We start from the raw sequence: 230686 nt of genomic DNA on the forward strand, positions 1-230686 counted from the left end.
CCATCCGCGCCTCGATGCGACCGTCGTGCAGACCGTCGGGTCGAAGGGCTACGACGGGTTCGCGCTGGTGCGCGTGCTGCCCTGACGCGTCAGGTCAGCCCCCGCGGCGCTCCCGCAGGGCGGCCAGCGCCTCGTCCAGCAGCGCCGCGCCGTCCTCCTCGGACCGACGCTCCTTCACGTACGCCAGGTGCGTCTTGTACGGCTCGTTGCGCGACGGCGACGGCGGGTTCTCCTGGTCCTGTCCGGCCGGGAAGCCACAGCGCGGGCAGTCCCACGTCACCGGGGCCTCGGCGGCCGCCTCCTCGGCGAAGCTGGGCCGCGTCTCGTGGCCGTTCGCGCACCAGTAGGAGATCCAGATGCGAGGGGCTGCGTCACCGCGCTCGGCCTCGCCCATCGGGCCCGCACCGACGCGAGACCCCCTGATCGCACTCCCGCTCGCCATCGTCGTCGCCTCAGATCGTGGTCTCGATGAGCCCGAGCAGGATGATCACGACGGTCCACAGCAGCGCCGTGCCGATCGTGATGCGGTTGAGGTTGCGCTCCGCCACGCCGGAGCTGCCCGCGCTGCTGGTGATGCCACCGCCGAACATGTCCGACAGACCGCCGCCCTTGCCCTTGTGCAGCAGGACCAGCGGGATGAGGAGCAGGCTGGAGAGCACCAGCAGCACCTGGAGCGAGATCTTGAGGGCGGTCACGGCGGCGTAGTTCCTCACGGTACGGGCGTCGCCGGGCGGCGACCTTGCGTTCGAGCGACGCCCCAGCAGGGTGGAGCGCGGTCCAGGGTAGGCGACGAGGGGCCCTGTCGGCCACATCGTCCACGTCGGCGGGTCCCGCGTCCGCCCTTTCGGGTGATCGCGGGACCCGTCGGACGACGGTTCGGGTCAGAGACCCACGTTGTGCGACTGGTAGCGCACGATCTTCGCGAACTCCTCGGGGTCCAGGCTCGCGCCGCCGACGAGCGCGCCGTCGACGTCGGGCTTGGCCATGATCGAGGCGACGTTCGACGACTTCACCGAGCCGCCGTAGAGGACGCGGACGGCGTCCGCGGTCTCCTGGTCGTACAGCTCCGCGAGGCGACCGCGGATGGCCTCGGCCATCTCCTGGGCGTCCTCGGGGGTCGCCGTCTCGCCCGTGCCGATGGCCCAGACGGGCTCGTAGGCGACGACGATCGTCTTGGCCTGCTCGGCCGTGACGTCCAGCAGGGCGCCCTCGAGCTGCAGCAGCGTGTGCGCGACGTGCGCCGCGGCGCGACGCGTCTCGACGTCCTCACCGACGCACAGGATGGGCAGCACGCCCTCCCCGAGAGCCGACTTGATCTTCGCATTGACCACGTCGTCGGTCTCGTTGTGGTGCTCACGGCGCTCGGAGTGACCGATCGCGACGTACGTGACACCGAGCTTGGCCAGGAACACGGGCGAGATCTCACCGGTGTAGGCGCCCGACGAGTGCGCCGAGACGTCCTGCGCGCCGTAGACGATCTCCAGCTTGTCGGCGTCGACGAGGGTCTGGACGCTGCGCAGGTCCGTGAAGGGCGGGAGCACCGCGACCTCGACGGAGCCGAAGTCGTGCTTGCCGTCGCGCAGCGCCCACGCCAGCTTCTGCAGCGTCTGGATCGCCTGCTGGTGATCGAGGTTCATCTTCCAGTTGCCCGCCATCAGCGGGGTGCGCGTGCTCACGCTCAGTCCTCCAGAACTGCGATGCCGGGGAGGGTCTTGCCCTCGAGGAACTCCAGGCTGGCGCCGCCACCCGTGGAGATGTGGCCGAACTTGGCCTCGTCGAAGCCGAGGATGCGCACGGCGGCCGCCGAGTCGCCGCCACCGACGATGGTGAAACCGCCGTTCGCGCCGGCGTCGATCAGTGCCTGCGCGACGGCCTTCGTGCCACCCGCGAACGCCTCGAACTCGAAGACGCCGGCGGGACCGTTCCACACGACCGTCTTGGCGTCCGTGATCTTGCTCGCGAAGAGCTGTTCCGACTCGGGGCCGATGTCCAGGCCGATCTTGCCGTCGGGGATCTGGTCGGCGGCGACGACGGCCACCGGGGTGTCGGCTGCGAACGAGTCGCCCACGCGGATGTCCACCGGCAGGACGATCTCGACTCCGGACTCCTCGGCCTGCGCCAGGTAGCCCTTGACCGTGTCGATCTGGTCCGCCTCGAGCAGCGAGCTGCCCACGGGGTGGCCCTTGGCCGCGAGGAACGTGAAGAGCATGCCGCCGCCGATCACCAGGCGGTCGGCCTTCGTGAGCAGGTTGGCGATGACGCCCAGCTTGTCGGAGACCTTCGAGCCGCCCAGCACCACGACGTACGGGCGCGCGGGGTCCTCGGTCGCCTTCTTGAGCGACTCGACCTCGTTCAGCACCAGCTTCCCCACCGCGTGCGGCAGCACGAGCGCGACGTCGTACACCGACGCCTGCTTGCGGTGCACGACACCGAAGCCGTCGGAGACGTAGACGTCGGCCAGCTCGGCCAGGTCGGCGGCGAGCGAGGCACGCTCGGCGTCGTCCTTCGACGTCTCGCGGGCGTCGAAGCGGATGTTCTCCAGCAGCGCGATCTGGCCGTCCTGCAGGGCCGCGACCGTCTCCTTGGCGGACTCGCCGACCGTGTCCTTCGCCAGCGCGACGTCCTGGCCCAGCAGCTCGCCGAGGCGCGCGGCGACGGGCGCGAGCGAGTACTTGTCCTCCGGCGCGCCCTTGGGGCGGCCCAGGTGGGCGGTCACGACGACGCGAGCTCCGGCGCCCAGGAGCGCCTGCAGCGTCGGCAGGGCGGCGCGGACGCGACCGTCGTCCGTGATGGTCGTGCCGTCGAGCGGCACGTTGAAGTCGGAGCGGACGAGCACGCGCTTGCCGCGCAGGTCGCCGAGGTCCTCGATGGTCTTCATGGTCTCCTACCGATGCGTTCGGGGGCTGTTCTGGGGGCTGACACGACAGCGTCCGCGTGCGCCGGGGCCGGTGGCCGGGGCGCACGCGGACGCATATCCGTGCTGATCAGCGGTGCGTCAGAGACGCTCGCCCACGTACGAGGTGAGGGCGACGAGGCTGTTGGAGTAGCCCCACTCGTTGTCGTACCAGGCGATGATCTTGACCAGGTCGCCGCTCACCTTGGTGAGCTTCGAGTCGAAGATGCTCTGGTGCGGGTTGGTGACGATGTCGCTCGAGACGATCTCGTCCTCGACGTACTCGAGGATGCCCTTGAGCGGGCCCTCCGAGGCAGCCTTGACCGCGGCGTTGACCTCCTCGACCGTGACCTCGCGCGAGGCGGTGAAGGTCAGGTCGGTGGCCGAGCCGGTGATCGTCGGCACGCGGAGCGCGAAGCCGTCGAGCTTGCCCTTGAGCTCCGGGAGCACGAGCGCGACGGCCTTGGCGGCGCCGGTCGAGGTCGGGACGATGTTCTGCGCGGCGGCGCGGGCACGGCGGAGGTCCTTGTGAGGGCCGTCCTGCAGGTTCTGGTCACCCGTGTACGCGTGGATCGTCGTCATCAGGCCCTTCTCGATGCCGATGGCGTCGTTGAGGGCCTTGGCGACGGGGGCCAGGCAGTTCGTCGTGCAGGACGCGTTCGAGATGATGTGCTGCGTCGCCGCGTCGTAGGTCTCGTGGTTCACGCCGACGACGAACGTGCCGTCCTCGTTCTTGGCGGGCGCCGAGATGATGACCTTCTTGGCACCGGCGTCGATGTGCGCCTTCGCCTTGGTGGCGTCCGTGAAGAAGCCGGTCGACTCGATGACGATGTCCGCGCCGAGCTCCGCCCAGGGCAGGTCAGCGGGGTTGCGCTCGGCGAGGGCACGGATCTTCTTGCCGTCGACGATGATGTTCTCGTCGTCGTGGCTCACGCTCAGCGGGAAACGGCCCAGGACCGTGTCGTACTTGAGCAGGTGCGCCAGCGTCGCGTTGTCCGTCAGGTCGTTGACTCCGACGATCTCGATGTCAGCGCCCGAGGCCACGATGGCACGGTAGAAGTTGCGCCCGATGCGGCCGAAGCCGTTGATGCCGACCTTGATGGTCACTTGCCCTCCTCGGCAGCGCCGACGAGGGTCGGCGCACACAATTGGTGGTGGGTACTCGCACGCCGGTGTGCGTCCGGAGCGCCACCCAACGTCGCGCGACGGGCATGCCCAGCACGTGACGCTCGTGTGACGATCGGATGACACAAACCCTATACCCGTGACGTGGGCCACCTCGACCCGAAGGTCCCGCAGGGCCCAGGCGTCCACGTGCTGGGACGGCGGTGTGCCTGGTGAGCGCGGGTCGCGCCCCGGTCAGAGGTCAAGCAGGTCCGGGCTCAGGCCGGCCTCGGTGTCGGGGATGCCGAGCTCGGCGGCACGCTTGTCGGCGGTCGCCAGCAGCCGCCGGATGCGCCCGGCCACCGCGTCCTTGGTCAGCGGCGGGTCGGCGAGCTTGCCGAGCTCCTCGAGCGACGCCTCCTTGTGCGCGAGCCGCAGCTCACCGGCCTCGCGCAGGTGCTCGGGCAGGTCCTCGGCCAGGATCTCGAAGGCACGCTCGACGCGCGCACCCGCGGCGACGGCGGCTCGCGCGGACCGGCGCAGGTTGGCGTCGTCGAAGTTGGCGAGCCGGTTCGCCGTCCCGCGGACCTCGCGGCGCACACGCCGCTCCTCCCACACCAGCGTCGTGTCGTGCGCACCCAGGCGCGTGAGCATCGCGCTGATCGCGTCGCCGTCGCGGATGACGACCCGGTCGACGCCGCGCACCTCGCGTGCCTTCGTCGGGATCCCCATGCGGCGCGCGGCGCCGACGAGCGCGAGCGCCGCCTCCGGCCCGGGGCACGTGACCTCGAGCGCGGACGACCTGCCGGGCTCGGTGAGCGAGCCGTGCGCCAGGAACGCGCCGCGCCACGCGGCCTCGGCCTCGCTGACCCCACCCGCGACCACCTGCGGGGGGAGGCCGCGCACGGGCCGACCGCGGTTGTCGAGCAGACCCGTCTGGCGCGCCAGCGACTCGCCGTCCTTGACGACGCGGACCACGTAGTGCGAGCTGCGCCGCAGCCCGCCCCCGGCCACGACGATGATCTCGCTCTCGTGCCCGTACACCTCGAAGATCGCCTGCCGCAGACGACGGGCCGCGATCGCCGTGTCGAGCTCCGCCTCGATCACGATGCGCCCCGAGATGATGTGCAGGCCGCCCGCGAACCGCAGGGTCGCCGAGACCTCGGCCTTGCGGGTGGAGGTCTTGTCGACCTTGAGCCGTGCCAGCTCGTCCTTGACCTGTGCCGTCAACGCCATGGGCGTCATCCTGCCATCACGGCCGACCCCGCGGGGACGCTCACCGCCGTCGAGCGACGTCCCCCAGGGTTCCCTCGACCACGTCGCGGTAGGCCGCGGCAAGACGCAACGGGTCGTGCTCGGCGCTGCCGTCGCTCCGGCCGACCTGCCGCAGCAGCAGGCGGGCGCCGCCGTGGTCGCACCGACGCGCGAGCAGGTCGATGTCCTCCACCGCGCGGGGATCGGCGACGACGGCGTGCACGGGCAGGTCCGGAGCGTGCGCGTGCAGCACCTCGAGGTAGTCCTCCGCGTGCATGCCGGCGGTCTCCCCGTCCTCCTCCGGCTCGAGGTTCAGGGTCACGACGATCCGCGCGGACGTCCGCAGCAGCGCCGCCCGCAGCTCCGGGACCAGCAGGTGCGGGACGACGGAGGTGTACCAGGAGCCCGGGCCCAGGACCACCCAGTCCGCCGCGTCGACCGCCGCGACGGCCTCGGGGCACGCCGGCGGTTCGGGCGGGACGAGCCGCAGCTGCTCGATGTGTGCCGTCGTCCCCGCGACCGACGTCTGCCCGCGCACCACCGTCGTGCCACCACCGGGCGCGGCGACCGTCGCCTCGATCGACAACGGGACCGCGGCCATCGGGAGCACCCGGCCACGCGCACCCAGCAGGCGCCCCACCCAGTCCAGACCGGCCACGGGGTCGTCCAGGAGCTCCCAGAGCGCGACGATCAGCAGGTTGCCGACGGCGTGCTGGTCCAGGTCGCCCGACGAACGGAACCGGTGCTGCAGCACGTCGCGCCAGGTCCGACCCCAGTCGGTGTCGTCGCACAGCGCGGACAACGCCATCCGCAGGTCCCCCGGCGGCAGGACGTCGAGCTCGTCGCGCAGGCGGCCCGACGAGCCGCCGTCGTCGGCCACCGTCACCACCGCGGTGATCTTGTCCGTGAGCAGACGCAGGGCGCTGAGGCTCGCCGAGAGACCGTGCCCACCACCCAGCGCGACCACGGCGGGCCCCGCGCCGGCACGGGCGCCCGACGGGACGGGGAGCGCCATCATTCCTTGCCGAGGTCGCGGGCGGCCACCGTGACGCGGTGCCCCCTGGCACGCAGCCGCGCGCCGATCGCCTCGCTCGTCGCCACCGACCGGTGCTTGCCGCCGGTGCACCCGACGGCGATGGTGACGTAACGCTTCTCCTCGTTGAGGTACCCGGCCAGCACGGGTTCGAGGGCGTCGACGTACCGGTCGATGAAGGTCTTCGCCCCCGGCAGGCCCAGGACGTAGTCGCGCACCGGCGCGTCCCGGCCGGTCAGGTGCCGCAGCTCCGTGATCCAGTACGGGTTGGCCAGGAAGCGCATGTCCACGACGTGGTCGGCGTCGAGGGGGATGCCGTACTTGAACCCGAACGAGACGACCGTGATCCGCAGCTCGTCCTCGTTCTCGCCCGAGACGGTCGCCCGCACCTCCCGCGCCAGGTCGTGGACGTTGAGTTCGGACGTGTCGATCACCGTGTCGGCCTGCTCGCGGATGTCGGCCAGCACGGCGCGCTCCCGGGCGATGCCGTCCAGGATCCGCCCGTCCGCCTGCAGAGGGTGCGGGCGCCGGACCTGCTCGAAGCGCCGGACCAGGACCTCGTCGGACGCGTCGAGGAACAGGATCCGGTACTCGATGCCGGCCTCGCGCATCCCGCCGAGCACCTGGGCGAGATCGCGGAAGAACCCGCCGCCGCGGACGTCGATCACGGCCGCGACCCGCTGCGCGCGCGTGTCGTGCGGGCCGGTGGTGAGCATGCCGACGAGGTGCGTGAGCATCTGGGCGGGCAGGTTGTCGACGACGTACCAGTCGAGGTCCTCGAGCACCGCGGCCGCGCGCGACCGGCCCGCACCGGACATGCCCGTGATGATCAGCACCTGCGGCGCGTGGACGCGAGGCGGCTCGGTGACGGCGTCCAGGGCCGGGATGCCGCGCGGGACGGTCATCGGCGACGGTTCGTCGGTCATGCGCCCAGCATGCCAGCCGACGACGGCTCGTCGGCTCCTGCCTCGGGCGAGTCCGCCGCCTGCGTGCCCTCCGGGTTGCCCGTCAACGCGGCGACCACGGCGGCCGCGGTCCGCTCCCCCATGCCCGGCACCGTCGCGATCTCCTCGACCGACGCGGCCTTGAGCCGCTTGACGGACCCGAAGTGGCGCAGCAGCGCCGCCTGCCGTGCGGGACCAAGGCCGGGGACGTCGTCGAGGACCGACGCCGTCATGCCCTTGCTGCGCCGCTTGCGGTGCGCGGTGATCGCGAACCGGTGCGCCTCGTCGCGGACGCGCTGCAGGAGGTAGAGACCCTCCGAGCTGCGCTGCAGGATCACGGGGTAGTCGTCGCCGGGGACCCAGACCTCCTCGAGCCGCTTGGCCAGGCCGCACAGCGCGACGTCGTCGATGCCGAGCTCGGCCAGTGCGGCGGCCGCGGCCGCCACCTGCGGCGGGCCGCCGTCGACGACGACGAGGTTGGGCGGGTAGGCGAAACGTGTCGGCTTGCCCGTGCGCTCGTCGATCGGGCCGGACCGCGGCCGTCCGTCGTCGTCCAGGTCGTCCGCGCCCAGCTCGAGGTCGCGCGCGTCCGCCCGGTCGCTGAGGTAGCGCCGGAACCGCCGCGTGATCACCTCGTGCATCGCGGCCGTGTCGTCGCGAGCCCCCTGCCCCTCCGGGCCGCGGATGATGAACGAGCGGTACTCGCTCTTGCGGGCCAGCCCGTCCTCGAACACCACCATCGACGCCGACTGGTACGTGCCCTGGTTGTGGGACACGTCGTAGCACTCGATCCGCAGCGGGGCCGACGGCAGGTCGAGGGCCTCCTGGATCTCCTGGAGCGCCTGGCTCCGCGTCGTGAGGTCGCCCGCTCGTCGCGTGCGGTGCAGGACGAGCGCGTGCTCGGCGTTCTTCAGCACGGTCGCTGCGAGCTCGCGCTTGTCGCCGCGCTGCGGGACCCGCACCTGCACCCGCGAGCCGCGCAGGCCCGAGAGCCAGTCCTGGACCTGGTCGACGTCCGGCGGCAGCACGGGCACCAGCACCTCGCGCGGGACGTTCGCCCCAGCGTCACCGTCGGCGCCGTACACCTGCTGGAGAAGGTGCTCGACGAGCTCGGCGTCGTCGAGGTCCTCGACCTTCTCCACCACCCAGCCGCGCTGGCCACGGATGCGTCCGTCGCGGACGTGGAAGACCTGCACCGCGGCCTCGAGCTCGTCGCCGGCCAGCGCGAAGATGTCGGCGTCGGTCCCGTCCGCGAGAACCACGGCGTTGCGCTCGGTGGCCCGCTCGAGCGTGGCGATGTCGTCGCGCAGGCGTGCCGCCCGCTCGTAGTCGAGCTCGGCGGCGGCCTCCTTCATGCGGGCCGTGAGCCGACGCGTGAACCTGGCCGCGTCCCCGGCCATGAAGTCGCAGAAGTCCTGGGCCAGCGCGTGGTGGTCGTCGGGCGAGATCCGCCCCACGCAGGGCGCCGAGCACTTGTCGATGTAGCCGAGCAGGCACGGCCGGCCCTGCTGCGCCGCCCGCTTGAAGACGCCCGACGAGCACGTCCGTACCGGGAACACGCGCAGCAGGAGGTCGACGGTCTCCCGGATCGCCCACGCGTGGGCGTACGGGCCGAAGTACCGGGTGCCCTTGCGCTTGGCGCCGCGCATGACCTGGACGCGGGGGAACTGGTCGGCCATCGTCACCGCGAGGTAGGGGTACGACTTGTCGTCGCGGTACTTGACGTTGAACCGCGGGTCGAACTCCTTGATCCACGAGTACTCGAGCGCGAGCGCAGCCACCTCGGTCGGCACGACGGTCCACTCGACGGCGGCCGCCGTCGTGACCATCTGGAACGTGCGCGGGTGCAGGTTGGCGGGGTCCTGGAAGTAGCTGCTCAGCCGCTGGCGCAGGCTCTTGGCCTTGCCGACGTAGATGACGCGGCCGTGCTCGTCGCGGAACCGGTACACCCCGGGCGAGTCCGGGATCTCCCCCGGCGCAGGCCGGTACGTGGCGGGGTCTGGCATGCGCTCGAGCCTACGTCGCGGCACCGACAGGTCGGGCCGCGCCGCCGCCGGCGGTGTTGCACAGAACTTGTGCATCGTTTTTGTGCATGCTTCCATCGAGGCATGGATGACACCCTGCGGCTCGACGCGCACGCCGTCACCGTGCTGGCCCACCCGCTGCGGACCCGGCTGCTCACTGCCCTGCGCCTGGACGGCCCGGCCACCGCCACCGCGCTGGCGGGGCGGCTCGGGACGAACACCGGCGCCACGAGCTATCACCTGCGCCGGCTCGCCGAGGTCGGCCTCGTCGTGGCGGCGGCGGACCACGCCGGGCGTGGTCGCGAGCGGTGGTGGCAGGCCGCGACGCGCGCGCACTCGTTCTACCCGAGCGACGTCGAGGACTCCCCCGACGCCCGCGCCGCGCTCACGTGGCTGCAGCAGTCCTACCAGCACGACGTCGAGTGCCGAGCCGCCGCCTGGTACGCGCACAGCCTCGACGAGCCGATCGAGTGGCAGGACGCGGCCGGCAGCTCCGACGAGGTCCTCACGCTCGACGCCGCGACGACGACCGCGCTCATGGCCGACCTCTCGGCGGTCGTCGCGCGCTACCGCGAGGCGGAGCCGTCGACCGGGGCCGAGGCGCGACGAGTCTTCGTCGTGCTCAACGCATTCCCGGAGGTGGCCGACGAGCTCGACCGCACCGGTGGCCTCCCGGAGCCGTCATGACCGGACCCGAGTCGCCCGAACCGGTGGAGCCCGGGACCGGTGCCCGCGCGGCGCACGGACCTGCGGCACTCGACCTGGTCACCGCCCGGCGGCGCTTCCTGGTGCTCACCGCCCTGCGCTGGTTCCCGGTCGGGCTGACCATCCCCGTCACCGTGCTGCTGCCCGTCTCCCGCGGGCTGTCCCTGAGCCAGGTCGGCCTCGCCATGGCGATGCAGGGCGTCGTCGTGCTCCTGCTCGAGCTGCCCACCGGCGCGCTCGCCGACACGGTCGGCCGCCGGCGGTTGCTGCTGCTCGCGGGGGTCTTCGGGCTCGCCTCGACCTCGCTGATCCTGACGTCGCACTCGCTGGTCTGGTACGCGGTGGCGTGGGCGCTGCAAGGCGTGTTCCGCGCCCTGGACAGCGGACCGCTCGAGGCGTGGTTCGTCGACGCCGCGCTGGCGGCCGATCCCCGCGCCCGTCTCGAACGGTCGCTGTCCGCCCAGGGCGTCGTGCTGGGGATCGCCATCGGGACCGGTTCGCTCGTCAGCGGCGCCGTCATCGCGTGGGCGCCGCACGGGCACCTGGAACCGATGGCCGTGCCGGTCGCCTGCGCCCTGGTGCTGCAGGTCGTCTCGCTCGTCGCGATCGGCACCCTGATGGTCGACCACGCGCCGCACGGGGGGCTGGCGGGTGCGTGGCGCGGGGTCACCGGCGCGCCCGGTGCTGTCCGCGACGGCATCGGGCTGGTGCGCGCCGACCGCGTGCTGCGCTGCATCGTGCTCGTCGAGCTGCTCTGGGGATTCGGGATGGTCGCGTTCGAGCAGCTCACGCCCATCCGCCTCAGTGACCTCCTCGGAGACCCGGCCGCCGCAGCGGCGATCAGCGGGCCAGCCGCTGCGTGCGCGTGGCTCGCCTCCGCCGGCGGTGCCGCCGTCGTCCCCCGCTGCGGCACCCGCTGGGGCGTGGCCCGCACCGCGATGGCGCTGCGGCTGGTGCAGGGCGCGACGATCGTCGGCATCGGCTTCGCGACCGGGGTCGTCGGCGCGTTGACCGCCTACCTGGCGTGCTACGCCGTGCACGGCGCCTCGAACCCGGCACACCTCACGTTGCTCCACGGACGCGTCACGGGAGAACGCCGGGCCACCGTGCTGTCGGTGAACTCGATGGTCGGCCAGCCCGGCAGCATCGTCGGGACCATCCTGCTGACGTGGCTCGCCGACCGTACCTCCGTGGGCCTCGCGTGCCTGGTCGCCGCCATCGTGCTGGCGTCCGCGGCACCGCTGTACCTGCCGGCCTGGAGAGTCGAACGTGCCGAACGGGCGCACGCCGCTACCGTGGGGTGATGGCGCTGCTGCACTCGTACTCGGTCGACCTCACCTGGACGGGCGCGGGCAGCGCCGGGACCAGCACCTACACGTCCTACGGTCGTGACCACGAGCTCTCCGCCGGCGCCAAGCCGGTGCTGGCGGGCACGTCCGACCCCGGGTTCCGCGGCGATCCCGATCGCTGGTCGCCCGAGGACCTGCTCGTCGGATCCCTGTCGCAGTGCCACATGCTCTGGTTCCTGCACCTGGCCGCGACCGCCGGGGTCGTCGTGACCGGGTACAGCGACTCCGCGTCCGGGACCATGCGGATCGAGGCAGCCGGGCACGGCCGCTTCACCGAGGTCGTGCTGCACCCACGCGTCACCGTCCGTGACGCGGCGCTCGCCGACGGCACGCCGGTCGACGACGAGCTGCTCGCCGGACTCCATCGCGCCGCGCACGAGCACTGCTTCATCGCCCGGTCGGTCAACTTCACCGTGCGGCACGAGCCGGCGCCGGTGCACGTGGCCGGCACCGCGTCTGGCACCCCGGCTCGCACGGCAACCGGCAATGTGACGGCCGCTACGGAGCGCCCGGCCCCTGCGGCGCACGCAGGCTGAGCCAGCGCGGTTCCAGGACATACCCCAGGCGCAGGTTGGCCCGCAGCGAGGCCTCGTTCGCCGCCGTGCCGCCGGTGCCGAAGTCCCGGTAGCCGCGCTGCCTCAGGACCAGGATGGAGCGCGCCTTGACGGCGGTCGCCAGGCCGCGGCCCCGGACCGAGGCCCGGGTCACGGTGAACTCGGTCTCCACCCGGTCGTCGCGCGGGCCGAGCACCGAGACGCAGTCCAGCTGCCGGCGGTCGTCGACCCGCACCGCGCCGAACGCCCACCACCCGGACTCGAGGCGCGCGGCGAGCTCGTCGACGTCGGGTACCTCGTGCGGGGACGCGGGCGTCCACGGGTAGTCCTCCGCGCACGCGGCGTCGAGGTCGACGATCCGACGAGCGTCGCCAGCGTCGAGCTGGACCGTGCGCCACCCGCACGACGCCACCGCGTCCGCGACCTGCTCGAGGCCGGCCACGTCCTGCCCGACCGCGAGCCGGGCGCCCCACGACTCGGCGACCGTGGTCCATCCCTGCGCGAGCAGGATCGCGACGTCGGGGTCGTCCTCGCGCAGCACGCGGAGGTTGTCGCTTCTCAGGCCGACACCCTTTCCGTCTCGGCCTCGAGCACCTCGGCCAGGAACCGGCCCGTGTGGCTGCCCGGCACCGCGGCGACGTGCTCCGGGGTGCCCTCGGCGACGACGAGGCCACCTCCCGAGCCGCCCTCGGGACCCATGTCGATCACCCAGTCCGCGTTCTTGATGACGTCGAGGTTGTGCTCGATGACGATCACCGAGTTGCCCTTGTCGACCAGCGACTGCAGCACCCCCAGCAGCTTGCGGATGTCCTCGAAGTGCAGGCCCGTCGTGGGTTCGTCGAGGACGTAGATGGTGCGGCCCGTCGACCGGCGCTGCAGCTCGGCGGCGAGCTTGACGCGCTGCGCCTCACCGCCCGACAGGGTCGGGGCGGGCTGACCCAGCCGCACGTAGCCGAGTCCGACGTCGGTGAGCGTCTTGAGGTGACGGCTGATGGCCGGGACCGCGGCGAAGAACTCCGCCGCCTCCTCGATCGGCATCGCCAGGACGTCGGCCACCGTCTTGCCCTTGAAGTGGACCTCGAGCGTCTCGCGGTTGTACCGGGCGCCGTGGCAGACCTCGCAGGGGACGTACACGTCCGGGAGGAAGTTCATCTCGATCTTCAGCGTCCCGTCACCGGAGCACGCCTCGCAGCGCCCGCCCTTGACGTTGAACGAGAACCGGCCGGGCGTGTAGCCGCGGACCTTCGCCTCCGTGGTCTCGGCGAACAGCCGACGGACGTGGTCCCAGACGCCGGTGTACGTGGCCGGGTTGGAACGCGGCGTGCGGCCGATCGGTCCCTGGTCGACGTGCACCACCTTGTCGAGGTGCTCGAGCCCGGTGACGCGCTTGTGCCGGCCCGCGACCTGGCGCGCACCGTTGAGCTCGTTGGCGAGTACGGTGTACAGGATGGAGTTCACGAGCGTCGACTTGCCCGAGCCGGACACGCCCGTGACCGCGGTCAGCGTGCCGAGCGGGAACGACACGTCGATCCCCGTCAGGTTGTGCTCACGCGCACCGATCACCGCGAGCTGGCGCTTCTTGTCGACCGGGCGTCGCTGCGCCGGCATCGGGATGGCGCGACGGCCCGACAAGTACGCACCCGTGACCGACTCGGCCGACGACAGCAGTCCCGGCAGGTCGCCGGAGTGGACCACCCGGCCACCGTGCTCCCCGGCCCCCGGGCCGATGTCGACGATCCAGTCCGCGGTGCGGATCGTGTCCTCGTCGTGCTCGACGACGATGAGCGTGTTGCCGAGGTCCCGCAGGCGGGTCAACGTGTCGATGAGGCGCCGGTTGTCACGCTGGTGCAGGCCGATCGACGGCTCGTCGAGCACGTACAGCACCCCGACGAGGCCCGAGCCGATCTGGGTGGCCAGGCGGATGCGCTGCGCCTCGCCGCCCGAGAGCGTCCCGGCCGGGCGCGTCAGCGAGAGGTAGTCGAGGCCGACGTCGAGCAGGAAGCCGAGCCGTGCCTGGATCTCCTTGAGGACCTGGGCGGCGATCGCTCGCTCCCGCTCCCCCAGCTCCAGGCCGTCCAGAAAGTCGCGCGCCTCCCGGATGGGCAGCGCGCACACCTCCGCGATCGACCTGCCCCCGACCCGCACCGCGAGGACCTCGGGCTTGAGGCGCGCGCCGTCGCAGACCGGGCACGGGACCTCGCGCATGTAGGCCTCGTACTTCTCCTTGCTCCACTCGGAGTCGGTCTCGTTGTGCCGACGCTCGAGGAAGGTGATGACGCCCTCGAACCCGGTCGAGTACTGCCTCTCGCGCCCCCACCGGTTGCGGTAGCGGACCTTGACCTCGTGGTTCTGCCCGTGCAGCACCGCGTCCCGCGCGCGCTGCGGCAGTGCCCGCCACGGCTGCGTCATCGAGAAGCCCATCTCCTGCGCCAGCGCCGTCAGCACGCGCTGGAAGTACTCGCTGGAGGTCTGTGACCAGGGCGCCACCGCGCCGTCCTCGAGCGAGAGCTCCTCGTCCGGGATGACGAGCTCCGGGTCCACCTCGAGGCGCGAGCCGATTCCTGTGCACTCGGGGCAGGCGCCGTACGGGGCGTTGAAGGAAAAGGTGCGAGGCTCGATCTCGTCGAGCGTGAGCACGTGGTCGTTGGGGCAGGCGCGGTGCTCGGAGAACCGTCGCTCGCGCTCGGGGTCGTCGACGTCCGCATCGACGAGCTCCACGACGAGCAGCCCGCCCGCGAGGTTGAGCGCGGTCTCGACCGAGTCCGTCAGGCGCCGCTGCACGCCCTCGCGCGAGACGAGGCGGTCCACGACCACCTCGATGTCGTGCTTGAGCTTCTTCTCGAGCGTGGGCGGGGAGGTCAGCTGGACGACCTCGGTGTCCACGCGCGCCCGGGAGAAGCCCTTGGCCTGCAGCTCGGTGAACAGGTCGGCGTACTCGCCCTTGCGGCCGCGGACCACGGGCGCGAGCACCTGGTAGCGCGTTCCCTCGGGGAGCTCCAGCAGCTTGTCGACGATCTGCTGCGGCGTCTGGGCTGTGACCCGCTCGCCGCACACCGGGCAGTACTGGGTGCCGGCCCGCGCGAAGAGCAGGCGCAGGTAGTCGTAGACCTCGGTGATGGTGCCGACCGTCGAGCGCGGGTTGCGGTTGGTCGACTTCTGGTCGATCGACACCGCGGGCGACAGCCCCTCGATGAAGTCGACGTCGGGCTTATCCATCTGGCCCAGGAACTGGCGCGCGTACGCGGACAACGACTCGACGTAACGCCGCTGCCCCTCGGCGAAGATCGTGTCGAACGCCAGCGACGACTTCCCGGACCCGGACAGGCCCGTGAACACGATGAGCTTGTCGCGCGGGAGATCGAGGTCGACGTTGCGGAGATTGTGCTCGCGGGCGCCCTGCACCACCAGACGGTCATTCACGCGTGCGAGTCTACGGTCCACCACCGACGCTCGCACAGCTGTTCGACGACTGTTCGGTCACAGCGAGCCGTCCCGACCACCCGACGTGCCCCGCCGGCGCAGGCACGCGATGCTGAGGGTCCCATGACGACAGCACCCGCGCCGACCCCCATCGCCGACTACGCCGTCCTCGGAGACGGCCGCACCGCCGCTCTCGTCTCGCTGCGCGGCTCCGTCGACTGGCTCTGCCTGCCCGGCTTCGACTCCGCGGCGTGCTTCGCCGCGCTCCTCGGCACCCCCGAGCACGGCCGCTGGCTGCTCACGGTGCCCGACGCCGAGGACGTGAGCCGCGAGTACCTGGACGACTCGTTCGTGCTCGAGACGACCTACCGCTCCGCCACGGGCACCGCCGTGGTGCGCGAGACGATGCCGCTCGGCGACGGGCGCGCCGACCTGGTCCGGCGCATCGAGTGCACCGAGGGCCGCGTGGACGTCCGCCACGAGTGGACCGTCCGCTTCGGCTACGGCGACATCGAGCCGTGGGTCAACCACGTCACGGACGACGACGGGGTCGTCGCACTGCGGGCGATCGCCGGACCCGACGCCCTGCTGCTGCGCGGCGACCGGCTGCCGACGCCGACGGACCATCACCACGAGGACACCTTCACCCTGGGGGCAGGCGAGTCCGTCGAGCTCGCCCTGACCTGGATCCCCTCCTGGTCCCCCGTCCCCCCGCGGCTGACCATCCCGGACCGGATCGACACGACCCGGATCGAGTGGGGCCTGTGGGCGCGGTCGAGCGACTACCAGGGCTCCTACCGCGAGCACGTCGTCCGCTCCCTGCTGGTGCTGCGCCTGCTCACCGACTCCGAGACGGGTGGCATCGTCGCCGCGCCGACCACGTCGCTGCCCGAGGACTTCGGCGGCTCCCGCAACTGGGACTACCGCTACTGCTGGCTGCGCGACGCGGCCATGACCCTCGAGGCCCTGCTGGAGCATGGGTACCGCGACGAGGCGACCGAGTGGCGCGACTGGCTGCTGCGCGCGGTGGCCGGGGACCCCGCCGACCTGCAGATCATGTACCGCGTAGACGGCGGCCGCGACCTCCCGGAGCGCGAGCTGGGCCACCTGCCGGGCTACGCGGGTTCGACCCCCGTCCGGATCGGCAACGCCGCGGTCGGCCAGGTGCAGAACGACGTGCTGGGCGAGGTGATGTGCGCGCTCGCTCTCGCCCGCGACCGCGGCCTGGAGGACACACCCGACTCCTGGAGCCTGCAGCGCCACCTGGTGAACGACCTGGTCACGCACTGGCGTGAGCCCGACCGCGGGATCTGGGAGGTGCGCGGCGACCCGCAGCACTTCACCCACTCGAAGGTCATGGCGTGGGCCGCGCTGGACCGCGCGGTCCAGGCCGTCGAGCGTCACGGCCTGGACGGCCCGGTCGACGACTGGCGGCGTGAGCGCGACGCCGTCCACGCGGACGTGCTGGCGCACGCCTGGGACGACGAGCGGGGCACGTTCGTGCAGTCCTACGGTGCGACGTGCGTGGACGCGGCCCTGCTGGCGATGCCGATGGTCGGGTTCCTGCCGCCCGACGACCCGCGGCTGCAGGCCACGATCGCCCGCATCCGCGCCGACCTCGAGATCGCCCCGGGCCTCCTGCGCCGCTACCCCACGGAGACCACCGACGACGGTGTTCCCGGCGACGAGCACGCGTTCCTCGCCTGCTCGTTCTGGTTGGCCGACGCGCTGGCGCGCACGGGCGACATCGAGGGCGCCGAGGAGGTGCTCGAGATCCTGCTCGCACTCACGAACGACGTAGGCCTGCTCGCCGAGCAGTACGACCCGAAGGGACGACGGATGGCGGGCAACATGCCGCAGGCGCTCTCCCACCTCGCGCTCGTGCGCGCGGTGCACAGCCACGACCACGCCCGCCGGGTCGCACGAGCATGAGCGAGACGCTGGTGCTCGACGAGGTCGAGATCCGCACGCTCGTCGTCGGGCCGATGAAGAACAACGCCTACCTGCTCACGTGCCGGCACGACGGGTCCCAGCTGCTGATCGACGCCGCCGACGATCCCGACGCCCTGCTCGCGCTGGTGCGCGAGGGTTCCGGCTCCGCCCAGCTCGACGTCGTCGTCACGACCCACCGCCACGCGGACCACATCGGCGCCCTGCGCTCGGTCGTGGCCGTCACGGGGGCGGCCGTGGCAGTGGGGGCGGACGACGCCGACGCGGTGAGCGAGTCCACCGACGTGCCGGTCACGACGCGCCTGGTCCACGGCGACGTCGTGACGGTCGGGCACGTCACCCTGGAGGTCGTCGCGCTGCGCGGCCACACGCCCGGCTCGATCGCGCTCGTCTACCGCGAACCGGCACACGTGAGCGAGCCCGACGCGGTCGCCGGCCGCGCGCACGTGTTCTCGGGCGACTCGCTCTTCCCGGGCGGCGTGGGCAACACCGGCGGCGATCCCGAGCGCTTCACGTCGCTCTTCACGGATGTCGTCGAGCGCCTCTTCCACGCCCTGCCCGACGACACCGTCGTCCACCCGGGCCACGGCGCCCCGACGACCCTCGGCGCCGAGCGCCCGTCGCTGGACTCCTGGCGCGAACGGGGCTGGTAGCTACTCGGCGAGCGGACCCAGGACCGAGGTCGCGACGGTCGCGTGGGCGGACTCGTCGTCCGACGGGTGGTAGATGCCCGCCAGCACGTCACGGTAGAGCCTGATCAGCTCGCTGCCCGACGAATACCCGCCGCCGCCGGAGACACGCAGCGCGAGGTCGACGACCTCGCGCGCACTCTCCGTGGCCCGGATCTTGAGCCCGACGAGCTGCGCGAACCAGCGGGACCCGTGCGGGGCCCGCTCGTCGACGTCCCTCGCGAGGGCGAAGACCTGGAGCTCGGCCCCGTCCTGGGCGAGCGCGGCGTCCGCGACCTTCCAGCGGATGTCCGGGTCCTGGTCGTAGGTGCGGCCGTCGTACTTGAACGAGCGCCGGCGCCGGGTCGCCTCGGCGCCCAGCTCGAGCGCGCGCCGACCGATGCCGGTGTACACCGCGCCGAGCAGGATCTCGAAGACGGAGAACAGCGCGAAGACGAACGGGTCCGCGCTGGGGCCGGGCGGGAGCGCCCGGTAGACGTGCTCGGGCCGCGCGCTCGCGCCGTCCAGGACGGTCGAGGCCGACTGGGTGCCGCGCATGCCGAGCGTGTCCCAGTCGTCCTTCGTCGTCGTCCCTTCCCGCCCGACCACCGCGTGCACGAGGCGCGGACCGTCGGTGTGCCCCTCGTCGAGCCCGAACGTGGCGAGGCGTGTCCACACCGGTGACAGCGACGTGAAGATCTTTGTGCCGAAGAACCGGTACCCGCCGTCGTCCTGCCGCTCGGCGCGCGTGCGCGAGCCGAACATCACCAGGTCGTTGCCCGCCTCGGAGTTGCCGAACGCGAACACCTCGCCCGCTGCGGCCTCACGCAGGATGAATGCCACCGAGTCGTCGCCCCGGCCGACGAGCTGCGCCGCCAGTCCGGTGACCACGAGGTGCATGTTGATCGCGAGGGCCGTCGCGGGGGCGGCGGCCGCCAGGCGGACCTGTTCGCGCGCCACCTCCTCGAGCGTCAGGCCGGCGCCGCCCAGGTCCTCCGGGACGAAGGCACGCAGGTAGCCGGCCTCCGCCAGCTCGGCCAGGTCCTGCTCGGGGAACGTGTTCTGCCGGTCGTGGGTGGGTGCCCGGTCGTGGATGCGCGCCAGCAGGTCGTCGGTCAGCAGCGTGCGCAGGGTGCGCGGCATGTCAGTTCACCTCGTCGGGGTGCGAGCCGGACCGCTGCCCGCGGTCGAGGGCGGCGATGCGGTCGTGGTCGTCGTCCGTCAGTGCGAAGCCGAAGACGTCGAGGTTGGCGCGGATGCGCTCGGGGGTCACCGACTTCGGGATCACCGCGACGCCCAGGTCCAGGTGCCAGCGCAGCACCACCTGCGCGGGGCTCACGGCGTGGGCAGCGGCGATCTCGCCGATCGTCGGGTCCGCCAGCACGGCGCCGCGCCCCAGCGGCGACCACGCCTGCGTCACGATGCCGTGCTCGGCGTGGAACGCCCGCAGCTCGCGCTGCTGGAGGTACGGGTGCAGCTCCACCTGGTTGAGCACCGGAGCCTGGCCGGAGTCGGCGATGACGGCCTCCAGGTGGTCCGGCTGGAAGTTGGAGACGCCGACCGAGCGCACGCGCCCCTCGTCGCGCAGCTCCAGCAGCGTCCGCCACGTCTCGGCGTACAGGTCTCGCGCCGGGCACGGCCAGTGGATGAGGTACAGGTCCGGCGCGAGGCCGAGCCGGTCCACGGAGTCCGCGAACGCGCGCCGCGTGGCGTCGTGCCCGTGGGCGTCGTTCCAGACCTTCGTCGTCACGAACACGTCGTCCCGCGGCAGACCGCTGTCCGCGACGGCGCGGCCGACGCCACGCTCGTTGCCGTACAGCGTCGCGGTGTCGATCAGGCGGTACCCCGCCTCGAGCGCCGACGACACCGCCGGGCCGGCCGCCGCGTCGTCGACCTTGTAGACACCGAGACCGAGCGCGGGGATGGCCGCGCCGTCGTGGAAGGGGATCGTCGGGATGGTCACCTCCCCACTGTGCCACCGCCGTGGGGCAGGATGCCTCCATGCCGACCTATGCCGTCCGTTACACCTACGACGAGCGCGCCGACGTCCGCGACGTCGTGCGCCCCGAGCACCGCGACTACCTGACGGGTCTCGCCGGGCACGGCGCGGTCCTGGGTTCCGGTCCGTTCGCCGACGACGACGCGCCCGGCGCCCTGCTCGTGTTCCGGGCCGACGACGAGGACGCGCTGGGCGCTCTCCTCGCCGCCGACCCGTTCGCCCGCGAGGGGCTGGTGGCCCGCACCGAGGTGCGCGCCTGGGACGTGGTCATCGGTCCTTGGGCTCGGACCTGATCGGGATCATGCCTCCCGCGCCGGCTCCGGCGGGCCCTCGACGAGCGCCGCGTCGCGGCGCGTCTTGATCAGGCTCGCGACCGTCGCGATCGCCAGCGTGCCCAGGATGACCGTGAGCGAGAGCCAGATCGGGATCTCCGGTGCCCACTCCACGTGCTCACCCCCGTTGATGAACGGCAGCTCGTTGACGTGCAGCGCGTGCAGGACCAGCTTGATGCCGATGAACGCGAGGATCACCGACAGCCCCTGGGACAGGTAGACGAGCCGCTCGAGCAGGCCGCCGATGAGGAAGTAGAGCTGCCGCAGGCCGAGCAGCGCGAAGGCGTTGGCCGTGAACACGATGTACGGCTCGGTCGTCAGGCCGTAGATCGCGGGGATCGAGTCGAGCGCGAACAGGATGTCGGTCGAGCCGATCGCAACCATGACGACGAGCATCGGGGTCAGGAACCGCTTGCCGTCGATCTTCGTCGTGAGCTTGTCCCCGTGGTACTCGTCCGTCGTGGGGACGAACCGCTTGAGCGTGCGGACCGCGAACCCGTTGCCCGTCTTCTCGTCGGGCTCGTCGTCGCCGTGCTCACGGACCAGCTTGATCGCCGTGTAGACCAGGAAGGCGCCGAACAGGTAGAACACCCACGAGAACTGCTCGATCGCCGCGGCGCCCAGCAGGATGAAGATCGTGCGCAGCACCAGCGCGATCGCGACGCCGACCAGGAGCACCTTCTGCTGGAACTCCCGGGGCACCGCGAACTTCGTCATGATGATGAGGAAGACGAAGAGGTTGTCGACGGACAGCGACTTCTCGGTGACGTACCCCGCGAAGTACTCGGTGCCGCTGCCCCACCCCCACACGACGCCGACGAGGACGCCGAACACGAGCGCGAGCGCGATGTAGAAGACCGACCACTTCGCCGACTCCGAGAACGTCGGCGCGTGCGGGGTGCGGACGTGGGCGAAGAAGTCGAAGAAGATCAGGCCGACGACGCCGACGGCCGTGGCGAGCCAGACCCAGGTGGGGATATCCATGATGCGTGAACCTCCGGTATCGAGACGTGCTTCGGTACCGAAGGTCTCCCCCACCGGGTGACCAGGTCACCGGCCGAACGATCCGGGCCTGCGTCATCGGAGGCCGTGCTGACGGAAACGCTCGCTTGTGGGGTACTCCCCTTCAACGTGGGGCGAGCCTAACAGGTGATCGCTCGCGAAGCGCGACGCGACCGCACGCCATCGTCAGGCGGTGGCCGCCTGCATCTGGCGCAGCTCCTTCTTCATCCCCGAGATCTCGTCGCGCAGCCGTGCGGCGAGCTCGAACTGCAGCTCTCCCGCCGCAGCATGCATCTGGTCGGTCAGGTCCTGGATCAGGCCGGCGAGGTCGCTCGCGGCCGCGCCCGTCAGGCGGGTGCGCTCGTCCCGCGGCGCCCCCTTGGAACCGAAGCCCGGCACCGGCGCCTTGCCGCGGCTCGCCTGACGACCCGCGCCGCCCAGGAGCTCGGCGGTGTCGGCATCCTCGCGCGCCAGCAGGTCGGTGATGTCGCCGATCTTCTTGCGCAGCGGCTGCGGGTCGATGCCGTTCTCGCGGTTGTACGCGATCTGCTTCTCGCGGCGCCGGTCCGTCTCCTCGATCGCCAGCGCCATGGCGGGCGTGATCTTGTCGGCGTACATGTGGACCTGGCCCGAGACGTTGCGGGCCGCTCGACCGATCGTCTGGATCAGCGACTTGCCGGAACGCAGGAAGCCCTCCTTGTCGGCGTCGAGGATCGCGACCAACGACACCTCGGGCAGGTCGAGGCCCTCGCGCAGCAGGTTGATGCCGACCAGCACGTCGTACTCGCCCATGCGCAGCTCGCGCAGCAGCTCGACGCGGCGCAGCGTGTCCACCTCGGAGTGCAGGTAGCGGACCCGCACGCCCTTCTCCAGGAAGTAGTCCGTCAGGTCCTCGGCCATCTTCTTGGTCAGCGTCGTGACGAGCACGCGCTCGTCCTTCTCGACCCGGTCGTTGATCTCGCCGAGCAGGTCGTCGATCTGCCCCTTGGTGGGCTTGATGACCACCTCGGGGTCGACGAGGCCGGTCGGCCGGATGATCTGCTCGACGACCCCGTCGGCCATCGACAGCTCGTAGTCGCCCGGCGTGGCCGACAGGTAGACCGTCTGACCGATGCGCTCGACGAACTCCTCCCACCGCAACGGGCGGTTGTCGGTCGCGCTCGGCAGGCGGAAGCCGTGGTCCACCAGCGCCCGCTTGCGCGACATGTCCCCCTCGAACATGGCCCCGATCTGCGGGACCGTCACGTGCGACTCGTCGATGACCAGCAGGAAGTCCTCGGGGAAGTAGTCGATGAGCGTGTTGGGGGCGCTGCCGGCAGACCGACCGTCGATGTGGCGCGAGTAGTTCTCGATGCCCGAGCACGACCCGATCTGGCGCATCATCTCGATGTCGTACGTGGTCCGCATGCGTAGGCGCTGGGCCTCGAGCAGCTTGTTCTGCCGCTCGAGCTCGGCCAGCCGCTGCTCGAGCTCGGCCTCGATGCCGCCGATCGCGCGTTCCATCCGCTCCGGGCCCGCGACGTAGTGCGTGGCCGGGAAGATGTGCATCTGCTGCTCGGACCGGATCACGTCGCCCGTCAGCGGGTGCAGCGTCGCGATGGCCTCGATCTCGTCACCGAAGAACTCGATGCGGATCGCCAGCTCCTCGTACATCGGGATGATCTCGACGGTGTCGCCACGCACGCGGAACGTGCCTCGCGTGAACGCCAGGTCGTTGCGCGTGTACTGCATCGCGACGAACCGGCGCAGGAGCTGGTCACGGTCCATCTGCTCGCCGACGCTCAGCGTCACCATCCGGTCCACGTACTCCTGCGGAGTGCCCAGGCCGTAGATGCAGGACACCGACGCGACCACGACGACGTCGCGCCGGGTCAGCAGCGAGCTGGTCGCCGAGTGCCGCAGCCGCTCCACCTCGTCGTTGATCGACGAGTCCTTCTCGATGTAGGTGTCCGTCTGAGCGATGTACGCCTCGGGCTGGTAGTAGTCGTAGTACGAGACGAAGTACTCGACCGCGTTGTTGGGCAGGAGCTCGCGGAACTCGGTCGCCAGCTGGGCCGCGAGCGTCTTGTTGGGCGCCATCACCAGGGTCGGGCGCTGGACCTGCTCGATCAGCCACGCCGTGGTCGCGGACTTGCCGGTGCCCGTCGCGCCGAGCAGCACGACGTCCTTCTCGCCCGCGTTGAGCCGCTTGGTCAGGTCGGCGATCGCCGTGGGCTGGTCACCCGACGGCGTGTACTCGGAGACGACCTCGAACGGGGCGACGGTTCGCTGCAGGTCGGTGACAGGACGCATGTCCTCACCGTACGTCGCACCACCGACACGCGCCGCGACGGTGCCGGCGGGAACAGGCCTACTCGCCGCTGACCAGCGTGACGATCGCCTGCGGGTCCTCGGCCACGACGCCGGAGACGAACCAGTCGAGGTAGGCCTCGTACGCCGAGAACGCGACGAGCTTGCGCTTGGACTCGGGCATCAGGGCGCTCACCCCGGACTTCGTCGTGAACCGTGTGATCTGGGTGCGCGAGCTCGTCCGCCCCGACGCACGGTCGATCGACACCGTGAACCGCATGAGCTCGGCGCCCTCGATGTGGTCGACGACGGTGAGCGTGACGAGGTTCTGCGTGCGTGCCTCGACCCGGACACGTCCGTTCGAGTCGTCGACCGAAGGCGCTGCCTTGGCGGCCAGCTCGGAGATCCGACCGACGGACAGCGATGTCCCGAGGGACAGTGACGCGCGGGACTGCGCCGGCTTGGACATGGACATCTCCTTCACCCACGCGAACCGCCGAGGGTGCCGTCCGCTGTGACGATGCGCACAGTAACCCACGCTTGTCGCCGCCATCCACGAGCGGTCCGGATCCTCCGGGTAAGGGTCCCCCGGTCGGCGCAGCCGCGCTCCGGGCGCACCGCGCTAGGAGAGGTCGGCCTGAGCCTCCTGCGACCGCTCGCTCGCGAGCCGGTCCCACAGCCCGTCCACCTGCGCACGCAGGTCGGCGTCGCTCGCCGAGCCGTCCAGGACGACGTCGGCCACCGCGAGCCTCTCGGCGTCGGACGCTTGCGCGCGAACCCGGGCCTCGGCCTCGTCCTGCGAGAGTCCGCGCAGGCGGACCAGGCGTTCGACGCGCAGCAGCGCGGGGGCGTGCACGACGACGAGGACGTGGAACGCTCCGGCCTGACCTGTCTCGACGAGAAGCGGGATGTCATGGACGACGACGGCGCCGGCGTCGCGCGCGGCGGCGGCAGCCTCGCGCTCGGCCGACAGGCGCCGCACCACGGGGTGGACGATGGCGTCCAGAGCGCGACGCCGGTTCGGGTCGGAGAAGACGACCGTCGCGAGCGCGGCCCGGTCCAGCTGTCCCTCGGCCGTCAGGACCCCCGCTCCGAACTCGTCGACCACCGCGTCGAGGCCCGCGGAACCCGGAGCGACCGCCTCGCGTGCCAGCACGTCCGAGTCGATCAGGACCGCACCGAGCTCCGCGAACCGCCGAGCCGCCACCGACTTGCCCGCCGCGATACCGCCCGTCAACCCGATCCGCTGCATCGTCCCATCCTGCCCGACACACGCAAGACGGGCCGGTCACCCGAAGGTGACCGGCCCGCCATGGGTGAGTCGGTGACTCAGACAGCTACCAGGCTCAGTTGCCCGTGAGCTTCTCGCGCAGAGCGGCGAGCGCCTCGTCGGACGCCAGCGTGCCGGCGGCCTCCTCGGTCGCCGACGAGTAGCTCGTCGGAGCGGCGGCGCTGCTGGAGGACGAACCGCCCTCGGCACCGCTCGTCGCGGCCTCGGCGTCGGCCTTGGCGGCAGCGGCGACCTGCTTGCGGTGCGCCTCCCAGCGCTCGTGCGCGGCCGCGTACTGGGCCTCCCACGTCTCGCGCTGGCTCTCGAAGCCCTCGAGCCACTCGTTCGTGGTCGGGTCGAAGCCCTCGGGGTACTTGTAGTTGCCGGCCTCGTCGTACTCCGCCGCCATGCCGTACAGCGCGGGGTCGAAGTCCTCGGACGCGGGGTCGAAGCCCTCGTTCGCCTGCTTCAGCGACAGCGAGATGCGACGACGCTCCAGGTCGATGTCGATGACCTTGACGAAGACGTCGTCGTTGACCTGGACGACCTGCTCCGGGATCTCGACGTGGCGCACGGCCAGCTCCGAGATGTGGACGAGGCCCTCGATGCCGTCCTCGACGCGCACGAACGCACCGAACGGGACGAGCTTGGTGACCTTGCCGGGGACGACCTGGCCGATGGCGTGCGTGCGGGCGAAGGCCTGCCACGGGTCCTCCTGCGTCGCCTTCAGCGACAGGGAGACGCGCTCGCGGTCGAAGTCGACGTCGAGAACCTCGACGGTGACCTCCTGGCCCACCTCGACGACCTCGGACGGGTGGTCGATGTGCTTCCAGGACAGCTCGGAGACGTGCACGAGCCCGTCCACGCCACCCAGGTCGACGAACGCACCGAAGTTGACGATCGAGGACACGACACCGGGGCGAACCTGGCCCTTCTGCAGCGTCTGCAGGAAGGTCGAGCGGACCTCCGACTGCGTCTGCTCGAGCCACGCCCGGCGCGACAGGACCACGTTGTTGCGGTTCTTGTCGAGCTCGATGATCTTCGCCTCGATCTCCTTGCCGACGTACGGCTGGAGGTCGCGGACGCGACGCATCTCCACCAGCGAGGCGGGCAGGAAGCCGCGCAGGCCGATGTCGAGGATGAGGCCACCCTTGACGACCTCGATGACGGTGCCGGTGACGACGCCGTCCTCCTCCTTGACCTTCTCGATCGTGCCCCAGGCGCGCTCGTACTGGGCGCGCTTCTTGGACAGGATCAGGCGGCCTTCCTTGTCCTCCTTCTGGAGGACCAGGGCCTCGACAGCGTCGCCGACCTTGACGACCTCACCGGGGTCCACGTCGTGCTTGATGGACAGCTCACGGGAGGGGATGACGCCCTCGGTCTTGTAACCGATGTCGAGCAGGACCTCGTCACGGTCGACCTTGACGATGGTGCCCTCGACGATGTCGCCATCGTTGAAGTACTTGATGGTGGCGTCGATCGCGGCGAGGAAGTCCTCGGCCGAGCCGATGTCGTTGATCGCGACCTGCGGGGAGGCGGGCTTCGCGGGGGTGGTGATGCTCATGTAGGGATGGGCTCCGTTGCGGACAGGAAGTTGTACGGACAGGTTGACGGGCCGACGTCAGATTCGAAGGAATCGATCCGGAACGCTCGCTCGTCGGACGAGTCGAGCCAAGGCCGGAAGAAGGCGCGCGGCACCGCCGTCTACCTTATCCGTGCCCCCACCGGCCGGTCAAAGCCGTCAGGCCAGGGCCCGCGCGACCGTCAGCAGCTCGTCGGGCACGTGCTTCACCTTGCCCGCGATCTCCTCCAGCGGGACCAGCTCCACGTTCTCGCCCCGCAGGGCCGTCATGACGCCCGACTCGCCCCGCGTGATCGCGTCGATCGCCGCGACGCCGAACCGTGAGCCGAGGATGCGGTCGGTCGGCGTCGGTGTCCCCCCGCGCTGGATGTGCCCAAGCACGGTGACCCTCGTGTCGAACCCCGTGCGCGCCTCGATCTCCGCCTTGAGCCGCTCCCCGATCGCACCGGCGACGATCTCGCCGAACTTGCCCACCTGCGTCTCGTAGTGCATCGGCGTGCCCTCGGCGGGCACCGCGCCCTCCGCGACGACGACGATCGAGAAGCTCGCGTGCGCCCGGTGGCGGTGCTTGAGGAAGCGCTCGATCTTGTCGATGTCGAACGGCTGCTCGGGCGCGAGCACCAGCTCCGCTCCCCCGGCGATGCCCGACGTCGCGGCGATCCAGCCGGCGTGGCGCCCCATGACCTCGACGATCATCACGCGGTTGTGGCTCTCGGCCGTGGTGTGGATCCGGTCGATGGCCTCGGTGGCGATGGACACCGCGGTGTCGAAACCGATCGACTGGTCGGTGCCCCAGACGTCGTTGTCGATCGTCTTGGGGATCGCGACGATGCGGACGCCGGCCTCCGCGACCTTCGAGGCCGCGTGCAGCGTGCCGTCGCCGCCGATGCAGATCAGCGCCTCGATGCGCTCGGCCTCGAGCGTGGCGAGAACGGCGTCGATGCCACCGTCGTCGGCGTGCGGGTGGAAGCGGGCCGTGCCCAGCAGCGTGCCTCCGACGGGCAGCACGTTGCGGATGAGAGACCGGGTCAACGGGATCGAGTAGCCGTCCACGACGCCGCGCCAGCCGTTGCGGAAACCGATGATCGAGTGCCCGTACTGGCCCTCGCCGTGCTTGACGACCGCGCGGATCGCGGCGTTGAGGCCCGGGACGTCGCCGCCGCCGGTGAGCAGTCCGACTCGCACGCTGTACTCCTGGATTCGCTGGGGGCTGGGGCACGGTGCGCGTCGTCGGGCAACCGCGGCCCAGCCTAGCCACGACCTGGACGGGCACCCATGCCTTCGGTCCCAGGTCGTCGACGAGAATGTGCCCATGGCGCACGAGCAGGAGTCACCGGCGGACGCGGGCTACCGGCAGGTCGACCCGGCGGCCGCCACCGACGCCGGGCGGCGGTTCTGGGACGCCCACGCGGACGAGTACCTCGCGGAGCACGGTCACTTCCTCGGCGCCGACGACTTCGTGTGGTGTCCGGAGGGGGTGCGCGAGGCGGACGCCGCCCTGCTGGGGAACCTCGACGGGATGCGCGTGCTCGAGATCGGTGCGGGCGCCGCACAGTGCTCGCGCTGGCTCGCCGGCCGAGGTGTGGACGTCGTGGCGACCGACGTCGCGGAAGGCATGCTCGGCGCGGGCCGCGCGTACGACCGCTCGACCGGGGTCGCTCCCCCGGTGGTCGTCGCCGACGCGCGGGCGCTCCCGTTCGGCGACGCGACCTTCGACGTCGCGTTCACGGCGTACGGTGCCATCCCCTTCGTGCCCGACGCCGACCGCGTCCACCGCGAGGTGGCACGCGTCCTGCGACCCGGTGGCCGCTGGGTCTTCTCGGTCACGCACCCTGTGCGGTGGGCGTTCCCCGACGACCCGAGCGAACGGGGCCTGACCGCGACGCGCCCGTACTTCGACCGGCGCCCGTACGTCGAGCTCGGCGCCTCAGGCACCGTGCTGTACGCGGAGTACCACCGCACGATCGGCGACCACGTCGCCGACCTGGTGGCCGCCGGCTTCGTGATCGACGCCGTCGTCGAGCCGGAGTGGCCCGACGGCCACGACCGCGTGTGGGGAGGCTGGTCCCCGCTGCGCGGTGCGGTGCTCCCGGGGACGGCGATCTTCGTCACGCACCTCCCAGCCTGACCGCTGGCTATTGTGTGGGCGGAACCCGGATCGGCCCGGGCACGCGACGCAGCGCCGGAGGCTGGCAGGGCGATGACCAGGAGCACCAACGATCCCGAGCAGCTCGTGGAGCAGATCACCCAGCTGTGGCGTGACGCCGCGAGGGAGTCGGCCGTGATGCCGTCCGAGCCCGCACTCGCCGCCGCGACGGGCGCCAGCCGCCCGTCCATCCGGGAGGCGCTGGTACGCCTCGAAGAGCGCGGCTACGTGCACCGTTCGCAGGGCGCCCGCACCATGATCAACCGACGCCTGGGCACCATCGGCATCCGCGTGGACCGCCAGCGCGACCACGCCGCTGCCATCGAGGCCGCGGGCTACCGCCCGGCCGTCGAGCTCCTGTCGTCCGACGTCGCGATCCTGGACGACGACGGCGCCGCGTTCCATGACCTGCCGGGCGGGACCCGCGTCCTGCGGACCCGCAAGGTGTGGAGCGCGGACGGCGACCGCTACGTGCTCGCCGACGACCTGATCCCGGTCGGTGGGGACCGCGACGCCGCAGCGATCGACCCTCGCATGCCCGTCTTCGACCTCGCCGAGGCGGCGAACGGCGTCAAGGTGGCCTGGGAGACGGTCTGGTTCACGCCAGTGCTCCTGGAGCCCGACGAGTCGGCGGCGCTGGGTCGCAGCAGGCCGCAGGCGGCCCTCGAGCTCACCTACTGCGGTGTCGGCTCCTCGGACGAGGTCGCCTACTGGTGCCGCGAGGTCCAGGTGGCGTCCCCGCCACGGTTACGCAACGCGCTCGTGCGCCGCGTGAGCCGTTCCTGACCGCTCTCGACCGCCTCGTGTGTCGGGCCCGTAACAGGGTCGTTAACTTATCTGACAAGTTGCCGACTTGCTTGTCTGACAAGCATATCTTCGCGTCATCGCCCGATGTCCGGGCCCCGATGACAAGCGAGGAACCATGCCCCAGACCCTGCAGACGGTCCACCTCCAGGCAGCACCGCTCACGGCCGAGGCGTTCGCGCCGTTCGGCGTCGTCCTCGAGGCGCTCGAGGACGGCACGCCGTTCACGGCCGAGGAGGCGGCGCTGGACGTCAGCGCCGGCACCCCCCGCTTCTACATCATGCAGCTGCGGGACAAGACGCCCGCGTTCACCCGGATCACCCGCCACCTGCGGACCACCCAGACCCTCATGTCCGTGGGCGGGAGCCCCTGGATCATCGCGGTGGCGCCGGCCGGCGACCTGACCCCGGGTGCCGAGCCCCGCTACGAGGACGTCCGGGCGTTCGTCGTGCCCGGCGACGTGGCGATCACGCTCGCCAAGGGCACCTGGCACTCGGGCCCGTACTTCGAGCCGAAGACCCTGGCCTTCGTCAACGTCGAGCTCGCCGACACCAACGTCACCGACCACCACAGCTACCTGCTCTCCGACGAGCTCGGCCTGCGCGTCGTGATCGACGTCCCGTGATCGGCGGTCAGCCCCTCGTCCCCCTCCCGGACGCGGACCGACGTCTCGCACGCCTGCAGGCCCTGGTCGAGCGGCAGCTCGAGACCACCGGGTACTCCTGCGCACCGTGGGTGACGGCGACCGACGGCGTCGTGCCGGTGCTCGTCGTGGGCGCCGGCCAGTCCGGACTCGCCGTCGCGTTCGGCCTGCGGCGGACGGGCGTCGCCGGCGTGCTCGTGATCGACGGCCAGCCCGAGGGGAGCGCCGGGCCGTGGGCGACGTTCGCGCGAATGCACACCCTACGCACCCCGAAGGACGTGGCGTGGCCGACCTGGGGGGTCTCCGCGGCGACTCCTCGCGAGTGGTTCGAGGCCCGGTACGGGACCTCGGGCTGGGAGTCGATCGAGTACTACCCCACCGAGGACTGGCACGCCTTCCTCGAGTGGTATCGCGCCACGCTCCACCTCCCGGTCCGTTTCGGCACCCGCGTCGAGCGGATCGAGCGGCCGGCGGACGGTGAGCCCTTCGCGGTGCACACCTCCGGACCAGGTGGCGTCGAGGTGCTGCGCGCGCGGCGCGTGGTGCTGGCGACCGGGCTCGAGGGTGCGGGCGGGCGCTCGGTACCCGACGGGATCTTCGCCTCGCTCGACCGCGACCGGTGGGCGCACACGCACGACGCGATCGACTTCGCCGCCCTGGCCGGCAAGCGGGTCGGGGTGCTCGGTGGCGGCACGAGCGCCTTCGACAACGCGGCGACGGCCCTCGAGAACGGCGCCGCGACGGCGACGATCCACATGCGCCGCCCCGCGATGCCGACGGTCAGCCCGTACCGGTGGATGGAGTTCCCTGGCATCCTGGAGCACTACTGGTCGTTCTCCGACGAGCAGAAATGGGCCTTCAACGCCCACCTCTCGGCGGTCGACCAGCCCGCGACCCAGGGCGCCGTGTGGCGTGCGTACGCGTTCGACACGTTCACATTCCGCTGCTCCTCGCCGTGGACGGCCGTGACTCAGGACGGCGGCGCGGTGGTCGTGACGACGCCGCAGGGCACGCACGAGTACGACTTCGTCATCGCCGCGACCGGCGTGCGCGTGGACCTCGGCCTGCGACCCGAGCTCGCCGAGCTCGTCGACGACGTCGCCACGTGGGGCGACCGCTTCGAGCCGCCGTCCGGAGACCCGGCCGGCCTCGCACGGTACCCGTACCTCGACGACCACTTCGCGCTGCAGCACCGCGACCCGGAGCGCCACGACGACGCCCTGGCACGGCTCTACCTGTTCAACCACGGCGCCCGCATGAGCCTCGGCATGCTGAGCCACCAGATCTCCGGACTCGTGGGCGGTGCACCGCGGCTCGTCGACGGGATCGCCCGCGACATCTTCGTCGAGACGTCCTCCGACGTGCTGAACGCGTTCCTAGCGTTCGACGTCCCGGCGGGAGTCACCCTTGGACGGCGCGCCGAGCCCGGCGACCGACGTCTCGGGGGCGCGCAGGTGGTCCATGCCTGACCAGTGGAACGCCTTCGTCGTCGGCCCGCGCGCGTTCGCCGACCGCGACGCGCCGACGCCCGACAACGGCGACCTCGCCGGGCTGACCTTCGCCGTCAAGGACGTCATCGACGTCGCGGGCCTGCCCACGGGCCGCGGGCTGGCCGGGCACCCCGAGCCCGCCACGCGCTCCGCCGCTGCCGTCGACCGTCTGCTCGCGGCCGGCGCCGTGTGCGTGGGGAAGACCACGACGGACCAGCTCGCCTTCGGACTGAGCGGCCTCGACACGGGCACCCCGGCTCCGGTCAACCCTCGGGACCCGGCGGCGATGGCGGGCGGCTCCTCGTCGGGGTCGGCGGCGGCGGTCGCGGCGGGGCTCGTCGCGTTCGCCCTCGCGACGGACACCGCGGGCTCGGCCCGGGTGCCGGCGTCGTACTGCGGCGTCACGGGCTTCCGACCCACGCACGGCGCCGTGCCGAGCACGGGCGTCAGCCCCCTGGCGCCGCGGTTCGACACCGTGGGCTGGATCGCGCAGGACGTCCGCACCGCCCGCGCCGTGGGCCGGTGCCTGCTCCCGCCCCGCGAGGCGGACCCCGGGGCGACCGGGGCGCGCCCGACCCGCGTGCTCCTCCTGGACGACGTCCTCGCAGAGCTGACCCCGTCGCTGGCCGGCTGGGTCACCGCCGAGGCCGCGCGGATCGCTGCGGCGTGGGAGGTCCCGGTCGAGCACGCCACGCTCGGGACGTCCCTGGGTGCGCTCGGTGACGACTTCCGCACGCAGCAGCTCGTCGAGGTCGCGCACCACCTGGGCGCCACGCCCCCCGACGACGTCCTCGCCCCGGTGCGCGATCGCCTCGCCGGAGCGGCGCAGGCCCGCCAGGCGGACGCGGACTCCGCCCGGGAGCGCTGCGCGGAGGTCCTCGGGCCCCTCCTGGACCGCCTCGCCGAGGGCGCGGTGATCGCGCTGCCCGCCGCCGCCGGGCCCGCCCCGGCGCGGGACGCCGACGGAACCGAGGAGTACGCCGCTCACCGTCGCACGACGATCGCCCTGGGTGCGATCGCGGGACTGCTCGGCGCCCCGAGCCTGGCCCTGCCCACCGCCTCGGGCGTCGCGGTGGCGCTCGTCTCCGCGCCCGGATCAGACCTGGCGCTCCTGGACGCGGGCTGCACGCTCGAGCCCGACTCCTGCACGAACGACCTCGACACCTTCCGAGCGGCGTTCTACGCCTACGAGCGAGCACTCGTCGAGGGCGACGGCGACGCCCTGTCGCGCGCCTTCGGCGCGGACGCCGCCGTCACGAGGATCGCCCCGGAAGGGGTCGGCTACGGCCGGGCCGAGATCGACGCGGCCCGACGTCGTCGACCCAGCGCCGCGACGCCGCGGCACATCGACCATCTCGTGCTCCGGTTGCTGGGTCCCCGCACCGCCGTCACCGCGGTCGCGTTCACCCGGTCCCCCACCGGCGTGCGTGGTCACCAGACCCAGACCTGGCAGCGGGAGGAGGGCGGCTGGCGGATCCAGCTCGCCCACGTCTCGCTGACCGTCGATCCTCCGGGATCTCGCATCACGGCAGCACCCGTCCCATCCCGCTGATCACCCCTCCACACCGGAAGAACAGGACCCCCCATGGCCGGAAGCATCTTCGCGTGGCGTCTGCACGGCGACGGCACCAGCATCACCCCGGGAACGGTCGTCGCCCCCGGCGAGCGACTCTCCCTGCCGATCACCTTCGGGATCGGCTTCCAGCACGTGATCGCGATGTTCGGTGGCGTGTTCATCGTCCCCGTGATCCTCGGCTTCCCCACCTCGACCACCCTGCTGTTCTCGGGCATCGGCACCATGCTGTTCCTGCTGCTGACCGCCAACCGGGTGCCCAGCTACCTCGGCAGCAGCTTCGCCTTCCTCGCGCCCGTCGCGGCGATCGCTCCCCTGGGCGAGGGCCAGCACTCGCTGGACGCGGCGTCCATCTCGCTCGCGCTGGGCGGCATCCTCATCACCGGTCTGGCCCTGACGCTCGTGGGCGTCGTCGTGCACTTCGCGGGCGCCGGCTGGATCAAGGCGCTCATGCCGCCCGCCGTCACCGGCACCATCGTCGCCCTCATCGGGCTCAACCTCGCGGGCACGGCCAAGTCCGAGTTCGACGCGGCCCCGCTCGAGGCGACCGTGACGCTCGTCGCCATCGTCCTGGTGACTGTGCTGTTCCGCGGGCTCGTCGGCAGGCTCGCGATCGTCCTCGGCGTCGCCGTCGGTTACGCCGTGTCCGCCCTGCGAGGGCACGTCGACTTCTCCGGAGTGAAGGCGGCGGACTGGTTCGGGCTGCCGTCGTTCCACACCCCGCACGTCACGACGGCCGCGTGGGGCCTGTTCCTGCCCGTCGTGCTCGTCCTGGTGGCCGAGAACGTGGGCCACGTCAAGACCGTCGCCGCGATGACGGGCAGCAACCTGGACCGCTACATGGGCCGTGCCCTCGTCGCCGACGGTCTGGCGACCACCCTCGCCGGCGCCGGTGGCGGGTCCGCGACCACCACCTACGCCGAGAACATCGGCGTGATGGCGTCCAGCCGCGTCTACAGCACGGCCGCGTACTGGGTCGCCGGCTGCTTCGCCGTGCTGCTCGGGCTGTGTCCGAAGTTCGGCGCGGTCGCCGCGTCCATCCCCGCGGGGGTCCTCGGCGGTGCCGGGGTAGTTCTCTACGGGATGATCGGCGTCCTGGGCGCACGGATCTGGGTCCAGAACCGGGTCAACTTCTCCTCGCCGACCAACCTGCTCACAGGCGCGGTCGGCCTTGTGCTGGGCATCGGCGGCTTCACCATCACGGCCGGCGACTTCACGCTCGGGGCGATCGGCGTGGGCTCGTTCGGGGCCTTGGCCGTCTACCACCTGATGAAGGCGGTCTCCCGCGTGCGCGGAACGGACCCCGACCTCGACATCCCCGCGAGCGAAAAGCGCGACGACGAGGAGCCCGAGGCGCGCCTCACGCCCGAGCCGGAGCTCGAGACCGTGCGCTGAGCGCAGTACGGCGAGCGCATACCGGACGACCGCGCGGATGCCCTGTGGGCACCCGCGCGGTCGTCCGCCGGTCAGTGCGCGACGGCCTTCTCGGATCCGGCGCCCGTCAGGGAGCGGACCTCCATCTCTGCGTACTTCTCCGGGCTGGACTTGCCCTTGCTCAGGTACGTCCCGACGATGCCCAGGACGAACGCGAGCGGGATCGTGATCAGGCCGGGGTTCTCCAGCGAGATCAGGTGGAAGTCGACGCCCGTGTCCTTGATCATCGACAGGCTCTCGCCCGTCTTCGGGTCGACCTTGCCGGACACGACGGGCGAGAACGTGATCAGCACCAGGCAGGAGATCAGCCCGCCGTACATGCTCCACAGCGCCCCCGAGGTGTTGAACCTCTTCCAGAACAGCGAGTAGAGGATCGTCGGCAGGTTGGCGCTGGCAGCCACGGCGAACGCCAGCGCCACCAGGAACGCGACGTTCTGACCGTTGGCGAAGATGCCACCGATGATGGCCAGCACCCCGATCACGACCACCGTGATCCGGGCGACGCGGACCTCGCCGTCGGGCCGGATCTGCCCGTGCTTGATGACCGAGGCGTAGATGTCGTGCGCGAACGACGTCGCCGCCGTGATCGTCAGACCGGCCACGACCGCGAGGATCGTCGCGAAGGCCACGGCCGAGATCAGGGCGAGCAGGATCGTCCCGCCCAGCTCGTACGCGAGCAGCGGAGCCGCCGAGTTCACCCCACCTGGTGCCGCCTTGATGGCGTCCGGTCCGACGAGAGCACCCGCTCCGTACCCGAGCACGAGGGTGAACAGGTAGAAGATCCCGATGAGCCAGATCGCCCACACCACCGAGCGACGCGCCTCCTTGGCCGTCGGCACCGTGTAGAAGCGCATGAGGACGTGTGGCAGGCCCGCGGTTCCGAGCACCAGCGCGAGCGCGAGCGACAGGAAGTTGAGCTGGCTCATGGACGTCGCGCCGTACTGCTTGCCGGGACCGAGCAGCGCCTCGCCCCCCTCACCCGCCTTGTCGACCGCGCCCTGCATCAGGTCGGACAGGTTGAAGCCGTACTTGGCCAGGACCCAGACCGTCATCACGGCGGCGCCCGCGATGAGCAGGATCGCCTTGATGATCTGCACCCACGTGGTGCCCTTCATGCCACCGATCAGCACGTAGAGGATCATCAGCGCACCGACGACGGCGATGACGGCGCCCTGCGCGGCAGTGCCCTCGATGCCGAGCAGCAGTGCGACGAGGCCACCGGCGCCGGCCATCTGTGCGAGCAGGTAGAAGAACACGACCGCGAGCGTCGCCAGGGACGCCGCCATGCGGACGGGCCGCTCCTTCAGGCGGAAGGAGAGGACGTCGGCCATCGTGAACTTGCCGGTGTTGCGCAGCAGCTCGGCCACCAGCAGGAGTGCGACGAGCCACGCGACCAGGAAGCCGATCGAGTAGAGGAACCCGTCGTACCCGTTGATGGCGATCGCACCGCAGATCCCCAGGAAGGACGCCGCCGACAGGTAGTCCCCGGCGATCGCCGTGCCGTTCTGCGGCCCGGTGAACGAGCGGCCCGCGGCGTAGTAGTCCGCCGCGGTCTTGTTGTTGCGTGACGCGCGGAAGACGATCACGAGCGTGATCAGCACGAACACGCCGAAGATGGCGATGTTGACGGCCGGCTCGCCGATCTGGTCGGTCTCGGCGGCCGCGTGGACGACGGCGCTCATGCTCCCTCACCCGACCCGTTGTCGACCGTGCCCTGCTCGATGTGGAGTCGGAGCCGCTCGGCGACGGCGTCCTGCTTGTTGTTGGCCCAGCGTGCGTAGACCATCGTGATGATGAAGGTCGACGCGAACTGCCCGAGCCCGAAGAGCAGCCCGACCGTGATGTTGCCCCACACCTTGGTCGACATGAAGTCGTGGGCGTAGTCGGCCAGCAGGACGTACACGAAGTACCAGATCAGGAACAAGGCCGTCATCGGGAACACGAAGTTGCGGAAGCGCTTCTTGAGCGCCTGGAACTCGTCGCTGCGTTGGACGCGTTGGTAGTCGGTCTCGAAGCCGTCAGCGGTGTCGGTCATGCCACCTCCCGGTGTGCGCTGGTGGCCCCGTTGCCACCGGCACACACTCTGGCGGAAACCACCCCGCCATGGGGTGAAAACCGACAAACGCGCCGATATCGTTATCTCGGACTAGTGGCCGGCCTCGTGCCAGCTCGCACCGACACCCACGCTCACGTCGAGCGGCACGCTCAGCGGGCCGCCGGGCACGGCGTCGCCCGCCGCCCCCATCTGTTCGCGAAGGATGGCCTCCACCGCCTCGCGCTCACCCGCCGCCACCTCGACGACGAGCTCGTCGTGGACCTGGAGCAGGAGGCGCGACGACAGCCCTCGGCGGGTCAGCTCCTCGTCCACGCCGAGCATCGCCACCTTGATGAGGTCGGCCGCACTGCCCTGGATCGGGGCGTTGAGCGCCATCCGCTCGGCGACCTCGCGACGCTGGCGGTTGTCGCTCGTGAGGTCGGGCAGATACCGGCGGCGCCCCATGATGGTCGCGGTGTAGCCGGTCGCCCTGGCTTCGTCGACGACGCTGGTCAGGTAGGTGCGCACGCCTCCGAACCGCTCGAAGTAGTCAGCCATGAGCGCGGAGGCCTCGGCGACCTCGATCGCGAGCTGCTGCGACAGCCCGTACGCCGACAGCCCGTACGCCAGGCCGTAGCTCATCGCCTTGATCTTCGACCGCTGAGCGGCCGACACCTCGGTGGTCGGCACCCCGAAGACGCGCGAGCCGACGTAGCTGTGCAGGTCCTCCCCCGAGCGGAACGCCTCGATGAGGCCCTCGTCGCCGGACAGGTGGGCCATGATCCGCATCTCGATCTGCGAGTAGTCCGCCGTCACGAGCGTCTCGTAGCCGTCGCCGACGACGAACGCGCGGCGGATCTGGCGACCCGCCTCGGTGCGGATCGGGATGTTCTGCAGGTTCGGGTCGGCCGACGAGAGTCGTCCCGTCGCGGCGATCGTCTGCTGGAACGTCGTGTGGATGCGACCGTCGGGCGCGACCGATCGCAGCAGCCCCTCGACCGTCTGCCGCAGCCGGATGGCGTCGCGGTGCGCGAGCAGGTGCTCGAGGAACGGGTGCTGCGTGCGGGCGAACAGGTCGGTGAGCGCGTTGGCGTCGGTGGTGTACCCGGTCTTGATCTTCTTCGTCTTGGGCATGCCGAGCTGGTCGAACAGCACCTCCTGGAGCTGTTTGGGTGAGCCCAGGTTCACCTCCCGACCGATCACGTCGTAGGCCTGGGCGGCCGCGTCCCGCACGGTCGCGTCGAACGACGCCTCGAGCTCCTGCAGGTAGACCGTGTCGATCGCGATCCCGGTGCGCTCCATCCGCCCCAGCACGTCCTGCAGCGGCAGCTCGAGGTCGGTCAGCAGGTGGCCGAGCGCCCGATCGCCCACCTCGCCGTCCAGCACGTCCGTCAGGTCGCGCACCGCGGCGGCCCGCACGGCGGCCCGACGGTCCTCGTCGGAGCCGTCGATCTCCAGGTCCAGCGCCCCCTGCCCCTGCGACGACCCGTCGTCACCGCCCAGCTCACGGTGCAGATAACCGATCGCCAGGTCGGGCAGGTCGTACGCACGGCGGTCCGGCTGGCACAGGTAGGCCGCGAGCTCCGTGTCGAAGACGACTCCCGCCAGCGCCAGCCCACGCCCGGCCAGCGCGTGCCAGGCGACCTTGGCGCCGTGGATCGTCTTGGGGGCCGACGGGTCCGCCAGCCATGCGGCCAGCGCTGACTCGTCGTCGGGCAGCACCTTGGCCAGGTCGACGACCGCCGCCTGCCCTGCGTCGTCCGCCAGCGCGAGACCCCAGGCGTCAGGCGCGGCGGGCGCGCCGGTCCCCCGCACGTCGACACCCAGCAGGCTCCCACGCCGCTGCGCCAACCAGTCCCCGAGCTCACCGTCGGCGAGGTCCGCCAGGTCGAGGTCCGCCGCCGCGGCCTGGACCGCGTCACCCGCCTCGTCGTCGTCCAGCATCGCGAACAGGCGGTCACGCAGCGTCCGGAACTCCAGCTCGTCGAGGATCGCGTGCAGCGCCGTCCGGTCCCACGCCCGGGCCTCCAGGTCGTCGGGACGCAGCGGGAGCTCGAGATCGGTGACGAGCGCGTTCAGGCGGCGGTTCATGCGCACCTGCTCGAGGTTGGCGCGCAGCGACTCGCCTGCCTTGCCGGGGACCATGCCCGCGTGCTCGAGGATCCCGTCCAGTCCGTCGTACTGGCCGATCCACTTGGCGGCCGTCTTGGGGCCCACCCCCGGGATGCCGGGCAGGTTGTCGCTGGTCTCGCCCACGAGCGCCGCGAGGTCCGGGTACCGCTCCGGCGGGACGCCGTACTTGGTCTCCACCGCCGCGGGCGTCATGCGGGCCAGCTCCGAGACGCCCTTGACGGGGTAGAGGACCGTCACGTCGTCCCGCACCAGCTGGAACGAGTCCCGGTCGCCCGAGCAGATGAGCACCTGCATGCCCACGGCCGAGGCTTGCGTCGACAGCGTCGCGAGGATGTCGTCGGCCTCGAACTGCTCCTTGGTCAGCACCGGGATGTGCATGGTCTCGAGGACCCTGCGGATGACGTCGACCTGCCCCCGGAACGGGGCGGGGGTGGCGTCCCGGTTGCCCTTGTACGCCTCGTAGACCTCGGTGCGGAACGTCGTACGGCCCAGGTCGAAGGCGACCGCGACGTGGGTCGGCGCCTCGTCGCGCAGCAGGTTGGCGAGCATGGAGACGAAGCCGAAGACCGCGTTGGTCGGCTCCCCCGTCGAGGTCGCGAACTTGTCCACGGGAAGGGCGAAGAAGGCCCGGTACGCCATGGAGTGTCCGTCGATGAGGAGCAGGCGGGCTGGCTGTGCGTCGTTCACGGTGCCAACCTATCCGGCATGACCGACACGAACGTCCCCGCCCTGCCGTCCACGGCTGGCACCCTGATGGAACGCATGGGCATCGCGATCACCGAGGTGAGCGCCGAGCGCGCCGTGGGCACGATGCCCGTGGCCGGCAACACCCAGCCGTTCGGCCTGCTGCACGGCGGCGCGTCCGGCGTCCTCGCCGAGACGCTCGGCTCGTACGCGGCCCAGGTCCACGCCGGTCCCGGGCGCGCAGCCGTCGGGGTCGAGCTCAACGCGACCCATCATCGGTCCGCGCGGTCCGGCTCCGTGACGGGGACGGCGACCGCCGTGCACCTGGGCCGGACGCTGGTGACCTACCAGGTGGTGGTCGAGGACGAGGACGGGCGGCGCGTCTGCACCGCGCGGTTGACCTGCATGGTGATCGACGCGACACCCTGATCGGACGCGGCCGAGACGGCCCGGCTCTCGCGGGCCTGCCGCCGACGGGCGATCAGGTCCTCCAGGCCCCGCGGCCCCCGCCCACGGCCCGGAGCGGCCGCAGCCGCGCCCTGCTCGTGCGCGAGCCGGCGCTGCAACGCCGACGTCGTCACGACGCGGTGCGCGGCGGCCGGCGCGAAGCCGAGTCGCGCCAGGAAGCGCTGCATCCCCCGCGAGCCCGGCAGGGGCATCGCGTAGACGTCGTTCGCGCCGGCCGCGTCGGCCTCCTGCGCAGCGACGGACAGGAGCTGGTGGCCGAGCCCGCGGCGGCGCGCGTCAGGGGCGACGTAGACGGCCTCGAGGTTGAGGTTCGTGACGTCGGAGAACAGGCTGGGACCCACCAGCCGGGCGAGCAGCATCCCCGCCACCTCCCCGTCGACCGTGCCGACCAGGACCACGCCGCCGGACACCGTCAGGAGCGCGCCCAGCTGGTCCCGCAGCCGGGCGCGGTCGTCCGTGCAGAGCTGCGCCCCCACCGCCGACTCCGCTCGAGCGGCCAGGCAGAGGTCGACGACGGCGTCGAGATCGGCAGGCGCAGCGGTGCGAACCTGGATTCCTGGGCGCACGAGCAACCTCCAGACGGAACGAGGGGGGTCATCCGATCGGGGTGACACCCCCACTGCCCTCGGTGGCGTCGAGACCGATCATGGACCTCCCGAGACGCGTTTGCCTAGTCCTGCGCAACGTTTAGGCACCGCTTGGGCGACGAAAACTGGACAACCGACCGAATTCCCGGCGACCGCAGATGACGTTGGTCCCGTCCGCGGGCGAACTCGACCCGGCTCGGCCAGACTCACGGGATGCGGCTGGCCACGTTCAACGTCCTGCACGGGCGGTCACCGGTGGACGGACGCGTCGCCCTCGACAGGTTCGCGGCGGCCGTCGCGGCGCTCGATGCGGACGTCCTCGCTCTTCAGGAGGTCGACCTGGGGCAGCCCCGATCGGGCCGGGCGGACCTGACCCAGATCGCGGCCGACGCCATGGGCGCCCGCGACCACCGGTTCGTCGCCACGCTGCACGGGCCGCCCGGCGTGTGGTGGTCACCCCGCCGGCCGCCCACGGGCTGGGCCTACGGCATCGCGCTGCTGTCCCGGTTCCCCGTCGACGAGTGGCGCGTCGTCAACCTGCCCCGCAGGGCCCCGCTCACCTGGGTGCCGCACGCCCGACGGTGGACCTCGAAGCTCGTGCGCGACGAGCCACGGGCTGCGATCGCGGCCGTCGTGCGGTGTCCGGAGGGGCTCCTGACGGTCGCCGGCACGCACGTGTCGTACCTGCGGGGCTGGAACACCCACCAGCTCGCCCTCGTCCTGGACGGCTTGCGTGACCTCCCGCGTCCGCTGGCGCTGCTGGGCGACCTCAACATGCTCCCCGACCTGGCTGCGGCGACGACGGGCATGCGCGCGCTCGCGTCGGCGCTCACCTATCCCGTCGCGGACCCGGTCAGGCAGATCGACCACGTGCTCGCCGAGGGTGCGCTGCGCGCCACCGCGCCCGCCCGGTCCGTCGACACGGGTCTGTCCGACCACCGGGCGCTCGTCGTGGACGTCACCCTCGACGGGTGACGCCGGCGACGTCAGGCCGCGCCGCCGCCGACCTGCTCGATCACGGCGTCCGCGACCTCGCGCATGGTGAGACGGCGGTCCATCGACGTCTTCTGGATCCAGCGGAACGACTCGGGCTCGGACAGGCCCATCTTCGACATGAGCAGGCCCTTGGCCCGGTCGACGCGCTTGCGAGTCTCGAAGCGGTCCGCCATGTCGGCGACCTCGGCCTCGAGGGCCGTGATCTGCGCGTAGCGCGAGATCGCGATCTCGACGGCCGGCAGAAGGTCCGCCGGGCTGAACGGCTTGACGACGTAGGCCATCGCCCCGGCGTCGCGGGCTCGCTCGACGAGCTCGGTCTGCGAGAACGCCGTGAGCAGCACGACGGGGGCGAGGTGGTCCTTGCCGATCCGCTCGGCAGCCGAGATCCCGTCGAGGACGGGCATCTTGACGTCCATGACCACGACGTCGGGCTTCAGCTCCGTGGCCAGCGCCACGGCCTGCTCGCCGTCGCCCGCCTCGCCGACCACGTCGAAGCCGGCGTCGCGCAGCGTCTCGACGACGTCCATGCGGATGAGCGCCTCGTCCTCGGCGACGACGGCGCGTCGGGCCGGACGAGAGGCAGGTGCCGACTCGGCCTCGACGTTCTCACCAGCAGTGGTGAAGTCGATGTCATCGGCGGGGGCGGCGGGGGCGTCCTTGGTCACGGCCACAGCCTAGCCGTGCCAGGCCCCGCAGCAGCAGGGGTTTCGCTGTGAGGGCAGGCACACGCACCCTGCGCACCGCACTATGCTTGCCGCTGGCCCCGATAGCCCAACCGGCAGAGGCGTTCGGCTCAAACCCGATCCAGTGTGGGTTCGAATCCCACTCGGGGCACCGCGAAGATGCAGGTCGACGAGCCGCAACCGCCCGGCCGACCCGTCACGCCCGAGCCGCAGAACACCCGTCCGTCCCCGACCCGACGACCGCCGTCCGATCCCACCGTGGACGCTCGGCACCGACCGGTCCCCCACGTGAAAGCATGCCGCCCATGACGGTCTCCTCCCACTCGACGCGCACGCGCGCCAGCCGCTTCGTCAAGCAGCGGCTGGGCCGCCGTTTCCCCCGCTCGATCGGCCCCGGCCGCTACCAGCACCTGCTCGAGCGCTTCGAGGTCAGCGAGGACCTCATCATGCGCCCGGACGGCTCCGTGCCGCTCGTCTGGTGGGACAACCACGTCAACTTCGGCGACCTTCTCTCGCCCTGGCTCCTCGCCAAGATGACCGGTCGCACGGTCGTCCAGGCCGAGGAAGGCGAGCACGCCTACGTGGCGGTCGGCTCGATCCTGGGCCGCGCCAACGACCGTTCGGTCGTGTGGGGCACCGGGTCGTTCGGCACCGAGTCGGCGGCACGCGTCGCGAAGGGTGCCCGCTACACCGCCGTCCGCGGGCCGCTCACCCGCGCCAAGATCCTGCACGCGAAGGGCCGCTGCCCCGCGGTGTACGGCGACCCGGCGCTCCTCGCCCCGCTCTACCACCTGCCATCGATCAAGCCCACCTACGAGGTGGGCGTCATCGTGCGCTGGGCCGAGCGTTCCTGGGCGGAGGCCGAGGTCGGCCCCGGCGTGCGCGTCATCGACTACGGCTCGGGCGACATCGAGCGTGTCATCGACGAGATGCTGACCTGCAAGCGCATCGTCACCTCGTCGCTGCACGGCCTCATCGTGTCCGACGCCTACGGGATCCCGAGCGCGTGGCTCGCGTCCGGCACGCCCCGTGGCGGCGAGTTCAAGTTCCACGACTACTTCGCCTCGGTGCGCAAGCACCGCTACCCGGTGACCTTCAACCCGGCGGCCCAGCCGCTCACGGTCGACGTCCTGCGCGAGACCTTCGACTTCGACGCACGACCGATCACGTTCGACTACGGCAAGCTCCTCAAGGCCGCGCCCTTCCTGCGCAAGAAGCGCTGAGGCTGCCCCCACGAGCACCGCAGGGCGATGCGTCTCGCGGACGCCGAGCAGCACCGCCTCAGGACCACGTGTCAGGCTGACCGGCCGTCATGGATCGCTGTCGCCCGCCGCAGGTCCGACCGGGTGAACCCGTAGAGACCCGGTCGCTTGTCGGGTGTGTGGAAGTACTTCCAGGCGTACGCGTCTGCGACGTTCTCGGACCTTCCGGAGGCGACGAGCGCTCGCTTGTCGTGGCACCTCCTGTCGATCACGCGGTGGGCGACCTCGTGCAGCGTCACCCCCTGCACGTGCGCCCGCTGCCACCCTGGACCGCTGTAACGACCCGACTCGGTCAGCTCGATGAAGTCGTTGCCGGGTCGATGGCAGCCGTAGAGATAGAACGAGCCGTTGATCATCCCGCTCGGGCGTCGGCCGCAGAGCGTCGTGTTGGTGTAGCGGACCTTGACGCCGTGGGCGGCCGCCAGCCGGTCGGCGTAGTAGCCGCCGTTGGAGACAGCCGCTCTCGGCACCCATCCGGTGCGCAGCCTTACCCATGCCCTCGCCTTGGCGGTGACTGTGACCGCGGTCCCGATGCGGACCGTGCCGGTTGTTCGAGCCGCTGACGACGCCGACGCCCGGACCGCTGTGGTCGCGACCATGTACCGCGTCGTCGTCGACGCCGCTGCGGCCGGCGAGGCCTGCACCCCCATCCCCAGCACCCCCAGCACGACCGCCAGGCACAGCGCCACCGCTGCTCGGGCGTGGTGTGTGCGCGACGTCGTCGGGGCGGTAGACATGGCGTGTCCTGGTCTCGGGAGCGGGTGATCTGCTCATTCGACCGTAGGTGCCGTGAGGGCAGGAATCATGGGACGGACGTCCCGTCACCTCCCGGTGGACTACAGGTCAGCCGCGGCGCAGTCGCCGCACGTGCCGAACAGCTCGACCGTGTGCGTGACGTCGACGAAACCGTGCTGACGGGCGACCGACGCGACGAACTCCTCGATGTCCGGCCCCTGCACCTCGACGGTCCGGCCGCAGGACCGGCACACGATGTGATGGTGGTGCGCGTCGCGCTCGCACCGGCGGAACAGCGACTCGCCGCCCTCGGTCCGCAGCACGTCGAAGTCGCCGCTCTCCGCCATGGCGTTCAGCGTCCGGTACACGGTGGCGAGGCCGATCTCCTCGCCCCGGTCCTGCAGGAGGGCGTGGATCTGCTGGGCGCTGCGGAAGTCGTCGAGGTCGTCCATGAGCGCACCGACCGCCAGGCGCTGGCGTGTCACACGCTGACCGATCATCGAGTCCTCCCGAGGTCGACGCCTCGCGTCGGGCGGGGCACCGCGCCATCGTAGACGCGCACGAGCTCCGGTCAGGCCGCGACGTCGTACCGGGAGCGGCGCCCGCGGCGCAGCACGCTGCCGTCGGCGACGACGAGGTCCGCGTCGACGCGCGTGCGGGGTTCGATCTCGACGTCGGTGCCGACGCGGGCTCCCCCGCCCACCTGCGAGCGGTCGCCGACCCTGGTGCCCTTGCCGAGGTGGACGTTGCGGCCGACGACCACGTCGGCACCCACCACGACGTCCCGATCGATCCAGCTCCCAGCGCCGATCGTCGTGCGCGGCCCGACGTGGGCCCCGGCCTCCACGTACGCCGTCAGGGCGACGGTGGCGTCCGGGTGCACGACGGCCTGGGGTGAGACGAGCCCGCCGCCGTTGCGGTGCCGGACGTACCGCACCACCGCCCCGTCGTCGCCCTCGACCTCGACCTTCGATGCCAGCCGCGCCATGCGTTCCTCCCTCGAGACGTTCTACCTGGAAATGGTTCTCACCGCCTCAACGAGCAAGCAGCGGCACGTGTTCCAGGTACGCGAGAGGGCGGGGCCCTGTCGGACCCCGCCCTCTCAGAACGGTCTCAGGCGCGCAGCCCGACCAGCGTCACGCGACGCGGCCGCCCGCATCGTCACCGATCTTGTGCACGACGATCGAGTTCGTCGACCCGGCGACCCCCACGGGCGCACCCGACACGACGACGACGTAGTCGCCGTCCTCCGCGAGCCCGTTGGCGCGCAGCGTCTGGTCGACCTGGTGGACCATCTCGTCCGTGCTACCGACCGACGGCACCTCGTAGGACTGCACGCCCCACGTGAGCGACAGGACGTTGCGCACGGCGTGCTCCGGCGTGAAGGCCAGCAGCGGGATGCCCGAGCGCAGGCGCGACATGCGGCGCGCCGAGTCACCGGACTGCGTGAACGTGACCAGGTACTTCACGCCCACCGTCTCGCCGATCTCGGCGGCGGCACGCGTGATCGCCCCACCACGCGTGTGCGGCGTGGAGCCGAGCGGCGCGATGCGCTCGCGACCCATGTCCTCGGTGGCCTCGATGATCCGGGCCATCGTGCGCACGGTCTCGATCGGGTAGTCGCCGACGCTCGTCTCGCCCGAGAGCATGACCGCGTCCGCACCGTCGAGCACGGCGTTCGCGCAGTCGGAGGTCTCGGCACGCGTCGGGCGCGGGTTGGTAGTCATCGACTCGAGGACCTGGGTGGCGACGATGACGGGCTTGGCGTTGCGGCGGGCGAGCTCGACGGCGCGCTTCTGCACCAGCGGCACCTGCTCGAGCGGCAGCTCGACGCCCAGGTCCCCTCGGGCCACCATGATGCCGTCGAACGCGGCCACGATCTCGGCCAGGTTCTCGACGGCCTGCGGCTTCTCGATCTTGGCGATGACCGGGACGACCCGGTTCTCCTCCTCCATGATCGCCCGCACGCCGTCGTAGTCGGCCGCGTTGCGGACGAAGGAGAGCGCGATGAAGTCCGCGCCCTGGCCCAGGCCCCAACGCAGGTCCGCCTCGTCCTTGTCGCTCATGGCCGGCACGGACACCGCGACGCCCGGCAGGTTCAGGCCCTTGTTGTTCGACACGGGGCCCGGCACCTCGACGCGCGTGACGACGTCGCTGCCCTCGACCGAGACGACGCGGACCAGGACCTTGCCGTCGTCGATGAGGATCGGGTCGCCGGGGCTCACGTCGCCCGTCAGGCCCTTGAACGTCGTCGAGACGCGCTCCTTGGTGCCCTCGACGTCGTCGGTGGTGATGGTGAAGGTGTCGCCGACCGCGAGGTCGTGACGACCCTCGACGAACCGGCCGAGCCGGATCTTGGGGCCCTGGAGGTCGACGAGGACGGCGACGGAACGACCCGAGGCCTTGGCCGCGGCACGGACGTTGGCGATGACCTTCGCGTGCTCGCTGGCCTCTCCGTGGCTGCGGTTGATACGGGCGACGTCCATGCCCGCATCCACCAGGGCCTGGATCTGCTCGAGGGACTCGGTGGCAGGACCAAGGGTGCAGACGATCTTTGCTCTACGCATGAAAGCGAGCCTATGCCTTTCGGGTTCTGTTGGTCGGCCCGAACGTCCCGTCCGACCCACTGGCCCGAGCGGTAACGACGTCCGGGAAGTGTCAGGGGCGCAACGCCACCGTGCTGGCGGTCACCGGGCTGGGCAGCTCGGTGGCACCGGACAGATAGGTGTCGACCGCCGCGGCCGTCGCACGGCCCTCGGCGATCGCCCACACGACGAGCGACTGGCCGCGGCCGGCGTCACCGGCCACGAAGACGCCGGGCACCGTGGTGGCGAAGTCGTCGCCGCGAGCCACGAGGCCGCGGGACGTCAGCTCGATGCCGAGCTGGTCGGACAGCGGCGTCGTCTCCGGGCCGGTGAAGCCCATCGCGACGAGCACCAGGTCCGCGGGGATCTCACGCTGGGTCCCGGCCTGCGGGACACGGCGCCCGTCGGAGAGGTACTCCGTCGTCGCCAGGCGCAGACCCTGCACCTGGCCGTCGCCGACGAACTCGACGGTCGAGGCGAGATATTCGCGCTCACCGCCCTCGGCGTGGGACGAGGAGACCTCGAACAGGATCGGGTCCGTGGGCCACGGCTGGGCCGCGGGCCGGTCCTCCGGGGGGCGCTTGCCGATGGCCAGCGTCGTCACCGATGCCGCGCCCTGGCGCAGCGCGGTGCCCAGGCAGTCGGAGCCGGTGTCACCGCCGCCGATGATGACGACGTGCTTGCCCTCGGCCGTGATCTGGTTCTCGACGGGCTTGCCGGCGGCGACCGCGTTGGCCTGGTGCAGGTAGTCCATGGCGACGTGCACGCCGCCCAGCTCGGTGCCGGGGACGCGCAGCTCGCGCGGGACCGTCGCGCCGGTGGCGATGACGATCGCGTCGTAGCGGGCCTGCAGCTGCGCCCACGTCACGTCGCGCCCGATCTCGACGCCCGAGCGGAAGCGGGTCCCCTCGGCCGACATCTGCTCGAGCCGACGGTCGATGTGGACCTTCTCGAGCTTGAAGTCCGGCACGCCGTAGCGGAGCAGACCGCCGATCGCGTCGTCGCGCTCGTAGACGGCGACCGTGTGGCCGGCACGCGTGAGCTGCTGGGCGGCGGCCAGGCCGGCCGGGCCGGAGCCGACGACGGCCACGGTGTGGCCCGTCAGGCGCTGCGGGACCTGCGGCGTGACGAGCCCGCGGTCGAACGCCTCGTCGATGATCGAGACCTCGACGTTCTTGATCGTGACCGGCGGCTGGTTGATGCCCAGCACGCACGACGACTCGCACGGCGCCGGGCAGATCCGGCCCGTGAACTCCGGGAAGTTGTTGGTCGCGTGCAGGCGGTCGATCGCGTCGCCCCACTGCCCGCGCCACACCAGGTCGTTCCACTCGGGGATGAGGTTCCCGAGCGGGCAGCCGTTGTGGCAGAACGGGATGCCGCAGTCCATGCATCGGCCCGCCTGCTCCTTGAGGAACGGCTGGCCCTGCTCCAGGTGGGCGTGCACGTCCTTCCAGTCGCGCAGGCGCACCTCGACGGGACGGTTGGGCGGCAGCTCGCGGTCGCGAACCTTCAGGAAGCCGCGGGGGTCAGCCACGGGCCACCTCCAGGATCTGGTCCCACACACCCGGCGCGGACGGGTCGAGGCCCTCGGCCTCGGCCTTCGCCAGCGCGCCGCGGACGCGGGCGTACTCGGTGGGCAGCAGGCGCGTGAAGCGTGCGCGTGCCGCCGCGGGGTCGTCGAGGAGCTGGGCCGCGACGGGCGAGCCGGTCTCCTCGTGGTGCGCGCGCAGCAGCTGCTCGACCAGCGCGAAGTCGTCGTCGTCCAGCTCGGCGAGGGAGAGCTCACCGCTGCGCACGGCCTCGAGGTTGACGAGTGCCGGCTGCAGGTCCAGGACGTAGGCCGTGCCGCCCGACATGCCGGCACCGAAGTTGCGACCCGTCCGGCCGAGGACCAGCACGGTGCCGCCCGTCATGTACTCGCACCCGTGGTCGCCCACGCCCTCGACGACGAGCGTGGCACCGGAGTTGCGCACCCCGAACCGCTCGCCGACCAGACCGCGCAGGAAGATCTGCCCGGTGGTGGCGCCGTAGCCGATGACGTTCCCGGCGATGACGTTGTGCGCACCGGACAGCACGGCGTTGCGGTCCGGGCGGACGACGATGCGGCCGCCCGACAGGCCCTTGCCGACGTAGTCGTTCGCGTCGCCGAACAGTCGCATGGTGATGCCGCGCGGCAGGAACGCGCCGAAGGACTGCCCGGCCGAGCCGGTCAGCGTCACGTCGATCGTGTCGTCGGCCAGGCCCGCACCGCCGAAGCGCTTGGTCACCTCGTGGCCCAGCATCGTGCCGACCGTCCGGTTGACGTTGCGGACCGGCAGGTCGATGCGGACGGGCTCGCGACGCTCGAGGGCGTCGCCCGCCAGATCGATCAGGCGGTTGTCCAGGGCGCGGGCCAGGCCGTGGTCCTGCGTCTGCGTCTGGTGCAGCGCGGAGCCGCCCAACGGCTCGGGGCGTGCCAGCACAGGACCCAGGTCGAGGCCCTCGGCCTTCCAGTGGTCGATCGCGGCACGCGTGTCGAGCAGCTCGACGTGGCCCACGGCCTCCAGCAGCGTGCGGAAGCCGAGCTGTGCGAGGAGCTCGCGCACCTCCTGGGCGACGAACTCCATGAAGGTCACGACGAACTCGGGCTTGCCCGTGAAGCGTGAGCGCAGCTCGGGGTTCTGCGTCGCGACGCCGACCGGGCACGTGTCGAGGTGGCAGACGCGCATCATGATGCAGCCGCTGACCACCAGGGGCGCGGTCGCGAAGCCGAACTCCTCGGCGCCGAGCAGCGCGCCGATGACGACGTCGCGGCCCGTCTTGAGCTGGCCGTCCACCTGCACGACGACGCGGTCGCGCAGGTCGTTGAGCACCAGGGTCTGCTGGGTCTCGGCCAGGCCGATCTCCCACGGCGTGCCCGCGTGCTTGAGGCTCGTCAGCGGTGAGGCACCCGTTCCGCCGTCGTGGCCGGAGATGAGCACGACGTCCGAGTGCGCCTTCGCGACGCCCGCGGCTATCGTCCCCACGCCGAACTCGGAGACGAGCTTGGTGTGGATCCGGGCGCTCGGGTTGGCGTTCTTGGCGTCGTGGATCAGCTGTGCCAGGTCCTCGATCGAGTAGATGTCGTGGTGCGGCGGCGGCGAGATCAGGCCGACGCCCGGTGTCGAGTGCCGCGTCTTGGCGACCCACGGATAGACCTTGTGGCCGGGCAGCTGGCCGCCCTCGCCGGGCTTGGCGCCCTGGGCCAGCTTGATCTGGATGTCGTCGGCGTTGGTCAGGTACTCACTGGTGACGCCGAAGCGGCCCGACGCGATCTGCTTGATCGACGAGCGACGGCGGGGGTCGTGCAAGCGCTCGGGGTCCTCGCCGCCCTCGCCCGTGTTCGACTTGGCGCCGAGCTGGTTCATGGCGATGGCCAGCGTCTCGTGCGCCTCCATCGAGATGGACCCGTAGGACATGGCGCCCGTGTTGAACCGCTTGACGATCTCGCTGACGGGCTCGACCTCGTCGACGTCGACGGGCTCGCGCCCGTCGGTCTTGAGCTCGAGCAGGCCGCGCAGCGTCATGAGGCGCGAGCTCTGCTCGTCCACCCGGTTCGTGTACTGCTTGAAGATGTCGTACTGCCGGGTCCGCGTCGAGTGCTGCAGGCGGAACACCGTCTCGGGGTCGAAGAGGTGGTCCTCGCCGTCGCGGCGCCACTGGTACTCGCCGCCGACCGCGAGGCGCTGGTGCGCCTGGCGGTTGCCGCTGGCCGGGTACGCGTCCGCGTGGCGGGCGGCCACCTCGGCGGCGATGACGTCGAGGCCGATGCCCCCGAGCCGACTCGTCGTCCCGGTGAAGTACCGCTCGACGAGCGCGTTCGACAGGCCGATGGCCTCGAAGACCTGGGCGCCGCGGTACGAGGCGATCGTCGAGATGCCCATCTTGGACATGACCTTGAGGACGCCCTTGCCGAGAGCCTTGATGAGATTGGCGACCGCCTTGGCCGGGTCGACGGTGATGAACCCGGAGCGGGCCATCTCCTCGACGGTCTCCATGGCCAGGTACGGGTTGACGGCCGCGGCGCCGTAGCCGACGAGCAGGGCGACGTGGTGCACCTCGCGGACGTCGCCCGCCTCGACCACCAGCGAGATCTGCGTGCGCGTGTGGCGGCGCAGCGTGTGGTGGTGCACCGCGGAGAGCAGCAGCAGCGACGGGATCGGGGCCAGCTCGGCGTCCCCGTTGCGGTCGGACAGCACCAGGAAGCTCACGCCGTCGGCGACCGCGGCGTCCACCTCGGCGAAGATCTCCTCGAGGCGGGCCTCGAGCGCCTCTCCCCCGCCGGCCGCACGGTACAGGCCGCGGATCGTGGTGGCCCGGAAGCCGAGCGACGGCTCCTTGGCGACGTGCACGATCTTGGCGAGCTGGTCGTTGTCGATCACCGGGAACGGCAGGATCAGCTTGCGGGCGTGCTCGGGGCCGTCGACGAGCAGGTTCGGCTCGGGACCGATCGCGCCGCCGATCGACGTGACGAGCTCCTCGCGGATCGCGTCCAGCGGCGGGTTGGTCACCTGCGCGAACATCTGCGTGAAGTAGTCGAAGAGCATGCGCGGACGGCTCGACAGCACCGCGACCGGGGTGTCGGAACCCATGGCCCCCAGCGGCTCTGCGCCGGCGGACGCCATCGGCGCCAGCAGGACCTTGAGCTCCTCCTCCGTGTAACCGAAGGCACGCTGCCGACGACGCACCGAGGCGGCCGAGTGCGCGACGTGCTCGCGCTCGGGCAGCTGCTCCAGGTACGCGGAGTTCTCGCTCACCCACTGCGCGTACGGACGCTGCCCGGCGAGCTGGGACTTGAGCTCCTCGTCCTCGATGATCCGGCCCTGGCCGGTGTCCACCAGGAACATGCGCCCCGGCTCGAGCCGGCCCTTGGCCACGACGGTGGCGGGGTCGATGTCGAGCACGCCTGCCTCGGAGGCGCAGACGACGAGACCGTCCTCGGTGACCCAGTAGCGACCGGGACGCAGACCGTTGCGGTCCTGCACGGAACCGATGAGCGTGCCGTCGGTGAAGGACATGGCCGCCGGGCCGTCCCAGGGCTCCATGAGCGTCGAGTGGTACTCGTAGAACGCACGACGGGCCGGGTCCATCTGGGCGTGGTTCTCCCACGCCTCCGGGATCATCATCATAACCGCGTGCGGCAGGGAACGGCCGGCCAGGTGCAGCAGCTCGAGGACCTCGTCGAAGCTGCCGGAGTCCGAGCCGCCGGGCGTACAGACGGGCAGCAGCGGCGCGAGGTCGCCGATCAGGTCGCTCGAGAGCGTCCCCTCACGCGCGGCCACCCAGTTGCGGTTGCCCTTGACCGTGTTGATCTCGCCGTTGTGCGCGACGAGCCGGAACGGCTGCGCCAGCGGCCACGACGGGAACGTGTTGGTGGAGAACCGCGAGTGCACGAGCGCGATCTCGCTGGCGAACCGCGGGTCCGACAAGTCCGCGAAGAAGGGCTCGAGCTGGCCGGTGGTCAGCATGCCCTTGTAGGCGAGCGTGCGGGCGGACAGCGACGCGAAGTAGATGCCGAGCTCACGCTCGGTGCGCTTGCGCAGCCGGTAGGTCAGGCGGTCCAGCGCGATGCCGGACAGGGCCCGCGACGGGTCGGCGACGACGAGCTGGCGGAACACCGGCATCGACGCACGGGCCGTGGGACCGACGAGGTCGGCGGTCACGACGACGTCGCGCCACGCCAGCACCTCGAGCTTCTCCTCCGCGGCGATGGCACCGATCGCGGCCTCGGCCCGCACGCGCTCGTCGTCGTCCGTCGGCAGGAAGGCCATGCCGATCGCGTAGAAGCCCGCGGCGGGCAGCTCGGCGTCGACCACGTCGCGCAGGAACGCGTCGGGGATCTGGGTGAGGATGCCGGCGCCGTCGCCGGAGTCCTCTTCGGCGCCCACGGCACCGCGGTGGTCGAGGTTCAGCAGCGCCGTCAGGCCGGCGTCGACGATGTCACGGCCGGGGGTCCCGCGCAGCGTCGCCACCCAGGCGAAACCGCACGCGTCGTGCTCCGAGGCCGGGTCGTACAGGCCTCCGAAGGGACCCGCACCGGGCGGAGCCGCCAAGGCGGAGCTCACGGGCGACGTCGACATCAATACCGTCCTCACGGACCCCGACGGGTCGGGGCATAGCACGAACATGGGGGGAACGCGGGACGTCGTCGGCCCAGACGTGTGGCGACGATACAACCCGGAAACAAGACGGGTCACATCGCCCCTTGTGAGGTGGCTCACACGGCGCCGCGGGTCAGCGGTCGGCGTCAGCCTTCTCGTCGTCCTGCTCGGCCGGGGGTTCCAGCAGGAGGGTCGTCTCTCGTCCAGGGTGGCGGCGCCCGACCACGATGAACGCTACCAGCGCCCCGACGAACGCCACGATCGACGTCCAGACGTTGATCCGCAGTCCCAGGACGTGGTGCGCCTCGTCGACACGCAGCAGCTCGATCCAGAACCGGCCGCTCGTGTAGACCATCACGTAGAGCCAGAACACGCGACCATGACCCAGCCGGAACCTGCGGTCGGCCCAGACGAGGACGGCGGCACCGCCGAGGTTCCAGATCAGCTCGTACAGGAACGTCGGGTGGTACAGCGTGCCGGAGGGGTCACCGGGGCGCAGGTGCTCGTCGTCGATCTCGAGGCCCCACGGCAGCGTCGTCGCCCGGCCGAAGAGCTCCTGGTTGAACCAGTTGCCGACGCGACCCATCGCCTGGGCCACGAGCAGGCCGGGCGCCACCGAGTCCGCGAACGGCGGCAGCTTGACGCCGTTGCGCCGGGCGCCGATCCACGCCCCGAGCGCGCCGAACGCGATCGCGCCCCAGATCCCGAGGCCGCCCTCCCAGATGGCGAACGCGCGCCACGGGTGGCCACCCGCGTAGAAGTACTCGTCGGGCGAGGTGATCAGGTGGTAGATCCGGCCGCCGACGATGCCGAACGGCACGGCCCAGAAGCAGATCTCCAGGATGGTGTCAGGGTCTCCCCCGCGCGCCGCCCACCGGCGTCGCGTCATCCAGACGGCGACGACGATGCCGGCCAGGATCGCCAGCGCGTACGCGCGGACCGGGAACGGCCCCAGGTGCCAGACGGCTTGCGGCGGGCTGGGGATCGACGCGATCATCGGGCGGCCGACGCGACGCCGGTGGCCAGGTCGGCCGTCAGCGCGGCGAGCGCGTCCAGGCCCGCTGCCGGGTCCGGGGCGTCGACGAGCGTGCGCACCAGCGCCGAGCCGACGATGACGCCGTCCGCGTACGACGCGACCTGGGCCGCGTGCTCCGCCGTCGAGACGCCGACTCCGACGCACACGCGCTCGGCACCCGCCGCTCGCGTGTCGGACACGAGCGCCTGCGCGCGGGGACCGACCGACGCCCGCAGGCCCGTGACGCCCATCGTCGACGCCGCGTAGACGAAGCCGCGGGAGGCCGCGGAGGTCGATGCGAGGCGCTCGGGGGTCGAGCTCGGGGCGACGAGGAAGACACGGTCGAGGCCGTGCTCGTCGGAGGCGGCGATCCAGTCAGCCGCCTCGTCCGGGATCAAGTCGGGCGTGATGAGACCCGCGCCGCCGGCGGAGGCCAGGTCACGCGCGTACGCGTCGACGCCGTACCGCAGCACCAGGTTCCAGTACGTCATCACCAGGATCGGGGCGCCACGGCCCGCGACCTGCTCGACCGCGCGGATCGTGTCGGCGACCTTGGTCCCACCTCGCAGCGCGGCGTCGGCCGCGCGCTGGATGAGCGGCCCGTCCATGACCGGGTCGGAGTAGGGCATGCCCAGCTCCACGACGTCCACGCCCGCGTCGATCATCGTGCGCACCGCGTCGACCGACCCCGGCACGGTCGGGTACCCGACCGGCAGGTAGCCGACCAGGCCCGCACGCCCCTGGGCACGCAGACCGTCGAGCCGCTCCCCCACCTGGGAGGCGATCCCCACCGTCACAGCTGTTCTCCTTCGTCGGCCAGCACCGTGGGTTCGTCCTCGATGAGGCCGAACCACGCGGCAGCGGTCGCCACGTCCTTGTCACCGCGTCCCGAGAGGTTCACGAGCAGCACCGGCTCGTCCGACCACTCGCGCGCCTCGCGGCCCAGGGCGATCGCCCCGGCCAGGGCGTGCGCCGACTCGATGGCCGGGATGATCCCCTCGGTGTGGCAGAGCACACGGAAGGCCTCCATGGCCTCGTCGTCGCTCACCGGGCGGTACTGCGCGCGGCCGATGTCGTGCAGCCACGCGTGCTCCGGGCCGACGCTCGGGTAGTCCAGGCCGGCGGACACCGAGTGGCTGGGCAGCGTCTGCCCGTCGTCGTCCTGCAGGAGGTACGACTTGGCGCCGTGCAGCACACCCGGCTCACCACCGGAGAACCGGGCGGCGTGCTTGCCCGACGAGATGCCGAGCCCGCCTGCCTCGAAGCCGAACAGACGCACGTCCGGGTCGTCGAGGAACGCGTTGAAGATGCCCATCGCGTTGGAGCCGCCGCCCACGCAGGCGACGACGGCGTCCGGGAGCCGGCCGATCTCCGAGGCGAGCTGCGCCCGCGCCTCCTCGCCGATGACCTTGTGGAAGTCGCGCACCATCTCCGGGAAGGGGTGCGGTCCCGTGACCGTGCCGAGCAGGTAGTGCGTCGTCTCGACGTTGGCGACCCAGTCGCGCAGCGCCTCGTTGATCGCGTCCTTGAGCGTCCGGGTGCCGATGGTCACCGGGATGACCTCGGCGCCGAGCAGGCGCATGCGGGCGACGTTGAGGGCCTGCCGCTCGGTGTCCTCCTCGCCCATGTAGATGGTGCACTCGAGGTCCATGAGCGCCGCCGCCGTTGCCGTCGCGACACCGTGCTGGCCGGCGCCCGTCTCGGCGATCACACGCGTCTTGCCCATGCGCTTGACCAGCAACGCCTGGCCCAGCACGTTGTTGATCTTGTGCGAGCCCGTGTGGTTGAGGTCCTCGCGCTTGAGGAACACGCGCACACCCTCGCCGACGTGCGCGGCGAAGCGCGGCACCTCCGTCAACGGGCTGGGACGGCCCGTGTAGGTGCGGTGCAGCCGGGCCAGCTCCGCACCGAACGTCGGGTCGGTGAGCGCCTTGTGATAGCTGACGTCGAGCTCGTCGAGGGCGGCGATCAGTGCCTCCGGGACGAACCGCCCGCCGAAGTCACCGAAGTACGGACCCGCGTGGGTGGCGAGCCGACCCCGCGAGTGCTCGGGCTGGACGTCGGGACGACCGGTCACTGGCGCACCGCCCGCAGCGAGGGGTGGGCACCCGCCGCGACCAGGTCGGCGACCGACTCGCGCGGGGCGTCGTCCGTCACCAGGGCCTCGCCGACGAGGACACCGTCCGCGCCGGCGCGGGCGTAGTCCATGACGTCGTGCGGGCCACGCACGCCCGACTCCGCGATCTTGACGATCCCGGACGGGATGGACGGAGCCACCTTCGCGAACGTGTTGCGGTCCACCTCGAGCGACTTGAGGTTGCGCGCGTTGACGCCGATGACACGCGCACCGGCGTCGACGGCCCGTGCCACCTCCTCGGTGTCGTGCACCTCGACCAGCGCGGTCATGCCCAGCGAGTGGACCCGCTCCACCAGCGACTCGAGCACGGTCTGCTCGAGCGCCGCGACGATGAGCAGGCAGAGGTCCGCACCGTGGGCGCGCGCCTCCCACACCTGGTACGGCGTGACGACGAAGTCCTTGCGCAGCACGGGGATGTCGACCTTGGCGCGCACCGCGTCGAGGTCGGCGAGCGAGCCGCGGAACCGGCGCTGCTCCGTGAGCACCGAGATGACGCTCGCGCCGCCCTTCTCGTACTCGGCGGCCAGCGCCGCGGGGTCGGCGATCGACGCCAAAGCGCCCTTGCTCGGGCTCGACCGCTTGACCTCGGCGATCACTGTCACCGCGTCCTCGAGACGCAGCCGGTTGATGCACTCGATGGCCGACGGTCGCTTGTCGGCGGCCGCCTTCAGGTCGTCGAGCGACGTCACTGCCTGACGCTCGGCGAGGTCCTCCCGGACACCCGCGACGATCTCGTCCAGCACGGTCATCGACGTCTCACCTCTCCCCCGATGGTCACCTCGCCCCGCCGGACCAGCATCGGTCGCGGGGGTTCGTCAGCCATCGTACGGGCGCGCGCAGGTGACCCCGACCACAGCCCGAGGGATGGACCGCCGCGAGGTGACGGGTCAGGGAGCGAGCCAGGGGGCGAGCGCGGGGATGTTGCGGCACACGCCGTACGCGACGACGACCACGAGCAGCGTGACGATGACGCCCGCGGGCAGCGTCCGCCGCTGCGGTCGCCCGCGCGCGCTCCGGAGCAGCCACGCGAACCAGGACGCGACGACGAACGGGACGGCCAGCACCAGCAGCGGGTTCATGCCCCACGCGCCGGCGACGTCGAGCTGGGTCAGGTCGTGCAGCGCACGCAGCGAACCGCAGCCCGGGCAGTACCAGCCGGTGAGGAACAGGAACGGGCAGGTCGGGTAGTGCCCCGGGCTGTTGGGGTCGACGGCCGCGAGCACGGCCAGGGCACCCATCGCCCCCACCGCGGCGACGACAGGTCCGACGAGCGCGCGGGATCGCGACGTCGTGCCCTGCGGAGCGGGGGCGGCGTCGGCGACGGGATCCTGCTCGGTCCTCGTCATCGCCACCGCCCCGGCGCCGTCAGAAGCTGCTGGTGTCGCTGGACATCGCGCCGACCGCGATGAGGATCCCGTAGATGATGCCGACGACCACACCGGCGATCGCGCTCCAGATCGCGAATTTCTTCGCCTTCTGCGAGGAGTCGAGTGCGCCCTGGACGTCGCCCGCCGCGTACTTCGAGTTCACCTGCGCGGCGAAGACGATCGAGACGATGCCCAGCGGGAGGCAGCAGAACAGCGTCGACAGGATCGCCCAGACCAGGTAGTTCTGCGGCGGCGCGGCATAGCCGGCCGTCCCGCCGCCCGGGTACTGCGGCGCGCCGTACTGCGGGGCACCGTACTGGGGCGCACCGCCCTGAGGAGCGCCGTACTGCGGGCTCCCGTACTGCGGGGCGCCGGGCTCCGGGGCCGAGCCGTAGGGCGGCGGCGTCGGGGCGTTCGGGTCCTGCTTGCGGAACGGGTCGTCGGGGTTCTGCTCGCCGGGGTTGTACGGCTCGTTCGGGGTCGACATCGGTCCTCCTGTGGCAGTGCGGCCACCGGCGGCGCCGGCGGTCGTCGAGAAACGTCGGTGTTGCCTCGTGAAGCGGTGCTGCAGGGGTTACCGGGTCGCCCCGGCGGGTCAGAACGGGTCAGTGACCGCCGTGCGTCTTCTCACGCGCGATCGTCGCGGCGCCGCCCTGACCGAAGCCCATGGACTTCATGACGCCGCCGATGACCAGGCCGAGCACGCAGATGCCGAGACCGGCCCAGAACATCCACACCCAGGCGAACGCCACGCCCAGGCCGGCGACGGTGCCGCCGATGACGATCAGCCAGCACGTGACCCAGGCCGCCTGCGTCTTGCCGTGGTTCACGGGCGGCGCGCTGGGAGGCAGCTGCATCGTCTCGGTGGTGGTCGCGTTCTGCGCGCGGTGCGCGAGCGTGTTGTCAGCCATCAGGTGGTGCCCTTCGTGCGTGGTTCGGCCTTCACCCTAGCGGACGCCACCGGCGCGCACGTGCACGTCAGGACGGGTCGTCGCCCCGGGACAACGCGTCCCACGCCGAGCGCTCGTCGTCGACCGTCGCCGCAGGCCCGGTGGTGCCCTCGTGCCGCCGCGTCGGGCCCGGCCACGAGCGGGACGAACGCGCGATCCAGCCGGCCGCGAGCACGACGAGGACGCCTGCCACGATCGCCACGTAGGGCCACGCCGAGGTCGTGACGGCGGTCGCATCGTGCCCGGCCCCCGTCGCGGTGAGCACCTTCTGGTGCAGACCGGCCGCCCACGGGTCGGCCTGCGCGCGCAGTGACGCGGCGACCACCAGGACACCCGCCAGTGCGACGACGAGGACCACGACCCACCGCGCGACGCGGCCCACCAGGGCCACGGCCGCCGCGCACGCCAGCAGCACGAGTGCGGCGGCGGGGACCGCCGGGGCGACGTCACCGCCGCTCGCCCGCACCACGACGGTCGGGTCCAGCGCCGTGCTGACCGTCGTCGAGAACCACGTCGGCAGCGACACGACGCCCGCCAGGCCGGCGAGCAGCAGCAGGACCCCCGCGGCGCGGCCCCGACCGGACCGCCGCCGGGCCGGGGGCGTCGCGGGCTCAGCGGGCTCTGCCCGGGCAGGGCCGTCGGGCGTGCCGGCGTCCGTCACGCCTGCGCCCGACGAAGACGCGACGCGATCTGCACCGCGCGGACCGCGGCGGCCGCCTTGTTCCGCGACTCCTCGTACTCCAGCGCGGGCACCGAGTCCGCGACGATCCCGCCACCGGCCTGCACGCTGGCGCGGCCGTCGCGGATCAGCGCGGTGCGGATCGCGATCGCCATGTCCATGTCCCCGGCGAAGTCGAAGTACCCGACCGTGCCGCCGTAGATGCCGCGGCGGGCGGGCTCCACCTCGTCGATCAACGCGATCGCACGCGGCTTGGGCGCACCGGACAGGGTGCCCGCCGGGAACGTCGCCTTGAGGGTCTGCAGCGCGGTCGCACCCGCACGCAGACGGCCGACGACCGTCGACGTGATGTGCATGATGTGCGAGAAGCGGTTGATCGTCATGAAGTCGACGACCTCGACGCTGCTCGGCTCGCAGACCTTGGCCAGGTCGTTGCGCGACAGGTCGACGAGCATGATGTGCTCGGAGCGCTCCTTGGGGTCGGCGAGGACTTCGTCGGCCAGGGCGCGGTCCTCCTCGGGCGTCGCACCGCGCGGGCGCGAGCCGGCGATCGGGAACGTCGTGACGTGCCCGTCGCTCACCTTGACCAGCGTCTCCGGGCTGGAGCCGACGACGGCGAAGTCGCGCCCGTCCGGGTCCTGGAGCTGCACGTAGTACATGTACGGGCTCGGGTTGATGGTCCGCAGCACGCGGTAGACGTCCAGCGGCGAGGCCTCGCAGTCGAGGTCGAGGCGCTGCGAGATGACGACCTGGAAGACCTCGCCGTCGCGGATGGCCTCCTTGCCGAACCGGACCTGCTGCTCGAACTCGTCGCGCGCGGTGCGGAAGCGCAGCTCGGGCTCGGGCGCCTCCACGAGGACGGCCACCCCGGGGTCGGTGGGCCGCAGCAGCTGCGCCTGCATGGCGTCCAGGCGGGCGACCGCGTCGGCGTGCGCCTCGTCGACCCGGGCGTCCGTGTCGTCGAAGTTGATCGCGTTGGCGATCAGCCACACCGAGCCGTCGTGGTGGTCGACGACCGCCAGGTCGGTGGCCAGCAGCAACGTGAGCTCGGGAACGTCGAGCTCCTCGGGCGCCTTGGTCGGCAGGGTCGGCTCCCAGTGCCGGACCACGTCCCAGCCCAGCGCACCGACCAGTCCACCGGTCAGCGGCGGGAGCCCGGGCAGCGCGGGGGTCCGCAGCACGTCGAGCGTCTCGGCGAGCACGTCGAGCACGTCCCCCTCGGCGGGAACACCGACCGGCACGTCGCCGGACCAGGCTGCCCGACCGTCGCGCACGCTCAGCGACGCGCGCGCGGTGACGCCGACGAACGAGTACCGCCCCCAGGTGCCGTCGCTCTCGGCCGACTCGAGGATGAACGTCCCCGGGCGCCCCCCGGCCAGCGTCCGGTAGAGCCCCACGGGCGTCGTGTCGTCGGCCAGCAGGCGCCGCACCACGGGGATCACGCGCCGCTCGGCCGCCAGCTCGCGGAACGTCTCGATCGCGGGCCACGTCGTGCCCCAGCCGACCTCGACGTCCACGACGGCCTGATCGGGCGCGCTCATCGGTGTCCCTCCTCGGGTGCGGCCGCGGGCCGCTCCCCCACGGTCGCCGGCAGGGCTCCGCCGGCCTCGAAGCACGTGCGGGTGCCCGTGTGGCACGCCGCACCCACCTGGTCCACCTGCACCAGCAGGGCGTCCCCGTCGCAGTCGACGCTCACCGACTTCACGTACTGCGCGTGGCCCGACGTGTCGCCCTTGCGCCAGTACTCCTGCCGCGAGCGGCTCCAGAACGTCACCCGCCCCGACGTGAGCGTCCGGTGCACGGCCTCGTCGTCCATCCAGCCCAGCATCAGCACCTCACCGCTGTCGTGCTGCTGCACGACGGCTGCCACGAGGCCGTGCTCGTCCCGCTTCAGGCGGGTGGCGACGGTCGGGTCGAGTGCGGTGTTCGCGGGGGTGGGCTCGGGCACGTGCCGATCCTGCCACGCGTGGGCACGTGCCGTGGTCGCGTGCCCACGCGTCCGTCGGCACACGGCAGCGGGACGTGCCAGCATGAGCGGATGACCTGGCACCCGATCCTGCGCGCCCAGCTCGCCGACGCGCTGCTCGCCGCCGGCCCCGACGCCCCGACGCTGTGCGAGGGCTGGCGGTCACGCCACCTCGCCGCGCACGTGGTCCTGCGGGAGTCGTCGCTCACCGTCGGCGCGGGGATCGCGGTCCCTGCCCTCGCGGCACGGTCGGATGCCGCCATCGACGACCTCGCACGGAGCGCGGCCGGCGACGGCCCGTTCCGCGACCTGGTCGCCCGCGTCGCCGACGGCCCACCGCGCTGGCACCCCACGTCGTGGGCCGGAGACGCGGCCAACGTCGTCGAGTTCTTCGTGCACACCGAGGACGTGCGTCGCGGCGACGGTCCCGTGCCGCCGCGCGAGCTCGACCCCGCCCTCGTCGACGAGCTGTGGCGCCGGCTGCTGCAGACCGCCCGGCTGCCCCTGCGCCGCGCCGGCGTGGGCGTGGTGCTGGTGCGCGAGGACGGGCAGCGTCGCCGCGTGCGCGGACCCGGCGGCGGACGCGGCACGGTCGTGGTGCGCGGTGCCGTCGCCGAGCTGCTGATGTGGGTGCACGGCCGGGGTGCGGCGGCCGACGTCGACCTCGAGGGCGACCCCTCCGACGTCGCGGCGCTGCGCTCCCTGCTCCCCGTCGCGTAGGCCGGTCAGCGGACGGTGACGCCCGCGTCCCGCAGCGCGGCCTTGACGTCACCGACGGTCAGGGTGCCGAAGTGGAAGACCGACGCCGCCAGGACCGCATCCGCGCCCGCGCGGGCGGCCTCGACGAAGTGCTCGGGCGTGCCGGCTCCCCCGCTGGCGATCAACGGCACGGCGACCTGCGCACGGACGTCCCGCAGCATCTCGAGGTCGAAACCAGCCGTCGTCCCGTCCGCGTCCATGGAGTTGAGCAGGATCTCGCCGGCGCCCAGCTCCGCGGCCCGCGCAGCCCAGGCCACGGCGTCGATGCCCGTGCCACGCCTGCCACCGTGCGTGGTGACCTCGTACCCGGACTCCGTGCGCGTCTCCCCCGTCGTGCGACGGGCGTCGACCGACAGGACGAGCACCTGGCTCCCGAACCGCTGCGCGATCTCGGCGATCAGCTCGGGACGCGCGATCGCGGCCGTGTTCACGCCCACCTTGTCCGCACCCGCGCGCAGCAGCCGGTCGACGTCGTCGACCGCGCGCACACCCCCGCCGACCGTGAGCGGCACGAAGATCTCCTCCGCCGTGCGGCGCACGACGTCGTACGTCGTCTCCCGGTTGCCCGACGACGCGGAGACGTCGAGGAACGTCAGCTCGTCGGCACCCTCGAGGTCGTAGCGGTGCGCGAGCTCGACGGGATCACCGGCGTCGCGCAGGTTCTCGAAGTTCACGCCCTTGACCACCCGGCCGGCATCGACGTCGAGGCAGGGGATCACACGCAGGGCGAGGGTCACGACGCAGCTCCTTGGGGGGTCCGGGTGGCCAGGATATCGATGACGAAGACCACCGTCTGGCCCTTGAGCGCCTTGCTCTCGGTGGCTCCCAGCGCGTAGGTCGGCGGCACGACGAGCATGACCTGGCTCCCGGCGGGCTGGTCGACGAGACCCTCCGCCCACGTCGGCACGTCCTCGAGGGAGAACGAGACGGGCACGCCCGAGGTCCACGTGCTGTCGAACGCCTCGCCGGTCTTCCACGAGAACCCCGTGTACTGGACGGTGACCGTGTCGGTCGCGCTCACCTGGGTCCCGCTACCGCGGATCAGCGCCTGCGTCACCAGGTCGGTGGGCGCGGCCTTGCCCGTCGGCTCGATCGTCGGCTCACCGTTCGACGCGAGCGTCACCTTGGGCAGGTCGCTGCGAACGTCCGGCACCTTCTGCCCGTCCGCACGCACGGGCAGCAGGTCGACGACGGTCACGGTGGGGCTGCTCCCGCCGCCGCTCCCGCCCCCCGGGCTGACCTGGAGCAGGCGCGCCCCCACACGCTGACCGGCGATCGTCTTGTACAGGTCCGAGCCGAGGTCCGCCTCGCTCAGGGTCCGGGTGACCGGGCTGCTCGCGTAGCTCTGGTCCACGAGCGACGCGTCGGTGGAGTCCTCGATCCAGTAGTCGAGGAGCACGGGCTTGTCGTCGACCACGGCCGCGCCGGTCCCTGGCCAGATCGTGGTGCGGTACGTCGAGGAGACGTCCAGCGGCGTCAGGTACGTGATCGTGGGCGCGGCACCGGGAACGCCCGAGACCGTGACGTCCGGCGGGACGTCCGGCTGGTCGGAGCACCCCGCCAGCGCGAGGGCTGCCACCAGCGCGGCCGTCACGATGGTCCGCAGTCGTCGCACGTCGTACCTTCCGTCGTCCTGCTCGCGGTCGCCGGTCGGCGATCCGGCCGACACTGTACGGTGCGCACCTGGGGCCGGTCCGAGGGGGATCGGACCGGTGACGAGGCACCGCGCTACATCGACTCGATGAGCCGTTCGACGCGGTCGTCGACGTTCCGGAACGGGTCCTTGCACAGCACGGTGCGCTGCGCCTGGTCGTTGAGCTTCAGGTGCACCCAGTCGACCGTGTAGTCGCGGCGCGCGTCCTGCGCCGCCCGCACGAAGTCGCCCCGCAGCTTGGCCCGCGTGGTCTGCGGCGGGACCGCGGTCGCCTCGAACACGTCGAGATCCGTGGTGACCCGCTCGACCAGCCCCTTGGCCGCCAGGAGGTTGTACAGGCCCTCCGACCGCGAGATGTCGTGGTACGCGAGGTCGAGCCGCTGCACGCGCACGTCGGACAGCTCCAGGTCGTGCTTGGCCCGGTACCGTTCGATGAGCCTGTACTTGATGACCCAGTCCAGCTCGCGGTCGACGAGCGACAGGTCGCCGGTGGCCAGCGCCCGTAGCCCGCGCTCCCACAGGTCGAGCACCTGCTTGGTCTCCGGCGTCGGGCCGCCCTGGGCGTCGACGAAGTCGACGACCCGCGACAGGTACTCCTCCTGAAGCTCGATCGCGGTGGCCGTGCGCCCGTTGGCGAGCGTGACCGGGTGCTTGCCCGTCATGTCGTGGCTGATCTCGCGGATGGAGCGGATCGGGTTCTCCAGGGACAGGTCCCGCATGGGGATCCCGGCCTCGATCATGCGCAGCAGCAGGTCGGTGGCACCCACCTTGAGCATGGTGGTGGGCTCGGCCATCGAGGAGTCTCCGACGATGACGTGCAGCCGGCGGTAGTGCTCGGCGTCGGCGTGCGGCTCGTCGCGCGTGTTGATGATGGGGCGCGAGCGGGTGGTCGCGCTCGAGACGGCCTCCCAGATGTGGTCCGCCCGCTGCGAGAGGCAGTAGACGGCACCTCGCGGGGTGGTGAGCACCTTGCCCGCACCGGTCAGGACCTGCCGGGTGATGAGGAAGGGGACCAGCACGTCCGAGAGCCGCGCGAAGTCGCCCTGCCGCCGCACCAGGTAGTTCTCGTGGCAGCCGTAGGAGTTGCCCGCCGAGTCGGTGTTGTTCTTGAACAGGTGGATGCGGCCCGGGAGACCCTCGTGCTCGAGCCGCTGCTGCGCGTCCTCGACCAGCCCCTCCAGGATCCGCTCGCCCGCGCGGTCGTGCGTGATGAGCTGGCGGACGTCGTCGCACTCCGCGGTGGCGTACTCCGGGTGGGAGCCGACGTCCAGGTACAGGCGCGAGCCGTTGCGCAGGAAGACGTTCGACGAGCGGCCCCATGCGACGACCTTGCGGAAGAGGTAGCGCGCCACCTCGTCCGCGGACAGACCGCGCCCGTCCTGGGCGGCGCACGTCACGCCGTACTCGGTCTCCAGACCGAAGATCCGCTTGTCCATGCCTTCGCCTCACCTCCCCGGCCGTCGCCGACCGGCCCGTCCGTCCGTCCGTCAGGCCTGCAGCAGGTCCTCCAGCAGCGCCCCCGTCAGCCGCCGGAACGCACGCCGCGGCCGGGTGCGGTCCAGGACCGCGACCTCGAGCTGCGCCGCGGGCAGCGTGCGCTGCGGGCCTCCCTCGTCCGTCGGGGTGCCCAGCGCCCGCACCGCCAGCGCCAGGACCTGCGGCAACGTCATGCCGGGCCGCCACCCTTCCTCGACGACTGCGCCTAGCCGCTCGGCCTGGCCACCCATCACGACCCACCCGTGCTCGTCCGTCACGGACCCGTCGTACGCGAGCCGGTAGATCTGGTCGCCGTCGATGGTCCGACCCACCTCGGCCACGACGAGCTCGACCTCCAGCGGCTTCGACTCGGTGGTGAACACCGTGCCGAGCGTCTGCGCGTACGCGTTCGCCAGACCGCGGGCGGTCACGTCGACGCGGTCGTAGGAGTAGCCGCGCAGGTCGGCGTACCGGACGCCCGCCACGCGCAGGTTCTCGAACTCGTTGTACTTGCCCACCGCGGCGAACGCGATGCGGTCGTAGATCTCGGACACCTTGTGCAGGGCGCGGGACGCGTTCTCCGTGGCGAACGCGATCCCGTCGTCGTACTGCACGACGACCACGGACCGCCCGCGCGCGATGCCCTTGCGGGCATAGTCCGCCCGGTCCTTCATGAGCTGCTCGGGCGAGACGTAGAACGGCATGCTCATCGGGCACCCCCGCGGTCGGTGTGGGTGGCGCGGCGGCGTTCCTCCGAGGCGGCGGCCACCGCGGCCAGCTCGTCGTCGCCCACGCGCAGGTACCCGGCCTCGGTGACCGTCGCGACCACGGGCCAGATGCGCCGCGTGCTGTCCGGACCGCCGGTCGCGGAGTCGTCGTCGGCCGCGTCCACCAGGGCCTCGACCGCGACCCGCACCGCGTCCGCGCTGCCCATGCCGGGACGCCACAGCTTCTTGAGCGAACCGCGCGCGAACACCGAGCCCGACCCCACCGCGTGGTGGTCGTGCTCCTCGTACCGGCCGCCCGTGACGTCGTAGGAGAAGATCCGGCCCAGGTGTCGGTCAAGGTCGTAGCCGCCGAACAACGGCACGACCGCCAGACCCTGCATCGCCAGGCCCAGGTTCCCGCGGATCATCGTGGACAGCCGGTTCGCCTTGCCGTCGAGCGAGAGCAGGCTGCCCTCGATCTTCTCGTAGTGCTCGAGCTCCAGCTGGAACAGGCGCACCAGCTCGACCGCGAGACCGGCCGTGCCGGCGATCCCGACAGCCGAGTACTCGTCGGCCGGGAAGACCTTCTCGATCTCGCGGCTCGCGATCATCGAGCCCATGGTCGCGCGGCGGTCGCCGGCCATGACCATGCCGCCGTCGAAGGTCAGCGCGACGATCGTGGTGCCGTGCGGCGCCTGCACGTCGCCCACCGGCAGCGGACGGTTGCCCGGCAGGAGATCGGGTGCGTGGCCCGCGAGGAAGTCGACGAACGACGAGGAGCCCGGCGTGGTGAACGCGTGGGGCAGTCGCCCCGAGGCGGCAGGGTCAGCGGGCGTCATCGGGCGTCACTGACCGCCCTTCTGGACGAAGCCGCGCACGAACTGCTCGGCGTTGGACTCCAGCACGTCGTCGATCTCGTCGAGCAGCGCGTCGACCTCGGCATCCCGCGCCTGGGCGGACGGGGCTGCGGGAGCGGGGGCCGCGTCGTCGATCGGGTCGTCGTCGTTCCGACGAGGGTTCACGCGTTCCTGACCAGCCATCACGCACCTCCTGGCGTCCGTTGCCGTCGCAGTCCTGCGCGGTCCACCTGCGCAGGTCACCACCCTAGGCCCATCCTGCGACACTCCCGCCGGACGCGCCCGCCACCCGGACAGGCGGGAGGCTCACGCGCCGAGCGCCTCCAGCAGCGACCGCGCGTCGTGGCAGTCGTCGAGCAGGGCGCCGACGTGCGCGCGGGTTCCCCGCAGCGGGTCGCGCATGGGGACGCGCTGCAGGGTGCTGGCACCGGGCACGTCGAAGACGATCGAGTCCCAGGACGCCGCCGAGATCTCCCCCGGGTAGCGGGCCACGGCCTCGCCCCGGAAGTACGCGCGCGTGTCGACCGGCGGGTGCCCGACGGCCTCGTCGACCTGCTCGGGCGTGACGAGCAGCTCGACGGCCCCGGCCGCGACGAGGCGGTGGTAGAGCCCCCGCTCCGGGCGCAGGTCCGACCACTGCAGGTCGACCGCCGCGAGGCGCGGGTGGTCCCACGCGATCTGGTCGCGTCGGCGCATCCCCTCCATCAGCCGCAGCTTGGCGAGCCACTCGACCTCGCGCGCGCACGACGCGGGGTCGTCGGCCAGCCGCGTCAGCAGCGACTCCCAGCGCGTCATGACGTCGGCCGTCTGGTCGTCGACCTCTCCGCCCACGTGGGCCATCGCGGCCCGCACCGCGCCGAGGTACTCGCGCTGGATCTCCAGGGCCGTCAGCCGACGACCGTCGGCGAGGTCCAGGCGCTGGGTCAGCGTGAGGTCGTGGCTGACGACGTGCGTCGCCTGCACGGGGTCGCGCAGCGCCAGCCGGTCGATCGCACCGAGCGCTCCCCCGGCCCCGCCCTCGGCGACGGCGCGCTCGATCAGCCACAGCACGAGCGACGCGGTGCCGAGGCGCAGGTAGGTGGCGACCTCCAGCATCGTGGCGTCGCCGACGATGACGTGCAGCCGACGCCACCGGTCAGGGTCGGCGTGCGGCTCGTCGCGCGTGTTGACGATGGGCCGGCGCAGCGTCGTCTCGAGCCCGATCTCCGCCTCGACGTAGTCGGCCCGCTGCGAGAGCTGGAACCCTGCCCGCTCACCGCGCTGCCCGATCCCCACGCGCCCGGCGCCGGTGAAGACCTGGCGCGTGACGAGGAACGGCATGAGGCGCGCGGCGAGGTCGTTGAACGGCACGGCCCGGTCGACGAGGTAGTTCTCGTGCGTCCCGTACGTGGCGCCCTTGCCGTCGACGTTGTTCTTGTAGAGCGTGACGTCGGGCAGCGCAGGGTTGGACATGAGCGTGCGGACCGACGCGAGCATCACCTGCTCGCCCGCACGGTCCCAGCGCACCGCGTCGAGCGGGTTGGTGACCTCGGGCGACGAGTACTCGGGGTGGGCGTGGTCGACGTACAGGCGAGCCCCGTTGGTGAGGATGACGTTGGCCGCGCCCGGGTCCTCGTACTCCTCGACGGCCGGCCGCTCGACCTCCTGCGGCCCGTCCCCCGACGGGGCGGGGCGCGCCGGGTCGTCGGTCAGCTGCGACGGGTGCGCCGAGGCGCGCTGCAGACGGAACCCGCGCGCGTCGTGCAGGGGGTCCTCGTCGTCGTAGTCCCACCGCGCCTTGGCGCGCGCCCCCTCGCGGGCCGCCGCGTGCACGGCCACGACGTGGCTCGAGAGCAGCATCGGGTTCGCCATCGGCCGCCCCGGCTGCAGGATGCCGTACTCGGTCTCGATGCCCATCACGCGACGCACGCTCACGTGATCACCCTAGGCCGGAGCGCGTCGACGACGAGGGCGCGTCCCAGCCCGCGGCCGGTGACGCGCCCTCGTCGGACGTCCTGCTGCGCCTACGGGTGCCTACAGGTACTGCCCGGTGCTCGTCACGTTCTCGATCGTGCGCGAGCCCTCGGTGCCCTTCTTGCCCTGGACGATCGTGCGGATGAACACGATGCGCTCCCCCTTCTTGCCGGAGATGCGTGCCCAGTCGTCGGGGTTGGTCGTGTTGGGCAGGTCCTCGTTCTCCTTGAACTCGTCCACGCACGCCGTGAGCAGGTGGTCCACCCGGATGCCGCGCTGCCCGGTGGACAGCAGGTCCTTGATGGCCGACTTCTTGGCGCGGTCGACGACGTTCTGGATCATGGCGCCCGAGTTGAAGTCCTTGAAGTACAGGACCTCCTTGTCGCCGCTCGCGTAGGTCACCTCGAGGAAGCGGTTCTCCTCGCTCTCGGTGTACATGCGCTCGACGACGCGCGCGACCATCGCGTCGACGGCCGCGGCCGACGAACCGCCGTTCTCGGCCAGGTCGTCCTCGTGGATCGGCAGCCCGGCGGTCAGGTACTTGCCGAAGATCTCGCGCGCGCCCTCGGCGTCGGGGCGCTCGATCTTGATCTTCACGTCCAGGCGGCCGGGCCTCAGGATGGCGGGGTCGATCATGTCCTCGCGGTTGGAGGCGCCGATGACGATGACGTTCTCGAGCCGCTCGACGCCGTCGATCTCGGCCAGGAGCTGCGGCACGATCGTCGTCTCGACGTCGCTCGAGACGCCGGTGCCGCGGGTGCGGAACAGCGACTCCATCTCGTCGAAGAACACGACCACGGGGTGCCCCTGCGACGCCTTCTCCCGGGCACGAGCGAAGATGAGGCGGATGTGCCGCTCGGTCTCACCGACGTACTTGTTGAGCAGCTCGGGGCCCTTGACGTTGAGGAAGAAGCTGCGAACGTCGGCGGCGTCGTCCCCGCGGGCGGCCGCCGCGGTCGCCGCCAAGGAGTGCGCGACGGCCTTGGCGATGAGCGTCTTGCCGCATCCGGGCGGCCCGTACAGCAGGACGCCCTTGGGCGGCTTGAGGCCGTGCTCGCGGAACAGCTCGGGGTGCAGGAACGGCAGCTCGACCGCGTCGCGGATCGCCTCGATCTGCGGGCCCAGGCCCCCGATGTCCTCGTACGCGATGTCGGGGACCTCCTCGAGGACCAGGTCCTCGACCTCGGCACGCGGGATCACCTCGAAGACGAACCCCGAGCGCGAGTCGATCGTCAGCGCGTCGCCGATCCGGGCGCCGCCCTGGCGGACCTGGCCGGCGAAGCGGACCACGCGCTCCTCGTCACCGCGTCCGACCACCAGCGCGCGGTCGTCGCCGATCATCTCCTTGACGGTGACGATCTCGCCGACCTTCTCGTACCCGCCGGCCTCGACGACCGTGAGGGCCTCGTTGAGCATGACCTCCTGGCCGGGCTGCAGGCGATCGACGTCCAGGGCCGGGCTGGCGCCGACGTGCATCTTGCGTCCGGCGGAGACGATGTCGACCGTGCCGTCGGAGCGGGCAGCGAGGAACGTGGCGTACGTGCCGGGAGGCTTGGCGAGGTCGTCGACCTGACGCTTGAGCTCGACGATCTGCTGCCGTGCTGCCACCAGGGCCTCGCTGAGCCGCTCGTTCTTGGCGGCGAGCAGGGTGAGCTCGCGGTGCAGCTCGTATCCGGGGCTGGGTTCGGTCACGGTCGGCCTCCTCCCGTCGTGGCGGCTGGAGGGCCGCCGGTCTTGCACCCTAACCATGCAAGTCAAACACGGGATCGTCGGCGCACCGACTTGTGTCCGGACCGTGACGAACCGTCCAGCCGGTGGACGCCGGATCAGGCTTCGGGCGCCTGACCCACGTCGCGGCGCACCTTGCGGATCTTCTTGTCGGACACCTCGCGCTCGCCCAGCGCCTCGGGCGTCCACAGCTCGGCGTCCTCGACGGGCGCGCCGTCCGCGGCCACGGGGTAGGCACCCTTCGCGGGCCGACGACGACGCAGCGGCGCCTCGACACCGTCGGCGAGCCGCCGCGTGGTCAGCAGAAACCCGGTGTGCCCGATCATGCGGTGCTCGGGCCGGACGGCGAGGCCCTCGAGGTGCCAGCCGCGGACCATCGACTCCCACGCCTGCGGCTCGGTGTAGCGCCCGTCGGTGCGGATGTCCTCCGCGAGCCGCGAGAGCTGCGTGGTCGTGGCGACGTAGCAGACCAGCACGCCGCCGGGGGCGAGCGCGTCCGCCGCGACCTCGAGGTTCTCCCAGGGCGCGAGCATGTCGAGCACGACGCGGTCGACGCTGCCGGGCTCGGCGACCGTCGGGAGGACGTCGGCGAGGTCTCCCACCGACAGCTCCCATGCGGGGTGGGGACCGCCGAAGAAGCCCTCGACGTTGCCCCGCGCGATCGCCGCGAAGTCCTCGCGGCGCTCGATGGAGTGGACCGAGCCACCGTCGCCGACGGCACGCAGCAGCGACATCGTCAGCGCGCCGGACCCGACGCCCGCCTCGATGACGCGCGCGCCCGGGTAGATGTCGGCCATCGTGACGATCTGGCCGGCGTCCTTGGGGTAGACCACGGCTGCTCCGCGCGGCATCGACAGCACGTGGTCGGCGAGCAGCGGGCGCAGCGCCAGGTACTCGATGCCGCCGGTGTTCCGGACCACCGTGCCCTCGGGCGCACCGATGAGGTCCTCGTGCCGGAAGTACCCGCGGTGGGTGTGGAACGTGGCCTCCTCGGCGAGCGTGATCGTGTGCAGCCGGCCGCGCGGGTCCGTGAGCTGGACGCGGTCACCCACCCGGAGCAGTCCGCGCCGCTGCGCGGCGCCCGTCGGGGCGGGGGTGGTCGCGTTCTCGTCGTGGGTCACGGGCGACGAGTCTAGGCGTCCTGTGCCGACCCCAGCGCCGGCCCGATCGCCGACCTGCTCGACGACCTGCTCGTCGGCCTGGTCGTCGACGGGATCGTCGAACCGGTCAGGCGCGGATGGCCGCGATGACGTCCGTGGCCCTGATCAGGCCGACGACGCGTCCGTCGACCATCGCGACCACGACCGGGGACGTGCGCGTCGCCGCCCCGATCGCCTGGACGAGCGCCTGCCCGGTCAAGGTCCCGTCGACGGTGGAACCGACGGGCAGCGTGACGGCGACGGAGCTCAGCGGTGTCGAGCCTGCCGCGACGTGCGGCACGGCGGCTGCGGCGGAGCGGTCGACGTAGGCCGCGGGGCGGCCGTCGGGCGAGAGAAGCACGACCTCCTGGGCGCCGACACCCGCTGCGGTGGCCCCGGCGTGCGCGACCGAGTCGTCGTGCGGCACCCCGACGGCGGGCGTGGCGATCGCACCGAGCGTCAGGTGGTGCACGGCCTTCTCGGTCTTCCCGCTGCGCACCGACGCAGTGGCGCCCGCCCACAGGAACGCGGCGATGAATGCCGTCCACACCACGTTGACGAGGTCGGGCTGGACGCCGCGCACCAGCGGCCACGCCAGCGCCCACGCGAAGAGCAGGACAGCGAAGATCCGCCCCACCCACCCGGCCGCGACCGTGCCGGTGTGGCGGTTCTTGGTGGCGGCCCAGACGGCGGCCTCGAGCACGCGCCCGCCGTCGAGCGGCAGCCCGGGGATCATGTTGAAGACCGCGACGAACCCGTTCGAGATGGCTCCGGAGTACAGCAGCAGGCCGCCCACGGACCAGGGGTCGACGAGGTGGGCGGCGCCGAGGAAGGCCACCGCGAGGACCAGGTTGGCGAACGGGCCGACCGCGGCGACCAGTGCGCTGGTCGCCGGCGTGGGCGCGCCCCCGCCGAACGACGTGTGTCCACCCCACAGCGTCAGGACGAACTCGTGGGGCTGCTGCCCGCGCGCCCGCGCGACCAGGCCGTGCGCGAGCTCGTGGACGAGGACCGAGCCGAACAGCAGCACGACGAACGCGGCGGCGACCGCGTAGACGACCGGCGAGGACGCGTCCGAGCGGGCCCGCACGCTCGGCGCGAACACCAGCGTCAGCACCACGGCCGCGATCAGCCAGCTCGGCGCCAGGATGACCGGCGCGCCGACCACGCGTCCGATCACCCAACCCTGGGTGCGGCGTGCGGGCGGGCGAGGGGTGCTCATCGGCCCAGCGTAGGCGGCGCGGCTACTGCCACGCGTTGCGGCCCACCTTCCAGTCGACGACGCGCAGCGGCACCGTCAGCACGGGCCGGTGCTGGTGCTGAGCGAGGTGCACGGCGACCGACCCCTCGAAGAACTCCCGGACGCGAGCCGCCGAGCCCGGCGCCCGGGTCCCCACGACCAGGACTCCGGCGTCCACCGCACGAGCCAGGTGCGTGAGCGCACGGTCCGGCCGTCCGGCCAGGTAGTGCAGCTCCCAGGGCGGTCCGCCCGTGCCGACGACGTCCGTCAGCGCCGCTCGCAGCCGGTCGCGCACGTCCTGCCACGTGTCGTCGGCGGAGTCGGGGTCGACGGGTGCGTGCTGCACCGTGCCGTCGAGGCCCTCGGCGACCACGTAGCGGGAGGTGTCGGCGTACGCGAAGTGGACCGCCGAGGCGTCGACGGCCCGGGCCAGCGCCAGGGCGGTCAGCGCGACGAGGGGAGGCTGGTCCGGGGTGACGCCCACGACCACCGCGTGCCCCTCGACCGGGACCATCCGGTCGACCCCCGGCTGCGGGACCGTCGAGCCGTCCACCTCGCGTCGCCTCCGATCGTCGCGCGTCGTCGCACGTCCCGAGCCTACGCGCGCGGGTCCGGGTCGGCCGGTCGATCGGCCGGGCGGTCGCCTCGCACGCGCGTCCGTGCGGTTCGTGTGGGCGGTGGCGCCTAGTCTGCGGGCGTGAGCAGCAGCGAGGTGGACCAGGACGCGACCATCGACGTGCGGGAGGCCGTCGTCGAGGAGGCGGTCGACGACGCACTGGTGGCGCACCCCGGGGCGGACGAGCAGCCCGCGCGCCCGCCGTCGCGGCCCGGCCTGTCGCCGTCGCGCGCCAACGACTTCCTGCAGTGCCCCCAGCTGTACCGGTTCCGCGTCATCGACCGGCTGCCCGAGCCGCCGAGCCCGGCCGCGGCGCGCGGCACGCTCGTGCACGCGGTCCTCGAGCGGCTCTTCGACCTGCCGGCACCCCAGCGCACGCTGGAGGCGGCGCACGGTCTGGTGAGTCCGCAGTGGGCCGAGCTGCGGGAGCACTCGCCGCAGGTGGCTGATCTGTTCGAGGAGCCGGCGGCGTTGGCTGAGTGGCTGGTCAGCGCGCAGGCTCTGCTCGGCACGTACTTCGGCCTGGAGGACCCGACGCGGCTCGAGCCCGCAGAGCGTGAGGTCCAGGTCTCTGTCGACCTCGACGACGGCCCGCAGCTGCGCGGCATCGTCGACCGCGTCGACGTCGCACCGAACGGATGGGTCCGGGTCGTCGACTACAAGACGGGGCGGTCACCGCGTGCCGGGTTCGAGAGCTCGGCGCTGTTCCAGATGAGGTTCTACGCGTTCGTCCTCTGGAAGACCCGAGGCGTCCTGCCGAAACGGCTGCAGCTCGAGTACCTCGGCGACGGCGTGGTGGTGCAGCACGAACCGAGCGAGGCCGAGATGGCGACGTTCGAGGCGCGCATCCGCTCGATCTGGGCGGGGATCCAGGACACGGCCCGCAGCGGTCAGTGGCGCCCACGCACGTCGCGACTGTGCGACTGGTGCTCGTTCAAGACGATCTGCCCGGCGTTCGGCGGCACTCCTCCCGAGGTCCCGGAGGGTGCGGTCGAGCGGGCGACGGGTGTCGTCGTCGGATCGGCCGCGTAGGCGGCCGCGCGCACGTCGCTAGCGCAACCCGGTGCGGGCGGCGACCTGCTGGCCCAGCCAGAGCGCACCGACGGCGCAGCTGAGCACGACGAACAGGCCGGGCACGATCGCGTACTCGAAGATCGAGCGCGTCAGCACCGTGCGCAGGTCGGAGAGCCGCACCGCCCACGACACCTGGTGGGGCAGCGAGCCGGGCGCAGCACTCGTCCCGTCCGCGACGACGCAGCTCATCGTGTACGTCGCGCTGAGGCCCACGACACCCGCCCAGACCTGACGCCCCACCCCCGGAGCGTCCTTGCCGGCGCGGCACGACCCGGCGGCGGCACGGGGTGCCACCAGCTCGTAGGCGTCGACGCTCGGGATCACGGCGGTGACCGTACCGACGGAACCTGTGGTTGCCAAACTCGCCGCGCGGCGCGCCGCGGGAGCTACGCCCGAATGCCGTCGCTCGCGACGTCACCGGCGACCAGAGCGGCCAACCGAGGCAGGTCCAGCGCACGCAGGTCGGTGATCCGGACGAGCCCCGGGCGGGGCTCCACCGGCTGGAACACCTCGACACCCACGGTCCGCGCACCCGACGCGAGGGCCGACGTGATCCCCGTGCGGGAGTCCTCGACGGCCACGCACTCCTCGATCGGGACACCGAGCAGCTCGGCGGCCCGCAGGTATGGCGCCGGATCCGGCTTGTTGACGACGTCGTCGCCCGCCACGACGACGTCGAAGCAGCCCGCCACCCGCGCGAACGGCTCCGCGAGCCGTCGCCACGACGACGTCACCAGCGCCATCGGCACGTTGGCCGCCGCCAGGGCGTCGAGCAGCTCGCGCGCCCCGGGCTGCCACGGGGTGCGGCGCGCGACGCCCGCCGCGACCCGGACGTTGAGGAAGTCGACGATCTCGTCCAGCGGCAGGTCGACACCGCGGTCGTGCAGCGTCTGGGCGGTGACGGCCATCGGGTTGCCGACCATCTTGAGGCCGTCGTCGTGCGACCACGTCCCGCCGTGCGCCGTCACCAGCTCCGTCTCCGCGGCGATCCACAGCGGCTCGGTGTCGACGAGGGTGCCGTCCATGTCCCACAGGACGGCAGCGGGCAGTTTCGCGATCGAGGGGGGCACCGGACCATCCTACGAATCCCGACGAGCCGTCAGCCTCGCCTCCTGCGAACGGCGGCCGCCAGCGCCGTCCCGGCGAGCAGCGCGACCAGCGCCGCGGCGCCCACGGACCCGATCGTGCGGGAGTCGGAACCGGTGGTCGCCAGCGGAGGGACCGGCGGGTTGGTGGGCTCGGCGGTGGGCTGGGCGGCGGGTTCGGAGGTGGGCTCCGCGGTGGGAGTGGGCGAGGGCGACGGCGGCCCGACGGGGACCTCCACCTGGGCGCACGGCAGACCTGTCGACGGATCGCTCCCGTCGACGCAGCTGTCCGGTGGGTCGACGTCACAGTCGTCCGGGGCGCACCTGTCCGGCGGTGGCTGGAACGCGATGTTCGTCGCCGTCGCGTCGCCACCCTGCCCGATCGTCACCGAGTAGGTCAGTGCGACGCTGTCGCCGGAGGTCAACGGACCGATCCACACCAGCTGCGGGGCGCCGTACGTCAGGTCGCCGACCGCCGGGGACGCCTGGGCGTCGTCGCCGTAGGTGGCGTCGTCCAGGACGTCGGTCAGGTCGTCGACGACGACGGCCGGGCGCTGCGACGTGTAGTCGCCCGGACCGGTGTTCGTGGCCGTCACGGTGAAGGTCACGACGTCGCCGACACGCACGAAGCTCGCGGGCGTCGCCGTCTTGGCCAGCTCGAGCTCGGGAAGCTCGCTCTCGAGCCGCCAGCACGGCAGCCCCGTCTCGGGATCGACGTCGCCCGCTCCCCCGACGAAGGCCCTCACACCGGCGGGCGCCGCGGTCGCCACCCGCCCGAGCGCTCCCACCGGGAGGTCGGCCGGCGCCACGCAGCGGGCGGGGGGCTGCACGTCGCAGTCGGTGGCCGACGTGCACGTCCCCGACGGCTCGAAGGCGATGTTGTCCACGTCGAGGTCGCCGCCGCCGGTGAGCGTCACGCTGTACTCGAGCGTGACGGACTCCCCCTGCGACAGGGTCCCGGTCCACACGAGCTGCGGTGCGGCGTAGCCCACGCTCCCGACGTCGGAGGACGATGACGTCCTGGCGGTGGCGTCGTCGCCGTACGTGCCGTCGTCGAGCACTCCCGTCAGGTCGTCGACGACGGTGGCCCGCCTCGTGTCGTCGAAGTCCGCGGTGCCGATGTTCGTCGCCGTCACCGAGTAGTGGACCGTGTCGCCGACCTCGGCCGCCGCGAGGTCGGGGCTCGACTTCACGATGTCGAGCGCCGGCACTCCCGCCGTCACCTCTCCGCATGGCAGGCCCTGCGGGTCGAAGCCGTCGACGCACGTCCCCTCGCCGGGCGGTTCCACGTCGCACAGCGACGCCGCCTTGCACCCGGCGTCCGGCGGGGGCTCGTGCGCGACGTTGTCGAGGTCCCCGTCGCCCTGCCCGGTCAGGGCGACCGAGTAGGTGAGCGTGACCACAGCGCCCGACGGGAGGGACCCGACCCAGACGAGCCGCGGCGCGTCGTAGCCCAGGACACCGGTGCCGGCGGTCGCCGTCGCGGTGGCGTCGTCCCCGTAGGTCGCGTCGTCGAGCAGCCGGCCCAGGTAGTCGACGACGACGGCCGGCGCAGCCGCGGTGTAGTCACCCGGGCCCGTGTTCGTCGCGACGACGGTGTAGTGCACGGTGTCCCCGACGCGCGCCGTCGCGACGTCCGGGCTCGACTTCGTGATCGTCATGCGTGGCAGGTCCAACGACACCTCGTCGCACGCCAAGCCCGTCGACGGGTCGGTCCCTTCGGTGCACAGCTCGGGCGGCTCCGCGTCACAGTCGTCCGCCGTGGCGCAGCCGCTCGGCGGGACGAAGGCGACGTTGTCGAGCGCCAGGTCGCCGTCCCCCGTGACGGTGACCGAGTAGGTGATCGTGACCGAGGCACTCGCCGCGAGCGCCCCGCTCCACACGAGCCGTGGCGCCGCGTATGTGAGGCTGCCGTTCCCGGCGGGCGCGGTGCGCGTCGCGGTGGCGTCGTCGGCCCACGTGGCGTCGTCGAGCACGCCGGTCAGGTCGTCGACCACCGTCGCCTGGTCGGCCGCCGTGTAGGCGCCGGCGCCGACGTTCGTCGCCGTGACGGTGTACGTGACCCGGCTCCCGATGCGGGCCGCGGCGAGGTCGGGGCTGGTCTTGCTGACCGCGAGCTGCGGTGCACCACCGTCGATGATCGCGCAGGGCAGGCCCGTGGCGGGGTCCGAACCGGCGGTGCAGGTCTCGGGGGGCTCGACGTCGCAGTCGTCGGCGGATGTGCAGTCCTCGTCGGGCGGGGGCTGGAAGGCGACGTTACGGACGTCGCCGCTACCCGTCAGCGTCACCGAGTAGGTGACGCTGACGCTCGCCCCGGAGGCCAGCGGCCCCGTCCAGACCAGGCGCGGCTCGGCGTAGGTGAGGGTCCCCGTGGCGGGCGAGGCCTCGGCGTCGTCTCCGTACGTCGCGTCGTCGAGGAGCGCCGAGAGGTCGTCGACGACGGTCGCAGGCCGGTCCGTCGTCCAGTCGCCGGGGCCGTCGTTGGTGGCCGTCACCGTGTAGGTCACGGTGTCGCCGACGTGTGCACCGACCAGGTCGGGGCTCGACTTGGTGACGGCGAGGTGGGGCAGCTCCACCGTGACGTCGTCGCACGCCAGGTCCGTCGCCGGGTCGGTGCCGTCAGTGCAGGTCTGCGGCGGTTCGGCGTCACAGTCGGTCGCGGCCGTGCAGTCGGCGTCCGGCGGCGGCTGGAACGCGACGTTGGCGATCGTCATGTCGCCGGCACCCGTCAGCGTCACGGAGTACGTGATCGTGACGCTCCCACCGGCGTCCAGCGGGCCGACCCAGACGAGCCGGGGAGCGGCGTAGGTCAGGGCGCCGATGTCGGGGGCCGCAGCCGAATCTCCCGCGTACGTCGCGTCGTCGAGGACGCCGGTGAGGTCGTCCACGACCGTGGCGGGGTCCGTCGTCGTGAAGCCACCCGCACCCGTGTTCGCCGCCGTCACGGTGTAGGTGACCGTGTCGCCGACGCGCGCGGTCGCGAGGTCGGGTGCGGACTTGTCGATCGTGAGCCGCGGGAGGTCCGCGTGCACCTGGTCGCACGCCAGACCGGTGCCGGGGTCGGTGCCGTCCGTGCACGTCTGCGGCGGGCTGACGTCGCAGTCGTCGGCGGACGTGCACCCGGACGGCGGCTGGAAGGCGACGTTGTCGACGGACGTGTCACCGTCCCCGGTGAGCGTGACCGAATAGGTGATCGTGACCGACGCGCCCGCGGCCAGCGGTCCCGTCCAGACCAGGCGAGGTGCGGAGTAGCCGAGCTCCCCGGCGTCGGCCGGTGCGGCCGCTGCGTCGCCGGCGTACGTCGCGTCGTCGAGCACACCCGTGAGGTCGTCGACCACGGTTGCCGGTGCGGAGCTCGTGTAGTCGCCGGCACCGGTGTTGGTGGCCGTCACGGTATACGTGACGGTGTCCCCGATGCGGGCGCCGACGAGGTCCGGGGCTGCCTTCGTCACGGCGAGCCGCGGCAGCTCGGCGATGACGTCGTCGCAGGCCAGCCCGGTCGCGGGGTCGGTGCCGTCGACGCACTGCTCGGGCGGCGTGACGTCGCACGACGCCGCACCCGTGCAACCCGCGTCTGGCGGCGGCTGGAACGCTACGTTGCTCAGCACCGTGTCACCCGCTCCCGTCACGGTGACCGAGTAGGTCAGCGTGACGCTCGCCCCCACGGCCAGGGGACCGCTCCAGACGAGGCGCGGGGCCGCGTAGGTCAGCGTGCCGGCGAGCACGGGGTCCGCGACCGCGTCGTTGCCGTACGTGGCGTCGTCGAGCACGCCTGTCAGGTCGTCCACGACGACGGCCGGCGTGAGCCCGGTGTAGGCGGCGTCACCCGTGTTGGTGGCGGTCACCGTGTACTGGACCGTGTCGCCGATCGCGGCGTCGGCGAGGTCGGGCGCCGCTTTCGTGATCGTGAGCGCGCGCACGGGCGTCGAGGTGGAGCAGCCCGGCTCGGTGCCGTCGACGCAGGTCGACTCCGGGGGGCCCGTGACGGCGTTGACCAGCGTCCCGTCGCCGTCGGGTGGGCTGTGGACCGTCACCGAGTAGGTGAGCGTTGCCGTCTGCCCGGGAGCGAGCGCGCCGGACCACGTGAGTGCCGTGACCGGGTCGGTCCCCGTCGTCGTGAAGATCCCACCGGCGTCGGACGCCGCGTCACCTGAGTAGTCCGCGTCGTCCGTGACACCCGTGAGGTCGTCGGTGACGGCCGCCGGGTCGTCGTCGGTGTACGGGACCTGACCGGTGTTGGTGACGGTCACGGTGTACGTGATCGTGCCGCCCGCGTCGACCACGGCCGGGGCCGAGCTCTTCTCGATCGCCAGGGACCGCACGGGGACGGACGTCGTGCACGCGGGTTCCGTGCCGTCGACGCAGGCGGACTCGGGTGCCGTCACGGCGTTGGTCAGCGTGCCGTCGCCGCCCGGCGGGTCGTCGACGACCACCGAGTAGGTGAGCGTCGCGGTCTGGCCGACCACGAGCGGACCGGTCCACGTGAGCCCGGTGACCGGGTCGGTTCCCGTGGTCGTGAAGGACCCGCCCGCGTCCGACGCCTGGTCGCCGCTGAACGTCGCGTCGTCCGTCACGTCCGAGAGGTCGTCGGTCACGGTGGCGGGACGGGCGGCGGTGTAGTCCGTCTCCCCCGTGTTCTCGACGGTCACCGTGTAGGTCACGGTCTGGCCCGCGACCACGTTCGCGCCCGCGTCGGAGGTCTTGGTGACCTCCAGGCCAGGAGTCAGGACCGGGACGGACGTGCCGCAGCCGTCCTCGTCGCCGGTCACGCAACTCGACTCGGGCGGCCCCGTCACCGAGTTCTCGACCGACTCGTCTCCCGTCAGCGGGTCGGCCGTCGTGAGCACGTAGGTGAGGGTCACGCTCGCGCCGGCCTCGAGCGGTCCGCTCCACGTCAGGGAGGTGCCCGACACGTCGGCCGTCCCGACGTCGGGGGTCACCGTGGGTCCCGACGTGAGCGTCCCGTGCGCCAGGACGTCGGCGAGGTCGTCGCTGATGGTGGCGGGGTCGGCGACGGTGTAGGAGTACGCGCCGCTGTTCTCGACCGTCACCGTGTAGGTCAACGCGTCGCCGGGCCCGACGCCCGCGGCCGGGGTCGCCGACTTGGTGATCGTCAGGGCACGCACGGGCACCGACGTGGTGCAGCCGTCCTCCGTCCCGGTGGCGCACCCCGATTCCGGTGGCCCGGTCACCGCGTTGGTGAGGGCCCCGTCGCCGTCGGGCGTGTCGTGCACCGTGACCGAGTACGTGATCGTCGCGGTGGCGCCCACCGCCAGCGGGCCGGACCAGGTCAGCGCCGTCGTCGCCTCACCACCCGCCGCAGGCGTCGTCGTGAAGGCTCCGCCGGCGTCCGACGACGCGTCGTCGGCGTAGTCGGCGTCGTCGGTCACGCCGCTCAGGTCGTCGGTGAACGTCGCCGGGAGGCTGTCGGTGTACGCGACGGTGCCGGTGTTCGTGACCGTCACCGTGTACGTGATGGTCTGGCCGGGTACGACGCTCGCCCCGGCGTCGGACGTCTTGCTGATCTCGAGGCCGGGCACCCCGACCACGACCGGGTAGTCCTCGACCTCTCCCCCGTCCACGGCGCCCGTCGGTGACGGCGCGGTGACCGTGCCCGCGTAGAGCCGGAACCGGGCGTACGTCTGCGCGCCGGCGCTCGCCGTGCCGAACGTCAGCGTGTACGACTGCGCACCTGAGCCTGCCGGCACGGTCGTGAGCTGCCGCTCGCCGACGTCGAACGTCCCGTTGCGGTTCAGGTCCACCCACCCCGCGAGGGTCGCGTCCTGGTCGGAGTCGTTCGTGACGGTCAGGGCGACGGGCAGCGCGCGGCCCGAGACGGCGGAGATCGGTGAGCTCGTGCCGTCCTCGTCGTCGGTGTCCGCCAGGTCGTCGCCGTCGGCGCCGACCGAGGGGACGCCGTCGGCCTCGTCGTCGACCGTCGTGCCGATCATGAGCGCCGTGGTGTGCCTGTCGGTGTCGTAGCCGGCCAGTCCGTGACGCGCTCCGTCCGCCGCCAGGGTCGTGCCGTAGGACGCCGGGGCGTCGCCGAGGTCGACCCTGATCGGCGGCTCGAGGCAGCGTGCACCGTCGTTCGCGCTCGACGCGGGTCCGTACGCGAAGAACGTGCCCGTGCTGGCCGGTGTCGACGAGCTCAAGTCGAAGCGCCAGATCTGCCCGCTGGTGTTGCTGGAGGCGAACAGGTGCCCCACGGCGTCCGCGTACGTCGCGCCGAACGCCTTGGCGGCCGTCGTCGCGCCCGAGCCCGAACCGTCGGGAGCGACGAGCGCGGGCGTGTTCCCGAGGTCCGTGAGCAGGTGCGTCGTGAGGTCGAAGCGCGCCACGGTCCACTGGTTCGCCGTCCCGCCCGACCGTGTGCCGATCGTGTAGAGGGATCCCCCGTAGTACGACCAGTCGGAGAACTGACCCACGTTCGTCGGCTTCGTCAGCGACCCCGAGCCCAGCACCTGCAGGTAGGTCGGCGACGTGGCGTCGACGTCGATCTCCATCCAGTACGCGGTCGTCGTCCCCGTGTTGCCCGCGGCGATCCACAGGTGCCCCTGCGGGTCCACGTCGCCGACGTTCCACTGGTCCGTCGTGGCGACGGGCCCGGTGGTCGGGTAGGCCGACGGTCTGCCGAGGTTCGCCGTCGACCCGTCTCCAGAGATGCGCACCACGGACTGCGAGCTGTTGTCGAACCCGTAGACGTACCCGTCCAGCGCATTGACCCCCAGCGAGTTCACCCCGGGTGAGTAGGACAGGCCTGCCAGCGGCGTCGACGTGCCCGTCACGAGGTCGACCGAGTAACCCACCGTGGGCTGCTGCTGGAAGAGCAGGGCGTCGGGTGTGCACCCCACGGGTGGCTGGTCCACGAAGGTGATGCTGGTGCTCCCCGGAGGCAGCAGTCCGTTCGTCGTGACGTCGGCCGGGGTGTTCGTGTAGGTGCCGGGCGTGTCGGACGTGACCTGCACGGTGAACGTGCAGGACTCCTCGGTGGCGGACCCGACGCCTCCGGAGAGGTCGCCGCCCGCGCGCACCGTGCCGCCCGTCACGCTCAGGGTGCCCCCGTTGCACGTCGTCGCGTACGCCGTCGGGTTCAGCACCCGCAGACCGTTCGGCAGCGCATCGGTGAAGGACCACCCGTTCTTCGGTCCGCTGTCCTGGGTCGGATCCGTCGGGTCGTAGGTGTTCGTGACGGTCCAGGTCAAGGTGCCCGGGGCGTTCGTGCCGTAGGCGCCGTCGGTGAGCGGCCCGCTGGAGAAGACCTTGTCCAGCTTGGGTGTCGAGTCGAGCATGACGACGTTGTCGAACGCCGTGTCGTTGCCGTTACCGCTCGCCTGGTTGTTGCGGACCTGCAGCCCGAGCGTCGTCCCGGTCGCACGGACGGCCACGTCGCCGATGTACGTGGCGACCAGCGACGTGCGCTGCTGCTGCCGTGAACCGTCCGGCGCCGACGCGCCCGGACCGAACGCCTGCTGCCCCGCCTTGCCGCGGGCACAGGTGTTGATCGCCTGTGAGAAGGCGCTGACCTGCTGCCCGCCGGCCTGCGTGATGTTGAACTGGGGCTGAGCACCGACCACGGTCCCGCCCAGGTAGCAGCTCTGCGACCCGACGTCGACGGTGAACTGGTAGTAGTTGCCGACCGTCGCCGGAAATGGCGTCGCCGTCCGCAGCATCGTGCCCACCGCGGTCGCCCCGTTCGTGTACGACGTGACGACGTGGTTGTCCGCTGCGGACGCGGTGATGCCGAGCGTGCTCCGGATCGAGGCGTAGGGGTAGCCCGACGAGAGCGCATACGCCCCCATGTCGTTCGCCAGGAGGCGCTCGGCGTTGAACCAGACGAGCCACGGTTGCGCGGTGGTGGTGCGGTTGCACCCGGGGCGCGCTGCCACGGGCAGCAGGTTCGTTCCCGTCGTGGACTCGCCGGTCCCGTTGCGCGCCGGGACCGATGCCCCCGCCTTGATCACGATGCCGTTGCACCCGTTGGTCGCTGCCCACTGCTCGTCGGCGTCGTAGGTCGTGCCGTCTGCCGAGATGTAACCGGGCTGGTAGCCGGCGCTCCCCGGCGTCGCGCCGTATGGATACGAGGTGAGGGTCTGCACGTCACCGGAAGGCAGGCTCGACCAGTCGCTGTCGACGTTGGTGGAGGCGGTCGCGGTACCGAAGTTCTCGAAGTTCTCCACCCGGATGAACTGCGGCATCTCCATGACGCCCGGGCTCCCGGGTGCGGCCGCGGCGGGTGGGGCGACGGCGGCGTCGACGGCGACGACCGACACCGGGACCGCGACGAGGACGGACGCCGCCACGAGCGCGCCCGCGAGGGTGCCGCGCAGGCCGCGCGAGCGCACGACGGCGTCAGTCCTCGCACGTCCGCTGCCGGTCGCGACCATCGAGCGCCCCTTCGCCCCTGCCCCCAGGCCGTGCACCGGACGGGTCACGTCGCCGTGTCGCCGTCCAGCTCCGGTTCCGGCCGCGGGTCACGGAGCGTGCGTCGTCGTGCTCAGGAGTACATAGCACCCGACGACCAGCAAGAACGCAATGGGAACGGACATGTTGCCCCGCACCGCTCCGACCCCGCCACACGGTCACTTGCGGCGCTCACAGCCTGCGGTCCGCCTAGGCTGGCCCGATGAGCCAGACGCCCGGCAGCGACAACTTCGCAGACCTGCCCGCCGACGCGACCCCACCCGCGGTCCTCGCCCCCGGCGAGACCGTGCTGCTCGCCGCGTTCGAGGGCTGGAACGATGCCGGCTCCGCGGCGACGCAGTCGCTCGAGCACCTGCACGACGTGTGGGGGGCCGAGCAGGTGGACGAGCTCGATCCCGAGGAGTACCACGACTTCCAGGTGAACCGCCCGCAGGTGGGGCTGGGCCCAGACGGCCGCCGCGAGCTCACGTGGCCGACGACCGCCGTCGCCGTCGCGACCACCCCGCACGGGCGCACGGTCGTCCTGGTGCACGGCATCGAGCCGTCGATGCGGTGGCGCCACTACTGCGACGAGGTGCTCGGGATCGCGGCGTCCCTCGGCGTCAAGACCGTGGTCACGGTGGGGGCGCTGCTCGCCGACGTGCCGCACACACGCCCCATCCCCGTGAACGCGACGAGCGAGGATCCCGCGCTGCGCGAGCTGCTCGACCTCGAGCCCAACACGTACGAGGGGCCGACGGGCATCGTCGGCGTGCTGCAGCACGAGGCCGGCGCGCGCGGCCTGCAGGCCCTGTCGCTGTGGGCCGCGGTCCCCCACTACGTCGCGCACCCGCCGTCCCCCAAGGCCACGCTGGCGATCCTGCGCCGCATCGAGGCGCTCCTCGGCGAGCCGGTCCCCTTCGGCGAGCTGCCCGACGACGCCGCCGCGTGGCAGGAGGGCGTCGACGAGCTCGCCGGCGAGGACGGGGAGATCGGCGAGTACGTCCGCCAGCTCGAGGAGGCGAAGGACACCGCCGACCTCCCGGAGGCGTCGGGCGAGGCCATCGCCCAGGAGTTCGAGCGCTACCTGCGCCGACGCGACAAGGGCACCGGCGGCTGACGCGTCAGAACCGGATGCCGAGCAGCGCGTCGAGCATGCGGCCGACGACGCCCGGGGCACCTTCGTCCCAGTCCTCGTCGCCGCCACCGTCGGCGCCACTCGCCAGCGCGGACTGCGCCCACGCGTCGACGAGGGCCAGCGCGCGCGGGGTGTCGAGGTCGTCGGCCAGCGCGGCCCGGACGTCCGTGAGCAACGTGTCGGCGGACGGCCCGCCGTTGCCGGACACCGAGCGGTGCCACGTCGCCAGGCGCTCACTGGCCTCCGCCAGCCCCGCGGCGGTCCAGTCCCAGTCGTCGCGGTAGCGGTGGGCGAGGATGGCGAGCCGGATCGCCATCGGGTCCTCGCCGTCGGCCAGGAGCCGGGAGACCAGCACCAGGTTGCCCCGCGACTTGCTCATCTTCTCGCCCTCGAGACCCACCATCCCGGCGTGCAGGTGCACCCGGGCGCCGTGACCCGAGTCGAGCAGCCGCGCGTGCGACGTGCTCATCTCGTGGTGCGGGAACAGCAGGTCCGAGCCGCCGCCCTCGACGTCGAACGGCAGGCCCAGCGCGTCGCGCGCGATGACCGCACACTCGATGTGCCAGCCGGGCCGGCCGCGTCCCAGCGACCCACCGTCCCACGCGGGCTCGCCCGCCCGCTCGCGCCGCCACAGGAGCGGGTCCAACGGGTCGCGCTTGCCGGGTCGGTCCGGGTCACCACCGCGCTCTGCGGACAGCGCCAGCATCGTCGCCGCGTCGAGACCGGCAACAGCCCCGAAGGCATCGTCCGCCGACAGGTCCGCGTACACGTCCCCGAGCTCGTCCCCCACCTCGTCGGGCGTGGGCACCCGGTAGGCCGCGCCGGCTGCGAGCAGCTTCTCGACTGCCGCGACGACGGTCGGCACCGACTCGACGACTCCGCTCCACACGTCGGGCGGGATGACCCCGAGCGCCGTCATGTCACGGGCGTACAGCGCGGTCTGCTCGACCGCGAGGTCACGCCAGTCGACGCCGGTCGCGGTGGCGCGCTCCAGCAGCGGGTCGTCCACGTCGGTGACGTTCGAGGCGTACCGCACGGTGTGGCCGGCGTCGCGCCAGGCGCGGCCCAGGACGTCGAACGCGACGTACGTGGCGGCGTGCCCCATGTGGGTCGCGTCGTAGGGCGTGATGCCGCAGACGTACAGCGTCGCCGTCGGGCCCTCGGCCGCGACGACGAGGCCGCCGGTGGACGTGTCCCGCACCTTGATCGGCCCCCCTCGGCCGGGAAGCGACGGGACGAACGGCGAGGGCCAGGTGAGCACGGCCGCCAGCCTAACGGCGGTCCACCGGCACCGACGACCGGCGCCCGAACCCGGCAGGGGTCATGATGCTCACCGTGAGCGACGCGCAGCACTTCAGCAAGGGCCCCTCGGGCTGGCACGACGGCGACGACGGCGAGCCGCGCTGGATCGTCGTCGGTCCGGGCGACCTCGTCGAGTACGCGCGTGCGCGCGGCGTGAGCGAGCAGGCGATCGAGCTGCTCGAGCACCACACCCCGGGTGCGCACCCCGAGCGCAGCACGCATCCCCTGCGCGGGCACGTCGACCAGTCCGCCGACGGCGAGATCATCCTGTCGGCGCCGACGCTCTCTTACGTCGCCGAGACGCGCGACGTGCACACTGGAGCCCTCACGCTCATCCTGGCCGACGGCGTGATCCTGACGTCCGAGGCCGGGGACGCCGGCATCCTGCCCCGCACGGCCGAGAAGCTGTGCAGCGGTGTGCCGATCCCCGACTCGGGCGTCGCCCAGGTCCTCGCGGCCATCCTGCTCACACTCGTCGCGCACGCTGCGGACGTCGAGGCCGAGCTGGGCGACGCCGTCGCGGACACCGAGCGGGTCGTATTCAGCACGGCACGGGTCGACGACCCCGTCGAGCGCATCTACGACCTCAAGCGTGAGATCGCGGAGGCGCGACGCGCGCTGGCCCCCATCACCGGCGTCCTGCCCCAGCTGGGCGCCGAGACGATCCAGCGGCGCCGCAAGGAGAAGGAGCCGCCGAAGTGGCTGGGTCGGGTCCAGGCGACCGCCGACCGGGTGGACCACCACCTCGACGCGCACGACGAGCTGCTCGACGCGATGCTTCAGGTGCACCTGAGCCAGGTCTCGGTGCAGCAGAACGAGGACATGCGCAAGATCTCGGCGTGGGCCGCGATCGCCGCCGTCCCCACGCTCATCGCGGGCATCTACGGCATGAACTTCCAGCACATGCCGGAGCTGACGTGGACCTGGGGCTATCCCGCCGTCGTCGTCGTCATGCTGGGCATCTGCGGCGGGCTGTACCGCCAGTTCCGCAAGGTGGGCTGGCTGTGACGCCTACGACCCGACGGCGGTCGTCGCCGCGTTCGGCTCGAGGACGTTCGTGATCAGTAGGATCGCCACGAGCGCCGCCAGGCCCAGCCGGTACCAGACGAACGGCTTGTAGCTGAAGGTCGAGACGATCTTCAGGAACACGATGATCACCAGGTAGCCGACGAAGAACGCGACGAGCGTGGCGATCAACGTGGCGCCGAAGCTGGGCGTCCCCGCCTTGCCGAACTCGTCGACGCTCTTGGCGAGCTGGAACAGCCCGGACCCGAACACCGCGGGGATGGCCAGCAGGAACGAGTACCGCGCCGCCGCCTCGCGGGTGTAGCCCATCAGCAGGCCGCCGGTGATGGTGCCGCCGGAGCGTGACACGCCGGGGATCAGCGCGAGCGCCTGCCAGCCGCCGAACTGCAGCGCGTCGCGGCCCTCCAGCTCCTCGAGCGTGCGCCGCTTGGCCCCCACCTTGTCCGCCCAACCCAGGAACAGGCCGAACCCGGCCAGCATGAGCGCGACGATCCACAGGTTGCGGAACGTGCTCTCGATGGCGTCCTGGAAGAGCAGGCCCAGCACGACGATGGGCAGCGAGCCGATCGCGATGTACCAGGCCATGAGCGCGTCGTGGTCGCGCGCCTCGCCCGGCGGCATGCCCGCGCGGGAACGCCAGTCCGTGCCGTAGGCGCCGCGCAGCGCGTGCCACCACGCAGCCACGATCCGCACGATGTCGCGGCGGAAGTACAGGATCACCGCGGTCTCGGTACCGAGCTGCGTGATCGCGGTGAACGCGGCACCGGGGTCGGCGCTGCCGATCAGCTCGCCCACGATGCGCAGGTGCGCGCTGGACGAGACCGGCAGGAACTCGGTCAGTCCCTGCACCAGCCCCAGGAGGATCGCTTCGCCCACACCCATGCCGCTCACGAGCCGCAACCCTAGCCGGACACCCTTCCCACGTCCGGCAGACGCGTGGCCTGCGGGGTGGTGATCCGGTGAAGGCCTGACGGCGGTCTAGGGTTGCCGATCATGGAGCACCGCCACCTGGGACGCACGGGACTGCGCGTGTCGCGGCTGGGGCTGGGCACCATGACCTGGAGCCGGGACACCGACGAGCACGAGGCCACCGAGCAGCTGCGCGACTTCGTCGACGCGGGCGGGACGCTGGTGGACACCTCGGCGTCGTACGCCGACGGCGGCGCGGAGGAGCTCCTCGGCAGCCTGCTGGGCGACGTCGTGGAGCGCGACGAGCTGGTGCTGTGCACCAAGGCGGGCGTGCGCCGCACCGGCGAACGCGCTGTCGTCGACGGGTCCCGCGGCGCCCTGATGGCCTCCCTCGACGCGTCCCTGCGCCGGCTCGGCACCGACCACGTGGACCTGTTCCTGGTGCAGACGCCGGACCCGCGCACCCCGCTCGAGGAGACCGCGTCCGCGCTGCGGCTGGCCGTCAGCAGCGGCCGTGCCCGCTACGTCGGGCTCGCCAACCACGCGGGCTGGCAGGTGGCACGCGTCGCGAGCCTGCTCGAGCACGACCCCGGGCTCGCCGCGGTGGAGGCGGAGTACTCGTTGCTGCAGCGCGGCGTCGAGCGCGAGGTCGTCCCCGCGGCTCAGGCGCTCGGGGCCGGGATCCTCGCGTGGTCGCCGCTGGGGCGCGGGGTCCTGACCGGCAAGTACCGCCGGACCATCCCCGCCGACTCCCGCGCGGCATCACCGCACCTGGCCGGCTTCGTCGAGCCGTACCTGGGCGCGGACAGCGCGGCGGTCGTCGACGCACTGGCGACGGCCGCGCACGGGTTGGACCGCGCACCTCTCGAGGTCGCCCTGGAGTGGCTCACGTGGCGTCCGGGGGTGGCCGCGGCCATCGTCGGCGCACGGACGGCGGACCAGCTCCGGGGCTCCCTGCAGGCGCTCGACCTGGACCTCCCGCCGGAGCTGAGGGGAGCGCTCGACGACATCACCGCACCGGTGCTCGGCTACCCCGAACGATTCTGAGGGCGCTGCCCCCTCAGGCGTGCTCGGCGCTCGCCTCGTCGACGTCGGCGCCGTCCTCGAACGCGTCGTCGCCGTCAGGGCCCCACTCGTCGTCGTCCTCGTCGTCCTCGTCGTCCTCCTCCGCGAGGTAGAACGGCAGCGCCTCCCCGTGGGCCGTGCCCAGCGCCTCGTCGTACACCTCGAAGGCGTCGGCGAGCACGTCGTAGGCGTCGTCGACGGCCGGGTCGTCGTCGTCGTGCTTGGCGACGACAGCGTTGTAGTGGGCCTCGAGGGAAGCGATCAGGCGGTCCAGCGCGGCACGCGGGTCGACGGTCATGCCATGACCGTAGCGCCGCACAGGGCACAATGGCAGCGCGATAGGTCGATCGACGCCGGTGACAGGACGGGGTGAGCGATGGCAATCGGACAGACAGGCACGAAGCGCAAGGACTGGGTGGCCGTCGGAGGCCAGTACGAGTACCGCGTGGTGACCATCCCGCGGTCCACCAGCAGGGGCGATGCCCGCCGCATGCTCACCGAGCAGGCCGAGTACGGGCGCTGGGAGCTGGCCCGCTCCGTCATCTACGTGGGCGGCGAGCGCAAGGTGTGGCTGCGACGCAAGGTGCTGCGGGTGCGCAGCACGCTGGCCGAGACGACCTGACGCCGGACCCGCTCAGCAGGTCGCCAGCAGGCGGTCGAGCACGCGGGTCCCGAAGCGCAGCGCGTCAGTGGGCACGCGCTCGTCGACGCCGTGGAACATCCCGGCGAAGTCGAGGTCCGGGGTGAGCCGCAGGGGTGCGAACCCGTACCCGGTGATGCCGAGGCGTGCGAGCGACTTGTTGTCGGTGCCGCCGGACAGCGTGTACGGCAGGACGGTCGCCTCGGGGTCCTCGGCCAGCAGCGCGTCGGTCATCGCGTCCACGAGCGCACCCGTGTGGGGCGCCTCGAGGCCGATGTCGTGATGGATGCGCTCGATACGCACGTGCTCGCCGGCCAGCTCGGCGACCTTCGCGACGAACTCGTCCTCGCGGCCCGGCAGGAACCGCCCGTCGATCGTCCCCTCGGCGCTGCCGGGGATGACGTTCGCCTTGTAGCCCGACGTGAGCTGCGTGGGGTTCGTCGTGTGCCGCAGCGTGGCGCCGACGAAGCGCTGCGCGGGACCCAGCGCCTGGACCAGCCGGTCGATCCCGTCGGGGTCCTGCGGATCGAACGGCAGGCCCGTGAGCTGCGCGACGCCTTCCAGCAACGCGTGGACCGTGGGCGTCAGATCCAGCGGCCACGGGTGCCGGCCGATGCGTGCCACGGCGTCGGCCAGGTGCGTCACGGCGTTGTCCCGGTTCACCTGGCTGCCGTGCCCGGCGCGCCCGTCGGCGATCAGGCGCATCCAGGACAGACCCTTCTCGGCGGTCTGCAGCAGGTACGCGCGGCGTCCGGCGATCTCGACGGAGAACCCGCCGACCTCGCTGATCGCCTCGGTGGCACCCTCGAACAGCTCCGGCCGGTTGTCGACGGCCCAGCGTGCGCCGTACGTGCCGCCCGCCTCCTCGTCGGCGAACATCGCGACGACGACGTCCCGCGCCGGCTTGCGCCCCTCGCGCGCCATCTGCCGCACGACCGACAGGATCATCGCGTCCATGTCCTTCATGTCCACGGCGCCGCGACCCCAGATCAGCCCGTCGCGCTCCTCGGCACCGAAGGGGTCGACACTCCAGTCGTCGGCGCGGGCGGGCACGACGTCCAGGTGCCCGTGCAGAACCAGCGCAGGCCGCGAGCTGTCCGCACCCTCGAGCCGCGTCACCACGCTGGCGCGACCGGGCGAGCTCTCGAAGATCTCCGTGTCCAGCCCGACGTCCGACAGCAGCCCCGCGACGTGCTCGGCCGCCCCACGCTCCCCCGGCCCTTCGTTGTCGCCGTAGTTCGACGTGTCGAACCGGATCAGGTCACGGCAGATGTCGACGACCTCGTCGGCGGCGGACAGGTGAGCGGGCTGCGGCGCGGCGGGCATGGGACAGACGCTACCGGGCAGCCGATGCAGACGGCGGGCGTCCGGTCCACCTGTCGACGCGACGTCCACGCCCTGGGACACCTACGCCGCGTCGAGGCCGTGAGCCCCCGGAAAGCGGGCCATCTGCAGGTCGCGGCCCATGTCCTGGTTCACACAAATCACCCGCTCGCGACGCTCGTACAGGCGCCCCACGCTTCTCGTGGCACGCCATCTAGCGGTTTCGGGTGTTCTCTGACGAGCAGTGGGCGCGGGTCGAGCCGTTGCTGCCCTCGAACGAGGGGCGCCGGGGTCATCCATTCGGGGATAACCTGCGGGTGGTCGAGGGCATCGCTTACCTGTATCGGACCGGGGTCGCGTGGCGCGACCTGCCGCGTGAACAGTTCGGTCCCAGGCAGACGGTCTGGAAGCGTCACCGCCGCTAAGCCGGCGACGGGACCTGGGATCGGGTGCTGGCCCAGCTGCTGGCGCAGGCCGACGCGGCCGGGCAGGTGGACTGGACGGTGTCGGTGGACGCCACGATCGCGCGCGCCACCAGCACGCGACGAACACCACGCACCCTGAGCAGGACACAGGGGGCGGGGTCGAATCACAGGAATCTGCCGCTCGTCGAGTGTGAACCTCCAGGTCACGGCATCGGACGTTCGCGTGGTGGGCTGACTACCAAGATCCACGCCGAGGTCGACGGCATGAGTCGACCGCTGGCCGCGGTGATCACCGGTGGACAACGCAACGACGGTGTCATGCTGGCCGACGTCCTGGCCGACATCCGCGTCCCACGCCTGGGCGCGGGACGCCCCCGCACCCGACCCGACGCCGTCGTGGCCGATGAGGCCTACTCGGCCGGCTCCTACCGGCGCGTGTTGCGGGGACGCGGCATCAAAGCCGTGATCCCCGAGAAGTCCGACACGATCGCCGCCCGCAAGAGACGCGGCTCACGCGGCGGACGGCCACCCAAGCTCGATACCGAGGCCTACCGAGGTCTACCGAGGCCGCAACGTCGTCGAACGCCACTTCGCGTTGATCAAGCAATGGCGAGCACTGGCCACCCGCTACGACAAGCTCGCCATCACCTACCGAGCCGCGGTCGTCCTCGCCGCCTGCATCACCTGGTCTCGGATCTGGACTCGCCCTGGAAGGTGAGCATCCGCACGGTTTGAAGCCGTAGGACTGCGGCCAGCAGGCGCTGCGTCATCGATGCCGCAGTGCTCAGAGTCGACGAAACATCACGTGCAGCCCCACGAGCCCGTGCGTCGGGTGCTCGAACGCCTCGGGGACCGTCGCGAGGATGTCGAAGCCGAGGGACCGCCATAGGCGCACTGCTCGCTCGTTGGTCTCAACGACGGCGTTGAACTGCATCGATCGGTAGCCATCGGAGCGAGCCGCGGCGAGCACCGCCTCGCCGAGCAAGCGCCCGATCCCTCGCCCGGCGCCGGCAGACCCGACGACGAAACTGGCGTTCGCGACGTGTGCGCCGGCCCCGGGATGGTTGGGTAGGTACTTGGCCGTCCCGAGGACCGTGCGGACGTCATCCGTGGTGCTCACCGCGACCAGGACACGCGCTCCGGCCGCTCCCAACCAGGCACGGCGCGCGTCGTCCTCCGTGATGTCGCGGGGGTACGTGTACGTCTCGCCGGCACGAAAAGCAGGTTCGAGCGACTGCCAGATGCCCGGCCAGTCGGCGTCGGCGGCTTGGCGGATCTCGATCACGTCGCGCATGCCGTCGAGCGTACGGGCAACTCCTGGCGGCGGACGCACAGCCTGATCCTGCGTAACGCCTCACCTGAACTATGGGAGAAACGCCCTAGATACGCCTCTCATCGCGGAGGCCGCGACGAGCGAGCAGCGGGGCGATCTGCGGGTCGCGGCCGCGCAGGTCGCGGAACGCGGCCATCGGGTCCATCGAGCCGCCGCGCGAGAGCACCGCGGCCCGGAACCGGTCGCCGCTGGCGCGCGTCAGACCGCCGTTCTCCTCGAACCACGTCACGGTGTCGGCGTCGAGCACCTCCGACCAGATGTAGGAGTAGTACGCGGCGGCGTACCCACCGCCGAACACGTGGTTGAAGTAGGTGGTCCGGTACCGCGGCGGGACCTGGGCCAGCGCGACGCCGGCGGCCTCGAGCGACGCGGCCTCGAACGCGGTCACCTGGTCCGGGTCGGTGGGGACGTCCTGCGGGTCCAGGCGGTACCACGCCTGGTCGAGCAGGGCGGCGGCCAGGTACTCGGTCGTCGCGAAGCCCTCGCCGTCCTGGCGGGCCGCGAGCAGGGTCTCGGCCCACTCCCGGGGCATCGGGTCGCCGGTCTCGTGGTGGCGCGCGTACGCCTGCAGGATCGTCGGCTCCCAGGCCCACATCTCGTTGACCTGCGACGGGTACTCGACGAAGTCCCGCGGCACCTGCGTGCCCGACTGCGACGGGTAGCGGACGTCCGAGAACAGCCCGTGCAAGGCGTGACCGAACTCGTGGAAGAGCGTGATGACCTCGTCCCAGGTCAGCAGCGTCGGCTCGCCGTCGGGCGGCTTGGGCAGGTTGAGGTTGTTGACGACGACCGGTCGTTCACCCAGCAGGGTGGACTGGTCGACGAGCGTGTTCATCCACGCCCCGCCGCGCTTGCCGGCCCGCGTCCAGAAGTCGCCGAGGAACAGGCCGAGCCCGCTCCCGTCGGCGTCGAACACCTCGAACACGCGCACGTCCGGGTGGTAGCCGACCAGGTCGTGGCGCTGCGCGAACGTGACGCCGTACAGGGCGTTGGCGGCACGGAAGACGCCGTCCGCCAGGACGCGGTCCAGCTCGAGGTAGGGGCGCAGCTCGGAATCGTCGAGCGCGCGGCGCTGCGCCCGCACGCGCTCGGCGTAGAAGGCCCAGTCCCACGGTTCCAGGACGCCGCCGGGGACGTCGCGCTCGAGCGCGGTCGCCAGGTCCCTCGCCTCGTCGCGCGCGTTCGCGACGGCTGCGGGCGCGAGCCTGGTGAGCAGGTCGACGACCGCGAGCGCGGACCCGGCCGTGGCGTCGCTCGCGACGTAGGCGGCGTGGTGCTCGTAGCCGAGCAGCTGGGCACGTTCGGCGCGCAGGCGTGCGAGCGCCAGCAGCGTCGGACGTGTGTCGTGGTCGCCGCCGTCGCCGCGCCGGACCGAGGCCGCGAAGATGCGTCGCCGCAGGTCCCGGTCGCGGGCCATCGCGAGTGCCGACTGCTTGGTGGGGAGCTGGAGCTCGACGAGCCAGCCCGTCAGCCCCCGATCCGCGGCGGCACGGGCGGCGGCCGCACGGGCGTCGGCGGGGAACCCGTCGAGCTGGTCCTCGTCGGTGACGAGCACGGCCGCGTCGTTCTGCGCGGCGAGCAGATCGCGCCCGAAGGTCGTCTCGAGCGTGGTGATCTGCGTGTTGAGGTCGCGCAGGCGCTGCTGGTCGGCTGCGTCGAGACCGACGCCCGCCCGCGTGAACGCCGTGCGGGTGCGATGCAGGAGCCACGCGGTGTCGGGATCCAGCCCGTCGCTGGGCAGCGCCTCCAGCCGCGCGAAGAGGCGCACGTCCAGGTAGATGGCGTCCCGGTGGGCGGCGAGCAGGGGCGCGACCTCAGCCTCGACGGCCTCGAGCGCGGGCGTCGCGTCGGCGCTGACCTGGTTGAAGAACGCGAGCACCACGCGGTGCAGGAGGCGGCCCGCGCGTTCCAGGGCGACGAGGGTGTTCTCGACGGTCGCCGGCGCCGGGTCGGTCGCGATCGCCTCGACCTCGGCCCGGTGCTCGGCCATGCCGGCCAGCAGCGCGGGCGGGTGGTGCTCCTCGCGGATCTGCGCGAAGTCCGGCAGGCCGTACGGCAGCGCGGACGGCGTGGCGAACGGGTTGTCGGCGTCGAGTGCGTCGGCCATGCGCGCCATCATCACGTACTCCGCCCCGGATCGACCGGTGGCACGCTCAGCCCAGCACGACCGCCGGGTCCGTCCACCCGTAGCCGTGGGCCGCGGCGACGGCCTCGTTGGTCAAGGTCCCGGCGTGGGCCGTGAGCCCTCCCGCGAGCGCGGGGTCCGCCGTCAGGGCCGCGCGCCACCCCAGGTCCGCGAGCGCGGACAGGTAGGGCAGCGTCACGTTGGTCAGGGCGCGGGTGGAGGTCACGGGCACGGCGCCGGGCATGTTGGCGACGCAGTAGAAGAGCGCGTCGTGGACGCGGAACGTCGGTTCGTCGTGGGTGGTGGGATGGGTCGACTCGAAGCAGCCGCCCTGGTCGACGGCCACGTCGACGAGCACCGAGCCGGGGCGCATGCGGGCGACGAGCTCGTCGGTCACCAAACGTGGCGCGCGGGCGCCCGGGACGAGCACCGCACCGATGACGACGTCCGCCAGCTCCGCCTCCCTGGCCAGGGTCCAGGCGTTGGACGCGAGGGTGCGCACGCGCCCGCCGAACGCGACGTCGATCTCGCGCAGTCGCGGCATCGACAGATCGAGCATCGTGACGTCGGCGCGCATGCCGACGGCGATCTCGGCCGCGTGCCGTCCGACGACGCCCGCGCCGAGGACGACGACACGTGCGGCGTCCACGCCCGGGACACCGCCGAGCAGGACCCCGGCGCCACCCTCGTTGCGCATCAGGTGGTAGGCGGCGACCTGGGTGGACAGGCGGCCGGCGACCTCGCTCATCGGAGCGAGCAGGGGCAACGAGCCGTCGGCGGAGCGCACCGTCTCGTACGCGATCGCGGTGGTGCCGGCGGCCAGGATCGCGTCGGTCGTCGCCCGGTCGGCGGCCAGGTGCAGGTAGGTGAACAGCACCTGGTCGGCGCGCAGCAACGCGTGCTCCGGGCCGACCGGTTCCTTGACCTTGCAGACGACGTCCGCCTCGCCCCACACCTGCTCGGCGGTGTCGGCGATGCGCGCGCCGGCCGCCACGTACTCGTCGTCGGCGATCGCGGACCCGAGCCCGGCTCCCGCCTCGACGAGCACGTCGTGTCCCGCCTGCGTCAGGTGGTGCGCGCCCGCGGGCGTCAGCGCCACGCGGTACTCACGGTTCTTGATCTCGCGCGGGACACCGATGCTCGTCATGGCCCCAGCATCGCGCCGCGGCCGCCCGCGCGCCGCCCGACAACCCGCGACGTCCGAGCATCGGGTCGTCATAGCGACCATTTCCTCGGACGCTCGGTGGTGCGGTGGCGGTGAGAAGGCGCAGGATCGAACGATGGCCGTGTTCCGGAAGTCACGCTCGGGCGCGCCCGCGGGGTTCTTCCGGTGCGAAGCAGCCGGGCTGCGCTGGCTCGCGGAGGCACGCGGCGTCCCCGTCGTCCGCGTCCTCGACGTCGACGAGGCGCGCCTGGACCTGGAACGGCTCGAGAGCGTGCCGCCCACCCGGACGTCGGCACGCGCGTTCGGCGCCGGGCTCGCGACGATGCACGCGGCGGGCGCCGAGGCCTTCGGTTGCTCGCCACCGGACTGGGGCGGTGACGGGTTCTTCGGCCCGCTCGACCATCCCCTGCCCCTGGTCAGCGGGAGCTACGCGCGATGGGGCGAGTTCCAGGCGGCGTGCCGGATCGAACCGCTCGCACGCGACCTGGACGCCGCCGGCATCGACGTGCCGGGCATGGATGAGCTCGTCACGCGGTTGCGGGCCGGGACGTTCGACGACGACGAGCCACCCGCCCGGCTGCACGGCGACCTGTGGTCCGGGAACGTGGTGTGGACGGCCGCCGGCGCGACGCTCATCGACCCAGCGGCCCACGGCGGTCATCGCGAGACCGACCTGGCGATGCTCGCGCTGTTCGGACTGCCGTACCTCGACGACGTCCTGACGGCCTACGACGAGCGCAAGCCGCTGCGACGTGGGTGGCGGCACCGCATCGGGCTCCACCAGATCTACCCCGTGGGCGTGCACGCCCTGCTCTTCGGCGGGTCCTACGTCTCTCAGGTCAAGCACCTCGTCGCGGAAGCCACGCGCTGACCTCATCGTCCTTTCGTCTTGTTGTTCACATCTTGCGCAGCAATGTACGGATATGTACGGTGATGGCCGCACCCCGGACGCGCGCCGCGCGCCTGGCCTCACTCGCTCCCTCACCGACGACGGTGAGGTGGCACGTCGGACAGAGAGGTCCGCACCGTGAGTCGACACGGCCCTGCCATCCCCCTGCACACCCCTGCCGGATCCCCCGGAACCCGCCCGCTGCGCGCAGCGGCGGCTGCGGTCGCCGCCGCGGCGCTCGTCGGGACCGCGCTCGTCGCGATCACGTCCGGCGCCAGCCCTGCGCACGCCGCCGCTCCCCTGTCCCTGTCCCCCGTCGGCATCCCCGGCCGGGGTGCGACCGTCCCCTTCGTCGAGCAGGAGGCCGAGGACGCCGCCACGAACGGGACGATCATCGGCCCCAACCGCCTGTACGGGACTCTCCCGTCGGAGGCCTCCGGCCGCCGGGCCGTCACGCTCGACGCCGTCGGCGAGTACGTCGAGTTCACGCTGACCAAGCCGGCCAACTCGGTCGACTTCCGCTACTCGCTGCCGGACAACGCCGCCGGCACGGGCCGCGACGCGACCGCCGCGGTGCTCGTCAACGGCACCAAGGTCAAGGACCTGCCCGTCACCTCGCGGTACGGCTGGTACTACGGCGGGTACCCGTTCAACAACAACCCAGGCGACACCAACCCGCACCACTTCTACGACGAGGCGCGGATGATGTTCGGCTCGACGCTGGCGGCGGGCACCAAGGTGCGCTTCCAGGTGTCATCGACCGCCCAGTCGCCCACGTTCACCGTCGACCTCGCCGACTTCGAGCAGGTCGCGGCAGCCATCGGGCAACCCAGCGGCTCGCTCAACGTCGTCACGGACTTCGGCGCCGACCCGACGGGCGCCGCCGACGCGACGCAGGCGATCCAGAACGCCATCAACGCCGGCTCGTCGCAGGGCAAGGCCGTCTACGTCCCTCAGGGCCGGTTCAAGGTGACCAGCCACCTGATCGTCGACAAGGTCACGCTCACCGGCGCCGGACAGTGGTACTCCGAGCTGACCGGCGCGGGCGTCGGCATCTACGGCAAGTACGTCAACCAGGGCGGTCCCAGCACCAACGTCACCGTCAGCAACCTGGCGGTGCTCGGCGAGGTCAAGGAGCGCAACGACAACGACCAGGTCAACGCGTTCGGCGGGGCGATGAGCAGCTCGACCATCGACTCGGTGTGGATGCAGCACACCAAGGTGGGCGCCTGGATGGACGGCCCGATGGACAAGCTGACCATCAAGAACAGCCGGATCCTGGACCAGACGGCCGACGGCATCAACTTCCACCAGGGCGTCACCAACTCGGTGGCGACCAACAACTTCATCCGGAACACGGGCGACGACGGCATCGCCGAGTGGGCCGAGTCGCCCGAGCGGAACAACTCGTTCACGTTCAACACGGTCATCCTGCCGATCCTCGCCAACAACATCGCGATCTACGGCGGCACGGACATCACCGTCAGCGACAACGTCGTGGCCGACACCATCAGCAACGGTGGCGGCATCCACATCGCCAACCGCTACCCGGGCGTCCAGGGCGCCGCGGCGATCGGCGGGACCATCACGGTGGCCCGCGACACGTTCATCCGGGCGGGCAACTCCGACTACAACTGGCAGTTCGGCGTCGGGGCCCTGTGGTTCTCCGCACTCAACGAACCCATGAACGCGACGATCAACGTGACCGACGCGAACATCCTGGACAGCTCCTACGCCGCGATCATGTTCATCGAGGGCTCCACCAAGACGGTGAACTTCAAGAACGTCCTCATCGACGGTGCGGGCACCTTCGCGATCCAGGCGCAGGCCGCCTTCGTCGCGAACTTCGAGAACGTGGTGGCCAAGAACATCGGGTACTCCAACCCGCTGTACTCCTGCCAGGGCTCGGTGAACACCGGGATCAACCTGGTGGGCAGCGGGAACTTCGGGTTCTACGCGGACCCGTCGTATTGCGGACCGTGGCCGACGCCCGTCTACCCGGGCGGCATCACCAACCCCACGGGCAGCCCGACGACGACGCCGACGACCCCGCCGGCGACGCCCACCCCCACCCCGACGCCCACCGTCACGCCGACCCAGCCGGCCTGCACGGTCGGCACCGGTGACCTGGCCCGGGGCAAGAGCGCCACGGCGACGAGCACCACGCAGAGCTACGGCGCAGGCAACGTGGTCGACGGCAACGCGAACACCTACTGGGAGAGCGCCAACAACGCGTTCCCGCAGTCGGTGACCGTGGACCTGTGCGCCACGGCGTCGGTCCAGCGCGTCGAGCTCGCACTGCCCTCGTCGTGGGGTCAGCGCAACCAGACGCTGACGCTGCAGGGGTCCACGGACGGGTCGTCGTGGAGCACCCTCGCGGCGTCGAAGTCGTACTCGTTCGACCCCGCGTCGAGCAACCGGGTCGTCATCCCCGTCAGCGGGAACGCCCGCTACGTCCGGGCGACGGTCACGGCCAACACGGGCTGGCCTGCCGGGCAGCTCTCGTCGCTCGAGGTGTACGGCACGGGCAGCACGGCGACGCCCACCCCGACGCCCACGCCGACGACGACCCCGACGACGACCCCGACCACGCCTGCCACGGTGAACCTGGCGGCGGGCAAGCAGGTGAGCGGCGCCAACGCGGACGTGTACGTGGCGTCCAACGTCGTCGACGGGAATGCGAACACGTACTGGGAGAGCCCCAACAACGCGTTCCCGCAGACGCTGACCGTCGACCTGGGTGCCGCCCAGACGGTGGGACGCATCGTGCTCAAGCTCCCGCCTGCTGCGGCGTGGGCCACCCGGACGCAGACCCTGTCCGTGCTGGGCAGCACGGACAACGCCACGTGGAGCACGCTCAAGGCGTCGGCGGGCTACACGTTCAACCCGTCGTCGGGCAACACCGTGACCATCGCGGTGACGCCGTCGTCCAAGCGCTACGTGCGCCTGACGTTCACGGGCAACACGGGCTGGCCCGCCGGCCAGCTGTCCGAGTACGAGGTGTACTCGGGCTGACGCCGGCGACCGGCAGATCCAGCGGCAGGGCCGTCCCATCCGGGGCGGTCCTGCCGTGCGCCCAGGACCGTAGGCGCCGGCGCGGCCCGGCGCCTACGGTCGTGTGGGTGCCGTCTGCCAGGATCGACACCCGGACGACGACGCCTCGCAGATGGAGCACCGATGAGCCCCACCCCCCGCACCGACCCGACGGCCGACGCGCACGACGTGATCCGGGTGCGGGGTGCCCGCGAGAACAACCTGCAGGACGTCACGCTCGAGATCCCGAAGCGCCGCGTCACGGTGTTCACCGGCGTCTCCGGGTCGGGCAAGAGCTCGCTGGTGTTCGGCACGATCGCCGCGGAGTCGCAGCGCCTGATCAACGAGACGTACAGCGCGTTCCTGCAGGCGTTCATGCCGTCGCAGAACCGCCCCGACGTCGACGTCCTGGAGGGCCTGACGACGGCCATCGTGGTGGACCAGGAGCGGATGGGCAGCAACCCGCGCTCGACCGTCGGGACCGTCACGGACGCCAACGCCATGCTGCGCATCCTGTTCAGCCGCCTGGGGCAGCCGCACATCGGCTCGGCGCAGGCGTTCTCGTTCAACGTCGCCTCGATCAGCGGTGCGGGTGCCGTCACGATCGAGAAGGCCGGCGGGACGACGAAGGAGCGGCGCAGCTTCACCGTCACGGGCGGCATGTGCCCGCGCTGCGAGGGCACGGGAGCCGTCCAGGACTTCGACCTGACCGAGCTGTACGACGACCGACTGTCGATCAACGACGGCGCGCTACGCATCCCGGGTTACAGCATGGACGGCTGGTACGGGCGCATCTTCCGCGGTTGCGGGTTCTTCGACGCGGACAAGCCGATCCGCGAGTTCACGAAGCGTGAGCTCGACGCCCTGCTGCGCAAGGAGCCCACCAAGATCAAGGTCGAGGGCATCAACGTCACGTACGAGGGCCTGATCCCCAAGATCACCAAGTCGATGCTGTCCAAGGACCGCGAGTCGATGCAGCCGCACATCCGCGCGTTCGTCGACCGGGTGATCACGTTCTCGACCTGCCCCGAGTGCGACGGGACCCGCCTGAACGAGGGTGCGCGGTCGTCGCGGATCGACGGCGTCAACATCGCCGAGGCGTGCTCCATGCAGATCAGCGACCTGGCCCAGTGGGTGGGCGGCCTGTCCGACCAGTCCGTCGCGCCGCTGCTCGCCAACCTGCGCCAGGTGCTCGACTCGTTCGTCGAGATCGGGCTCGGCTACCTGAGCCTGGACCGCCCGTCGGGCACGTTGTCCGGCGGCGAGTCCCAGCGCGTCAAGATGATCCGGCACCTGGGCTCGGCGCTCACCGACATCACGTACGTGTTCGACGAGCCGACGATCGGCCTGCACCCGCACGACATCGAGCGCATGAACGGCCTGCTGCTGCAGCTGCGCGACAAGGGCAACACGGTGCTCGTCATCGAGCACAAGCCGGAGACGATCGCGATCGGCGAGCACGTCGTGGACCTCGGCCCCGGTGCAGGCACGGCCGGCGGGCACGTCGTGTTCGAAGGGACGGTCGACGAGCTGCGGGCGAGCGACACCCTCACAGGGCGCCACCTCGACGACCGAGCGACGCTCAAGCCGTCGGTCCGCACGCGGACGGGCGTGCTCGAGGTGCGCGGGGCCGACGCGCACAACCTGCAGGACGTGGACGTGGACGTCCCGCTCGGCGTGCTCGTCGTGGTCACGGGCGTCGCGGGATCGGGCAAGAGCTCGCTGATCCACGGCTCGGTGGCGAAGGGTGACGGCGTGATCTCCGTCGACCAGTCGGCCATCCGCGGCTCCCGGCGCAGCAACCCCGCGACGTACACCGGACTGCTCGAGCCGGTCCGCAAGGCGTTTGCCAAGGCCAACGGCGTCAAGCCCGCACTCTTCAGTGCCAACTCCGAGGGCGCGTGCCCCACGTGCAACGGCGCCGGGGTGATCTACACCGACCTCGCGATGATGGCCGGGGTCGCCTCCGTCTGCGAGAGCTGCGAGGGCCGCCGCTTCCAGGACGCGGTCCTCGAGTACCGGCTCGGAGGGCTGAACATCGCCGAGGTCCTCGACCTGCCCGTCGACGACGCGGTCGCGTTCTTCGCCGACGGCGAGGCGAAGACACCCGCCGCACACAAGGTCCTGACGCACCTGTCCGAGGTCGGGCTCGGGTACGTGCGGCTCGGCCAACCGCTGCCGACGCTGTCCGGCGGGGAGCGCCAGCGCCTCAAGCTCGCCACGCACATGGGCGACAAGGGCGGCACGTACGTGCTCGACGAGCCGACGACCGGTCTGCACCTGGCGGACGTCGAGCAGCTGCTCGGCCTCCTCGACCGGCTCGTGGACGCGGGCAAGTCCGTTGTCGTCATCGAGCACCACCAGGCGGTCATGGCGCACGCCGACTGGATCATCGACCTGGGTCCTGGCGCCGGCCACGACGGCGGTCGCGTCGTGTTCGAGGGCACGCCCGCGCAGCTCGTCGCCGACCGCTCCACGCTCACCGGGCAGCACCTGGCGGCCTACGTGGGCGCCTGACCGTGCAGGTCGTCCCGCTGACCCCGGCCGGGCTGGTCGAGCACGTCGTCGCCGAGGTCCTGCGCCGGCCGCGCCACGAGCGCGTCCGCGTCCTCGTCGACGGCGCACCGGCGACCGACCCGGGCGCGTTGGCGGATGCCTTCGTCGAGCCGTTGCGGGCCGCCGGTCGGCCGGTGGTCCGCGTCTCGGCCGGCGACTTCCTGCGCCCCGCGTCCGTGCGCCTCGAGCACGGACGCCACGACGCGCTGGCGTACCTCGAGGACTGGCTCGACGAGCGGGCGCTCGACCGCGAGGTGCTGCGGCCGCTGGGTCCGGACGGTGTCGGCCTGTACCTGCCGACGCTCTGGGACGCCGTCAATGATCGCGCCACCCGGGCGCGGTACCTCGACGCGGCACCCGATGCCGTGCTGGTACTCGACGGGTCGATGCTGCTGGGTCGAGGACTGCCCGTCGACCTGTCCGTCCACCTGACGACGCGGGCCGACACGCTCGCCCGCCGCACCCCGGCCGACGAGCACTGGACCCTGGAGGCATACGCGCTCTACGAGGAGCGCGCCGACCCGACGCGCACCGCCGACCTCGTGGCGCGTGTCGACGATCCGCGCCACCCCGCGATCGTCACGTGAGCTGACCGGAGACCGTCATCAGGAGTCCGAGCACGACGAAGAACGCACCGATGTAGGCGAGGAACCCCGCGCACGTCACCAGGGTCCGTGCGACCCGCTGGGGCCAGGGCGGCACAGGCGCCAGACGCATCCGCGCACGAAGTCGCGGCGAGACCGCCTCCGGGTGCACGCGGTGCAGCGCGAGGACCGCGGACCGCACCGCCTCCGGCACGTCGTCCTGCCCCGAGCGTGTGAGCAGGACCCAGTGACCGTCCGCGTCGCGCAGCCGGAGGACGAACAGGTCCCCGCCGCGTCCGAGGACGCGGAACCCGCCGGCGCGCACCAGCTCGTGCAGCTCGACGCACCGGGTGCCCAGGACGGTCGGCGCCACCAGCACGCCGTCGTCGATCACGGACCACCGCGGGGAACCGATCGGCAGGAGCAGGAACGGCCACGCGGCCGCGAGCGCGACCGACGCGAGGAACGCGGCCCCCGGAATCGGGTGCGTCGACAGTCCACCCTCGTCGAGCGGAGCGCTGCCCCACCACGACTCGGTCAGGCGGCAGAGCACCACCAGCGCAGGTCCGACGACCAGCAGCACGCGACCCAGCAGGATCCACGGCGACCACCACGACGGGGCCGGCGCGCGCGGTGCCCGGACGCGGCGCGGCTCGGTGCTCACCGGCTCACCGTAGATCAGGTCACGACGTGTCCGGAGCACGAGCTGTCCGAACCACCAGGCAGAGTAGGGGCGTGGATGTCGAGCGGCTGACCGACGCGTCGCGGCTGCGCAGCCGCGCAACGGTGCTGCACGCCGACGCCGACTCGTTCTTCGCCGCCGTCGAGCAGCGCGACAAGCCGTCGCTGCGCGGCAAGCCCGTGCTCGTCGGCGGGACGGGGCCGCGTGGCGTCGTGTCGACGGCGTCCTACGAGGCGCGCCGGGCGGGTGCGCACTCCGCGATGTCCATGAGCCGTGCGCGACGCCTCGTCCCGGCCGCCGCCGTCCTGTACCCGCGGTTCGGCGCGTACAGCGCGGCCTCGCAGCTCATCATGGTCGAGCTGGCCGGGCTGTCCGAGCTGATCGAGCAGGTCAGCATCGACGAGGCGTACGTCGACCTGGACGCGGGGCCGTACGGCGACGACCCGGAACGCGCCGCCGCGGGCGTCCGGGCGCGCATCCGGGAACGCACCGGCCTCGCCGTCTCGGTCGGCCTGGGGCGGACCAAGCTGATCGCCAAGCTCGCCTCCGACGCGGGCAAGCCCGACGGGCTCTTGCTGGTGCCACCACAGGACGAGGACGACTTCCTGCTCCCCCTCTCTGCGCGGGCCGTGCCCGGCATCGGGCCGGCCACCATGGCCGCGCTCGAACGCCTCGACGTGCGCACGGTGGCCGACCTGCGCCGGCAACCGCTCGACGTCCTGACCATGACGATCGGCGAGTCCGCAGGGACGAACCTGTTCCGGCTCGCACGCGGCTTCGACCCGCGACCGGTCGCACCGGGCGGGGAGCGCAAGTCCGTGGGCGCGGAGCGGACGTTCGGCGCCGACATCTTCGGCGCCGACGCCATCACGTCCGCGGTCGAGGCCGTGGCCGACGAGGCGCTGCGCCGGCTCACCGCGCACGGCGGCGGCGCGCGGACCGTCGTCGCCAAGGTCCGTTTCACCGACTTCACCACGGTCACGCGCTCGGTCACGCTCCCCCAGCCCAGCGCCGACCCGAGCCTGCTGCGCGCCGCCGCGCAGCAGGCTGCCCGCGCCGCCGGCATCACCGACGCGGTCCGACTGCTCGGCGTCTCGTTCCACAACCTGTCCGCGCACGCCCAGCTCACGTTCCCCTGGGACGACGAACCGGACCACCTCGTCGTCGACGAGCCCGAGGCCCAGCCCGACGACCAGCCGGCCGAGCAGAACCTCGACACCGCGCGCACACCGCAGTTCGGTCGCCTGCTGGACGAGCACAACGCCCGTCCGGGTCTCGACGTCGAGCACGCCGAACGTGGCCTCGGCTGGGTCGTGCACGTGCGGGGACGCACCGCAACGGTCCGGTTCGAGACGGCCGGCTCGGCGCCGGCGCGATCGCAGGTCCTGGACCTCGACGCCGACCCCTTGGTGCTCGCCGCGCCGTGGGAGCGTGTCTGAGCGCGCCGCTCAGGCAGGCGCGCGTTCACCCGATCCACGCGCGACGATCGTCGTCGGCAGCACCACCGTGCGCTCGCCGGACGGGGCCTCGTCCAGGCACAGGAGGCGACGGGCGGCGAGCCGCCCCATCTCGGCCGGGTCGTGCGAGACGGTCGTGACGCCCAGGACGTCGGCGAGCTCGAAGTCGTCGAAGCCGACCAGCGCGGTGCGTGCGCCGCGCTCAGCGATGGCCTGCACGGCGCCCACCGCGATGCGGTTGTTCCCCGCGACCAGTGCCGTCGGGGCGTCGGGGCCGTCGAGCAGGGCGAGCACCGCGTCACGGCTGGAGTCCACGTCGTGCGAGCCGAGCCGCACCACGGGCTCGAGCCCGTCGACGGCAAGCGCGTCCTCGTACCCGCGGCGCCTCTCCTGGTGCGTGGACAGCCGGCCGTAGTCGCCGACGAAGGCGATCCGGCGATGGCCGGCGGCGAGCAGGTGCCGCGTGGCCGCGAACGCGCCGCCGTGGTTGTCGAGCACGAACGCGTCGGCGTCCACACCCACCGGTGGCCGGTCGACGAAGACCACCGCGATCCCCCGCTCGACCAGCAGCCGCAGGTTCTCGTGCGACGCGCACGTCGAGGCGATGACCACGCCGCGGACCCGTCGGGCGTAGAGCTCGTCGACCAGCTCGCGCTCGACCTGCGGGTCCTCGTCGGAGCTCGCCAGGGTGAGATGGCCCCCGCAGCCGCGGACCTCCCGCTCGACGCCCTGGGCGAGCGCCGAGTAGAAGGGGTTGGTCAGGTCGCCGGTGATCATGCCGACGGCCGTCGTCGAGATCCCGCGCTTGAGCATGCTCGCGGCCGGGTTCAGCCGGAAACCGAGCACGTCCGCCGCTCCCGCGACCCTCGAGCGGGTCGCCTCGGCGACGTTCTTCTCGCCGTTGAGCGCGCGCGAGGCAGTCTTGAGGCTGACGCCCGCCGCCTGCGCGACGTCCGCGAGCGTGGGCATCGGTACGGCGGACCGGGGGACGTCGGTCGTGCTCATCGCGCTCCCCTCGTCGGGCCGCGTCAGGACGACGACGTGGCGACGCAGATCGTAGCGACCTAGTGCACCCGGACGGAGGCCACGATCTGGAAGTGGTCCGACGGCGCTTTCTTCGCGTCCGTCGCGCGCACCGCGTACCGCAGGACGCTGGAACGGGAGTCGACGAGCACGTGGTCCAGATGGCGCCCCGAGCTCGCGGGGGCGGAGAACCCGTGGAACGACGAGACGTCGGCGTCGAGGCGCGTCGGTGCGACCATCTCGGCGCTGACGAACCCGCCCTTGGCGAGGACGTCGATGGGGGTCACCGCCGCGCGGTTGGCGTAGCTGTTGAGGTCTCCGAGCACGATGACCGGCGCGTGGTGCGTGTTGTGCTTCTTGATGCTCGACAGAAGCTTCTTGGCCTCGTTCGCGCGCAGCCTCTGCACGCGCGGGTCGCGCGACGACTCGGCCCCCGCATACGCGACGAGGTGGGCGTTGGTGACGAAGACGAGACGCCCGCTGCGCTTCTCCTTCAGCGTCGCCCAGGAGGCGTACCGCTTCGGGTTGCCCGTGGATACCTTCTGCACGCCGCACGCCACCACGGTGAACTTCGACCTGCGGTACAGGATCGGCTCGCTCGTCGTCGTGCACGGCTTCGAGCTCTTCGGATGACGCGCCACCGACAGCTTGGCGACCTTCGCCACCTTCACCACCGGTCGAGCACCGTCGAACTTCTTCCACGGCGTCTCCTGCAGCCCGACGATGTCGAGCCCGCGCAGCGCCTTGGCGGCGACCGTGTACCGCTTCTCCCAGCTGCGGTGCTCGGCGTCCGTCTCGCTCGGCTTGAGCAGGTTGTAGGACGACACCTTCGCGGTGAACGAGGCCTTCTTGCTCGTCTTCCCGGGCAGCAGCGTCGTGGCGATGGCCTTCGACGTGGTGTGCGTCTGCCCGTACCGGGTGGCGACGACCTTGAGGTAGAACACCGCGCCGAGACCGGCCTTCTTGCGGTTCACACCCGTCAGCGTCGCCTGGGCCTTCGTGCTCGTCGTCGTCCACGTGGCCTTCGACCTCGGCGTCTTCATGAGCGCGATCGTGTAGCCCGACGCGTTCGTGGCCGCGGGCCAGCGCACCGTCATCGAGTCCGTGGACACCGGCTCGGCGAACGGCTCGCCGACCTTGCCGAGCACCTTCAGCGGTGTGGTCACGCTGCCGACGACGGCGGGAGCGCTGAGCCCGTGGCGTTGCGGGACGACGCGCACGAAGTACGTCTGCCCGTCACGTACGGCGGCTGTCAGCGTCGGCTTGTCGACGACCGCCGTCTTCACGAGCTTGGTGAACTTCTGGTCGGTCGCGACCTGGACGGCGTAGTACTCGGCACGCGCCGACGCCGGCCAGGCGACCGTGAAACCGGCCGTGTCGACGCGTCGCACCTGGGGCCGCGACGTGTCGCCCGGCGCCTGCCAGGTGGTGCGAGCACTGACGCTCGCGGACGGCAGACCGCGGTTGGGGCCCGAGACCGCCACGACGCGCACGTGGTACCGGGTGTGCTCGTCGATGCCCTTCTTCACCGTGACCGACGTCCCGCTCAGGCGCTGCGAGCGCCAGGCGACGTGCGTGAACGCCTTGTCGGTCGCCACGGTGACGACGTACCCGCGGGCCTTCTCCACCGGCGCCCACGCCACCCGGAACGAGTGGTGGCTCACGTCGCTCGTGCGCAGGGAGGTCGACGTGCCCAGGGGGTGCGTCGCCGAGGACGTCGTCGCCACCACGAACCCCATGACGACGAGGGCGACCGCCACAGCGAGCAGGCGCAGCACGATCCGGACCGGCAGGCTGTGCGCGCGGCGCGCTCCAGCACGGGGCGTGGTCGGCATGCGGTCGGGATCCTTCGGGTGGCGCGTTCATCTGTGCTCCGCCCCGGTGCTACCCGGGAGCGGCGATGCACAGTACGCACGCGACCCTGTGATCGAAGAATCCTTCGCCCGGCGCGTCGCGGATACACCCGGCCGGCGCGTCGGGCGAGTCGAGAGCCTCAGCCGGCGGCGCGGCTGCGCCGCGCGTTCTCCTTCTCGATCGCCTCGACGAGCTCGGCCTTGCTCATCCGCGAACGGCCCACGATCTCGAGCTCACGCGCGACGCCGTACAGGTGCGCCTTGCTCGCGTTGGCGTCCACACCCTCCGCGGTCGGCGCCGTCGACCCGTACCCCTCTTCAGCACGCTGGTCCGACGGGCCGTTCTCCGCCTTGGGCCGCCAGCGGTCCCCGACCTTCTCGTGCGTGTGCTTGAGCGCGGCGAACGCCACGCGGTGGGCCGCCTCCTCGTCGCCGTCGTACTGCTCGATCGCCGCGTCGTACGCGTGCGCGTACGTCCGCTGCGCCTTCGCGTCCGAGCGCTGCAGCGTCGCCGGGATCTCGCTCTGCTTGGCCGCACCGGACCTGCTCGTCTTGGGCATCCGACCGCTCCTCTCGCACGACGACCTGCCGACGATCGTCCGGCGCGCAGCAGCTCGGCGCCACCGGGCAGATCAGTCAATCCGGTCAGCAACCCCGGCCACCAGCTTGGTGCGCGAGCGGCCCGAGGACTCCTTGAGGACCACGTACTTGACGTCGACGTGCGGCTCGAGGGCGCCGAACTTGTCGTTGGGTGCTCCGATCACGAGCTGGAACCCCAGCCCGCGCCAGGCGCCGACCGCTCGCCCGGTGAAGCGGGCGTCGGCCTTGATGAGCGCCTCGTCGAGGAACACGGGCGCGTACCGGGGCCGTTCCGCGCCCGCGTCGCCGAGCTGGTAGCGCAACGCGGCGCCGACGATGAAGGCGACGAGCTCCTGCGACTCTCCCCCGGACTTCTCGCCGATGTGGTCGTAGAGCGCCACGTGGTTGCCGTCGAGGTCGACCTTCTCCGCGCTGAGGCGCACGTGGCGCCGCACGTCGACGAGGTCGGCGAAGTCGGGCGACGAGCGCCGCACCCGGTCGACGACCTTGGCCATGCGCAGGTAGCGGCGTTCCCGCTCGGCGTCCGTCGCGTCGGTGGCCAGCAGCTCGCGCAGGTCGCGCAGCTCCTTGCGGAACCGGGCCAGCACCGTGGACTGGGTGTCGCGCGCGTCGATGCGCAGCCGGTGCTCGTCGTCGGCGAACGGCAGGTCCGCGAGGATGTCGTTGACCGGCCGGATGCGTTCCTTGATCTCGCGCACCGACCGACTCAGGCCGTTGTGCAGGTCGGTCAGGTCGTTGCCGGACAGCCGGAGCAGGCTCTTGCGCCAGTCCGCCTCGAGCTCGTGCAGCCCGTTGGCCTGCAGGTCCGCCAGGATGCGCTCGTAGTCGGCGTACGAGGCCTCGGGGTCGGTGCCCAGGTTCGGGTCCGGCCAGCGCTCGACGAACGTCTCGAACGTGCGTCGCAGCGCGTCGCGGGCCGCGCCGATGCTCGCCGCCGCTGCCTGCCGGTCCGCACGGACCACGTCGCCCGCGCGCGCGACGACCGCGTCGAACTCGGTGAGCGCGTCGACGGGCGACACGTCACGGACCGGCCGCTCGTCGCCGTCGTCGCGGGACTCCGGGGCGAGGCCGTCGAGGTACCGCTGCTGCTCCGGCCCCACCGTCGTACCGGCTTCAGCCGCCTCGTCGAGGGCGCCCTGGGCGTCGTCGACCTCGTCGGTCGTCGTGGACCACCGCTCGCCCAGCGACCGGGCCTCGGCCTTGGTCCGGCCCAGGTCCTCGGTCAGCGTCTGGACGAGCACCTCGAGCTCCATGACGCGGTGCTGCAGTCGGGTGACCTCGGGGTTCCCGGCGGTCACGCTCTCGACGAGCCCGCTCCACCGGTCGCGCTCGGCACGCACCCGGGCGACATCGACCTGCTCCCACGTGATCCCGTCGAGCTGCCCGAACGCGCGGATCATGGCGTCGTGCTGGTCGGCCGCCTCCTCGGCGGCGGCGAGCTGCTCGGTCGCCACCTGCCGGCGGTGCTCGGCCCGGGCGATCTGCTCGTCGAGGTCCGCCAGGCGCCGCGTCGTCGTGAAGCCCAGGACGTTGCGGACGTCCTGGCCGCCGTGCGCACCGCGCCGCCCCTGCGACACCTGCCCCGACCGCGTCAGCCCCTTGTCATGCTGCGAGAGCTCGCCGGGCGTGTCCACGCAGACGAAGCCGAAGCGCGAGGCCAGCTCGCTGCGCAGCCAGCCCGTGAACGGACCGCCGCGGAAGTCGAGGCGCCCGGGCAGCGTGCGCTGGTCGAGGGCGACGTCGTCGCGCAGACCCGTGGCTACGCCCTCGAACCGGATGCGGCGGGCGGTCGGGACGGCGTCGATGGCCGCGCGGAAGGCGCGCAGGTGGGCGGTGTCGATGAGCATCACGGTGGCGAAGCTCCCGAGCGCCAGGTTGAACGCGGCACGCCACGGCTCGTGCTCGGTCCGCACCTCGACGAGCTCGCCGACGAACGGCAGGTCGTCGGTCGACAGCCCCGACGCCTGCGCCAGGATGGCCCGCGCGACGTGCAGTGCCTCCGGGATGTTGTCCCTGCGCGCTGCGACGGACGCCCGCTCGGTGGTGAGGGTCTCGACCTCGGCGGCTGCCTCCCGAGCCGCTGCCATGGGTTCGAACAGCGCCCGCTTGGCGGACCGCTGCGCCGCCGTGTCGGCCAGCGCGGCGCTCGCTCGGTCGGCCAGCGCGGCCATGTCGGCCTCCGTCCCGACCTGCGTGTCGGGAATCGATCGCAATGCGTCGTCGAGGCGTGCGCGGGTCCGGGTGACGTCGGCCAGCCGCGCCTCGAGCCCGGCGAGCTCGCGCTGCGCGGTCGCGAGCCGGTCGCCGCCGGCAGCCCACAGGGTCTCCTTGACCCCGTCCAGGTCCGACTTCGCGGCGGCGATGCGCGCCTGCGTCTCCGCAGCGAGCCGGTCCGCGGCACGATGGCGGTGCTGCAGGTCGCGCTCGACCTCGCGCAGCAGGCCCATGCGGCGTTCGTTGCGCCAGAGACCCGCAGGGCTCGTCCGGTCCCCCATCCCACCGATGTGGTCGATCACCTGCAGGCGGTCGGTGGCCTCCTCGATGGCCTGCCGGTGCCCGGCGATCGGTTCGAGCGCCGTCACCTGCTGTCGCGCGGTGATCATCTGGTCCCGTGTGCCCGTGAGCTTGTCGAACTGCTCGACGACGGCGTCGGCCGTGGCGAACGTGTCCGGCTCCTCGAGGACCATCGACTTGTACAGGGCATCGACCGTGGTGATCTGCTGACCGGCCTGGATGCGGGCCAGCAGCGCGACGGCCTTGTGCCCGTCGCCCGACGCCCCGATGCCGAGCGACGAGTGCAGGCGTGCCGTGAACTCCCGGTCGGTCTCGAAGCACGTCAACCCGAGCGCGGTCACCCCGGCGCGGCCGAGCCGCTGCGGGACCGCACGCTCCAGCTCGCGCAGGTCGAACTCGTCGTCGCACGTGGCGCGGACGGCGACCACGTCGTCGAGCGTGCGGGCCGCGGCCGGCACGTACCAGCCGCGCACGGCCGTCAGACGCTGCCCGGACTGGTCGACCCACGTCATGGCGATCGCCGACCACGTGTCCTGCCCGTCGCCGCGCAGCACGCGCTCCCGGGTGCCGTCCTCCGTGCGCGACTCGTCGAGCTTGCCGCGCGCGTAGGACAGGATGTTGCGCTGGTCCTTGCCGCGCGGGCGCCCGACGACGCCGCCGTTCGACGCGCCGTTGAAGGGCGTGGTGTGCGGCATGAGCAGGGCGATGTACGCGTCCATGAGGGTCGACTTGCCGGACCCGGACCCGCCGGACAGCAGCGTGGCCGACGACGCCAGGCGCACCGGGTGGTACCCGTCGTAGCCGCCCCAGTTGACGAGCTGCAGGTCGCGGGCCACCCACTGCTGGCCCGACGAGGTCGCGGGCACCAGCCCGAACAGCGTGTCCACCATCGTCATCGGTTCACCTCCACGGCCTCGGGCTCCGCGTCCTGAGAGGTCTCGGCCTGCCCCTGCGACGTCAGCCACGTGCGCAGCTCGCCGAGGCGCTCGTTGCTCAGCACCACCTCGACCAGGGACGTCACCCGGAACCGACCCTCCGACTCCTCCTCGAGGATGCCCTCCTTGGCCAGGCGCGCGACGGCCCCGCGGATCTCCCGCTGCTGGGTCGCGATGTTGGTCTCGTCGGCGTCGAAGTAGGTCAGGGCGGTCTGCTCGATCTCCTCGACATCGATGCGCACGGACGCTTCGCCGGCTCCTCGCTCACGCTGGAACACGGTGCGCAGGTGGACCAGGACGAGCGTCTCGGCGCGCGAGTAGGCGTCGTCGCGCAGGAGGACGGGGACGTCGAGCTCGGCGGAGCGGACCTGGCGCTTGTAGGCGATGCCGCGCTCGTGGTCGACGACCAGGTGCACGAACAGGTCGTGCAGCCGCGACTCGATCACCTGCTGGGTGGCCAGCAGCGTGCGCCACTGGGCAGGACTCTTGTCGGCCACCAGGACGCGGCGCTGCAGGAGCCGAACCAGGACCGTGCGCACGTCGGCGTCCAGGGTGCCGGAGTCGCCCGCGAACAGCTCGTCGGGGTCCTCCTCCATCGAGACGGGCGTGATGAACCCGTCACTCTGCTCAGTCATCGTCGTCCTTCGTCCTCGTCGTGACGCCGCCGAAGGCGAAGCGGCGCCGCGTACCGTCCGGCCGCACCGCCTCCACGTACGCGACGTCACCGGTCTCGGTCATGCCGTGCCGGTCGGCGATCTCCAGCAGGCCCAGCAGGTCGACGGGCCGCCGCAGCGACTCGGGCCCGGCTTCGAAAGCCGCCGCCAGGTCGACCCACCCCTCCTCGTCGGCGAATCCCGCCAGGTGCGCGCCGAGCGCGCCGTACTGCGGCCCGCCCCACGCGCGCGCCTCGTCCGACGAGACGTCGGGGCCGGCGTCGTCGTCCCAGTCGGCCAGCGGCTCGGGCGGCTGCGGCGGACGCAGCTCGCCAGCCGTCTGGCGCAGGTGGTCTACCTCCGCCACGGGCAGCCGACGCAGCGGGTCCACCGCCTGCCCTCGTCGAGCGCTGGGCATCCACGCCTGCAGGCCGCCCATGACGTCGCGCAGCAGGTCGTCGACCTCGCGGTCGCGCAGCGGGTCGTGGTTGCGCACCTGCGCGGTGATGACGTACGACGCCTCGCGCTGCGCGGTGAAGACCTGGTCGAGGCCGTGCTCGATGCGCCGCCCCAGCTCGGCCAGCTCCGCGCGCTGCGTGGGCGTCATGCGCGACGTGAAGCGATGCCGCAGCACGACGTCGAGCTGGTCGGACAGCTCGTCGAGCCTCTGCGGATCGCCGATCAGCCGGAGCGCACCCGCGAACGCGCGCCCTTCGGGCGTCGCGTCCATGACCTGCTCGCCGCGCTGCAGGTACTCGCGCAGCACCTCCCCCGTGGGCCGCTCGTCCTGGCGCAGGGCCAGGACGACGTCGCGCTGCATCGCCTTGATGGACTCGGCCACCCGGGCGAAGTCCGCAGGCAGCTCGCGCACCAGGTGCAGGACGTTCTCGGCCTCCTCGAGCAGCACCTCGTCGTCGACCTCGTCGACCGTCCCCGTGCGCTGGATGCGGTCCAGCTCGACCTTGAGACGGACGATCTCCGCGTCGATCCGTGCCATCCGCACCAGCACGTCCGGGTCGGCGTCCTGCGCGAGGCGCTCGACCGCGTCGAGCAGCGTCCGCACGCGCGACTGCGAGACCCGTGCCCGCACGCCACCGGCCCGGCCCGCGACCTCGAGCGCGCCGACGGCGTGGGCCGACAGCCGGTAGACCTCGACGTCGTCGTCGACGACCTGGCGCAACAGCCACCCCGCGTCCGCCCACTGGCGGCACAGGTCGCGTGCCGAGCCCACCGGCAGGTTGTCCTCGTAGCCCGCGGCGCGCAGCTGGTCGAGCGCGTCGCCGACCTCCGTGTGCGCGTCGGCGACCGGGACCGTGGGGCGCTCGACCGTGAACACGACCGAGAGCATGGAGACGACCAGCGGCGCGTGCCGCTTGTGCAACAGGTCCAGCATCGGGTTCTGGAAGGCCCGGACGGCGCCGAGATACGCCCCTTCGGCACGAGTGATCATCGCGGGACACCTTAGGGCGCGGTGGCGTGCGCCCCGAACCGCGACACGGCAGCCGGTGCGCGGAGGATTCCCTCGCGGGGCGCCGGTGCGTGCATGATGCGCGCCATGGGCCATCCCGACGACGCGATCCCCCGCCGCACCCTGACCGGCTACGCGCTGGGCTCGGTCGGCACGGGCGGGTTCGGCACGCTGCCGGGTCTCGTGCTGGCCTACTACCTCACCGACACGCTCGGCGTCGCCGCGGGCGTCGCCGGGCTCGTGGTCACGGTCCCCAAGGTGTGGGACGTCATCATCGACCCGTTCGTCGGCGCGCGGTCCGACGCGTCCGCGGCGCGGCGCGGGTCCCGACGGCCGTTCCTGCTGGCGGGCGCGCTGACGGTACCGCTGCTGTTCGCGGCGATGTTCGCGACGCCCGGCGCGCTCGACGGCGCCTGGGCGGCTTTCTGGGTCGTCGTGACGTTCCTGGCGACCGCAACCGCGTACAGCCTGTTCCAGGTCCCGTACATCGCACTGCCCGCGGAGATCGCGCCCACGTACGCCGCGCGCACGCGGCTGCTCGCACCGCGGATCGCGGTGCTCGCCGTCGCGATCCTCGCGTTCGGCGCGGGCGGTCCGCTGATCCGTGACGCCGCCGGTGGCGGACGTGCCGGGTACGCCGTCATGGGGCTGGTGTGCGGCATCGTCGTCGGGCTCGGCATGCTCGCCGCGTGGTGGGGTGCGCCGCGGCGCGCGGCCGTGGACGCACCGGCCGACGACGTCGTCGCCGCACCCCGACCACAGCGGCGCGGCGAGGCGTTGCACGCCGGGCTGGCGGCTCTGCGCGAGCTCCGCGCCTTCCGGGCGCTGCTCGGGACTTTCGTGCTGCAGGCGCTGGCCACGGGCGCGATGCTCGCGACGGCCCAGTACGTCGCGACGTACACGCTCGGCTCCGAGGACGCCGTGACGTACCTGTTCGTGGCGCTGGTCGCACCCGCGCTCGTCGTCATGCCGCTCGCGACGCGGCTCGCGCGCCGCGTCGGCAAGCAGCGGGCGCTCGTCGGCTCGTCCGTGCTGTTCGCGGTCGCGACCGCGACGCTCGTCGTCCTGTGCTGGTCGCCCGGCCCGTGGGTGTACGCCCCGGTGGCCGTCGCGGGCGTCGCCTACGCCGGCATGCAGCTGTACCCGCTCGCGATGCTGCCCGACGTCGCCGCCGTCGACGCCCGCGAGCGCGGCGTCGATCGCGCCGGCGTCCTGGGCGGGGTCTGGACCGCGGGCGAGACCGCGGGCCTGGCGCTGGGGCCGACGCTGGTGCTGGGGCTGCTGGCTGTCACCGGGTTCGTGTCCCGCACGGGCGACGAGGTCGTCGCCCAGCCCGGCTCGGCGATGACGGGCATCGTCATCGCCTTCTCTGCCCTGCCCGCACTGCTCGCCGTCGCGAGCCTCGTACCGTTGAGCCGCTACCGACTGACGGCCGACGTCGTCGACCACCCCACGGAGGTTCCCGCGTGACCCGCTCCACCGACGACGTCCTGGCCGAGCTCGCTGCCCTGCGCGCGCAGGACCCGCCCACGCACGGCGGGCGCGTCCTGGCCTACGTCTACGACTCCGGCCGCGCCGACCTGGACGCCCTGGCCGAGCAGGCCGCGACCGCGTTCCTGCCGGTCAACGGCCTGGACCCGACCACCTTCCGCTCGGTCGCCGCGCTCGAGAGCTCGCTCGTCGGCCGCGCCCGGACGTTGTTCCACGGCGGCGACGACGTCGTCGGATCCGTCACCTCCGGCGGCACCGAGTCTTGCGTGCTCGCGGTCAAGGCGGCACGCGAGCTCTGGCGGGCCGCTGATCCCGCTCGCGCGACGGCCCGCGCCGCGATCGTCCTGCCCACCACTGCACACCCGGCGTTCCACAAGGCCGCGCAGTACCTGGACCTCGACGTCGTCGCGGTGCCGGTCTCGGTGGCGACGGGCGCCGTCGCAGCCTCCGACGTCCTGGCGGCGCTCGACGGCCTCGGCGACCGCGCGGCGCTCGCGGTGGTCTCCGCGCCCAGCTACCCGTTCGGCGTGATCGACCCGATCGCCGACGTGGCCGCCGGGGCGGCAGCCCGCGGTGTCGCGTGCCACGTGGACGCCTGCATCGGCGGGTGGGTGCTGCCCTGGTGGGGCGGCGTCGAGCCGTGGGACTTCGCCGTCCCCGGCGTGACGTCCCTGTCTGCGGACCTGCACAAGTACGGGTACGCGCCCAAGGGGGCATCCGTCGTGCTGCACCGCGGCCGCGAACGGCACGCCGCGCAGTACTTCGCGACGACCGCGTGGCCGGGCTATCCGGTCGTGAACCCGACGATGCTCGGCTCGCGCGCCGCTGGGGCGATGGCCGCCGCCTGGGCCGTTGGTGAGGCGCTGGGAGACGAGGGGTATGCCGAGCTCGTCGCCCGCACGCGCGCGGCCGCGAGCACGCTGGCCGACGCCGTCGCGGGCATCTCGGGCCTGCGGGTCGTCGGCTCCCCCACCGGGCCCCTGCTGGCACTCGCCGACGACGGTGGGGTCGACCCGTTCCACCTGGTCGACGCGCTGCGACGGCGCGGCTGGCTCGCGCAGTGCCAGCCCGCGATGACCCAGCCCGACGGCACCGTCCTGCCCCGCACGGCACACCTGACTCTGACGGCCGTGACGGGGTCCGTCGTGGCGGAGCTCGCTGATGCGCTCGCGGCGTCGGCGGACGAGGTGCGCGGCCGGTCGGCCCCCGCGCCCGACCCCGGTCTGGTGGCTCGTGTCCTCTCCGACGGTCTGCCCGAGGATCTCGCAGAGGTCATGGCCACGCTGGAAGCCATGCCCGGTGACGTCGTCCGCCCGGCACTGATCCAGGTGCTCCAGGCTGCGATCGACCCGGCGGTCGGGTAGCGCGCACGGCGTGCTGCGTCCGGGGACGCGGGACGGCCTACGCCCTTCGTCGAACGGAGGACGGGCTGCGGCCTCCGGCGCAGGCCCGATCACGCCACCGGACCCAGGGCGGCCGGTGCGACCAGTTGACCCGCAGCGTCTTGAACGCCCGCCGTACCCGCCGAGCACGCTGATCGCTCCCGCGCAACGAGCGAGCCGAGACGCCGACGACGAGGCCCAGGTCGAGCCGCACACGGAAGGGCGGGGCCAACGCGAAGGCGAGGTCGAGGTCGTCGTGCACCTCCGGGTCGAACCGGCGCACGCCGCCCTCGACCGCCGTCCACGCGCTGCGGCGCAGCGCCATGTTGGAACCCCACAGGGCCGTGTGGCCGAGAGCCAGGTGCGCCATGGCGTAGTAGGAGCCGAGATAGGCGGCGCACACCACCGCCCCGATGCCGAAGGGCAGGTCGAGGAAGCGGCCCCCGCCCGTCACCGCGTCGAGCGTGGGGTCGGCGCTCATCCGGTCAGCGATCCGCGCGACCCACGACGGGCCCGGACGCGAGTCCGCGTCCAGCCGGGCGATGACGTCGCCCCGCGCGGCGTCGTACCCCGCCGAGGCTGCGGCCGGTATGCCCGGGCGCCGTTCGACGACGACACGAGCGCCGTAGCGCGCCGCGACCGCGGCCGAGTCGTCCCGTGAGGCGTTGTCGACGACGATCACCTCGAACGGCGCCACCACCTGCCCGCGCAGGAGGGACAGGCAGCCAGCCAGCTCACGGGCGTCGTCACGGACGGGGATCACCACGGAGACGGTGACGGGCGGCGTGCCGGTCACGGGAGCCTCTCGTCCCGTCGGGCGACGACGACGGCCAGAAGTCCGGCCAGGAAGGATCCCGTGACACCCGCCGCCAGATCGCTGATGGTGTCGTCGTAGCCGACGTGGATGGTCGGGTCGAGGAACCGGTGCCCGGACCACTCGGCGATCTCCCAGGCCACCGCCAGCGCGGCGCCGACCGTCGTCGTGACGAGCACCATCCCGACCCGGTCACGACGGGTGCCGCCGACGGTGGGCCAGGACACCAGCCGAGCGCGCACGATCGCCAGCTGCGCGACGAGCGCAGCCAGACCTGTCGCGGCGAGGTGGACCGCGAGGTCGAGCCAGCCCACCTGTTCATACAGTCCGAGCACCCCTGCCCACGCTGCGCACAGCAGCGCGACGCCATAGGAGACGTCGAGCCAGGCCGGTGCCTCCAGCCACCTCGGGACGAAGGTGCCGGCGAGCACGAGGGTCAGGAGCGCCGCCGCGACCGGACCGATCCACAGCGCGGCGACCAGCACGCTCAGCCCTGCTGCTGCGCGCACGACATCGGCACGCACGAGCGGATGGCGCCGCGTCTCGCCCGCGTCCGACGCGCGGCGCACCGCACCGCGCTGTGCGCCGCTCACGGTGCCCTGAAGTCGATCGCCTTGTGGGTGCCGTCGCAGTACGGCTTGATCGCCGAGGCACCGCACCTGCACAGCGCGACCGTGCTGCGGCGGCGAGGGATCGGTACGCCGTCGTCGTCCACGATGGCGACATCGCCCCGGACCAGGATCGGACCGTCGGGGCAGGCGACGATGGTCGCCCGCTGGGGCACCGCATCCGACGTCACGGTCCCACCCGGAGCGCGGAGACGCCTGCGGCCCATGCGGACAGCGTGTGCTCGCCGACGAGGTCATCCAGGTACAGGCAAGCGGCGGCCCCGAACAGGATGTCGCCGCACAGCTCGGGCTCCTGCTGCGCGAGCTCGCCCGCGAGCTCACGGCCGGCGATCTGCTCGTGGACGGCGTCGGCCTCGACGTGCTCGTCGAAGTAGAGGGTCGTCGCCGCGCCGAACCCGTGGCGACGGAATCCGTCGCCGTACAGGCGGTTGGGCAGCGACGACGTCATCTCGAACGCTGCCAGGTGCCCTGCCGTGGCGCCCCGCAGGCGGCGATGGAGCCCGAACAGCGACATCAGGTTGGTCCCGGCGAGGGTGACCGCGGGGATCTGGTCCACGTACGTGCCGTAGTCGGCGTCGAGCCCGGCACCGCGCATGGTCTGCCCGAACAGCGCGCAGTGCATGCGGTCCGCCACGCCGCCGCCGTACTCGTCGGCCTGGATCTCGACCAGCGCGGCCTTGGGCCGACCCGTGAGGCGCGGGATCGCCCAGGTGTGCGGGTCCGCCTCCTTGAGCTGGTAGATCGAGCGCAGTACGAGGAACTCCTCCAGCTGGCGGCGTGAAGCGCGCTTGGCGACGAACCGAGCGACGCTCGGACCGGGCGTGGGAGCCGTCATCGCGAACAACGCCGCCGCGACGGAGGCGCGGTCGGGCGCGATCCCACGAGGCACCTCGACCCGCCCACGCAGCTCCCGCTCGAACGAGTGCTCGACGAGCGCTCGAGCGTGCAGGAGGTCGGGATCCCACTCCCAGTCCGGCGGCACGTCGTCGAACCCGCGGTACGCCAGCTCGTACATCACGTAGAGGGACAGCTGGACATCGTCGTCCGTGACCACGTCCGACGCCGACTCCAGCGCCAGACGCGCCGCCTCGGCGAGCCGCGCACCCGATCCGGGCTGCGCGTACAGCACGTCGTCGAGGGTCGCGCTCAGGGGGCCGCGGGGGTGGGGCAACTTCATCCATCACTCCGTCTGCTCGTGGCGGCGGACTTCCCCGCCGCAGGATCTGCGGGCTCGACCGGGCCGTAGAGGGGCTGGACCTCCGCCATCTCGAGGTCGGCCGTCGCCTGGATGAGTGCCAGCAGCTCCTCGTCCACCCCTGGGCTGAACTCCTCGAAGCGCTCCTCGGCGATGGTCGAGGGCACGCCCTCCGGCGCCTGCTCGCTCGCGTCGAGCGAGGTGCCGTCCTTCGACGGCGACATGCCCTGGAAGATCCGGCCCGCCTCGGAGGAGGCGGTCAGGTCGAACGAGTACTGCTTGCTCTGCAGTCCCAGGTCCACGAGCTTCTTCACCTCGGGGAACCGCTCGGCGTTCGTCTTCGGGATGGGCAGCACCTTCGCCCAGTCGACGCCCAGGGTCTCCAGTGCCTTGGCGTAGGCGTTCTCGTGCGCCTGGTCCCGCACGATCAGGTACGCGACGGTGGAGCGGGCGGTCTTGTTGGCCGTCATCTCGTAGATCCGGCACTTCTGCAGGCGACCCGTCGACTCGAGCATGAGGTTGTACAGCAGGTCCAGCACCAGGTTGCCGGAGTTGTAGACGTAGGACCCGCTCCAGGGGTTGCCGGCCGAGTCCACCGGCAGGGCGCCCTGGGACGCGACCAGGTAGTGGTGGATGTTGCCCTCGTCGAGCGCCGGCCGCAGAGGGGTCGCACCGCCGCCACCGGGCGTGTCGAGCGGATCGGACTTCTTCCCGTTGTAGCGCGGCGAGCCGTCGAGCAGCCGCGCGATCGTCGTCCCGATGAGCTCGACGTGACTGATCTCCTCGGTCCCCACGCCCTGCAGGAGGTCCCGGTACGGCTTCGCCGCCGGCCCACGGAAGTTGATGCTCTGGAACAGGTACTGCATCATCGTCCGCATCTCGCCGAACTGGCCGCCGAGCCCCTCTTGGAGCGCGTTGGCGGCCGAAGGGTCTGGCTCGTCGGCGACGATGTCGTTGATGAGGCGCTGCACGTGGAGATACATGGTCGTTCCCTCGCTCGGGGACGGCTCGACGGGCGTCGGGCCGGCGCGTCGGTACGACCGTCAGGCGGCCGCCGGGTCCAGGACGACCTTGATGCAGCCGTCCTGCTTCTTCTGGAACATCTCGTAGGCCGCCGGGGCTTCGTCGAGCGGCAGCCGATGGGTGCGAAGGTCGAGGACCCCGAGTGGATCGCTCGGATCCTGCACGAGCGGCATCAGGTCGTCGATCCACCGTCTGACGTTCGCCTGGCCCATGCGCAGGGTGAGCCCCTTGTCGAACAGCTGCATCATCGGCAGCCCGTCGACCGCACCTCCGTAGACGCCGGAGATGGACACGGTCCCGCCGCGGCGGACGAGGTCGAACGCGGTGAGCAGCGCCGACAGGCGGTCGACCCCCGCCTTGTCGATCAAGGGCTTCGCGACGGCGTCGGGCAGCAGCCCGACGAGCTTCTGGGCAGCCGACGCGACCGGCGAACCGTGGGCCTCCAGGCCCACGGCGTCGATCGTCGAGTCCGGTCCACGGCCGTCGGTCAGGTCCCTGACGGCGGATGCGACGTCGTCGACCGCACCGATGTCGATGACGTCGATCCCGTGCCGCCGTGCCATCTCGAGGCGCTCGGGCACCAGGTCGAGGCCGATCACCGTCCCAGCTCCCCGGTGTGCGGCGATCCGTGCGGCCAGCTGCCCGATCGGGCCGAGCCCGACGACGACGACGGAGCCACCGGGCGGGATCTGCGCGTACTCCACCGCCTGCCACGCGGTGGGCGCGACGTCGGAGAGGTACAGGTAGCGCTCGTCGGGGCTCCCGTCGTCCGGCACCACGACGGGGCCGAACTGCGCCTGCGGGACGCGCAGGAGCTCAGCCTGCCCGCCGGGGACCTGGCCGTACAGCTTGCTGAACCCGAAGAGCGACGCGCCCGTACCCTGCGAACGGACCTGCGTGGTCTCGCACTGCGCGAACAGGCCGCGCGCGCACATCCAGCACGTCCCGCACGAGATGTTGAAGGGGATGACCACTCGGTCCCCGACGGCGAGGCTGCCCGCGTCGGGTCCCACCTCCTCCACCACGCCCATTGCCTCGTGGCCCAGGACGTCGCCCGCGTCGAGGTACATCCCGAGGACCTTGTAGAGATGCAGGTCCGAACCGCAGATCGCGGTCGAGGTGACTCGCACGATCGCATCCGTGGGCTGCTCGATGCGCGGGTCGGGAACGGTTTCCACGCTCACCTTCTCGATGCCTTGCCAGGTCAGTGCGCGCACGTCGTCCTGCTCTCGTCGATCGGTGAAGGTTGGGGCGTCATGCCGCGAGCCGCTGGGCGACCAAGGGGCACTGGAACGGGTCGCGCGAGGCGAGGCCGACCTCGTTGAGGTAGCGCACGACGATCGAGTAGGAGCGCAGGAGGCTCGTCTCGGTGTAGGGGATGTCCCGGCTGGCGCAGAACTGCCGCACGATGGGGGCGGCCGCCCGCAGCCTCGAGCTCGGCATGCTGGGGAACAGGTGGTGCTCGACCTGGTGGTTGAGGCCACCCATGAAGAGGTCGACCAGCCGGCCACCCGAGATGTTGCGGCTGAGCAGCACCTGGCGGTGCAGGAAGTCGATCTTGAGCGTGGCCGGCACGATGGGCATCCCCTTGTGGTTCGGAGCGAAGGAGGCACCCATGTACACGCCGAACAGACCCAGCTGGACGCCGAGGAAGGCGGCAGCGAGACCGAGCGGCAGGAACCACAGCACGACCGCGACGTATCCGCCGAGCCGCAGGGACAGGAAGGCAATCTCGACGGCGCGGCGCTTGACCGGCGGACGTCGCACCAGCCTGCGCACGCCCGTGACGTGCAGGTTCAGCCCCTCCAGCAGGAGAAGCGGGAAGAACAACCAGCCTTGGCGCTGGGCGAACCAGCCGGCGGCGCCCGTTCGCGCGCGGTCGAGGTTCGCCGTGCTGAAGACGATGACGTCGGCGGCGATGTCTCCGTCCGCGCCGAGTGTGTTGGGCTTGGCGTGGTGGCGGCTGTGCTTGTGCTGCCACCAGCCGTAGCTCATCCCGGCGTACAAGTTCGCGATCACCAGGCTGGCCCAGTCGTTCCACGAGCCCGAGCGGAAGATCTGGCGGTGCGCGGCATCGTGCCCCAGGAACATCACCTGACCCAGGACCACCGCCAGCACGGCGGCCACCACCAGCTGCCACCAGCTGTCGCCGATCCAGAAGAACGCCGCGGCGACGCCTACCAGCACAACGTTGAGCGTTGCGAACCGCGTCCAGTAGCGGGCGTACGTCCGCGTCAGAAGGCCCTGGGCCTGCACCATCGCCGTCAGCTGGGTGAAGTCCTGCGCTGCCCGGCGGCCTGTCGATACATCTGTCGTCACGGTGGCTCCTACGTCTTCTGCCTTCGACGGCAGAGCGGGGGGCCAGGGTCCGGACCTGGCTTCAACGGTAGCCCAGGTGGTCGGTCCCGCAACCGGGAGGGCGGCGTCCCGTCCAGATGTCGCGCCTACGACTCCGACGTAGGGTCGTCGCTGACGGACGGACCGGTCCGGCCACCGGTCTTCGGACGTAGGAGATGCACATGGACACTGACATGGACGATCGTCCACATGCGACTCTCGTCAGCGAGCTCCAGGTTCTGCTCCTCGAGGTGCCCGTCTTCCAGCACTTCATCGAAGGTGCGGCGATCGCCGCAGCCCGACGCGCCGGCGCGGGGACGTCGGCCACGGTCACCGTCCGGCGCGAGCGCAAGCCCAACGCGGTCGCCGCGAGCGACGAGCTCGCCGCGGTGTGCGACGAGGTCCAGTACGCGCACGAGGACGGTCCGTGCCTGGAGTCGATCGACACCCGCGAGGTCATCGTGGCGGGCGATCTGCGGGCGGATACCCGATGGCCGGCCTGGCGTGCAGCCGCGCTCGAGCGCGGCTTCGTCGCCGTCGCCGCAATTCCTCGTGAGGTCCGCCCCGGCGTCGAGATCGCGCTCAACCTGTACGCCCCGACCCCCGACCCATGGGACGAGCAGGCGCTGACGCTCGCCGGCCTCTACGCCGACGAGATCGCGCGCGCCACCCACCTCTACCTCCGAGGCGCCGACCAGGCCGAGCTCAACGCCGACCTCCGCTCGGCGCTCGCGTCGCGCGCGGTCATCGATCAGGCGATCGGCGTGATCATCGCGCAGAACAGGTGCAACGAGGACGAGGCGCTCAAGATCCTGCGCAGCGCGTCGCAGCACCGCAACGTCAAGCTCCGCGACGTCGCGGTCTCGATCGTCGAGGCGGTCTCGGGCGCGCCCGTCCGAGCCGGCACCTTCCACGACCGGACACCCTGACCCCCATGGCACTCTGGCTCGTCCTCATCATCGTCGCCGTCGTCCTGGTGGTCCTCGGCATCGCCGTCACCGCCGCGAAGGTGCTGCTCTGGATCGGGATCGCGCTCCTGGTGATCAGCCTCGTCGGCTGGGTGGTCGTCCGGTCCCGCTCGCGCACCTAGGACGCCGCGGGCTCCCGGACGACTACGCCGCGCTGCTCCCGGCCATGGTCGCCGCGGGCGCCGAGGTCGACCTGCTGGTGCTGAGCGATCGACCGCTGCTTGCCGGCTCGGAAGCCGGGGGCGTCGACCTGCTGGCGGGTTGCGTCGGCGCGCATCCCGGCGTCCCGACGTTGGTCCGTCGTGCCCGCCTCGTTCCGAGTGACGTCGCGACGGGCTGCGGCCAGGCGCGCGGCACGGCGATCCCCACCTCTTCCCCGTGCGTGAGGTGCGCACCCCGGACTGCCGCGTGATCCGTGGGGCACCCGACGTCGAGGCGCACCTCGGCGGGTGGGCCTGACGGGGGCGTCCCCTCCGAGTGGCGAGCGTCGTCGACGCGGCCTAACGTCCGAGGAGCGGGTCCGTCGGTGGACCCGAACCAGCCGGGGGTAGGAAGCACCGCCCGACGCCGACCAGCGCGACGCTCAGCGCTCGCGCCCGACGATCGTCGTCGCACCGTGCTCACGTGACCGCCCCCGCGGCAGCCTGGCGCGGTGCCCCCACCGGAGGCACCCACATGTCTGACCTGACCGAGCTGACCACCCACATCCGCGCGCCGCGGTCCGCGACCCCGCGACGGCCCGCACCGGCACCGTCGCCTCGACGGACGCGCGCCCGGTTGCTCCCCACACCCTTTCCGTCCGGCGCCGGTCACGTGACCGTCCGCGTCGTCGGGTTCGACGAGCGGGTCCAGGACGTGCACGGCCTCAGCGTCGACCTGCTGGGCCGGCTCGACGCCGTGCTGTCGTTGGACGCCGGCCGACGCGTCTCGGTCGCCTCGCGCGGCGGCCAGCCGCTCGGGTACCTGCCGACGAGCTGGGCCCGGGTCGTGGAGAAGGAGCTGCGACGGTACGAGGTCCGCGGCCTCGAGGCCGTCGCGCGGTCGACGCTGAGCGGCGCCAAGGGCGACCGGACCCTGTGCGTGCTCCTGGCGTGGCCCCGGTAGGCCGGGACGTCAGCCCTCCGCGCCGGCGTGCGCGAGCACCGCACCCGACGTCAGCCGGCGCGCGACCACGGCCGCCGCGACGTCCGTCAGGCGCAGGTTGTGGTCGCGGGCGTACCGGCGCAGGCGCTCGAACGCCTGGCCCACCTCCAGGTCGCCCGCGTACGCGATGACACCCTTGGCCTGCTCGATGGCGATCCTGCTCGACAGCGCCGCCTGCAGGTGTGACGCCAGGGCGGTCTGGTCGGCGCTCACGCGTTCCTGGACGAGCGCCACGCTGGCGACGTCGGCGAGGGCCTGGGCGACGGCGTGGTCGGCCTCGTCCATCGCGCCGACGCGCGAGCCGAACAGACCCATGGCGCCCAGGATGCTGGCCCGCAGCCGCAAGGGCACCGCGTGCAGGCTCTGGTACCCCGCGCGCAGGGCCGCCTCGACGAACTCCGGCCACCGGTCGGCCTGGGCGGTCAGGTCGGGCACGTCGACCCGGGCTCCGGCGTGGTACGCGTCGCGACAGGGTCCCTCGTCGCGCTGCACCTGGAACACCTCGAGCTCGCGAGCCGCCTGCGACGACGCGGCGAGCACGTGCAGCGCCCCGTGCTCGTCGGCGAGGAGCAGGCCCGCGGACGCCACGTCGAGGATCTCGACGCAGTTGTGCGCGAGCCGGTCCAGCAGGTCGAAGGCGTCGACCCCCCGCGCCAGTCCCTCGGCGATCTCGACGAACGCCTGCACGACCTTCTCCTCGCGACCCTCAGCCACGGTCATCCTCTCCCGCCGAGCCGGCACCGCCCCAGCCCTCGTCGTTGAGATCCACCGTGCGGTCCAGCACCTGCCATGCGACGTCGTTCGCCGTCATCCCGCGCATGTACGCGTAGGCCCGCAGCCGGACCAGCGCGTCCTCCGCACTCACGTTCAGCGCCGCGATGATCATGCCGGTCGCCTGGTACACCTCGACCCGCTCCAACGACGCCAGCTGGTCCCACCCTTGCTCGGCCTCGGCGGAGCTCGCCAGCTCGCGGGTCGCGCCCATCATCTCCAGCAACGGGACGGCGGCCAGCTCGGCGGCAAGCAGACCGCCGTCGAGCTCGCTGTCGGACAGCGATCCCCGCTGCTTGTTGAAGAGGTCGAGCGCCCCGAAGGGGTGTCCCCGCTCCCCCACGGGCAGCGCGAACACGGCGTTGATGCCCGCACTCAGCACGGCATCGCGGAACGCGGGCCATCGAGCCTCGGCGGAGGCGGCCAGGTCCGCGGCCAGGACCGGGAGGCCCGAGCGCATCGCGTCGAGGCAGGGACCCTCACCGAAGGTGAACTGGTACTCGTCCAGGCGTCGGCTCAGCGGGCCGCTGGACCCGAACGTGCCCTGCGTCGTGAACCCGTCGGTCAGGGAGATCGACGCGCCGTCGACGCCCAGGACGTCGACGCACGCGCGGCAGAGTCGATCGGCTGCCTCGAGGGCGCTGGGCGCACCGGTCATCGAGTCGACGAAGACGCTCCGCAGGTCACCCACGGGGCCGAACCGCCCGTCGCGTCATGTCTCATGGTCCGTCAAGAGCGACGAAACAGCGAGCCCGCGCAGCCACGATCCGTGCGAGTCGCGAGTGGTCTCGTCGAGCCAGGTCAGGACGTCGGTGGCGTTGCGCAGCTCGACCGCGCAGCCCAGCTCGTGGGCCTGCGTGACACAGGTCCCGATGGCCAGGAGCCCGGCCAGGTCGCAGAAGGCGAGCTCGGAGAGGTCGAGGGCGACCGGAGAGGGGCGAGCCCGCAGCGCCGCGCAGAGCTCGCGGCGCATGTCATCGGCGACGAGGGCGTCGGCCTCGCCGACGAGGCGCAGGACGACCGTCCCACCCGGCTCGTGGGCCACGACGACCCGCACCGTGGACGCGGTCCCGTCGTCGGAGGTCCGGTCGTCGTCCGGGGTCAGCTCAGTGCTCATCACAACATCCCATCGGGAGCGAGTCGTCGGGCACGAACGCTGCCGGGGATCAGAGCAGTCACCTCGACGCTAGGCGCGATGCCTGGTGGTAGCAACGGGCTGGCTCCGCGAAGGTGCGTACGCTCCGCCCACGACGACACCTCGACCGGCGGGATCCGGCGCCGCCTGAGATGCTCGACGTGGGTCCGGACCCGGCCCGCCCCAGGCTCTCCTGGACGGGATCACCATGGATCACCACCCGACTCCTCTGCCGCGACGGCTCGCGGCCGCAGCCGAGTCGTCCCCTTCGATCGCGTCGGCGGCGCGTGCCCTGCGGCCGGTCGCCGACGCGTTGACGTCTGCACCCCGTTGGAACGCCCTTCTGCGGGGCGAGCCGCTCGGGCACGCGGCGCACCCCGCGCTCACCGACATCCCCGTCGGCCTGTGGTTGAGCAGCTGCGTGCTGGACGTCGCCGGATCCGACGACGGCCGGTCTGCGGATCGGCTGCTGGGGCTGGGGATCCTGGCGGCGGCGCCGGCCGCACTGACCGGTCTCGCCGACTGGCGCCGCGGCGGCGAGCGCGTCCGGGCCGTCGGAGCGCTGCACGCGGCCCTCAACTCGGGCGCCCTCGCGCTCTACGTCGGGTCCTGGGCGCTCCGCCGGCGCGGCATACGCCGGCCAGCCGTCGCCGTCAGCCTCGCCGCGGGCACCCTCGCCGGGGCCAGCGCATACCTGGGCGGCCACCTGACCCTGGTCCTCGGCTCCCCGCACGACCAGCAGCCGTCCACCACCGAGCCCGACCCCGAACCCGAGTCCCCGTGAGGGCGGCCGACCGAGAGGGCGCGGTCGTCGTCGTCGGCGCGTCCAGCGGGATCGGGCGCGCCACCGCCCACAGGCTCGCGGCTCGCGGTCGGAGCCTTGTGCTCGCCTCCCGCTCCGGCACCACCCTGGAGGTCGTCGCCGCCGAGTGCCGGTCGATCGCCGACCGCCACGGCGTGCCCGACCTGCGGGTGTCCGTCGTGCCCGCCGACGTGACCGACCGCGCCTCGATCGACGAGCTGCTGGCGCGCGCGAGGGCGGACCACGGGTCGGTCGCGGCGGTGGTGACCACGGTCGCGGTCGTGGCCTACGGGCGCTTCGACGTCGTGCCTGCGGAGGCCTTCGACCGCGTGGTGGCGGTGAACTTCCTCGGCACGGCGAACGTCGCCCGCAGCGCGCTCGCGACGTTCGCCGAGCAGCGTGGCGGCCACGTCGTCATCGTCGGGTCGCTGCTGGGCAGGATCGCGACACCGTGGATGAGCACGTACGTGTCCAGCAAGTGGGCGGTGCACGGCCTGGCGCGCACCCTGCAGATCGAGGCCCGCGGGATGCGCGGCGTCCACGTCTCCGTGATCAGCCCGGGCGCGGTCGACACGCCCGTGTACTCCCAGGCCGGCGCGTACGGCGGCCACACCGGGCGGCCCCCGCCCCCCGTGAGCAGGCCCGAGGCAGTCGCCCGGGCGATCGTCCGCGTCCTGGACCGCCCGCGCCGCACGGCGTCCGTCGGGATCGCGAACCCCGTCGCCGCCGCGGGCTTCCGGCTCCTGCCGGGGGTGTACGACCGGATCGTCCGGCCGGCCATGTACGCCGGCGGGCTGTCGCGCGGCCACGTGTCGCCGCGGCCGGGCAACCTGTGGAACCCCACCCCGTCGGGCGAGGCCGTTCACGGGACCTGGGGGCGGCACTGGCTTCGGCCGGTGGGCGTGGCCACCGCGGGCGTCGCGGCGCTCGTCGTGGGCCGACGGCTGCGCCGCGCGGCCCCGCCCACCGGGCTCTGACGGTTCCCCGTCCCGAGACACGGAGGGCCGCCATCGGCCCCGGGAGGGTCTCGTCCATCCTGAGTGGCAGGAACCCGTGGCCCGACATACCGTCCGTTATGTCGGACCATGCGGTCCGGCACCGCTGCCGGGGGTAGGAAACGCCGCCCGACGCCTCGCGTGATGCTCCGCGCTCGCGCCGACTCACCTTCACCCGCCGCCTCGACCCTTCTCGGGGTCACCAGGAGCGCGGCCGCGTCCACCCAGAAGCAGAGGCCCATCATGAGCGACGACTACACCCGTGCGGTCCCCCCGACGGGGACACCCACCACGACGATCGACCCGCTGTACCCCACCGAGACTCCCAGCCCCGACCTGCACGACGACGGTGACGACAACGCCACCCCCGGCGTCACCGAGAAGGTCAAGGACCTGGCCGGTTCGGCCGGGGACGCGGGCAGCTCCGTGCTCGACGAGGCCAAGAGCGGCGCGAGCGACGTCAAGCAGGAGGCCCAGCAGCAGGTCAGCGACCTGTGGGGACAGGCGCGCGGCGAGCTGTCCGACCAGACCGGCCAGCAGCAGCAGCGGCTGGCCGGCGGGCTGAAGTCCTTCGGCAGCCAGCTCGACCAGATGGCGTCCGCGCCCGACGAGTCGAGCGTCGCGACGCACCTCGCGCGCGACCTCAGCCAGCGCGCGACCGACCTCGGCGGGTGGCTCGAGAGCCGCAGCCCGCAGGAGGTCGTCGACGAGCTGCGCTCGTTCGCCCGCCGGCGCCCGGGCACGTTCCTGCTCGCCGCCGCGGGAGCTGGACTCCTTGTCGGCCGCCTGACCCGTGCGCTCAAGGACGGTCCGGCGGACCAGTCCGACGCCCCGCGCACGACGGGCGCCGTCGACGGCACGACCGGGCCCACCTCGTCGTCCGAGAGCACGCCCACCGAGCCGTACGAGAACCTGGGCGCCACTCCTGGCACCGGCGGCGGGCTGTGACCGACACGGCGCCGAACAGCGCGCCCGAACGGAGCTCGGTCGGCGACCTGCTCGGCGAGGTCACCCGCGACGTGTCCACGCTCCTGCGCCAGGAGGTCGAGCTGGCCAAGGCCGAGGTCCGCCAGTCGGCCCAGCAGGCCGTCAAGGGCGGGTCGATGTTCGCCGGTGCAGCGGTCGGCGGTCACATGGTCCTGCTCTTCCTCTCGATCGCCCTCTGGTGGGCGCTGGGCGACGCATGGGGCCGGGCCTGGTCCGGCGTCGTCGTCGCCGTCGTCTGGGGCGTCATCGCGGCCGTGCTGGCCCTCCGTGGCCGCGCCGAGGCGCGACGCGTCAAGGGGCTGCCGCACACGGCGGACTCCGTCAAGAAGATCCCGAACGCACTGCAAGGGCACGAGGAGAAGAACTGATGAGCACCGACACAGGAAGCACCCGCGACCCGGACGAGATCCGCGCGGACATCGAGCGGACCCGCGCCGAGCTCAGCTCGGACGTCGACGCGCTCGGCGACAAGGTCAGCCCCGGGCAGGTGGCCCACCGCCAGGCCGAGAAGGTCCGCTCCGCCGCGTCGGGGCTCAAGGACCGCATGATCGGCACCGTGTCCGACGGTGCGGGTTCCGCCGGCTCGGCGGCGTCGTCCGTCGGGGACGCGACGTCGTCGCTGCCCGGCAACGCGATGGACCGTGCCCGGGGCAACCCGCTGGCCGCCGGTCTGATCGCCTTCGGCGCAGGCTGGCTGGTGGCCTCCCTTCTGCCCTCCACGCGGCGCGAGCAGGACCTGGCTCAGACGGCGAAGGACCAGTCGGGCCCGCTCGTCGGCGAGGTCAAGAACGTCGCGCAGGACGCGGCGGCCAACCTCAAGGCGCCCGCTCAGGATGCGGTCGCGGCCGTCAAGGAGAAGGCGACCGACGCCGCGTCATCGGTGCGGGACCAGGGCCAGTCGGCAGCCCAGGACCTCAAGTCCCAGGCGGCCGGCTCGGACGACGACACCCACGGCGCCCACGTCGCCGAGGACCCGTTCGGGACCCCGGCGCCGCCGCAGTAGGACCACGGGGCGGGGCACAACGGCGTGCCTCGCCCCTGCCTCATCCCGACCTCACTCCGACCGCGCAGCCGCCTCACGCCGCCCACACCCCGAAGGACCGCCATGACCCAGGACGAGACGAGCACCAGCAAGGCCGCCGCGCCCGACCCCGAAGACGCCCGCAAGCCCGACTCCCCCGCCGACCTCGACAAGCGGTCGTGGCTGTACGTCCTGCGCAAGACGCTGCGCGAGTTCACCAAGGACCAGTGCACGGACCTCGCCGCAGCCCTGACCTACTACGCGGTGCTCGCGATCGCACCCGCCCTGCTGGCAGTGGCGTCGATCTTCGGTCTCGTCGGCGATCCGCAGGCGATGGTCGACAACGTCCTCAAGACCGTCAGCGAGGCCGGCTCCGACTCGGCGGCCAAGAGCATCGAACCGGTGCTCACCAAGCTGACGGAGGCGCCGTCCGCAGGGCTCGCGCTGATCGTCGGCGTCGTGCTGGCCCTGTGGTCCGCCTCCGGCTACGTCGCGGCGTTCAGCCGCGGCATGAACCGCGTGTACGAGGTCGACGAGGGACGGCCCGTCTGGAAGCTGCGCCCCGCGCTGCTGCTCGTGACCCTCGTACTGGTCGTCATCGCGGTGCTGGTGCTCGTGCTGGTCGTGCTCTCGGGAGGCGTCGCGACGTCGGTCGGCCAGACGATCGGGGTCAGCGACGTGGTCGTCACCGTGTGGAACTTCGCCAAGTGGCCGCTCGTCCTCGTGCTCGTCGTCGGGGCTGTCGCGATCCTCTACCACTCCACGCCCAACGTCCGGCAGCCGAAGTTTCGCTGGGTCAGCCTCGGCGCGGTCGTCGCGATCGTCGTGTGGGTCGTCGCCTCCGTCGCGTTCGGCCTCTACGTCGCGAACTTCTCGAGCTACGACAAGACCTACGGCTCCCTCGCGGGCGTCATCATCGTGCTGCTGTGGTTGTGGCTCACCAACCTGGCGCTGCTGTTCGGCGCAGAGCTCGACGCCGAGGTCGAGCGCGGGCGCGAGCTGCAGGGCGGCATCGCGGCCGAGGAGACGATCCAGCTCCCCCCGCGCGACACCAAGGCGAGCGACAAGAAGCAGGCGAAGCTCGACGAGGACATCCGCCGGGGGCGCGAGCTGCGCCAGCAGACGGTGCCCGAGCCACAGGACGACTCGCGATGACGACGGTCGAACGGGTGATGCCGTGCTCTGCCGCGGCCGTGTCTCGCGTCCTGGCCGACGGCTGGCTCCACGCGACGTGGGTCGTCGGCGCCAGTCGCATCCGCGCCGTCGCCGAGGGCTGGCCCGAGCCGGGTACACGCATCGCGCACTCGTTCGGGATCTGGCCTGTCGTCGTCGACGACGAGACGGTGAGCCGCGCGTGGACACCGGGCGCGGTCCTCGTGCTGCAGGCCCGCGGCTGGCCCGCGGGCGAGGCGCGCGTGCGGATCACCGTCGCAGAGATCGACGGCGGTTGCCGCGTGCGCATCAGCGAGGACGCCGTGCGCGGGCCCGGGACTCTCGTGCCGCGCCCGTTGCGCGGACTCGTCCTGAGGCCGCGCAACACCGAGGCGCTCCGCCGACTCGAATGGCTCGCGCTGCGTGCCGACCCGGGCCACTCGGCCGACGGTGGCCTGACCGGCGCCGTCGACCCCGCCCGGAGGCACGTCGCGAGGCCAGGTGTCCTGCGCACGCGCGCGTCTGTCCTGCGCACGCGCGCGTCGCCGGTCCCGTGGATACGCTCGAGCTCGCGGGGGCCCGAGCACCGATGAACCCGCACGACCAGCCGAGAGGATCACGATGAGCATCAACGATGACGACATCACGACCGACACCGGAGCGCAGGGCGAAGGCCCCGCCGACGGTGGCGCCAACCCGGGCGGCCACGACGGCGGCGCAGACGGCTCCGCCGGCGAGGGAACGGCCGACGGCGGCGCGAACCCGTCGGGGCACGACGGCGGAGCAGATGGGTCCGCCGGCGAGGGGACTGCTGACGGCGGCGCCAACCCCGGCGGCCACGACGGCGGCGCAGACGGCTCGGCTTGATGACTGACCACGCCACCGGCCGAGGGTCCGCCCTCGGCCGGTGTCTCGCTGTCCCGCCCGATGTGTTCGCACGTGACTACTGGGCCACCGCCCCGCTCCTGACTCGCGCCGAGTCGTTGGGAGGTGGATACGAGGACCTCTTCTCCGCCGACGCGGTCGACGAGCTCGTCAGCAGTCGCGGGGTCCGCACGCCGTTCCTGCGGATGGCCCACGAGGGATCGGTCCTTCCCGCGGCACGCTTCACCGCGCCGGGCGGGTACGGGGCAGAGGTGGGCGACCAGGTCTCGAGCGACAAGGTGCTGGCCGAGTTCGCGGCCGGCGCCACGATCGTCCTGCAGGGTCTGCACCGCCTCTGGCCACCGCTGGTCGACTTCACCCGATCCCTCGTCGCGGAGATCGGCCACCCCGCACAGGTCAACGCCTACGTCACTCCCCCGTCGTCGCAGGGCTTCGACCCGCACTTCGACACGCACGACGTCTTCGTCCTGCAGGTCGCGGGCCAGAAGCACTGGCGCATCCACGCCCCCGTGCACCCCGATCCGCTCGCCGACCAGCCGTGGTCCGGCCATGCGGACGCGGTGGCCGAAGCGGCGACGCGGCCCGCGGTCATCGACGAGGTTCTGCGCCCCGGCGACGCCCTCTACCTCCCGCGCGGTTGGATCCATTCGGCGACGGCGCTCGGCGACACGTCGATCCACCTGACGGTCGGCATGTCCGCCTACACCAGGGCGGACGTGGTCCATGCTCTGCTGGACCTGGTCGGCGACGTCCCGCGGCTGCGGGGTTCGCTCCCGCTCGGCGTCGACGTCTCCGACCCCGACCAGCTCCGCGGGATCGTCGCCGACGTCGTCGCCGACCTGACGGCCGCGCTCGTCGGCGACGACGTGCCGGCCGCGCGGGTCTCACGCGCCCTTGCGGGCCGCTTCGAGCGTGACACGCGTCCCGAACCCGTGGCTCCGGTCCGCACCCTCGCCGCGGCGGCAACGCTGTCGGGTGGCACGACGATCCGGCTGCGCGAGTCCCTCGCGGTGGCCGTGCAGCGGGTCGGGGACCGCGTACGCATCGCCGCGCGGGGACGTGCGGTCACCATGCCGGTCGAGGCCGAGGCTGCACTGCGCGTGCTCGCTGAGGGCGGCCCGGTGCGCGTCGGCTCCCTCCCGGGGCTCGACGAGGCGAGCGCGCTCGTCGTCGCACGCCGCCTCCTGCGCGAAGGCTTCCTGGTGGCCACCGAGTGACACCGGAGCCGGACGGCGAGGCCGCGAGCCCCTGGGCACCCTGCAGCGATCGATCCCGTGAGCGGGACGACCCGCTGGCCGGCACGGCCTCCCGCGGTGACACGTGGTTCCTGGTGGAGAGCCCGAACGGATGGGGGCGGCACGCGTTCCTGGACCCCCCGTACGACGTCGCGCTGGGCCGCGCGCTGGTGACGAGGATCGAGGCTGCCGGGACCCGACCGCTGGCGATCCGGAGGCCTCGTCGACGGCCGTCGTCGCCCTCCACCCGGTGGGCGTTCATCGACTCCCGACCCGGGCGCGAGACGATCCGTTGGGGACGGGTGGAGCATCCCGCTCAGCTGCTCGACGTGCCGTTGGACGGGTCGAGCGGCACGGAGTCCGCCTCCCCCGTCTTCGCCGTGTGCACCCACGGCAGGCACGACCAGTGCTGCGCCGTGCGTGGCCGTCCGGTCGCGGCCCGCCTGGCCGAGCGGTACCCCGACGAGACCTGGGAGTGCTCCCACCTCGGAGGGGACCGGTTCGCCGGCACCATGGTCGTCCTCCCCCACGGCCTGTACTACGGACGGGCCGACGACGTGGACGCGCTCGACATCGCCGACGCGTACCTGCGCGGTGACGTCACGACGCACTTCCTGCGCGGCCGGAGCTCGCTGTCGCACGCGGTGCAGGCAGCGCAGCACGCCGCCCGCGACGCGTTCGGCGACCCGAGGATCGCCGCCTACGCACCCATCCGCGAGGCACGCAGCGACGACTCGTGGACCGTCGACCTCGCCGCGGACGACGGCGTCGTCACCGTCACCCTGGTGCAGGAGAGCTCGGGACCGCTGCTGTCGACGTGCGCGGCGACGCGGGCGTTCCCGGTGCCACACCTCGTCGCGGTGGACGTCGCGCGACGGCCCCCACAGACCCCGTAGGGCCCGTCAGCTCCGATGCAGCGGCAGCCGCGCGGTGCGCAGGTAGAACTCTTCGAGCTTGCGCACCTTGGTCGTGAAGTCGTCCCAGTTCAGCGGTTTGGTCACGTACGCGTTCGCGCCAGCAGCGTAGGCGCGAACGACGTCGACCTCCTCGTCGGAGGTCGTCAGGACCACGACGGGCAGTGCACGCAGGTCGCTCTCGGACCGCACCTGCTCGAGGACCTCGCGCCCGGACTGCTTGGGCAGGTTGAGGTCCAGCAGCATCAGCGTGGGCCGCCTCGCGTGGGCGTACTCCCCCTCGCGGTGCAGGTAGGCGATCGCGGCCACGCCGTCCTCGACGATCGTGAGCGCATCGGCCGCGTTGTGCTCCTCGAACACCTCGCGGATGAGCAGCTGGTCGCCGGGGTCGTCCTCGACGACGAGCACCGACGAGGTCGAGAGGGTCAGTGACATGCGAAAAGTATGCGCAAGGCGTGGTGCGCCGAATACCTCCCTGGGGGTGTGATCTCGCGGACGCCCGCTCGAGACCACGCCTCCATGCGGGTGTCGGTGCGTGCCCCATGACCGCCCCGCGGGACCTTCGTGCTGCCGACGGCCCGGCACGACGAAGGCCCCCGATCGGCGGGATCGGGGGCCTTCGTCGTCGCTGTCTCAACGAGTGTCCGGAGGGGGACTTGGCCGTTTGCGACACGAACCACCGTGCTCATCCTGCGGTCCTGACCTGCGGAAACACTGAAGGCGACCCCGGTGGAGTAGACCAGGATCGCCTTCAGGCCGCTGTCTCAACGGTCTCGTACCGAACGACGATGCGTTCGGAAGTCACCAAGCAAGGCTACGCGAGTTACCTCGCGGTGGTGATCAGGCTCCGGCGCCCCTTGCGAACAGAGCTCGCTCGACGGACGCTGCGGACGACGTAGCAAGCCCCTGGAGTCGGACGACATGCGCTCGGAGCGCAGCCAGCCCGGTGACGACCGACTCCCAGACATCCGGGTCCTCGGGCACGGGTACCTCGACGTTGCGTAGGTCGTCGTAGTAGAGCCTTCGGCGGACCGCACCGCGGGACCTTCGCACGATTTCTGCTCGTCCGTCGGCGCTCTTGAGGTACGCGAGCAGGTACTCCCGCGAGAACGGCGCGTCGTCGTTGAGTCGGAAGACGACGTAGTCCGGGCTGGCCCATCCAGTCTCTGCCTCGGTCCGGCACAGCGCGATCGAACCGACATCGACCCGCATCGGGTTGTACACGAAGTCGCCGATGCTCACCCGCCGATAGCGGGTCAAGTCATCGCCCGGCGACCCCTTGAACGGTCCAATGCCTCCCGTATTGGAGACGCCGAGGAAGCGGTCTGGCACACGGGAACCGGCACGGAAACCCGTTGGCACGATGTACTCGTCAAGCGCGGTCCATCGGGCGACGGCCATCGCGTCGAGGTTTTCGACGACAGCATCGAGATCAGCGACCATTTGGTCGAGTGTCCCGCTTCCCTGACGGAGGTCATCGACACGCTCGGCGGGGTTCTCGTCGGCTGAGGTCGCACCGTCGTCGGGGTGAGAGAAGTCGAGGTGGCCTTCCTCGTCGATCTCAGCGCGAGTGACTACCCAGGAGTTCTCGTCTGCCACACCATCGACGAGCCACGCCTGAGCCCCGGCGAGTGCAGTGCGCGGCAGCGGGTTCGTCTTGCTGTAGGAGCGCTTCCCTATCGGCGGTCGGACTTGGTAGTAGCGCACGACGTCGGTCGTCGGCGTTCGCTCGAAGAAGAGGATATTCGTGCGGGTGTCCGGCGCTGTGGGGAATACGCCGGTGGGCAGCCGCACAACTCCCGTCAGGCGGTAGTCATTCACGAGACGTCGACGGACCGTTGAGAACGCGGTGATCGACCGGTACAGGATCCCGTCGGGGAGAACGATTGCCGCACGCCCACCCTTTCGCAGTTTCGACATGCAGTGCTGCAGGAAGAGCAGCTCCGTCGCGGCAGATCGAGCTGAGAAGTTTTGCTGAACGACCGGATTCTCCGTGCCGCCGAACGGCGGATTGGTCAGGATCACCGAGTGCTGGTCGGCGGGAGCGACGTTCATGACGTTCTGCTCGAGCGTGTTCACACGCAGCGTGTTCGGCTCCGTGACCCCATGCAGGATCAAGTTCATGGTGCCGACAAGGTGGGCTAGGTCCCCTGACTCCTGCCCGAAGAAGGTTCGCGTCTCCAACGTCGCTTCGTCGCTACCGACGCGCACCTGGCGTTTCATGTACTCCGCGGCACCTACGAGGAAGCCGGCCGAGCCACAGCACGGGTCATAAACCGTCTCGCCGATCTGCGGACGGACAACGTCGACGATGAACTCGACCACGGGACGCGGCGTGTAGAACTCGCCTGACCACCCAGCGTCGGCGGTCTGTGCCAGCAGCGTTTCGTAGATGACGCTCATTGCGTGGTGGTCTTCGACGGAGTGGAAGTCAATGTCATCCACGATCTCGATCACCTCAGCAAGCGAGTGCCCGCTCTTCATGACCGTCGTGACGGAGCTGAACAGCTCGGCGATCTTCGACGCCGCACCGCTGCCGTTGAGCTCTCGAAGGCCAGGCAGCAGGGTCGCATTCACGAACTCGATCAGTGCGTCGCCCGTCAGGTCCCCACGAGCCCACGTCGACCACGCAAGCGCTTTCGGGATGACTCGACGGTAAGCGCGCCCGTCAACCTCAGCCTCTAGGCGACGAGTGGTCTCAAAGTCGTCGTAAACCTTCAGGAACAACAGCCACGTCATCTGCTCCAAGTACCGAAGCGCGTTCTTGGTGTTGTCGTCCGCGCGCATCTTGTCGGAAGCGGACTTGATTCGTGCTTGGAGTTGCTGGAGCGTCACGCAGACGAGCCCTTCGAGTAGATCAGTCGCTGAACGTCACGAAGCAGCTGGCCGGCGGCGTCTGCGCCTCCGAAGACCTGCACCACGTGCCGCACGCCACCCAGCGCGCTGATCTGCGCCGATCTGAATGCTTCGCTGCTGCTGATCTCCTCGACGCCGCCGACGAGGTAGGCGTCGAGCAATGCATCTACCACGTCCAGCTGTTCCGGTGTGTAGGCAGTCTTCCATGTCGTGTACGTCGACTCGACGGCTCGGACTCGATCCTCGCGCGACAGGATCCGAGCGTCGAAGGCTGCGTGCGCGAGCAAGTCGTAGCCGTCGGCGTCTGGGCGCCCTAGCACCAACCCGAGCAGCTCAGCCGTCACGCCGTCAGTGGCAAGGTTCGCAACAAGTTGACTCCGGGCGGGAGCGTCGCACCAGATCGCAGTCAGCGCATCCGAGTCCGAGGCGGCCTGGGCCACGAAAGCACCAGCGCGCTCGATGTACTCCACCACCGTCAGCTGCGAGCCGTCCTTCAGGACGAGGTCGGTCTCCTCAACGATGTTGACTGTCACGCCGTTGATCACGATTCGGTCGACTCCCCCGCCTGCTGCGCGCAGCGCGAAGTCGAGGTGCGCGTCGCCGTGCAAGAGGTCTGCGGTCCGATCGGAGCGGGTATACGCCGGCTGCGTCGCCGTGATCACGAGCTCGCGCCGCGGCAGCGACACCAACGCGTACGTGCCGTCCTTCGCTGCCACGACTTCAGCCAAGGGGCGCGGGCCGAGACGCGCCGTGACGAGTGCACCAGCCAGCGCGGTGCCGTCCGCCGAACTGGTGACGGTGCCGGACACGATTCCGTCGCCATCGTCTGGCCCACCGACGGGCGGCGGAACGGGGAGGTCCCACGCGTCGATCAGTCGTGACGCATTGGTGTAGTCAATGATCCGGAAGAACTCTTTGCCCGTGCTCGGGTCGAGCCTCGTGCCACGGCCGATGATCTGCTTGAACACGGTGCTGGAAGCAACCGGCTTCATGAAGACGATGTTGCGGACGCTCGGAGCGTCGATCCCGGTCGTAAGCAGGTCCACGGTCGTCGCGACGACGGGCTCGGAGCTGGACGAGAGCTGGAACTCAGCGAGAAGCGCGTGGGCGTCGCGCTCCTCCCCCACGATGCGAGCCGCATACATGGCCTTGCCGGTGTCCGGGCCGAGCATGGCTTGGAGGTGCGTCCGTACTCGTTCGGCGTGCTCAGCGGTCACGCAGAACACGATCGTCTTGTCGTTCGCGCCGAATCGACGCAGCATCGTGGCAAGGTGTTCGCACATCACGCGCGTGCGGTCAGGCAGCACGATCTCCCGTTCGAACTGGCTCTGCGCGTAGGCGTCTCGGACGGTGGCGTCTTCGGGAACGATCAACTCGGCACCCCGGGCGACTTCTTCCCCAATGTGCAGACCGTTGGCGTCCACGTTGGTCTCGATCTTGTGCACGCGGTAGGTGGCGAGGAACCCATCCTCGAGGCCCTGCCCGAGCGAGTACTCGAACGCAGGCACAGGCTCACCGTTGGCGTCGCGGTTCTCGCCCGCGAATGTCTCGTAGGTGTCGATGGAGTCGGTGCGCTTCGGTGTCGCGGTCAGGCCGAGGTGGAATGCGTCGGCGAAGTAGTCGAGGATCTCGGCCCAGTCGCCGTACCCCGACCGATGGCATTCATCGATGATGATGAGGTCGAAGTAGTCGGCCGGGTACTGCTCAAAGACGCGGCGACCGTCGGGGGCGACCGCGAAGAGGCCCTGGTAGATCCCGAAGTGCACCGAACGCTGCAGTGGCAGGTCCGGACCGTCGATCACTCCGCGCTCATTGCCGAGGGCTGAGAACGAGTTGTAAGCCTGATCGCGAAGGCCCACCCGGTCGGCGAGGAACAACACCCGTCGCGCGTAACGCGAGCGCAGGAGCTTCAGTGCGACGTTGTACGCGATTACGGTCTTGCCAGTACCCGTAGCGAGGGAGAGCAGCGTCCGGTGCCGGCCGCGCAGCAGTTCGTCGATCGCGGCGGCAACTGCGCGCTCCTGGTAGTACCGGAGCCGGCGTTCATGTCCGCTGGGCTGGAGCGCCGGGTTGGCGACGAGATCGCCATGCCTGTTCGTTACGTGAGGGCCACGCCACGTAGCCCCTGCTGCGAGGCGCTGCGCGAGCTCATCTGATGTCGGGAAAGCGTCAAGGTCTCGCGTGGTCAGCGTCAGTGAGTCGAACTCGACGATCCCGTGACCATTGCTCGAGTAGGCGAACGGGGCGCCAATATCGCGGGCGTACGCCATAGCCTGCTGGAGGCCGGCTCCTGCCGAGTGCGTCTCGTCCTTCGCCTCGACGGTAGCGAGCGGAACCCCGAGTGGCTGGAGGCGGAGCAGGTAGTCCACGTACTGCGGCCGATCCCGGAACGTGTCGTCTCCCACAAGGCGGACGCGCCCCTGACGATAGAGGAACTCTCGTTCGAGGGCGGCGCCAACCCAACCGGCGTCGACGAGTTTCGGGTCGATCAGCTGAGCGCGGGTTTCCGCTTCCGAGCGTGGCACTTGGCGAACCTACAGGACCCCCTGCCGCGCCGACGGGACCGCCGCGGCTGCCGCTCCACTTCACTTCGGCGCGCGCGGAGCTACCAGTGCAGCCCTCGCCATCGGAGCGCCCACGCCCATACCCAGAGCGACACACACACGCTGTGAAGCACGCACAGGTCGCCTCCGAGCACCGGGCCGGGGATGACGGTCGTGGTCAGGTCGGCGTGGTCAACGAGCGCTCGGTCCCATTCGCCGACCATGAGCGATGCGACCTGGCCCTTCACGGGGTCGAGCTGGACGACGAGCTGCACGCGGCCGGCCGGGTCGATGTGCGTCGTTGCGATGATGCCGCTGGCTACGAGTCGGTCCGAGACGTCGACAGCGAAGGCGCCGAGGCCCACCTGCGTGCTCACTGGCCCTCCGTGGCCTGGCTGACGACGGGCACGAAGTCGCCGTGCTGCCGCGACCAGATGCGGGGGCTCCTGTGCGCGTACGCCGGCCCGGTCAGCACCTCGACTGCCTGTGCGTGCGTGACGCCTGCACGGAACGCGCGCGCGACACCCGACGTCCAGAACGACTCGCCGTCGAGGAGGAACATGACGGTCCGCCGGCGGTTGACGGTCGCGACCTCGACGAGCCGGTTGACGAGCTGGTCGTGGTCCTCGAGCCCTGCGTACTCCGTGCCCGCGTTCCAGTCGGCGGCGTACGCCTCGAACGCTGCGAGGGCATCGCTGAACGTTCCCCAGTCCTCGTTGACGGGCTGGTAGACATGGGAGCCACCCGTGCCGGCGTTGTAGACGTACATGACCCTCTGGCCGTGCAGGCAGACGAACGCGTCGAACCGCAGAGTCTCCTCACCGCCGGCCTCGCGGAGGTGGGAGACGCTGTAGCCGGCGTACGCCGCGGTGTTGACGTTCGGGTTGGGGTCGATGATCAAGGGCGCCTCCAAAGGCTCGGAGATCCGGACTGGCTGGTCAGCGGACGCGGCCGACACTCTGGCTTCCTCGGCGACGCGTTCACGCCACGCCCGGGACTGCTCCCGACGCCAAGGCCAAACGCCGCCTGCTGTTGCTGAGGGTCGGGTGTAGGACCCGTCACAGGCCCAAGGCCGCACTGGACGAGTCCCGCAGCACTTCAGCGGGGCGCACGTACCTCGCCAGCGTTTCGAGCCGGGCGTGGCGAGTCGTCCTCGCGATGCGCTCAGCGGGGATGCCGGCTTCGGACGCGACGGTGGCGTGTCCAGCGCGCATGGAGTGCCCGGAGAGGTCGAGGTCCCCGAGTCCGGCTTGCTCGGCTCGTCGGACGAGGACGTCACGAACAGCCTGCCCCGATAGGCGGGTGCCTCGGACGGCGCGGCGGTCGGACCAAGCGATGCGCTGAAAGAGCGGCTCATCGGCCTGGTCGAGTCCTGCGGTGCGGAGCCAGACGCGGACGGCGTTCACCGGGTCGGTGTCGCCGTGGCCGCGCACCACACCGACGACCTGCCCCTCACCGTCCTGGTCGCCCTTCGACCGGCGGAGTGTCACGACGAGCCCGGACGGCTTGAACACCACGTCGCGGACGTCGAGGCCAGTCAGGTCGGAGCGGCGTAGTGCGGCACCGAAGCCCAGCAAGATGAGCGCGCGGTCACGCAGGCCACGCAGTGACTCGGGGTCGCACGTCGCGACGATGCGGCGGACCTCGTCCGTCGTCAGCGGGTGAGCCTGACGCCGCGGTGCCGTGCCCACGGTCCGGCGGATACCCGAGCGCGCGAGACGCACACCCGCGGCCGTCGTCGGGTCAGGAAGCCCGGAAGCTGCGTGCTCGGCGGCAATCGCAGCCATTGCCCGGTCGACCGTCGAGACGCTCCGTCCCGCAGTGGCGAGAGAGGCGGCGTACGCAGCGACATGGAGCGACTCGGCGGGCAGCGACAGGTAGCCCCGCCCTCCAGACCAGACGAGCCACGACCGCCACGCGCTGGCGTAGACCCGCCGCGTGGTCGACGCACGAGCGGCAGCGACGAACCCCGCCACGGCGTCGACGTCGTCCGGGTGGACAGACACGACGCCCGGCGTGGGCTCGATGGTGGAGGTCAACTCGGTCATGGGCACCGGTGTAGCCGGCGCCCGGTACTTGTGTAAAGCGGACGCAATCTGGAACTCGCGAGAAGGGGTGATTTTCGCAAGTACGGGCGTCCTCACCTGGGGATACGGGCCCTTGTCGGCGGTCCCTGCGATCCTGCAGCCATGTGCCAAAGAGGCGAGGGCATAACGGCAGACGACTGCGACCGTGTGGCGAGCGCCCTGAGTTGGCAGCTCGTAGACGGCGAACGTCCACTGGCCATGGCGCTGCTCAGCGATGCGACGTCGCCATGGCGACAGTTCGTCGTGATGGCCACACATCGGTTCGCGCGGGTCGCGTTGCTCAACGACCACGCGCCCAGGGTCGTGGTGATTCCGTACGCCGATGTGATGTCATCGGCGTGGACTCCCGTGGAGTTCTGGACCGCCGACGGCGCACGCGTATACCTCGGCCGGCTAGCGGACCCCAAGGACGTTGACATGTTGGAGTTGGCCATGTGGGACCTGACCCTTCCCGCGCACGATGGAGGTAGCGACGTTGCCCGACGTTGAGCATGCAGACGCCGTGGTGCGCCCGGTCCCTCCGGCACTCGCCTCGAGCAGGACGCTTGGGCCACGGGAGACCCGGATCCTTGGGCACGACATCGCCGTGCGACCGGACTGGTGGGCGAAGGAACTTGGCGACCACGGGCTCGGTGAAGAGACGTTCGACGCTCCCGAGTCCGTCCTGACTCGGGGCGACCTATTCGCGCTCGGTCAGCACGCGACGGACGACCCGGCCTCCGCGCGTCGATTGCTGTGGGCGACGCTCTCGTGGGGCACAGGGACGAAGCACCGCAACAACCGCGCGCGCATCGCATCTGTCGCCCGCGACCCGGACGGCGTAGGCGCAGCACTCATGAAGGCTGCTGAACTCTCGCGAACGGACGCCTACGCGGCCTACCAGGCCATGGCTCCCGACGGCCGCAACCTCGTCAGCTTCATGGGCCCACCGTTCTTCACGAAGTTCCTGTACTTCGCTGGCGGCGGCTCACCAGACCACCCGTGCCTCATCCTCGACTCCGTGGTTGCACGGTCCTTGGCGAATCTCGACGAAGCGAGCAGGTGGACCCCTCCCGGCACCCGGTACTGGTGGCCAGCCGCGACCTACCGCTCCTACACCGGGTTGCTGCACCACTGGGCGGAGGAGCTCAGCGACCGACGGGACAGCGTGGCTGCAGACCAGATTGAACGGTGGCTCTTCCTCCCTGAGCACAAGCGGTGAGTGTCGCAACGCTCGTTCTGAGAGCCGAGTTGCGCGACGACTTCGGGTAGGCGATCGCGACCTACTGGAGAACGTCGCTACCTCGGCGACACTCCGCTACCGCTATCAAGGTTTCGAGACCGTGACCTCACCCGCTCGCCGTCGCCCGATCGCCCACCGGGCGTACCGCGGTGGCGATACCGTCGGCGCCAGGAGGAAGACATGCAACTGTGGGATGCACGGTTTCGCGATCACGAGCTTTGGCGGGTCGTCGAGCAAGCGCGGAGCACGATGAACGCGGTCGCGCTCCCGGATGGGCAACCGGAACGGGACATGCTCGATTACGCCGGCATGGTGCTGGAACTGCTGGAGCGTCGCCGCGAAGACACCGACGGGCGAGAGGTGAGCCCGTCGATGCTGGTGGCGACCCAGAGCGCAGCAAGCAACTTTGCGACAACGCTTGGTTACGTGCAGACCGGCCAGTACACCTGGCAGCAGGTCGTTCCGGCCGTAGACGATGTGGTCACGGCCCTCGGGCAGTGGCCACCGCTCAAGCTCTCCCGGTACATGAGCGGCATCAGCGCTGCGGCGGACAGCTTCCAGCAGCGGGTCCTAAACGCGGCGGATGCCGTCGAGGTACGAGCGGAAGAAATCAGAAGCTCACTGGAGACGATTGCGTCGAAGCAGGCGGAGGTCGAAGCGGCGGTAACGAATGAGAAGCAACGCATCACCGAAGCCATCGCGACGTTCACCTCAACCGGCAACGAAGCAATCCGGGAGTGGACCCAAGAGCATGACGACGCCATCAACGAACGGGCTGCCGTCTGGGACGCGGCGCTCGCCGCCGCGCAGAATGAGGCGGACGAGCATCGCGAGCGCATGTCTCAGTACGAGGACAAGTCGCGGAAGGTTCTGGAAGCAGTCGGTGTGAACTCGACCGCGACCGACTTCGGACAGTACGCGAAGGAGCAAGGCGAGGCCGCCGACACATGGCGTCAGATCGCCGCGCTCGTGTTCGTCGTTGCTGGTGGATGGTTCATCGCCAGCTCCTTCCCATGGTTCACCGACGGCGCCGACCTGTGGGAGTCTGCTGTGGCGCGTCTGGGCGTGACCGCAGCAGTTGCGGGCGTCGGCGCGTACGCGGCCCGTGAGTCCTCGCAACACCGCAAGGAAGCGCGTCGGGCCAAGCTGGTGCAACTCGTCCTGACTGCACTGGAGCCGTTCCTCGCCAACCTTCCCGCGGAGATGCAGGACGAGATCCGCGCCGAGGCGGCTCGCTCGATATTCGTACTAAACGCAGAAGCGACGGTCGAGTCCGAGAGCGCCGACGGGTATCTCGAAGTCATGAAGAGCTTGGTTGGCAAGCTCCCCGAGCGAGGGTAGGGGCCCGCGTCGGTCCGTCCGCAGACTGCTCTAGCGCCGAGTGGCACCCGTCATCCAGAGCACGCGTAGCCACCCAGTCGGCGGGCGCGTGTTAGTGCCTTGAGCGCATACCGTCGTGTTGATGTCCCACGATCCTGCGCTCATCGCTGCGTTCAACGCTGACGCGGATACGAGGATGGTGTGGGCCACTGAGCGGGCCGACCGCTCGCAGGTCGTCTACCTCGATGACGGTACCGCTGAGCAGATGCGTCAGCGGACGAAGAGCTCTCTCGCTTGCATCGTGCCTGAGTGCGACATCCCATTGACCACTCACGCGCGCAAGACCAAGCGGGACGGCTTCGCGCACCTTGGCAGGGTGGACGACGCACTGCACTGCGCCGAGTCGCTCATGCATCAGCAGGCGAAGGCCGTGATCGTGTCGTGGCTCCGCGCCAGGTACCCACACGTCCGCATCGACCCCGAGGTGCTACTCGTCAACGGCGAGCGACGCCCAGACGTCTACGCGGAGAACCCTGCAACTGGCAACAAGCTCGCGTTCGAGGTGCAGTACAGCGCGCTGACTATTGCCGAGTGGGACCGGCGCCACCAGTGGTACGCCGAGCACGACATCGTCGACGTCTGGGTGTTCGGTCACGTCGGACCCCAACGACGCCGACCACGAACCCTCGACACGGACGTCGTGACGAACGCGCTCCAGGAGCATCTCCTCGCGAAGGGTGAGCTGCTGTGGTGGGTTGAACCGACGGCAGGCATCATCGCCACGCCGTATATGACCGCGTTCGACGAAACCACGGGCCACACCTACAACGCGCTGCCTCGTGAGCATCGGCGCGACCTGAGTTTCGAACTGAGCGCCCTTGCCGAGTCCTGGTTGACTGCGAAGGGGTTTCGCACGCCCGCGTTGATTCGCATGGACGAAGCAGCAGAGCAACTGACTGCAAGGCGAGAGCATGCACGACGTGCGTACGAAGCGGACGTGGCACGCCGACAGGAGAGCGAACGGCTAGCGCTCAGCAAGGCGCGGGTCGCTCAAGAGGCTGAGGCTCGCAGAACCCGAGAGCAGGCTGAGGCACTTGAGGCTGCTCGGCAGGCCCAAGAGCAGTCCGAGAGGCGGCGAGCGGAGCTGGACGACCGTCTCTGGCGCGAGGCGCTCATGCGAACGATTACGCCGGCGGACACGCTTGACGGCGCGTGGGCGTCATCAGAGGTGCGCCACGAGATCGAGTTCATCTTCGGAAGCGTGCCGGAGTGGCTATTCGTCGACTACTCCGCAGTGGTGCCTGAATCGGCCCTCGGCATCTCGCACCCGCATTGGCAAGCGGCCGCGTTTCTCTACGCGCTCAAGCGGAGCACCCGGCGGGGTCCCGGCCGCCCACGGCCCACCGTTCCCGTCGAGACGTTCATCGAGGGCGTCGCGAGCGTCGGAATGCGATTCGAGCGCCGCCTGCTCGACGGACTCCTGCTCGACTGGTGCGGCCACCTCTACGAACGACGCCAACTGGGCCAGCTTGGCCGCGACGGGCACACGCGAGTGCTGACAAAGTTGCCCGTCCGAGAGCCCGTAGCTCCGGCTCCAGTGCATGCCTCTAGCTGACGAGGAGCAGTCAGCGGCGGGCGTCGATGAGACCAGCGAGCTCCAGGACGATGGACTCGATGGATGCCTTCGTCGTGCACGTCGGGTCTAGCCGCTTCATGTGGCGGTAGGCCACATCACGAAGGACTGGACGCGTCACCTTGCCCGCGAAAGGGCCTTCTGCCGCGAAGATCTCGGCGGCATACGTCGCGGCGTCGGTGTGCAGCGCCCCGCCGTGCCGATCCTTCAACGTCGCGAGGATGTCCGCTGCGTGCTCCCAGACCACGTACCGATTCGACTCGAGGATGCGGGCACCATCAGCGGGAAGCTCGCGCTCAACGCGTTCGCGGAACCTTCGAGCGAGTTCGGTCGCGCCGCCATGGTCAGACAGCGGGATCTCGGCAGCGACTGCCTCAGCAATGAAACGCAGCTTCGCAGTCGTCGCCTCGTCCCGTTCGCCCGACGTCTCGTCATCGAGCGGTGCCTCGGCATCCGCGATAGCGGCGTCGAGTGCCGCGGGCGTGAGGTAGACGACCCTCAGCCAATGGTCCGACACGACGTGCGCCTGGAACCCCTCAGGGTCGTGAGGCTCCAGAATCATCAATCGCGGCGCCAGCCCGACGATGAGTTCCGTGGTTGTCGCCACTGCATCGTTGTCCAGCGCGACGATCATGTGCGCCGCCCCGTCCGGAGCTGACACGCTCATCGAGCGAACGACCCGAATGCTGTTCTTCGCTGCTACCTCGGCGACCTGTGCAGCGAACCCGGCTGGAGAGACCATAGCCGGAGCATCCCATAGACCGGTGACAGCAACGATGAGCCTCCTCCCGCCGCCGCGCACTGAGCCTGCTTTCAGTCGCCGCTATCTCTCTGCGCCCTGATTCGCCCGGTCCCCGTCTGTTCGACCACCTACCATCCGGGCATACGAAATGCACGATTAGCGGCATTTCGAACCGAGGGGGTGGAGGTAACCCAGATGTGTGTTGTTAAGCCCGGTCCGCGATGTGCCTGCGACAGCTTGCGCGACCTCGTGAGGACCGAGAACGCTTTCCGGCTCGCTCACCCTGGCCAGCCGCTCCCAGACGCTCTCGCGGGTGCGCAGACGGTCGCGATGGGGCACGCCCGCTGGCAGGCGGCACGTCAGGACGCGCGCCAGCTGGACGCGCTCGTGCGTGACGCCGAGACCGCGGGCGAAAGCGCCGAGTACGTCGCTGCGCTCATCCGCGCCCGTGACGGTGCGCTCTCGCGCGCTTTGAGTGCACAGGAGGAGTTGAGTGGCACCTGGCAGCAGCGCGAGCGCACCCGCTCTGCCCATCTCGCGTTGCACGGCCCGGGCGTGCTCGCCGACCTGCCTGCTGACGAACCGGTCCAGCCTGCACGGACCGACGCGTGGGGTGCAGACGGGAGGCACAGCGTCACGGGGAGCCGGTTTGACGAGGCCGGCTACTCGCAGTCCGGATTTCACAGGACGACGCGCAGGGATGCGTTGGGCTATCACGAGCTCACCGGAACCCTGCTCTCGCCGAGTGGGCACTTGCCAGATGGCCGGCACCACACCGAGGCGGGGCTGACCCGGGACGACGCGCACCTGACCACGGCCGACGATGTCGTGGCGGGCAACGTCGAACTCCCACCTGTGCCGAAGACGGTCTCGGCCGCGAAGGCGATCGAGGATGCCCGCCGGTCCGAGAAGGCCGACCAGACACCGGCGAAGGTTGCCGAGTCGAAGCCGGGCGCCGCCGACGTGGCGCCGTTCCGCAGCAAGAAGGCTGTCGCGGCAGCGCTCCGGACGCCGGGGTCACGCTGGGCGGTTGAGCGCGACGGGACGACCACCCCGGTGACCGTGGTCCGCAGCTCAACCACGAGTATCTGGGTCCGCCCCGACGACGCACCGGCTGACGCGAAACCGGCGTGGCTCCCGATTGGGAACCAGTCGGCGTGGAACGTCCACGATGACGGCTTCGACGAGGACGGGGCGACCCGCATCCGCCGACTCGCCGCCTGACCGTCGCTTCTAGAAAGCGCCTCGCTCGTCCAGTCACGGACCGGCGGGGCGCTTTCTGTGCCCGGCCGTATAGCCGTACACGTACCATTTACGGACATAGCAGACAGTGTTTCCAGCAGGGAGTGGTGGCCCAAATGAACGACATCCTCGAAATGGCGGCATCGACCGCCGAAACGCGCACGCTGGATGGCGGGCAGATTTCCCGCGTCGTTGACCGTCCGGCACGACCTGGCCGGCTTTGGGCGGACCAGCACGGCGCCTGGTGGTGCACGACGGCCAGTGAGCCGGTGGCCGTCGGTGGGGTGCGCTTCGGCTACCGCGTTACGTCCAGGCTCGCTACGGCCGACGAGATCCGCCGGCACCACGCCGGCACGGCCCGCCTCCTGGCCGTCCTCCACGGTGAGGTGCACGGCGATGTGTGAGGCCAAGCCGGGACCACGCTGCTCATCAGACACGAGGGATGTTTGCAGCCGGTCTGGCTCGAGCTACCGACTCACTTTCCCCATGGGACCGTCGGTCAACCCGCTGACGGCCGCGCACGCCACCATGACCGGCAGCGGCTGGGTGAGCCCGACCCTCCAGGACGCGCGCCCGTCGTCGTCGTCCTGGGCGACACCCCACCGCGTCAAGGTCGAGCAGGCAGCCGCGGCGGCTCCTCGACCTGCCCCTGCACTGCAGCATGCTCCTCGACCCGCTCCGGCTCCCGCACCCACTTTCCCGCCAGCGTCGTCGCCGTACCCAGCGCCGCCCGCGCCACAACCGGTTCAGCAGCCGGCCTTCTGGGGTGCGTCCGTGAGCCCGACACCAGCCCCGACCCGGACACCCCGCCCGGTGGGACGTCACGATTCGGTTCGGCCCATGACGGGCGGGCAGCAGGTCGCGCTCGTGGTCCAAGCCGCCGCGAAAGCTGGCGGGAAGGCCCTCATCCGGGGCCTCCTGCGGCAGGGCCGGTCAAGCGCGCGCGGCGTGGTTCGGAAGCTCGTCATTCGGCCAATGCGTCGCGGCGTCAGGAACGTGACGTCCCTGCGTTGGTGGCGCCGAGCGCTCCGCTGACCCGACCGCCTCGTGCCTGGTAGATCGTTCAGGGCGGGGCGTCCGGCTGCCTGCGTGCGTTCACGCAGTTCGGGTGGGGGACACGGAAACGAAGGGGGGGAACCATGGTTCCGCAGCGGCACTTCCGTTCCGGTGTCGCGGCGCAGCCCACGTGGAAGAGGGTGTGCCGCAATCGGAGCGGGCGTGATTCATGGTTCAGCCCCCGTCGACCTTCAGTGGGTGCCTGCCGGTAGATCTGAAGCCCGACCCCGAGGAGGCCCCCATGGAAACCCCACCACCACCAGCCCGCCCGCGTCACGCGCCGGGTTCGATTCGGCTCGAGCACCAACGCCGCACCCTGACCGGGGCTGCCGCCACGGACGCTGAGCACGCGCTCGACCTTCACCTCGCCGCCGGCATGTCCCTCCCGGCCGCGCTCCGAGCGGTTGCCGATGAGGTGGCCATGGCGCTCGCCGAAGCCGTCCTCTGCCAGCCTCGAAACCACACCCGCGAGGCAGCCCTCGCCGACCTCGCCGTCGCACTCCGCGACGAAGCGACACTCATCGACCACCGGAGCCGCCCATGACCGTGACCACCTACCCCCGCATGACCGCCGGGATGGACCCCACCATCCGACTCGCCGGGGTGACCTGGCGCGGGCCGGGCGTGCCGGCCGCTGTCGCGCATCTGACCGCTGCTCGTCCCACCGGCTGGGACCTTGAGCACGCCCTCCAGGTGCTCGCCGCCCGGACCGCCCTCGACGCTTGTGCGCTACTGATCAGCGGCAGGACCGCCCACGGCTACCGGCAGGCCCAGCTTGCCGTCGCACTCGAAGCCGAGGCCCCGCTTCACCGGGAGCGGCCATGAACGCGACCAACGACGCCGTGCAGCCCGGTCGTACGACGTTGCCGGCGTGGGGTGCGGACCGTCTCGGTGCGGCCCTATCCGGCCGGCCCGACGTGAGCGCCGCGTTCGGCTCTGCGCTCACCTGCGACCAGGCGACCGCCGTCCACGCGAGCCTCTGGGAGATGGGACGGGGCTCCACCGCCTCCGTGGTGCGCGGGGAGCACCACCGCCGCTGCGGCGACCTACACGACTGGCGGATCGAACGCCCGCTGAGCTGGGATCTCCCGGAACATGCCGCCCAGACCGTCGCTCACCTGATGACCCTGCCGGGTGTGGTCGACACGGTCGCGACAGCGTGGCTCAGCCCCGCATCCGAGCTCGAGCTCGTCCTCAGGGCGCTCGGGTGCCAGGACGGCGCAGACCGGTGGGTCAGCGCATGTGCAGCCGCAGACGAAGCGTGGGCGCACGCGACCGGAATCGACATCGAGGAGACGCCATGATCACCGCCGACCCCGTGACCGCCGCGTTCGACCGTCACCAGCGTGCTGCCGTGCTCGTCGGCGGCGTCCTCGGCGACCAGGCCGTGGCGTCCGAGCTCGCACCTCATCTGACGTGCGATGAAGCCGACGCGCTCTGCGCCGGGCTGGGGCTCCTGCGCCGCTGGGAGGACGGCCTCGAGCTCCTCCGTCAGCACGCCGACGCGGATGAGGCTTGCGGCGATGACGCGGACCGTCACGCCCCGCTTCACGGCCACGAGGAGGCGCTACGCCTGCACCTGGGGGCGATCGTCGAGGCCGCGCTCACCGACCCACGGGAGGCCCTATGACCACACTCGAGCACGCGAGCGTGCTCACCGGACGGGCCGGGACGCTCCGAATCGTGCCGGCGGTGGCCGGGCCCGGCGGCTGGGACCGCATCGACGCCCAATGCCAGACGGTGCTCGACCTCGCCGCTGCGGGCCTAGAACCCGACTCACGTGCCGCCGCTCGGGCGCGTGTGCTGTGGGGCTGCGACGCTCGCGTGCTGTGCAGTCGATAGCCGACCCAGACAGACAAGAACGCCCGCACCGATGGTCTGGTGCGGGCGTTCTGTCGTTGGCCGCAGGTGGGGTCACACACCCGGCACCTGAGCCTGGAAAGGGGTCGCGACCGGCCCAATATCGATCTGTGGCGCCGTCACCAGGACGACCGTGCCGGGGTCCGCGGTACCGCCCCGGAGAGTGCGAACGGTGATGGCGAATGTCGAGTTTCCGGTCGCCCACGCGGGTGTGGCGACAACGGACGCGGTCACACGCTGCCAACCGCCGGTCGTGGTGATGTTGGTGTTCACGGCTGTGGCGATCCACACCCACGAGGGCGTCTGCACCCGCGCGCTGACGTTCAGAGGGGTGCCGGCGGGCGCGTTGATCCAGACCGAGACGGTGTAGGCCGTGCCTGCTGTGAGCACGCCCAACGGCGGCGGTGTCGTGCCCTGAGACCACGGGCTGAGCTGCATTCCCCAGTCGTGGTCGGAGGCACCGACGACGAACCGCGCTGCTCTTCCTGCGACCGGCGCATCTGTGACAGCAACGGTGGTCCAGGGGGTCTCAGTACCGAGGCTGTCCATATGCCCGTCGAAGCCGCCGAGGCTGTTCGTGTCGGTGCCGAGCTTGCTGACGGTCTGCAGGCTGGGGTCGAACCACGCCAGGACGTTTCTGGTCGTCGCTTCATGCCCCCAATCTGTGCCGCCGACCATCGCCCATGACTGCCAGGACGCACCCGCCGGCACACCAAGCTGACCGGCGGACGGTGGGACATCGGGTAGCGCGGTGAGAGCCGTTTTGGTCGGCACGCCGCCGCCCCACGAGCTCAGCACCCACACGCGAGTGCCAGCGCGTACGTGCTTGCCGTAGATGATGTAGCCCGCCTGCCCACCCGCGGAGTTGCTGGTGAATGCGCGGATGGTGACACCCGCGCTTGGTGGGTTCGCCGCGGTCCAGCCGGCGGTGTCCGTGGGGTAGCTGTCGTGCCCGTCCCACCAGGTTTCCGCTGCCGATGCGAGGTGCTTGAGGTCGGCCTGCACGGCGGCCTCGGACGCGCGGGCCTTCTGCCCGAGGAACACCGGGATAGCGATGCCGGAGAGGATGCCGATGATGATGACGACGACGAGGAGCTCGATGAGGGTGAAGCCCTTATCGGTGCGGCGTGGGGTGCGGGGCTCAGGGAGCTGGTGCGCCTCCGTCTGAGCGCGCAAAGCCGGCCGCGGAGCCACGAACGCCACCAGGTCGGGGAGGGCGATGCGGACGCGCGGACGCACGGTGCCGAGGCCGACCTCGTGGACGGGGAGGACCCCCGCACGGATGGCACGCGTGAAAGTCGCTCGTGATAGGCCGGTGACGTCCTGACATTCCGCAATCGACAGGAACTGCGGGGCTTCCGATTGGGTTGGTTGGGTTGGGACGCGTCCCGTGGCGCGATTAAAGGGCATGGGCCAAGGGTAGGTGTCCGACCAGACGCAGAATGAAGCAACCGGACGCAAAACCGTCCATGCCAGCAAATACGCTCTAGGTATCGCCGCGCGATATCCGACAATGCGCTATCGGCGGCCACCTAGAAATGGCACACATCGTGACCCTTCTCGAAAACGAAACCACAAACCCCGCCCCTCAGACTCGTTCAGAACTGCGCGCACACGAGCCGAAGACGAATCGGCGCCAGAAGGCCGTGGTCGCCGGTATTGCGGCGGCTGCGGTCGGTGTTGGCGGCACACTGATCGGCGCCGTATTGACGGACCACGACAGCATCAGAAACAACTACGTGGAGAAGGGGCAGCTCGACATCCAGCTCGTCGGCGCTTCGCCCATCGAGCTCGCCAACGCCGCACCGGGTAGTGAGGTCGAGATGCAGTTCCTCGTCGAAAACGCCGGAACGTTGCCCGCAAAGACGGTGATCACGGCTGCCGACATCGTTGGTGCCGACCTCCTGGGGCTCACGACATCCGACTGGCGCGTCGACGACCAGGCCGGCACGACCTACAGCGACAACACGGACCTAGCCGGCTGGCAGACAGGTGGCCTCGAGCTCACGCTCCCCGCACACGAGCACGCGTCCGTGACCGTGACGGTGCGTGTGCCGGAGACCGTCGACTCCGAAGCGTGGGCCGACGTCAGCGACTCCGCGACGTTCGACCTCAGCGTCGACTCCGAGCAGCTCTTGGACGAGCCGGCCGGTGTCGCGGCGGCCTGGACGGACACCCCGTGAGCATCGCGCTCAACGTAGCCCGGGGTGGGGCGGCGGTGACGCTCGGCCTCGCGGTCGTGGTGCCCGTCTCCCTGCCCTGGGCGGGCATATCCACCGCGACCGTTGGTGGCAGGAGCATGACCCCGACGTACGCGGTCGGGGACATCGTGTGGACGGCGGTGCGCGAGGTGCACGTCGGAGACGTCGTGCGAATCCGGCAGGGCAACGAGAGCTTTGTTCATAGGGTCACGGCGATCGACGACGCGTCAGGTCGCATCCACACCAAGGGCGACGGAAACCCGCACCCCGACCCCGGCACGACCGCACCGGCCGATGTGCATGGCGTCGTGGTCGCTCACGCTGGCGGCCTACGGGCGGACGCGTGGCGCTACGGCACGACGTGGCCCGCGCGGTCCGCAATGGCGCTGCTCGCCGTCCTCCTATGGCCCACCAGCACGAAGCGCCGCTCCCGCCAGCTGGCGGTCGCACCCGTGCCGTCGCGCGTGGACGACCAGCCCGCCCCGGGACACACAGGGCCGGTTCGTCCGGAGGGCGCGGGTGAGGTGGTGGTGCCGGGAGTGCGGCGGCGACGGGACCTACGGTCAGCCTGAGCGACAAACCCGACGACGACCCCCGCACACCTGCACAAGGGAGCGAGGGTCGCGTCATGCCCAGACGTGCGTCCCTACTTCGATTTGCCGTAGAACTCGACTTCGGTAGGCCGAGCGAGGTCGACCTTCGCCGCTTGACCTGCGCTCGAGTACGTGCCCGCTGCACCGAGGCACCTGGTGTTCACGTCGTCGTCGACGAACTGGTAGACACCGTCGGTAACGACGAAGGACGCGTTCTGCGGGTCGCGGCTCGCTCGGTCGTCGCCGTACTGGCCTGCTCGGGCGACCGCCGTTTCCCCTGGTTCGAGGTCCTTGCCGTGAAGGGTAAGGCCGAACTGACCGGGGATCTCCCACGGCTGGACGCCATCTGGCATCGAGTAGTAGCCATCGTGAACGAAGTTCCAGCCATCGACCCGCACAGTGAAGTCCGAAACGTTGATCTTCTCAGACGATCGGTTCGTCACGGTGACGTCTACGACAGCATCCGCGTCGACGACATCGGGGTCGTGGGTCTTCCAGCCGGACACCCTCGCCCACGTCACGGCGAATGTCGGCGCAGCGCATGGGTCCGCCGATGGGCTAGGACGCGCCGCCTCCGCCGATGGGTGTGAGCTGACGGCCTTTTCGACTTGGGCGCGCACAGCAGCATCCTGTGTGAGCAGGTCGAGGGTGCGCGCGTTGTCGATGGGACTGACCTTCAGTTCGACCTCCGCCTTCGGGTCGAACTGCGTTCCGGCCTTTTGGACTTGGCCGACGACGGCCCAGGTCGTCCAGTGGACAACCGCACCGCCCGCGACCCGCTTCGCGGAGACGTGGTCAAAGCCTGCGTCATTGAGAAGGTCCTCGGCGACGTCGAGCCGTTGCCCCGTCACGTCTGGCACTTCACGGGCCTTGGGACCACCGCAACCGCTAAGAGCGACGACGAGTGCCGTGGCAAACACGGCAACGGCTGCGACTCCACGGGTTGACCTCATCTGAACATCATCGGTCCCGACCGCTGCGTCCTGAACCTCAGTAGAAGACGGGAGGGCTTCGGACGGTCGCGCCGTGTACAGGTCGAGTGTCGCGGTCTACCGTCACCCTGTGACCGAGCAGACGTGGACGCTGCAGGAACTGCGGGACGAGCTAGAGCGGTTCGAGCGGGCTCTGAAGGCGGCGGGAAAGGCGCCCGACACCGTGAACACATACGTCGGGCGGAGCCGGATCTTCCTCCGCTGGCTTGCTGACGACTACGTGCCGCGCTGAGGGCCCACGCCTCGCCGGGCATTTCGCCTCGACCTGTCTGGCGTGGCACGGTGCGGGCGTGACGACGCGACTCCACCCTGACCTAGTCGCGCTTGGGCGACCCGACCTGCTGGTGGGCCGCGATGAGGACGACCTGCTTCCGGCGCTGCTTACTGGTGCGGTCCACGAGGCCGGGCACGCCGTCGCGCGGATGCATCAGGACGTCGATGGCGGCGACCTGGTGCTCCGGCCAGATGGGACGGGTGTCTCTCATGGTGCAACACCGGCACCGCCGCGTTGGGGTGTGCCAGTGCTGCTCGCGGGCGGTGTCGCAGAGGCCGAACTTGCTGTACGCGTGAGTGGCGACGAGGGCGTCAGGGTGGACGCCTACGGCTCCGGCGCCGTCGACCTGGACATCGCGACGTTGCGCGCCCGGCCTGCCGACTGGGTCGACACGCTCGACGAAGCCGTCGCCATCCAGCTCGTCCGCCAGAACTGGGCGGCGGTCCTGCGGCTCGCGGCCGCGCTGCTCGCCGCACCGAACGGCCGGCTCAACTGGGAGCAGCAGACCAACCTTGCCGGGACAATCGCCGAAGCCGACGAGGACGCCGTCATGGACCTACACGAACGGCTCGATGCAGGACAGCTCGAGTTACTCACCGCGCGGGTGCACGCGCATCGCTGAGCGCCCAAGACGCGACAGGACCGTGACTTCAGCACCAGACGACGCCACGCGGCCCGGGGCCCGGGGCCCGGCCAGCACTTCCCAAGAAGCGGGGGCCAGGCGGTAACGGGCTGGCGCATGCTCGCGCGTCGGTGCTGAGTGCGGTCATGCCATGAGTCGCGCGACTGCTGGCCTCCAGGCGGTGCCAGCGGCGCACGAGCAGCACGCGTGCGGCGCATGGAGGTGACCGCAGGAATAGCACGCGTGCGTGCTAGAAATCTATGCCGACAATGTCAGCACGCTAGCGTGCGCGCATTCTGACCTGCAGTTCTAGCTGTATAGACGTTCAAGTATCCTTGACGTAGTTGCGACACCGATCAAGGAGCAGACATGAGCCAGGCAGAACGCACAGCGCTCGACGCGGTCGACCGCGCATGCGCACTGCGACGAACAGCCGAAATCGAACGAGCGCGCGCCATTGCGGCCGCTCGGTCGGCAGGTCTCTCCCTCAAGGTCATCGCAGAGGCCGCCGGGGTCAGCGCGCAGCGAGTGCACCAAATGCTGACGGAGGCCCACTAACCGAAAAGTGAACCGCCGCCCCGGTCCAGGAGGCGGCGGTTCCAAGGAGCCTGAAAAGGAGGCCCCGAATGCGTGCTACCAGTGTAGCCGGCTCTCACGATTCGTCGCTGACGGACGCGACCCGATTCGCACCCAAAGTGCTTGCTCGCGGTGCGTCGACGTACGGGCGCCCACTGCGCTTGGACGGAAATGGCGAACCGCAGCCCATCGACGGCCTATACGTTCAGTTCAAGGACGACCCGACCGCAGGCGCGCTGTATCGGTTCAAGGACCGGCTCATCCTCGCTGACATCGACACGCGCGCCGAGTACCGCACAGTCGTCGGACTCATCGTCGAGCGCGAGCTTGAGACAGGTCGGCCCGCACACGTCGCATGGAAGACCGGGGGGGTGACCGATGATGGCGACGACCGCCTTGCGGTCGTCGTGTCTGACCCTGACCCCGCCTGGCGCCGCCGATTCATTGAAGAGCTGCACCGAACGCACCCGAGGACAGGGCGGTGGGGGAACCAGTACTCGCGCGCCCCGGGGACCATCAACATCAAGCCTGGGGCGCGGTTGACCGTTGGGCACCTGTACGAACTGCTTCCCGCCGGGCCACGGCGAATCAGGCTCAAGGACACTGACGCGAGGATGCTTGACCGGTCAGCCGCATGGCGACGCAAGTATCAGCCAGCCGCCTCGGTGAGCTTCGGATCTGAGGCTCGGAACTCTGAGTCGGCAGGAATCCCTCCATACAAGACACGCCCCAGAGAGCAGTTCGGCACTTACCGCGTCGGTCCGTCTCCTGGCCCATCCCAGTACCCCAGTAGTCACGACGACGTCGATGTGGCCACCCTGCTGGGGTATCTGCCTGCGTGGGCGCAGGCTGCCGCTCGTCTCGACCGGCCGAAGGGTGCACGGTCTGGCCCTGAGTTGGACGTGTGCCGTGGCGCTTTCCTCGCTGGCCTTGCGCCGGTGGACCTGCATCGCATCCTGTGCGCGGTGCCTGCAGGTGGCAGGTGGAGGGCGGACCGGCGGACCGTCGCGACGGCGGCGCAACGCCTGCGGGCCGCTGAGCGGTGGCTGGCCACGCATCCAGGCGCTGGGGAGCGTGTGGTGTCTCCTGAGGCCCGTGCGGCGGCCGTGGCAGTTTGGGACGGCGTGCTGGCGGACGCAGCCGCCACGGGTCTGTCAGCGACCCGATGGGCGGTGCTGCTCCGGCACCGTGTGCTCGGTGTGGATGACGCGAGCGGGTCGTGGCTCGGGTCGGTGCGGGACCTGGCGGTCGGGGTAGACCGCTCGCTCCTGGGCGACGCGCGGGCGGACTTGGCACGGTGGGTGGTGCTGGAACGGCCGGGGTCCGGTGGTCGTGGCCGGGAAGCCGCGTCGTGGGCGTTGGCAGAGCCATTCCGCGAGTCGGCAGGAATCCCACACGAAAGTTCGGGTTCGGTAGAGGTGCTCCGGGCATGGGCAAATGAAGTCGCGAAGCTCGTGGAGGGCGACCTGTGGGCGCCAGCCCATCAAGGCGCGCGCACCGACGAGCAGGCGCCGGAACGGTGTGCGGCGTCTGCTGCGGACGCCCTCGTGCTCGCGGCCGTGACCGTCGGTCTTCCGCTTGACGACCTCCTGCGCATGGTCAACGTTCGTGAGCGGGCGTTCCGTGACTGGACGGCCTCGGCGGCCGGACTGGGCCTTATCGTGCGCGCTGGTCAGCGCTCGGAGTGGCGCGTCGGAGAAGACGTCGACGTCGTCGCCGCCCGAGTCGGTGCCGTAGGCCGTGCCGCCGCGCACCGGGAGGCTGTCGCCCACGAGCGCGCTACCGCTGACGAGGTCGACGCGCTGGCGACTGCGGGCGACGGTGTGGGCATCGGGGCGGTCCGCTACCGGGAACGTCTGCGGACCGCACGTAGAGCCGGCCGTCCCGTGAATCCCGCTCGCCGTGGTGCGCGTCCCGGCGATAGCGAACTCGTGGTGCTGTTTGAGGACGACATTCTCGGGCTCCAGACGGGCTTGACGCAGCGCGACCTACGGAACGGCGCGGCCGGGCTCGTTGACGGTTGGACGGCCCGTTGGGTCGGCGGAGACGTCGAGTCGAAGCGGGCGGTCTACGCGGAGGTCGAGGCGTGGGTGCCGGCGGCGAGCGGCGACACCGCTGCGGTCGCGTCGCCGAGCATCCTCCCGGCCTCGCCCCCGCGCCCGTTCAGCGACCCCGACGCGTTCCAAGACGTCGGAGACTTCACTTGGGACCCCCTTGCTGTCGTGGAGCCGCACACGGCCGCGTAGGCACCCACTGCCTGCCCTCGTCCGCTCTCCCCGGACTCCCCGCTTCTTCCTGAGAGGCGGGGAGTTTCTGTTTGTCCAGTGCGCCGGGTGGGTGCGGAGTTGGGTTAGCACGGTGGCGCGCAGAACGCGGATTTACGTATACACGTTAGGCGATAGAGGGAGTTCTAAACGTACCGTTCTCGCGCATTGACAGGTCAACAAAATGCGTCTGGAGCTGGAGGTATAACTGAAGCATGTCCGATTTATCCGAATCGGCAAACGCTTCAAGTACCGAAAGGCACCAAACATCATGGCACTCAACGCACCCCTCGACCGCACCGGTAACCCCGACGACCTCCTCACCACTGAGGAAGCCGCAACACTGCTCGGAATGTCGTCGCGTTCCTTCGCCGTTGTCCGCTCCGCTGGGATGGAACTCGCGCCCGTCGCCAAACACTGCCGACGCAACATGTACCGCCGCGGTGACGTGTGGGAGATCGCAGACGCCCGTTCAGCGGGCCGAGCAACGATGCGGTGCGAGATCCCCGACTGCACTCTCATCGGCACAGTGAGCCGAGGCGGGTTGTGCCGCCAGCACGCATCGCTCGCCGAGCTCGACGGCACACGCGCCGGACTTCGCGGCCGACCACCCGTCCGGTCCCGCTCCCTGACCCGCGAGGCCCGGTTCGCGACCTACGTGCGCGAGGTCGAGGACGACAAGTGCTACGGCTGGCTCGGTGCCCGTTCCGGGAACGGGTACGGCAACGCCGTCGATGGCGGTCGCTACCGACCAGCGCACATCGTCGGTTTCGAGCTGGCGAGGAAGCGCCCCGTTCGTGAGGGGTACGAACTCGACCACGAGTGCAACCAGCGCGCGTGCGTCCGCGTCGGGCCAGGCCACGTCGTCGAGGTCACCCATGCCGAGAATATGCGCCGCATGGCGGAGCGGCTACGGGCTCGTCGCCTGGCCGAAGCCGAGGCGTACGCCCGCGGCACGCTCACCCTCGACGCCGACTTGGCGGACGCTCTGGGCGACGTGTCCGGAGCGGTGGCGGCGTGAGCTCGCCCACCCTCCCGCCAGGCGCCTCTGTCCACGAGCAGCAGGGGCGCATGGGAGCCGTCCAGCACCTCACCGTGACAGCCGACGCCTACCTGGGCTGGTCGCAGGCTGGCCGTGTCGATGCGCTCGTCGAGACCGTACTGCTCCTGGACGGGGCTTTGGCGCGTGGGTGGGATGCTCGGTCCCTCGCGTGGGTGGTGGAGCAGCATGCCGTGCTCGGCACGATGCCGCCCGCCAGGGTGCTGCACGTCCCACAGAGGTGGCCGGACGACGAAGACGAGGACGCCCAGCCCGAGCCTGTTGCGACGGTGATTGACCTGGTGGCCTGGCGCGCCCGCCGCCGTCAGCCGATCGACCACGGACCTACGCGTCCGACCCGTCCGACGAAGCTCACAAGCTGACCGCTGGCGCACGTCCCGCCCTCCTGACGGCCCAGAACGTGCCCACGGTCCGGCTGGCGGCCTGCGCCCATCTCAGGTCCTCAGAACTCGTCCTCGCACGTGGTCCTGGACGTGGCGTGCTGGGCCTCGACGACCGGCTCGTGACGGCGACCGGGCTCGGGTGGGAGCAAGGGCGTGCGCTCGGGTGGGAAGCCCGGGATGGACGGCAAGTGGAGGCCACGGAGCGGTTCCCCGGTGTTGAGCACCTGGAGGACGACGTGCCGCCCTGGTGAGCGACTCATGTGGGACCCGAGGTCTCACCGTGAGAGACGGGCGAAAGTGAGCCCATCGGGACTGTACGGCCCGCCGGGTGGTCGTTTCGCCGTCGGAACGGCCCGCCTGCGCCTAGTAGGTAGAGAGCAACTGCGCTCTCCCTACTGATCGGAGCCACGATGCACAGCCACAGCCAGGTCACGAGCCGCCAGATCCGTCAGCGCCGTGAGGAATCCGAACGCCTCGCGAGAGTCCTCGCAGCGACAGCACACCGCCTCACGACGGCTGAGAACGACATGCACCTGCTTGTTGCTGCACGCGCCGCCTACGCCATCGGGGTGCAGCTCGACGACCACCGACGATGGACGCAGCACGCCGCCCTCACCAGCACCGACCCGGCTGTGCTGACGCTCCTGCACCGGATTCAGACGCTCATGCAGGTGCTCGACCTCCTGCACGCGAAGCACCGGGAAGCCCTCGACCGCGGGTGGGCAGTGCTCAAGGGCGACAACGGCCACGAGCCGGACCACCGCCCGGGACTGCGCCACAACATCCAGGTCGTCCACGGAGGCGCACCCGGCCTGGGCAAGCGGGCCTGAGGCGAAGAGTCGTGCCCAAACGTCGCCAGCAAGGGTTGTTCTAGCTCGACAGGATCCACGTGTAGCTGCCGTCGCTCCAGTCGATCGTCGCGTCGTATGGCCAGCCCAGATACGTGCCGTCGTCGTTGTCCTTGTACCGCGCGAGGCACTCGTAGGTCGTCGATTGTGCGTCGAGGTCGTTCGTCGAGCCACCCCCGGTCGCGGTGCAGTTAACGCTCTTGATGGGCCCTGTGAGCACACCGTCCTTGACCTGCTTCTTGGCGTCCTTCTTCACGGTCGCCTCAAGGTCGGTCACGGTCTCGGCCCTGACCGCACGCTCGGCGTCGTCCGCTGCGTGCTGGTCGGCGGCTGCCTGGTCTGCGGCGGCTTGCGCGGCGGCGGCCTTCTCAGCAGCGGCCGATGCCGAGGCTGCAGCGGATGCGGACGCAGTTGCGGCACGGTTGTCTTCGGCTTGCTGGTTCTGGGTCACGGCTACGGCCGTTCCGATACCGGCCACCAGTAGAACTGCGACGACGACGACGCCGATACGCAGGAGGGTCTGCTTGTTCGTGCCCTTCTTGACGTACGGCTTGCCGCAGTGGGGGCAGAACGCGCCCGGCGTCTGCGAAAGTGCGGCGCAGTGCGGGCAGACGCGCGTAGGGACTGGTGGCTGTTCGGTCACGGCGCCAGGCTAGGGGCTCCGGTCGCACCGAATGTGGGACGCAGGCGCGCTCGCGGCCGATTCACCCGGTGGCCCACGTCGCACGAGCTGACCCGAGACGACGTTCCGCGCCCTTCTCCCGCCCTAGTACGGCCCCCGACTTGCCGGCGCCCACACCCGGCGTTTGAGGCCCGCAGGTGCCCGCCACGCACCCAGGTCGCCCCGTCCGGAACGCCGTCGACCGGTCCCGGTACGCACGAAGCGCCGCCCGGGCCCGTGATGCTGGGAGGGACCGGGCGGCGCTCGTTGGGTGGGTGAGCAGGAGGCTAAGCGGCGTCCCACATTTCGACGGGCTCCCACAGGCCAGCCTCGGGGTCGACGACGGTGCCTTGACGCCAGGTGTCGAGCCGCGCGGGCTGGGATGGGAGCGGTAGACCAGCAGGAGCCGTCGTGGGGAAGTTCCTCTCCACCTTCCAGGTCTCTGGGCCAGCCAGCAGCCGCCCGGGCAGCCAGCCCTGGAGGCGGACGAGCCCGTCAGTGGATGCGAAGACCCCGCGTGCTGGCGGTGGGCCCCACTGGATGCCTCGCCGGGACGCGGCGGCGACCAGGCGCTTCGCGGACTTCTGCGACAGGACGTGCCAGATCTGCCCTAGACCCGCAGCCTGGTAGGCACCAACGATGTCGGCGTAGTCGTTGACGGTGCCCGTCTTACGTTCCAGTTCTACGGCCCACTGTCCGCCGATCGCATCGACGGCGCCGAGGTCCGGCGGGTGCACACCGAGCTTGCCGGGGATTGAGACCGTCCATGAAGTGACGACCTGCACGCGTCGTTCCCCGATCTTGGTGGGCCGCTCGAGGGAAAGGATGTCTCGCTCGCTGGTGACCTCGAACCCGGACCGGCGGTACCACGCTGCAAGGTGAGCGACGCCAACGGTGTGACGAGCCATCGCCGGAGACGGCCTCGGCGGCCCGAGGGTCACCCGAAGCTCTGTGCCAGGGACGTGATGGGGGCCGAGCAGCCCCGCACCACGGGAAGTCGCCGTCCACGCAGTGGCCGTCGTGGCGCGCATCGCGCCGTCCGCTGCAACGAGATCGAGAGGAACAGGGTCGGCGCGCACCGCACCAACCGCATGAAGCCTGCGCCACGACTTCCGCACCCCATACGTAGACGCGCCGAGGTAGCCGACTGCCGCGTCCGGTCGCATATAGCCGAAGCGCACCAATGCGCGCAGGAGCTCGAAATCGAGCCGGGTTAGTTCGGTGCGGTGCTGGGGTGCCGACATTGGTCTTCTCCTATGTGTCATTGATGAACGCTCACCGCAAACGGTAGGTGTAGGCGCCGGCAAGAATGCGAACAACCGGGCCTGGCAGTGTGCCCACCCAGTGGGCACGGCATTGGGACCACGAAGTCGGGGCACTGACCTGCGTGAATGCGAGATTCGTCCGGGAGCGTTTCAGAAGCTCGTGTTAGGTGGTAGTGGGGTTGTTCTGTTGGTCGAGGCGGGGTGGGTGGCTGCGTGCGCTTGTGGTCGCATCTGGCTCTCGGGGTGAGCAGGTTGGGGCGAGGGTGTGTCACCAGCCCGGCTGGTCTTCCGGTCCGGATCCGACGGCTTCCTCACCACCTGCACCACAGCCTCATCTGAACCTTCCCGATCCGACGAGCCACAGGGTGAACGGGCAGGGTCGGGCGGTTCGACCGGTGCGCTGTCCAACGCAAGATGGCGCAGAAGAGTTGAGTGGGGGTGGTGCGTGCGCTGGTGCGCAGGTGGCGGTTCGCCGGTTCGGCTGCGCTGGGCCAGCCCACGCCATCGCTCGCAAGCTCGCTTGGCTGCTGGCCCGCTCCGCCTCCCGGCTCGTGCATGGTTGAGAACTGCCCGTGTGGTCCCGCTGCTACGCCGTGATGCTCTGCGTGGGGAGGGTTGGGCGACAAGGAGAACCGCGCCCTTGGTGACCTGGCCGTGGTGCGCTCGCCGCGCAGGCTGCTCTCCGGTTCATGGCGCGGCAGGTCGAAGCTTGACGGGCGCGGTGGGTGAGTCGAGCCGGTGGTGGGGGTGAGCCAGTCGGGGGCCGTGCGTGATGGCGCGGTGGGGTGGCGCGGTCGCTGCGCCGGGGAGTCGGACGCGTGCGGTGCCGGGGTGCCGAGGTGTCCCGCGGTTCACTCAGGTTCGGGAAGTGCCAACGCGTTCCGGAGCATGACGAGCCGCAGGCGACGCGCAGAGCCCGGTCCCGCTCTATGGTCCTACCGTGACGGAGTTCCTCGTATCCCAACCGTGGCTGCCGACCCGACAGCCGAAAGCGCGTGTCTTTCACTACACGTCGGCCGCTGGCCTGCTCGGAATCCTGATGGACAGTGAGCTGCGCGCTACCGAAGCCGCGGCGCTGAACGACAGGTCAGAAATCGCGAAGGGTTGGCGCATCGTGCATCGGTGGCTTGAGAGCCTCCCTGATGTGGTGGAGACCGACGACCTCAGGACTTCGCTCGAGCCAAGTTCGTACTTCCGAGATGCGACGTCTCCGTCGGGCACCTTTGTCCTATGTGCATCAGAGGAAGGCGACGACGCGAACCAGTGGCGCCTGTACGGTGATAACGGCCGCGGATACGCAATCGAACTCGACTCCACCGTCCCACTGGCGGTCGTTTCAGACCAGGAGCGTCGACCGCAAACCGTTCCGGACGGGAGGGTGGTGAGTTTTCACACCCTCGAGGACGCCTCCACCGTGTCGCCTTGGACCAAAGTCCTGTACCGGAAGCGGCACGCGCGAACTGCACTCGACGAGCTCCGCGAGTGGGCAGCGCCGAGGCTCGCGCACGCGCAGGAGGCGCCGTGGTCGCCTGAAGACCCTAGCCTCCGCCAGGGGGCGGAAGCGTTCGCCTACTCCGACGTCGAGATGGGACTTAGTACGATTGCCAGTTCGTACAAGGTGCGCGGGTTCTCCGGCGAGAACGAAGCACGAGTGTTCGTCACTTTCACACTCGGTGACCGGCACGCGTTGTACCGGCCGAGCCCAGCGGGGGTCGTGCGTTACCTCCGGCTCGCGGTGTCCGATGGGGCCCCGGCCATGTTCAAGGGCACCGAACATGGGCGGCTGCCGATCAAGTCGGTCCGTCTCGGTCCAGCAATCGACCGCAAGGCAGGACGGCTGACAGTTGAGTCTCTCCTGCGGCGGGCCGGATACGAGAACGTAAAGGTAGCCGCGTCGAAGGTGCGTCTCCGCTAGGACGCCGTGGTGAGTGGCTGGTGAGGTACCGTGCTGACGTATAGACATCCCTCGTCGACTGGATAACTCACATGGCGCAGCGCGTAATCACCACACTTGTTTCAGATGTCGATGGCGGTGAGGCAGACGAGACCGTCACCTTCGGCCTCGACGGCGTGACGTACGAGATCGACCTCAGCAGTTCTCAGGCAGCCGAGCTTCGCGACGCTTTCGCGAAGTGGACGACCGCTGGTCGTCGTGTGGGTCGTTCGTCCGCTACGGCTCGCCCTGCTCGTGCTCGCGATGGACGTGCCGACAGCGACGCGGCTGCGATTCGCGAATGGGCCAAGGGCGCCGGCCTCGAGATCTCCGAGCGCGGCAGGGTCAGCTCCGAGATTCGCGCGAAGTACGAAGCCCGCTGACCGCACCCAGCCGCACCAACGACAGGACGCCGCCTTCCACCTTCGGGAGGCGGCGTCCTGTCGTTGGTGACTCCGAAACGCGACGCAGACGCACGCCCTGGCAATAAACGACCATATTCACCCTCTCATCGCAGCGACCACGACACACTGTGCGAAGTGGCTGGCGTGCGTTGACGACGAAAGGAGTAGCCGATGCCGGAGCGGGTCTTCTCTGAGACAACCGATAGAGGTCGCGTCGACGTACTGCGAGACGGCACTGACGCAGCTCTGACGTGGACACCTCATACAAGCGGCGCAACGGTCGAGCTCGCGCGCATCGAACCCTCGCAGGGCATCGTCCGGATCTTCCCGAAGACCCCGGCCGGGGATGAGATGGAGGACCAGTACACCCGGATCCGTGAGTTCCAGATCGAGCTTTCCCTACTTCCTTCGCTCGACCTTGACGAGCCCGTCGGCGAAGGCGAGTACGGCGAGTGGGTGCTGGCAGGGCTCCCAAGGCGCTTCGGCAGCACCTTCTGGATGGGCCTTGGTCTGCCGCGCCGCTACCGCAGGATCATCAGGGTCATCGAGGACCACACCGATTGCACGGTCGTCCGGTTCGGTCCGCAGGGACGTGAAGGTACCGACGACGAGGAGACGTTCCACATCAGCCTGGAGAGGTACGACGCCTACACCGTCGCCGTCGAGCGGACACACGGTCGTGGCGACACCGCGGTCGATCGGGTCAACGCGGCGGAGGCGCACAACGCGGTAGCTGGCCCTCTCGGGCTCGCTCCACTTACGCCGCATCCTGGACGCCACCCGATGATCCAGTTGCTCACCCGAGCTGTCGCCGGCGACGTGGCTTTGGACGCCGACGATCAACATGTGCTGGTCGAGAGCGTCCGGTCCGCGTCGCCGCGAATCGCTTCCGAGAATCCCGTCGCGTTCGGCAAGCTCCGCGATGACATCGAACTGGTGTCGCTCGAGGAACTCATCAAGCGCTACCAGGTGAACCTCGCGCGAGAGAAGCGAGAGCCTGCGTGGCAGGAGTTCTTCAAGAACAACCCATTTGCTCTCCAGCAGATGTTCGCGGCACCAGTCATTCTGTACGGGACCGAACTGCAGGTCCGATACCCCAACCTGTTCCGCCGTGGCGGACGCATCGCTGACTTTGTCCTGATCAACACGGTCACGCGCTCCGTGTACGTCGTTGAGATCAAAACGCCAGGGGCTGGGCTGACGGGCAAGGTGTACCGCGGCACAGAGGGGTCGGAGGTACACCTGCCGGGCAAGGACCTAGCCGGTGCCGTCGCGCAGGTCACTGCCCAGGTCGAGTCGGCGCGACTGGAAATGGCCGCGATCATCGAAAAGACCCCCGGTGCAGAAACGGTGGACACGCTCGACGTGCGCGGGGCAGTCATCGTCGGTCGGATCTCTGAGCTCGAGGGTGAGCAAGGCGAGTCGTTCCGACGCTTTCGCACCGGCCTGCGAGATGTTGACGTCCTTACCTTTGACGAAGTACTGGAACGGCTCGTTGGCCTGCGCGAGTACCTAAGCACCAGAGATGGTGGCAGCGCGAGCAGCTAGAGGCCCCGCTCGCGAAGCAAATGCCACGCCTGGTTCGTCATGTAGTAAGCCGCCATGTACTGGTTTGCGATGATAGCGAACGACCCCTGGGCGGTGAACAGACGAGTGCCGTCCCCGTCAGGTGCAGACGCGGGAACGACGCCCGGCCTGCCCAGCAGCGAGTGTGGGAGCGCATGCGCCGCCCCCGATCCAACTCTCCAGCCGAGCACCACCTCTCGGGCAGCGTCCGGCGGGAACGCGATGCTCGCAGCGACTTCGATCGTCCGTGTTGTGTTGAAGGTTGACTTCTCGCCACTACCGAGCCGCACCACCGCAAGTTCCCGGCGGCGCTGTTCAACGCGTTCGAGGACCTTCTGGGTGCCTGTGTGCTCTGGGGCGTGTTCGAGCAGGCCGGCCAGGAAGAGCCGATGCTGGTCGTAGGAGAAGGCCGTGTACTCGCGTGCGCGTTTGACCCGTAGTGCTCGCTCGGGCGGCGCAAGCATCCACACCGCGATGCTTCCAGACACCAGGGCCGTACGGACGAGCGTCTGATGCGCGAGGGCCAGGAGCGTGCCCTGGACTTCCCCCAGCGGTTCGAGGTGGACGCGAACCGCATAGAGGTGCTCGACGGCGGAAGCGATACTGAACCAGGCGACTTGCGATGCAGCGAATGGCGGCCAGTCGGTGTCATCACCCTTGAGCTGGGAGCCCGACCCCGGTACGAACGTCGACACCTTCTGCCATTGGTCGACGATCGGGAACGTGGCCAGCACGAGACGCTGCAGGCGCGCTTCGTCTTCCAGGTCCACGTCGCCCGGATAGGGGACCTCGCTCTCAGGTCGTTCTGCCACAATCCGATCCTGGCGAGCAGCCGCGTGACTGGCTAGACCCACCCGTTGGGGCTCACGTCGAAACCGTCGGCGATCTGCTGTGCCCGAGCGCTCACGACTGGCGGGGCGGCGCAGTACCGCGACGGGCGAATCCCTGCCCGACGCAGTAACCATGGCAGTTCCCGAAAGTGAAACCGTCGGTCGGCTCAGAGCGGCCAGGGGTGCACGGACCAGCCGTTCTGGTTCTGCAAGTGCAGAATGCGACCACCTACTGGCACCAGGAGCCATAAGTCTGTGAGCGGAGCAAGAGGAAGTGTCCCCGTAGTGGAAACCGTCTCTGCTTCCATGAGGCTGATGAGCAGGTCTCCGGGCATCGCGGACGCGTGCACCGTAACCGCGAGGTGAAGTTCATCAAGGCCCGAGGCGACGAGTTTGTCGCGGTTGTCGACGAACCACGGCGCGGTCGTCTGACTGACCAGCCAAGATTCCAGTTCCGGCAAGTCGCGACGGATGAGTCCGCCGAAACCGTTGGGGTGGAGGCTGAGTTCGCCGGCACCCGTTAAGCTTGCGCCAACCCGCGCGACGCTGATCTGGTTGCCGTACGCCCACGACCTTGCGGGTGTCAGTGACGCACTTGACGCCGGCAGAAGCGCGGAGCTGTTGACCCCGACGGCTTCACATTCAGCGACGAGCGCAGGTCCGTACTTCCGGAGATCGCGAATGGTCACGGTGAGCGGGTAGATCAACATCCAGCGGTCGGTCCCTGGCACAGGCAACGTATCGCCGGTGATGCTCTCGAGCTTGAGCTCGTTGGGATCGATGACTCGCGTCACCTCGATTGCGGCGCGGCGACCATCCTCATGTTCGATGACGCCGTCAACCATCCGCGGCGTCGTGTTGTCGTCGAACTGACGGATCGGTGATCCGACGAGCACGCTCACGACGGCCAGGACGCCCGCCTCGTGCGGAGACAAGTCCTTGCCCATCCCTCCAGCCTAGAGACGAGCGGGCTACCCTGCGCCGCGCACGCAAGTCGATTAGGGGTTGCGCGGAGTTTGCTCTCGTACCGGCTTCCCGGGCATCGCCGCATCCCAGGGCGCCTCAGCGTCGGATCATTAGCCACGGCGCCCGAGACGCATGGGTCGTCGGCATCCAGACGAACCCGAGGCGCTCAAAGAAGCGCACCCTGCGAGCCCTGCTCCAGTCGTCATCACTCTCGTCCGGCATGATGACGTGTGCCCACGACGGCGTGGCCTCGATCCAGTAGGTCATCAGTTCAGTGCCGATGCCCGCTTCTCGGTGCGTCTCGGCGATGCACATGAGCGACGCGAACGGCACAACGTCCGCATCTCCGAGATGCTCGACGTTCGCCAGGAACGAGTCCCATGCGCAGAACTCCCGCTGAAGCAGGCCACCTACGACCGCACCGTCGAGTTCCGCTACGAGCCATCCGTGCCCGTTGCGGTTCAGCGCGACGAGTCCGTCGTGCCAGTGCGCGAACACTGCCACGAGAGCGGGAAAGTCGCCGGCCTGAGCGGGGCGTATAACGAGACTCACGCGACGACCGTAGCGTCGACGCAGCTGGTCGCCGGCGCTACCCTGGCCCCGTCCCGGCTTCGAGCCGTCCCTGGCGCCGCGCAGATGAGGCAGGCCCACGGTGCGGACCGCGACGTGAGCGCGGCGCGCACCACCTCCGTTCGAGGTGGCCGTGCCCTGCTCCAAGCTCCCGTATCCGACGCCGCGGGCTGCTGCCCGTGCACTGAGAGCCATCCGAGCCCGGACAGCGCCGGGTCGCCGTGCCCCAGTCGCGATCCATCCGTGCCCCGAGTGCCGCTGCTGGCATCTGACGTCGCGACGCCCGTCTGGTCGCCGGCCGAGCTGGGCGCGGTACGTCCAGTGACTCACCGGGCCGGCACGCGACTGGGCGTCCCGCCGGCCCGGGTTGGTGACGTGACGACGTTGGGTGGCCGCGACCCGCTGATCAGCGCCGATGCCTAGCTGGCTGCCCGATTGGGGTGTCTGTGGGGAACATTCTTGGCCCTTGAGTGTGGGTCCTTTACGTTTCTTGTCGTCGAAGCAACCGCTCGGACAGACCCAAAAACGCAAAGGACCCACACCTTGACCCTCGCGACCTCCGCTCTTCGCACTTCCGGCCCCCCGCCGCTTGACCAGGCATTCACCCGGACCGTCGACATGCGTGCGCCCCTTGCCCGCGCACTAGGCGACTTGGCCGGCATCACGAATGTCGTTCGCCTAACCGACGAACTCCGGGCCAGCGGCGAGAACCGAGGCATTCTGCGGTTCGACCCGGTCGTGTTTGACCCGGCTGCTCTGGCGGAGCGTGCGCGGGAGTTCCGCGTTGACGGCTGGAAGGCGCGTGTCGACCTGACGTTGCGGCCGTCGGAGGACCTCCTCGGGTGGCTCGTGCCCGCAGCGGATGTGACGGTGCTGGACGGTGACGGGCAGACGGTGACCGGCTTCAGCGTCACAGCGGAGAGCCGCCACCCGATGGATGTGGACCGGCTCGAGTCCAGTCTCGTGCGGGCGGTGGAGGGGTACCTGTGGACCCACGGATTGGCTTGCGCGCACGACCTCAAGCAGGTCGGCGAACGGGAGTGTCAGCCCGACGGCTCGGTCGTTGTGCCGTACTCACTGGACGTTTACCCCGATGACGACTTCGACATCCACGTGCAGATGGCTGACAGGCGCGAAGACGACGACTGACCGTGACTTCACGCCCCGGGTCGCCATCGTCGAGAACGGTTCGGTGGTGGCGACCCGGGATTGGACGGTCGAGCGCAGTACCGTCTGTCCCATGGACCGCGACTGGGCGATCGAAGAACTCCGCGCTTTCCTCCGCGCCACGGACCAAGTCGGATACGACAACACCCCTGGAAGCGGCGTTGTCGTCTTGGGCACCCACTCCCGTGAGTCCGGCGAGAAGATCGCGGAGCGAGCGCACGTCGTTGAGCAGATCCTTGACCGGACTCTCCGTGCATGGCGTGAAGAGGTTGCCAAGGAGCCTCGGCTCAAGGGCTCCAGGCGATGGGCGTCACTACGAGAGTGGGCAGCGCGTGGGCTTGCGGCCTTGGAGCGCGAAACGGAGCTCGCCGAGAAGCTTGGAGACGTCTCGCCTCAGATGAGTGCGGGCGGCCTGCACCCTTGGGTGTGGGAGCCGGCGATGAAACTCTGGCAGGACGGGCACTTCCGCGCGGCTCTTCACACGGTGGCGTCGAGCCTCACGTCCCAGGTGCAGGCAAAGACGGGCCGGTTCGACGTGGCCGACAAGACGCTGTTCGAGCAGACGCTCAGCCTGTCGGCTCCGACGCCTGGAAAGCCTCGGCTTCGTGTCGTGGAAGATGACGGCTCGCCGACGTACCGCTCCGTACAGGAGGGCGCGATGCACTTTGGTGTCGGCCTCTGCCAGGGCGTTCGGAACGTCACAGCCCACGAAACGGACGAACTCGACGAGCAAGTCGCGCTTGAGCGCCTCGCGGCCTACAGCGTCCTCGCGCGTTGGATCGATGGCGCGGACGTGGCGGAAGCAGTCGAGGTCTAGATCAGTGCGGGTCGTTAGGTACCGGGCTGGGAAGGGGCGCGCTACGAACACGGCTCGCCGGAATCTCGATGAGCTGGTGATGCTGACGCAGGCGGCGATGACGCTGACGAATGTCCAGCGCTGGGCACAGCGACGAACCTTGCAGATCGCCTCTGATCGGAGCGGAGACGGCCACACGACCGTCGTTCCAACTGCCATTCGCGACGCCGCGAAGACGAAGCAGTACGAGGTATCAGTTGTCGATGCCTTCATCCAACTGGGAGCGCAGTCGTTCGCGCTCCACGGGAGCGAGGCAATCTGGGAACGACCGTTCCCAAGCGGAAATCGCGGTAGGCCTATCGCCGTGGATGTCGCCCTATTCAACGCCGCGCGGTCAGAAGAGTCGCGGCTCGAGTTCGGCGAGTACAGCCGCCGCAAACTCGCCGACGATTCGCGCAAGTTGGCAGGCCTCCCGGCCGCCGACGGCCTACGAGTGACGAACTATCTGATTCTGTGGAGACTTGGGCCCGGTCCGCTTCGCAAGACAAGCAACGGCTGGCGCGACGAGTGCGTGCAAGCCGCCAGCGCAGCATCCCGCGCGGGTGAATATGACGTGGAGTTGAGGGTTGCGTCCTCGCAGCACGTCTTTGTGGCCGCGCCCAACGCGGACACGGTTGCAGACGTTGGTCTCTTCTCGGTGCACTTGGCCGGCGTCGACGACGTCGACGAGATCGACGACCTGTAGAACCGCCAAGCCGCGCCTACGCCGCAGTTCCCGCCTTGCCCGTGATGTCGGCGATGCCTCCTGTGAGTTGCTCGACGAGTCGGGCTGTGGGTCGTTGACCGGTTGCGGAGAGGTGCTCGTCGAGGACGGCGCGTGCAGTGTCGTGGGCGCCAACGAGCCGGACGCTCAGGAAGCGCGGGTCCCTGAGCCCGTCGACCAGTACGCACCGTCCAGCGAGTTCGGTCAGAACCTCAGGGTCGACTGCGTCAACCGGGATGAGCGGCGGGGTCACGGTGTGGCCTCGGAAGTGGGCGCGGGAGCGGGGGTCGAGCGCTTGGGGCGACCGGGTTTGGGGCGGTCCTCGTCGATCGTCGCGAGGTCGTCGAGCCGCCATACGTAGCCGTGTAGCTGGCCGGCGGGCGCGGGTAGCCAGGTGACACCGCGTGCGAGCGCGTTGCGGACGGCTGCGGGTGTGACGCCGAGGTGTGCGGCGAGTGTTGGGAGGTCGACCAGCCCTGCGACGTCAGGGATGGCTGGGGTCGCGGTGGGGGTGGTCTCGTCTGCCATAGGACCAGTCTACGCGTTAACTGTGACGGATGTCGGACAGTTCTTGTAAACTGTGGAGGTAGCGACACAGATACAGGACAGGAGTAGCCGATGCACTCGCAGACGTTCGATGCTCGCCACACCCGCCACGGGGAAGTGGTCGCCCTCGGAGACCCGCGCGTCCTCGCGGACCTGGTCGGAGACCTCATCGAACTGCGCGCACCAGACGGAACGACCGCCTGGGCCCGGCTCACCTTTGTAGGCCGGGCCTGGACAGGCCGCACCGGCAAACCGGTCGCCTACGGCTACGTGACCAACCTCGAAACCGCCATGGGTGCGGCGTGACGACCCAAACCGCCGCCGCACCCACGGTCCAGGCCCCCAGACCCGCAGCACCCGCCAGGAGGCACCCATGAGCACCAAGCCGAAGACCGCAGCCCGCCCGACGGTTCACCGTGCCCGTATCCCCGCCGACGCCATGACGGTGCTCGTCGTTCAGGTCTTGGCGCTGCTCGGCGTGTGGGTCTGCGCGATCGCGGTCAGCTTCTCGGGGTTGGTCGCAGCGGCGAACTGGGCGAACATCCACGGCTCGCAGAGGTACGCCGTGCCGTTGTTCATCGACGGCATCCTGGTGGGCGCCTCCCTCGCATATCTCGTCGCACGTGAGCGCAAGGACAAGGCGAGCGCGGTCATCGCGGTGCTCGCCATGGCCGCGTTCTGTGGTCTGTCGATCCTGGGCAATGCGACGCATGCACTCGGGAGTGCTGCCGCAGGGTCGGAGCGGCTCACGGGTGTAGCGCTTGCCGTAGCCGCCCCTATCGCGATCCTGCTCACCACGGAGCTTCTGGCTCGCACGGTCATCGCAAGCCCGGAGGAGCACGTGCCGGCCCCGTCGCGTTCGGCTCGTCGCGCAGCCCGTGTCGTCGCGCAGCAGCCAGCCCAGTCCGCCACCCCGGTCGCCGCGGCTGCTCCCACCCAGCCGACCACGGACGCCGAGCCGGTTCGTGCGCGCAGGACCGCGACGGGCGCGGGAAGTGCAGGCAGGACGGAGCGGGAGGCGCTAAAGGCTGAGGTGCTCCGGCTCGCGGCCGAGGGACTGTCACACCGGGCCATCACCGCGCAGCTGGAGGGTGCCGTTCCGGCAACCACCGTGGGCCGCTGGATTCGGGATGCCGCCGAGCAGAACGACGGGGAGCCGATTCTCGTGGCCGTATAGCGCCAATCCGGCACAGCGTTTTCGTCTGTAGCAGCAACTATTCTGGACTAATCAGGCACAGCGTTCCCCGGCTCGCTGAACCAGTTCGAGACGAAACGCACCAACAAGAACTGCGGCTCGTGTTGACCACCTCCAACACGATGGCGCACCGCCCGCCGGGACCTGATAACCGGCGGGCACTCAAACCCCCTCGTCAGGGCATCAGGGCTCAGGCGGGAAAGACAGAAAGTCGAGGTGGCCCCCCATGGGCCTTCAAAACTGGGCCCGCCGGACGCGGGCCGCACTCAGGTCGGACGCCGGTCTCACGCTGGTGGAGCAACTCGTCGTGGTGATTCTGCTCGGCATACTCGTCGGCATCATCGCGAAATCGACGCACTGGGCCACGCATGACGCCCAGGCGCTTCCCGATCGTCAGGCGCAGTGGAACAAGACGCTCGACGCGTCCGGTCAGCTCGTCCGCGACATCGGGCATGCAGTCACCATTCGTACGGCTGAGTCGCAGCGTCTCGTCGTCGACACCGTGCTCGACGGCCAGTGTGTGGAACGGGATTATCGCGTCGCCAGCGGGAAGCTCGCCGTGACGACGCACTGGTTCGGGCAGGAAGACTGCACCGGCGACGTCGCGAACCTCGAGAAGAAGACCGAGACGCTCCTCACGTCGCACACCGGGTCCACGACGTTCTCCTACTTGACGGCCGAGGGCAGGGCCATCACGCTTCCGGCGACGAACACCCGGAGCATCAAAACGGTCTCCTGGCACCTGGAAACCCAGCTCAAGGGCTTGACGAAGCCGCAGACGCTCGACAGCGCACAGGCGTTCACGGGGCGTAACACCGTCACAAAGAACCCGGCCCCGTGCGACGCCGAGTACGCCGCCGCGCCACTGCTGAATATCACGACGACGGGTGTCGGGCTGAACCGGCCCGTCTTGACCTGGTCGGACGCAACCTCGTCCCTCACCACGGGCTGGACGGTCTGGCGAGTGACGTGGCCGACTGGCCAGCCTCAAACGAACAGCTTGACCCAGGTAGCGTTCATTGCTGACCCGAGGACGACGACGTGGACGGACAACACCGTCACCCTGACGCCGGGCCTGTCCGTGAAGTACGTGGTCCAGGCCGACCTCAACACGACCTGCTCGGCGGCTTCTGCGCCGCTGTCGAACGCGGTCGTCACGGGCATGCGTCCGGCGGCACCCTCGTCGCTGACCGCCGTTGGGCGCGCGGCCAACATCGACCTGTCCTGGCCGGAAGTTGCTGGTGCTACCTCCTACGACATCTACCGCGACGGCGTGCTGTTCAAGACCGGTGTCACCGGAACTGGTGCGACCATCACGTTTACCGACGGTGTTGGGCAGGACCGTTGGGGCAACGCCATCGGCGCTGGGCATAACCATGGATACAAGATTGTGGCAGTCAATAGATGGGAGCAGGTCATCACGGGCGCCATTGAGGGCGCCGACCTTCCTCTTGGTCAGCTGGACAGCGCAAAGTACGGCGGCGCTCTGCGGGCTTACTCATCTCGTGCGGTCGGGTTCACCGCACCGATCAAGCCGGACGTGAGCGCCAGCCCGAACACGGACAACTCCAACACGGTCACGTGGACACCAGCACCAATGGCTGGTGCACCTGTCGCGTGGGTTGGTGCTGGTGGCACACCCGCCGCGACGCTCGACGCAACGTGGGACGTGCAGCACAAGCAGACGGCAGAGGCGTTCACGGACGCGTTCACGAGCACGCCGTACGCGACCAAGACAAAGGACGACACCGGGCGCACCCGCGGTGACACGACCCTCTACCGCGCACGCACGTGCAACATCGCGGGCTGCTCGGTCTGGTCGGCCACGGATTCGAGCACGCAGCGGCCCCCGAACCCCACCTCGTGCACGGTCAGCAACGTCACGACTCGCTCCGCGACCGTCACCGTGAACCCTGCGGCCATGGTGTCGACAGCGACCGGGTACTCCGTAACCGGAGGCACCGCCGCGCCTGGATACTCCGTTGCGTGGAGCGGCGCAGCAACGTCCAAGGCCAAGGACGTTGACCGCCTCGCCGACGGAACCACTCACACGTTCACCGCAAAGACCAGCAATGCGACGGGCGCTTCGGATGGCACACCATGCTCGGCGACCACCCCCGCCGTTCAGGTGAGCGTCTCGGCGTCCGCATCGGGCTCGGGCAGCGAGTTGCAGCGCACCAAGAGCATCGTCGCGAAGGTCACCTCGACCAACGGCACCGCCAACACACCGTCCATCAAGCGCACCTCGGGCGCGACGCCACGCTCGGGTGAGGACTCCGGTATCGGCCGCAAGTGCGTCGCAGGCTCGACGACGGTCTGCACTTCCGATGACTACTGGTACTGGAACCCGCTGGCTGACAACACCAGCTACACCGTCTCAGCAACAGCGACGGACGGTGTGAACGTCACTTCGGTCAAGACAACCACCGCGTCGACTGACGAGTTGCAACCACCTTCGGTTTCCGCAGTGGCCACCAACCTCGGCACGCTCCAGAGCACGCGCGCGATCAAGGCGCGTGTCATCGCAGTCACTGGCTCGCGTGTTACCCCCACGATCGACCGCTCTGGCACCATCAAGACCGGTGAGTCGAACGGGAACGGGAACCGCTGCGATGCGAACGACCAGTGCACGGACACCGACTACTGGCACTGGGACAGCCTCGTCGACAACACGACCTACACGGTCACAGCGAAGGTGACAGACGACTTCAACACAGCCTCAGCGACCACCACGGCAAAGACCGACCTGCTGGCGACACCAGCACTCACCGTTGAGAGCACCGGGACGTACTGGGTCAAGTTGTCGATGAGCGCATCGAACGGGTCGTCGGCCGACTCGCAGCTCGGCCTCAGTGGAAGCGGATGGCAGGACGGACGCTCAACAGCCTTCTACAACCAGAAGGACGGCACCACGTTCACCGCGTACGCGAAGAACGGAGACGGCTTCAACGTCTCCCCGAGCGACTCCGGCCCCGCGAAGACCAAGCCTCTCGAACCGGCCTACGCGTCGTGCTACTACTCCGTGACTGACAACACCGCACCTGGCAGCATTAAGGTATGGGGTGGCGACAGTGTGTACGTAGACGGTCAAGGGTGGTACAGCGAGTACCACACGTTCAGCGGCCTCGGCGCGAAGACGTACACCAACATCCAGGCATACTCAGAGGTTACCGACGGATACAACACGAACAAGGCATCCAGCGGCTGCGCGAACGTCACCATCAAGCAGGGGAAGCCCATCGCGCCTGGGTGCAGCGTGGTTGCGTCGCCGTCATCCTCCAACGGATACCTGTCGTACGGGTGGTGCCAGTCGATTGGCGCGACCTCCTACGAGATTGAGCTCGGCAACTACCTCTGGCAGGAAGGCCACTGGTCGTACTTCACGTACACCAAGAACTCGGTCGAACCGGGCGGTGACGTCACCACTAATGACCGCGGTGATTACACGCAGATCAACTACGCGGACAACGACGCTGCAGTAGTTCACAGCCGAGCTCACAACTCCGCTGGATGGAGCGACTGGTCCAGCTGGGCCAAGGTCTCGTGGACACCACCGGGATGGGTGGGGCCGCGTACGTCGTGGGATAACTTCTAGGAGCACTGCATGACAGAACGAAGGGGCACCCGGCTCAGATAGCCGGGTGCCCCTTCGTTGTCGGTGCGTCGAGATGCTTACTTGTCGGCGACGACGATCACGAACTTCTCCGGGTGCTTCTGCTTCGCGACCCATGCCTCGGTGTTCGCGATAGCGCCCTTGAGGGTGGACGAGCTCGTCTCCTTGAAGAGCGTGACCAGGACGCTGCTCGCCGCGCCGTAGTAGGTCGAAGCGGGCTGCCCAGCGGGCTTGTCCTGGATCCACAGCGGGTAGATGACCAGGACGGTCTTGCCCGTCGCCTCGCTCGCGGCATCTGCGAACGGACGGATCTGGCTCGAGGTCACGGTGCTTTCACCCGCGGCCTTGACCGTCTCAACGACAGGCTCAGCGATAGCGGCCCTGAGTGCCTTCGTGAACGGCTTCGTCGGGTCGAACACGATGGCACCGCGGTGCGCCAGCGGGTAGGTCTTGAGGCCCGCCTTCTCTGCTGCGGCCTGCTGGTCCATCGTCAGAACCGTGTCGCCAGCCTTCGGTGCCGCCGCGGGTGCCGGCGCCGGGGTCTCGACCGGGGAGGGCGCCTCGGTGGTCGCGATGGCAGCCGGCTTGGTCTCGACCGGAGTGGGCGTGTTGTCGTTGCCGCTGCACGCGGCGAGCGTGAGTGCGAGGCCGAGCGCAAGGGCGAGTGCGGTCGGTAGGGCTACGAGGTTCTTTGCGGTCTTCACGGTTGGGCTCCTTGGTCTGGTGCTCCCATCGGTTGGGGGCTGGGTGTTCTTGACGGTGCGCGTCGGTCGGTTCGACGCAATGAGCGCTAGCGGGTGAGGGCGGTTGCTGCGACGACCGAGGCGATGCCGGCGGCAAAGCCGGCAATGATCAGGGCGAGTGGGCGACGAGCTGCGAATCGTTCGAGGCGGTCCGAGCCGGGGACGGGGGTGCTGAGTGCGGTGCGGAGAGTCATTGTCGTGCCTTTCGTCTATACGCGTTCGCCGGGATTGGCTTTGCGTTCTGCACTAACTATAGCCGGCAGTTCCCACATCCCAAGGAACACCCTGTTCCGTCACCGTAGGAACTGCCGGCTACGATTAGGAGCAGCCGACGAACGTATAGACAGGAGCCCCCGAAATGAGCATCGCCGAAAGCGACACCCCGACCCGTCCAGGCATTGACCCGGATTACGACGCCGTGATGCGGTGGGTTGCACCCGTAATGGTCGAAACGAGCAAGGAAGACCTGGACGCCGCGCGTGCGGAGCAGGCCGAAGCGGCGCGTGAAGCGCGTGCCGTGCCGGGGTCACATTGGCCACGTAACCCAGCGACCGCCCCAACGAGCGCCCGTGCGCTGGCTGTACTGGAAAAGGCCGACGACCAGGCAGTAGACCTGGCCCTTCGTGAGCTCGACCGGTTGCTCGACCGCGCGATGCGGCACACGGACCTGGCTCGACGTGCCCGGATGCTCGCCCGTGTGGACCGCGCCCTGGCCGACCCGAAGCGCGGTATCGCGAAGCGTCTCCGAGAAGCGCGCACGGCGACTCTTGGTGCTCGGCATGCGGCGCGCGTTCAGGCGCTCGTGAGCGCGGGCGTGCCGGTGCGGAACGCTGTCGCTGACGCGCACGCCAAGCTCGCCTCGGAAGCTGGTGTCTCGACCCGTCGTATCCGGGCGCTCCTGGCGGCGAATCCCACCTATGAGTCTGCCGAACGGCAGGACGTCCGCGCCAACCTCAAGGCCGAGCGGGACGCGCGAGCGGCTGCACGTCAGGGTCAGCTCGTTGCTGAGCGTCAGGTCGCGCTCCAGCAGGGGCACGCCTGGAACGCAAGGATGTGGGCCGGTGAAACCATCCGGGAGATCGCAGTCGCCGATGGTGTGCCGTGGCAGCGGGTCGCGTCGTGGGTCAAGACCGCTCGCGAGACCGGTGCAGAGGCCGCGGCGTGACGCCCCTCCCACGCCCCTACCCACTCTGCCCGCGCTTGTGGCGCACCGACCCGCACCGACCCTTGGAGGTACGTGATGGACGATGCGACAGGCCGCGACCTGGGTGCTGGTGAGGTCGAAGGGGCGGCAGCAGCTGCGCGGCGCGAAAGGCGAGGACGACGGTTCGCCGGCGAGTTCGAGGATGAAGTCGCCTGGGTGCTCACGCCGAGCAAGCAGGTCGAGGATCTACTTGTGAAACTCGGGCTGGCAGGAGGCGGGTAGGACGGGGCTCAAGGGGCTAAGCCTCAACGGGCGGGCCGCAGGCGGTAGACCCCCGCGAACCAGCCATTTTCGCGACAGTCGCTGTTCGGATAGCCAAGCAAAGCCAGTTTCGCCGATCCCGGCCGAGATTCCACGGACGGTGTCTGAGGCAGTGCGGGGTTCACGCCCGAGCATGTGAGACGGGGTCGGGAACCGCGGAACCGCCCGACGGACGACCAGACCCGTGAGCCACTGACCAGCACCGTTCTTAAGCGGGCCTAGTGCTGCATTGGCCTCGCGGGCCGCCGCTTCGCGCGGCCACCATGGCAGACCTTCGCACACGAAGAGGTCGATGTCGGTCGCATAGCCGGGTGGAGGGGGTTCTGCGATGTGCGCCTCGAAGCCGCCAGCAACCTCGCCAGCACTTGGAGCAGAAGGCACGCCGTCCTCGAAGAGGTCCCACGTCGTGCGTATCCGTATGACGCGGCGCACACCGGGCGCGACGAGCTCACCGTCGAACCAGGCAGGGAGAAAGCCAACCGTCGCCACGGTCGCCGTGTCCGCTGGTGTCGCGCCGTCAGAGCCGAGCTTGAAGCCTGGTGCGGCATGGCGTTCGTCCGGTCCGTGAAGGCTGATCTTGAAGCCTCCGAGCGCTTGAGCGCGCGGCTTCACGTAGAACGAGGTGTTCCCGGGCCAGATTCGCCAGACGTACCCGAGGTAGACGGGGTTCCGCCAGCCTGTCAGAACGTAGATGCCCGTGGAACGCTCAGTAGCCACAGGCGGTGAGTCCGAAGTCTGTGAGGCCGGAGATGTCGATCTTGAGCCCAGCGACGTCGGGGTCGTCCAGCCAGATGGGGTCGATGATCTGGTACCCACCGCTCTTGGCCAGGCCGTTCAGGGCGTAGTCGGTGCCGTCGACGCGGAAGACGAGCTGGTTGGAGCCGGCACACACGATGTTCCCGCCATCGACCGACAGCGGCCAGGTCCAGCCGAGTGCTTGGGCGGTGTCCGCATCAACGGTCTTGGTCGTTGGTTCGGATGAGCATCCAGCGATCGTCACTATGACGCACGCTGCGAGGACTGCGACTCGACCATGCATGTCCCCATCCAATCGAGCGGCGCGGCGCGTGAGGCAGAGATCGCCGGGTGAACTCACTCTCGCCCTGGCACTCCGACGCGCTGCTCGACGGTGATGCTGCCGGGGTAGGTGCCGAGGCTCCACCGTGTGACGTCTGTGCAGCCTTCGGCGGTCCAGACGCCGCACGAGCCGGAGATCCATACGCTGTGGTGCCGTTCGAGGCGCACCCGCAGCCAACGACGGTCTCCCTGGGGCGCCGGCCACCATCAACTGGCCACCCGGTCCCGCACCTCGGGCAGGCGACCGGCGGTACGAGCTGCCAGCCGCCGGCGCGGAGCTGCCACCAGCGTGGCCGGGGCGGGACCGCTCCTGACAGTGGCATGCCGGCCACGGTACGTCCGGGAAGCCAGGGGGTCGAACTGGTGTGCGGTCTGGCGCTCTGACCTGCCCTTTTAGCACGCTAGCGTGCCGTTCTCAGGATCCGAGACGGACATTCGGGACGGGTGTTGCACACTGGAACCGGGAGGTGCGCAACACCTGTACGTATAGACGTGCAGGTGGGCGCGCTCGATTAGCACGCCAGGGTGCTATTAGCACGCCAGTGTGCTAGTAAAACTGCAGGTCAGGACCGGTTTCTGTCAGATCCCACCGGTAGCGTTCCACCCATGACATCCACGAACCGCACCGCGGGTTCGAGCCCGCGCCGGCTCGTGCCAGACGACATCGCAGCCCCCACCACGCTCCCACTCCCCCAGGTCGTCCGCTTCATCGGCCCCGCCGCATACCAGCCGCCTGCCGCCGCAGCGCAGACACTCCTAACGCTCCTCGTCAACGTTCACCAGCGTGCTCGCGCCGCCGGTAACGTCGCAAGCGCAGCGTAAGGAGCGACGCATGGACCTGGTCTTCTACGGCCGCTGCTCCACCGAGGACACACAGGACCCCGCAGCGTCCCGCGCCTGGCAGGTGAAGCGCGCGCGCGACCTCGTCGAGCCGCTCGGACACCGCATCGTGGCGGAGTACTTCGACATCGGAGAGTCACGAAGCCTTCCATGGAAGCGCCGACGCGAAGCAACGAGGCTCCTCAAGGACCTCAGTGCGTCAGGTCGGACGTTCGACGGAATCGTCGTGGGAGAGCCGCAGCGAGCGTTCTACGGCGCCCAGTTTGCGTTGACGTTCCCGCTCCTCACGCACCACGGCGTCGCGCTCTTCGTTCCAGAGGTCGGTGGACAGGTCGACCCCGACTCCGAGGCGCACGAGATGGTCATGAGCCTCTTCGGCGGCATGGCCAAAGGCGAGCGCAACCGCGTCAAGACGCGCACCAAGACGTCGATGCACGAGCTCGCGGCAACGACCGACCGCCACCTCGGCGGGCGGCCGCCATATGGCTACCGCCTGGCCGACGCTGGCCCTCACCCGAACAGGTCGAAGGCGGCTGCTGGTCAACGTGCGCACCGCCTCGAGCGTGACCCTGTGACTGCTCCGCACGTCGCGCACATCTTCGACCTGTACGCCGCCGGAGAAGGCTTCCGGTCAATCGCGCAGCACCTGACCGACGCCGGGGTCCCCTCCCCCTCTGCGTACGACCCCGACCGCAACTCCCATCGCGACCCTCGCGGCTGGTCGCATGGGACCGTTCGAGCCATCCTCGCGAACCCCGTGTACACGGGCGTGCGGATGTGGGGCAAGCAAGAGAAGTTCGAGACGCTGATGGACCTCGACGACGTCGCTGCCGGGAACGTCACGCGCATGCGGTGGCGCGACCGCGAGCAGTGGACAGCCCCCGTTAATGGACAGACCCACGAACCGTTGGTCGACCCTCGGACCTTCGAGGCGGCGCAACTGCGCCTGGCTGGCGGCCCCACACGGTCACGAACGACGAAGCCGCGCGAGAGCGCCCACGCCTACCCGCTGCGTGGACTGCTGTTCTGCGAGTGCGGCACGCGCATGCAGGGGTCGTACCGCAAGCCGGCACGGACGCTGTACCGCTGCGAACTCGGCAAAGGCCGGTCTCTACCGCCGGAGTGGGCGAACCACCCGAAGACCGTCTACCTCAACCAGGATGCCGTCCTGCCGAGTCTCAACGCTTGGATTGCCGAGACGTTCAACGACCCTCAGTGGCTTGCCGACCAGCAGGAGACCGAAGCCGAGCCCATCGAACTGGTTTCGCTCCGACGCAGGCTCCGGGAGGCGCAGGACGCCATCGGGAACATCATGACGGCCATCGAGCGCGGCATAGTTTCCGACGCCCTCGTGGCGCAGTTGCAGCAGCGTGAGACTGAGAAGGCGACTCTCGAGGCCCAAGTGGCTGACCTGGCGCGCCCGGTTCAATCGTTGACCGCGCGGGAGGTCGAGACCATCATCGGGGACGTCGGTGGCATCGCAGCAGCACTGACCGCGGCGACAGACGACGAGCGCGGACTCCTCTACACAGAACTGGGCCTGCGGCTGGAGTACCAACCACAGGCCCAACTCGTGTCCGCGACGGTCGACCTAGGTCGTGTCGCTGGCCGTGTCCGGAGGGGGACTTGAACCCCCACGCCCTTTCGGGCACTAGCACCTCAAGCTAGCGCGTCTGCCATTCCGCCACCCGGACGGGTGGACCACCGGGAGCCCGTAGGCGCCCCGAGGTGCGGCAGAAAAGATAGCACGGCGCGGCTGCCGAGCATGCATCGGCCCTGCGGTGCACACTGGCCGGAGCATCCCGACATGAGAGCACGAGGACCCATGAGCGACGCCGCCGGCGACCGTTCCACCAGGCAGTTCGTCAGTCCCGCTGCCCGCAGGGTCGCGGGCGCGCGACGCAATCCCCCGTACGGGAACGAGCAGACGGCGCCGCAGTGGCTGCGCTCGCTCGCGGGGATCTCGTGGCGGCTCATCATCGTCGTGATCGCCATCTGCATCGTCTTCTACGCGGTGTGGCACGTGCTGCTGCTGTTCGTCGCCCTGTTCCTCGCGTGCGTCTTCACGGCCGTGCTGCGTCCGCTGGTGGACTGGTACGGAAAGATCATGCCGCGCGGGCTCGCGACCGGGCTCGGCCTGCTCACGGGGATCGTCTTCTTCCTGGGGCTGCTCACCTACGTCGGCTACTCGATCGTCGACCAGTGGGACGACCTGTCCAAGCAGTTCAGCACCGGCATCACGCAGATCACCGACTTCCTCGAGAGCGGCAAGCTCCCGTTCACGATCACCAACGACCAGATCGTGAAGTGGATCGACTCGGGCCAGCAGTGGCTCCAGGACCACGCCGGCGAGCTCGCGACGCAGGCCGCGTCCCGCGCCGGTTCGGTCGTCGAGATCTTCACCGCGCTGGCGCTCGCCATCTTCTGCACCGTCTTCTTCCTGGCCCGCGGCAAGGAGATGTGGACGTGGTTCCTCAACCAGCTCCCGCAGCGGGCGCGGGAGACCTGGCAGGTCGCGGGGGGCGCAGGCTGGTACACGTTCTCCGGGTACACGCGCGGCACGGTGCTCATCGCCCTGACCGACGGGGCCCTGGCGTTCATCCTGCTGCTCGTGCTGCAGGTCCCCCTGGCGGCGCCGCTCGCCGTCCTCGTGTTCATCGGCGCCTTCATCCCGCTGGTCGGCGCGCCGACCGCGATGGTGATCGCGATGATCGTCGCGCTGGCGGCGAACGGGCTGTGGTCCGCACTGTTCGTCGGCCTCGGGATCGCGGCGATCGGCCAGCTGGAGGGCCACATCTTCCAGCCCTTCATCATGGGCAAGCAGGTCTCGATCCACCCGGTAGTCATCGCCTTGGCGGTCACCGCCGGCACGCTGACCGGCGGTCTGCTGGGAGCGGTCATCGCTGTGCCGCTGGTCGCCGTGTTCTGGGCGATCTTCTCGCGCCTGCGCAGCATCGATCCGCCGATGGCCCCCGACGAGGCGACCGACGACGTCGAACCCGTCGACGGAGACGAGCAGATCGACGACGACGAGCCCGTCAAGCAGAAGTAGCCCGGACCGCCCCGGTCACGCCCGCAGCACCGTCAGATCCTCGAGCCGGGCGGCCACCTGGTCGCGCACGCCCGGGGGCGGCATCAGCAGCGGACGCGGCAGATCGCCCATCTCGATCCCGAGCAGCGGGCCGACGACGGCCGCGAGGCGAGCCGCTCCCCAGGTCGCGGCGAGGTCCGTCCACGGCCTCAGCCGCTCGACGGCAGCCAGCGCACCGGCCCGGTCGCCCGCCACGGCCGCCGCCGCGATCGCGACGAACGGCTCGGGGATGATCCCCGCGAGGCCGCAGTGCCAGGTGCGGGCGCCGACGAGCAGCCCTTCGACCCCGAGCGCGTCGCCGCTGAACCCGATCTCGACGTCGTCGGGCACGGCCGCTCGGTGCGCGTCGTAGCGCCGCCGCAGGTCGGCCGCATCCGTGCCGCGGTCCTTGAAGCCACCGATCCCGTCCAGCGCGGCGATGCGTGCGAGCGTCTCCGTGCTCATCTCGACGCCGGTCGTGCGGGGGTTGTGGTACGCCCACACCGGTCGGGCCGCGTGGGCCGTGACGTCGCGGTAGAGGCCGACGACCTCGTCGGGCGTCAGGGGCAGGTACGCGCTCGTGCCGAGCAGCAGGGCGTCCGCGCGTGACGCGTCGTCGGCGTGCTCGAGGACCGCCCGCGTGGTGAGCGCGCCGATGCCCGCCAGCACGGGGACTCGGCCGTCGACGGCCTCCGCCGCCGCGTCCACGACCGTGCGTCGCTGTGCGCGGTCGAGGTAGGCGAAGCCTCCCGACGACCCGAGGACGGCGATCCCGTCGACGCCGGCGGACACCGCCCGGTCGACGAGCACGCCGAGCGACTCCGCCCCGACGCCGCCGTCGGCGGTGCGAGGTGTGGGCAGGTAGGCGACGAGTGGTCCGAGCACGCTCGCAGGTTAACGGGGTGGGCGCCGTGGCGGCCGCCCCTTTCCGGTCGTCGTGCGTCCCGGGCCACGCGTGTCCGCTCGTCCTGGCGCGGGGTGCGTCCGGCTCATCGGAAGTCCCGGGACGACGAGCGCACCTTGAGCGACAACGGGGACAGGTGCTCGGCGACCAGGTTGGTCGCGCCGTCGGCCCGTTCCAGGCGGCCCCGCACCACCAACGCCTTGGACGTGCGCGCCACCACCCGGAACCGGCTCCACAGCCCCGCCGTGCACACCACGTTGAGCAGCCCGGTCTCGTCCTCCAACGACAGGAACGTCACGCCACCGGCCGTCCCCGGACGCTGGCGGTGCGTGACGACACCGGCCACCGCCACCCGTCGGCCCTCCTCGTGCCGGAACGCCTGCTCGACGCGCAGGACCCCGGCCTGGTCGAGCCGGTCCCGGACGAACTGCGTGGGGTAGGAGTCCACCGAGACGCCGGTGGCCCAGACGTCGGCCGTCGCCGTCTCCACGTCGCTGAACCCCGGCAGCATCGGCGCCTTGACCCCGACGCTCACCCCCGGCAGCGTGTCCGGTCCCTCCTGCGCCAGCGCACCCGCGGCCCACAGGCCCTCCCGGCGGCTGATCCCCAGGCCGTCCAGAGCCCCGGCGGTGGCCAGTGCCTCGAGCTGGGCGGTGGTGAGCTGCACCCGGCGGGCCAGGTCTCGCTGGTCGACGAACGGACCGTTCGACCGGCGCTCGTCGACGATCCGCCGCGCCAGCTCCTCACCGATGGTGCGCACGGCGACGAGCCCCATCCGCACGGCCAGCGACCGCACCGCGCCGGACCCTGCACCCGACGAGGAGCCCGACGGCTCGTCCGGTCTCGTTCTTCCCGTCGCGCGGCCCGTCCGCACGCCGACCGGCACCGCCGGGCCCGTGCCGCTGGGAGCCGGCACCAGCGGCGGCTCTCCCCCGTCGGGCGTCGGCCCCAGGCGCTCGACGACGGCCTGCACGTCCGAGCGCTGCACGTCCGGGCGCAGCACCTCGACCCCGTGCCGACGGGCGTCGGCAGCCAGGCTCTGCGGCGAGTAGAACCCCATCGGCTGCGCCGCGAGCAGCCCCGCATAGAACGCGGCCGGGTGGTAGACCTTCAGCCACGCGCTCGCATAGACCAGGAACGCGAACGAGTAGGCGTGCGACTCGGGGAAGCCGAAGTCGGCGAAGGCCTTGAGCTTGTCGAAGATCTGCTCTCCGACCTCCGCGCTGACCCCGTTGCGGGCCATGCCGCTCATGAGCCGCTCCCGGAGGGCGAGCATCCGCTCGGTGGAGCGCTTGGAGCCCATGGCCCGGCGCAGCTGGTCGGCCTCGGCGCCCGTGAAGCTCGCGACGTCGATCGCCATCTGCATGAGCTGCTCCTGGAACAGCGGCACGCCGAGCGTCTTGGCCAGTGACTTCTTCAGCAACGGGTGCAGGAACGTGACCTCCTGGCGGCCCTGCGCGCGCTCGATGTACGGGTGCACCGACCCACCCTGGATGGGACCGGGGCGGATGAGCGCCACCTCGATGACGATGTCGTAGAACGTGCGCGGCTTCAGCCGGGGCAGCGTGCCCATCTGCGCGCGTGACTCCACCTGGAAGACCCCCACCGTGTCGGCGGCGCTCAGCAGGTCGTAGACCCGCGGGTCCTCGTCGGGCAGGCCGTGCAGGTCGAGCTTCTCGCCCTCGTGCTCGTGCACCTGGTCGAAGCCGAGCCGCAGCGCCGTGAGCATGCCCAGCCCCAGCAGGTCGAACTTCACCAGCCCCGCATCCGCGCAGTCCTCCTTGTCCCACTGCAGCACCGTGCGCCCCGGCATCCGGGCCCACTCCACCGGGCACACCTCGATGACCGGCCGGTCGCACATCACCATCCCGCCCGAGTGGATGCCCAGGTGGCGCGGCAGACGCAGGAACCGCTCGGCCAGTTCGATCACCTGCTCCGGGATCTCGTCCAGGTCGCTCGCGGCAGCCGGCAGCACCGCGGGCACCACGTCGTGGCCGTCGGCGGTGACCTGCCCGGGCTGCCACATGGCCGTGCGCGACTCGCGTCGCTGGTCGCGAGGCGTCACGGGCCACGGTCCGGCGTGCCCGGTGTGCGGGCGGGACGGCCGGCCCCACGACACGTCCGGTGCGGGCACCGCGGCCGCCGCCGGGGCGCCCAGTACCGTGACGGGCGCCGGCCCCGGTCCCGGCTCGGGCCGCAGACTGCCCCAGCGTTCGATCGACGACGCCCACGCGTCCTGCTGACCGGCGTCGTGACCCAGCGCCCGGGCGGCGTCGCGGATCGCGGACCGCGGCCGGTAGGAGATGACGTTGGCGACCTGCGCCGCGTGCGTGCGCCCGTGCTTGGCGTAGACGTACTGGATGACCTCCTCGCGGCGCGCCGACTCGATGTCCACGTCGATGTCCGGCGGCCCGTCACGCTCCGGGGCCAGGAACCGTTCGAACAGCAGCCCGTGCTTGACCGCGTCGACGGCCGTGACCCGCAGCGCGTAGCAGACCGCCGAGTTCGCGGCCGATCCTCTCCCCTGCGCCATGATCCCGTTGCGCCGGCAGAAGTCGACCAGGTCGTAGACCACCAGGAAGTAGCCCGGGAAGTGCAGGTTCTCGATGACGCGCAGCTCGTGCTCGAGCTGCGCGTAGGCACCCGCGACCCGCTCGGCGTCGGGTGGCCCGTACACCTCGAGCGCGCCGCGGCGGACGAGCTCGCGCAGCCACGTCGCCTCGGTGTGGCCGTCCGGCACCGGGTAGGGCGGCAGGTCGGGGGCCACCAGGGACAGGTCGAACGTGCACTCGTCGGCCAGGTCGGCGGCGGTGGTCACCGCCGCAGGGTGACGACGATGCAGCGCGAGCATCTCCGTGGCCGAGCGCAGGTGCGCCACCGGGCCGCCGGGCAGCCAGCCGTCCAGGTCGTCGAGCGACGAGCGCGCCCGCACCGCCGCCAGTGCCGCGGCCAGGTCCGCGTCGCGCGGGGTCGCATAGTGGACGTTGCCGGTCGCCACCAGCGGCAGTCCGGCATCCCGGGCCAGCTCGGCCAGCGCGTCCGCCCGCTCGGAGTCGTACGGGTCGCCCGCGGCGGTGAGCTCGACGGCGACGTTGTCGCGCCCGAACAGCGCCGTCAGCCGGTCCAGCTCGCGGCGCGCAGCTTCGACACCGCCGGTCGCGACCCCGACCGCGCTCGACGGGTCACCGCCCGCGAGCGCACGCCGCACCGAGCCCTTGCGGCAGCCGGTCAGCACCAGCCACTGCCCGTCAGCGTTCGCCGCCAGCTCCTCCAGACGGTAGTCGGCAGCCCCCTTGCTGCCCGTACGCAGGTGCGCCTCCGCGATGGACCGGGACAGCGCCCGGTAGCCGGCGGGGCCCCGGGCCAGCACCAGCAGGTGGGCGGCGCGCGGGTCCGGCACGCCCGTGGGCGGGTCGAGCACCGGCAGGCCGGGCGTCGCGCGCGTCTTCTCCCGGCCGTGGCGCCGGCCGTCCGGCGCCGGCAGGTGCAGCTCGGCGCCGAACGCCGTGGGCAGCCCGACGGCCTTGGCCGCCTGGCTGAAGCGCACGACGCCGTACAGCCCGTCGTGGTCGGTGACGGCCAGCGCGCGCAGGCCCAGACGTGCGGCCTCCGCGGCGAGCTCCTCGGGCTGGCTGGCGCCGTCCAGGAAGCTGAACGCGGAGTGCGCGTGCAGCTCGGCGTACCGCGGCGGGTGGGATCGCTCAGTCATAGGTGGCCTCGCACGTCCACCCGTCGGCCGCGCACGCCAGCAGCACGGCCGGCCCGTCGTCGACGGTGACCTGCAGGTGCGCCCGCAGCGTGCTGCCGACCGACGACGTCCACCAGCGCTCCCCCAGCAGCCACGGTCCGGCCCAGCCCACGACCTTGTGCGGGCGCAGGGCGAGGGCGTCGGCGTCCCGCGTGCCACGTGATCCGCGCTCGACGGCTCGAGCGCTCGCCCCGGCCTGGCCTCTCGCGCCGGCCGTGCCTCCCTCGTCACTCAGGTCCGGCGGTAGCACTCGCACCCAGGCAGGTGGTGCGCTCATGCCCGTGCGCACGTCGAGCACCACCGGCCGGCCGGCCTCGTCGCGCACCTCGACCCGACGCGGCGGGTCCAGCACGGTCGCCGGGGCGGGGTCGGGCAACCGGCCGGGCCAGGGCCGGTCCAGGGGGCGCGGCGGGTCGCTCTGCTCGCCCCACGGACGCAGGTGCACCTGGTCGCGCACGTCACGGCCACCCTGCAGGGTCGCGGTGAGCAGCCCGGCCCCGCCGACCATCCCCTGCACCCGGTCGAGCGCCCGGTGCGCGCGCAGGTCCCCGCCCGACGGGCCGCCCCACAACCGTCCCTGCTCGGCCCCCGCGGGGGCTACGTCGAGCGCGGTCACGGCCAGGCGAACCAGGGTGACGCCGTGCTCGTCGTGGTCGGGTCCCGGGTCGGCCGGCCAGTCGTCGGGGTCCTGCGGACGTCTCACCCCGGCGGCGCGCGCGTCGGCCGCCAGGTTCCGCGCGGTGCTCACGGCCGACGACGACAGCCACCCCTCCAGCTGCCAGCGGATCCGGTCGGTGATGCGGGCGGGGGTCAGGCCGCCCCAGCCGCCCAGGTCGGTGCGCCACGTGCGCACCAGGTCCTCGCCCTCGTCGGTGCGGGCCGCGATCTGCAGCCGCCCGCACGTCACCGCGTGCTGCACCAGCAGGGCGTGCAGGTCCTCGGCCAGACGGCGCCCGACGAAGGTCGCGGTGTCGACCCGGTCGGCCGGCGGCTCCAGCTCCGCGGCTACCTCGAGGTCGGCCTCGGGGCGTCTGCGGGCGGGCGGCCGCTCGTCGTCGCCCCGTGCCAGCAGGTGCGCCCAGGCACCCAGACGCCCGAACCGCGCGTGCACGTCCGCGGCCGGGAGCGCCGCGAGCCGACCGAGCGTGCGCAGCCCGAGCCGGTTCAGCAGGTCGACGAGGTCGCCGATGGCCGCCGCGACCTCGTCGGTGACCGCGGCGTGCACCAGCTCGCCGACCCCGCGCCCGGCCAGGAACTCGGCCGATGACCCCGGCGCGACGAACGCACCCGTGCGCGCCGCGAGAACGGCCGCCAGCAGACCGTCGGCCGTCCCGACCCCGCACTCGTGCCCCGTGCGCTGCGCCACCGCGTCGACCAGTCGCTCCGCCAGCACCTCCTCCGAGCCGTGGTAGCGGCTCGCCCCTCCGGCAGGCAGCAGCAGCATCCCGGGCCGCACCATCTCGATGCCCGCGACCACGCTCTCCGCGGCGGCAGCCACGGGCTCGAACAGCCGCACGTCACGGACGTCGTCGGCGACCAGCAGCACCAGCTCGGGGCAGCAGCCCTGCGCCTGGCGTCGACGCATCCCCCGGCGCACGCCCTGGGCGCGGGCCAGCGCGGAGACGGCGGTCAGCCGCTGCCCGTCGTGCACGGCGACGGGCAGGTGCGCGTCGACCTCGTCGGCCGCCGCCGCGGCGACCACCGGCCAGTCCGGGACCCACAGGACCGTGGTGCGCGTGCTCATCGGGTCTTCCATCGGACGCACCTCATCCGACCAGCCGCAGCGCGCGCTCCGGCGCCTGCTCGGCCACGGGCCGGGCAGCATCGGACCGAACAGCAGCTCCAGGCGACAGCGGCAGGGTCACGTCGATCGCGTGCGGGACGGCGGCGCTACCGCGACCGGTGCGCGAGACCCGCAGGCTGTGCGTCCGCAGCCGCCCGTCGCCGGCGCCCACCCCCGTCCAGCGGGCGTGCTCCACCGTCAGCACCGTGCTCGCCCCGGCCCACGCGACCGTCGGCAGCAGCACCGCACCACGCTCGCGGGCGCGTGCGGACAGGCGCCGCCGGTCGGCGTCGCCCAGCATCACGTCCGGCCCGACGACCACCACGTCCACCCCGTCGACGAGCGCGGCGAGCACCCCGACCGCCTCGGTGCCCGGCCGCGGCACCAGCGCGAGCCGGTCCAGCGCGACCCCGGCCTGCGCGGCGGCCAGCAGCCCGATCGTCGGCTGCCCCACCACGGCGGCCCACGCCCCGCCGGAGCACGCGTGCGCCAGCAGCGTCAGCACCAACGACGTGGAGCCGAGCACGGCGGTGGTGGCCCCGCGGCGCAACCCGTCGGGCAGCACCTCGGCCAGCTGGTCCGGGACCGGCAGTGCCGGTCGTTCGGCAGTGAGCAGCGACGTGCGCCGGGGGGTGGGCATCGTGTCGGCGTCGACGTCGACGTCAGCGGTCGCGCTGGGCTCAGGACGAGGACTCTCGAGCCCCACGAGACCCTCCGAGGCCGGCGGCTCGGCGGACGATGCCGGGCCGCTCGGGTCCCCCGCCAGACGCAGGACCGCGGCCGGGTCGACGTGCTGCGACGGGGGCGGGGTCAGCACGCTGCGCGCCCCGGTGCGGAGCTCGGCGTGTGCCAGCGCGGCACGGGCCCGCGCGACCCGCTCGTCGCGGCTCGTCGTGCTCACGGCCACCTCCACCACCTCCTTCGCAACACGCTGACCTGTACATACGTCGTTGAACAGCGAAAAGACATCTGCCGTTCGAACGTCTGTTCGAGTATGCCAGTAGACGCCCACACGCCCGGGCGTGTCAATCCGCTCCGGCACCACGACCGGCGCGCCCGATGGCCCGCGTGGGCGCGCCCCGATACCGTGCGGCTCGCCGCATCGTCGCGGCGTCCGGACCGAAGGAGCACGCATGCGGATCGTCGTCGGGCTGTACCGGCTGGCGCTGGCTGCCATCACGTTCGTCGCCCTGTTCTGGGCGCCCAGCACCGGCCTGGAGCTCCGGCTGACGGACTACGTGTACTTCACCAACCAGTCCAACCTGCTGATGGCCGTCGTGATGACCTGGGCCGGCGTCGCCACGCTGGCCCGCCGCACCGGACCTCCGGCGTGGCTCATCGGCGCCGTGACCCTGTTCCTGCTCATCACCGGCCTGGTCGCCTACTTCATCCTCGCCCCCGCGGAACCCGGCGCGGAGGTCGTTGCGCTCGGCCTGACCAGGGTGCAGATCGTGCACGACCTGACGCCCGTCGCGACGTTCGTGCACTTCGTGCTCATGGTCCCCCACCGCCGCCTGCGCATCGCCCACGCCGGATGGTGGCTGCTCTACCCCGTCGCGTACTGCGCCTTCACCACGCTGCGCGGCGTGCTGGCGCCCGGCAGCGCGTACCCGTACGGGTTCGTCGACGTGTCCGACATCGGGTACGGCGGCCTGCTGCTCAACGTCGCCATCTACGGGGTCGGCTTCTTCGTGCTCGGGCTGGTCCTGGTCGGCATCGACCGCCTCATGCCCGCGCGGGCCCTCCTGTCCTCCGACACGCTGACCGACGACCACGACGTCAGCTCGTCGCGCGAGGACGCGGGCGCCCGACCATGATGGATCGATGATCTCTCTTCGCCGACCGCAGGCCCCCGACCCGTACGAGCTGCTCCCCCACGTCCCGAGCTTCACGCTGCGCAGCGACGACTTCGAGCACGGCGAGCGCCTGCCCGACGAGCACACGAACACGGACAAGGGCGCCAACGTCTCCCCGCACCTCGCGTGGTCCGGCTTCCCGGAAGAGACGCAGTCGTTCCTGGTGTCCTGCTTCGACCCGGACGCCCCCGGCCCATCGGGCTGGTGGCACTGGACCCTGCTGGACCTGCCGGCCGACCTGACCGAGCTGGCTCGCGGCACCGCCGCCCCGACGGGCACGTTCGCCCTGCGGGGTGATGACGGCAGGGCGGAGTACGTGGGCGCCGCTCCCCCGCCGCGCGACGCGGAGCACCGGTACTACTTCGCCGTCCACGCGCTCGACGTCGCCAGCATGGGGCTGTCGAAGGACGCGATGCCCGGCGCCGCCAACACGGCGGCGGTGTTCCACACCATCGCCCGCGCCGTGCTGATCGGCACCTACCAGCAGACCGGCGCATGAACCTCGGCACCCTGGCCTGGCTGCCCGCCCTGGACAACCTGGAGCTCGTCGCGCCCAGCACGGCCGATGCCCTGACGCGCTGGGTGCAGAGCGAGCCGCGGGTGGCCGACGAGGTCGTCGTCGCGCCCATCGACCCGCAGGACGCGGACACCGCGGCGCTCACCGCGGCCTACGCGCTGCCGCCGTCGGCGTCCGTGAACTGCGTCCTGGTGGCGGGTCGCCGCGAGGGCACGGAGAAGATCGCGGCAGCGTTGGTGCGCGCGACGACGAGGGCCGACGTCAACTCGACGGTCAAGCGGCTGCTGGACGTGCGCAAGTGCTCGTTCCTGCCGATGGAGCGCGCCACCGAGGAGTCCGGCATGGAGTACGGCGGCATCACGCCCGTCGGCCTGCCGGACGGCTACCGGCTGCTGCTGGACGGCCGCGTGCCGCTCGACGACCCCGACGCGGGCGGCATGGTGGTCATCGGCAGCGGCGTGCGGCACTCGAAGCTCGCCTTGCCGGGCGCGCTGCTGGCGACGATGCCGGGCGTCGAGGTCGTCGAAGGACTGGCGCTCTAGCGGTCGCGAACGGCGTCGAGCACGCCGGCGAGCGGAGCGGGCAGCACGCCGCGGGTCGCCGCCTCCTGCACGAGGAGCCGGCCGTAGCGGATCTTGCGGCTGGCCCCGCTGCCGAGAAAGCGCCGCAGCTGGGCCTCGACGGGTTGATCACGCCAGGCCTGCTGGTCCTGCAAGGTTCGCAGCGCGTTGCCGTCGCCGGCCCGTTCGACGACGTCGATGACCGACCGCGCACCGAGCGCACGGATCAGCTCATCCTCCAGGTCCAGCCGGCAGACGTGAAAGCCCGCGGAGGACAGGTCCTCGAGCGGCCCGACGAGACCGCGCCGGATCAGCGCGCGGCGTACGACGGGCTCCTCCGCCACGTCGTACAGACCGGCGACGCGACCGTCCGGCACCGTCGCCGCCACGATCCCCAGCGTCCGGTCGACTGCGTGCGCGCCCCCGACGGGGACGACGACCACGTGCTCGTCGACCAGGTCCCGACCCAGGCCGTCGGCTGCGGCGAGGACGGCCTGCTCGTCGCTGATCCCCTCGACGAGCACGACCGCCGCCGCACCCGGCAGCCGATCGAGCGCGCGAGCGGTCGCCCGCTGCGGCGCGTCGGGGCCGAGTTCGGGCACGTCGGCCTCGACCGCGGCGCCGTCAGGCCGGTCGCCGCGCATCGACCAGGTGCCGGGTGGAGTGCGCGACGAAGGGCGTGCCGCCGCGCAGCTGGGCGTCGAGCTCGACGAGCCGGGAGCGGTACCGCTCGACACTGAAGTCCGGCACCCACCACACGCACTTGCGCAAGAGCCAGACGACGGCGCCGACGTCGAAGACCTCGATCCGGCAGCGCGCCGTCCGCAGGTCGACGATCTCGAGCCCGGCGTCGCGCGCGGCAGCCGTCTCGGCCACGGGGTCGCGCCCCTTGCGGTTCTCCGGCAGCGGGCCGAGGAAGTACTCGATCAGCTCGAACGCCGACGCCGGCCCCACGTGCTGCGCGACGTAGTGGCCGCCCGGCGCGAGCACGCGATGGATCTCCGCCCAGTCCGGCGCGACGGGGTGCCGCGACGTGACCAGCTCGAACGACCCGTCGTCGAACGGCAGCCGCTCGCCGGGGCGCACCTCGACCACCTCGACCCCACGCGGCCCCAGCCGGTCACGCGCCTGCGCCGCGTTCGGCGGCCACCCCTCCGTGACGACCATGCGCGGCGGGAACGTCGACGCCTCGTCGAGCACCTCACCGCCGCCGGTGTCCAGGTCGAGCGCGGACCGGACCTGCGCCAGCCGCTCACCGAGGATCGTCACGTAGCTCCACGGCGGCCGCTCCTCGGTGGCCCGCCCGTCCAGCCAACCGAACCCCCACCCGGAGACGTCCGCCGCGTCACCCTCGGCCACGAGCTCGTCGAAGGAACGCATGGCGCCAGCCTGCCATGTCCATCCATCGCTCGCGCCGACAACACTCGTACGATCGCGGGGTGCCGGACCAACCATCAGCCTGGGAAGAGCTGCTCGGGCTCGTCGACGCCTCACCCCTGGACGTACGACTGCTGGCGCCCGCCGGAGATCTCGGGGCACGCGCTGCCGGCGCTCTCGGTCTGACCCAGCGCTCGTACCTCGGCGCGATGGTCCTGAACACCGGCGGCCTCATCGTGGACCATGGCTGGCTGCGGCTCCACGCAGGCGGAGGTCATGACCTTGCCGACGTGCTCACCGCGAGCGAGCAGGGCGGCTCGCGGGCGGACCGGCTCGTCGTCGGCCACGACGTGATGGGCGGGCTGTTCGCGATCGACGGTGGAGGCCTCGGGGCCGCTCGGGGAGAGGTCTGCTACTGGGGGCCGGACACCCTGGAATGGCTACCGCTCGGCCTCGGCCACGCGGACCTCGTCACCTGGGCCCTGTCGGGCGATGCCGAGCAGTTCTTCGCCGACATGCGATGGCCCGGCTGGCGCAGCGAGGTGGAGCACCTCGCGCTGGACCACGGGATCTCGTGCTACCCGTTCCCCTGCACCGTCGAAGGTCAGGACATCGCTCGCACACGCCGGACCGCCGTCCCGCTGGCTGAGCTCTGGTACGTGTATGGCGAACTCGCCCGCCAGCTCGGGCCATCAGACCCGCGTCGCCCAGAACGCCACGGCCGCGGCGGCGGCGACGTTGAGTGAGTCGACTCCGCCAGCCATCGGGATGCGCACGACGCGGTCGCAGGACGCGATGGTCGTGGCCTTGAGCCCGTGCCCCTCGGCGCCGAGCACGAGCGCCAGCCGATCCGGGTTCTCGGTGACCAGGTCGTCGAGCGTGATCGCGTCGTCGGACAACGCGAGGGCCGCGGTGACGAAGCCGGCTTCGCGCAGCTCGTCGAGCCCGGCGGGCCACGGGTCGATGCGCGTCCACGGGACCTGGAAGACGGTCCCCATCGAGACGCGGACCGAGCGGCGGTAGAGCGGGTCGGCGCAGCGCGGGGTCACCAGCACGGCGTCGACGCCCAGCGCGGCCGCGGAGCGGAAGGCCGCGCCGACGTTCGTGTGGTCGACGATGTCCTCGAGCACCGCGACGCGACGCGCACCGGCCAGGACGTCGGCGACGGGCGCGAGCGGCGGGCGGTGCATCGCCGCGAGCGCGCCGCGGTGGACGTGGAAACCGGTGATCACCTCGAGGACGGGTTCGTCGGCGACGTAGACGGGTACCACCTCGTCGTCGTCGTCGGGCAGCGCTGCGACCATCGCCTCCAGGTCCGGGACCCACCGCGGGGCCAGCAGCACCGAGCGGGCCCGGTGACCGGCGGCCAGCGCGCGGCCCAGGACCGTGGAGCTCTCCGCGATGTACAGGCCCTTCGCCGGCTCGTGCTTGGAGCGCAGCGCGACGTCGGTCAGGGAGACGTAGTCGGCGAGGCGCTCGTCGGCGGGGTCGGTGACGGTCTGCAGGTCCAGGCGGGGCACGCCGTCATTCTTCCAGCCGCGCGGGCCGCACCAGACGCCCACCGACGACGGCGGCGACGCAGCCGAGCACCGCGACGAGCGGCACGACGACGAACGCCGTGTGGATGCCGACCTGGTCCGCGAGCGCTCCGAGCGCGAACGGGCCGACGCCGACCGCGAGGCTGCCGGCGAACGTCGCCCGAGCCTGGGCGGCGTCGTCGGCGCCGGGTGCCGAGGCGATGAGCAGCGAGATCGACAGCGGGTACTGCACGCCATAGCCGAGGCCGGCGACGACGAGGCCGACGATCGCCGTCGCCGGGGTCGTCGCGCTCCACAGGATCGCCCAGCCGACGATGGCGACCGCGAACCCGGCTGCCAGGATCCGCGCCGGTGCGATGCGCAGCGACACGGGCCCCATGACGAAGCGGATGGTCGACATGCCGACGAGCAGCCCGGCGGTGGTCGCCGCCGCGATCCCCGCACCGGCGCCGGTCTGCTCGCGCACCAGGTCCGTGGCCCAGTACGTGGTGCTCATCTCCATGGCGATGGCCGCGACGACCGCGACGAGGAAGCACCAGGCGGGCAGATGGTTCAGTGCGCTGCGAACCGCGTGGGACGCGCCGGCCGGGTCGCCGCCGCCGACGGCCATCGCGTCGACCGACGCGACGACCGCGTCGGTCGCCTCGGGAGGGGTTCCCGGCGGCGACACGCTGCGGACGGGCGGGGTCATCGCGCCACCGTCGGGTGCCCGCGACACCAGCACGGCCGTCGCCACCGCGATGACGACCGTGACCGCCACCGCGGGACGCCAGCCCCACCCGACGGCGACGCACGCCCCGACCGCCAGCGGACCGATCAGCCCCAGGCTCGAGCCGACCCCGTTGGCCTCGGTCAGTGCTGCGGACGCGGCTGGACCGTGGTGGAGCGCGAGCCCCGGCTGCGCGGCGCTGATCGCCATGTTGCCGCCGACCGCGAGCACGACCACCGCGGGCAGGCTCCACACCAGCGACGGGGCGAGCAGGAGCGCGCTCGTGCCCACCGCCACGGCGCCGCACCCGGCGTACAGGGCCCCTCGACGCCCGGTCCCGACCACCATCCGCGGCGTGACCAGCGCCGCCACCACCCCGCCGACGGCCATGGCCGTGCCGTGCAGACCGGCCTGCGCCTTGGAGATGTCGAAGTCGTCGGCCAGCAGCGAGACGCTCGGGTTGAAGCTGTACAACAGCCAGCCCCAGATCACGAAGCTGCCGTAGAAGGTGAACGTCAGCCGGTCCCGGTGGAAGCGGGCGCGTTCGGCGGTCCGGTCGATCGTCATGCGCCGGCCACCGGGTCACGGCCTACCGCTCGGTCGGTGGTCATGCGGTGAGCCTAGGGCCCGCTAGTCGTCGCGGACCGGGACCTTGCGCAGCAGCGCGACGAGCTCACCCATCTGGGTGCCGTACTCGGCGGTGTCCGGGTACCCGGAGTGCGCGTCGATCGTGAGCAGGTACGCCGCCTGGTCCACCTCCTGCGCCGGACGGTCGATGCTCGTCGCGGTGGGCGCGTACGCGTCCACCGGGAAGCCGATGAAGTCGGTGCGACGCCACAGGCTGCGCCAGCGGACCGCACCGTCGCAGGTCAGCGACTCGACGACCGTCACCCCGACCGGCGCCACCGGCGGCGGGACACGCACGTCCCACGGGTCGGCGACCCACACGCGCGGGGCCGACGACGGGTGGGTCCCGAGCACGGCCGGGCCGAACAGCTCGGGGAAGAACCGCCCGAAGTAGGCGCGCAGCTGCGTGCCGTAGGTGAGCAGCGCGACGCGGTCGTCGTCGGCGCCCCGGGGACCGTCCCACCGCGCCAGCAGGGTGGCGACGGCGACGACGCCACCCAGGCTGTGCGCCGACAGCACGACCCGGCGCCGCGCGAGCATGCGCTGCTCGGCGGCGCCCACCTCGCTGCTCGCCCGGTCGTCCCCGAGCCACACGTCGATCCGCGAGCGCAGCTCCGGGACCACGCGCTCGGCGTAGCAGGGCGGTGCGAACGGGTGCGCCGCCCGGGGCAGGAAGCACATGAGGTCCCACAGCAGCCCCCACGGCCGCGCGAGCGACTGCTTGGACCCGGCGAGCACCACTGACCCGACGACGAGCCCGAAGGCGACCACGACCGCCTTGGTCGACCACTGCACGGCCAGGTCCCACGCGGCGCCGGCCACACCGCCGAACTGGCGGTCCGGGTCGGGCAGCACGAGCGTGCCGGCCAGCGCGAGGAAGAACACGATCCCGAGCACGCCGACGATGCGCTCGGCCCGTTGCGCGAGGGCGGCGTGGCGCCGGCCGCGCTGCACGGCGCTCTCCTCGCTGGTGGTGGGCTTGGCCGCGACCACCTGGCCGGGCACCACCGGCAGCGGGACACGGGAGAGCACCGCCATACGCAGCGCCAGGACCAGGACGACGAGCACCAGGACCGCCAGTCCCGCGACGCTCATGATGGCGAACTCGAGGTACCCGGGCGGGGTCACGAGCTGGGCCGCGGCGGGGACCTGGGCGAGGACGGGCTCGCGCAGCCGGTCGGCGGCGTCGAGGTCGGTGAGTGCGTCGGTGACCGCTTGCGGGACGGTCGCGTTCTCGGGTGCGCCCGGCGCCTGGAGCCACGCGACGATCCCGAGGACGGTCGACGCGCTGAGCACCATGGCCACGCCGCCGGCCATCGACAGCAGCACGAACGGCCCGCGTCCTGCCCATCCCTCCCGTCCACGGGCCGCGCGCCCGCGGCCGGCGACGACCGTCACGACGAGCAGCACGACGAACGCCACCCCGGACACGGTGCGCGACGCGATGCCCGCAGCTCCGTCCGGCCACATCAACGCGAGCACGGCGGCAACGAGCGCGACGACCACGAGCGGCGCCCAGAGGAGTGCCGGTACCCGGGCGCGGACACCGAGCGCGACGACGCACAGCAGCACCATGAGCCCGATGAGCAGGCTCGGCACGGCCGCGAGCCCGAGGAACGGCACGGCGGTCGGGTCGGCCGGGCGCAGCGGCTCGTCGCCCGAGCGCGCCACCACGACGACGGCGGCCGCGAACAGCACCAGGGCGACAGCGAGCACCACACCGTCGACGCGCCGGCTCACCTCGACGTCGGGCTTGATGGCGGGCTGCTGGCCCGCGTGCGGCAGCGGATCGAGGCGCACGCGTCCCACCCGCACGGCCACGATCACCAGCACGGCGACGGCGACCACGACGATCACCGCCCAGTACCACCGGTCCGACGCCGCCCACACGCGCGGACCAGCGCACCCGCGCTCCCCGAAGCCGGTGGCCCGCCGGCAGCCGGGCTCGTCGCGGTACAGGAAGTGCCAGCCGAGCAGGGCCGCGAGCAGCGCGAACGCAGCGGCCAGATGCTGGAACCAGAGCACCGACGACCGCTTGGCATGGGTCCAGAAGCCTGGCCGCGCCAGCATCGGCCACACGGACCCGTCGTCGGGCGGCGCGCTCGCGGTGAGCCCGCGTCCCTTGGTGCCCGACGTGCGTCGCTCGTAGCGCAGCTGCCCCGTGGACCCGACGGCCGCGAGCGCCAGCACGGCGCCGGCGGCGAGCAGCGCGAGGACGGCCGTGCGCGGCCCCGACTCCCAGCGTGCCCACGAGTCGAGCTGGTGCGGGAGCGCCGAGCAGGTCATCACGTAGTCGACGTCGCTGGTCTGCCCGTCGATCTCGAGCGCCGTTCGCGCGCCATAGCACTGCGCGCCGACGATGCCGAGCATCACGGTGGCCGTCGTCGCGACCCACAGCAACGTGAGCGCCAGGCCGAAGAGCCGGACCATGCCGCCCGCGGCCGACGAGCGGCGACCGTGCGGCTCGTCGGCATCCCGCGACCAGTACGCCACGTTGGCCAGGCCGAACGGGATGATCAGCACCCACAGTGCCCGGATCACGCCCGCCACCAGGCCGCTCGCCCGCCCGATCGCCGGGACGGTGGACAGGCGCGCCATCGCGCCCCACGAGTAGCCCTCTCGCCGCACCCCGGGCGCCGGCGTGCGGGGATCGCCGGGCCGGCGCTCGGTGGCGAGCGACTTCGCCGTCGGCGCCCAGAAGCTGCCGAGCGCGTCACCGTCCACCTGCTCGACCTCGTCGGGCGGCAGGCCGAGCATCGCGGCCGGCGGGGTGTTGGCGACACCGTGCACCCGCAGCTCCAGGACGTCGGGCGCGTCCGTGGGACGGTCCTTGGCACCACGCCGGACCAGCAGTCGCACGGCTCCCCCTCCGCCAGAGGTATCACCCGACGCTACCGACGCAGACCCCTCGCCCGCTATGCCCCGATTGCCCCTTTCACCCACGCCGACGTCCGAGCAAGTGGTCGCTATGGCGACCACTTGCTCGGACGCAACGAGTCATTCCTCCGTGGCGGCGCCTGCGAACTGGCTCGCGTACAGGCGGGCGTAGGCGCCGCCGGCCTCGAGCAGCTCGTCGTGCGAGCCCTGCTCGACGATCGAGCCGTGCTCCATCACCAGGATGATGTCGGCGTCGCGGATGGTGGACAGGCGGTGCGCGATGACGAACGACGTGCGCCCCGAACGCAGCGTGTTCATGGCCTGCTGCACCAGCACCTCGGTGCGGGTGTCGACCGAGCTGGTCGCCTCGTCGAGGATCAGGATGCTCGGGTCGGCCAGGAACGCGCGCGCGATCGTGAGCAGCTGCTTCTCCCCCGCGGAGACGTTTGCCCCTTCGTCGTCGATGACCGTGTCGTACCCGTCGGGAAGCGTGCGCACGAACCGGTCGACGTGGGTCGCCTCGGCGGCCTCGACGATCTGCTCCATCGTCGCGTGCTCGACGCCGTAGGCGATGTTCTCCGCGATGGTCCCGCCGAACAGCCACGTGTCCTGCAGGACCATGCCCATCTCGGAGCGCAGCGCGTCACGGGTGGTCGCGCGGGTGTCGACACCGTCCAGCGTGATGCGGCCGCCGTCCACCTCGTAGAACCGCATGATCAGGTTGACGAGCGTCGTCTTGCCGGCACCCGTGGGTCCGACGATGGCGATCGTCTGGCCAGGCTCCGCGACCAGGGACAGGTCCGTGATGAGCGGCTCGTCGGGCTTGTAGCTGAACGCGACGTGCTCGAACGCGACGCGTCCCTGCACCGGCTCGGGCAGCGGCTGCGCAGGCTCCGGGTCCGGGTCCTGCTCCTCGGCGTCCAGCAGCTCGAAGACGCGCTCGACCGACGCGATGCCGGACTGCAGCAGGTTGGCCATCGACGCGATCTGCGTGATGGGCTGCGTGAACTGGCGGCTGTACTGGATGAACGCCTGCACGTCGCCCAGCGACATGGTCCCCGACGCGACGCGTAGGCCGCCGACGACCGCGACGATCACGTAGTTGAGGTTGGCCAGGAAGCCGAGCGCCGGCTGGATGGTGCCGGAGATGAACTGGGCCTTGAAGCTGGCCTCGTACAGCTTCTCGTTCCGCTCGGCGAAGACCTCCGCCGCCTCGTGCTGGCGACCGAACACCGTCACGAGCGTGTGGCCGGTGAACATCTCCTCGACGTGCGCGTTGACCTCGCCGGTGCTGGCCCACTGCTGCACGAACTGCGGCTTGGACCGCTTGGCGATCTGCGCGGCGACGATCATCGACAGTGGCACCGTGACGAGCGCGACGAGCGCCAGCAGCGGCGAGATCCAGAACATCATCACGAGCACGCCGACCACGGTGAGCACCGAGGTGATGAGCTGGCTGAGCGTCTGCTGCAGCGTCTGCGACACGTTGTCGATGTCGTTGGTGACGCGGCTGAGCAGCTCGCCGCGCGGCTGGGAGTCGATGTACTTCAGCGGCAGCCGGGACAGCTTCGCCTCGACGTCCGCGCGCAGCCGCAGCACCACGCGCTGCACCACGCCGGCCGTGATCCGGCCCTGGGCCCAGCCGAACAGGAACGAGCCCAGGTACACCAGCAGGACGACGACGAGGATGCCGCGCAGGTGCCCGAAGTCGATCCCCTGCCCGGGCACCAGCCCGTCGATGCCCGAGATCGTGTCGGCGAACGTGCCCTGGTCCGCCTGCCGCAGCGCCGCGACCACCTGGTCCTGCGTCATGCCGTGGAACTGCTCGGGCAGCTCCTTGCCGACGACGCCGGCGAAGATGACGTTGGTCGCGTTGCCGAGCAGCTTGGGCCCGACGACCGCGAGGAACACCGACGCGACGGCGAGCAGTCCGACGAGCGCGATCTTGGTGCGCTCCGGCCGCAGCTCCTTGAGGAACCGCATGCCGGACGCCCGGAAGTTGGTCGACTTCTCCCCGGGCATGCCCATGTTGCCCATCGGGCCCGGGCCGCGCATCGGCGGCCGCTTGACGGTCGTCGTCTTCTCGCCGCTCATGCCGCCTCCTCCGCACTGACCTGCGAGTACACGATCTCCTGGTAGGTCTCGTTCGAGGCCAGCAGCTCCTCGTGCGTCCCGACGCCCACCACGGCCCCCTCCTCCAGCACGACGATCGAGTCGGCATGCCGGATGGTGGCCACCCGCTGCGCGACCACGAGGACCGCCGCGTCGCGCGTCTCCGGGATCAGCGCCGCCCGCAGGGCCGCGTCGGTCGCGTAGTCGAGCGCCGAGAACGAGTCGTCGAACAGGTACAGGTGCGGTCGTCTGACGAGCGCCCGGGCGATGGCCAGACGTTGTCTCTGGCCACCCGAGACGTTGGTACCACCCTGCGAGATCGGTGCGTCGAGGCCGCCAGGCATCGCCTCCACGAAGTCGCGACCCTGGGCCACCTCGAGGGCGTGCCACAGCTCGTCGTCGGACGCCCCGGGCTTGCCGTACTCCAGGTTGGACCGCACGGTGCCCGAGAACAGGTAGGGCTTCTGCGGCACGATCGCCACCTGCTCCCACAGGTCGTCCGGCGCAAGGTCCCGCACGTCGACCCCGTCGAGCAGCACGCGGCCGCCGGTCACGTCGAACAGCCGCGGGACCAGGTTGACGAGCGTCGTCTTGCCCGATCCGGTGGACCCGATGATGGCCGTGGTCCGCCCCGGCTCCGCCACCAGGTCGACGCCGTGCAGCACCTGCTGCTCGGCGCCCGGGTAGCCGAACTCGACGTCGCGGAGCTCGAGCAGCCCCGGTCGCGCTCGCTCGCCCGTCGGGAGCGCGACGGGGACCGTGGGCGGCAGCACGGTCGTCTCCGTGTCCAGCACCTCGCCGATGCGCCCCGCGGACACCACCGCGCGCGGCAGCATGACGAACATCATCGTGCTCATCATCACGGCCATGAGGATGTAGGCGATGTAGGACAGGAACGCGGTCAGCGCCCCGATCTGCATCTCCCCGGAGTCGATGCGCCGGCCACCGAACCACAGCACGCCCACGCTCGTCACGTTGAGCACCACCATGACCGCGGGGAACATCAGCGCCATGAGCTGACCGGTGCGCAGCGAGGTCGTGTACAGCGCCTCGTTGGCCTCACCGAAGCGGCGCGACTCGCGCTCCTCGCGCACGAACGCACGGACCACCCGGATGCCGGCGATCTGCTCGCGCATCACGCGGTTGATCGCGTCGATCCGCTTCTGCATCTGGCGGAAGTACGGGATCATCCGCGACACGACCAGGCCGACGATGATGCCGAGCGCCGGGACCGAGAACAGCAGGATGGCCGACAGGCCCACGTCCTCCTGGAGCGCCATGATCACGCCGCCGATCAGCATGATCGGCGCCATGATCATGAAGGTGAACGTCATCAGCACGACCATCTGGACCTGCTGGACGTCGTTCGTCGAGCGCGTGATCAATGTCGGCGCACCGAACTTGCCGACCTCCTGGGCCGAGAACGTCTGCACGTGCCCGAACAGGCGCCCGCGGACGTCGCGGCCGAACCCCATCGCGGCCCGCGCGGCGAAGTAGACCGCGACCACGGCGCAGACCACCTGCAGCAGGCTGACGGCGAGCATGATGCCGCCCAGCCGCATGATCTCGTCGGTGTCGCCCTGGACGACCCCGTCGTCGATGATGCGGGCGTTGAGGCTGGGCAGGTAGAGGGTGGCGAGCGTCTGCACGAGCTGCAGGACGACGACGATGGTCACGTCCCTGCGGTAGGGGCGCAGATGCACCTTCAGCAGTGTTCCGAGCATCACGAGCTCCTGGTGGGGGTCGGGGCGAGGACACCGTGCAAGAAGGTGTCGACGAGCTGGGCGACGGGCGGTTGGGTGGGCGCACGTCCACGGCGGGCGGCATTCACGGCCTGCATGGAGGCGCCGACGATGAGCACGTCGAGCAGCTCGACGACGTCGGCGAGCGGCCGGGCGAACCTGTCGGCGTCCGGCTCGAGGACGCGGGCCAGCGCCGCGCGCACGGCTTCCTCGCCGGCCTCCTGGGACTCGATCCAGGCTCGGCCCGTCTCGGCCCGAGTCCGTGACACGCCCACGTCGTCGCGGGCGAGCTCGTGCAGGACGCCGACCCATCGGATCGTGGCGGTGATCTGCTCGAACCCGATCTCGAAGACGCGCGTCAGGCGGTGCTCCAGCCAGGACGCCCGATCGATCGCGTCGAGCTCCGGCACCGCCGAGGCCGGGTCGATCGCCGCGTGGACCACGTCCCGCACCAGCGTCGTCTTGTCGGCGAACACCCGGAACAGCGTCCCTTCCGCGACACCGGCGGCCTGCGCCAGCTCCTTCGTCGTCACGGACGCCCCACGGGCCAGCACCAGGGGCCGGACCGCGTCGAGGATCGCGCGGCGGCGCTCGTCGGGAGGCAACGGCGCGGCGCGACCCGGTCGGGCCACGCCGCGCTCGTCGGAAGCCACCGTCATGCGGCGACCATAACTGAGTGAGCACTCACTCCGCTACTGCCCGGCGCCATCCTCCTTCTCCAGCGACGGCGCCTGCTCCGCCGCGGAGTCCTGGGCGGGAGCGGGAGCGGGGTGGGGGCCGGAGTCCGTCCGCAGCGGCGCCGCGCCCGCACCGGGGCGCTGCCCCAGCTCGGCGCCGGCGTCGAACGGACGACCGCTGAGGTTGCCTGCGCTCGTGGCGTCCGCCGTCGCGGCGGCCGACTCGCGCTTGGCCTCGGCGAGCGCCTCGGCCGGGTCGGTGAGCGTCGTGGGCGGCAGGTCGTCGGCCAGCGGCGACGAGCCCGCGGGGCGCATCGGGAACGCGCCACCGTCGTCGCCGTCGTCGCCGCCCGCGAAGCCCTTCGCGAACGCGTTCAGGGCGCCGCTGAGCTCCGACGGCAGGAACCACATCTTGCTCGACGGGCTGGCCGCGATCTTCGGCAGCACCTGCAGGTACTGGTACGCCAGCAGCTTGGGGTCGGCGTCGCCGCGGTGGACGGCGTCGAACACCTGCAGGATTGCCCGCGCCTCACCCTCGGCGGTGAGGATCGTCGACTGCGCCGAGCCCTCGGCCCGCAGGATCGCAGCCTGCTTCTCACCCTCGGCCGTGAGGATCTGCGACTGCTTGACGCCCTCGGCCGTCAGGATCGCCGCACGACGGTCACGCTCGGCACGCATCTGCTGCTCCATCGAGCCCTTGATGCTGTCCGGCGGGTCGATGCTCTTGAGCTCCACGCGGTTGACGCGCACGCCCCAGCGCCCGGTCGCCTCGTCGAGCACCCCGCGCAGCTGGCCGTTGATCTGGTCGCGGCTCGTCAGCGTCTGCTCGAGGTCCATGGAACCGACCACGTTGCGCAGGGTCGTGACCGTGAGCTGCTCGATGCCGGTGATGTAGTTGGCGATCTCGTAGACCGCCGACTTCGGCTCGGTGACCTGGAAGTAGATGACCGTGTCGATGCTGACGACGAGGTTGTCCGAGGTGATGACGGGCTGCGGCGGGAAGGAGACCACCTGCTCGCGCAGGTCCACCCCTGCGCGCACCCGGTCGATGAACGGGATCAGCAGGTGCAGGCCGGCGTCGAGCGTGCGCGAGTACCGACCCAGGCGCTCGACGATGATCGCGGTCGCCTGCGGCACGATCCGCACGGCGCGAACCAGCCCGATCAGGACGAACAGCAGGACAAGGCCGAGCACGATGTAGAGGGCGATCTGGCCGCCGCTGGGGTCGTCCATGAAGCTCCTTCGTCGGTGGGTGGGGCGGACGCACGTGTGGGCGCCCGCAGGGTGTCAGTGGTCCTGCGGGTCTACGGACTCGGCTGCCCCGGTGGCGCGCGCGATCACCGCGGTGGCCCCGTCGATCCGGGTGACCTGCACCTGCGTGCCGGGCGTGAGCTGCTCGGCCTGGTCGGTCCGAGCGCTCCACACCTCGCCGTGCAGCTTCACGCGTCCCCCTTCGGGCGTCACGGTGGCCACGACCACCGCGGGCTTGCCGACGAGGGCCATGGTGTTGGTCTCCTCCAACGGCGTCCGCTCGCGCAGGCGTCGCAGCAGGAACGGCCGCAGCGTCGCCAGCAGCAGCACGGCGGCTACGGCGGCGACGACGAACTGCAACCAGACGGGAGCCCCGAGGGCGCTCGCGATGGCACCCGCGATCGAACCGCCGGCGATCATGATGAGCACGAGGTCCAGCGACAGCATCTCGAGGATGCCGAACACCAGCGCCGCACCGAGCCACCACAGCCAGTCCATCGGACCAGGCCTCCTTCGGCCGCGCCCGCCCCGGTCCGGGTCAGGCTCCTCGACCGATCCTAGATGACTTCTTTGCGAAGTTCTGAGGTTTTCCTCAGCCGGCCGCGCGCGCGGCCCACCGCTCGCCGTTGTGGTCGACGACGAGATCGAGCCCGAACGCCTCCGACAGCGTGGACGCGGTCAGCACCTCGGCGACGGGGCCCGCGGCGTGCACCCGGCCGTCCTTGAGCAGCAGCAGGTGCGTGAAGCCGGGCGGGATCTCCTCGACGTGGTGGGTGACCAGGACGAGCACCGGCGACTTCGGGTCCGCGGCCAGCTCGGCCAAGGCGGCGACGAGCTCCTCGCGGCCCCCCAGGTCCAGGCCGGCAGCCGGCTCGTCGAGCAGCAGCAGCTCCGGGTCGGTCATGAGCGAGCGCGCGATCTGCACGCGCTTGCGCTCCCCCTCGGACAGGGTGCCGAAGTACCGGTCCGCCAGGTGGTCGACCCCGAAGGCCGCGAGCAGGTCCGCGGCCCGGGACTCATCGAGCTCCTCGTACGACTCCCGCCAGCGCCCGGTCACGCCGTAGGCGGCCGTGAGCACGACGTCCCGCACGGTCTCCCCCGACGGGATCCGGTCGGCGAGCGCGGCGCTCGACAGCCCGATGCGAGGGCGCAGCTCGAAGACGTCGACCTTCCCGAGCTGCTCGCCGAGCAGCTCGGCCGAGCCGCGCGTGGGGTGCATGCGCCCGGACGCGACCTGCAGCAACGTGGTCTTGCCGGCGCCGTTACGGCCCAGCACCACCCAGCGCTCACCCTCACGCACCGTCCAGGACACGTCGTCGAGGATCGTCGTCGTCCCCCGCCGGATGGTCACGTCCTTGAGGTCCAGCACGTCGGTCATGGCACGACCCTAACCGTCGGGCACGGGCCCGCGCCGCGCACGACACGTGTCCCACGTCACGCCGTCGGCAGGTCGCTCCGACGGCGTCCGGCTCACCTACCGTTGTCGTCGTGAACGACGCGCTCCACCTGCCCCGATCGGTGCTCCTCGCCCTGTGGCTCGCACCGGACCTGGACGGCGCCCCGGCCCGCCCGGCCGACCTGCTGCACGCCGTCCAGGGCGACGACGAGCCACACGTCGTCACCGACGGAAGCTCCCCCGTTCCGCTCGCGCAGGCCGTCGCGGCGTGGACCGCGGCAGGGCCGACGGAGGCGACCGCGCTGGTGCTGGCGCCCGGCGACGCCGGTGGCGCGCCCGCATCGGTCAGCGCCGCGGCCATCGAGGCCGGCGAGTGCCTGCTGCTGCGGACGGGGACGCGCTCGTGGGCCGCGGTCCCCGACGTGACGGCCTTCGGCTCGGCCCTCGAGCCCGGTCACGTGGTGACGTGGCACCTCACGGAGGTCGACGACTGGCGGCTGGCCGCCCAGGCCCGCAACGGCTCCCTGCAGGACGCGGACCGCGAGCTCCGCCAGGGGCTGATCACCGTCACGGAGGCGTTGGTCCGGCTCGACGTCGCGCGGTGGCACGACGAGGACGCGGACCTGGTCGCGGCGCTGCGCGAGGGTGCGCTGCCGCACTGGCGCCTGCCTCCGCACCTGGACGGCCGACGAGCCCGCATCCTCGCCAGCGCCGCCCGGCTGCGGGGCATCGTTGCGCTGGCCACGCGCGACGACGGCGGGGCGGTGAGCCTGTGGCAGGCGGACCAGCGATCGGCGGCGCTGCGCGACGTGGACCGGATGTCACGGCGCGCGATGGCGGCCGCGGTGACGTTCCCGTCCCCCTGAGCGGCGCCCGGGCGCCCAGCCGGACGAACGCCCCGGTCAGCGCACCACGGCGCGGTAGACGTCCAGCGTCCGGGCCGCGATCGCGTCCCAGGAGAAGTGCTCCTCGACGCGGCGTCGGGCGGCGACACCCCACGCGGCCGCACGGTCGGGATCGGAGACGGCCTCGACCAGCGCGGCCCCCAGGTCGCCGACGAACCGGTCGGGGTCGATCGGTGTGCCGGTCCCGTCCTGCACCTGGTCGATCGGCACGAGCCAGCCCGTGACGCCGTCGTCGACCACCTCCGGGATGCCGCCCGTCGCGGTCCCGACGACGGGCAGCCCCACGGCCATGGCCTCGAGGTTCACGATCCCGAGCGGCTCGTAGACCGACGGGCACGCGAACACCGTGCCGTGCGCCAGGACGGCGACGAGGTCCTGGCGCGGCAGCATCTGCTCGATCCACACCACACCCGAGCGCTTCTCACGCAGACGGTCGACGAGGCCGGTGACCTCGGCCGCGATCTGCGGGGTGTCCGGCGCGCCGGCGCAGAGCACGACCTGCACCTCCGGGGGCAGCTGCTCGGCGGCGCGCAGGAAGTAGGGCAGGCCCTTCTGCCGCGTGATCCGTCCGACGAAGACGACGGCCGGCCGGGTCGGGTCGATGCCGAGCGCCCGCACGGTCGCGTCGTCGCGGACCAGGTCCTGCTCGCTCGTCGGACGACGCCAGCCGTCCAGGTCGATGCCGTTGTGGACCACCTTGACGCGCTCGGGGTCGACGGACGGGTAGGACCTCAGGATGTCGGCCCGCATCCCACCGCTGACGGCGATCACGGCAGCCGCGGACTCGTACGCCGTGCGCTCCACCCAGCTCGACACCGCGTAGCCGCCGCCCAGCTGCTCGGACTTCCACGGCCGCAGGGGCTCCAGGCTGTGGGCGGTGATGACGTGCGGCAGGTCGTGCAGCAGCGACGCGACGTGGCCGCCGAAGTTGGCGTACCAGGTGTGGGAGTGCACCAGGTCGCTCGCGACGCCGTCGGAGCCCACGTGGCCGACCGCGTCGGCCATCTCCAGGTCGACGCCCAACGTCTGCAGCGCGGCGTTCGCCCCGGCCAGCTCGGCCGGCGTGGAGTAGCCGCGGACCGAGGCCTCGTCGCGCGGGCCCTCGAAGCAGTGCACGCGCACGTCGATGCTGCGCCGCAGCACCTCGGTCAGCCCCACCACGTGCACGCCCGCACCGCCGTAGACGTGCGGCGGGTACTCGCGGGTCAGCAGGTCGACGCGCACCGGATCCTCCCTCTGCCCCGGCGCCGACGGCCGGTGACCTGCGACACGCTAGCGCGCCGACGCCCTCACGCCTCGCCACGGACGCGGTCGGGGCCTAGGGTCGTCGCCATGGCAGCGCCGCGCGTCCTCGCAATCGTCCTCGCAGGTGGAGAGGGCAAGCGACTCATGCCGCTGACCGCCCACCGCGCCAAGCCGGCCGTCCCGTTCGGCGGCATCTACCGCCTCGTGGACTTCGCGTTGTCCAACGTCATCAACTCGCACTACCTGCACGTCATCGTGCTGACGCAGTACAAGTCCCACAGCCTGGACCGGCACGTGTCCAAGACGTGGCGCATGTCGCCGCTGCTGGGCAACTACGTCGCGGCCGTCCCCGCGCAGCAGCGCGTCGGCAAGCACTGGTACCTGGGCAGCGCGGACGCCATCTACCAGTGCCTCAACATCATCGAGGACGAGCGCCCGGACATCGTCGTGGTCGTCGGCGCGGACCACGTCTACCGGATGGACTTCTCCCAGATGGTGGACGCGCACATCGCGTCGGGCGCCGAGTTCACGGTCGCCGCGATCCGCCAGCCCATCGAGGAGGCCGACCAGTTCGGCGTCATCGAGGTGGACCCGAAGGACCCCACCCGCATCGCGGCCTTCCGCGAGAAGCCGACCGACCCGGTCGGCCTGGTGGACTCCCCCGGCGAGATCCTCGCGTCGATGGGGAACTACGTGGCCAACGCGGACGCACTGGTCGCAGCGGTGACGCGGGACGCCGAGAACGCCACCTCGCGCCACGACATGGGCGGCGACATCGCGCCGTACTTCGTCGAGCGCGGCACGGCCGGTGTGTACGACTTCCTGCGCAACGACGTCCCCGGCTCGACGCCCCGCGACCGCGACTACTGGCGCGACGTCGGGACGCTCGACGCCTACTACGAGGCCAACACGGACCTCATCGCGATCGAGCCGGTGTTCAACCTCTACAACGACGAGTGGCCGCTGTTCACGGGCTACACGGGGCTGCCGCCGGCCAAGTTCGTGCACGCCGGCGCAGGTCGGCTGGGCCATGCCGCGGACTCGATCGTCTCGCCCGGCGTCGTCGTCTCCGGTGCGACGGTCTCCGGCTCGGTCCTGTCCCCCGGCGTCCGGCTGCACTCGTGGGCCCAGGTCACCGACTCCGTGATCATGGACAACGTGCACGTGGAGCGGTACGCGCAGGTGCACCGCGCGATCATCGACAAGAACGTGGTGGTCCCGGAGCGGGTCCGCATCGGGCTGGACCACGAGCACGACCGTGCTCGCGGGTTCACGGTCACCGAGTCCGGCATCACCGTCGTCCCCAAGGGCGCCGTCATCACGGACTGATCACCGGGGGCGTCCCGGGAGTCGCTACCCTGCACCGCGTGAACCCGCGCCTGCTCGTCATGGACGTCGACTCGACCCTCATCACGAGCGAGGTGATCGAGCTGTTGGCCGCGCGCGCGGGATCGCAGGAGCTCGTCGCCGCGATCACCGAACGGGCCATGCGCGGCGAGCTCGATTTCGCGGCGTCGCTGCACGAGCGCGTGGCGACCTTGGCCGGCCTTCCGGTGGGCGTCTTCGACGAGGTGCGTGCGCAGGTCGAGCTGACGCCCGGAGCCGCCGAGCTGGTGGCGCAGGTGCAGTCACGCGGCTGGTCGGTCGGCCTCGTCTCCGGCGGGTTCATCGAGGTCGTCGCGCCGCTGGCACAGCCGCTGGGGATCGAGCTCGTGCGCGCCAACGCCCTCGAGGTGGCCGACGGCCTGCTCACCGGCCGCGTCACCGGCCCCGTGGTCGACCGGGCCGCGAAGGCGGTGGCGCTGCGCGACTACGCGGCTGCCGTCGGTGCCGACCTCGCCGACACCGTCGCGATCGGCGACGGCGCCAACGACCTCGACATGCTCGCGGCCGCCGGCTTCGGTATCGCGTTCAACGCCAAGCCCGTGGTCGTCGAGCAGGCCGACGCCGCCGTCACCGACCGCCTCGACGCCGTCCTGACCCTCCCGCCGTTCCAGCGCTGACGCACTGGTCTGTTCTGACGCGCTACGACGACGGCGTGTGCAGCGCGACGAGGGTCGCGGCCGAGGCCTGCCACTGCGAGAACGGCGCGTCCGCCTCGAGCACCGACCAGCTCGCGGTCGGCACGCCCACCTGCACGCGCAGGTAGGCGGCTTCGTCGGACCCCGGACCGGCGAGCAGCTCCGCGGCGAAGGACATGGTCGGCTCGTGCCCGACGACGAGCAGCGTGCGGACCTCGTCGTCGACCTGACGCACGAGCTCCAGCAGCGACCGGCCGTCCGCCGAGTACACCTCGTCGCGCAGCTCGACCCGGGGCTGCGCGTCGAGGCCGACGCTGCCCAGCTCCCACGTCTGCCGGGTGCGCAGGCTCGACGAGCACAGCACCAGGTCGGGTGCCACACCGGCGGCGGTCATCGCGGCACCCAGCCGGGACGCCTGCTTCCGGCCGGGCAGCGCGAGGGCACGTTCGTGGTCCTCGACCCGCTCGGGGTGCTCGGCCTTGGCGTGCCGGAGCAGCACCAGACGTCGCAGCTCGCCGGCGGGTCCAGCAGGTTTCGTCACCCGCTCAGCGTCCCATCACAGACCCATGGCGTGCACGCCACCGTCGACGTGGATGATCTCCGCGGTGGTCGCGGGGAACCAGTCGGACAGCAGCGCGGCGACGGCACGGGCCGTGGGCTCGGGGTCGGTGACGTCCCAGCCGAGCGGCGCACGGTCGGGCCAGCCGCCCTCCATCGACTCGAAGCCGGGGATCGACTTCGCGGCCGTGGTGCGGATCGGGCCGGCGGAGACGAGGTTGACGCGGACGCCCGAGGCGCCCAGGTCACGGGCCAGGTAGCGCGACGTCGACTCGAACGCCGCCTTGGCGACACCCATCCAGTCGTAGACCGGCCACGCGAAGGACGCGTCGAACGTCAGGCCGACGATCGACGAACCGCGGGTCAGCAGCGGCTGCGCGGCCACGGCCAACGACTTCAGCGAGAACGCCGAGACCTCGAGCGCCGTGGCGACGTCCGCCCACTCGCCGGCCAGGAAGTTGCCGCCCATGACGGACTGGGGTGCGAAACCGATGGAGTGCACGACGCCGTCGAGCTGGTCGAGCCCGGCCTCGCGGACGCGGTCGGCCAGCGCGGCCAGGTCCTCGGCGTCGGTGACGTCGAGCTGGACCACCTCCGCGGGGGCCGGCAGGCGACGCGCGATGGCCTGGGTGAGCCGGAACTGGCGGCCGAACGAGGTCAGCACCACCTGGGCGCCCTCCTGCTGGGCCAGGCGCGCGACGTGGAACGCGATCGAGCCGTCCGTGAGGACGCCGGTGACGAGCAGCTTCTTGCCTTCGAGCAGACCCATGTCGGTCTCCGTTCTGTGTGGTGCGAGTGCGGGGAGAGTCAGTGGCCAGTCAGTGGCCCATGCCCAGGCCGCCGTCGACCGGGATCACGGCGCCGGAGATGTAGGCGGCGGCGGGCGAGGCGAGGAACTCGACGGCGGCGGCGACCTCGTCGGGCTGCGCGAACCGGCCGGCCGGGATGGAGGCGATGTACGACTGCTGCGTGGCCTCGGGCAGGGCGCGCGTCATGTCGGTGTCGATGAAGCCCGGCGCGACGACGTTGGCGGTGATGCCGCGGCCGCCCAGCTCACGCGTGATGGAGCGCGCGACGCCGACGAGCGCCGCCTTCGACGCCGAGTAGTTGACCTGGCCGGGCGAGCCGTACAGGCCCACGACCGAGGAGATGAGCACGATGCGGCCGCGGCGCAGCCGGATCATGCCCTTGCTGGCGCGGCGCGCGCAGCGGAATGCGCCCTTGAGGTTGACGTCGAGGACGTCGTCGAACTCCTCGTCGGTCATCCGCATCAGGAGCTGGTCGCGCGTGATGCCGGCGTTGGCGACGAGCACCTCGACGGGACCGTTGGCCGCCTCGATCTCGGTGAACGCGGCGTCGACGGACGCGGTGTCGCGCATGTCACCCTTCACGCCGAGGACGCCGTCGGGCAGGTCGCCGGAGCGGTAGATGGTGGCGACCTTGTCGCCGGCGGCGACGAAGCGCTCGGCGATCGCGCGGCCGATCCCACGGTTCGCGCCCGTGATCAGGACGCTTCGAGGGCTGCTGGAGTTGTCGGAAGTCTCAGGCACGGGACACGACGCTAGCCCAGGCGGCACGCTCGGTGCGGGACCGTCCGGGCACAGGTTCGGTGCGTCGGGTTGTGGGACCCGTACAACACGGGATCGGACTTAGGATCTGTTGGTGAGCACGCGCAAGCAGGACGAGCCGGAGATCCCTCGGATCACCTCCGCGCCCGAACCCTTGGGCCAGGACGTCGCCCGGCGGCAGAAGCGGTACCTCATCCAGATGGGCATCCGCGTCCTGTGCTTCGCGATCGCCGTCATCACCTGGCACCACATCCCGATGTGGGTGTCGCTGTTCTTCATCGTCGGCGCCGTCGTCCTGCCGTACGTCGCGGTGATCTTCGCCAACGCGGGCCGCGAGCGCCGCGACGAGGAGACCACGTTCATCGACCCGCGCGAGATCGGCCCGGGCGACCACGAGACGCACCACCTGGGCGGGCCGAGCGGCGGCGCGCGATGAGCCTGTTCGCACCCGACCCCGTCGACGAGCTCATCTGCTCCGCGAAGGGCTGCCGCGCCGAGGCGACGTGGGGCCTGCTGTGGAACAACCCCAAGCTGCACACGGGTGAGCGCCGCAAGGTCTGGCTCGCGTGCGACGAGCACCGCACGTCGCTGTCGCAGTTCCTGGAGGTGCGCGGCTTCCTGCGCGACGTGGTGCCCGCCGACACGCTCGAGGGTGCCGCGCCGTGAGACCGTCCGTCCGCCGCGCCGTCGGGCTCGTACTGCTCGCCGTCGCGCTGGCCACCGCGTGCGTGTTCCTGGGCCGCTGGCAGTGGAACAGGCACACGTGGCGTGATGCGCAGATCGACGTGGTGAAGTCGAACTTCGACGCGACGCCCGTGCCGCTGTCCACGGTCCTGGACCCGTCGGACCCGATCGCAGAGGACCAGCTCTGGACTCCCGTCACGGTGACGGGCCACTACGAGCCCGCCGCCACCGTCGAGCTGCGCAACCGCCCGGCCGACGGCACCCCGGCGTACCACGTGCTGGTGCCGTTCATGGTCGACGACTCGTCGGCCGGCACTGCCGCGCAGCCCACCGACGTCGGCACGGTCCTCGTCGTCGACCGCGGGTGGGTCCCCACCGGCGAGAACGCGGACGCGGACGTGACTGCCCCGGCGCCGCCGTCGGGCGAGGCGACCATCACCGTCCGCCTACGCGCGTCCGAGGCCGACTCCCGCCGCAAGGCGCCACCCGGGCAGGTCCAGGCGATCGCGGTCGACGAGGTCCTCGACGTCGCCGGCATCGACGCCCCGACGTGGCAGGTCTACGGCGGCCTCGTGTCCGAGGACCCGGCCGTCTCCCCCATGCCCGGCACGCTGCCCGAGCCGAGCATCGACCCCGGCTCGCACCTGTCCTACGCGTTCCAGTGGTGGGTGTTCGCGATCGGCTCACTCGCCGGGTTCACGCTGCTGGCGCGCCGCGAGATCCTCGAGGGCGACGACGAGCGCGCACCCGTCGACCCCGATCCGTGGGCCCCGCGCCCTCCGCGCGGCGCCCGCAAGGAGCGTGTCTACACCTCCAAGCGCCGCGACGGCCGCGCCGAGGCGGAAGAGGACGCCCTGGTCGAGGCCCAGCTCTCCTCTCGCGTCGCCAGCGAGTGACGATCTCTCGACCAGATCGTCCGTGATCGCATCCATGGTTGCAGCGAACACGCCCGTGAGGGGCACGTGCGCTGCAACCATCGCTGCGACCACCCGCTGACGACGGGGAGGCCGTCGGCCGGTCAGGCCAGCGTGATGAGGTCCAGGTAGTCCGGGCCCCACAGGTCCTCGTCGCCGTCGGGCAGCAGCAGGACGCGCTCGGGGTTGAGCGCCTGCACGGCGCCCTCGTCGTGCGACACCAGGACGACGGCGCCGGTGTACCCGCGCAGCGCCGCGAGGATCTCCTCGCGGGAGGCGGGGTCCAGGTTGTTCGTCGGCTCGTCGAGCAGCAGGACGTTGGCCGACGAGACCACGAGCGCCGCGAGCGCCAGGCGCGTCTTCTCACCGCCGGACAGCACGCGGGCGGGCTTGTCGGCGTCGTCGCCCGAGAACAGGAACGACCCGAGCACCGAGCGGACCTGGGTGTCGGTGAGGTCCGGGGCCGACGACCGCAGGTTCTCGACGACCGTGCGGTCGAGGTCGAGGGTCTCGTGCTCCTGCGCGTAGTAGCCGAGCTTGAGACCGTGGCCGGGGTTGACCGTGCCGGTGTCGGCCTTGTCGATCGCGCCCAGGATGCGCAGCAGAGTCGTCTTACCGGCGCCGTTGAGACCCAGGACGACGACGCGCGAGCCGCGGTCGATCGCCAGGTCGACGTCGGTGAAGACCTCCTGCGACCCGTAGGACTTGGACAGCCCCGACGCCGTGAGCGGCGTGCGACCGCACGGCGCGGGGTCCGGGAACCTCAGCTTGGCCACCTTGTCGGACACGCGCGCGGCCTCGAGCCCGGACAGCATGCGCTCGGCACGGCGGGCCATGTTCTGCGCCGCGACGGCCTTCGTGGCCTTCGCGCGCATCTTGTCGGCCTGGGCCAGCAGGGTCGCGGCCTTCTTCTCGGCGTTGGCGCGCTCGCGTCGACGCCGCTTCTCGTCCGTCTCGCGCTGCAGCAGGTAGGCGTCCCAGCCCAGCGCGTACTGGTCGAGCGCGGCGCGGTTGGCGTCCAGGTGGAACACCTTGTTGACGGTGGCCCGCAACAGGTCGGCGTCGTGGGAGATGACGATGAAGCCGCCCGGGTACGCCTTGAGGTAGTCGCGCAGCCACGCGATCGAGTCGGCGTCCAGGTGGTTGGTGGGCTCGTCGAGCAGGAGGGTGTCGACGCCCGAGAACAGGATGCGCGCCAGCTCGACGCGGCGGCGCTGGCCGCCGGACAGCGTGCCGAGGGTCTGGCCCAGCACGCGGTCGTCGAGGCCCAGGTTGGACGTGATGATGTGCGCCTCGCTCTCGGCGGCGTACCCGCCGGCGGCGTCGAAGCGTGCGTTGAGGCGGCTGTAGCGCTCCATGGCGGCCTCGCGCTTGTCGTCGTCCTCGCTGGCCATGTTGGCCTCGGCGACGCGCATCGAGGCGACGATCTCGTCGAGCCCGCGCGCGGAGAGCACGCGGTGCAGGGCGAGCTGGCCCAGGTCGCCCGAGGCCGGGTCCTGCGGCAGGTAGCCGACCTCGCCGCCCCGGATGATCTGCCCGCCGGTGGGCTGGGTCTCCCCGGCGAGCGTCTTGGTCAGCGTCGTCTTGCCGGCGCCGTTGCGTCCGACGAGGCCGATGCGGTCGCCGGCCGCGATGCGGAACGACGACTCTTCGAGCAGGACGCGTGCGCCGATGCGCAGCTCGACCGCTTGGGCGGTGATCACTTGATGGTTTCCTCCGAGAAGGCGCCGCGGGACTTGGCCGCGGGCACAAACGCCCTCAAGTCTACGTGCGGCTAACGTGGCTGACGGCCGCCGGGACGACCCCCGATGCTGTGACACCCCTGGACGACGAGCGCGCCGACCCACGAAGATCGCCGCACGAGTCCCGCACGCGCACCGCATTTCTCGCTCCGCCGATCACGAGGGACACCCCATGACCGACATCACGCCTGACGCCACGACCGCCGACAAGCCGCTGCCCGCACCTGCCGCCGCACGCAGCAGCGTCACCACCGACATCGCGCTCGTCGCATCCTTCGCCGCCTTCATCGCGGTGTGCGCGATCCTGCCCGGCATCCCGACGGGTTCCGGCGTCCCCATCACGCTGCAGACGTTCGGCGTGATCCTGGCCGGGCTCGTGCTCGGGTGGCGGCGCGGTGCGCTCGCCGTGCTGCTCTACCTGGCCGTCGGGTTCGCCGGTGTGCCCGTGTTCGCCCAGGGCCACAGCGGCCTGTCGGTCCTGTCGGGCGCGTCCGCCGGGTACCTGATCGCGTTCCCGTTCGGGGCCGCGCTGGCCGGGTTCCTCGCGAACGGCGCCGCGAAGGCGACCGGGTACGCGCGGTACACGATCCTGTTCACGTCGGGCCTGTTCGCGAGCCTCCTGACGATCCACGTCGGCGGCGTCATCGGCCTCATGATCAAGCTGGGCATCGACTTCGGCGCGGCCGTGACGATCGACGTCGTCTACCTGCCCGGCGACATCCTGAAGAACCTCGCCGCGGCAGCCGTCGCGTTCACGCTGTTCCGCGCCTACCCGGACCTGCTCCGCAACCGGCGCTGATGATCGAGCTCGACGACGTCCTCGTCACCGCCTACGCCCCCGACCCGGACGGTGGCGAGGACCGCGTCGTGCGCCTGCTCGGCCCGGTCACGCTGCGGCTGACCGAGCACCGCATCGCGGTGATCGGCGCGAACGGGTCCGGCAAGTCGACCCTCGCACGTCTGCTCAACGGGTTGGTCCTGCCCTCGTCGGGCACGGTCCGCATGGACGGCCTGGACACGGCCGACGACGGGCGCGCGGTCCGGCGCCGCGTCGGGTTCGTGTTCACCAACCCGGACGCCCAGATCGTCATGCCCACGCCCGTCGAGGACGTCGCGCTGTCGCTGCGCCGGCTGGGGCTCTCGGCCGACGAGCGCGACGCGGCCGCCCGCGCCGCGCTGGCTCGGGTCGGGCTCGCCGACCGCGCCGACGTGCCCGCGCACGTGCTGTCCGGCGGTCAGCGCCAGCTCCTCGCGCTCACGTCCGTGCTGGCGGTCGAGCCGCAGGTGCTCGTGTGCGACGAGCCGACGACGCTGCTGGACCTGCGCTGGCGCCGCGTCGTCGACGAGCTGCTGGCTGGGCTGCCGCAGCAGGTGATCGTCGTGACGCACGACCTGGACGCTGCGGAGCGCGCCGACCGCGTGCTCGTCGTCGATGACGGCAACGTCGTGTTCGACGGCGACCCGGCCGCCGCCGTCGCGCACTACCGCGACCTCATGGCGAACGTCCCCGCATGAGCGGCCCGCTGCGTCCGCCCTGGTCGGGACCGCTCGGCCTCTACCACCCGGGCACGAGCGTCGTGCACCGCTGCCCGCCCGGCATCAAGCTCGTCGCGCTCGCCGCCGCAGGACTCACGATCACCCTGGTGCGCGGTCCGGTCTCGGCGGTCGTCGCCCTCGTCGTCGCGCTGGTCGTCCAGGCCGTCGCGCGCGTGCCCTGGCACCGCACCTCACGCGGGCTCGTGGGTGTGCTGGTCACCGCGCTGCTGGCCGGGGCGTTCCAGTGGTGGTCGCGTGGCTGGCAGGTCGGTCTCGAGATCGCGTTCGACCTGGTCTCGCTCGTATTGCTCGCGACGCTCGTCACGGCGACCACCCGGGCCGACGCGCTGCTCGAGGTCCTCGCGCGCGCCGCCCGTCCGCTGCGGCACGTCGGCCTGTCACCCGAGACGTTCGCACTCGCGTGCGGCCTGTTCCTGAGGGCCGTCCCGGTCCTGGTCCAGGCCTCGCTCGACGCCCGCGACGCCGCCCGGGCCCGCGGCCTGGAGCGCGACCCGCGCGCCGTGCTCGCCCCCGCCGCCGTCCGCATGGTCGCCCACGCGCACGCGACCGGCGACGCGCTCGCGGCCCGCGGGCTGGGCGAGGACTGAGGCAGGAGGACTGAACACCCGTCCACCTCTCGCCGCGCGCACTCGCTGGGACGCGGATATCTTCACGCCGTGACCTTCCAAGGAGATGGCAGCTTCGGCGGCGGCCGCGTCAGCACGGGTGGCAACGGCGGCAAGATCGCCGCTGGCGGCGGTGGCGCGGTCGGGCTCGTCGTGCTGCTCGTCTACCTGTTCAGCAACGGCACGATCAACCTGGGCGTCGACGACGGGTCGCAACAGCCGAGCCAGGCGGAGGGCACTGTCGGCGCGTGCTCCGTCGAGGAGGCGAACACCGACCGCACCTGCCGGTTGTCCGCGACGGCGCATGCACTGGACACCTACTGGGAGAAGGTCGTCACGGAAGCCGGCGGCGACTTCTCGCAGCCTGGGGTCAAGTCCTTCACGGCATCGGTCTCGACGGGTTGCGGCAGCGCGACCAGCGCGAGCGGCCCGTTCTACTGCCCTCCCGACGCGACGATCTATCTGGACGTCAGCTTCTACGACGAGCTGGAGAGCCAGTTCGGCGGCGAGGACGGTCCGCTCGCCGAGGAGTACGTCACGGCCCACGAGTACGGGCACCACATCCAGAACATCACCGGCGTGATGGACCAGGCGAACCGGCAGGGCACGGGTGCGGACTCCGATTCCGTGCGCACCGAGCTGCAGGCAGACTGCTACGCCGGCATGTGGGCGGGGGACGCCTCGGAGACGATCAACCCGGCGACGAAGAAGCCCTACCTGGCACCCATCACCGCCGACCAGCTCAAGAACGCCCTGGGCGCGGCGGCGGCCGTCGGCGACGACCACATCCAGGAGCAGTCCGGGGGCGGTGTGAACCCCGACACGTGGACGCACGGGTCGAGCGCGCAGCGGCAGAAGTGGTTCACGATCGGCTACGAGAAGGGCACGCTCGAGGCCTGCGACACGTTCTCGGCGGATTCGCTCTGACGCAGGCCATGTGTCTGAGGACGTCCCGTGTTACGTCGTCGTGTCCATCCGGAGAACTCTTGCGCCCCAGACGCACTCACAGCGAGATCACGGGCGTGAACCCGTGCGAACCGGACGTTCGACCGCAATCATGAGCCGATGACCGCAGCCCCGGGCGCCAGCGCCTGCCAGCTCACGCTCGGCGCCGAGGAGGAGCTGCACCTCATCGACCTCGAGCGCTGGCAGCTGTCCGCCCGGGCGCCGCAGATCCTCGCTCGTCTGCCTGAGGTCAACTACTCGGCCGAGATCCAGCGCACCACCGTCGAGACGAACACGGACGTGGTGACGTCCCTGGGTGGTCTGCGCGACGAGCTGGTCCGCCTGCGTCGCGGCGTCGTCGAGGTCGCCGAGCGCGAGGGCCTCGGGATCGCAGCGGTCGGCACGGCGCCGCGCAGCGAGTTCGACGACTTCGAGCTCACCGCGACCGGCCGGTACGGGCGGATGCAGGAGCAGTACCGGCTGCTGGTCGACGAGCAGCTCATCTGCGGCACCCAGATCCATGTGGGCGTCGCCGACCGGGACCTGGCCGTCGAGATCGCGCAGCGCATCCAGCCGCACCTGCCGATCCTGCTGGCCCTGTCCGCCTCGAGCCCGTACTGGAACGGCCAGGACACGGGCTACGCATCGATCCGCACGATCATCTGGCAGCGCTGGCCCAGCGCCGGCGCCACCGGCCCACTTGCGTCGGCGGCGGAGTACGACGAGCTGCTGGCCGACCTGATCGGATCGGGCGTGATCGCCGACGCGAAGATGGCCTACTTCGACGTGCGGCCGTCCGCGCACGCGCCCACGCTCGAGCTGCGCGTGTGCGACGCCACGCCCGTGGTCGACGACGCCGTGCTCATCGCCGGTCTGTTCCGTGCTCTGGTGCGGGCCGCGGAGATCGAGATCACCGCAGGCCTGCCGCGTCAGGTCCTGCCGCCGCCGTTGCACCGCGCAGCGATCTGGCAGGCCGCGCGGGGCGGGCTGTCGGGTCCACTGCTCGTCGGGTCGGCCCACCCCCGGCCGACACCCGCGCTCGAGGCGGTCCGCGGCCTGGTCGAGACGCTGAGCCCGGTGCTCGACGAGCTGGGCGACCTCGACGAGGTGTGCGAGCTGGCCGAGACGGCGCTGGCCCGCGGCAACTCTGCCGACCGTCAGCGTGCCGCCTACGTCGAGCGCGGCGACCTCGACGACGTCATGCGCCTCGTCGTCGCCGAGACCCAGGGCGACACCCGCGGCCGCACCCCGGGCGACGAGCCCGACGAACGCGTCGTGCCCCGGTACGCGATCCGCGCCGGCGACGAGGCCGTGCGCTCGACCGGCGTCGCGCGCCCGGCCTACCGCGACCTGGTCGAGCACGTGCGCGTCACCGGGCTCGACGGGATCGCCGAACGCGTCGTCGCGCGCGACCGCTGGACGCAGGAGAACGAGCTGGACTTCGGCGTCGACGGCCGCAAGCAGCCGTTCGCCGTGGACCTGGTGCCGCGCCTGATCCTGGCGCACGAGTGGACCGAGCTGGAGGTCGGGCTCGTCCAGCGCTCGCGCGCGATCGAGGCGTTCCTGGCCGACGTCTACGGACCGCGGCGGATCATCGCCGACGGCGTGCTGCCGGAGTCGGCCGTGCTCGGTGCGCCGGGGTGGCGCGACGAGGCGTGCCGTCTGCCGGCCACGACGCTCCGGGCTCCGATCCTTGGCTTCGACCTGGTCCGCAACGAGTACGGCGGGTGGCGGGTGCTCGAGGACAACGTCCGCAACCCGTCGGGCATGGCCTACGCGATCGCGGTGCGCGAGCTCATGGACACGGTGATGCCCGACCTGCCGCGCCCCGACGGTCTGGCGGACCCGGCGCGCACGCTGGAACGGCTGCGCTCCACGCTGCTGGCCCGCGCCAAGCCCGGCACCCGGGGCGCCCTGTTCACCAGCGGCCCGGGTGCGTCGGCGTGGTTCGAGCACCGCCGCCTGGCGGACGGCGCGGGTCTGCTGCTCGTCACGGCCGACGACCTGGACGTGCGCGACGGCCGCGTCGTCCACCGCGCCAGCGGTCAGCCGATCGGGTCGCTGTACCTGCGGCTCGACGACGAGCTCGTCGACGTCCACGACGGAGCGGGCCGCGCGATCGGCGCCGAGATCTTCGAGGTGGCGGTCGCGGGGGACGTCGTGCTCGCCAACGCGCCGGGCAACGGCGTGGCCGACGACAAGGCGATGTACCGCTCGGTCCCCGAGCTCATCGCCTACTACCTGGACGAGCGGCCGCTGCTGGAGAGCGTGCCGACCTACCGCACGAGCGACCCGACCGAGCGCCGAGCGGTCCTGGAGCGCGTGGGTGAGCTGGTCACCAAACCCGTCGACGGGGCGGGCGGGGTCGGCGTCCTCATCGGTCCGGCCGCGAGCGCCGCGGAGGTCGCGGCCCGGCGTCTCGAGATCGCTGCGCACCCGGACGCGTGGGTCGCGCAGGAGGTGGTCGCCCTGTCCAGCGTCCCGTCGCTGCAGGACGGACGGCTGCAGCCGCGGCACGTGGACCTGCGGGCTTTCGTCATGGCGACCGGGCGCAAGCGTCGCGAGCACCACCTCGCCGACGTGGCCCTGACGCGCGTCGCCCCCGAGGGGAGCCTGGTGGTCAACTCCTCGCGCGGTGGCGGTGCCAAGGACACGTGGATCATCCGGGGCGAGGACGACGAGCCGCACACCTCCCCCGGCGACGCCCAGCAGGACGACGAGAGGAGCCGCCGTGTGCGGTCTCGCAGGTGAGTTCCGGTTCGACGGCTCCCCGGCCGATGCGTCCGCCGTGGACCGGATGACGGCGTGCATGGTGCACCGCGGTCCGGACGGATCGGGGTTGTGGGCGCGCGGGCCGGTGGCGCTCGGGCACCGCCGGCTGTCGATCATCGACCTGTCCGCGGCGGGCTCGCAGCCGATGGTCGACTCCCCCGAGGCGCTGTCCGTCGTCTTCAACGGCTGCATCTACAACTACGAGGCGCTGCGCGCCGAGCTGACGTCGGCCGGCCACCGGTTCTTCTCCCACTCGGACACCGAGGTGATCGAGAAGTCGTACGCGCAGTGGGGCGAGGACTTCGTCACCCACTTCCACGGCATGTTCGCGATCGCGATCTTCGAGCACCGCACGGGCCGCCTCGTCCTGGCGCGCGACCGTCTCGGCATCAAGCCGCTCTACCTCGACGAGCGTCCGGGCATGCTGCGCTTCGCCTCGACGACGCAGGCGCTGCTCGCGGGTGGCGGCGTCGACACGTCGATCGACCGCGTGGCCCTGAGCCAGTACATGACGTTCCACTCGGTGGTCCCCGCCCCGCGGACCATCCTGAGCGGTATCCGCAAGCTCCCGCCTGCGACCGTGCGTGTGGTCGAGCCCGACGGGCGCTCCCACGAGCGCGTCTACTGGCACGCGCCGTTCGAGCGTGACCCTGACCTCGCGTCGCGCTCGGCGCAGGACTGGCAGGAGGCACTGCTCGACGCGCTGCGGACCGCGGTGAAGCGGCGGATGGTGGCCGACGTGCCCGTCGGCGTGCTGCTGTCGGGCGGCATCGACTCCTCGCTGGTCGTCGCGCTGCTGGCAGAGGCCGGGCAGACGGGGTTGGCGACGTTCTCGATCGGGTTCGACTCGGCCGGGGGTGAGAGCGGCGACGAGTTCGAGTACTCCGACCTGGTGGCGCGCGAGTTCGGCACCGACCACCACCGCATCCGCATCGACTCGTCGCGCCTGCTGCCCGGCATCGACGGTGCCGTGCGCGCCATGAGCGAACCCATGGTGAGCCACGACTGCGTCGCGTTCTACCTGCTCAGCCAGGACGTGTCGCAGTCGGTGAAGGTGGTCCAGTCGGGGCAGGGCGCCGACGAGGTCCTCGGCGGCTACGACTGGTACCCGCCGCTGGCCTCCGTCCCGCGCGAGAACGCCGAGGAGCACTACGCGCGTGTCTTCTTCGACCGCCGCTGGGACGCGATGGGCGACGTCCTGAATCCCGACTGGATCTGCGCAGACGATGAGCCCAGCGCGTTCATCCGGCGCTCGTTCGGGGCGCCGGGCGCGGACACGTCGGTGGACGCCGCGCTGCGCAACGACACGACGGTGATGCTCGTCGACGACCCGGTCAAGCGGGTCGACAACATGACGATGGCGTGGGGACTGGAGGCGCGCGTGCCGTTCCTGGACCACGAGCTCGTCGAGCTCGCCGGTCGCATCCCGCCCGACCTCAAGCTCGCCGACGGCGGCAAGGGCGTGCTCAAGCGCGCCGCGCGCGGCGTGGTCCCCGACGCCGTCATCGACCGCACCAAGGGCTACTTCCCCGTGCCCGCCATCCGCCAGCTCGAGGGCCCCTACCTGGACCGCGTGCGCGAGGCCCTGACCGATCCGGCGGCCAAGCGTCGCTCCCTGTTCCGCCCGGACACGGTGGACCGCTTCCTCGCAGACCCGAACACGACCCGCACGACGCTCGGCTCGAACGCCCTATGGCAGCTGGCCCTCCTGGAGCTCTGGCTCCAGGAGCATGCGGACTGACCAGCGCCCTTCACCGCGAGGGCGCGGCCACCGGCTCGAGGGCCGCCACGCCGTCGTGGATGACAATCTCCTGATCGGGGCAGACCGGTCCGGGCACCACGACGGACGTTCCTGAGGGGAACTCCACGAGGACGTCTCCGCGCGTGCAGCCTTTCCCGAGCAGGACGAGTCCACCGTCGGCCGTCACCTCGTCCCGCCCGCCGTCGACCACGACGGTCACGTCGGTTCGGCTCTCGTTCCTGATGGACAGGTCCCCCGCAGAGCTGCACGCCGCGAGAGTCAGCGTGATGGCCGCCAGGCCACCGAGCACGAGCAGTCGACGACTCACGTGTTCCTCCCCTGCCGACCGGTCGGCCGTGCACCTTCGACGGTAGAGGCAGGTCACGCTCCCGTCCGGCCTCCCGAGGCATCCACACCGAATGCGCACAGGACGACCCTCCCCGGCCGCGCGGGCGCGACTTCCCTGCCGATCGGCGCCCCCGTACCGCGCTCAGGCAGGATGGGTGGATGAGCACCCAGGCACACGTGCCCACATTGGCCGAGCGACTCACGACCGCGTGGGGCAGCTGGGGCCCGACGATGACTCCCGACGCCCGGCGCGTCGCGTTCCTCAGCGATCGTTCCGGCGTCCCCGAGGTCTGGGTGCAGGACGTCGTGCTGGACGGCGAGCCACCGGACGCCGTCCGCATCCCGCTCTCGGACGACCCGGTGATCCAGGTGACGTGGGCCGCGGACGGTGCGTGGCTCGCCTGCGCGGTCGCGACGGACGGCGGCGTGCGGACGCAGGTGTGGGTGGTCCGGCCCGACGGGACGGGTGCTCGCCGCATCGCCGGTGACGCCAGCGAGCACGCCGAGCTGGGACCCTGGGCGCGCAGCGGGCACCGCGTCGTCGTGACGTTCCCGTCGGTGAGCCCCGACGTTCCCGCCCGCTCGTACCTCGCGGACCCGTGGACGGGACGGCTGGACGAGCTGGCCGAGGGCGAGCTCATCCACGTCCTCGACATCTCGCTCGAGGAACGCTTCCTGGTGATCGTCGACGGCGAGCGCGGGCGGCAGTTCTCGGTGGTCGTCGACCGGCTGACCGACGACCACTTCCCGCTGCTCCCTCACGGCACCGGCTCCACGGAGGTCGCGTTGGTGCGCCCCGCGCCCGACGGCGATGCCGGCCCGCTGTGGGCGTACCTGGCCAGCGACGTCGGCCTGTCCCGCAAGCAGCTCATCGGCCTGCCGTTCGGCCCCAACGGCTACCGGGGTCAGGAGCGCACGCTCGTGACCAGGGACGACGCGGAGCTGGAGGCGGTGGACGCCGACGACGCAGGCCGCCTGCTGCTGCTCGTCTGGAACGTGTCCGGCGCCAGCGAGCTCGAGCTGTTCGACACCACGACGCGCGAGCTGGTCCCGATCACCGGCCTGCCCGGCCTCGTCGCGACCACGCCGGTCCTCAGCCGCGACGGCCGGTCCGTCATCCTGGGCGTCCAGGGACCTGAGCGCCCGCGCGAGCTGTGGCACCTCGACACCGACTCGCACGCGTGGACCCGCGTCACGGCCGGCCCGTACCCGGAGGACGACCTCGTCGTCCCGACGCTGCAGACGTTCACGAGCGACGACGGAACCCTGCTCTCGGGATGGCTCTACCGCGCGCCCGGCGTTGACGGCCCCGGAGCTGCGGCGCTCTGGCTCCACGGCGGGCCCGAGTCGCAGGAACGTCCGACGTTCGACGCCCAGCACCAGGCGCTCGCAGCAGCCGGCATCTCCGTGTTCGCCCCGAACGTGCGCGGTTCCAGCGGGTTCGGTCGCGACTTCGTGCACGCCGACGACCTCGAGGGCCGCTACGGCGCGTTCGCGGACGTCACCGCGGCGGCGCAGCACCTGATCGAGACGGGTATCGCCGATCCCGGACGCATCGCGGTCACGGGCCGCTCCTACGGCGGCTACCTGGTGCTCGCTGCCCTCGCGTTCACGCCCGACGTCTTCGCCGCCGGCGTCGACATCTGCGGCATGAGCGACCTCGTCACGTTCTACCGCGACACCGAGCCGTGGATCGCCGCCGCGGCGGTCTCCAAGTACGGCCACCCGGAGCGCGACCGCGCACTGCTGGAGGACATCTCCCCGCTGCGCGAGGCCGACGCCATCACCGCTCCCCTGCTCGTCGTCCACGGCGAGCTCGACACCAACGTCCCCATCGGCGAGGCACACCAGATCGTCGCCGCCCTGCGCGAGCGCGACCACCCGGTCGAGTACCTGGAGCTCCCCGGCGAAGGCCACGAGTACCGCCGGGCAGCATCCCGCACCCTCCTGGTCGAGACGGTCGTCGACTTCCTCACGGCTGCGATGCACGTTGCCACGCCCGACGAGGCCGCCGCGCCAGCCCCACCGGGCTGACCTGCACCGTCACACGCCGTGCGCGATGCCTGCCATGACGAGCGCCGCGTCGACGAGCTCGACGCGCGGAATCCCGCCGAGCACCTCGACCGCGTGCCATCGGGCCACATCCGTGCTGCCACCGACCTCGTCGCACAGCTCTCCGCCCAGACGCGTGCGCGATACACGATCCGGATGCCCTGCCGCGGTGCACCTGACGGCCCGGGCATGACGATCGAGTCGACACCGAGCAGCTCCCCCAGGCGCGACGCGGTAGCCGGACTCCTCCTGGACCTCACGAGCGGCAGCATCCGCGGGCTCCTCGCCGAGTTCGATGCCGCCGCCCGGCAAGGTCCAGCGATGGTCGTCCGGATCACTCAGCCGTGCCAGCAGCACCGCGCCCTGATCGTCCGTGATGACGGCGTAGCGGTGGCGGGAGACATGCTGATGGCTGCCACGGGAGGCGGAGCCGACGGTGACGAATGAGCGAGTCGTCTACATCGATGCCACGACGGGCGTGCCGCTCCCCTCGCGTGGAAGACGAAGGCCTTGACAGAGGAGCAGATCGCTCGCATCCGCAGGATGCAGGCGCGGATCGACTCCGAGCTCGCGCCGAAGTACGGCGTCCCTCTGCCCGCGTCGTCACACATCGTCTCCAAGGACTGACGGGCCGACCGGATCGAGTTGGTGCTCAGGGCTCAGACCGGCGTCTGCTCGCGTCTTCCCGTGGCTCCGGGGACTCGCCCAGAGCGAGCTGCCCGAGCAGAGCCCGCAGCCGGGACGCGCCATCGTCCCCCAAGCCGGCGAGGAAGGCCTGCTCGGCCTCGTCGCTCGCACGGGTGGCCTGGTCTAACACCGTGCGGCCGGTCGCGGTGAGCTCGACGACGTTGCGTCGTCGGTCGGCGCTGTCCGGGCGCCGGACGACGAGCGACTTGGCCTCGAGCACGTCGAGGAGACCGACCATCGAGGTGCGGTCGACGCCGAGACGACGAGCCGCCTGCTGCTGGGACTCGGGCTCACGGTCGGCGAGCATCAGGAGCACACCGAGCTCGCGGACCGTCACCCCGGTGGGCGCCATGTACTCCTCGTGCAGCTCCTCGAGCGCGAGCATCGCGTGCTTGAGCAGGTAGCCGAGGCGTCGACCCAGCGCCGGCCCAGGATCCCGATCGTCCGCCATGCGCTCATTCTAGGGTGTACGCTAATCATCAGCGGTACTGATGATCACTAGGAGGACTCGATATGCCCACCATCCTGCTCACCGGCTCCACCGGGCTCGTCGGCTCGCGACTGCTGCCCCGCCTCCTCGATGCCGGCTTCGCGGTGCGAGCCCTGGTCCGCCGGGACGTCGCGCTGCCCGACGGCGCGACCGCGGTCCGAGGCGACCTGGACGACACCGCGACGCTGCGCGAGGCCATCGAGGGGGTCGACGCGGTCGTCCACCTGGCGGCGCTGTTCCGCACCGGCGACGACGCTGCCATCTGGCGGGCCAACCACGACGGCACCCGCCACCTCGTGGAGGCCGTCGCCGCCTACGCGCCCGACGCACGGTTCGTCATGGCGAGCACGGGGCAGGTCTACGACGCCACGGCGGACCGACCGGCCCGGGAGGACGACGACTGCTCCCCCGCCCACGCGTACCCCGCGAGCAAGATCGCCGCGGAGAAGCTGGTGCGCGAGAGCGGTCTGACGTGGGCCATCCTGCGCCTGCCGTTCGTCTACGGCGACGGCGACGGTCACCTCGCCTCGATCCCCACCCTTGCGACGCGCTTCGGCCTCCACCCCGCGCACACCTACTCCGTCGCCCACCACCGCGACATCGCGGCGATGGTGGCGCTGGCGCTGTCGGGAGTGGCCGACGGACGCACGGTGAACGTGACCGACGACGCTCCCGTGACCGTGTGGGAGATGGCCGCGCTCGCCGGGGACCCGATCCCGGGCTCGACCGCACCACTCGAGAACCCCTGGTCAGGCCGCATGGACGGATCGCTCGCGCGCGAGCTCGGCTTCCAGCCCAGCGTCCCGACGATCCGGGCCGCCGTAGCGGAGGGAATCCTCTGAGGTGAGGCACGACGAGGGGGGACGCGCCGATCAGCGCGTCCCCCCTCGTCCGGCGTGCAGGCGCCGACGACCGTCAGATGTTGAAGCCCAGGGCCCGCATCTGCTCCTTGCCGTCCGTGGTGATCTTCTCCGGGCCCCACGGCGGCATCCACACCCAGTTGATGCGGAAGCCGTCGACGAGCCCGTCGAGAGCCTGGGCCGACTGGTCCTCGATGACGTCGGTCAGCGGGCAGGCCGCCGACGTGAGCGTCATGTCGATGACGGCGGTGTTGGTCTGGTCGAGCACGATGCCGTAGACGAGCCCGAGGTCGACGACGTTGATGCCGAGCTCGGGGTCGATGACGTCGCGCATGGCCTCTTC

The 230686-nt window shown here is 71.1% G+C and carries 210 protein-coding genes, 2 tRNA genes and 1 pseudogene (2 of these 213 only partly in view); 91 read left to right on the top strand and 122 right to left on the bottom strand.

Annotated features, from left to right (window positions below; translation table 11 throughout):
* A protein-coding gene (locus IC607_RS07895) for an O-methyltransferase (RefSeq protein ID WP_191786747.1) crosses the window boundary here: on the top strand, positions 1 to 85 show its 3' portion. The gene continues 584 nt to the left of window position 1, outside the view; the window shows 85 of its 669 coding nt (coding positions 585–669); its start codon lies beyond the left edge, outside the window; its stop codon occupies positions 83 to 85.
* 9 nt (positions 86 to 94) lie between these two features.
* Here the strand turns inward: IC607_RS07895 and IC607_RS07900 are convergent, their stop codons facing one another.
* From IC607_RS07900 to uvrC, 9 genes are all read right to left on the bottom strand, one after another.
* Positions 95 to 442 (bottom strand): RNA polymerase-binding protein RbpA, encoded by a 348-nt coding sequence (locus tag IC607_RS07900; RefSeq protein WP_191786749.1) that lies wholly within the window; start codon positions 440 to 442, stop codon positions 95 to 97.
* A gap of 10 nt (positions 443 to 452) precedes the next feature.
* Positions 453 to 695, bottom strand: a complete 243-nt coding sequence (gene secG, locus IC607_RS07905; protein ID WP_191787066.1) for a preprotein translocase subunit SecG — start codon at positions 693 to 695, stop codon at positions 453 to 455.
* Between the two features lie 186 nt (positions 696 to 881).
* The gene (gene tpiA, locus IC607_RS07910; protein WP_191786751.1) at positions 882 to 1676 is read right to left on the bottom strand and encodes a triose-phosphate isomerase; all 795 of its coding nucleotides are present in this window, start codon (positions 1674 to 1676) and stop codon (positions 882 to 884) included.
* A 2-nt stretch (positions 1677 to 1678) separates the two neighbouring features.
* Positions 1679 to 2878, bottom strand: coding sequence for a phosphoglycerate kinase (gene pgk, locus IC607_RS07915; RefSeq protein WP_191786753.1), 1200 nt, complete (start codon positions 2876 to 2878; stop codon positions 1679 to 1681).
* 117 nt (positions 2879 to 2995) lie between these two features.
* Positions 2996 to 4000, bottom strand: a complete 1005-nt coding sequence (gap, locus tag IC607_RS07920; RefSeq protein WP_191786755.1) for a type I glyceraldehyde-3-phosphate dehydrogenase — start codon at positions 3998 to 4000, stop codon at positions 2996 to 2998.
* Between the two features lie 252 nt (positions 4001 to 4252).
* Positions 4253 to 5233, bottom strand: coding sequence for a DNA-binding protein WhiA (gene whiA / locus IC607_RS07925; RefSeq protein WP_191786757.1), 981 nt, complete (start codon positions 5231 to 5233; stop codon positions 4253 to 4255).
* Positions 5234 to 5273: 40 nt separating this feature from the next.
* Positions 5274 to 6269, bottom strand: coding sequence for a uridine diphosphate-N-acetylglucosamine-binding protein YvcK (yvcK, locus tag IC607_RS07930; RefSeq protein WP_370526078.1), 996 nt, complete (start codon positions 6267 to 6269; stop codon positions 5274 to 5276).
* Positions 6266 to 7210 (bottom strand): RNase adapter RapZ, encoded by a 945-nt coding sequence (gene rapZ / locus IC607_RS07935; RefSeq protein WP_191786761.1) that lies wholly within the window; start codon positions 7208 to 7210, stop codon positions 6266 to 6268. The genes yvcK and rapZ overlap by 4 nt, the downstream gene beginning before the upstream one ends.
* Positions 7207 to 9234, bottom strand: a complete 2028-nt coding sequence (gene uvrC / locus IC607_RS07940; RefSeq protein ID WP_191786763.1) for an excinuclease ABC subunit UvrC — start codon at positions 9232 to 9234, stop codon at positions 7207 to 7209. Before uvrC ends, rapZ begins: the two co-directional genes overlap by 4 nt.
* A gap of 102 nt (positions 9235 to 9336) precedes the next feature.
* On the opposite strand from uvrC, the gene IC607_RS07945 reads away from it, so the two are divergent.
* Genes IC607_RS07945 through IC607_RS07955 form a run of 3 tightly spaced genes read left to right on the top strand, consistent with a single transcriptional unit; the run spans position 9337 to position 11842 of the window.
* Entirely contained in the window at positions 9337 to 9939 is a 603-nt protein-coding gene (locus IC607_RS07945; protein WP_191786765.1) for a winged helix-turn-helix domain-containing protein, read from the top strand.
* Positions 9936 to 11261: an MFS transporter gene (locus tag IC607_RS07950; protein ID WP_191786767.1), complete on the top strand. Its 1326-nt coding sequence runs from the start codon at positions 9936 to 9938 to the stop codon at positions 11259 to 11261. The genes IC607_RS07945 and IC607_RS07950 overlap by 4 nt, the downstream gene beginning before the upstream one ends.
* Positions 11261 to 11842, top strand: coding sequence for an OsmC family protein (locus IC607_RS07955; protein ID WP_191786769.1), 582 nt, complete (start codon positions 11261 to 11263; stop codon positions 11840 to 11842). Before IC607_RS07950 ends, IC607_RS07955 begins: the two co-directional genes overlap by 1 nt.
* Here IC607_RS07955 and IC607_RS07960 read toward each other — a convergent pair.
* Both IC607_RS07960 and uvrA read right to left on the bottom strand, forming a co-directional pair.
* The gene (locus tag IC607_RS07960; protein ID WP_191786771.1) at positions 11805 to 12401 is read right to left on the bottom strand and encodes a hypothetical protein; all 597 of its coding nucleotides are present in this window, start codon (positions 12399 to 12401) and stop codon (positions 11805 to 11807) included. The two genes, IC607_RS07955 and IC607_RS07960, sit on opposite strands and share 38 nt — an antisense overlap.
* Positions 12402 to 12418: 17 nt before the next feature.
* Positions 12419 to 15280, bottom strand: a complete 2862-nt coding sequence (gene uvrA / locus IC607_RS07965) for an excinuclease ABC subunit UvrA (protein WP_191786773.1) — start codon at positions 15278 to 15280, stop codon at positions 12419 to 12421.
* 123 nt (positions 15281 to 15403) lie between these two features.
* Between uvrA and IC607_RS07970 the strand changes: the two genes are divergently transcribed.
* Both IC607_RS07970 and IC607_RS07975 read left to right on the top strand, forming a co-directional pair.
* Positions 15404 to 17212: a glycoside hydrolase family 15 protein gene (locus tag IC607_RS07970; RefSeq protein WP_191786775.1), complete on the top strand. Its 1809-nt coding sequence runs from the start codon at positions 15404 to 15406 to the stop codon at positions 17210 to 17212.
* Entirely contained in the window at positions 17209 to 17883 is a 675-nt protein-coding gene (locus IC607_RS07975; protein ID WP_191786777.1) for an MBL fold metallo-hydrolase, read from the top strand. The genes IC607_RS07970 and IC607_RS07975 overlap by 4 nt, the downstream gene beginning before the upstream one ends.
* Here IC607_RS07975 and IC607_RS07980 read toward each other — a convergent pair whose 3' ends face one another.
* Complete coding sequence (locus IC607_RS07980; protein ID WP_191786779.1) at positions 17884 to 19041, bottom strand: acyl-CoA dehydrogenase family protein; 1158 nt, start codon at positions 19039 to 19041, stop codon at positions 17884 to 17886.
* A gap of 1 nt (position 19042) precedes the next feature.
* Positions 19043 to 19861, bottom strand: a complete 819-nt coding sequence (locus IC607_RS07985) for an aldo/keto reductase (RefSeq protein WP_191786781.1) — start codon at positions 19859 to 19861, stop codon at positions 19043 to 19045.
* Positions 19862 to 19899: 38 nt separating this feature from the next.
* Between IC607_RS07985 and IC607_RS07990 the strand changes: the two genes are divergently transcribed.
* Positions 19900 to 20190 (top strand): YciI family protein, encoded by a 291-nt coding sequence (locus tag IC607_RS07990; protein WP_191786783.1) that lies wholly within the window; start codon positions 19900 to 19902, stop codon positions 20188 to 20190.
* A 6-nt stretch (positions 20191 to 20196) separates the two neighbouring features.
* On the opposite strand, the gene IC607_RS07995 is transcribed toward IC607_RS07990, so the two are convergent.
* The 6 genes from IC607_RS07995 to IC607_RS08020 form a co-directional block, all read right to left on the bottom strand.
* Entirely contained in the window at positions 20197 to 21213 is a 1017-nt protein-coding gene (locus tag IC607_RS07995) for a TerC family protein (protein WP_191786785.1), read from the bottom strand.
* Between the two features lie 204 nt (positions 21214 to 21417).
* Positions 21418 to 23523 carry an excinuclease ABC subunit UvrB gene (gene uvrB / locus IC607_RS08000; protein WP_191786787.1) on the bottom strand — a complete coding sequence of 702 codons (2106 nt, stop codon included), beginning with the start codon at positions 23521 to 23523 and terminating at the stop codon, positions 21418 to 21420.
* A gap of 58 nt (positions 23524 to 23581) precedes the next feature.
* Entirely contained in the window at positions 23582 to 23989 is a 408-nt protein-coding gene (locus IC607_RS08005; RefSeq protein ID WP_191786789.1) for a hypothetical protein, read from the bottom strand.
* Between the two features lie 153 nt (positions 23990 to 24142).
* Entirely contained in the window at positions 24143 to 24772 is a 630-nt protein-coding gene (gene coaE, locus IC607_RS08010; protein ID WP_191786791.1) for a dephospho-CoA kinase, read from the bottom strand.
* A 94-nt stretch (positions 24773 to 24866) separates the two neighbouring features.
* Positions 24867 to 26354: a 30S ribosomal protein S1 gene (gene rpsA, locus IC607_RS08015; protein WP_191786793.1), complete on the bottom strand. Its 1488-nt coding sequence runs from the start codon at positions 26352 to 26354 to the stop codon at positions 24867 to 24869.
* Between the two features lie 177 nt (positions 26355 to 26531).
* Positions 26532 to 27557: an ATP-dependent 6-phosphofructokinase gene (locus IC607_RS08020; protein WP_191786794.1), complete on the bottom strand. Its 1026-nt coding sequence runs from the start codon at positions 27555 to 27557 to the stop codon at positions 26532 to 26534.
* Between the two features lie 127 nt (positions 27558 to 27684).
* On the opposite strand from IC607_RS08020, the gene IC607_RS08025 reads away from it, so the two are divergent.
* The 6 genes from IC607_RS08025 to IC607_RS08050 all read left to right on the top strand — a co-directional run bounded on the left by IC607_RS08025 (position 27685) and on the right by IC607_RS08050 (position 34423).
* A complete protein-coding gene (locus tag IC607_RS08025; protein WP_191786796.1) occupies positions 27685 to 28500 on the top strand; it encodes a class I SAM-dependent methyltransferase in 816 nt (271 codons plus the stop codon).
* 72 nt (positions 28501 to 28572) lie between these two features.
* On the top strand, positions 28573 to 29304 hold the full coding sequence (locus IC607_RS08030; RefSeq protein ID WP_191786798.1) for a GntR family transcriptional regulator: 732 nt from the start codon (positions 28573 to 28575) through the stop codon (positions 29302 to 29304).
* A gap of 136 nt (positions 29305 to 29440) precedes the next feature.
* The gene (locus IC607_RS08035) at positions 29441 to 29947 is read left to right on the top strand and encodes an ureidoglycolate lyase (RefSeq protein WP_191786800.1); all 507 of its coding nucleotides are present in this window, start codon (positions 29441 to 29443) and stop codon (positions 29945 to 29947) included.
* The gene (locus IC607_RS08040) at positions 29944 to 31434 is read left to right on the top strand and encodes an NAD(P)/FAD-dependent oxidoreductase (RefSeq protein ID WP_191786802.1); all 1491 of its coding nucleotides are present in this window, start codon (positions 29944 to 29946) and stop codon (positions 31432 to 31434) included. Before IC607_RS08035 ends, IC607_RS08040 begins: the two co-directional genes overlap by 4 nt.
* Positions 31427 to 33007 (top strand): AtzH-like domain-containing protein, encoded by a 1581-nt coding sequence (locus IC607_RS08045; protein ID WP_191786804.1) that lies wholly within the window; start codon positions 31427 to 31429, stop codon positions 33005 to 33007. Before IC607_RS08040 ends, IC607_RS08045 begins: the two co-directional genes overlap by 8 nt.
* Before the next feature lie 33 nt (positions 33008 to 33040).
* Positions 33041 to 34423 (top strand): uracil-xanthine permease family protein, encoded by a 1383-nt coding sequence (locus IC607_RS08050; RefSeq protein WP_191786806.1) that lies wholly within the window; start codon positions 33041 to 33043, stop codon positions 34421 to 34423.
* Between the two features lie 71 nt (positions 34424 to 34494).
* Here the strand turns inward: IC607_RS08050 and IC607_RS08055 are convergent, their stop codons facing one another.
* The 3 genes from IC607_RS08055 to polA all read right to left on the bottom strand — a co-directional run bounded on the left by IC607_RS08055 (position 34495) and on the right by polA (position 39317).
* Positions 34495 to 36144, bottom strand: a complete 1650-nt coding sequence (locus tag IC607_RS08055) for a cation acetate symporter (protein ID WP_191786808.1) — start codon at positions 36142 to 36144, stop codon at positions 34495 to 34497.
* The gene (locus tag IC607_RS08060) at positions 36141 to 36497 is read right to left on the bottom strand and encodes a DUF485 domain-containing protein (protein ID WP_191786810.1); all 357 of its coding nucleotides are present in this window, start codon (positions 36495 to 36497) and stop codon (positions 36141 to 36143) included. The genes IC607_RS08055 and IC607_RS08060 overlap by 4 nt, the downstream gene beginning before the upstream one ends.
* A gap of 111 nt (positions 36498 to 36608) precedes the next feature.
* Positions 36609 to 39317, bottom strand: coding sequence for a DNA polymerase I (polA, locus tag IC607_RS08065; protein ID WP_191786812.1), 2709 nt, complete (start codon positions 39315 to 39317; stop codon positions 36609 to 36611).
* 18 nt (positions 39318 to 39335) lie between these two features.
* On the opposite strand from polA, the gene IC607_RS08070 reads away from it, so the two are divergent.
* Positions 39336 to 39743, top strand: a complete 408-nt coding sequence (locus tag IC607_RS08070) for a hotdog fold thioesterase (protein ID WP_191786814.1) — start codon at positions 39336 to 39338, stop codon at positions 39741 to 39743.
* Here IC607_RS08070 and IC607_RS08075 read toward each other — a convergent pair.
* Positions 39659 to 40348, bottom strand: coding sequence for a GNAT family N-acetyltransferase (locus IC607_RS08075; RefSeq protein ID WP_191786816.1), 690 nt, complete (start codon positions 40346 to 40348; stop codon positions 39659 to 39661). The two genes, IC607_RS08070 and IC607_RS08075, sit on opposite strands and share 85 nt — an antisense overlap.
* Positions 40349 to 40582: 234 nt before the next feature.
* Between IC607_RS08075 and IC607_RS08080 the strand changes: the two genes are divergently transcribed.
* Positions 40583 to 41344 carry an endonuclease/exonuclease/phosphatase family protein gene (locus IC607_RS08080; RefSeq protein WP_191786818.1) on the top strand — a complete coding sequence of 254 codons (762 nt, stop codon included), beginning with the start codon at positions 40583 to 40585 and terminating at the stop codon, positions 41342 to 41344.
* Positions 41345 to 41355: 11 nt separating this feature from the next.
* Here the strand turns inward: IC607_RS08080 and IC607_RS08085 are convergent, their stop codons facing one another.
* Positions 41356 to 41994 carry an ANTAR domain-containing response regulator gene (locus tag IC607_RS08085; RefSeq protein ID WP_370526103.1) on the bottom strand — a complete coding sequence of 213 codons (639 nt, stop codon included), beginning with the start codon at positions 41992 to 41994 and terminating at the stop codon, positions 41356 to 41358.
* A gap of 131 nt (positions 41995 to 42125) precedes the next feature.
* Here IC607_RS08085 and IC607_RS08090 point away from each other — a divergent pair.
* Both IC607_RS08090 and IC607_RS08095 read left to right on the top strand, forming a co-directional pair.
* Positions 42126 to 42199 (top strand) — tRNA-Leu (locus IC607_RS08090).
* A gap of 154 nt (positions 42200 to 42353) precedes the next feature.
* Positions 42354 to 43271 carry a polysaccharide pyruvyl transferase family protein gene (locus tag IC607_RS08095; protein ID WP_191786822.1) on the top strand — a complete coding sequence of 306 codons (918 nt, stop codon included), beginning with the start codon at positions 42354 to 42356 and terminating at the stop codon, positions 43269 to 43271.
* Between the two features lie 71 nt (positions 43272 to 43342).
* On the opposite strand, the gene IC607_RS08100 is transcribed toward IC607_RS08095, so the two are convergent.
* The 16 genes from IC607_RS08100 to hisI form a co-directional block, all read right to left on the bottom strand.
* Entirely contained in the window at positions 43343 to 44047 is a 705-nt protein-coding gene (locus tag IC607_RS08100; protein ID WP_191786823.1) for a hypothetical protein, read from the bottom strand.
* Between the two features lie 99 nt (positions 44048 to 44146).
* Positions 44147 to 44545 (bottom strand): Fur family transcriptional regulator, encoded by a 399-nt coding sequence (locus IC607_RS08105; RefSeq protein WP_191786824.1) that lies wholly within the window; start codon positions 44543 to 44545, stop codon positions 44147 to 44149.
* Between the two features lie 71 nt (positions 44546 to 44616).
* On the bottom strand, positions 44617 to 45033 hold the full coding sequence (locus tag IC607_RS08110; protein ID WP_191786825.1) for a transferase: 417 nt from the start codon (positions 45031 to 45033) through the stop codon (positions 44617 to 44619).
* 148 nt (positions 45034 to 45181) lie between these two features.
* On the bottom strand, positions 45182 to 46612 hold the full coding sequence (gene pyk, locus IC607_RS08115) for a pyruvate kinase (protein WP_191786826.1): 1431 nt from the start codon (positions 46610 to 46612) through the stop codon (positions 45182 to 45184).
* Positions 46613 to 46703: 91 nt separating this feature from the next.
* A complete protein-coding gene (locus IC607_RS08120; RefSeq protein WP_191786827.1) occupies positions 46704 to 48164 on the bottom strand; it encodes a glutamate synthase subunit beta in 1461 nt (486 codons plus the stop codon).
* A complete protein-coding gene (gene gltB / locus IC607_RS08125; RefSeq protein WP_191786828.1) occupies positions 48157 to 52728 on the bottom strand; it encodes a glutamate synthase large subunit in 4572 nt (1523 codons plus the stop codon). The genes IC607_RS08120 and gltB overlap by 8 nt, the downstream gene beginning before the upstream one ends.
* A gap of 154 nt (positions 52729 to 52882) precedes the next feature.
* On the bottom strand, positions 52883 to 53746 hold the full coding sequence (lgt, locus tag IC607_RS08130) for a prolipoprotein diacylglyceryl transferase (RefSeq protein ID WP_191786829.1): 864 nt from the start codon (positions 53744 to 53746) through the stop codon (positions 52883 to 52885).
* Positions 53743 to 54561: a tryptophan synthase subunit alpha gene (trpA, locus tag IC607_RS08135; RefSeq protein ID WP_191786830.1), complete on the bottom strand. Its 819-nt coding sequence runs from the start codon at positions 54559 to 54561 to the stop codon at positions 53743 to 53745. Before trpA ends, lgt begins: the two co-directional genes overlap by 4 nt.
* A complete protein-coding gene (trpB, locus tag IC607_RS08140; protein ID WP_191786831.1) occupies positions 54558 to 55841 on the bottom strand; it encodes a tryptophan synthase subunit beta in 1284 nt (427 codons plus the stop codon). The genes trpA and trpB overlap by 4 nt, the downstream gene beginning before the upstream one ends.
* Positions 55838 to 56650: an indole-3-glycerol phosphate synthase TrpC gene (gene trpC / locus IC607_RS08145; protein ID WP_191786832.1), complete on the bottom strand. Its 813-nt coding sequence runs from the start codon at positions 56648 to 56650 to the stop codon at positions 55838 to 55840. Before trpC ends, trpB begins: the two co-directional genes overlap by 4 nt.
* Before the next feature lie 138 nt (positions 56651 to 56788).
* The gene (locus IC607_RS08150; RefSeq protein WP_191786833.1) at positions 56789 to 57247 is read right to left on the bottom strand and encodes a DUF2752 domain-containing protein; all 459 of its coding nucleotides are present in this window, start codon (positions 57245 to 57247) and stop codon (positions 56789 to 56791) included.
* A gap of 19 nt (positions 57248 to 57266) precedes the next feature.
* Positions 57267 to 57755: a CD225/dispanin family protein gene (locus tag IC607_RS08155; RefSeq protein ID WP_191786834.1), complete on the bottom strand. Its 489-nt coding sequence runs from the start codon at positions 57753 to 57755 to the stop codon at positions 57267 to 57269.
* Between the two features lie 118 nt (positions 57756 to 57873).
* On the bottom strand, positions 57874 to 58179 hold the full coding sequence (locus IC607_RS08160) for an HGxxPAAW family protein (protein WP_191786835.1): 306 nt from the start codon (positions 58177 to 58179) through the stop codon (positions 57874 to 57876).
* A 67-nt stretch (positions 58180 to 58246) separates the two neighbouring features.
* Entirely contained in the window at positions 58247 to 58879 is a 633-nt protein-coding gene (locus IC607_RS08165; RefSeq protein WP_191786836.1) for a Trp biosynthesis-associated membrane protein, read from the bottom strand.
* Positions 58876 to 60438 (bottom strand): anthranilate synthase component I, encoded by a 1563-nt coding sequence (locus tag IC607_RS08170; protein WP_191786837.1) that lies wholly within the window; start codon positions 60436 to 60438, stop codon positions 58876 to 58878. The genes IC607_RS08165 and IC607_RS08170 overlap by 4 nt, the downstream gene beginning before the upstream one ends.
* Entirely contained in the window at positions 60435 to 60845 is a 411-nt protein-coding gene (gene hisI, locus IC607_RS08175; RefSeq protein WP_370526082.1) for a phosphoribosyl-AMP cyclohydrolase, read from the bottom strand. The genes IC607_RS08170 and hisI overlap by 4 nt, the downstream gene beginning before the upstream one ends.
* A 90-nt stretch (positions 60846 to 60935) precedes the next feature.
* On the opposite strand from hisI, the gene IC607_RS08180 reads away from it, so the two are divergent.
* Positions 60936 to 61583, top strand: coding sequence for a TIGR03085 family metal-binding protein (locus IC607_RS08180; RefSeq protein WP_191786839.1), 648 nt, complete (start codon positions 60936 to 60938; stop codon positions 61581 to 61583).
* Positions 61584 to 61588: 5 nt separating this feature from the next.
* Here the strand turns inward: IC607_RS08180 and hisF are convergent, their stop codons facing one another.
* The 11 genes from hisF to IC607_RS08235 all read right to left on the bottom strand — a co-directional run bounded on the left by hisF (position 61589) and on the right by IC607_RS08235 (position 72929).
* Positions 61589 to 62359, bottom strand: a complete 771-nt coding sequence (gene hisF, locus IC607_RS08185) for an imidazole glycerol phosphate synthase subunit HisF (RefSeq protein ID WP_191786840.1) — start codon at positions 62357 to 62359, stop codon at positions 61589 to 61591.
* On the bottom strand, positions 62356 to 63291 hold the full coding sequence (locus IC607_RS08190) for an FKBP-type peptidyl-prolyl cis-trans isomerase (protein ID WP_370526083.1): 936 nt from the start codon (positions 63289 to 63291) through the stop codon (positions 62356 to 62358). The genes hisF and IC607_RS08190 overlap by 4 nt, the downstream gene beginning before the upstream one ends.
* 59 nt (positions 63292 to 63350) lie before the next feature.
* Positions 63351 to 64712, bottom strand: coding sequence for a Pup--protein ligase (gene pafA, locus IC607_RS08195; protein WP_191786841.1), 1362 nt, complete (start codon positions 64710 to 64712; stop codon positions 63351 to 63353).
* Between the two features lie 51 nt (positions 64713 to 64763).
* A complete protein-coding gene (prcA, locus tag IC607_RS08200) occupies positions 64764 to 65462 on the bottom strand; it encodes a proteasome subunit alpha (RefSeq protein WP_191786842.1) in 699 nt (232 codons plus the stop codon).
* On the bottom strand, positions 65459 to 66298 hold the full coding sequence (prcB, locus tag IC607_RS08205) for a proteasome subunit beta (protein ID WP_191786843.1): 840 nt from the start codon (positions 66296 to 66298) through the stop codon (positions 65459 to 65461). The genes prcA and prcB overlap by 4 nt, the downstream gene beginning before the upstream one ends.
* A gap of 6 nt (positions 66299 to 66304) precedes the next feature.
* Positions 66305 to 66499 (bottom strand): ubiquitin-like protein Pup, encoded by a 195-nt coding sequence (locus IC607_RS08210; protein WP_191786844.1) that lies wholly within the window; start codon positions 66497 to 66499, stop codon positions 66305 to 66307.
* A 123-nt stretch (positions 66500 to 66622) separates the two neighbouring features.
* Positions 66623 to 68230: a depupylase/deamidase Dop gene (gene dop / locus IC607_RS08215; protein ID WP_370526084.1), complete on the bottom strand. Its 1608-nt coding sequence runs from the start codon at positions 68228 to 68230 to the stop codon at positions 66623 to 66625.
* Positions 68231 to 68329: 99 nt separating this feature from the next.
* Positions 68330 to 69961 (bottom strand): proteasome ATPase, encoded by a 1632-nt coding sequence (arc, locus tag IC607_RS08220; RefSeq protein WP_191786845.1) that lies wholly within the window; start codon positions 69959 to 69961, stop codon positions 68330 to 68332.
* A gap of 134 nt (positions 69962 to 70095) precedes the next feature.
* The gene (locus IC607_RS08225; RefSeq protein WP_191786846.1) at positions 70096 to 71118 is read right to left on the bottom strand and encodes a tRNA (adenine-N1)-methyltransferase; all 1023 of its coding nucleotides are present in this window, start codon (positions 71116 to 71118) and stop codon (positions 70096 to 70098) included.
* Between the two features lie 106 nt (positions 71119 to 71224).
* Positions 71225 to 72358, bottom strand: a complete 1134-nt coding sequence (locus IC607_RS08230) for a site-2 protease family protein (RefSeq protein ID WP_191786847.1) — start codon at positions 72356 to 72358, stop codon at positions 71225 to 71227.
* Between the two features lie 22 nt (positions 72359 to 72380).
* Positions 72381 to 72929 (bottom strand): universal stress protein, encoded by a 549-nt coding sequence (locus IC607_RS08235; RefSeq protein WP_370526085.1) that lies wholly within the window; start codon positions 72927 to 72929, stop codon positions 72381 to 72383.
* A gap of 222 nt (positions 72930 to 73151) precedes the next feature.
* Between IC607_RS08235 and IC607_RS08240 the strand changes: the two genes are divergently transcribed.
* The gene (locus IC607_RS08240; RefSeq protein WP_191787070.1) at positions 73152 to 74024 is read left to right on the top strand and encodes a PD-(D/E)XK nuclease family protein; all 873 of its coding nucleotides are present in this window, start codon (positions 73152 to 73154) and stop codon (positions 74022 to 74024) included.
* An 18-nt stretch (positions 74025 to 74042) separates the two neighbouring features.
* On the opposite strand, the gene IC607_RS08245 is transcribed toward IC607_RS08240, so the two are convergent.
* From IC607_RS08245 to IC607_RS08255, 3 genes are all read right to left on the bottom strand, one after another.
* Positions 74043 to 74390, bottom strand: coding sequence for a hypothetical protein (locus tag IC607_RS08245; protein ID WP_191786848.1), 348 nt, complete (start codon positions 74388 to 74390; stop codon positions 74043 to 74045).
* 62 nt (positions 74391 to 74452) lie between these two features.
* Positions 74453 to 75136 (bottom strand): HAD family hydrolase, encoded by a 684-nt coding sequence (locus IC607_RS08250; protein ID WP_370526086.1) that lies wholly within the window; start codon positions 75134 to 75136, stop codon positions 74453 to 74455.
* 29 nt (positions 75137 to 75165) lie between these two features.
* Entirely contained in the window at positions 75166 to 83538 is an 8373-nt protein-coding gene (locus IC607_RS08255) for a GEVED domain-containing protein (protein WP_191786849.1), read from the bottom strand.
* A 239-nt stretch (positions 83539 to 83777) separates the two neighbouring features.
* On the opposite strand from IC607_RS08255, the gene IC607_RS08260 reads away from it, so the two are divergent.
* The gene (locus IC607_RS08260; protein WP_191786850.1) at positions 83778 to 84674 is read left to right on the top strand and encodes a PAC2 family protein; all 897 of its coding nucleotides are present in this window, start codon (positions 83778 to 83780) and stop codon (positions 84672 to 84674) included.
* Between the two features lie 4 nt (positions 84675 to 84678).
* Here the strand turns inward: IC607_RS08260 and mshC are convergent, their stop codons facing one another.
* Positions 84679 to 85953 (bottom strand): cysteine--1-D-myo-inosityl 2-amino-2-deoxy-alpha-D-glucopyranoside ligase, encoded by a 1275-nt coding sequence (mshC, locus tag IC607_RS08265; protein ID WP_191786851.1) that lies wholly within the window; start codon positions 85951 to 85953, stop codon positions 84679 to 84681.
* A 74-nt stretch (positions 85954 to 86027) separates the two neighbouring features.
* On the opposite strand from mshC, the gene IC607_RS08270 reads away from it, so the two are divergent.
* On the top strand, positions 86028 to 87002 hold the full coding sequence (locus tag IC607_RS08270) for a magnesium and cobalt transport protein CorA (protein WP_370526087.1): 975 nt from the start codon (positions 86028 to 86030) through the stop codon (positions 87000 to 87002).
* A 3-nt stretch (positions 87003 to 87005) separates the two neighbouring features.
* On the opposite strand, the gene IC607_RS08275 is transcribed toward IC607_RS08270, so the two are convergent.
* Positions 87006 to 87902, bottom strand: coding sequence for an undecaprenyl-diphosphate phosphatase (locus tag IC607_RS08275; RefSeq protein ID WP_191787072.1), 897 nt, complete (start codon positions 87900 to 87902; stop codon positions 87006 to 87008).
* 111 nt (positions 87903 to 88013) lie between these two features.
* Between IC607_RS08275 and IC607_RS08280 the strand changes: the two genes are divergently transcribed.
* Entirely contained in the window at positions 88014 to 88976 is a 963-nt protein-coding gene (locus IC607_RS08280; RefSeq protein ID WP_191786853.1) for an aldo/keto reductase, read from the top strand.
* Between the two features lie 13 nt (positions 88977 to 88989).
* On the opposite strand, the gene IC607_RS08285 is transcribed toward IC607_RS08280, so the two are convergent.
* Entirely contained in the window at positions 88990 to 89292 is a 303-nt protein-coding gene (locus IC607_RS08285; protein WP_191786854.1) for a primosomal protein, read from the bottom strand.
* A gap of 78 nt (positions 89293 to 89370) precedes the next feature.
* Here IC607_RS08285 and IC607_RS08290 point away from each other — a divergent pair, with 78 nt between their 5' ends.
* Positions 89371 to 89616, top strand: a complete 246-nt coding sequence (locus IC607_RS08290; protein ID WP_191786855.1) for a DUF5703 family protein — start codon at positions 89371 to 89373, stop codon at positions 89614 to 89616.
* Positions 89617 to 89628: 12 nt separating this feature from the next.
* On the opposite strand, the gene IC607_RS08295 is transcribed toward IC607_RS08290, so the two are convergent.
* A complete protein-coding gene (locus IC607_RS08295; protein ID WP_191786856.1) occupies positions 89629 to 90960 on the bottom strand; it encodes a M20/M25/M40 family metallo-hydrolase in 1332 nt (443 codons plus the stop codon).
* A 224-nt stretch (positions 90961 to 91184) separates the two neighbouring features.
* Between IC607_RS08295 and IC607_RS08300 the strand changes: the two are divergent.
* Positions 91185 to 92100: pseudogene (locus IC607_RS08300) on the top strand (IS5 family transposase).
* A gap of 66 nt (positions 92101 to 92166) precedes the next feature.
* Here the strand turns inward: IC607_RS08300 and IC607_RS08305 are convergent.
* The 3 genes from IC607_RS08305 to ald all read right to left on the bottom strand — a co-directional run bounded on the left by IC607_RS08305 (position 92167) and on the right by ald (position 95987).
* Entirely contained in the window at positions 92167 to 92676 is a 510-nt protein-coding gene (locus IC607_RS08305; RefSeq protein WP_191786857.1) for a GNAT family N-acetyltransferase, read from the bottom strand.
* 85 nt (positions 92677 to 92761) lie between these two features.
* The gene (locus IC607_RS08310) at positions 92762 to 94822 is read right to left on the bottom strand and encodes a M3 family metallopeptidase (protein WP_370526088.1); all 2061 of its coding nucleotides are present in this window, start codon (positions 94820 to 94822) and stop codon (positions 92762 to 92764) included.
* 46 nt (positions 94823 to 94868) lie between these two features.
* Entirely contained in the window at positions 94869 to 95987 is a 1119-nt protein-coding gene (gene ald / locus IC607_RS08315; RefSeq protein ID WP_191786858.1) for an alanine dehydrogenase, read from the bottom strand.
* A 133-nt stretch (positions 95988 to 96120) separates the two neighbouring features.
* Here ald and IC607_RS08320 point away from each other — a divergent pair, with 133 nt between their 5' ends.
* From IC607_RS08320 to IC607_RS08335, 4 genes are all read left to right on the top strand, one after another.
* A complete protein-coding gene (locus tag IC607_RS08320) occupies positions 96121 to 96876 on the top strand; it encodes a fructosamine kinase family protein (RefSeq protein ID WP_191786859.1) in 756 nt (251 codons plus the stop codon).
* A gap of 156 nt (positions 96877 to 97032) precedes the next feature.
* The gene (locus IC607_RS08325; protein ID WP_370526090.1) at positions 97033 to 99909 is read left to right on the top strand and encodes a discoidin domain-containing protein; all 2877 of its coding nucleotides are present in this window, start codon (positions 97033 to 97035) and stop codon (positions 99907 to 99909) included.
* Positions 99910 to 100071: 162 nt separating this feature from the next.
* Positions 100072 to 102444 (top strand): excinuclease ABC subunit UvrA, encoded by a 2373-nt coding sequence (locus IC607_RS08330; protein WP_191786860.1) that lies wholly within the window; start codon positions 100072 to 100074, stop codon positions 102442 to 102444.
* A 2-nt stretch (positions 102445 to 102446) separates the two neighbouring features.
* Positions 102447 to 103070 (top strand): uridine kinase, encoded by a 624-nt coding sequence (locus IC607_RS08335; protein ID WP_191786861.1) that lies wholly within the window; start codon positions 102447 to 102449, stop codon positions 103068 to 103070.
* Here the strand turns inward: IC607_RS08335 and IC607_RS08340 are convergent.
* Positions 103063 to 103731, bottom strand: coding sequence for a hypothetical protein (locus IC607_RS08340; RefSeq protein WP_191786862.1), 669 nt, complete (start codon positions 103729 to 103731; stop codon positions 103063 to 103065). The two genes, IC607_RS08335 and IC607_RS08340, sit on opposite strands and share 8 nt — an antisense overlap.
* A gap of 71 nt (positions 103732 to 103802) precedes the next feature.
* On the opposite strand from IC607_RS08340, the gene IC607_RS08345 reads away from it, so the two are divergent.
* Positions 103803 to 105188, top strand: coding sequence for a DNA polymerase IV (locus IC607_RS08345; protein ID WP_191786863.1), 1386 nt, complete (start codon positions 103803 to 103805; stop codon positions 105186 to 105188).
* 9 nt (positions 105189 to 105197) lie between these two features.
* Here IC607_RS08345 and IC607_RS08350 read toward each other — a convergent pair whose 3' ends face one another.
* From IC607_RS08350 to IC607_RS08375, 6 genes are all read right to left on the bottom strand, one after another.
* On the bottom strand, positions 105198 to 106211 hold the full coding sequence (locus IC607_RS08350) for a LacI family DNA-binding transcriptional regulator (RefSeq protein ID WP_191786864.1): 1014 nt from the start codon (positions 106209 to 106211) through the stop codon (positions 105198 to 105200).
* A 59-nt stretch (positions 106212 to 106270) separates the two neighbouring features.
* On the bottom strand, positions 106271 to 108064 hold the full coding sequence (locus IC607_RS08355) for a fibronectin type III domain-containing protein (RefSeq protein WP_191786865.1): 1794 nt from the start codon (positions 108062 to 108064) through the stop codon (positions 106271 to 106273).
* Between the two features lie 158 nt (positions 108065 to 108222).
* On the bottom strand, positions 108223 to 108642 hold the full coding sequence (locus IC607_RS08360; RefSeq protein WP_191786866.1) for a ChaB family protein: 420 nt from the start codon (positions 108640 to 108642) through the stop codon (positions 108223 to 108225).
* A 72-nt stretch (positions 108643 to 108714) separates the two neighbouring features.
* A complete protein-coding gene (locus IC607_RS08365) occupies positions 108715 to 112092 on the bottom strand; it encodes an ATP-binding protein (protein ID WP_191786867.1) in 3378 nt (1125 codons plus the stop codon).
* Entirely contained in the window at positions 112089 to 112766 is a 678-nt protein-coding gene (locus tag IC607_RS08370; RefSeq protein ID WP_191786868.1) for a DUF4194 domain-containing protein, read from the bottom strand. The genes IC607_RS08365 and IC607_RS08370 overlap by 4 nt, the downstream gene beginning before the upstream one ends.
* Positions 112759 to 114234, bottom strand: coding sequence for a DUF3375 domain-containing protein (locus tag IC607_RS08375; protein ID WP_191786869.1), 1476 nt, complete (start codon positions 114232 to 114234; stop codon positions 112759 to 112761). The genes IC607_RS08370 and IC607_RS08375 overlap by 8 nt, the downstream gene beginning before the upstream one ends.
* A 105-nt stretch (positions 114235 to 114339) precedes the next feature.
* Between IC607_RS08375 and IC607_RS08380 the strand changes: the two genes are divergently transcribed.
* Positions 114340 to 115722, top strand: a complete 1383-nt coding sequence (locus IC607_RS08380) for an MFS transporter (RefSeq protein WP_191786870.1) — start codon at positions 114340 to 114342, stop codon at positions 115720 to 115722.
* Complete coding sequence (locus IC607_RS08385) at positions 115719 to 117107, top strand: pyridoxal-dependent decarboxylase (RefSeq protein ID WP_191786871.1); 1389 nt, start codon at positions 115719 to 115721, stop codon at positions 117105 to 117107. The genes IC607_RS08380 and IC607_RS08385 overlap by 4 nt, the downstream gene beginning before the upstream one ends.
* A 37-nt stretch (positions 117108 to 117144) precedes the next feature.
* On the opposite strand, the gene IC607_RS08390 is transcribed toward IC607_RS08385, so the two are convergent.
* Genes IC607_RS08390 through IC607_RS08420 form a run of 7 tightly spaced genes read right to left on the bottom strand, consistent with a single transcriptional unit; the run spans position 117145 to position 123045 of the window.
* Positions 117145 to 117921, bottom strand: a complete 777-nt coding sequence (locus IC607_RS08390) for a glycosyltransferase family 2 protein (RefSeq protein WP_191786872.1) — start codon at positions 117919 to 117921, stop codon at positions 117145 to 117147.
* Complete coding sequence (locus tag IC607_RS17825; RefSeq protein ID WP_225224575.1) at positions 117918 to 118532, bottom strand: hypothetical protein; 615 nt, start codon at positions 118530 to 118532, stop codon at positions 117918 to 117920. Before IC607_RS17825 ends, IC607_RS08390 begins: the two co-directional genes overlap by 4 nt.
* Positions 118529 to 118738: a CDGSH iron-sulfur domain-containing protein gene (locus IC607_RS08400; RefSeq protein WP_370526091.1), complete on the bottom strand. Its 210-nt coding sequence runs from the start codon at positions 118736 to 118738 to the stop codon at positions 118529 to 118531. Before IC607_RS08400 ends, IC607_RS17825 begins: the two co-directional genes overlap by 4 nt.
* Positions 118735 to 119745, bottom strand: a complete 1011-nt coding sequence (locus IC607_RS08405) for an iron-containing redox enzyme family protein (RefSeq protein ID WP_191786874.1) — start codon at positions 119743 to 119745, stop codon at positions 118735 to 118737. The genes IC607_RS08400 and IC607_RS08405 overlap by 4 nt, the downstream gene beginning before the upstream one ends.
* On the bottom strand, positions 119742 to 120746 hold the full coding sequence (locus tag IC607_RS08410) for a manganese catalase family protein (protein ID WP_191786875.1): 1005 nt from the start codon (positions 120744 to 120746) through the stop codon (positions 119742 to 119744). Before IC607_RS08410 ends, IC607_RS08405 begins: the two co-directional genes overlap by 4 nt.
* A 60-nt stretch (positions 120747 to 120806) precedes the next feature.
* The gene (locus IC607_RS08415; protein WP_191786876.1) at positions 120807 to 122003 is read right to left on the bottom strand and encodes a zinc-dependent alcohol dehydrogenase; all 1197 of its coding nucleotides are present in this window, start codon (positions 122001 to 122003) and stop codon (positions 120807 to 120809) included.
* Positions 122004 to 122040: 37 nt separating this feature from the next.
* Positions 122041 to 123045 carry an acyl-CoA desaturase gene (locus tag IC607_RS08420; RefSeq protein WP_191787076.1) on the bottom strand — a complete coding sequence of 335 codons (1005 nt, stop codon included), beginning with the start codon at positions 123043 to 123045 and terminating at the stop codon, positions 122041 to 122043.
* Between the two features lie 260 nt (positions 123046 to 123305).
* Here IC607_RS08420 and IC607_RS08425 point away from each other — a divergent pair, with 260 nt between their 5' ends.
* Both IC607_RS08425 and IC607_RS08430 read left to right on the top strand, forming a co-directional pair.
* Entirely contained in the window at positions 123306 to 124052 is a 747-nt protein-coding gene (locus IC607_RS08425) for a GAF and ANTAR domain-containing protein (RefSeq protein ID WP_191786877.1), read from the top strand.
* 5 nt (positions 124053 to 124057) lie between these two features.
* Complete coding sequence (locus IC607_RS08430; RefSeq protein ID WP_191786878.1) at positions 124058 to 124213, top strand: hypothetical protein; 156 nt, start codon at positions 124058 to 124060, stop codon at positions 124211 to 124213.
* Here the strand turns inward: IC607_RS08430 and IC607_RS08435 are convergent.
* Complete coding sequence (locus IC607_RS08435; protein WP_191786879.1) at positions 124210 to 124368, bottom strand: hypothetical protein; 159 nt, start codon at positions 124366 to 124368, stop codon at positions 124210 to 124212. The two genes, IC607_RS08430 and IC607_RS08435, sit on opposite strands and share 4 nt — an antisense overlap.
* A gap of 398 nt (positions 124369 to 124766) precedes the next feature.
* On the opposite strand from IC607_RS08435, the gene IC607_RS08440 reads away from it, so the two are divergent.
* Positions 124767 to 125195, top strand: coding sequence for a hypothetical protein (locus IC607_RS08440; protein WP_191786880.1), 429 nt, complete (start codon positions 124767 to 124769; stop codon positions 125193 to 125195).
* Between the two features lie 9 nt (positions 125196 to 125204).
* Here IC607_RS08440 and IC607_RS08445 read toward each other — a convergent pair whose 3' ends face one another.
* Genes IC607_RS08445 through IC607_RS08455 form a run of 3 tightly spaced genes read right to left on the bottom strand, consistent with a single transcriptional unit; the run spans position 125205 to position 127122 of the window.
* The gene (locus IC607_RS08445; RefSeq protein WP_370526092.1) at positions 125205 to 125948 is read right to left on the bottom strand and encodes a GAF and ANTAR domain-containing protein; all 744 of its coding nucleotides are present in this window, start codon (positions 125946 to 125948) and stop codon (positions 125205 to 125207) included.
* Positions 125941 to 126696: a GAF and ANTAR domain-containing protein gene (locus IC607_RS08450; protein ID WP_191786882.1), complete on the bottom strand. Its 756-nt coding sequence runs from the start codon at positions 126694 to 126696 to the stop codon at positions 125941 to 125943. The genes IC607_RS08445 and IC607_RS08450 overlap by 8 nt, the downstream gene beginning before the upstream one ends.
* 21 nt (positions 126697 to 126717) lie before the next feature.
* Positions 126718 to 127122: an STAS domain-containing protein gene (locus IC607_RS08455; RefSeq protein ID WP_191786883.1), complete on the bottom strand. Its 405-nt coding sequence runs from the start codon at positions 127120 to 127122 to the stop codon at positions 126718 to 126720.
* A gap of 226 nt (positions 127123 to 127348) precedes the next feature.
* On the opposite strand from IC607_RS08455, the gene IC607_RS08460 reads away from it, so the two are divergent.
* The 10 genes from IC607_RS08460 to IC607_RS17830 all read left to right on the top strand — a co-directional run bounded on the left by IC607_RS08460 (position 127349) and on the right by IC607_RS17830 (position 135113).
* Positions 127349 to 127924, top strand: coding sequence for a DUF2231 domain-containing protein (locus IC607_RS08460; RefSeq protein WP_191786884.1), 576 nt, complete (start codon positions 127349 to 127351; stop codon positions 127922 to 127924).
* The gene (locus tag IC607_RS08465) at positions 127921 to 128919 is read left to right on the top strand and encodes an SDR family NAD(P)-dependent oxidoreductase (protein ID WP_191786885.1); all 999 of its coding nucleotides are present in this window, start codon (positions 127921 to 127923) and stop codon (positions 128917 to 128919) included. The genes IC607_RS08460 and IC607_RS08465 overlap by 4 nt, the downstream gene beginning before the upstream one ends.
* A gap of 261 nt (positions 128920 to 129180) precedes the next feature.
* Complete coding sequence (locus tag IC607_RS08470) at positions 129181 to 129885, top strand: hypothetical protein (RefSeq protein WP_191786886.1); 705 nt, start codon at positions 129181 to 129183, stop codon at positions 129883 to 129885.
* Positions 129882 to 130292: a phage holin family protein gene (locus IC607_RS08475; RefSeq protein ID WP_191786887.1), complete on the top strand. Its 411-nt coding sequence runs from the start codon at positions 129882 to 129884 to the stop codon at positions 130290 to 130292. The genes IC607_RS08470 and IC607_RS08475 overlap by 4 nt, the downstream gene beginning before the upstream one ends.
* Positions 130292 to 130927 (top strand): DUF3618 domain-containing protein, encoded by a 636-nt coding sequence (locus tag IC607_RS08480; protein WP_191786888.1) that lies wholly within the window; start codon positions 130292 to 130294, stop codon positions 130925 to 130927. Before IC607_RS08475 ends, IC607_RS08480 begins: the two co-directional genes overlap by 1 nt.
* 102 nt (positions 130928 to 131029) lie before the next feature.
* Positions 131030 to 132100 (top strand): YihY/virulence factor BrkB family protein, encoded by a 1071-nt coding sequence (locus IC607_RS08485; protein ID WP_191786889.1) that lies wholly within the window; start codon positions 131030 to 131032, stop codon positions 132098 to 132100.
* Positions 132097 to 132690 carry an SRPBCC family protein gene (locus IC607_RS08490; protein ID WP_225224576.1) on the top strand — a complete coding sequence of 198 codons (594 nt, stop codon included), beginning with the start codon at positions 132097 to 132099 and terminating at the stop codon, positions 132688 to 132690. The genes IC607_RS08485 and IC607_RS08490 overlap by 4 nt, the downstream gene beginning before the upstream one ends.
* Positions 132691 to 132718: 28 nt before the next feature.
* The gene (locus tag IC607_RS08495; protein ID WP_191786890.1) at positions 132719 to 132964 is read left to right on the top strand and encodes a BatC protein; all 246 of its coding nucleotides are present in this window, start codon (positions 132719 to 132721) and stop codon (positions 132962 to 132964) included.
* 62 nt (positions 132965 to 133026) lie between these two features.
* Positions 133027 to 134199, top strand: coding sequence for a cupin domain-containing protein (locus tag IC607_RS08500; protein WP_370526093.1), 1173 nt, complete (start codon positions 133027 to 133029; stop codon positions 134197 to 134199).
* Positions 134196 to 135113 carry a sucrase ferredoxin gene (locus tag IC607_RS17830; protein ID WP_191786892.1) on the top strand — a complete coding sequence of 306 codons (918 nt, stop codon included), beginning with the start codon at positions 134196 to 134198 and terminating at the stop codon, positions 135111 to 135113. Before IC607_RS08500 ends, IC607_RS17830 begins: the two co-directional genes overlap by 4 nt.
* 6 nt (positions 135114 to 135119) lie before the next feature.
* Here IC607_RS17830 and IC607_RS08510 read toward each other — a convergent pair whose 3' ends face one another.
* The 6 genes from IC607_RS08510 to IC607_RS17835 all read right to left on the bottom strand — a co-directional run bounded on the left by IC607_RS08510 (position 135120) and on the right by IC607_RS17835 (position 142908).
* Positions 135120 to 135566 carry a response regulator gene (locus tag IC607_RS08510; RefSeq protein ID WP_191786893.1) on the bottom strand — a complete coding sequence of 149 codons (447 nt, stop codon included), beginning with the start codon at positions 135564 to 135566 and terminating at the stop codon, positions 135120 to 135122.
* Positions 135567 to 135971: 405 nt separating this feature from the next.
* On the bottom strand, positions 135972 to 137966 hold the full coding sequence (locus tag IC607_RS08515) for an N-6 DNA methylase (RefSeq protein ID WP_191786894.1): 1995 nt from the start codon (positions 137964 to 137966) through the stop codon (positions 135972 to 135974).
* Positions 137963 to 140512, bottom strand: a complete 2550-nt coding sequence (locus tag IC607_RS08520; RefSeq protein ID WP_191786895.1) for a DEAD/DEAH box helicase family protein — start codon at positions 140510 to 140512, stop codon at positions 137963 to 137965. Before IC607_RS08520 ends, IC607_RS08515 begins: the two co-directional genes overlap by 4 nt.
* A gap of 80 nt (positions 140513 to 140592) precedes the next feature.
* A complete protein-coding gene (locus IC607_RS08525; RefSeq protein ID WP_191786896.1) occupies positions 140593 to 140907 on the bottom strand; it encodes a hypothetical protein in 315 nt (104 codons plus the stop codon).
* Positions 140904 to 141431: a hypothetical protein gene (locus tag IC607_RS08530; RefSeq protein WP_191786897.1), complete on the bottom strand. Its 528-nt coding sequence runs from the start codon at positions 141429 to 141431 to the stop codon at positions 140904 to 140906. Before IC607_RS08530 ends, IC607_RS08525 begins: the two co-directional genes overlap by 4 nt.
* A 157-nt stretch (positions 141432 to 141588) precedes the next feature.
* Positions 141589 to 142908, bottom strand: a complete 1320-nt coding sequence (locus IC607_RS17835) for a site-specific integrase (RefSeq protein WP_191786898.1) — start codon at positions 142906 to 142908, stop codon at positions 141589 to 141591.
* Between the two features lie 169 nt (positions 142909 to 143077).
* Here IC607_RS17835 and IC607_RS08540 point away from each other — a divergent pair, with 169 nt between their 5' ends.
* The 3 genes from IC607_RS08540 to IC607_RS08550 all read left to right on the top strand — a co-directional run bounded on the left by IC607_RS08540 (position 143078) and on the right by IC607_RS08550 (position 146774).
* Positions 143078 to 143818 carry a hypothetical protein gene (locus IC607_RS08540; protein WP_191786899.1) on the top strand — a complete coding sequence of 247 codons (741 nt, stop codon included), beginning with the start codon at positions 143078 to 143080 and terminating at the stop codon, positions 143816 to 143818.
* Positions 143819 to 144019: 201 nt separating this feature from the next.
* Positions 144020 to 145180, top strand: coding sequence for a hypothetical protein (locus tag IC607_RS08545; protein ID WP_191786900.1), 1161 nt, complete (start codon positions 144020 to 144022; stop codon positions 145178 to 145180).
* A gap of 121 nt (positions 145181 to 145301) precedes the next feature.
* Positions 145302 to 146774 (top strand): competence protein CoiA family protein, encoded by a 1473-nt coding sequence (locus IC607_RS08550; RefSeq protein WP_191786901.1) that lies wholly within the window; start codon positions 145302 to 145304, stop codon positions 146772 to 146774.
* Between the two features lie 10 nt (positions 146775 to 146784).
* Here the strand turns inward: IC607_RS08550 and IC607_RS08555 are convergent, their stop codons facing one another.
* Complete coding sequence (locus IC607_RS08555) at positions 146785 to 147534, bottom strand: hypothetical protein (protein ID WP_191786902.1); 750 nt, start codon at positions 147532 to 147534, stop codon at positions 146785 to 146787.
* A 330-nt stretch (positions 147535 to 147864) separates the two neighbouring features.
* On the opposite strand from IC607_RS08555, the gene IC607_RS08560 reads away from it, so the two are divergent.
* The 6 genes from IC607_RS08560 to IC607_RS08585 all read left to right on the top strand — a co-directional run bounded on the left by IC607_RS08560 (position 147865) and on the right by IC607_RS08585 (position 151462).
* Entirely contained in the window at positions 147865 to 148758 is an 894-nt protein-coding gene (locus IC607_RS08560) for a hypothetical protein (RefSeq protein ID WP_191786903.1), read from the top strand.
* Positions 148759 to 148892: 134 nt separating this feature from the next.
* The gene (locus tag IC607_RS08565) at positions 148893 to 149180 is read left to right on the top strand and encodes a hypothetical protein (protein WP_191786904.1); all 288 of its coding nucleotides are present in this window, start codon (positions 148893 to 148895) and stop codon (positions 149178 to 149180) included.
* 893 nt (positions 149181 to 150073) lie between these two features.
* Positions 150074 to 150376, top strand: coding sequence for a hypothetical protein (locus tag IC607_RS08570; RefSeq protein WP_191786905.1), 303 nt, complete (start codon positions 150074 to 150076; stop codon positions 150374 to 150376).
* On the top strand, positions 150373 to 150657 hold the full coding sequence (locus tag IC607_RS08575; RefSeq protein ID WP_191786906.1) for a hypothetical protein: 285 nt from the start codon (positions 150373 to 150375) through the stop codon (positions 150655 to 150657). The genes IC607_RS08570 and IC607_RS08575 overlap by 4 nt, the downstream gene beginning before the upstream one ends.
* Positions 150654 to 151136 carry a hypothetical protein gene (locus tag IC607_RS08580; RefSeq protein ID WP_191786907.1) on the top strand — a complete coding sequence of 161 codons (483 nt, stop codon included), beginning with the start codon at positions 150654 to 150656 and terminating at the stop codon, positions 151134 to 151136. Before IC607_RS08575 ends, IC607_RS08580 begins: the two co-directional genes overlap by 4 nt.
* Positions 151133 to 151462, top strand: coding sequence for a hypothetical protein (locus IC607_RS08585; RefSeq protein ID WP_191786908.1), 330 nt, complete (start codon positions 151133 to 151135; stop codon positions 151460 to 151462). Before IC607_RS08580 ends, IC607_RS08585 begins: the two co-directional genes overlap by 4 nt.
* 284 nt (positions 151463 to 151746) lie before the next feature.
* Here the strand turns inward: IC607_RS08585 and IC607_RS08590 are convergent, their stop codons facing one another.
* The gene (locus IC607_RS08590) at positions 151747 to 153102 is read right to left on the bottom strand and encodes a prepilin-type N-terminal cleavage/methylation domain-containing protein (protein ID WP_191786909.1); all 1356 of its coding nucleotides are present in this window, start codon (positions 153100 to 153102) and stop codon (positions 151747 to 151749) included.
* Positions 153103 to 153242: 140 nt separating this feature from the next.
* Between IC607_RS08590 and IC607_RS08595 the strand changes: the two genes are divergently transcribed.
* Together IC607_RS08595 and IC607_RS08600 are read left to right on the top strand one after the other, a co-directional pair.
* Complete coding sequence (locus tag IC607_RS08595) at positions 153243 to 153875, top strand: TasA family protein (protein ID WP_191786910.1); 633 nt, start codon at positions 153243 to 153245, stop codon at positions 153873 to 153875.
* Complete coding sequence (locus IC607_RS08600; protein ID WP_191786911.1) at positions 153872 to 154465, top strand: hypothetical protein; 594 nt, start codon at positions 153872 to 153874, stop codon at positions 154463 to 154465. The genes IC607_RS08595 and IC607_RS08600 overlap by 4 nt, the downstream gene beginning before the upstream one ends.
* 74 nt (positions 154466 to 154539) lie before the next feature.
* Here the strand turns inward: IC607_RS08600 and IC607_RS08605 are convergent, their stop codons facing one another.
* On the bottom strand, positions 154540 to 155439 hold the full coding sequence (locus IC607_RS08605) for a PASTA domain-containing protein (protein WP_191786912.1): 900 nt from the start codon (positions 155437 to 155439) through the stop codon (positions 154540 to 154542).
* A gap of 109 nt (positions 155440 to 155548) precedes the next feature.
* Between IC607_RS08605 and IC607_RS08610 the strand changes: the two genes are divergently transcribed.
* The gene (locus tag IC607_RS08610) at positions 155549 to 155710 is read left to right on the top strand and encodes a hypothetical protein (RefSeq protein WP_191786913.1); all 162 of its coding nucleotides are present in this window, start codon (positions 155549 to 155551) and stop codon (positions 155708 to 155710) included.
* Positions 155711 to 155792: 82 nt separating this feature from the next.
* On the opposite strand, the gene IC607_RS08615 is transcribed toward IC607_RS08610, so the two are convergent.
* Complete coding sequence (locus IC607_RS08615) at positions 155793 to 155963, bottom strand: hypothetical protein (protein ID WP_191786914.1); 171 nt, start codon at positions 155961 to 155963, stop codon at positions 155793 to 155795.
* A 30-nt stretch (positions 155964 to 155993) separates the two neighbouring features.
* Between IC607_RS08615 and IC607_RS08620 the strand changes: the two genes are divergently transcribed.
* The 5 genes from IC607_RS08620 (at position 155994) to IC607_RS08640 (ending at position 161487) form a co-directional block, all read left to right on the top strand.
* A complete protein-coding gene (locus IC607_RS08620; RefSeq protein ID WP_191786915.1) occupies positions 155994 to 156374 on the top strand; it encodes a hypothetical protein in 381 nt (126 codons plus the stop codon).
* A 626-nt stretch (positions 156375 to 157000) separates the two neighbouring features.
* A complete protein-coding gene (locus tag IC607_RS08625; RefSeq protein ID WP_191786916.1) occupies positions 157001 to 159196 on the top strand; it encodes a hypothetical protein in 2196 nt (731 codons plus the stop codon).
* Positions 159197 to 159485: 289 nt separating this feature from the next.
* On the top strand, positions 159486 to 160235 hold the full coding sequence (locus IC607_RS08630) for a hypothetical protein (RefSeq protein ID WP_191786917.1): 750 nt from the start codon (positions 159486 to 159488) through the stop codon (positions 160233 to 160235).
* Positions 160236 to 160285: 50 nt separating this feature from the next.
* Complete coding sequence (locus IC607_RS08635; RefSeq protein WP_191786918.1) at positions 160286 to 160636, top strand: hypothetical protein; 351 nt, start codon at positions 160286 to 160288, stop codon at positions 160634 to 160636.
* Positions 160637 to 161184: 548 nt separating this feature from the next.
* A complete protein-coding gene (locus tag IC607_RS08640) occupies positions 161185 to 161487 on the top strand; it encodes a hypothetical protein (RefSeq protein WP_191786919.1) in 303 nt (100 codons plus the stop codon).
* Between the two features lie 40 nt (positions 161488 to 161527).
* Here the strand turns inward: IC607_RS08640 and IC607_RS08645 are convergent, their stop codons facing one another.
* Together IC607_RS08645 and IC607_RS08650 are read right to left on the bottom strand one after the other, a co-directional pair.
* The gene (locus IC607_RS08645) at positions 161528 to 162148 is read right to left on the bottom strand and encodes a zinc ribbon domain-containing protein (protein ID WP_191786920.1); all 621 of its coding nucleotides are present in this window, start codon (positions 162146 to 162148) and stop codon (positions 161528 to 161530) included.
* Between the two features lie 305 nt (positions 162149 to 162453).
* Positions 162454 to 163410 carry a hypothetical protein gene (locus IC607_RS08650; protein ID WP_191786921.1) on the bottom strand — a complete coding sequence of 319 codons (957 nt, stop codon included), beginning with the start codon at positions 163408 to 163410 and terminating at the stop codon, positions 162454 to 162456.
* 961 nt (positions 163411 to 164371) lie between these two features.
* On the opposite strand from IC607_RS08650, the gene IC607_RS08655 reads away from it, so the two are divergent.
* The 3 genes from IC607_RS08655 to IC607_RS08665 all read left to right on the top strand — a co-directional run bounded on the left by IC607_RS08655 (position 164372) and on the right by IC607_RS08665 (position 167316).
* A complete protein-coding gene (locus tag IC607_RS08655; protein ID WP_191786922.1) occupies positions 164372 to 165346 on the top strand; it encodes a DUF2971 domain-containing protein in 975 nt (324 codons plus the stop codon).
* 71 nt (positions 165347 to 165417) lie between these two features.
* Positions 165418 to 165747 (top strand): Lsr2 family protein, encoded by a 330-nt coding sequence (locus IC607_RS08660; RefSeq protein WP_191786923.1) that lies wholly within the window; start codon positions 165418 to 165420, stop codon positions 165745 to 165747.
* A 192-nt stretch (positions 165748 to 165939) separates the two neighbouring features.
* On the top strand, positions 165940 to 167316 hold the full coding sequence (locus IC607_RS08665; RefSeq protein WP_191786924.1) for a Shedu immune nuclease family protein: 1377 nt from the start codon (positions 165940 to 165942) through the stop codon (positions 167314 to 167316).
* On the opposite strand, the gene IC607_RS08670 is transcribed toward IC607_RS08665, so the two are convergent.
* The 3 genes from IC607_RS08670 to IC607_RS08680 all read right to left on the bottom strand — a co-directional run bounded on the left by IC607_RS08670 (position 167313) and on the right by IC607_RS08680 (position 169682).
* Positions 167313 to 168146 carry a hypothetical protein gene (locus IC607_RS08670; protein ID WP_191786925.1) on the bottom strand — a complete coding sequence of 278 codons (834 nt, stop codon included), beginning with the start codon at positions 168144 to 168146 and terminating at the stop codon, positions 167313 to 167315. The genes IC607_RS08665 and IC607_RS08670 overlap by 4 nt on opposite strands.
* A gap of 185 nt (positions 168147 to 168331) precedes the next feature.
* Positions 168332 to 169111: a hypothetical protein gene (locus IC607_RS08675; RefSeq protein ID WP_191786926.1), complete on the bottom strand. Its 780-nt coding sequence runs from the start codon at positions 169109 to 169111 to the stop codon at positions 168332 to 168334.
* 115 nt (positions 169112 to 169226) lie between these two features.
* Positions 169227 to 169682 carry a GNAT family N-acetyltransferase gene (locus IC607_RS08680; protein ID WP_191786927.1) on the bottom strand — a complete coding sequence of 152 codons (456 nt, stop codon included), beginning with the start codon at positions 169680 to 169682 and terminating at the stop codon, positions 169227 to 169229.
* Between the two features lie 561 nt (positions 169683 to 170243).
* Here IC607_RS08680 and IC607_RS08685 point away from each other — a divergent pair.
* The 3 genes from IC607_RS08685 (at position 170244) to IC607_RS08695 (ending at position 172408) form a co-directional block, all read left to right on the top strand.
* Positions 170244 to 170849, top strand: coding sequence for a hypothetical protein (locus IC607_RS08685; protein ID WP_191786928.1), 606 nt, complete (start codon positions 170244 to 170246; stop codon positions 170847 to 170849).
* A gap of 91 nt (positions 170850 to 170940) precedes the next feature.
* Positions 170941 to 171684 (top strand): TIGR02391 family protein, encoded by a 744-nt coding sequence (locus IC607_RS08690; protein ID WP_191786929.1) that lies wholly within the window; start codon positions 170941 to 170943, stop codon positions 171682 to 171684.
* A gap of 79 nt (positions 171685 to 171763) precedes the next feature.
* Positions 171764 to 172408, top strand: a complete 645-nt coding sequence (locus tag IC607_RS08695) for a hypothetical protein (RefSeq protein ID WP_191786930.1) — start codon at positions 171764 to 171766, stop codon at positions 172406 to 172408.
* Positions 172409 to 172675: 267 nt separating this feature from the next.
* Here the strand turns inward: IC607_RS08695 and IC607_RS08700 are convergent, their stop codons facing one another.
* A complete protein-coding gene (locus tag IC607_RS08700; protein ID WP_191786931.1) occupies positions 172676 to 172954 on the bottom strand; it encodes a hypothetical protein in 279 nt (92 codons plus the stop codon).
* Positions 172955 to 173044: 90 nt separating this feature from the next.
* On the opposite strand from IC607_RS08700, the gene IC607_RS08705 reads away from it, so the two are divergent.
* From IC607_RS08705 to IC607_RS08715, 3 genes are all read left to right on the top strand, one after another.
* Positions 173045 to 173278, top strand: coding sequence for a hypothetical protein (locus IC607_RS08705; RefSeq protein WP_191786932.1), 234 nt, complete (start codon positions 173045 to 173047; stop codon positions 173276 to 173278).
* A 67-nt stretch (positions 173279 to 173345) separates the two neighbouring features.
* Positions 173346 to 174149 carry a DUF2637 domain-containing protein gene (locus tag IC607_RS08710; protein WP_191786933.1) on the top strand — a complete coding sequence of 268 codons (804 nt, stop codon included), beginning with the start codon at positions 173346 to 173348 and terminating at the stop codon, positions 174147 to 174149.
* A gap of 244 nt (positions 174150 to 174393) precedes the next feature.
* On the top strand, positions 174394 to 177762 hold the full coding sequence (locus tag IC607_RS08715) for a hypothetical protein (RefSeq protein ID WP_191786934.1): 3369 nt from the start codon (positions 174394 to 174396) through the stop codon (positions 177760 to 177762).
* Between the two features lie 77 nt (positions 177763 to 177839).
* On the opposite strand, the gene IC607_RS08720 is transcribed toward IC607_RS08715, so the two are convergent.
* Positions 177840 to 178484 (bottom strand): hypothetical protein, encoded by a 645-nt coding sequence (locus IC607_RS08720; RefSeq protein WP_191786935.1) that lies wholly within the window; start codon positions 178482 to 178484, stop codon positions 177840 to 177842.
* 397 nt (positions 178485 to 178881) lie between these two features.
* Between IC607_RS08720 and IC607_RS08725 the strand changes: the two genes are divergently transcribed.
* Positions 178882 to 179688, top strand: coding sequence for a hypothetical protein (locus IC607_RS08725; protein WP_191786936.1), 807 nt, complete (start codon positions 178882 to 178884; stop codon positions 179686 to 179688).
* Between the two features lie 1006 nt (positions 179689 to 180694).
* On the opposite strand, the gene IC607_RS17385 is transcribed toward IC607_RS08725, so the two are convergent.
* Positions 180695 to 180988, bottom strand: a complete 294-nt coding sequence (locus tag IC607_RS17385) for a DUF2511 domain-containing protein (protein ID WP_370526094.1) — start codon at positions 180986 to 180988, stop codon at positions 180695 to 180697.
* A 909-nt stretch (positions 180989 to 181897) separates the two neighbouring features.
* Between IC607_RS17385 and IC607_RS08735 the strand changes: the two genes are divergently transcribed.
* Positions 181898 to 183535 (top strand): recombinase family protein, encoded by a 1638-nt coding sequence (locus tag IC607_RS08735; protein ID WP_191786937.1) that lies wholly within the window; start codon positions 181898 to 181900, stop codon positions 183533 to 183535.
* Here IC607_RS08735 and IC607_RS08740 read toward each other — a convergent pair.
* A tRNA-Leu gene (locus tag IC607_RS08740) sits at positions 183517 to 183599 on the bottom strand. The genes IC607_RS08735 and IC607_RS08740 overlap by 19 nt on opposite strands.
* 131 nt (positions 183600 to 183730) lie before the next feature.
* Between IC607_RS08740 and IC607_RS08745 the strand changes: the two genes are divergently transcribed.
* The gene (locus IC607_RS08745; protein ID WP_191786938.1) at positions 183731 to 184957 is read left to right on the top strand and encodes an AI-2E family transporter; all 1227 of its coding nucleotides are present in this window, start codon (positions 183731 to 183733) and stop codon (positions 184955 to 184957) included.
* Between the two features lie 15 nt (positions 184958 to 184972).
* On the opposite strand, the gene IC607_RS08750 is transcribed toward IC607_RS08745, so the two are convergent.
* From IC607_RS08750 to IC607_RS08765, 4 genes are all read right to left on the bottom strand, one after another.
* Positions 184973 to 185860, bottom strand: a complete 888-nt coding sequence (locus IC607_RS08750) for a dihydrodipicolinate synthase family protein (RefSeq protein ID WP_191786939.1) — start codon at positions 185858 to 185860, stop codon at positions 184973 to 184975.
* 104 nt (positions 185861 to 185964) lie between these two features.
* Complete coding sequence (locus tag IC607_RS08755) at positions 185965 to 189588, bottom strand: error-prone DNA polymerase (RefSeq protein WP_191786940.1); 3624 nt, start codon at positions 189586 to 189588, stop codon at positions 185965 to 185967.
* The gene (locus IC607_RS08760; RefSeq protein WP_191786941.1) at positions 189581 to 191371 is read right to left on the bottom strand and encodes a DNA polymerase Y family protein; all 1791 of its coding nucleotides are present in this window, start codon (positions 191369 to 191371) and stop codon (positions 189581 to 189583) included. The genes IC607_RS08755 and IC607_RS08760 overlap by 8 nt, the downstream gene beginning before the upstream one ends.
* 22 nt (positions 191372 to 191393) lie before the next feature.
* The gene (locus tag IC607_RS08765) at positions 191394 to 192311 is read right to left on the bottom strand and encodes a hypothetical protein (RefSeq protein ID WP_370526096.1); all 918 of its coding nucleotides are present in this window, start codon (positions 192309 to 192311) and stop codon (positions 191394 to 191396) included.
* A gap of 232 nt (positions 192312 to 192543) precedes the next feature.
* On the opposite strand from IC607_RS08765, the gene IC607_RS08770 reads away from it, so the two are divergent.
* The 3 genes from IC607_RS08770 to IC607_RS08780 are packed head-to-tail and all read left to right on the top strand — an operon-like array spanning position 192544 to position 194325.
* Positions 192544 to 193227, top strand: a complete 684-nt coding sequence (locus IC607_RS08770) for a Pr6Pr family membrane protein (protein ID WP_191786943.1) — start codon at positions 192544 to 192546, stop codon at positions 193225 to 193227.
* Between the two features lie 7 nt (positions 193228 to 193234).
* Entirely contained in the window at positions 193235 to 193765 is a 531-nt protein-coding gene (locus tag IC607_RS08775; RefSeq protein WP_191786944.1) for a YbhB/YbcL family Raf kinase inhibitor-like protein, read from the top strand.
* Positions 193762 to 194325, top strand: a complete 564-nt coding sequence (locus tag IC607_RS08780) for a YbaK/EbsC family protein (RefSeq protein ID WP_191786945.1) — start codon at positions 193762 to 193764, stop codon at positions 194323 to 194325. The genes IC607_RS08775 and IC607_RS08780 overlap by 4 nt, the downstream gene beginning before the upstream one ends.
* Here IC607_RS08780 and IC607_RS08785 read toward each other — a convergent pair.
* Both IC607_RS08785 and IC607_RS08790 read right to left on the bottom strand, forming a co-directional pair.
* On the bottom strand, positions 194322 to 194945 hold the full coding sequence (locus tag IC607_RS08785) for a TOPRIM nucleotidyl transferase/hydrolase domain-containing protein (RefSeq protein WP_191786946.1): 624 nt from the start codon (positions 194943 to 194945) through the stop codon (positions 194322 to 194324). The genes IC607_RS08780 and IC607_RS08785 overlap by 4 nt on opposite strands.
* 22 nt (positions 194946 to 194967) lie before the next feature.
* Positions 194968 to 195723: a class I SAM-dependent methyltransferase gene (locus IC607_RS08790; protein ID WP_191786947.1), complete on the bottom strand. Its 756-nt coding sequence runs from the start codon at positions 195721 to 195723 to the stop codon at positions 194968 to 194970.
* 59 nt (positions 195724 to 195782) lie between these two features.
* Here IC607_RS08790 and IC607_RS08795 point away from each other — a divergent pair, with 59 nt between their 5' ends.
* Positions 195783 to 196466, top strand: coding sequence for a DUF2625 family protein (locus tag IC607_RS08795; RefSeq protein WP_191786948.1), 684 nt, complete (start codon positions 195783 to 195785; stop codon positions 196464 to 196466).
* Here IC607_RS08795 and IC607_RS08800 read toward each other — a convergent pair.
* The 9 genes from IC607_RS08800 to IC607_RS08840 form a co-directional block, all read right to left on the bottom strand.
* Complete coding sequence (locus IC607_RS08800; RefSeq protein ID WP_191786949.1) at positions 196413 to 197240, bottom strand: RNA methyltransferase; 828 nt, start codon at positions 197238 to 197240, stop codon at positions 196413 to 196415. The two genes, IC607_RS08795 and IC607_RS08800, sit on opposite strands and share 54 nt — an antisense overlap.
* Positions 197241 to 197244: 4 nt before the next feature.
* The gene (locus IC607_RS08805; protein ID WP_191786950.1) at positions 197245 to 198534 is read right to left on the bottom strand and encodes a sugar MFS transporter; all 1290 of its coding nucleotides are present in this window, start codon (positions 198532 to 198534) and stop codon (positions 197245 to 197247) included.
* Between the two features lie 63 nt (positions 198535 to 198597).
* On the bottom strand, positions 198598 to 201453 hold the full coding sequence (locus IC607_RS08810) for a hypothetical protein (RefSeq protein WP_191786951.1): 2856 nt from the start codon (positions 201451 to 201453) through the stop codon (positions 198598 to 198600).
* A gap of 138 nt (positions 201454 to 201591) precedes the next feature.
* Positions 201592 to 203565, bottom strand: a complete 1974-nt coding sequence (locus IC607_RS08815; protein WP_191786952.1) for an ABC transporter ATP-binding protein — start codon at positions 203563 to 203565, stop codon at positions 201592 to 201594.
* Positions 203562 to 205307, bottom strand: coding sequence for an ABC transporter ATP-binding protein (locus tag IC607_RS08820; RefSeq protein ID WP_191786953.1), 1746 nt, complete (start codon positions 205305 to 205307; stop codon positions 203562 to 203564). The genes IC607_RS08815 and IC607_RS08820 overlap by 4 nt, the downstream gene beginning before the upstream one ends.
* Positions 205307 to 205984, bottom strand: coding sequence for a TetR/AcrR family transcriptional regulator (locus IC607_RS08825; RefSeq protein WP_191786954.1), 678 nt, complete (start codon positions 205982 to 205984; stop codon positions 205307 to 205309). The genes IC607_RS08820 and IC607_RS08825 overlap by 1 nt, the downstream gene beginning before the upstream one ends.
* Before the next feature lie 33 nt (positions 205985 to 206017).
* Positions 206018 to 207235 carry an SPFH domain-containing protein gene (locus IC607_RS08830; RefSeq protein WP_191786955.1) on the bottom strand — a complete coding sequence of 406 codons (1218 nt, stop codon included), beginning with the start codon at positions 207233 to 207235 and terminating at the stop codon, positions 206018 to 206020.
* A 54-nt stretch (positions 207236 to 207289) separates the two neighbouring features.
* Entirely contained in the window at positions 207290 to 207751 is a 462-nt protein-coding gene (locus IC607_RS08835) for an NfeD family protein (protein ID WP_191786956.1), read from the bottom strand.
* 94 nt (positions 207752 to 207845) lie between these two features.
* Positions 207846 to 208631, bottom strand: coding sequence for an ABC transporter ATP-binding protein (locus IC607_RS08840; protein ID WP_191786957.1), 786 nt, complete (start codon positions 208629 to 208631; stop codon positions 207846 to 207848).
* Between the two features lie 110 nt (positions 208632 to 208741).
* Here IC607_RS08840 and IC607_RS08845 point away from each other — a divergent pair, with 110 nt between their 5' ends.
* Entirely contained in the window at positions 208742 to 209515 is a 774-nt protein-coding gene (locus tag IC607_RS08845; RefSeq protein ID WP_191786958.1) for a hypothetical protein, read from the top strand.
* Between the two features lie 36 nt (positions 209516 to 209551).
* On the opposite strand, the gene glgA is transcribed toward IC607_RS08845, so the two are convergent.
* Positions 209552 to 210778, bottom strand: a complete 1227-nt coding sequence (glgA, locus tag IC607_RS08850) for a glycogen synthase (protein WP_191786959.1) — start codon at positions 210776 to 210778, stop codon at positions 209552 to 209554.
* 108 nt (positions 210779 to 210886) lie between these two features.
* Between glgA and glgC the strand changes: the two genes are divergently transcribed.
* Both glgC and serB read left to right on the top strand, forming a co-directional pair.
* A complete protein-coding gene (gene glgC, locus IC607_RS08855; protein WP_191786960.1) occupies positions 210887 to 212128 on the top strand; it encodes a glucose-1-phosphate adenylyltransferase in 1242 nt (413 codons plus the stop codon).
* 38 nt (positions 212129 to 212166) lie between these two features.
* Positions 212167 to 212802, top strand: a complete 636-nt coding sequence (serB, locus tag IC607_RS08860) for a phosphoserine phosphatase SerB (RefSeq protein ID WP_370526099.1) — start codon at positions 212167 to 212169, stop codon at positions 212800 to 212802.
* Between the two features lie 22 nt (positions 212803 to 212824).
* Here serB and IC607_RS08865 read toward each other — a convergent pair whose 3' ends face one another.
* Genes IC607_RS08865 through IC607_RS08875 form a run of 3 tightly spaced genes read right to left on the bottom strand, consistent with a single transcriptional unit; the run spans position 212825 to position 214928 of the window.
* Positions 212825 to 213361 (bottom strand): histidine phosphatase family protein, encoded by a 537-nt coding sequence (locus tag IC607_RS08865; RefSeq protein WP_191786961.1) that lies wholly within the window; start codon positions 213359 to 213361, stop codon positions 212825 to 212827.
* A 15-nt stretch (positions 213362 to 213376) separates the two neighbouring features.
* Complete coding sequence (gene fabI / locus IC607_RS08870; protein WP_191786962.1) at positions 213377 to 214147, bottom strand: enoyl-ACP reductase FabI; 771 nt, start codon at positions 214145 to 214147, stop codon at positions 213377 to 213379.
* A gap of 49 nt (positions 214148 to 214196) precedes the next feature.
* Positions 214197 to 214928: a beta-ketoacyl-ACP reductase gene (locus tag IC607_RS08875; protein WP_191786963.1), complete on the bottom strand. Its 732-nt coding sequence runs from the start codon at positions 214926 to 214928 to the stop codon at positions 214197 to 214199.
* Between the two features lie 112 nt (positions 214929 to 215040).
* On the opposite strand from IC607_RS08875, the gene IC607_RS08880 reads away from it, so the two are divergent.
* From IC607_RS08880 to IC607_RS08890, 3 genes are read left to right on the top strand one after another with little or no spacing between them, the layout of a single operon-like run.
* Positions 215041 to 215382 carry a DUF3099 domain-containing protein gene (locus IC607_RS08880; protein WP_191786964.1) on the top strand — a complete coding sequence of 114 codons (342 nt, stop codon included), beginning with the start codon at positions 215041 to 215043 and terminating at the stop codon, positions 215380 to 215382.
* Positions 215379 to 215612 carry a hypothetical protein gene (locus IC607_RS08885; RefSeq protein ID WP_191786965.1) on the top strand — a complete coding sequence of 78 codons (234 nt, stop codon included), beginning with the start codon at positions 215379 to 215381 and terminating at the stop codon, positions 215610 to 215612. Before IC607_RS08880 ends, IC607_RS08885 begins: the two co-directional genes overlap by 4 nt.
* The gene (locus tag IC607_RS08890) at positions 215609 to 216526 is read left to right on the top strand and encodes an SURF1 family protein (RefSeq protein ID WP_191786966.1); all 918 of its coding nucleotides are present in this window, start codon (positions 215609 to 215611) and stop codon (positions 216524 to 216526) included. Before IC607_RS08885 ends, IC607_RS08890 begins: the two co-directional genes overlap by 4 nt.
* 122 nt (positions 216527 to 216648) lie before the next feature.
* On the opposite strand, the gene IC607_RS08895 is transcribed toward IC607_RS08890, so the two are convergent.
* Positions 216649 to 218247 (bottom strand): ABC-F family ATP-binding cassette domain-containing protein, encoded by a 1599-nt coding sequence (locus tag IC607_RS08895; protein ID WP_191786967.1) that lies wholly within the window; start codon positions 218245 to 218247, stop codon positions 216649 to 216651.
* Between the two features lie 211 nt (positions 218248 to 218458).
* Here IC607_RS08895 and IC607_RS08900 point away from each other — a divergent pair, with 211 nt between their 5' ends.
* The 6 genes from IC607_RS08900 (at position 218459) to IC607_RS08925 (ending at position 225906) form a co-directional block, all read left to right on the top strand.
* Complete coding sequence (locus tag IC607_RS08900) at positions 218459 to 219085, top strand: biotin transporter BioY (protein ID WP_191786968.1); 627 nt, start codon at positions 218459 to 218461, stop codon at positions 219083 to 219085.
* Positions 219085 to 219801 carry an energy-coupling factor ABC transporter ATP-binding protein gene (locus IC607_RS08905; RefSeq protein WP_191786969.1) on the top strand — a complete coding sequence of 239 codons (717 nt, stop codon included), beginning with the start codon at positions 219085 to 219087 and terminating at the stop codon, positions 219799 to 219801. Before IC607_RS08900 ends, IC607_RS08905 begins: the two co-directional genes overlap by 1 nt.
* Positions 219798 to 220430: an energy-coupling factor transporter transmembrane protein EcfT gene (locus IC607_RS08910; RefSeq protein ID WP_191786970.1), complete on the top strand. Its 633-nt coding sequence runs from the start codon at positions 219798 to 219800 to the stop codon at positions 220428 to 220430. The genes IC607_RS08905 and IC607_RS08910 overlap by 4 nt, the downstream gene beginning before the upstream one ends.
* A 69-nt stretch (positions 220431 to 220499) precedes the next feature.
* A complete protein-coding gene (locus tag IC607_RS08915) occupies positions 220500 to 221375 on the top strand; it encodes a neutral zinc metallopeptidase (protein ID WP_191786971.1) in 876 nt (291 codons plus the stop codon).
* A 138-nt stretch (positions 221376 to 221513) separates the two neighbouring features.
* Positions 221514 to 224144, top strand: a complete 2631-nt coding sequence (locus IC607_RS08920) for a carboxylate--amine ligase/circularly permuted type 2 ATP-grasp protein (protein WP_191786972.1) — start codon at positions 221514 to 221516, stop codon at positions 224142 to 224144.
* Positions 224125 to 225906: an N-acetylglutaminylglutamine amidotransferase gene (locus IC607_RS08925; RefSeq protein ID WP_191786973.1), complete on the top strand. Its 1782-nt coding sequence runs from the start codon at positions 224125 to 224127 to the stop codon at positions 225904 to 225906. The genes IC607_RS08920 and IC607_RS08925 overlap by 20 nt, the downstream gene beginning before the upstream one ends.
* Positions 225907 to 225916: 10 nt before the next feature.
* Here the strand turns inward: IC607_RS08925 and IC607_RS08930 are convergent, their stop codons facing one another.
* Entirely contained in the window at positions 225917 to 226234 is a 318-nt protein-coding gene (locus IC607_RS08930) for a hypothetical protein (RefSeq protein WP_191786974.1), read from the bottom strand.
* Positions 226235 to 226413: 179 nt separating this feature from the next.
* Here IC607_RS08930 and IC607_RS08935 point away from each other — a divergent pair, with 179 nt between their 5' ends.
* A complete protein-coding gene (locus IC607_RS08935) occupies positions 226414 to 228288 on the top strand; it encodes a S9 family peptidase (RefSeq protein ID WP_191786975.1) in 1875 nt (624 codons plus the stop codon).
* 9 nt (positions 228289 to 228297) lie between these two features.
* Here IC607_RS08935 and IC607_RS08940 read toward each other — a convergent pair whose 3' ends face one another.
* Positions 228298 to 228684 carry an NUDIX domain-containing protein gene (locus tag IC607_RS08940; protein ID WP_370526104.1) on the bottom strand — a complete coding sequence of 129 codons (387 nt, stop codon included), beginning with the start codon at positions 228682 to 228684 and terminating at the stop codon, positions 228298 to 228300.
* Between the two features lie 274 nt (positions 228685 to 228958).
* A complete protein-coding gene (locus IC607_RS08945; protein ID WP_191786976.1) occupies positions 228959 to 229444 on the bottom strand; it encodes a MarR family winged helix-turn-helix transcriptional regulator in 486 nt (161 codons plus the stop codon).
* A 62-nt stretch (positions 229445 to 229506) separates the two neighbouring features.
* On the opposite strand from IC607_RS08945, the gene IC607_RS08950 reads away from it, so the two are divergent.
* The gene (locus IC607_RS08950; protein ID WP_191786977.1) at positions 229507 to 230325 is read left to right on the top strand and encodes an NAD(P)-dependent oxidoreductase; all 819 of its coding nucleotides are present in this window, start codon (positions 229507 to 229509) and stop codon (positions 230323 to 230325) included.
* Between the two features lie 73 nt (positions 230326 to 230398).
* Here IC607_RS08950 and IC607_RS08955 read toward each other — a convergent pair whose 3' ends face one another.
* Positions 230399 to 230686: the 3' portion of a metal-sulfur cluster assembly factor gene (locus tag IC607_RS08955; protein ID WP_123369377.1), read on the bottom strand. The gene runs 24 nt beyond the window's last position; the window shows 288 of its 312 coding nt (coding positions 25–312); its start codon lies off the right edge, out of view; the stop codon is at positions 230399 to 230401.

It is taken from the genome of Cellulomonas sp. JH27-2 (assembly GCF_014837175.1).
GTDB lineage: Bacteria > Actinomycetota > Actinomycetes > Actinomycetales > Cellulomonadaceae > Cellulomonas.

Bases quoted from the DNA above. Each gene is read 5' to 3' on its own strand.
- IC607_RS07900 (WP_191786749.1), bottom strand. From the start codon at position 442: ATGGCGAGCGGGAGTGCGATCAGGGGGTCTCGCGTCGGTGCGGGCCCG.
- pgk (WP_191786753.1), bottom strand. From the start codon at position 2,878: ATGAAGACCATCGAGGACCTCGGCGACCTGCGCGGCAAGCGCGTGCTC.
- whiA (WP_191786757.1), bottom strand. From the start codon at position 5,233: ATGGCGTTGACGGCACAGGTCAAGGACGAGCTGGCACGGCTCAAGGTC.
- yvcK (WP_370526078.1), bottom strand. From the start codon at position 6,269: ATGATGGCGCTCCCCGTCCCGTCGGGCGCCCGTGCCGGCGCGGGGCCC.
- rapZ (WP_191786761.1), bottom strand. From the start codon at position 7,210: ATGACCGACGAACCGTCGCCGATGACCGTCCCGCGCGGCATCCCGGCC.
- uvrC (WP_191786763.1), bottom strand. From the start codon at position 9,234: ATGCCAGACCCCGCCACGTACCGGCCTGCGCCGGGGGAGATCCCGGAC.
- IC607_RS07945 (WP_191786765.1), top strand. From the start codon at position 9,337: ATGGATGACACCCTGCGGCTCGACGCGCACGCCGTCACCGTGCTGGCC.
- IC607_RS07950 (WP_191786767.1), top strand. From the start codon at position 9,936: ATGACCGGACCCGAGTCGCCCGAACCGGTGGAGCCCGGGACCGGTGCC.
- IC607_RS07955 (WP_191786769.1), top strand. From the start codon at position 11,261: ATGGCGCTGCTGCACTCGTACTCGGTCGACCTCACCTGGACGGGCGCG.
- IC607_RS07970 (WP_191786775.1), top strand. From the start codon at position 15,404: ATGACGACAGCACCCGCGCCGACCCCCATCGCCGACTACGCCGTCCTC.
- IC607_RS07975 (WP_191786777.1), top strand. From the start codon at position 17,209: ATGAGCGAGACGCTGGTGCTCGACGAGGTCGAGATCCGCACGCTCGTC.
- IC607_RS07980 (WP_191786779.1), bottom strand. From the start codon at position 19,041: ATGCCGCGCACCCTGCGCACGCTGCTGACCGACGACCTGCTGGCGCGC.
- IC607_RS07990 (WP_191786783.1), top strand. From the start codon at position 19,900: ATGCCGACCTATGCCGTCCGTTACACCTACGACGAGCGCGCCGACGTC.
- IC607_RS07995 (WP_191786785.1), bottom strand. From the start codon at position 21,213: ATGGATATCCCCACCTGGGTCTGGCTCGCCACGGCCGTCGGCGTCGTC.
- uvrB (WP_191786787.1), bottom strand. From the start codon at position 23,523: ATGCGTCCTGTCACCGACCTGCAGCGAACCGTCGCCCCGTTCGAGGTC.
- IC607_RS08005 (WP_191786789.1), bottom strand. From the start codon at position 23,989: ATGTCCAAGCCGGCGCAGTCCCGCGCGTCACTGTCCCTCGGGACATCG.
- coaE (WP_191786791.1), bottom strand. From the start codon at position 24,772: ATGCAGCGGATCGGGTTGACGGGCGGTATCGCGGCGGGCAAGTCGGTG.
- rpsA (WP_191786793.1), bottom strand. From the start codon at position 26,354: ATGAGCATCACCACCCCCGCGAAGCCCGCCTCCCCGCAGGTCGCGATC.
- IC607_RS08025 (WP_191786796.1), top strand. From the start codon at position 27,685: ATGGCGCACGAGCAGGAGTCACCGGCGGACGCGGGCTACCGGCAGGTC.
- IC607_RS08030 (WP_191786798.1), top strand. From the start codon at position 28,573: ATGACCAGGAGCACCAACGATCCCGAGCAGCTCGTGGAGCAGATCACC.
- IC607_RS08035 (WP_191786800.1), top strand. From the start codon at position 29,441: ATGCCCCAGACCCTGCAGACGGTCCACCTCCAGGCAGCACCGCTCACG.
- IC607_RS08045 (WP_191786804.1), top strand. From the start codon at position 31,427: ATGCCTGACCAGTGGAACGCCTTCGTCGTCGGCCCGCGCGCGTTCGCC.
- IC607_RS08050 (WP_191786806.1), top strand. From the start codon at position 33,041: ATGGCCGGAAGCATCTTCGCGTGGCGTCTGCACGGCGACGGCACCAGC.
- IC607_RS08055 (WP_191786808.1), bottom strand. From the start codon at position 36,144: ATGAGCGCCGTCGTCCACGCGGCCGCCGAGACCGACCAGATCGGCGAG.
- IC607_RS08060 (WP_191786810.1), bottom strand. From the start codon at position 36,497: ATGACCGACACCGCTGACGGCTTCGAGACCGACTACCAACGCGTCCAA.
- IC607_RS08070 (WP_191786814.1), top strand. From the start codon at position 39,336: ATGACCGACACGAACGTCCCCGCCCTGCCGTCCACGGCTGGCACCCTG.
- IC607_RS08080 (WP_191786818.1), top strand. From the start codon at position 40,583: ATGCGGCTGGCCACGTTCAACGTCCTGCACGGGCGGTCACCGGTGGAC.
- IC607_RS08095 (WP_191786822.1), top strand. From the start codon at position 42,354: ATGACGGTCTCCTCCCACTCGACGCGCACGCGCGCCAGCCGCTTCGTC.
- IC607_RS08100 (WP_191786823.1), bottom strand. From the start codon at position 44,047: ATGTCTACCGCCCCGACGACGTCGCGCACACACCACGCCCGAGCAGCG.
- IC607_RS08105 (WP_191786824.1), bottom strand. From the start codon at position 44,545: ATGATCGGTCAGCGTGTGACACGCCAGCGCCTGGCGGTCGGTGCGCTC.
- IC607_RS08110 (WP_191786825.1), bottom strand. From the start codon at position 45,033: ATGGCGCGGCTGGCATCGAAGGTCGAGGTCGAGGGCGACGACGGGGCG.
- pyk (WP_191786826.1), bottom strand. From the start codon at position 46,612: ATGCGTAGAGCAAAGATCGTCTGCACCCTTGGTCCTGCCACCGAGTCC.
- gltB (WP_191786828.1), bottom strand. From the start codon at position 52,728: ATGTCGACGTCGCCCGTGAGCTCCGCCTTGGCGGCTCCGCCCGGTGCG.
- lgt (WP_191786829.1), bottom strand. From the start codon at position 53,746: ATGATCGCGTCGATCCCCAGCCCGCCGCAAGCCGTCTGGCACCTGGGG.
- trpC (WP_191786832.1), bottom strand. From the start codon at position 56,650: ATGACCGTGCTGGACGAGATCGTCGCGGGTGTCCGGGAGGACCTCGCC.
- IC607_RS08150 (WP_191786833.1), bottom strand. From the start codon at position 57,247: ATGACGAGGACCGAGCAGGATCCCGTCGCCGACGCCGCCCCCGCTCCG.
- IC607_RS08155 (WP_191786834.1), bottom strand. From the start codon at position 57,755: ATGTCGACCCCGAACGAGCCGTACAACCCCGGCGAGCAGAACCCCGAC.
- IC607_RS08160 (WP_191786835.1), bottom strand. From the start codon at position 58,179: ATGGCTGACAACACGCTCGCGCACCGCGCGCAGAACGCGACCACCACC.
- IC607_RS08170 (WP_191786837.1), bottom strand. From the start codon at position 60,438: ATGAGCGCGCCCGATCAGGCCGTCGTGGACGTCGAGGTCGGCTGGGGC.
- IC607_RS08180 (WP_191786839.1), top strand. From the start codon at position 60,936: ATGACCTGGCACCCGATCCTGCGCGCCCAGCTCGCCGACGCGCTGCTC.
- pafA (WP_191786841.1), bottom strand. From the start codon at position 64,712: ATGGACAAGCGGATCTTCGGTCTGGAGACCGAGTACGGCGTGACGTGC.
- prcA (WP_191786842.1), bottom strand. From the start codon at position 65,462: ATGAGCATGCCGTTCTACGTCTCGCCCGAGCAGCTCATGAAGGACCGG.
- prcB (WP_191786843.1), bottom strand. From the start codon at position 66,298: ATGACGCCCGCTGACCCTGCCGCCTCGGGGCGACTGCCCCACGCGTTC.
- IC607_RS08210 (WP_191786844.1), bottom strand. From the start codon at position 66,499: ATGGCTGGTCAGGAACGCGTGAACCCTCGTCGGAACGACGACGACCCG.
- IC607_RS08230 (WP_191786847.1), bottom strand. From the start codon at position 72,358: ATGAGCACCCCTCGCCCGCCCGCACGCCGCACCCAGGGTTGGGTGATC.
- IC607_RS08255 (WP_191786849.1), bottom strand. From the start codon at position 83,538: ATGGTCGCGACCGGCAGCGGACGTGCGAGGACTGACGCCGTCGTGCGC.
- IC607_RS08260 (WP_191786850.1), top strand. From the start codon at position 83,778: ATGAGCCAGACGCCCGGCAGCGACAACTTCGCAGACCTGCCCGCCGAC.
- IC607_RS08275 (WP_191787072.1), bottom strand. From the start codon at position 87,902: ATGGGTGTGGGCGAAGCGATCCTCCTGGGGCTGGTGCAGGGACTGACC.
- IC607_RS08280 (WP_191786853.1), top strand. From the start codon at position 88,014: ATGGAGCACCGCCACCTGGGACGCACGGGACTGCGCGTGTCGCGGCTG.
- IC607_RS08285 (WP_191786854.1), bottom strand. From the start codon at position 89,292: ATGACCGTCGACCCGCGTGCCGCGCTGGACCGCCTGATCGCTTCCCTC.
- IC607_RS08290 (WP_191786855.1), top strand. From the start codon at position 89,371: ATGGCAATCGGACAGACAGGCACGAAGCGCAAGGACTGGGTGGCCGTC.
- IC607_RS08295 (WP_191786856.1), bottom strand. From the start codon at position 90,960: ATGCCCGCCGCGCCGCAGCCCGCTCACCTGTCCGCCGCCGACGAGGTC.
- IC607_RS08305 (WP_191786857.1), bottom strand. From the start codon at position 92,676: ATGCGCGACGTGATCGAGATCCGCCAAGCCGCCGACGCCGACTGGCCG.
- IC607_RS08310 (WP_370526088.1), bottom strand. From the start codon at position 94,822: ATGGCCGACGCACTCGACGCCGACAACCCGTTCGCCACGCCGTCCGCG.
- ald (WP_191786858.1), bottom strand. From the start codon at position 95,987: ATGACGAGCATCGGTGTCCCGCGCGAGATCAAGAACCGTGAGTACCGC.
- IC607_RS08320 (WP_191786859.1), top strand. From the start codon at position 96,121: ATGGCCGTGTTCCGGAAGTCACGCTCGGGCGCGCCCGCGGGGTTCTTC.
- IC607_RS08330 (WP_191786860.1), top strand. From the start codon at position 100,072: ATGAGCCCCACCCCCCGCACCGACCCGACGGCCGACGCGCACGACGTG.
- IC607_RS08350 (WP_191786864.1), bottom strand. From the start codon at position 106,211: ATGAGCACGACCGACGTCCCCCGGTCCGCCGTACCGATGCCCACGCTC.
- IC607_RS08355 (WP_191786865.1), bottom strand. From the start codon at position 108,064: ATGCCGACCACGCCCCGTGCTGGAGCGCGCCGCGCGCACAGCCTGCCG.
- IC607_RS08360 (WP_191786866.1), bottom strand. From the start codon at position 108,642: ATGCCCAAGACGAGCAGGTCCGGTGCGGCCAAGCAGAGCGAGATCCCG.
- IC607_RS08365 (WP_191786867.1), bottom strand. From the start codon at position 112,092: ATGACGATGGTGGACACGCTGTTCGGGCTGGTGCCCGCGACCTCGTCG.
- IC607_RS08370 (WP_191786868.1), bottom strand. From the start codon at position 112,766: ATGACTGAGCAGAGTGACGGGTTCATCACGCCCGTCTCGATGGAGGAG.
- IC607_RS08375 (WP_191786869.1), bottom strand. From the start codon at position 114,234: ATGATCACTCGTGCCGAAGGGGCGTATCTCGGCGCCGTCCGGGCCTTC.
- IC607_RS08380 (WP_191786870.1), top strand. From the start codon at position 114,340: ATGGGCCATCCCGACGACGCGATCCCCCGCCGCACCCTGACCGGCTAC.
- IC607_RS08405 (WP_191786874.1), bottom strand. From the start codon at position 119,745: ATGAAGTTGCCCCACCCCCGCGGCCCCCTGAGCGCGACCCTCGACGAC.
- IC607_RS08410 (WP_191786875.1), bottom strand. From the start codon at position 120,746: ATGTATCTCCACGTGCAGCGCCTCATCAACGACATCGTCGCCGACGAG.
- IC607_RS08420 (WP_191787076.1), bottom strand. From the start codon at position 123,045: ATGGTGCAGGCCCAGGGCCTTCTGACGCGGACGTACGCCCGCTACTGG.
- IC607_RS08425 (WP_191786877.1), top strand. From the start codon at position 123,306: ATGGACACTGACATGGACGATCGTCCACATGCGACTCTCGTCAGCGAG.
- IC607_RS08430 (WP_191786878.1), top strand. From the start codon at position 124,058: ATGGCACTCTGGCTCGTCCTCATCATCGTCGCCGTCGTCCTGGTGGTC.
- IC607_RS08435 (WP_191786879.1), bottom strand. From the start codon at position 124,368: ATGCGCGCCGACGCAACCCGCCAGCAGGTCGACGCCCCCGGCTTCCGA.
- IC607_RS08440 (WP_191786880.1), top strand. From the start codon at position 124,767: ATGTCTGACCTGACCGAGCTGACCACCCACATCCGCGCGCCGCGGTCC.
- IC607_RS08455 (WP_191786883.1), bottom strand. From the start codon at position 127,122: ATGAGCACTGAGCTGACCCCGGACGACGACCGGACCTCCGACGACGGG.
- IC607_RS08460 (WP_191786884.1), top strand. From the start codon at position 127,349: ATGGATCACCACCCGACTCCTCTGCCGCGACGGCTCGCGGCCGCAGCC.
- IC607_RS08470 (WP_191786886.1), top strand. From the start codon at position 129,181: ATGAGCGACGACTACACCCGTGCGGTCCCCCCGACGGGGACACCCACC.
- IC607_RS08480 (WP_191786888.1), top strand. From the start codon at position 130,292: ATGAGCACCGACACAGGAAGCACCCGCGACCCGGACGAGATCCGCGCG.
- IC607_RS08485 (WP_191786889.1), top strand. From the start codon at position 131,030: ATGACCCAGGACGAGACGAGCACCAGCAAGGCCGCCGCGCCCGACCCC.
- IC607_RS08490 (WP_225224576.1), top strand. From the start codon at position 132,097: ATGACGACGGTCGAACGGGTGATGCCGTGCTCTGCCGCGGCCGTGTCT.
- IC607_RS08495 (WP_191786890.1), top strand. From the start codon at position 132,719: ATGAGCATCAACGATGACGACATCACGACCGACACCGGAGCGCAGGGC.
- IC607_RS08510 (WP_191786893.1), bottom strand. From the start codon at position 135,566: ATGTCACTGACCCTCTCGACCTCGTCGGTGCTCGTCGTCGAGGACGAC.
- IC607_RS08540 (WP_191786899.1), top strand. From the start codon at position 143,078: ATGGAGGTAGCGACGTTGCCCGACGTTGAGCATGCAGACGCCGTGGTG.
- IC607_RS08545 (WP_191786900.1), top strand. From the start codon at position 144,020: ATGCAACTGTGGGATGCACGGTTTCGCGATCACGAGCTTTGGCGGGTC.
- IC607_RS08550 (WP_191786901.1), top strand. From the start codon at position 145,302: ATGTCCCACGATCCTGCGCTCATCGCTGCGTTCAACGCTGACGCGGAT.
- IC607_RS08555 (WP_191786902.1), bottom strand. From the start codon at position 147,534: ATGGTCTCTCCAGCCGGGTTCGCTGCACAGGTCGCCGAGGTAGCAGCG.
- IC607_RS08560 (WP_191786903.1), top strand. From the start codon at position 147,865: ATGGGGCACGCCCGCTGGCAGGCGGCACGTCAGGACGCGCGCCAGCTG.
- IC607_RS08565 (WP_191786904.1), top strand. From the start codon at position 148,893: ATGAACGACATCCTCGAAATGGCGGCATCGACCGCCGAAACGCGCACG.
- IC607_RS08570 (WP_191786905.1), top strand. From the start codon at position 150,074: ATGGAAACCCCACCACCACCAGCCCGCCCGCGTCACGCGCCGGGTTCG.
- IC607_RS08575 (WP_191786906.1), top strand. From the start codon at position 150,373: ATGACCGTGACCACCTACCCCCGCATGACCGCCGGGATGGACCCCACC.
- IC607_RS08580 (WP_191786907.1), top strand. From the start codon at position 150,654: ATGAACGCGACCAACGACGCCGTGCAGCCCGGTCGTACGACGTTGCCG.
- IC607_RS08585 (WP_191786908.1), top strand. From the start codon at position 151,133: ATGATCACCGCCGACCCCGTGACCGCCGCGTTCGACCGTCACCAGCGT.
- IC607_RS08590 (WP_191786909.1), bottom strand. From the start codon at position 153,102: ATGCCCTTTAATCGCGCCACGGGACGCGTCCCAACCCAACCAACCCAA.
- IC607_RS08605 (WP_191786912.1), bottom strand. From the start codon at position 155,439: ATGAGGTCAACCCGTGGAGTCGCAGCCGTTGCCGTGTTTGCCACGGCA.
- IC607_RS08615 (WP_191786914.1), bottom strand. From the start codon at position 155,963: ATGAGAGACACCCGTCCCATCTGGCCGGAGCACCAGGTCGCCGCCATC.
- IC607_RS08625 (WP_191786916.1), top strand. From the start codon at position 157,001: ATGCGTGCTACCAGTGTAGCCGGCTCTCACGATTCGTCGCTGACGGAC.
- IC607_RS08630 (WP_191786917.1), top strand. From the start codon at position 159,486: ATGGCACTCAACGCACCCCTCGACCGCACCGGTAACCCCGACGACCTC.
- IC607_RS08635 (WP_191786918.1), top strand. From the start codon at position 160,286: ATGGGAGCCGTCCAGCACCTCACCGTGACAGCCGACGCCTACCTGGGC.
- IC607_RS08640 (WP_191786919.1), top strand. From the start codon at position 161,185: ATGCACCTGCTTGTTGCTGCACGCGCCGCCTACGCCATCGGGGTGCAG.
- IC607_RS08650 (WP_191786921.1), bottom strand. From the start codon at position 163,410: ATGTCGGCACCCCAGCACCGCACCGAACTAACCCGGCTCGATTTCGAG.
- IC607_RS08660 (WP_191786923.1), top strand. From the start codon at position 165,418: ATGGCGCAGCGCGTAATCACCACACTTGTTTCAGATGTCGATGGCGGT.
- IC607_RS08665 (WP_191786924.1), top strand. From the start codon at position 165,940: ATGCCGGAGCGGGTCTTCTCTGAGACAACCGATAGAGGTCGCGTCGAC.
- IC607_RS08675 (WP_191786926.1), bottom strand. From the start codon at position 169,111: ATGGGCAAGGACTTGTCTCCGCACGAGGCGGGCGTCCTGGCCGTCGTG.
- IC607_RS08690 (WP_191786929.1), top strand. From the start codon at position 170,941: ATGGACCGCGACTGGGCGATCGAAGAACTCCGCGCTTTCCTCCGCGCC.
- IC607_RS08695 (WP_191786930.1), top strand. From the start codon at position 171,764: ATGCTGACGCAGGCGGCGATGACGCTGACGAATGTCCAGCGCTGGGCA.
- IC607_RS08700 (WP_191786931.1), bottom strand. From the start codon at position 172,954: ATGGCAGACGAGACCACCCCCACCGCGACCCCAGCCATCCCTGACGTC.
- IC607_RS08705 (WP_191786932.1), top strand. From the start codon at position 173,045: ATGCACTCGCAGACGTTCGATGCTCGCCACACCCGCCACGGGGAAGTG.
- IC607_RS08710 (WP_191786933.1), top strand. From the start codon at position 173,346: ATGAGCACCAAGCCGAAGACCGCAGCCCGCCCGACGGTTCACCGTGCC.
- IC607_RS08715 (WP_191786934.1), top strand. From the start codon at position 174,394: ATGGGCCTTCAAAACTGGGCCCGCCGGACGCGGGCCGCACTCAGGTCG.
- IC607_RS08725 (WP_191786936.1), top strand. From the start codon at position 178,882: ATGAGCATCGCCGAAAGCGACACCCCGACCCGTCCAGGCATTGACCCG.
- IC607_RS08735 (WP_191786937.1), top strand. From the start codon at position 181,898: ATGGACCTGGTCTTCTACGGCCGCTGCTCCACCGAGGACACACAGGAC.
- IC607_RS08745 (WP_191786938.1), top strand. From the start codon at position 183,731: ATGAGCGACGCCGCCGGCGACCGTTCCACCAGGCAGTTCGTCAGTCCC.
- IC607_RS08755 (WP_191786940.1), bottom strand. From the start codon at position 189,588: ATGACTGAGCGATCCCACCCGCCGCGGTACGCCGAGCTGCACGCGCAC.
- IC607_RS08760 (WP_191786941.1), bottom strand. From the start codon at position 191,371: ATGAGCACGCGCACCACGGTCCTGTGGGTCCCGGACTGGCCGGTGGTC.
- IC607_RS08770 (WP_191786943.1), top strand. From the start codon at position 192,544: ATGCGGATCGTCGTCGGGCTGTACCGGCTGGCGCTGGCTGCCATCACG.
- IC607_RS08775 (WP_191786944.1), top strand. From the start codon at position 193,235: ATGATCTCTCTTCGCCGACCGCAGGCCCCCGACCCGTACGAGCTGCTC.
- IC607_RS08780 (WP_191786945.1), top strand. From the start codon at position 193,762: ATGAACCTCGGCACCCTGGCCTGGCTGCCCGCCCTGGACAACCTGGAG.
- IC607_RS08790 (WP_191786947.1), bottom strand. From the start codon at position 195,723: ATGCGTTCCTTCGACGAGCTCGTGGCCGAGGGTGACGCGGCGGACGTC.
- IC607_RS08805 (WP_191786950.1), bottom strand. From the start codon at position 198,534: ATGACGATCGACCGGACCGCCGAACGCGCCCGCTTCCACCGGGACCGG.
- IC607_RS08815 (WP_191786952.1), bottom strand. From the start codon at position 203,565: ATGAGCGGCGAGAAGACGACGACCGTCAAGCGGCCGCCGATGCGCGGC.
- IC607_RS08820 (WP_191786953.1), bottom strand. From the start codon at position 205,307: ATGCTCGGAACACTGCTGAAGGTGCATCTGCGCCCCTACCGCAGGGAC.
- IC607_RS08825 (WP_191786954.1), bottom strand. From the start codon at position 205,984: ATGACGGTGGCTTCCGACGAGCGCGGCGTGGCCCGACCGGGTCGCGCC.
- IC607_RS08830 (WP_191786955.1), bottom strand. From the start codon at position 207,235: ATGGACGACCCCAGCGGCGGCCAGATCGCCCTCTACATCGTGCTCGGC.
- IC607_RS08835 (WP_191786956.1), bottom strand. From the start codon at position 207,751: ATGGACTGGCTGTGGTGGCTCGGTGCGGCGCTGGTGTTCGGCATCCTC.
- IC607_RS08840 (WP_191786957.1), bottom strand. From the start codon at position 208,631: ATGACCGACGTGCTGGACCTCAAGGACGTGACCATCCGGCGGGGGACG.
- glgC (WP_191786960.1), top strand. From the start codon at position 210,887: ATGGCAGCGCCGCGCGTCCTCGCAATCGTCCTCGCAGGTGGAGAGGGC.
- fabI (WP_191786962.1), bottom strand. From the start codon at position 214,147: ATGGGTCTGCTCGAAGGCAAGAAGCTGCTCGTCACCGGCGTCCTCACG.
- IC607_RS08885 (WP_191786965.1), top strand. From the start codon at position 215,379: ATGAGCCTGTTCGCACCCGACCCCGTCGACGAGCTCATCTGCTCCGCG.
- IC607_RS08900 (WP_191786968.1), top strand. From the start codon at position 218,459: ATGACCGACATCACGCCTGACGCCACGACCGCCGACAAGCCGCTGCCC.
- IC607_RS08905 (WP_191786969.1), top strand. From the start codon at position 219,085: ATGATCGAGCTCGACGACGTCCTCGTCACCGCCTACGCCCCCGACCCG.
- IC607_RS08910 (WP_191786970.1), top strand. From the start codon at position 219,798: ATGAGCGGCCCGCTGCGTCCGCCCTGGTCGGGACCGCTCGGCCTCTAC.
- IC607_RS08920 (WP_191786972.1), top strand. From the start codon at position 221,514: ATGACCGCAGCCCCGGGCGCCAGCGCCTGCCAGCTCACGCTCGGCGCC.
- IC607_RS08935 (WP_191786975.1), top strand. From the start codon at position 226,414: ATGAGCACCCAGGCACACGTGCCCACATTGGCCGAGCGACTCACGACC.
- IC607_RS08945 (WP_191786976.1), bottom strand. From the start codon at position 229,444: ATGGCGGACGATCGGGATCCTGGGCCGGCGCTGGGTCGACGCCTCGGC.
- IC607_RS08950 (WP_191786977.1), top strand. From the start codon at position 229,507: ATGCCCACCATCCTGCTCACCGGCTCCACCGGGCTCGTCGGCTCGCGA.